Source organism: Limoniibacter endophyticus, from assembly GCF_014652835.1.
Taxonomy (GTDB): Bacteria; Pseudomonadota; Alphaproteobacteria; order Rhizobiales; family Rhizobiaceae; genus Limoniibacter; species Limoniibacter endophyticus.
Genome location: NZ_BMZO01000004.1, coordinates 56,262 through 226,811 on the forward strand (window position 1 = coordinate 56,262; position 170,550 = coordinate 226,811).

Annotated in this window: 160 protein-coding genes, 3 tRNA genes, 4 pseudogenes and 1 other annotated feature (1 of these 168 cut by a window edge); of the genes and pseudogenes, 72 read left to right on the forward strand and 95 right to left on the reverse strand. The window is 57.9% G+C overall.

Going from position 1 to position 170,550, the window contains the following annotated elements:
* The 7 genes from IE151_RS06760 to IE151_RS06790 all read right to left on the reverse strand — a co-directional run.
* A protein-coding gene (locus IE151_RS06760; protein WP_189489184.1) for a glycosyltransferase family 39 protein crosses the window boundary here: on the reverse strand, window positions 1–692 show its 5' portion. The gene continues 547 nt to the left of window position 1, outside the view; 692 of the gene's 1,239 nt are visible here — the first part of the coding sequence; its start codon is at window positions 690–692; its stop codon lies off the left edge, out of view.
* Window positions 693–1,335: 643 nt separating this feature from the next.
* Window positions 1,336–1,412 (reverse strand) — tRNA-Arg (locus tag IE151_RS06765).
* 40 nt (window positions 1,413–1,452) lie between these two features.
* A complete protein-coding gene (locus IE151_RS06770) occupies window positions 1,453–1,758 on the reverse strand; it encodes an ETC complex I subunit (RefSeq protein WP_189489185.1) in 306 nt (101 codons plus the stop codon).
* A gap of 62 nt (window positions 1,759–1,820) precedes the next feature.
* Window positions 1,821–1,897, reverse strand: a tRNA-Pro gene (locus IE151_RS06775).
* Window positions 1,898–1,988: 91 nt separating this feature from the next.
* The gene (locus IE151_RS06780) at window positions 1,989–2,663 is read right to left on the reverse strand and encodes a P-loop NTPase family protein (protein WP_189489186.1); all 675 of its coding nucleotides are present in this window, start codon (window positions 2,661–2,663) and stop codon (window positions 1,989–1,991) included.
* Between the two features lie 22 nt (window positions 2,664–2,685).
* Complete coding sequence (locus IE151_RS06785) at window positions 2,686–3,879, reverse strand: AI-2E family transporter (RefSeq protein WP_189489188.1); 1,194 nt, start codon at window positions 3,877–3,879, stop codon at window positions 2,686–2,688.
* Complete coding sequence (locus IE151_RS06790) at window positions 3,863–4,408, reverse strand: CDP-alcohol phosphatidyltransferase family protein (RefSeq protein WP_189489190.1); 546 nt, start codon at window positions 4,406–4,408, stop codon at window positions 3,863–3,865. Before IE151_RS06790 ends, IE151_RS06785 begins: the two co-directional genes overlap by 17 nt.
* Before the next feature lie 182 nt (window positions 4,409–4,590).
* Here IE151_RS06790 and purM point away from each other — a divergent pair, with 182 nt between their 5' ends.
* The 4 genes from purM to IE151_RS06810 all read left to right on the forward strand — a co-directional run bounded on the left by purM (window position 4,591) and on the right by IE151_RS06810 (window position 8,581).
* Entirely contained in the window at window positions 4,591–5,697 is a 1,107-nt protein-coding gene (gene purM / locus IE151_RS06795) for a phosphoribosylformylglycinamidine cyclo-ligase (RefSeq protein WP_189489191.1), read from the forward strand.
* A complete protein-coding gene (purN, locus tag IE151_RS06800; RefSeq protein ID WP_189489193.1) occupies window positions 5,694–6,401 on the forward strand; it encodes a phosphoribosylglycinamide formyltransferase in 708 nt (235 codons plus the stop codon). The genes purM and purN overlap by 4 nt, the downstream gene beginning before the upstream one ends.
* A 610-nt stretch (window positions 6,402–7,011) precedes the next feature.
* Complete coding sequence (locus IE151_RS06805) at window positions 7,012–7,671, forward strand: hypothetical protein (RefSeq protein ID WP_189489195.1); 660 nt, start codon at window positions 7,012–7,014, stop codon at window positions 7,669–7,671.
* Window positions 7,672–7,915: 244 nt separating this feature from the next.
* Window positions 7,916–8,581, forward strand: a complete 666-nt coding sequence (locus IE151_RS06810; RefSeq protein ID WP_189489197.1) for a hypothetical protein — start codon at window positions 7,916–7,918, stop codon at window positions 8,579–8,581.
* Window positions 8,582–8,955: 374 nt separating this feature from the next.
* Here IE151_RS06810 and IE151_RS06815 read toward each other — a convergent pair whose 3' ends face one another.
* Entirely contained in the window at window positions 8,956–11,076 is a 2,121-nt protein-coding gene (locus tag IE151_RS06815) for a molybdopterin oxidoreductase family protein (RefSeq protein ID WP_189489199.1), read from the reverse strand.
* Between the two features lie 96 nt (window positions 11,077–11,172).
* On the opposite strand from IE151_RS06815, the gene IE151_RS06820 reads away from it, so the two are divergent.
* The 4 genes from IE151_RS06820 to IE151_RS06835 all read left to right on the forward strand — a co-directional run bounded on the left by IE151_RS06820 (window position 11,173) and on the right by IE151_RS06835 (window position 13,856).
* Window positions 11,173–12,024, forward strand: coding sequence for a 23S rRNA (adenine(2030)-N(6))-methyltransferase RlmJ (locus IE151_RS06820; protein WP_189489201.1), 852 nt, complete (start codon window positions 11,173–11,175; stop codon window positions 12,022–12,024).
* Window positions 12,025–12,111: 87 nt separating this feature from the next.
* The gene (locus IE151_RS06825) at window positions 12,112–12,558 is read left to right on the forward strand and encodes a hypothetical protein (RefSeq protein ID WP_189489203.1); all 447 of its coding nucleotides are present in this window, start codon (window positions 12,112–12,114) and stop codon (window positions 12,556–12,558) included.
* Window positions 12,559–12,573: 15 nt separating this feature from the next.
* Window positions 12,574–13,224 (forward strand): ribonuclease T2 family protein, encoded by a 651-nt coding sequence (locus IE151_RS06830; protein ID WP_382344699.1) that lies wholly within the window; start codon window positions 12,574–12,576, stop codon window positions 13,222–13,224.
* Between the two features lie 29 nt (window positions 13,225–13,253).
* Window positions 13,254–13,856: a glutathione S-transferase family protein gene (locus IE151_RS06835; protein WP_189489205.1), complete on the forward strand. Its 603-nt coding sequence runs from the start codon at window positions 13,254–13,256 to the stop codon at window positions 13,854–13,856.
* Window positions 13,857–13,970: 114 nt separating this feature from the next.
* Here IE151_RS06835 and IE151_RS06840 read toward each other — a convergent pair whose 3' ends face one another.
* Window positions 13,971–14,618 carry an outer membrane protein gene (locus IE151_RS06840; RefSeq protein WP_189489206.1) on the reverse strand — a complete coding sequence of 216 codons (648 nt, stop codon included), beginning with the start codon at window positions 14,616–14,618 and terminating at the stop codon, window positions 13,971–13,973.
* Window positions 14,619–14,937: 319 nt separating this feature from the next.
* Between IE151_RS06840 and IE151_RS06845 the strand changes: the two genes are divergently transcribed.
* From IE151_RS06845 to IE151_RS06870, 6 genes are all read left to right on the forward strand, one after another.
* Window positions 14,938–15,744, forward strand: a complete 807-nt coding sequence (locus tag IE151_RS06845; RefSeq protein ID WP_189489208.1) for an SDR family oxidoreductase — start codon at window positions 14,938–14,940, stop codon at window positions 15,742–15,744.
* Window positions 15,745–15,811: 67 nt separating this feature from the next.
* Complete coding sequence (gene uvrC, locus IE151_RS06850) at window positions 15,812–17,821, forward strand: excinuclease ABC subunit UvrC (protein WP_189489210.1); 2,010 nt, start codon at window positions 15,812–15,814, stop codon at window positions 17,819–17,821.
* 109 nt (window positions 17,822–17,930) lie between these two features.
* Window positions 17,931–18,524, forward strand: coding sequence for a CDP-diacylglycerol--glycerol-3-phosphate 3-phosphatidyltransferase (gene pgsA / locus IE151_RS06855; protein ID WP_189489212.1), 594 nt, complete (start codon window positions 17,931–17,933; stop codon window positions 18,522–18,524).
* A gap of 3 nt (window positions 18,525–18,527) precedes the next feature.
* On the forward strand, window positions 18,528–18,782 hold the full coding sequence (moaD, locus tag IE151_RS06860; RefSeq protein ID WP_189489214.1) for a molybdopterin converting factor subunit 1: 255 nt from the start codon (window positions 18,528–18,530) through the stop codon (window positions 18,780–18,782).
* 3 nt (window positions 18,783–18,785) lie between these two features.
* Window positions 18,786–19,247, forward strand: a complete 462-nt coding sequence (locus IE151_RS06865; protein WP_189489216.1) for a molybdenum cofactor biosynthesis protein MoaE — start codon at window positions 18,786–18,788, stop codon at window positions 19,245–19,247.
* Window positions 19,244–19,636: a YbaY family lipoprotein gene (locus tag IE151_RS06870; RefSeq protein WP_189489218.1), complete on the forward strand. Its 393-nt coding sequence runs from the start codon at window positions 19,244–19,246 to the stop codon at window positions 19,634–19,636. Before IE151_RS06865 ends, IE151_RS06870 begins: the two co-directional genes overlap by 4 nt.
* 330 nt (window positions 19,637–19,966) lie before the next feature.
* Here the strand turns inward: IE151_RS06870 and ndk are convergent, their stop codons facing one another.
* Both ndk and IE151_RS06880 read right to left on the reverse strand, forming a co-directional pair.
* Complete coding sequence (gene ndk, locus IE151_RS06875; RefSeq protein ID WP_189489220.1) at window positions 19,967–20,389, reverse strand: nucleoside-diphosphate kinase; 423 nt, start codon at window positions 20,387–20,389, stop codon at window positions 19,967–19,969.
* A 91-nt stretch (window positions 20,390–20,480) separates the two neighbouring features.
* On the reverse strand, window positions 20,481–21,173 hold the full coding sequence (locus tag IE151_RS06880; protein ID WP_189489222.1) for a glutathione S-transferase family protein: 693 nt from the start codon (window positions 21,171–21,173) through the stop codon (window positions 20,481–20,483).
* 164 nt (window positions 21,174–21,337) lie between these two features.
* Here IE151_RS06880 and IE151_RS06885 point away from each other — a divergent pair, with 164 nt between their 5' ends.
* Window positions 21,338–23,236 carry an ABC-F family ATP-binding cassette domain-containing protein gene (locus IE151_RS06885; RefSeq protein WP_189489473.1) on the forward strand — a complete coding sequence of 633 codons (1,899 nt, stop codon included), beginning with the start codon at window positions 21,338–21,340 and terminating at the stop codon, window positions 23,234–23,236.
* 64 nt (window positions 23,237–23,300) lie between these two features.
* On the opposite strand, the gene IE151_RS06890 is transcribed toward IE151_RS06885, so the two are convergent.
* From IE151_RS06890 to IE151_RS06900, 3 genes are all read right to left on the reverse strand, one after another.
* On the reverse strand, window positions 23,301–23,876 hold the full coding sequence (locus tag IE151_RS06890) for a hypothetical protein (protein ID WP_189489223.1): 576 nt from the start codon (window positions 23,874–23,876) through the stop codon (window positions 23,301–23,303).
* A 111-nt stretch (window positions 23,877–23,987) separates the two neighbouring features.
* Entirely contained in the window at window positions 23,988–24,437 is a 450-nt protein-coding gene (locus IE151_RS06895; RefSeq protein ID WP_189489224.1) for a DNA polymerase III subunit chi, read from the reverse strand.
* Between the two features lie 76 nt (window positions 24,438–24,513).
* Window positions 24,514–26,007 (reverse strand): leucyl aminopeptidase, encoded by a 1,494-nt coding sequence (locus IE151_RS06900; protein WP_189489225.1) that lies wholly within the window; start codon window positions 26,005–26,007, stop codon window positions 24,514–24,516.
* A gap of 379 nt (window positions 26,008–26,386) precedes the next feature.
* On the opposite strand from IE151_RS06900, the gene IE151_RS06905 reads away from it, so the two are divergent.
* From IE151_RS06905 to rsmA, 6 genes are all read left to right on the forward strand, one after another.
* Window positions 26,387–27,592 (forward strand): LptF/LptG family permease, encoded by a 1,206-nt coding sequence (locus tag IE151_RS06905; protein WP_189489226.1) that lies wholly within the window; start codon window positions 26,387–26,389, stop codon window positions 27,590–27,592.
* A complete protein-coding gene (gene lptG / locus IE151_RS06910; protein WP_189489474.1) occupies window positions 27,589–28,671 on the forward strand; it encodes an LPS export ABC transporter permease LptG in 1,083 nt (360 codons plus the stop codon). Before IE151_RS06905 ends, lptG begins: the two co-directional genes overlap by 4 nt.
* Before the next feature lie 29 nt (window positions 28,672–28,700).
* Window positions 28,701–31,049 (forward strand): LPS-assembly protein LptD, encoded by a 2,349-nt coding sequence (locus tag IE151_RS06915; RefSeq protein ID WP_189489475.1) that lies wholly within the window; start codon window positions 28,701–28,703, stop codon window positions 31,047–31,049.
* A 156-nt stretch (window positions 31,050–31,205) separates the two neighbouring features.
* A complete protein-coding gene (locus IE151_RS06920) occupies window positions 31,206–32,159 on the forward strand; it encodes a SurA N-terminal domain-containing protein (protein ID WP_189489227.1) in 954 nt (317 codons plus the stop codon).
* A gap of 9 nt (window positions 32,160–32,168) precedes the next feature.
* Entirely contained in the window at window positions 32,169–33,179 is a 1,011-nt protein-coding gene (pdxA, locus tag IE151_RS06925; RefSeq protein WP_189489229.1) for a 4-hydroxythreonine-4-phosphate dehydrogenase PdxA, read from the forward strand.
* The gene (gene rsmA, locus IE151_RS06930; RefSeq protein ID WP_189489231.1) at window positions 33,176–34,012 is read left to right on the forward strand and encodes a 16S rRNA (adenine(1518)-N(6)/adenine(1519)-N(6))-dimethyltransferase RsmA; all 837 of its coding nucleotides are present in this window, start codon (window positions 33,176–33,178) and stop codon (window positions 34,010–34,012) included. The genes pdxA and rsmA overlap by 4 nt, the downstream gene beginning before the upstream one ends.
* Window positions 34,013–34,450: 438 nt before the next feature.
* On the opposite strand, the gene gmk is transcribed toward rsmA, so the two are convergent.
* From gmk to fabD, 7 genes are all read right to left on the reverse strand, one after another.
* Window positions 34,451–35,101 (reverse strand): guanylate kinase, encoded by a 651-nt coding sequence (gmk, locus tag IE151_RS06935; protein WP_189489233.1) that lies wholly within the window; start codon window positions 35,099–35,101, stop codon window positions 34,451–34,453.
* A 5-nt stretch (window positions 35,102–35,106) separates the two neighbouring features.
* Window positions 35,107–35,991 (reverse strand): YicC/YloC family endoribonuclease, encoded by an 885-nt coding sequence (locus tag IE151_RS06940; protein ID WP_189489476.1) that lies wholly within the window; start codon window positions 35,989–35,991, stop codon window positions 35,107–35,109.
* 44 nt (window positions 35,992–36,035) lie between these two features.
* Window positions 36,036–37,238 (reverse strand): endolytic transglycosylase MltG, encoded by a 1,203-nt coding sequence (mltG, locus tag IE151_RS06945; protein WP_189489235.1) that lies wholly within the window; start codon window positions 37,236–37,238, stop codon window positions 36,036–36,038.
* A gap of 213 nt (window positions 37,239–37,451) precedes the next feature.
* Window positions 37,452–38,714 carry a beta-ketoacyl-ACP synthase II gene (gene fabF, locus IE151_RS06950; RefSeq protein ID WP_189489237.1) on the reverse strand — a complete coding sequence of 421 codons (1,263 nt, stop codon included), beginning with the start codon at window positions 38,712–38,714 and terminating at the stop codon, window positions 37,452–37,454.
* 136 nt (window positions 38,715–38,850) lie between these two features.
* Window positions 38,851–39,087 (reverse strand): acyl carrier protein, encoded by a 237-nt coding sequence (locus tag IE151_RS06955; RefSeq protein ID WP_189489239.1) that lies wholly within the window; start codon window positions 39,085–39,087, stop codon window positions 38,851–38,853.
* Between the two features lie 234 nt (window positions 39,088–39,321).
* Window positions 39,322–40,059, reverse strand: coding sequence for a 3-oxoacyl-[acyl-carrier-protein] reductase (gene fabG, locus IE151_RS06960; RefSeq protein ID WP_189489241.1), 738 nt, complete (start codon window positions 40,057–40,059; stop codon window positions 39,322–39,324).
* A gap of 41 nt (window positions 40,060–40,100) precedes the next feature.
* A complete protein-coding gene (gene fabD / locus IE151_RS06965; protein ID WP_189489243.1) occupies window positions 40,101–41,042 on the reverse strand; it encodes an ACP S-malonyltransferase in 942 nt (313 codons plus the stop codon).
* A 282-nt stretch (window positions 41,043–41,324) separates the two neighbouring features.
* Here fabD and IE151_RS06970 point away from each other — a divergent pair, with 282 nt between their 5' ends.
* From IE151_RS06970 to IE151_RS07020, 11 genes are all read left to right on the forward strand, one after another.
* Window positions 41,325–41,930: an SH3 domain-containing protein gene (locus IE151_RS06970; protein WP_189489245.1), complete on the forward strand. Its 606-nt coding sequence runs from the start codon at window positions 41,325–41,327 to the stop codon at window positions 41,928–41,930.
* A gap of 310 nt (window positions 41,931–42,240) precedes the next feature.
* Window positions 42,241–42,666, forward strand: a complete 426-nt coding sequence (gene rpsF, locus IE151_RS06975) for a 30S ribosomal protein S6 (RefSeq protein WP_189489248.1) — start codon at window positions 42,241–42,243, stop codon at window positions 42,664–42,666.
* 2 nt (window positions 42,667–42,668) lie between these two features.
* Window positions 42,669–42,917, forward strand: coding sequence for a 30S ribosomal protein S18 (rpsR, locus tag IE151_RS06980; protein ID WP_019170551.1), 249 nt, complete (start codon window positions 42,669–42,671; stop codon window positions 42,915–42,917).
* A gap of 217 nt (window positions 42,918–43,134) precedes the next feature.
* Complete coding sequence (gene rplI, locus IE151_RS06985) at window positions 43,135–43,728, forward strand: 50S ribosomal protein L9 (RefSeq protein ID WP_189489250.1); 594 nt, start codon at window positions 43,135–43,137, stop codon at window positions 43,726–43,728.
* Between the two features lie 200 nt (window positions 43,729–43,928).
* Window positions 43,929–45,449, forward strand: a complete 1,521-nt coding sequence (gene murJ, locus IE151_RS06990) for a murein biosynthesis integral membrane protein MurJ (protein WP_189489252.1) — start codon at window positions 43,929–43,931, stop codon at window positions 45,447–45,449.
* Window positions 45,450–45,578: 129 nt separating this feature from the next.
* Window positions 45,579–46,820, forward strand: coding sequence for a cyclopropane fatty acid synthase (locus IE151_RS06995; protein ID WP_189489254.1), 1,242 nt, complete (start codon window positions 45,579–45,581; stop codon window positions 46,818–46,820).
* Between the two features lie 221 nt (window positions 46,821–47,041).
* Entirely contained in the window at window positions 47,042–48,544 is a 1,503-nt protein-coding gene (locus tag IE151_RS07000) for a replicative DNA helicase (RefSeq protein WP_189489256.1), read from the forward strand.
* 78 nt (window positions 48,545–48,622) lie between these two features.
* Window positions 48,623–50,017 carry a DNA repair protein RadA gene (gene radA, locus IE151_RS07005; RefSeq protein ID WP_189489258.1) on the forward strand — a complete coding sequence of 465 codons (1,395 nt, stop codon included), beginning with the start codon at window positions 48,623–48,625 and terminating at the stop codon, window positions 50,015–50,017.
* Between the two features lie 81 nt (window positions 50,018–50,098).
* On the forward strand, window positions 50,099–50,695 hold the full coding sequence (locus IE151_RS07010) for a CvpA family protein (protein ID WP_189489260.1): 597 nt from the start codon (window positions 50,099–50,101) through the stop codon (window positions 50,693–50,695).
* 177 nt (window positions 50,696–50,872) lie between these two features.
* The gene (gene purF, locus IE151_RS07015; protein ID WP_382344686.1) at window positions 50,873–52,348 is read left to right on the forward strand and encodes an amidophosphoribosyltransferase; all 1,476 of its coding nucleotides are present in this window, start codon (window positions 50,873–50,875) and stop codon (window positions 52,346–52,348) included.
* Window positions 52,349–52,465: 117 nt separating this feature from the next.
* Complete coding sequence (locus IE151_RS07020; RefSeq protein WP_189489262.1) at window positions 52,466–53,221, forward strand: SDR family NAD(P)-dependent oxidoreductase; 756 nt, start codon at window positions 52,466–52,468, stop codon at window positions 53,219–53,221.
* Here IE151_RS07020 and IE151_RS07025 read toward each other — a convergent pair.
* Window positions 53,218–54,984, reverse strand: a complete 1,767-nt coding sequence (locus IE151_RS07025; protein ID WP_189489264.1) for an SLC13 family permease — start codon at window positions 54,982–54,984, stop codon at window positions 53,218–53,220. The genes IE151_RS07020 and IE151_RS07025 overlap by 4 nt on opposite strands.
* A gap of 280 nt (window positions 54,985–55,264) precedes the next feature.
* Here IE151_RS07025 and IE151_RS07030 point away from each other — a divergent pair, with 280 nt between their 5' ends.
* The gene (locus IE151_RS07030; protein ID WP_189489266.1) at window positions 55,265–57,490 is read left to right on the forward strand and encodes an AMP-binding protein; all 2,226 of its coding nucleotides are present in this window, start codon (window positions 55,265–55,267) and stop codon (window positions 57,488–57,490) included.
* A gap of 149 nt (window positions 57,491–57,639) precedes the next feature.
* Here IE151_RS07030 and IE151_RS07035 read toward each other — a convergent pair whose 3' ends face one another.
* The 5 genes from IE151_RS07035 to IE151_RS07055 all read right to left on the reverse strand — a co-directional run bounded on the left by IE151_RS07035 (window position 57,640) and on the right by IE151_RS07055 (window position 63,047).
* Complete coding sequence (locus IE151_RS07035; RefSeq protein WP_189489268.1) at window positions 57,640–58,446, reverse strand: CDP-alcohol phosphatidyltransferase family protein; 807 nt, start codon at window positions 58,444–58,446, stop codon at window positions 57,640–57,642.
* Window positions 58,447–58,456: 10 nt separating this feature from the next.
* Window positions 58,457–59,155 (reverse strand): phosphatidylserine decarboxylase, encoded by a 699-nt coding sequence (locus IE151_RS07040; protein WP_189489270.1) that lies wholly within the window; start codon window positions 59,153–59,155, stop codon window positions 58,457–58,459.
* Window positions 59,156–59,360: 205 nt separating this feature from the next.
* Window positions 59,361–61,223: an ABCB family ABC transporter ATP-binding protein/permease gene (locus IE151_RS07045; protein WP_189489271.1), complete on the reverse strand. Its 1,863-nt coding sequence runs from the start codon at window positions 61,221–61,223 to the stop codon at window positions 59,361–59,363.
* Window positions 61,224–61,291: 68 nt separating this feature from the next.
* Window positions 61,292–61,618, reverse strand: a complete 327-nt coding sequence (locus IE151_RS07050; RefSeq protein ID WP_189489272.1) for an ArsR/SmtB family transcription factor — start codon at window positions 61,616–61,618, stop codon at window positions 61,292–61,294.
* A 124-nt stretch (window positions 61,619–61,742) separates the two neighbouring features.
* The gene (locus IE151_RS07055; protein WP_189489273.1) at window positions 61,743–63,047 is read right to left on the reverse strand and encodes a LysM peptidoglycan-binding domain-containing protein; all 1,305 of its coding nucleotides are present in this window, start codon (window positions 63,045–63,047) and stop codon (window positions 61,743–61,745) included.
* Window positions 63,048–63,239: 192 nt separating this feature from the next.
* Between IE151_RS07055 and IE151_RS07060 the strand changes: the two genes are divergently transcribed.
* Window positions 63,240–63,839 (forward strand): LOG family protein, encoded by a 600-nt coding sequence (locus IE151_RS07060; RefSeq protein ID WP_189489274.1) that lies wholly within the window; start codon window positions 63,240–63,242, stop codon window positions 63,837–63,839.
* A 13-nt stretch (window positions 63,840–63,852) separates the two neighbouring features.
* Here the strand turns inward: IE151_RS07060 and rarD are convergent, their stop codons facing one another.
* The 4 genes from rarD to cysS form a co-directional block, all read right to left on the reverse strand.
* A complete protein-coding gene (gene rarD, locus IE151_RS07065) occupies window positions 63,853–64,785 on the reverse strand; it encodes an EamA family transporter RarD (RefSeq protein ID WP_189489275.1) in 933 nt (310 codons plus the stop codon).
* Between the two features lie 154 nt (window positions 64,786–64,939).
* Entirely contained in the window at window positions 64,940–65,902 is a 963-nt protein-coding gene (gene pip, locus IE151_RS07070) for a prolyl aminopeptidase (RefSeq protein WP_189489276.1), read from the reverse strand.
* Window positions 65,903–66,077: 175 nt separating this feature from the next.
* Complete coding sequence (locus IE151_RS07075) at window positions 66,078–66,545, reverse strand: GFA family protein (protein ID WP_189489278.1); 468 nt, start codon at window positions 66,543–66,545, stop codon at window positions 66,078–66,080.
* A 51-nt stretch (window positions 66,546–66,596) separates the two neighbouring features.
* Complete coding sequence (gene cysS, locus IE151_RS07080; RefSeq protein WP_189489281.1) at window positions 66,597–68,015, reverse strand: cysteine--tRNA ligase; 1,419 nt, start codon at window positions 68,013–68,015, stop codon at window positions 66,597–66,599.
* Between the two features lie 337 nt (window positions 68,016–68,352).
* Between cysS and IE151_RS17820 the strand changes: the two genes are divergently transcribed.
* Window positions 68,353–68,478: a hypothetical protein gene (locus tag IE151_RS17820; RefSeq protein ID WP_280517240.1), complete on the forward strand. Its 126-nt coding sequence runs from the start codon at window positions 68,353–68,355 to the stop codon at window positions 68,476–68,478.
* Here the strand turns inward: IE151_RS17820 and IE151_RS07085 are convergent.
* On the reverse strand, window positions 68,471–69,094 hold the full coding sequence (locus tag IE151_RS07085; RefSeq protein ID WP_189489283.1) for a LysE/ArgO family amino acid transporter: 624 nt from the start codon (window positions 69,092–69,094) through the stop codon (window positions 68,471–68,473). The genes IE151_RS17820 and IE151_RS07085 overlap by 8 nt on opposite strands.
* 42 nt (window positions 69,095–69,136) lie before the next feature.
* The gene (locus IE151_RS07090) at window positions 69,137–69,895 is read right to left on the reverse strand and encodes an SOS response-associated peptidase (RefSeq protein ID WP_189489285.1); all 759 of its coding nucleotides are present in this window, start codon (window positions 69,893–69,895) and stop codon (window positions 69,137–69,139) included.
* Window positions 69,896–69,988: 93 nt separating this feature from the next.
* Between IE151_RS07090 and IE151_RS07095 the strand changes: the two genes are divergently transcribed.
* The 3 genes from IE151_RS07095 to IE151_RS07105 all read left to right on the forward strand — a co-directional run bounded on the left by IE151_RS07095 (window position 69,989) and on the right by IE151_RS07105 (window position 71,640).
* Window positions 69,989–70,402, forward strand: coding sequence for an NUDIX hydrolase (locus IE151_RS07095; RefSeq protein ID WP_189489287.1), 414 nt, complete (start codon window positions 69,989–69,991; stop codon window positions 70,400–70,402).
* Entirely contained in the window at window positions 70,399–70,764 is a 366-nt protein-coding gene (locus tag IE151_RS07100; RefSeq protein WP_189489289.1) for a TIGR02301 family protein, read from the forward strand. Before IE151_RS07095 ends, IE151_RS07100 begins: the two co-directional genes overlap by 4 nt.
* 126 nt (window positions 70,765–70,890) lie before the next feature.
* On the forward strand, window positions 70,891–71,640 hold the full coding sequence (locus IE151_RS07105) for a hypothetical protein (RefSeq protein ID WP_189489291.1): 750 nt from the start codon (window positions 70,891–70,893) through the stop codon (window positions 71,638–71,640).
* Window positions 71,641–71,862: 222 nt separating this feature from the next.
* On the opposite strand, the gene IE151_RS07110 is transcribed toward IE151_RS07105, so the two are convergent.
* Window positions 71,863–73,194: a dihydroorotase gene (locus IE151_RS07110; RefSeq protein ID WP_189489292.1), complete on the reverse strand. Its 1,332-nt coding sequence runs from the start codon at window positions 73,192–73,194 to the stop codon at window positions 71,863–71,865.
* Between the two features lie 101 nt (window positions 73,195–73,295).
* Here IE151_RS07110 and ygfZ point away from each other — a divergent pair, with 101 nt between their 5' ends.
* From ygfZ to IE151_RS07130, 4 genes are all read left to right on the forward strand, one after another.
* Window positions 73,296–74,153, forward strand: coding sequence for a CAF17-like 4Fe-4S cluster assembly/insertion protein YgfZ (ygfZ, locus tag IE151_RS07115; RefSeq protein ID WP_189489294.1), 858 nt, complete (start codon window positions 73,296–73,298; stop codon window positions 74,151–74,153).
* The gene (locus tag IE151_RS07120; RefSeq protein ID WP_189489296.1) at window positions 74,150–74,740 is read left to right on the forward strand and encodes a YfbR-like 5'-deoxynucleotidase; all 591 of its coding nucleotides are present in this window, start codon (window positions 74,150–74,152) and stop codon (window positions 74,738–74,740) included. The genes ygfZ and IE151_RS07120 overlap by 4 nt, the downstream gene beginning before the upstream one ends.
* A gap of 147 nt (window positions 74,741–74,887) precedes the next feature.
* Window positions 74,888–75,439 carry a methyltransferase family protein gene (locus IE151_RS07125; protein ID WP_210310869.1) on the forward strand — a complete coding sequence of 184 codons (552 nt, stop codon included), beginning with the start codon at window positions 74,888–74,890 and terminating at the stop codon, window positions 75,437–75,439.
* A gap of 111 nt (window positions 75,440–75,550) precedes the next feature.
* A complete protein-coding gene (locus IE151_RS07130; protein WP_189489300.1) occupies window positions 75,551–76,777 on the forward strand; it encodes an MFS transporter in 1,227 nt (408 codons plus the stop codon).
* On the opposite strand, the gene recO is transcribed toward IE151_RS07130, so the two are convergent.
* The 7 genes from recO to rpoZ all read right to left on the reverse strand — a co-directional run bounded on the left by recO (window position 76,774) and on the right by rpoZ (window position 83,333).
* Complete coding sequence (gene recO / locus IE151_RS07135; RefSeq protein WP_189489302.1) at window positions 76,774–77,502, reverse strand: DNA repair protein RecO; 729 nt, start codon at window positions 77,500–77,502, stop codon at window positions 76,774–76,776. The genes IE151_RS07130 and recO overlap by 4 nt on opposite strands.
* 198 nt (window positions 77,503–77,700) lie before the next feature.
* On the reverse strand, window positions 77,701–78,612 hold the full coding sequence (gene era, locus IE151_RS07140; protein WP_189489304.1) for a GTPase Era: 912 nt from the start codon (window positions 78,610–78,612) through the stop codon (window positions 77,701–77,703).
* On the reverse strand, window positions 78,609–79,325 hold the full coding sequence (gene rnc / locus IE151_RS07145; protein ID WP_189489306.1) for a ribonuclease III: 717 nt from the start codon (window positions 79,323–79,325) through the stop codon (window positions 78,609–78,611). The genes era and rnc overlap by 4 nt, the downstream gene beginning before the upstream one ends.
* 6 nt (window positions 79,326–79,331) lie before the next feature.
* A complete protein-coding gene (gene lepB, locus IE151_RS07150) occupies window positions 79,332–80,075 on the reverse strand; it encodes a signal peptidase I (protein WP_189489308.1) in 744 nt (247 codons plus the stop codon).
* Between the two features lie 104 nt (window positions 80,076–80,179).
* Window positions 80,180–80,581 carry a holo-ACP synthase gene (gene acpS, locus IE151_RS07155; protein ID WP_189489310.1) on the reverse strand — a complete coding sequence of 134 codons (402 nt, stop codon included), beginning with the start codon at window positions 80,579–80,581 and terminating at the stop codon, window positions 80,180–80,182.
* A 25-nt stretch (window positions 80,582–80,606) separates the two neighbouring features.
* On the reverse strand, window positions 80,607–82,808 hold the full coding sequence (locus IE151_RS07160; RefSeq protein WP_189489312.1) for a RelA/SpoT family protein: 2,202 nt from the start codon (window positions 82,806–82,808) through the stop codon (window positions 80,607–80,609).
* Window positions 82,809–82,949: 141 nt separating this feature from the next.
* Window positions 82,950–83,333, reverse strand: a complete 384-nt coding sequence (gene rpoZ, locus IE151_RS07165; RefSeq protein WP_189489314.1) for a DNA-directed RNA polymerase subunit omega — start codon at window positions 83,331–83,333, stop codon at window positions 82,950–82,952.
* Between the two features lie 322 nt (window positions 83,334–83,655).
* Between rpoZ and IE151_RS07170 the strand changes: the two genes are divergently transcribed.
* Together IE151_RS07170 and IE151_RS07175 are read left to right on the forward strand one after the other, a co-directional pair.
* Window positions 83,656–84,234: a LabA-like NYN domain-containing protein gene (locus IE151_RS07170; protein WP_189489316.1), complete on the forward strand. Its 579-nt coding sequence runs from the start codon at window positions 83,656–83,658 to the stop codon at window positions 84,232–84,234.
* 136 nt (window positions 84,235–84,370) lie between these two features.
* Complete coding sequence (locus IE151_RS07175) at window positions 84,371–85,045, forward strand: uracil-DNA glycosylase (RefSeq protein ID WP_189489318.1); 675 nt, start codon at window positions 84,371–84,373, stop codon at window positions 85,043–85,045.
* 24 nt (window positions 85,046–85,069) lie between these two features.
* Here IE151_RS07175 and smpB read toward each other — a convergent pair whose 3' ends face one another.
* Entirely contained in the window at window positions 85,070–85,540 is a 471-nt protein-coding gene (gene smpB, locus IE151_RS07180; RefSeq protein WP_189489319.1) for an SsrA-binding protein SmpB, read from the reverse strand.
* A 63-nt stretch (window positions 85,541–85,603) separates the two neighbouring features.
* The gene (dapA, locus tag IE151_RS07185; protein WP_189489320.1) at window positions 85,604–86,485 is read right to left on the reverse strand and encodes a 4-hydroxy-tetrahydrodipicolinate synthase; all 882 of its coding nucleotides are present in this window, start codon (window positions 86,483–86,485) and stop codon (window positions 85,604–85,606) included.
* Between the two features lie 338 nt (window positions 86,486–86,823).
* On the opposite strand from dapA, the gene IE151_RS07190 reads away from it, so the two are divergent.
* Window positions 86,824–88,893 carry a lytic transglycosylase domain-containing protein gene (locus IE151_RS07190; protein WP_244636643.1) on the forward strand — a complete coding sequence of 690 codons (2,070 nt, stop codon included), beginning with the start codon at window positions 86,824–86,826 and terminating at the stop codon, window positions 88,891–88,893.
* A gap of 45 nt (window positions 88,894–88,938) precedes the next feature.
* Here IE151_RS07190 and IE151_RS07195 read toward each other — a convergent pair whose 3' ends face one another.
* Window positions 88,939–89,520, reverse strand: coding sequence for a YqaA family protein (locus tag IE151_RS07195; protein WP_189489321.1), 582 nt, complete (start codon window positions 89,518–89,520; stop codon window positions 88,939–88,941).
* 139 nt (window positions 89,521–89,659) lie between these two features.
* Here IE151_RS07195 and IE151_RS07200 point away from each other — a divergent pair, with 139 nt between their 5' ends.
* Both IE151_RS07200 and eutC read left to right on the forward strand, forming a co-directional pair.
* A complete protein-coding gene (locus IE151_RS07200; RefSeq protein ID WP_189489322.1) occupies window positions 89,660–91,051 on the forward strand; it encodes an ethanolamine ammonia-lyase subunit EutB in 1,392 nt (463 codons plus the stop codon).
* A complete protein-coding gene (eutC, locus tag IE151_RS07205) occupies window positions 91,048–91,845 on the forward strand; it encodes an ethanolamine ammonia-lyase subunit EutC (RefSeq protein WP_189489323.1) in 798 nt (265 codons plus the stop codon). Before IE151_RS07200 ends, eutC begins: the two co-directional genes overlap by 4 nt.
* A gap of 10 nt (window positions 91,846–91,855) precedes the next feature.
* On the opposite strand, the gene IE151_RS07210 is transcribed toward eutC, so the two are convergent.
* Together IE151_RS07210 and IE151_RS07215 are read right to left on the reverse strand one after the other, a co-directional pair.
* The gene (locus IE151_RS07210; RefSeq protein ID WP_189489324.1) at window positions 91,856–92,794 is read right to left on the reverse strand and encodes a tyrosine-type recombinase/integrase; all 939 of its coding nucleotides are present in this window, start codon (window positions 92,792–92,794) and stop codon (window positions 91,856–91,858) included.
* A 31-nt stretch (window positions 92,795–92,825) separates the two neighbouring features.
* A pseudogene (locus IE151_RS07215) lies at window positions 92,826–93,215 on the reverse strand (porin); the annotation flags it as partial.
* A 144-nt stretch (window positions 93,216–93,359) separates the two neighbouring features.
* Between IE151_RS07215 and IE151_RS07220 the strand changes: the two are divergent.
* From IE151_RS07220 to IE151_RS07240, 5 genes are all read left to right on the forward strand, one after another.
* Window positions 93,360–94,190: an aldo/keto reductase gene (locus IE151_RS07220; protein ID WP_189489326.1), complete on the forward strand. Its 831-nt coding sequence runs from the start codon at window positions 93,360–93,362 to the stop codon at window positions 94,188–94,190.
* 95 nt (window positions 94,191–94,285) lie between these two features.
* On the forward strand, window positions 94,286–95,008 hold the full coding sequence (locus tag IE151_RS07225; protein ID WP_189489327.1) for an AraC family transcriptional regulator: 723 nt from the start codon (window positions 94,286–94,288) through the stop codon (window positions 95,006–95,008).
* 111 nt (window positions 95,009–95,119) lie between these two features.
* Window positions 95,120–96,049, forward strand: coding sequence for a DMT family transporter (locus tag IE151_RS07230; RefSeq protein WP_189489328.1), 930 nt, complete (start codon window positions 95,120–95,122; stop codon window positions 96,047–96,049).
* A gap of 60 nt (window positions 96,050–96,109) precedes the next feature.
* A complete protein-coding gene (locus IE151_RS07235) occupies window positions 96,110–96,640 on the forward strand; it encodes a cytochrome b (RefSeq protein WP_210310870.1) in 531 nt (176 codons plus the stop codon).
* Complete coding sequence (locus IE151_RS07240; RefSeq protein ID WP_244636645.1) at window positions 96,637–97,482, forward strand: RibD family protein; 846 nt, start codon at window positions 96,637–96,639, stop codon at window positions 97,480–97,482. The genes IE151_RS07235 and IE151_RS07240 overlap by 4 nt, the downstream gene beginning before the upstream one ends.
* Here IE151_RS07240 and IE151_RS07245 read toward each other — a convergent pair.
* From IE151_RS07245 to IE151_RS07260, 4 genes are read right to left on the reverse strand one after another with little or no spacing between them, the layout of a single operon-like run.
* The gene (locus IE151_RS07245; protein ID WP_189489329.1) at window positions 97,397–98,200 is read right to left on the reverse strand and encodes a class I SAM-dependent methyltransferase; all 804 of its coding nucleotides are present in this window, start codon (window positions 98,198–98,200) and stop codon (window positions 97,397–97,399) included. The genes IE151_RS07240 and IE151_RS07245 overlap by 86 nt on opposite strands.
* Window positions 98,197–99,243: a glycosyltransferase family 4 protein gene (locus IE151_RS07250; RefSeq protein ID WP_189489330.1), complete on the reverse strand. Its 1,047-nt coding sequence runs from the start codon at window positions 99,241–99,243 to the stop codon at window positions 98,197–98,199. The genes IE151_RS07245 and IE151_RS07250 overlap by 4 nt, the downstream gene beginning before the upstream one ends.
* Window positions 99,240–99,641, reverse strand: coding sequence for a 6-pyruvoyl trahydropterin synthase family protein (locus tag IE151_RS07255; RefSeq protein WP_189489331.1), 402 nt, complete (start codon window positions 99,639–99,641; stop codon window positions 99,240–99,242). Before IE151_RS07255 ends, IE151_RS07250 begins: the two co-directional genes overlap by 4 nt.
* A gap of 9 nt (window positions 99,642–99,650) precedes the next feature.
* Window positions 99,651–100,646, reverse strand: coding sequence for a zinc-dependent alcohol dehydrogenase (locus tag IE151_RS07260; protein WP_244636646.1), 996 nt, complete (start codon window positions 100,644–100,646; stop codon window positions 99,651–99,653).
* Between the two features lie 163 nt (window positions 100,647–100,809).
* Between IE151_RS07260 and ribA the strand changes: the two genes are divergently transcribed.
* The 3 genes from ribA to IE151_RS07275 are packed head-to-tail and all read left to right on the forward strand — an operon-like array spanning window position 100,810 to window position 103,441.
* The gene (ribA, locus tag IE151_RS07265; protein ID WP_244636647.1) at window positions 100,810–101,928 is read left to right on the forward strand and encodes a GTP cyclohydrolase II RibA; all 1,119 of its coding nucleotides are present in this window, start codon (window positions 100,810–100,812) and stop codon (window positions 101,926–101,928) included.
* Window positions 101,925–102,710 (forward strand): CDP-alcohol phosphatidyltransferase family protein, encoded by a 786-nt coding sequence (locus tag IE151_RS07270; protein ID WP_189489333.1) that lies wholly within the window; start codon window positions 101,925–101,927, stop codon window positions 102,708–102,710. The genes ribA and IE151_RS07270 overlap by 4 nt, the downstream gene beginning before the upstream one ends.
* Window positions 102,707–103,441 (forward strand): FkbM family methyltransferase, encoded by a 735-nt coding sequence (locus tag IE151_RS07275; protein WP_189489334.1) that lies wholly within the window; start codon window positions 102,707–102,709, stop codon window positions 103,439–103,441. The genes IE151_RS07270 and IE151_RS07275 overlap by 4 nt, the downstream gene beginning before the upstream one ends.
* Here the strand turns inward: IE151_RS07275 and IE151_RS07280 are convergent.
* Window positions 103,431–104,360: a lysylphosphatidylglycerol synthase transmembrane domain-containing protein gene (locus tag IE151_RS07280; protein ID WP_189489335.1), complete on the reverse strand. Its 930-nt coding sequence runs from the start codon at window positions 104,358–104,360 to the stop codon at window positions 103,431–103,433. The genes IE151_RS07275 and IE151_RS07280 overlap by 11 nt on opposite strands.
* A 53-nt stretch (window positions 104,361–104,413) precedes the next feature.
* On the opposite strand from IE151_RS07280, the gene IE151_RS07285 reads away from it, so the two are divergent.
* On the forward strand, window positions 104,414–106,036 hold the full coding sequence (locus tag IE151_RS07285) for an alkaline phosphatase family protein (RefSeq protein WP_189489336.1): 1,623 nt from the start codon (window positions 104,414–104,416) through the stop codon (window positions 106,034–106,036).
* On the opposite strand, the gene IE151_RS07290 is transcribed toward IE151_RS07285, so the two are convergent.
* A complete protein-coding gene (locus IE151_RS07290; protein ID WP_189489337.1) occupies window positions 106,026–107,237 on the reverse strand; it encodes a BaiN/RdsA family NAD(P)/FAD-dependent oxidoreductase in 1,212 nt (403 codons plus the stop codon). The genes IE151_RS07285 and IE151_RS07290 overlap by 11 nt on opposite strands.
* A 34-nt stretch (window positions 107,238–107,271) precedes the next feature.
* Window positions 107,272–107,362, reverse strand: a tRNA-Ser gene (locus IE151_RS07295).
* Window positions 107,363–108,196: 834 nt separating this feature from the next.
* On the opposite strand from IE151_RS07295, the gene IE151_RS07300 reads away from it, so the two are divergent.
* Complete coding sequence (locus IE151_RS07300; protein ID WP_189489338.1) at window positions 108,197–109,267, forward strand: porin; 1,071 nt, start codon at window positions 108,197–108,199, stop codon at window positions 109,265–109,267.
* A 170-nt stretch (window positions 109,268–109,437) separates the two neighbouring features.
* Window positions 109,438–110,547: a pyridoxal phosphate-dependent aminotransferase gene (locus IE151_RS07305; RefSeq protein ID WP_189489339.1), complete on the forward strand. Its 1,110-nt coding sequence runs from the start codon at window positions 109,438–109,440 to the stop codon at window positions 110,545–110,547.
* A gap of 33 nt (window positions 110,548–110,580) precedes the next feature.
* Here IE151_RS07305 and IE151_RS07310 read toward each other — a convergent pair whose 3' ends face one another.
* Window positions 110,581–111,762, reverse strand: a complete 1,182-nt coding sequence (locus IE151_RS07310) for an amino acid aminotransferase (protein WP_189489340.1) — start codon at window positions 111,760–111,762, stop codon at window positions 110,581–110,583.
* A 144-nt stretch (window positions 111,763–111,906) separates the two neighbouring features.
* On the opposite strand from IE151_RS07310, the gene IE151_RS07315 reads away from it, so the two are divergent.
* The 4 genes from IE151_RS07315 (at window position 111,907) to IE151_RS07330 (ending at window position 117,606) form a co-directional block, all read left to right on the forward strand.
* Window positions 111,907–112,545 (forward strand): TetR/AcrR family transcriptional regulator, encoded by a 639-nt coding sequence (locus tag IE151_RS07315; RefSeq protein WP_189489341.1) that lies wholly within the window; start codon window positions 111,907–111,909, stop codon window positions 112,543–112,545.
* Entirely contained in the window at window positions 112,527–113,690 is a 1,164-nt protein-coding gene (locus tag IE151_RS07320) for an isovaleryl-CoA dehydrogenase (RefSeq protein WP_189489342.1), read from the forward strand. The genes IE151_RS07315 and IE151_RS07320 overlap by 19 nt, the downstream gene beginning before the upstream one ends.
* A 142-nt stretch (window positions 113,691–113,832) precedes the next feature.
* Window positions 113,833–115,437: a carboxyl transferase domain-containing protein gene (locus IE151_RS07325; protein ID WP_189489343.1), complete on the forward strand. Its 1,605-nt coding sequence runs from the start codon at window positions 113,833–113,835 to the stop codon at window positions 115,435–115,437.
* A gap of 231 nt (window positions 115,438–115,668) precedes the next feature.
* Entirely contained in the window at window positions 115,669–117,606 is a 1,938-nt protein-coding gene (locus IE151_RS07330; RefSeq protein WP_189489344.1) for an acetyl/propionyl/methylcrotonyl-CoA carboxylase subunit alpha, read from the forward strand.
* 102 nt (window positions 117,607–117,708) lie between these two features.
* On the opposite strand, the gene IE151_RS07335 is transcribed toward IE151_RS07330, so the two are convergent.
* Window positions 117,709–117,969, reverse strand: a complete 261-nt coding sequence (locus tag IE151_RS07335; RefSeq protein ID WP_189489345.1) for a sel1 repeat family protein — start codon at window positions 117,967–117,969, stop codon at window positions 117,709–117,711.
* Between the two features lie 434 nt (window positions 117,970–118,403).
* On the opposite strand from IE151_RS07335, the gene IE151_RS07340 reads away from it, so the two are divergent.
* Window positions 118,404–118,748, forward strand: a complete 345-nt coding sequence (locus IE151_RS07340; RefSeq protein WP_189489346.1) for a DUF2147 domain-containing protein — start codon at window positions 118,404–118,406, stop codon at window positions 118,746–118,748.
* A 46-nt stretch (window positions 118,749–118,794) separates the two neighbouring features.
* Here the strand turns inward: IE151_RS07340 and IE151_RS07345 are convergent, their stop codons facing one another.
* Complete coding sequence (locus IE151_RS07345; RefSeq protein ID WP_189489347.1) at window positions 118,795–119,496, reverse strand: glutathione S-transferase family protein; 702 nt, start codon at window positions 119,494–119,496, stop codon at window positions 118,795–118,797.
* Between the two features lie 203 nt (window positions 119,497–119,699).
* On the opposite strand from IE151_RS07345, the gene IE151_RS07350 reads away from it, so the two are divergent.
* The 3 genes from IE151_RS07350 to IE151_RS07360 all read left to right on the forward strand — a co-directional run bounded on the left by IE151_RS07350 (window position 119,700) and on the right by IE151_RS07360 (window position 122,691).
* On the forward strand, window positions 119,700–119,891 hold the full coding sequence (locus IE151_RS07350; RefSeq protein WP_189489348.1) for a hypothetical protein: 192 nt from the start codon (window positions 119,700–119,702) through the stop codon (window positions 119,889–119,891).
* A gap of 82 nt (window positions 119,892–119,973) precedes the next feature.
* Window positions 119,974–121,473, forward strand: a complete 1,500-nt coding sequence (locus IE151_RS07355; RefSeq protein ID WP_189489349.1) for an AMP nucleosidase — start codon at window positions 119,974–119,976, stop codon at window positions 121,471–121,473.
* 180 nt (window positions 121,474–121,653) lie between these two features.
* Complete coding sequence (locus IE151_RS07360) at window positions 121,654–122,691, forward strand: endonuclease/exonuclease/phosphatase family protein (RefSeq protein ID WP_189489350.1); 1,038 nt, start codon at window positions 121,654–121,656, stop codon at window positions 122,689–122,691.
* 16 nt (window positions 122,692–122,707) lie between these two features.
* Here the strand turns inward: IE151_RS07360 and IE151_RS07365 are convergent, their stop codons facing one another.
* Window positions 122,708–124,393: an electron transfer flavoprotein-ubiquinone oxidoreductase gene (locus IE151_RS07365; protein WP_189489351.1), complete on the reverse strand. Its 1,686-nt coding sequence runs from the start codon at window positions 124,391–124,393 to the stop codon at window positions 122,708–122,710.
* A 353-nt stretch (window positions 124,394–124,746) separates the two neighbouring features.
* Here IE151_RS07365 and IE151_RS07370 point away from each other — a divergent pair, with 353 nt between their 5' ends.
* Window positions 124,747–125,592: a uracil-DNA glycosylase gene (locus IE151_RS07370; RefSeq protein WP_189489352.1), complete on the forward strand. Its 846-nt coding sequence runs from the start codon at window positions 124,747–124,749 to the stop codon at window positions 125,590–125,592.
* A 33-nt stretch (window positions 125,593–125,625) separates the two neighbouring features.
* Here the strand turns inward: IE151_RS07370 and IE151_RS07375 are convergent, their stop codons facing one another.
* On the reverse strand, window positions 125,626–126,579 hold the full coding sequence (locus IE151_RS07375) for a DMT family transporter (protein WP_189489353.1): 954 nt from the start codon (window positions 126,577–126,579) through the stop codon (window positions 125,626–125,628).
* A gap of 203 nt (window positions 126,580–126,782) precedes the next feature.
* On the opposite strand from IE151_RS07375, the gene pepN reads away from it, so the two are divergent.
* Complete coding sequence (gene pepN, locus IE151_RS07380; RefSeq protein ID WP_189489354.1) at window positions 126,783–129,422, forward strand: aminopeptidase N; 2,640 nt, start codon at window positions 126,783–126,785, stop codon at window positions 129,420–129,422.
* Between the two features lie 181 nt (window positions 129,423–129,603).
* Window positions 129,604–131,928, forward strand: a complete 2,325-nt coding sequence (locus IE151_RS07385) for a PAS domain-containing sensor histidine kinase (RefSeq protein WP_189489355.1) — start codon at window positions 129,604–129,606, stop codon at window positions 131,926–131,928.
* On the opposite strand, the gene IE151_RS07390 is transcribed toward IE151_RS07385, so the two are convergent.
* The 33 genes and pseudogenes from IE151_RS07390 to IE151_RS07550 form a co-directional block, all read right to left on the reverse strand.
* Complete coding sequence (locus IE151_RS07390; RefSeq protein ID WP_189489356.1) at window positions 131,925–134,855, reverse strand: bifunctional [glutamine synthetase] adenylyltransferase/[glutamine synthetase]-adenylyl-L-tyrosine phosphorylase; 2,931 nt, start codon at window positions 134,853–134,855, stop codon at window positions 131,925–131,927. The two genes, IE151_RS07385 and IE151_RS07390, sit on opposite strands and share 4 nt — an antisense overlap.
* Before the next feature lie 23 nt (window positions 134,856–134,878).
* Window positions 134,879–136,300: a sensor histidine kinase gene (locus tag IE151_RS07395; RefSeq protein WP_189489357.1), complete on the reverse strand. Its 1,422-nt coding sequence runs from the start codon at window positions 136,298–136,300 to the stop codon at window positions 134,879–134,881.
* Window positions 136,297–136,974: a response regulator transcription factor gene (locus IE151_RS07400; protein WP_189489358.1), complete on the reverse strand. Its 678-nt coding sequence runs from the start codon at window positions 136,972–136,974 to the stop codon at window positions 136,297–136,299. The genes IE151_RS07395 and IE151_RS07400 overlap by 4 nt, the downstream gene beginning before the upstream one ends.
* A gap of 141 nt (window positions 136,975–137,115) precedes the next feature.
* Window positions 137,116–138,645 carry a Do family serine endopeptidase gene (locus tag IE151_RS07405; RefSeq protein WP_244636648.1) on the reverse strand — a complete coding sequence of 510 codons (1,530 nt, stop codon included), beginning with the start codon at window positions 138,643–138,645 and terminating at the stop codon, window positions 137,116–137,118.
* 106 nt (window positions 138,646–138,751) lie between these two features.
* The gene (gene map, locus IE151_RS07410) at window positions 138,752–139,513 is read right to left on the reverse strand and encodes a type I methionyl aminopeptidase (RefSeq protein WP_189489359.1); all 762 of its coding nucleotides are present in this window, start codon (window positions 139,511–139,513) and stop codon (window positions 138,752–138,754) included.
* Complete coding sequence (locus IE151_RS07415) at window positions 139,510–139,722, reverse strand: ParD-like family protein (RefSeq protein WP_189489360.1); 213 nt, start codon at window positions 139,720–139,722, stop codon at window positions 139,510–139,512. The genes map and IE151_RS07415 overlap by 4 nt, the downstream gene beginning before the upstream one ends.
* A gap of 76 nt (window positions 139,723–139,798) precedes the next feature.
* Window positions 139,799–140,263 carry a cytochrome c-type biogenesis protein gene (locus IE151_RS07420; RefSeq protein WP_189489361.1) on the reverse strand — a complete coding sequence of 155 codons (465 nt, stop codon included), beginning with the start codon at window positions 140,261–140,263 and terminating at the stop codon, window positions 139,799–139,801.
* Window positions 140,260–142,242, reverse strand: coding sequence for a heme lyase CcmF/NrfE family subunit (locus tag IE151_RS07425; RefSeq protein WP_244636649.1), 1,983 nt, complete (start codon window positions 142,240–142,242; stop codon window positions 140,260–140,262). The genes IE151_RS07420 and IE151_RS07425 overlap by 4 nt, the downstream gene beginning before the upstream one ends.
* Window positions 142,239–142,685: a cytochrome c maturation protein CcmE gene (ccmE, locus tag IE151_RS07430; protein ID WP_189489362.1), complete on the reverse strand. Its 447-nt coding sequence runs from the start codon at window positions 142,683–142,685 to the stop codon at window positions 142,239–142,241. The genes IE151_RS07425 and ccmE overlap by 4 nt, the downstream gene beginning before the upstream one ends.
* Window positions 142,686–142,688: 3 nt before the next feature.
* Window positions 142,689–143,822: a c-type cytochrome biogenesis protein CcmI gene (gene ccmI, locus IE151_RS07435; protein WP_189489363.1), complete on the reverse strand. Its 1,134-nt coding sequence runs from the start codon at window positions 143,820–143,822 to the stop codon at window positions 142,689–142,691.
* Window positions 143,823–143,982: 160 nt separating this feature from the next.
* Complete coding sequence (locus IE151_RS07440) at window positions 143,983–144,447, reverse strand: RT0821/Lpp0805 family surface protein (RefSeq protein WP_189489364.1); 465 nt, start codon at window positions 144,445–144,447, stop codon at window positions 143,983–143,985.
* An 85-nt stretch (window positions 144,448–144,532) separates the two neighbouring features.
* Window positions 144,533–145,936, reverse strand: a complete 1,404-nt coding sequence (locus IE151_RS07445) for an ATP-binding protein (RefSeq protein WP_244636650.1) — start codon at window positions 145,934–145,936, stop codon at window positions 144,533–144,535.
* A gap of 4 nt (window positions 145,937–145,940) precedes the next feature.
* On the reverse strand, window positions 145,941–146,603 hold the full coding sequence (locus IE151_RS07450) for a response regulator transcription factor (protein ID WP_189489365.1): 663 nt from the start codon (window positions 146,601–146,603) through the stop codon (window positions 145,941–145,943).
* Window positions 146,604–146,617: 14 nt separating this feature from the next.
* Window positions 146,618–146,869, reverse strand: a complete 252-nt coding sequence (locus tag IE151_RS07455) for a hypothetical protein (protein ID WP_244636651.1) — start codon at window positions 146,867–146,869, stop codon at window positions 146,618–146,620.
* Window positions 146,870–146,959: 90 nt separating this feature from the next.
* On the reverse strand, window positions 146,960–147,172 hold the full coding sequence (locus IE151_RS07460; protein ID WP_189489366.1) for a hypothetical protein: 213 nt from the start codon (window positions 147,170–147,172) through the stop codon (window positions 146,960–146,962).
* Between the two features lie 18 nt (window positions 147,173–147,190).
* Complete coding sequence (locus tag IE151_RS07465) at window positions 147,191–151,003, reverse strand: baseplate multidomain protein megatron (RefSeq protein WP_189489367.1); 3,813 nt, start codon at window positions 151,001–151,003, stop codon at window positions 147,191–147,193.
* Window positions 151,004–151,032: 29 nt separating this feature from the next.
* Window positions 151,033–151,452: an NlpC/P60 family protein gene (locus IE151_RS07470; protein WP_244636652.1), complete on the reverse strand. Its 420-nt coding sequence runs from the start codon at window positions 151,450–151,452 to the stop codon at window positions 151,033–151,035.
* Window positions 151,449–152,327 (reverse strand): DUF2163 domain-containing protein, encoded by an 879-nt coding sequence (locus IE151_RS07475; protein WP_189489368.1) that lies wholly within the window; start codon window positions 152,325–152,327, stop codon window positions 151,449–151,451. The genes IE151_RS07470 and IE151_RS07475 overlap by 4 nt, the downstream gene beginning before the upstream one ends.
* Window positions 152,324–152,938 (reverse strand): DUF2460 domain-containing protein, encoded by a 615-nt coding sequence (locus tag IE151_RS07480; RefSeq protein WP_189489369.1) that lies wholly within the window; start codon window positions 152,936–152,938, stop codon window positions 152,324–152,326. Before IE151_RS07480 ends, IE151_RS07475 begins: the two co-directional genes overlap by 4 nt.
* Window positions 152,939–152,949: 11 nt before the next feature.
* Entirely contained in the window at window positions 152,950–153,492 is a 543-nt protein-coding gene (locus IE151_RS07485; RefSeq protein WP_189489370.1) for a phage tail tape measure protein, read from the reverse strand.
* 18 nt (window positions 153,493–153,510) lie between these two features.
* Window positions 153,511–153,678: pseudogene (locus IE151_RS07490) on the reverse strand (phage tail assembly chaperone); the annotation flags it as partial.
* Between the two features lie 38 nt (window positions 153,679–153,716).
* On the reverse strand, window positions 153,717–154,133 hold the full coding sequence (locus tag IE151_RS07495) for a gene transfer agent family protein (protein ID WP_189489372.1): 417 nt from the start codon (window positions 154,131–154,133) through the stop codon (window positions 153,717–153,719).
* Window positions 154,130–154,543, reverse strand: coding sequence for a phage major tail protein, TP901-1 family (locus IE151_RS07500; RefSeq protein ID WP_189489487.1), 414 nt, complete (start codon window positions 154,541–154,543; stop codon window positions 154,130–154,132). Before IE151_RS07500 ends, IE151_RS07495 begins: the two co-directional genes overlap by 4 nt.
* A gap of 113 nt (window positions 154,544–154,656) precedes the next feature.
* Window positions 154,657–155,061, reverse strand: coding sequence for a DUF3168 domain-containing protein (locus tag IE151_RS07505; RefSeq protein ID WP_189489373.1), 405 nt, complete (start codon window positions 155,059–155,061; stop codon window positions 154,657–154,659).
* Window positions 155,042–155,212 carry a hypothetical protein gene (locus IE151_RS07510; RefSeq protein WP_189489374.1) on the reverse strand — a complete coding sequence of 57 codons (171 nt, stop codon included), beginning with the start codon at window positions 155,210–155,212 and terminating at the stop codon, window positions 155,042–155,044. The genes IE151_RS07505 and IE151_RS07510 overlap by 20 nt, the downstream gene beginning before the upstream one ends.
* Window positions 155,209–155,544, reverse strand: coding sequence for a phage head closure protein (locus IE151_RS07515; protein ID WP_189489375.1), 336 nt, complete (start codon window positions 155,542–155,544; stop codon window positions 155,209–155,211). Before IE151_RS07515 ends, IE151_RS07510 begins: the two co-directional genes overlap by 4 nt.
* On the reverse strand, window positions 155,544–156,098 hold the full coding sequence (locus IE151_RS07520; RefSeq protein ID WP_189489376.1) for a head-tail connector protein: 555 nt from the start codon (window positions 156,096–156,098) through the stop codon (window positions 155,544–155,546). Before IE151_RS07520 ends, IE151_RS07515 begins: the two co-directional genes overlap by 1 nt.
* Window positions 156,099–156,205: 107 nt before the next feature.
* Window positions 156,206–157,456, reverse strand: coding sequence for a phage major capsid protein (locus IE151_RS07525; RefSeq protein ID WP_244636653.1), 1,251 nt, complete (start codon window positions 157,454–157,456; stop codon window positions 156,206–156,208).
* Window positions 157,437–158,006: an HK97 family phage prohead protease gene (locus IE151_RS07530; protein WP_189489378.1), complete on the reverse strand. Its 570-nt coding sequence runs from the start codon at window positions 158,004–158,006 to the stop codon at window positions 157,437–157,439. The genes IE151_RS07525 and IE151_RS07530 overlap by 20 nt, the downstream gene beginning before the upstream one ends.
* Complete coding sequence (locus tag IE151_RS07535) at window positions 158,003–158,332, reverse strand: DUF6107 family protein (RefSeq protein WP_189489379.1); 330 nt, start codon at window positions 158,330–158,332, stop codon at window positions 158,003–158,005. Before IE151_RS07535 ends, IE151_RS07530 begins: the two co-directional genes overlap by 4 nt.
* A gap of 129 nt (window positions 158,333–158,461) precedes the next feature.
* On the reverse strand, window positions 158,462–159,613 hold the full coding sequence (locus IE151_RS07540) for a phage portal protein (RefSeq protein ID WP_189489380.1): 1,152 nt from the start codon (window positions 159,611–159,613) through the stop codon (window positions 158,462–158,464).
* Between the two features lie 178 nt (window positions 159,614–159,791).
* A complete protein-coding gene (locus IE151_RS07545) occupies window positions 159,792–161,048 on the reverse strand; it encodes a DNA-packaging protein (RefSeq protein ID WP_382344700.1) in 1,257 nt (418 codons plus the stop codon).
* Between the two features lie 142 nt (window positions 161,049–161,190).
* Complete coding sequence (locus IE151_RS07550) at window positions 161,191–161,877, reverse strand: hypothetical protein (protein ID WP_210310871.1); 687 nt, start codon at window positions 161,875–161,877, stop codon at window positions 161,191–161,193.
* A gap of 180 nt (window positions 161,878–162,057) precedes the next feature.
* On the opposite strand from IE151_RS07550, the gene IE151_RS07555 reads away from it, so the two are divergent.
* Entirely contained in the window at window positions 162,058–163,653 is a 1,596-nt protein-coding gene (locus tag IE151_RS07555) for an ABC-F family ATP-binding cassette domain-containing protein (protein ID WP_189489383.1), read from the forward strand.
* On the opposite strand, the gene IE151_RS07560 is transcribed toward IE151_RS07555, so the two are convergent.
* Both IE151_RS07560 and IE151_RS17945 read right to left on the reverse strand, forming a co-directional pair.
* Window positions 163,654–164,295, reverse strand: coding sequence for a hypothetical protein (locus tag IE151_RS07560; RefSeq protein ID WP_189489384.1), 642 nt, complete (start codon window positions 164,293–164,295; stop codon window positions 163,654–163,656).
* A 738-nt stretch (window positions 164,296–165,033) separates the two neighbouring features.
* Window positions 165,034–165,550, reverse strand: a pseudogene (locus IE151_RS17945) (helix-turn-helix domain-containing protein); the annotation flags it as partial.
* A 944-nt stretch (window positions 165,551–166,494) separates the two neighbouring features.
* Between IE151_RS17945 and IE151_RS07570 the strand changes: the two are divergent.
* Window positions 166,495–166,809: a nucleoside triphosphate pyrophosphohydrolase family protein gene (locus IE151_RS07570; RefSeq protein WP_244636654.1), complete on the forward strand. Its 315-nt coding sequence runs from the start codon at window positions 166,495–166,497 to the stop codon at window positions 166,807–166,809.
* 210 nt (window positions 166,810–167,019) lie between these two features.
* Here the strand turns inward: IE151_RS07570 and IE151_RS07575 are convergent, their stop codons facing one another.
* Both IE151_RS07575 and IE151_RS07580 read right to left on the reverse strand, forming a co-directional pair.
* Complete coding sequence (locus IE151_RS07575; RefSeq protein WP_189489385.1) at window positions 167,020–167,769, reverse strand: IS5 family transposase; 750 nt, start codon at window positions 167,767–167,769, stop codon at window positions 167,020–167,022.
* 95 nt (window positions 167,770–167,864) lie between these two features.
* Complete coding sequence (locus IE151_RS07580) at window positions 167,865–168,389, reverse strand: hypothetical protein (protein ID WP_189489386.1); 525 nt, start codon at window positions 168,387–168,389, stop codon at window positions 167,865–167,867.
* Window positions 168,390–169,055: 666 nt separating this feature from the next.
* On the opposite strand from IE151_RS07580, the pseudogene IE151_RS07585 reads away from it, so the two are divergent.
* A pseudogene (locus IE151_RS07585) lies at window positions 169,056–169,970 on the forward strand (integrase core domain-containing protein).
* Window positions 169,182–169,297, forward strand: a sequence feature (AL1L pseudoknot). It overlaps the preceding pseudogene by 116 nt.
* Window positions 169,971–170,550: the final 580 nt, after the last annotated feature.

The window sequence follows — 170,550 nt, forward strand, 5'->3', positions numbered from 1 at the left end:
ACGATAGTAGCGTAATAGAGACAGAAGAGCGCAAGTGGCAAGGCAACCATCGGCGATATGATAGTTTCCGGAATACTCTTAAGGCCACGGCTTCGAAGCGCAACATAACAAGCAGGCAGCAGAATCATACCAGCCTGTATCGCCGCGGTTGCTTTAACAAGCCCAGCAAGAAGCACGAACGCAACAGCCGCATTGAACCACTTGGCATCACATGATGCGTGATAACGCGCGGCAGCCGCCGCTGTGGCAAAAACCAGGAGGGTTGCGAAGTTATCGTTGTTTACGCCGGTCGCTAAATAAACGAAGTACGGCACCGTAATGGCGCACACAGCCGCCACAAGGCCGCGCATCGCATTGCCCGATATCGTTTTCGCGAAGTCGAAGATCACGATAACGCTAAGGAGACCATACCCGTAATTCGCAACGTGCATACCTACGACGGGATCAGCGAAGAACGCCGCGAATTTTCCCGTCAAGAAGTAATAAAGAAACGGGTGCTCCAGGTAAACCGCGCTAACGCCCGGTGTATAGTTCGGAGTTATCCCACCGAGAACGACATCCATAACATAGGTGATATGGTGCCTCTCATCTGGATGTTCGTTAGGTTTAACGAATAGAGAGAACCAGCGATAATACACAGTGTAAACCGCTGCAATTACGACATGCGGCACAAATCTATCGACATATTTCACGGATGCCTAGCCTCGCGCCACGCGCCATTAGTCCAGGCTTCATTCTGCCAATGAGGATAAGCGTAAGCATACGCAGCAGCGCCCACGAAAACCAGCACACAAGACGCTGCGACGATCTTTCGTTCCTTCATTTTCCACGCTACCAGCATGAAAACGGAACCGCCCAGAAGGCCAAACAGACCCACTAAGCCTAACACCGTTGCAAATATAGGATTCATGTCTAAGCCCCCGCTCACGCGGCGAACTTAGACAGTAAATCGCAGCTCCAAGCAACCCCTTTAATTTGGCAAGCTGTCTATGACGGTAAAGTAATCATAGTAAGAGTGGTAATGTTGCAGAAGAGTACACCTCGCGCCCAAGCGTCAAACGACACACAAGTAAGAGCTAACCTCGAACCTCCCTGAGTCCGCGGCAAGCCATTCCTACGCGCAGCGGCATTTGGTAATGGGTTCGCTGGTATGTGTGTTGAGGCGGGGGTTTCTAGATGTGCGCATGCCCTCGAAAGCTTCTTGCACATCCCCACCGAAAGCGGCGGAAGTCAGGCTGAATTGAAGGCACTATTCGGCTGGAGCACGGATGCCATCGCCAGCCTTTATATTCGCGACGAAAATAACCAGACTAATCAATCGTTTATAAAAATCATTGGCGATCCCGGCAGGATTCGAACCTGCGACCATCGGCTTAGAAGGCCGGTGCTCTATCCAGCTGAGCTACGGGACCACGCGGCGATGAAATCGCCAGTGGCAGGTTCGACAATCGCTCAGTGCGTCCAGGGCACGATGCGGTCGAAGCGGAAATTATCGGAATAGGCAACCTTGGCGCGACTGGTTTTCTTCGGTTCCATCAGACGATAGGCAATGCCGTTCTTCTCGGCATAGGCCACGGCCTCTTCACGCGTGTCGAAAAAGAGCCTGATCTGGCTCTTCATGTCACCAGAGGTCGTATAGCCCATCAACGGATCGATCGTGCGCTGCATTTCAGGTTCGAATTCGAGAACCCATCCACCTGTCTTTGCCTTGCCGGACTGCATTGCTGTCTTTGCTGGGCTGTAGATGCGCGCTGACATGAAACCTCGTCATCAAAAGCATACGGGAACTCGAAAATAATCCATTCCCGTTTTGCGTGCAATGGTCGGAGTGGAGAGATTCGAACTCCCGACCCTCTGGTCCCAAACCAGATGCGCTACCAGGCTGCGCTACACTCCGTCTTGCACTGTGTGCATGCTCGTATTTTTTTTACCGAGAGAAAGCAAGAGGAAAAACTCGATATCCGGCAAATTCTGCACTGACGCTACGCTCAAAGCGTCTCGATCGCCTGCGTGGCGATGGAACGCGTGATACGGCTTTTTTGCTCCAGCGCCAGTTGATCCATGCGTTCCACGACGAGCCGCGCAACATCCAGAGAGCGCTCTATGCGCCGCACAATAAATTGCGCAAGTTGTGGATCGATCTCGATCTGACGATCGGCGAAGAGCTTGAAGATGACCCCTGTCAGGAGCGAATCGTCTGGCGCCTCGATTTCCACCTGCGCTGCGGCACGCAGGCGCGAGCGAAGATCTGGAAGGCCGATTGCCCAGTTTTCCGGGCCTGCCGCGCCCAGAAGCAGAAGATGGCTGCCATGCGCCTTCACCTCGTTGATGAGATGAAACAGCCCCGTTTCATCGATTCTTCCCGCATCCGCATTGTCGAGCAGTATGGGATGCGTGCGGGCTGCCTCAAGAAGTGCCTCATCGATGGAGGTGATGTCGCCTTTCACTGCGCCCTGCTCGGAAAGCCAGATAGCGCCAATATGCGATTTGCCCGCGCCTGCAGGACCGTTCAGCACCACAACCGATGCTGGCCATTCCGGATATCGGTCGATAAGTGCAACGGCCGCCGCATTCGCTGGCGCAACAATCAGGTCGTCACGCGTCAGCGCCGGCTCGTGAGCGAGCGTCAGCGGCAATTGGCGCGGTGGTGGCGTGTTCGTCATGGGCAACGCATTACTCGAACTATCAGGACCCTTTCCCGATCTGTTCGACCTTATTGGGTGTGGCGTCAATCGTCGGCCCCTCGCTGTCCTCGCTATCCTCACCTGTATACAGGGGAGAATTCAGATAGCGTTCGATGGCAAAGCGCACGAGCACACCAACGGCCGCGGAAGCTGGCACTGCGATCAGCACACCGGCAAAGCCGAAGAGCGAGCCGAAGGCAAACAGCGAAAACATAAGCCATACGGGATGCAAACCCACACTTTTGCCGACAAGTCGCGGCTGCAGAATATTACCCTCTATAAACTGACCGGCAAAGAACACCCCGGCAACAACGGCTACCCAGATCCAGTCAGGCGAAAACTGAACAAGCGCGACGCCCACGGAAAGCACAAGGCCCACCAAAGAGCCTACATAGGGGATGAAGCTGATGATGCCGGAGAAAAAGCCTATCAGGATGCCGAAGTTGAGGCCGACGGCAGTGAGGCCAACGGCATACATCGCGCCCAAGATAAGACAGAGCGTACCCTGCCCGCGCAGGAATCCCGCAGCGGAGGCATCGATTTCGCGCGCCAGCCGGCGTACAGTATGCACATGCTGACGCGGAACCCAGCTATCGACCTTTTTCACCATGCGGTCCCAGTCGAGGAGCATGTAGAAGGCCACAACCGGGGTCACGACAAAAAGCCCGGCTATGTTGAAGATCGCAACGCCGGAGCGCCAGAGCGATTCCGCAATTGTCGTCACGAAGCCCATCCCGTTCGACAGAAGCGAGCTCAAGCCTTCCTGCAAGGAATTGGCGTCGACACCGAAGCGCTGTTCGAACCATTGCGGATCAAAATTGGTCACCAGCGTTTGCAGTTGCGTCATGTAGTCCGGCAGCTTGCTAACGAAGTCCGCCAACTGATTGGCCAGTACGGGAACAAGGATAACAGCGGCCAGAACAAGGATGACCAGGAAGGTAAAAAGGATAATGATCGTTGCCATCAGGCGCGACAGGCCGAACCTTTGCAGGCGATCTGCCACCGGGTCGAGGAAATAAGCCAGGATCATGCCGGCGACGAATGGCAACAGGATATTGGAGAAGGTGAAGACAAAGAGCGCGAGAAGTGCAGCGCCGATCAGCCAGAACCGGATCTGCCGGGCCAGATTGTCGGGCTTGGCCTGCTTCACGACGACGACCGCATCGGCCTTCTGCTTTTCACGCTCGGTTGTCATTGCCGCTCATATGCCTCAGCCAGATCACCAGATATGCCACGGCAGAAAAGGCCGTCAGCGTCGCGCAGATATAAACCAGATAATTGTGCAGCGCACCAGTCGCACCAAGAAAGGCCATTTGGCCAAGCGTAATCGCGGCAAGCGCGATCTGCACCCCCGTGTTCAGCTTGGATATCTTCAATGGACGCATCGTCACTGGCATCCCCATCACGAAAGAGAGCATGACGGCGGCGATAATCGCGACATCACGCGAGACGACAAGAACGACAAGCCAAACAGGAAGCGCCTCTACCATTCCTAGAATGACGAAGACGCTGGTCATCAGGAGCTTGTCGGCGATAGGATCGAGATAAGCCCCCAACTCGCTGCGCATATCAAAGCGGCGGGCGATATAACCATCGATAGCATCCGAAAGCCCGGCCACTACAAAGCCTACGAAGGCGAGGTCGAAGCGGCCTTGCAAAAGCGCAACCACGACAACCGGCACGAGCGCCAATCGAAACAGTGTGATCAGATTGGGGATCGTCAAGCCGCCTCCTTCCGCCTATTCTCTTGGTGTCAATGTGCTGCCAACCGTGCCTTATCGCAAGTGCGGGCAAGCAGCCTGTATAAATGGCGCGGTTTCCACGCTTTTCGCCGCGCAAGCGCACTGCGGTAGTTGCGGGCGGGCGCGCTTCGTGTAAAGAGCCGTAACCTTGTGGGAGAGTTGCCATGAGCGAGATCGACGTGTCCAATCCATCCGAAAAGTCCACCCGGAACGGCCTGACCTATGCACAAGCGGGCGTTGATATCGACGCTGGGAACCAACTGGTCGAAATGATCAAGCCTATGGTGAAATCGACGCGCCGCAGCGGCGCCGACGGCGAGATCGGCGGGTTCGGGGGTCTGTTCGATCTCAAGGCTGCGGGCTTCACCGATCCGGTTCTGGTTGCAGCCAATGATGGCGTGGGCACCAAGCTGAAGATTGCCATCGAGGCAAATATTCATGATACGGTCGGCATCGATCTGGTTGCCATGTGCGTCAACGATCTCGTCGTCCAGGGTGCCGAACCCCTCTTCTTCCTCGACTATTTTGCCACCGGCAAGCTCGATCCTCATCAGGGCGCAGCCATTGTCGGCGGCATTGCAGAAGGCTGCCGGCAAGCCGGTTGCGCATTGATCGGCGGCGAGACCGCCGAGATGCCCGGCATGTATGCACAAGGCGATTATGATCTTGCGGGCTTTGCCGTCGGCGCAGCCGAACGGGGCGAACTTCTGCCCACCCGCGACATCGGTACGGGCGACGTCCTGCTTGGTCTCGCCTCCTCCGGTGTGCATTCGAATGGCTTCTCGCTCGTTCGCCGCATCATGGACCATGCAGGCCTGACTTTTGCTGACAAGGCGCCCTTCGACAGGGAAAAGACGCTCGGTGAAGCGCTACTCGTCCCGACCCGCATCTATGTGAAATCCCTGATTGCCGCCATTCGCGCCACTGAGAGCATCAAGGCTATGGCGCATATTACCGGCGGCGGCTTTCCTGAAAACATCCCACGCGTGCTGCCAAAGGATTTTGCTGCCGAACTCGACCTGGAGGCGATTGACGTGCCGCCCGTATTCTCCTGGCTGGCAAAAACCGGAGGCGTGACGCCGGCCGAGATGATGCGTACCTTCAATTGCGGCATCGGCATGGTCGTCGTTGTTTCGGAAAGCCAGGCTGCGCAGGTCGCCGCAATCCTTCAGGAGCATGGCGAAACGGTCATGCCGATCGGCCGCATCGTACCGCGCAAGGAAGGCGCGGATGCAAACGGCGTCATCTATAATGGCGAGATCGCGCTATGAGCCGCAAGAAAGTCGTGGTTCTGATTTCGGGACGTGGCTCGAACATGAACGCGCTGATCGAAGCGTCCCATGATCGCGATTACCCGGCGGAAATCATCGGCGTTATTTCCGACCAGGCTGACGCACCCGGACTGAAAGCTGCCCAGGCGCGGGGCTTGAGCACTGTTGCCGTGCCGCGCTCCGGTTTCTCCGACAAGCCGGCACATGAAGCTGCGTTGGTCGACGCGATCGAACGCATGGGTGCCGAGATTATCTGTCTCGCCGGATTCATGCGCTTGTTGAGCGCCGAGTTCGTGGCGCGCTTTGAAGGCCGGATGATCAATATCCACCCTTCCCTGCTTCCGCTCTTCAAAGGCCTTGACACGCATAAGCGCGCGATCGAGGCTGGCATGCGCGTCCATGGCACGACTGTGCATTACGTGACGGCGGAAATGGATGGCGGTCCGGTCATCGCGCAGGCGGCCGTACCGGTTCTGCCGAACGATACAGAAGCGTCTCTGGGAGCGCGCGTGCTCAAGGCAGAGCATGCCATCTATCCGCTGGCGCTGGCGCTGGTTGCGTCCGGCAAGGCCGCAATGCAAGGCGGCAAGACCATCTATAGCGGACTGGAGGGGATGGATTTTGAGGAAAAGGCCTCGATTGTCTCCCCGGCTTCCTGGCGCGGCATCGCCGATTTGCAGGATCTCGCAAGAATTACACCCTAACAATTTTCTATATTACCAAGATCAAGAACCGCGCTCTCAAGCGCGGTTTTTTGTTAAAATAAAATAATATTTCTTAAGAAAAATATTGCATCTACGAGATAAGATGAAACAAACATACTTTTTCTTATGAAGAAACGTTATGGAATTTTCACAATATAGCAGATTAATATTCAAACTCCAAACCTCGTTAGTTTGCATGACAACAGCTCTCATTGGAGCAAGAAATTCACATTTGCGAGATTTTCTTTCGTGAGCCGTTCAACATGGATCATGCCTTACTTGCATCGGACGAAAATTTTCTCATGCACATGGCCTTCGACGGAATCGAAGAGAGGCACTTGGCAAGCGGCCGGAAATACGACGTCTTTCGCTGCGGCTCGTCCAGCATCGGCGAGCAGCCGCCGAGTGACCAACCGAATTGCCACCAGCCAAGCTGAAGAACGCATCATCAACCGTCCATAACAGGGGGATGAAAGGGATGAACATCGAAGAGAAGACGTCGATGCCTCCCATCTTCCGGCGCAATATTCCTAATTCGCAAGAGCCTCAAAATTTCGCTCTGATAAATAATCATTAAATATATTTCAAAACATACGAAAGAATAAACCCAATGGACAGAAAAAAATATTATAAGTTCTATGACCTCATCGAGCCAGGCGATATACTTTTAAAATCCGTGTCTACTAATCTTAATAATCGCCTGACCCATGCAGCACAATTTTTCGGCAAAGGTCCTGCACATATCGTTCATGCGGGAATTGCATCGTCCTCCGGCTCTATAATCGAAACGGGCGGAAACGGATTGGGTGAATCTGCCATAGTCAATATTGGCAAGGCCGAAACCTATGACGTTTTTCGCTGCAAGATGCCCGAAGTCGCCTGGGAGGCTTATAATGTCGCTCAGGAACTCGTAGATAAATTTGGGTTCAATCGCGAAAGGAAAATAACATACCGCGCTTCGGGGCATAAAGGATCTAAACTGTCCATCTGGAACAGAAAGAAATCCAGCGGAATCTCCATAGAGTACAAAATGCACAGCAAATTGAACTACAGTTCCGGCGCTTCCCTCTTCTGCTCGGAATTCGTAGTCCTGTGCTATCAAATCGCTCTTGAGCGCTTCATGACGCAAGGTGCGGTCCACGAAGATCTGCGACGGACTTTCGCGCTTGAAAGTCACTGCTACAACCCTGCCTATCTCTGGAGACGGCTTGAAAAGAGCGCGTGTTTTGATTTCCTGGCAACCTGCCGCGATGGTCGAAAGATTGCTTAGTAGTCACCGCCGAGGGGTTTAGACACCGACTGCCGAAGACGTCTTGCCCCTATAGGAACCGCTGCTTCGCCCAAGAGCAACGATGGACACACAAGCGCAAGTAGCGGCCCAGCGCAGCATTCTTGAGTCAAACAACTGCGCTCCATCGACATGATTAATAAAGGTAATATACTGAAAATAACAATAAATCATCCGTCTAATACAAGATTTTATAAACAAATATATTACAGAGAAAAACTAGACCATGAGCTTCATCAGAGCAGGCGACATATTATTGAAGCACAATGACGGATCTTTCAGCAATCACCAAATATCCTTTGGCCAATTTTTCGGAACTGGACCGGCTGATATCGTCCACGCCGCGATTGCATCATCAAGCGACTCCATTATCGAGATGGACGGCAGGAAATTATGTGAATCTTTTCTAAGTGTCGGTTCTAACGCGAATGAAACCTACGACATTTTCCGTTGCCACATCCCGACAGTGGCCTTGGGGGCAGCGGAAACCGCAAAGCTGATGTGGAGCGGTGTTAAACAGCGCCTCGTCAGCTTTCATGGCATGAAAATCGCCTATAGTGGATCGGGAAAAAAGGGAGCTCTTCGCTCCATCGCTGCAAAAGAGAAATACAAGGGCGACAAAACAGAAACTGTGTTCGACAGGTTACTGAGCACACAATCCAGTGCCTTCTTCTGCTCGGACCATGTCGTTACGTGCTACCAGATAGCCATCGAGCAAGTCGCGGCGCAAGGTGACTTCCGTACTACGGAGATCGAAAAAATTTTCAAACTCGAAAGCCATTGCTATCAGCCCGCATATTTATGGCGCACCCTCAAGAAAAGTTCTTTTTTCACCTTTGTTGGCTCGGCCCGTGCCGGCAATCAGGTCTGGTCGAAAAGCTATTTGAAATAGCCGACTCTGCAAATAAACGGGATACGCTTAATCAACTGAAGACACGCCTACATTGAAGAATTTGCGCTGGTTTCGAATATGGAGGTCTCTCCGGAATTGCTACCGGACCTCCGCCTCCATGGTTGCGGCACCCAGATTGCCGAATTCTCGTCACCATCCGAAATCTGACCCGCCAGCCGCGGGCAAAGCAGGTATTTCAGGCGCAGCCCCACCACCCGTTTCGCTTCCGCGTGGCCGATGTGTCGACGCGCGCCAGAAAGCGCTGATACGAAGCTGCGCGTTAGAGCCTCCAGCCTTCCCTTCGTTTCAGAGCGAAGCTCACCTGCTTGGCTGCGTCAGCGTCCAGGCAGCATCGATGCCGAGGACGACGTCCGTCACAAGGCCTTCCTGATCCATACCTTGTTATCGTGAAAAGCCGCACCGCCAAAAGGTGCTGCCGCGTCCGAGCCGGTCAAAACATTGATGCCCTCACCGCGTTCATGAGCCTTGTTCGGCCAGATGCCTTCGGCAATCACCACGCCTCTGCGCACCCCCGCAAACAGGCGGGCGTGCAGAACCACCTCACCACGCTTGTTGCCAACCTCCACGCGATCGCCGTCGACTACTCCAAAGGCCGCGGCATCTTCAGGGTGCAGCATGAGTTCAGGTCGCCCTTCTTTCCTGGCCGAGGCCTCGGTCTCGGTAAAGGTCGAATTGAGGAAGCTGCGTGCCGGAGACGTCGCCAGCCGGAACGGATGCTTCTCATCCGCTACTTCAATCAGATCTATATGATCAGGAAACTCTGGCAGCAGCGCATATGGTCCCTGCAAACCCATGGACTTGGGGGGACGATTGGGTCCAATCGCATTTTGCCAGTTCGGCCGGAAACGGAATTTCCCGTCCGGATGTCCAAAGCCGCGCAAAAAATGCGCCGTTTCGAAGTCTGGCTGGAGATCGGCCCATTTTTCTTCTGCAAACTTGTCGAAATCGCCAAGATCGCGCTTCTCCAGAATGCGGTCGATGTGTTCGCGCGCGCTCAAGCCGAAACCCGGCTGGTCCGCAACACCCAGACGCTTGGCCAGTTCCTCGATCACATAAAGATTGGTCCGCGGACCTTCGGGGGCGTCAACAAGCTTGGGGCCGAGCAGCAGATGTTGATGCCCCCCGCCCTTGTAAATATCGTCATGCTCCAGAAACTGCGTCGCGGGCAGCACGACATCGGCAAGCTCAGCCGTATCGGTCATGAACTGCTCATGCACGCAGGTAAATAGGTCGTCCCGAAGAAAACCCTGCTTCACCAGCCTCTGTTCAGGCGCGACATTCGCCGGATTCGTGTTCTGGATCAGCATCGCCGTCACCGGTGCGCCGCCACCAAGTGCCTCTTCATCGCCGATCAAAACCCTACCGATGCGCGACTGGTCGAGGAAACGCACATTCGGATCGCGCAGCCGCCCGCCTTCCAGAAGTCCCGTGTCGAGCTTGAAAATGCCGGAATTGGAATGGAAAGCGCCACCGCCTTCATGCGCCCAGGCTCCTGTCACGGTGGCAATGGAGGTAGCCGCATGCATATTGACGGCACCATTGCGCTGGCGGGCAAAGCCATAGCCCAGTCGGAAAAACGTGTTCTTCGTCTTTCCGACAAGATGAGCGAAAGCTTCGATTTCTGCAACGGGAACGCCAGTGATCGCAGCGGCCCATTCCGGCGTCCTGGTCGCAAGATGCATTTCCAGACCAGCCGCATCATCGGCATAGCGCGCGAGATAATCCCGGTCGGCCAAACCGTCGCGGAAAAGCACGTGCATGACGGCGCAGGCGAAAGCCCCGTCCGTACCCGGCTTGAGCAATACCTTGATATCGGCCTGTTTCATCGTCGGATTGTCATAAATATCGATGACGGCGATCTTGGCTCCGTTTTCCTTGCGGGCCTTTATCGCATGGGTCATCACATTGACCTGCGTCGCAACCGCGTTGGTGCCCCAGATCACAATGCAGCCCGACTTGCCCATTTCGCGCGGATCAGGACCGCGCAGCGCACCTGTGGCAGCGACATAGCCCGTCCAGGCGAGATTGGTGCAGATGGAACCGAAAAAGCCGGAATATTTCTTGGCATGGCGCAGCCGGTTGATGCTGTCGCGCTGCACCAGCCCCATCGTGCCAGCATAATAATATGGCCAGACCGTCTCGGGGCCATATTTGGTTTCTGCCGCGAGGAATTTTTCCGCCACCAGATCGAGCGCCGCTTCCCAACTGGCTTCCACCCATTGCCCCTGCCCCTTGGAACCCTTGCGGATCAGCGGCTTCATCAAACGATCCGGGTGATATAGCCGGTCGGCATAACGGGCAACCTTGGCGCAGATCACGCCTGCCGTATAAGAGTTGTCGCGCGCACCATGCACACGACCGATTTTGCCATCCTCCAGCAATTCCACTTCGAGCGCACAGGTCGAGGGGCAATCATGTGGACAGGCGCTATGGCCTATTCTTGGCTTGGCCTTCATGGGCGCATGGGTATTCATCTGGCGAGCCTAGCTAAAAGCGGCTTATGCGTGTAAGCGGCTGGGTTACGACATTCTGATGCGGCAAGATACGATCCGCAAGGTACGCTTTTTATCATGAACTATCGCCATATCTACCATGCCGGAAATTTTGCCGACGTTTTGAAGCACGTCGTGCTGACCCGCATCGTCGAATACATGAAGCGCAAGGACAAAGCTTTCCGCGTGATCGACACGCATGCGGGCACCGGACTTTACGATCTTTCCTCGGAAGAGGCACAGAAAACGGGCGAATGGCTGCACGGCATCGGCCGCCTCGTCGAAGAAGAGCTTTCGACAGAGCAGCAGAAATTGCTTGAACCTTATTTGTCCGCCGTGGAAGTCCTCAATCCCGAAGGCGGTATTCGTCATTATCCCGGTTCGCCGCGCATCGTGCGCCATCTTCTGCGCAATCAGGACCGACTTTCGGCTATCGAATTGCATCCCGTCGATGTCGAGACGCTGCGCCAGCACTTTGCCGGCGATTTTCAGGCTCGTATCATTGAACTAGACGGCTGGCTCGCTCTTGGCGCGCACGTGCCGCCAAAGGAAAAGCGCGGTCTTGTGCTCATCGATCCACCGTTTGAAAAGCCCAACGAGTTCGACCGCCTCGTCAATGGCTTGGCTAGAGCGCACAAGCGCTGGGCAGGCGGCACCTATGTGCTCTGGTATCCGATCAAGGACCTGGCCGCCGTCAAGGCATTTCGCGAGAAGTTGCGCAATCTTGATATTGCGCGAGTGGCAGATGTCAGCCTGATGATTCGCAGGCCTGGACCTGAGCCGAAGCTCGACGGCACCGGCATGATCGTCGTGAACCCGCCCTTCACGCTCGAGGTCGAAATGAACGCCCTTCTCCCGCTACTTTCGCGCGTCCTGGCGCTTGGCCCGGGCGCTGCCGGGAAGTTCGAGTGGCTTGTGGGCGAGGAATGAGCCTCCCGCTGCGGAATGGCGCTTGACCGGGTGCAAACCATTGCCCAAAGTGCAATCAACTGCTTGATCCTTTGGGAGACTTACCCGATGCGCGCATCCTCGGTGCTGCTATCTGCCGCCCTCAGCCTCTCTGCCTTGACTGCTCCTGGCGTGGCCCTCGCCGCTGATTATCTCGGTGTTTATGTGCCCGTTACGTATGACAGTTTGTGTGGGAAGGCCGGCGTGCTCAATCGCGTCACTTCGGGCTTCCGCCATCAGGTCCGCAACGTACCCAATCTCCCGCAGGTCGAAATTACAGAATTCCAGCAGATCTATGAGCGACGCTATGAACCCGCGACGTATGGTGGCAGCGACATTCCCCGTCACTACTGTCAGGCAACCGTCTCCATGAGCGACGGCTATTCACGCACCGTCTACTACCTTGTAGAGGAAGGCATGGGCTTCGTTGGCATGGGCGGCAACAATGTCGAGTTCTGTGTTCCCGGCTTCGATCGCTGGCACGTCTACAACGGCGCTTGCCGCGTTGTGAAATAAGCCGCCATGATGAGAATTCTTCGTGAAATGTTGAAGAAGGCGGCCATAGGCTGCCTTTTTTCTTTTTTCGCAGCCGTCCCTGCAAGTGCCACCGATTTCGATTTCTATGTCCTCTCCCTGTCCTGGTCGCCAAGCTATTGCGCGGCCGAAGGCGCTTCGGCCAATCGCGATCAGTGCGGCACGAACCGTCCCTACGCCTTCGTGGTGCATGGCTTGTGGCCACAAAATGAACGCGGATATCCATCCGACTGCAACGTACAAAATCCCGATGTGCCGCGCGCGATCTCCGGGACCATGCTCGATATCATGCCTTCACGCGGCCTCATCCGCCATCAGTGGCGCAAGCATGGCAGCTGCAGCGGGCTTTCCCAGCGCGATTATTTTGCGACGACCCGGAGGGCATATCAGCGCATCCGTATTCCCGATCATCTTCGACAGTTATCGGATTACAAGACAGTCTCGCCGCGGGAAGTCGAACAGGCCTTTGTAGAGGCTAATCCGGGCCTGCGTTCCGACGCCGTCGCGGTCGATTGCGACCGCCGCTATATGCGCGAAGTTCGCATCTGCCTGACCAAGGATCTGCAATTCCGGTCTTGTAGGGAAGTGGATGCGCGCGCCTGCCGTACCAGCAACCTCGTCATGCCACCTGTACGCGGACGCAACTGATTCCCTTCACTCAATCGGAGACCTTCATCTTGCCCAAACTTCTATACGCACCTGCCTCCCCCTACAGCGCGAAAGTTCGCATGGCCGCCAAACAGGCCGACATGGACATTGAAATCGTCAAGGTCGACGCGAATGCAGAGCCAGCTCTTGTCCTGGAGAACAACCCTCTTGGCAAAATCCCTGTACTGATACTGGAGGATGGGACGTCGATTTTCGATAGCCGCGCCATCACGCAGTATCTGGCTCGAGCGTCGAAAAACAAGCTGTTCCCGCGGAGCGCGGAAAAACGCCTTGAGGCTGAGCGTCTGGAAGCACTGGCTGACGGGCTTTGCGATGCGTTGCTCGCGCACGTCTATGAGCGCCGTATGCGTCCGGAAGAGAAAGTGCACCAGCCGTGGCTTGACAAGCAATGGGGGAAAGCCGTTCGGGCCCTTGATTATTTCAACGAGAACGCGCCTGCACTCACGAAGAATCCGACCGTCGGCATCATCGCGCTACGTGCAGCGCTTGCCTATACCGATCTGCGTTTTGGCGACACGAAGTGGGAAAAGGGCCGTGGCAAACTTAAGAGCTGGCGTACGCGCTTCGACAAGCGTTACCCGGAACTCGTCGAGTTGCTCCCGCAAGCTTGAGAACCAGATTCAAAAAGTTCGGATCCTGCTTCTAATTCCGATTTCAAGCCATTGATAAAAAAGAAAAAGCCGGATCGTTCGATCCGGCTTTTTCTCTATGTGATGTCGAGTGAATTAGAACTTCACACCAACGCCGACCATAACACGATGGTCCTTGGATTCGACGTTACCAAAGGTGTCGAAGTCTTCATCACCATAATCGGTGTAACGGTATTCACCGCGAGCGAAGACGTTTTCGGTGAGCTTAACGTCGGTACCAACGCCAGCGGTCCAGCCGACCATGGTTTCCTTTTCGGAAATGCCAGCCGCTTCGATCTTCTGGTTCTTGGCAGCAACACCACCAGCAGCGTAAACGAGAACGTCAGGCGTTACAGCCGAACCGATGCGGGCACGAAGCGCGCCATCAACGCCGGACTTGGCTTGGATGCCAGCAGCACCGCCCGACACGTCCGAATAGTTTACGTCAGCTTCAATACCATATACGAGGCCATTACCGGTTTCCCAGTTGTAACCGCCGAATACACCGCCGACGAATCCGTCCGTTTCGATGCCAACGCCCGGAAGATCAGCGTCGCCGGAGAAGCCGTAGCCACCCTGCGCACCGAGATAGGCACCGCCCCACGAAGCAACCGGAGCAACTTCAACCGGAGCAGCCGGGGGAGCCGGAGGCGCATCGTAAACGACGTCAGCAGCAGAAGCGGCAGCAACCGAAAGGCCCAGGGCAGCGATGGTCGCCGATACGTAGTTGAGAGTGGATTTCATTTTTTAATTCTCCTTATTCGGAAACCTGCAACTCGTTTCCAGGTATGGTAATGAGTTGGAGAAGGAAGAGGTTCCAATCGCGTTTCCAACACGGTGCCAATTTCGTCGCGAAATGGGGCCGAAGAAGAGGAAAAAAAAGGAGTTTACCTGGCGCCAATGTGGCGGAAAAGAGACGTGTCATTTTAGCAACGCCGCATGATTTCGCTTTCCTAACGGAAGGATTTTCTATTTAAATCAAATAGCTGGTCTTAGGTAAGAATCGTCCGCGCCGAATTTTAACCCACTACTAACCATCAGAAGCCACACTCCTGTCACGTTGATGAAGAAACCCGCCATTTCCATTAACCATGAATCGGACAGCCAAAAACAACCAGTGTCCAAAATCGCCCTTATAACAGGCGGCGCTCGGCGCGTCGGACGCGCAATTGCCCAGGATTTGGCACAGAACGGCTTCTCCGTGGCTATCCATCATCATGATTCTCAGGAAGACGCGGAATCCATCGCCGAGATTGCAAGAAGCTTCGGCGTTCAGGCGGCAACGGTCAGCGGGGACCTCTCCGACCGTTCACAGTACGAGAGGATCATTGCCGAGACGGTCGGAAAGCTGGGTACGCTCGATATCCTCGTCAATAATGCCTCCGTTTTTGAAAACGATTCCGTGCTGGATTTCGATTGGCCGCAATGGGATGCTCATTTTCGGTTGCACGTGGATGCGCCGGTCGCCCTCACACGCGCATTCCACGACCAGTTGCCAGAGGATCGCAAGGGGCTGGTCGTCAACCTGATCGATCAGCGCGTCTGGAAAATTACGCCAACTCATTTTTCATATATGCTTTCGAAGCAAGCCTTGTGGGCAGCGACCCGGACTATGGCACAGGCGCTTGCGCCGCGCATTCGTGTCAATGCCATAGGCCCCGGTCCGACGCTCGCCAATTCGAGACAGAGCCAGCAGCACTTCTTAAATCAAACCGACGCGCTTATATTGAAGCATGGGCCGCAACTTTCCGAATTCGGAGCAACGATTCGTTATTTCTGGAACAGCCCATCCATCACCGGGCAAATGATCGCTCTCGACGGCGGGCAGCATCTCGCCTGGGAGACGCCGGACGTTCTGGTAGACGAGTGAGCGGTCATAATTCAGACTCTCCCGGGGCGCATCCGTTGCATCTCCGGCAGACCGACATCGAGACGAAATGACCGATATTACCGACGATCTGGATATAAATGACGCTGACGGTCTCGACTCGCCCGAGGATCAGGTGGGCGAAATCTCGTCGGCCAGCAGCCAGATCAGCTGGGAAATCCTCGATCAGGGCGAGGCCAGCGGCGATAACGGCATGGAAATCATCCAGGCGCTCGTTCGCCAGTTGCCAAACTCGCCTGGCGTCTATCGCATGATGAATGCAGCGGGCGACGTCATGTATGTCGGCAAGGCACGCAGCCTGAAAAAACGCGTCGGCCAATATGCGCAAGGTCGCTTCCACACCAACCGTATCGGCCGCATGGTCACCGACACGCGCAGCATGGAATTCGTCGTTACCCGAACCGAAACCGAAGCGCTGCTGCTGGAAGCCAATCTCATCAAGCGCTTTCGCCCGCGCTTCAACGTCCTGTTGCGCGACGACAAATCTTTTCCGTATATATTGCTGACCGGCGATCATCCGGCGCCCGGCCTTTTCAAGCATCGGGGCGCGCGAAGCCGCAAGGGTGACTATTTTGGCCCCTTCGCATCCGCAGGAGCCGTCAATCACACGATCAATGCATTGGAGCGCGCCTTCCTTCTGCGCAGTTGCACGGATTCCGTTTTCTCGACGCGCACACGCCCTTGCCTTCTGCATCAGATCAAACGTTGCTCAGCCCCCTGCACCGGCGAAATTTCGCTGGAGGATTACGCAAAACTCGTCTCGGAGGCGAAAGGGTTTCTTTCCGGGCGCAGTCAGAAAGTGAAAGAAGATATTTCGCGTGCCATGCAGGCCGCGTCCGCCAATCTCGATTTCGAACGCGCCGCGATCTACCGCGACCGCTTGTCGGCTCTCTCCCATGTGCAGAGTCATCAAGGCATCAATCCTCAATCGGTCGACGAAGCCGATGTAATCGCCATTCATCAGGAAGGCGGCCAAAGCTGTGTGCAAGTCTTCTTCTTCCGCACGGGTCAAAACTGGGGCAACCGGGCGTATTTTCCAAAGGCAGACCCTGCCCTTACGGCAGAAGAAGTGCTCACCTCGTTTCTTGCTCAATTCTACGACGACAAGCCCTGCCCACGGCAAATCTTCCTGTCGCATGAGTTGGAAGATGCGGCCCTGCTGACGGAAGCGCTCTCGACCCGGGCCAATCGCAGGGTGGTCGTTTCGTCTCCCAAACGCGGTGAAAAGAAAGAGCTTGTCGAGCACGCCACGCGAAATGCTCGCGAAGCGCTCGGTCGTCGTCTAGCCGAAACCTCCAGCCAGCAGCGACTGCTCGAAGGTCTTGCCGCCACATTCGGTCTGGAGCGCGTGCCACGTCGCATCGAGGTTTATGACAACTCGCATATCATGGGCACCAATGCCGTAGGAGGTATGATCGTCGCGGGGCCGGAAGGCTTCGTTAAGAACCAGTATCGCAAGTTCAATATCCGTTCGGAAGACATCACGCCGGGAGACGATTTCGGCATGATGCGCGAAGTCATCCAGCGACGCTTCTCGCGCCTCCTCAAGGATCATGCCGAAGAACTGGAAAAGCCCGTCGAGGAGGATAATGACACCTTCCCCGCCTGGCCTGACCTTATACTGATCGACGGCGGCCAGGGGCAAATGAGCTCGGTGAAACAGATCCTGTCAGAATTGCATCTCGACCGGACCGTAACCGCCATCGGCGTTGCAAAAGGCGTGGATCGCGAAGCTGGGCGCGAACGCTTTTTCATGGAGGGCAAGCCGCCCTTCACCCTGCCGGTGCGCGATCCGGTGCTCTATTTCATCCAGCGTATGCGCGACGAAGCGCACCGATTCGCGATCGGCTCGCATCGCGCGCGGCGCAAAAAGGAGATGGTGCGCAATCCGCTCGACGAGATCGCCGGTATCGGCCCGTCACGCAAGCGCGCATTGCTGCATCATTTCGGTACTGCGAAGGCTGTTGGGCGTGCCAATTTCAAAGACCTCCTCGCTGTCGAAGGAATTTCCGAATCCGTCGCACGACAAGTTTACAATCATTTTCATCCTGACGGCTAAGCTGTCGGGGGAACGTTCAATATGTGGTCTTGACCCGGTTAACCAACATCTGGTTTGACTGTTTTCGAATCTTGGCGGCTACGGCTGTAGTCGAGATAGGGTATTTTTCATGGCGCGGCGCGCATTCAACCTTCCGAACATCCTGACCTATGGCCGGATTGCAGCGGTTCCGCTCGTCGTTCTCTGCTTCTTCATCGAAGGAACTCTGCAATCGAGCGACTTTGCGCGCTGGTGTGCGTTCTGGATATTCATTATCGCCAGCATTACGGATTATCTTGACGGCTATCTTGCACGCGCCTGGCAACAAACCTCGATCATCGGGCGCATGCTCGATCCAATCGCCGACAAGCTGCTCGTCGCCACCTCGTTGCTTCTTCTGGCAGCCGACACGGACGGTACGCTGGCCGGCTGGAGCCTCTGGGCCGCAATTATCATCCTCTGTCGTGAAATTCTGGTGTCGGGTCTGCGCGAATATCTTGCAGAACTGAAAGTGTCTGTCCCCGTCACGCGTCTGGCCAAGTGGAAGACTGCCGTGCAGATGGTGGCTATCGCAGCGCTCCTTCTCGGACCTGCTGGCGATCACTTCTTCATGCCCTACTGGACCCAGATCGCTATCGTGCTGCTCTGGATAGCTGCCCTTCTTACGCTCTACACCGGCTACGATTACTTCCGCGCCGGTGCAAAGCACATTCTGGAAGAGTAGCACATGCGTATCCGCTATTTCGCCCGTATCCGCGAGCAGGTCGGCATAGCCCAGGAAGACGTGGCGCTTCCTCAAAATCTCTCTACCATTGGTGATTTCGTCGACTGGCTGGAGGCGCGAGGGGATAATTTCGCGCGCGCCCTGGCGGATCGTAATGCCGTGCGCGTCGCGGTTGATCAATTGCACCGTGAGCATGACGAAGCCCTCGACCCGAAAGCCCTGGAAATAGCTCTCTTCCCGCCAATGACGGGTGGCTGATCCATGGCAATCACGGTTCGCGTCCAGGCTGAAGATTTCGACGCAGCCGCAGAAGTTGCGGCGTTGAGCGCGGGACGCACCGACATTGGTGCCGTCTCTTCTTTTCTCGGCCTCTGTCGCGATGAGGGTGGTAGTCTTGCAGCGCTCGAACTCGAGCACTACCCCGGCATGGCACAGAAACAGATCGAAGCCATAGCGGTAGAAGCGGTTCAACGGTTTCAACTTTTTGGACTCACCGTCATCCACCGCTTCGGTCGCGTTGCGCCGGGCGAGCAGATCGTGCTCGTAGCAGCCTCCGCATCAAGCCGTGTCGGCGCGTTCCGGGCCACGGAATTTGTCATGGATTTTCTTAAAACTGACGCGCCTTTCTGGAAGAAGGAGCATCTGGTTTCAGGCAAGTCCGGCGATTGGGTCGAAGCCAAAGCGGATGACGCTAAACGCAGAAAGGCATGGAGATCCACATGATTGCGAAGCTTCTGGCAACTGCGCTGCTCTGTGGCGTCGCCTTTGCCGCGCTAGCGGAGGGAAAGACCCTCGGTGGAGAGGTGTTTTTTGACGAGAATGTTACGCTGCCGGAAGGCGCTACTGCGTCGATCCAGCTGATCGATGTCTCGGAAGCCGATGCGCCGGCGGAGATCATCGCCGAACAAACCATCGCTCCGGCGCAAACCCTGCCGCTTGTCTATGAACTTTCCTTTGACGATAACGATCTCGATGAGCGCCACTCCTACGCGCTGACCGCTCGCATCTCCCAGCGTGGCAAACTGCTCTATATCAATGATGTGCGCCACGTGGTTGATCCCAAAGGTGGGACGAAGAACCTCGCCATTCGCGTGATCCGCGTGGAGAAGTAAGGCAGGATTATTTCGACGCCTCCTTGCGGCGGCATGCCGTTTTCGCTGCCCCCGAAAGCAGGACCGGTTGTCGTCCCAGAACGTGCGACCAGTTCAAGCTCCCTGCCAGCGCTTCGACATTTCCGTAACGTCGCGGGCAGAACGTCCACCACCATCTGCCGCTTGCCGAGCCTGCGTGTTATTCTTCCTGAGTCAGCTTGTGTACCTGCCACAGCTTTTTCCAGCGTTTCAAGTCCCTCGGCAATGCCAACTCCCTGCAACAAAAACGGAGCCAAACGGCTCCGTTTTTTATTCTTTCAGCTCCTTACCGGATCAAGCCGGCAATTCTATTCAGCCGACGATTTCAGTATCGGAGAACCAGTACTTGATTTCCTGAGCGGCGGTTTCAGGTGCATCCGAGCCATGAACGGAGTTTTCGCCGATGGACAAGGCGAACTGCTTGCGAATGGTGCCTTCAGCAGCCTGTTCCGGGTTGGTTGCGCCCATCAGTTCGCGGTTCTTGAGGATGGCGTTTTCGCCCTCCAGGACCTGAACGACGGTCGGGCCAGACGTCATGCCTTCAACCAGTTCGCCGAAGAAAGGGCGCTCCTTGTGAACAGCATAGAAGCCTTCGGCTTCGCGCTTGCTCATCCAGACGCGCTTCGAGGCGACAACGCGCAGGCCGTTGTCTTCAAACACCTTGGTGATGGCGCCGGTGAGGTTGCGCTTGGTTGCGTCGGGCTTGATCATCGAGAAGGTGCGTTCAATCGCCATGGTTTGTCCTTGCGAGGTGAGACGTGAAAAGATGGCGGCTCTTTAGAGGATTTTTGCTGCAAACAAAAGCCCCGCTGCCATTTTCTTCCGCCTAGGCTGCGGCCGGAATCGTGCGGCCGAGCCCCTCATGCAAATCCAGGCAACGCTCGAACCATCCGTGGATAGGGTCACCCTCCGGAATGGTTTCGAACGTCGACATGATGCGCGGCCATTGCAGCGCGCCAAACACGATATAGTCGGCGAAAAGCGGCTCCTTCCCGCCGATCCAGTCCTGATAGCCAAGTGTCTGGCGCAACGGCTCGAGCGTCTTAAGGAAAGCGTCGCGGCGTGCGTCACGATCAGCTACGATTTCTTCGAGCTTTCTGCCCAGCGCCTTTTCCCGGCTTTCGCGGAAGTAGGCCTGATTTTCCTCGTCCTGCCTCGCCCAGATATCCTGAACGACGGCAGAAACCATGAATGGATGCAGCGTCGTAAGCGCCCATCGTTCGATGAAGCGCGAAAGCGCAATGCCGGCCTCGCCATCGAATAGCGTCGGGCGATCGCCATATGCCGCGTCGAGATAAAGCGCGATCTGGAAGGAGTCCGTCACCTTGTTATCGCCATCGACGATGAATGGCAGAGTCTTGGTTGCATTGCCGCCTTCAACTTCCCTGATACCAAGAAAAGTCGTGGGCACCAGCTCGTAAGGCAGCCCCTTATGTGCCAGCGCCATCTTCACCTTCCAGCAATGAGGACTGTAAGGGCGCGCGTGGTCGGCACCGACGAGGTCGTAGAACTTGATCATGCTTTTCTCTGCTCCCGATTTTTCGCGCGATCCTACCAGCCGCACGCTGCCTCGCCAGATAAAATTTCTCAACCACTATCGCATTTTGCGAAACATATGCTCAAATGCGGGCCGGAACGACATTCCCCTTGCAGTCACGCAGCGGTGCAGGCAAATACGCGCTCATGCTTATTCTCAATGATATCTCGCTGCGTATCGCAGGCCGCCTGCTGATCGACCACGCCTCCCTCACCCTGCCTGCCGGCACAAAGGCTGGCATAGTGGGGCGCAACGGCACGGGCAAGACCACGCTCTTCAAGGCCATCACCGGCGAAATGCCGCTTGAAACCGGCGATATTTCCATTCCGAAGAATGCGCGCATCGGCCAGGTGGCGCAGGAAGCGCCGGGCACCGAAGATTCTCTGCTTGAAATCGTCCTCGCAGCTGACAAGGAGCGCGTTGCGCTTCTCGAGGAAGAAAAAAACACAACGGACGCTGCCCGCATCGCCGCCATTCACGAACGCCTGACCGATATCGGTGCCCACACGGCGGAAGCGCGTGCAGCCACCATTCTGGCAGGCCTCGGATTTGATGAAGGAGCGCAGGCACGCCCGGCTTCCTCCTTCTCTGGCGGCTGGCGCATGCGCGTCGCACTTGCTTCGGTACTCTTTGCCGAGCCCGACCTTCTGCTGCTCGACGAACCGACCAACTATCTCGATCTCGAGGGGACGCTTTGGCTGGAAACCTATGTGGCGAAATATCCACACACGGTTCTGCTCATCAGCCACGACCGCGACCTCTTGAACAAGGCCGTCAACAATATCGTTCACCTCGACCAGAAGAAGATCACCTTGTGGAAGGGTGGCTACGACCAGTTCGAGCGGCAGCGCGCCGAAAAGGCAGCTTTGCAGGAAAAGAGCCGCGCGAAGCAGGAAGCCATGCGCAAGCACATGGAATCTTTCGTCGAGCGTTTCCGCGCCAAGGCCTCCAAAGCCCGGCAGGCACAATCCCGTCTCAAGGCCCTGCAGCGCATGGCTCCGGTCGAGGCCATGATCAATAATGAAGTCAAGCCCTTCTCCTTCCCGGCACCGCAAAAGGTCGTCGCTTCTCCGATCATCGCCATCGATCAAGGCTATGTCGGCTATACCGAAAACAAGCCGGTGCTGAAAAACGTTACATTGCGCATCGATAATGATGACCGCATCGCGCTTCTAGGCGCCAATGGCAACGGCAAGTCGACCTTCGCTAAACTCCTTTCTGGTCGCCTGCCGCTTCAATCCGGCACGTTGACGATTGCGCCGCAGCTCAAAGTCTCGCTTTTCGCGCAACACCAGCTCGACGATCTTCGGCCTGAGGAAAGCGCCATCGAACATGTGCGCCGCGTCATGCCGGAAGCACCCGAGCCAAAAGTGCGCGGCCGGGTTGCGCAGTTTGGTCTGGCAACGGAAAAGATGAACACGGCGGCGAAAGACCTGTCTGGCGGCGAGCGAGCGCGCCTGCTGATGGGCCTCGCCGCCATGGATGGCCCCAACCTCTTCATCCTCGACGAACCGACCAACCATCTCGACATCGACAGCCGCGAGGCTCTGGTCCACGCCCTCAATGATTATCCGGGCGCTGTCATCATCATCAGCCACGACCGCCATCTGCTTGAAGCCACCGCTGACCGGCTCTGGATCGTGCGTGACGGCAATGTCATGCCCTTCGAGGGCGACATGGAGGACTACAAGCGCGAGATCACCGGCAAGGGGGCGAAGCCGAAGGCAGAGAAGGAAAAGCCAGCGGTTGCCGCATTTGAGAAGCCGGCCCTGTCGAAGGAAGAGCAGCGCCGGCAGGCCGCCGAGAAGCGCCTCGCCATGGAAGGATTGGCGAAGCAGATCAAGCGGCTTGAAGGCCAGCTCGACAAGGCCCGCAAACATCTCGCCAAGCTGGACAAGGATCTGACCGATCCGGAACTTTATCGCAATCCGAGCAAGGCCGCGTCCATTGCCAAGGAACGCGGCGAACTTGCGCGCCTCATCGACGAAAACGACGAAAAATGGCTGGTCATGACGACGGAATATGAAGAGGCGGTGGGCGGTTGAGCTCTAGCCTTAAGACATAGAAAAGGCCGCATTCGCGCGGCCTCCTTCATTCAGCTACACAAACTTACTCGCTTGGCTTTTCGAGAAGAGCACACGTGATCGTGGTATCCCCATTCTCGTCGCCGCGGTGCTGGAAGCCAACTATCACCTGTTGAGGATTGAGCGACGTGCAGTCGATCCCGCTGTTGCTCTCCTTTTGCGTGATAGCGGTGGTCCGCCCCAGCTGCACCGGTTGACCGCCCCAGGTGATGCTTCCGCACATGAACTTGATCGTGCCATTTTCGTCACCACGCATTTCATACCCGACCAATGCCTCATTGGATGGGCATGTGAAGCTTACGTCGCTCTTTTTGTAACCACTTGACCAGTTACCAGCAGCTACATAGCTGACGCGATCATCGAAAACCGGACGTCCGCACAAGATTCTGGAATTCTTGTTTTCGTCGCCATAATGCTCGCGACCAACCGCCACCATATTTGCCCCGTCCGACGTACAGTTTAGAAGAAGGGCGCTTTCCTTGACCCAGCTTGTCCATCCGCCGTCGAAAGACCATTCCTGCGCATTTGCCGCAGAAATCGTTGGGACCATACCGAGAAGAACTACGGCTACCTTGACGAAAGTTGCTTTTCTCACACTCATATCAATCTCCCTGAGTTGAATTGCAACCCAATGATATCAATTTATGGTTGTAATTGCATTAGGATTATCCGCATAAATTGCATAGTTGACCAATACAACCTTTAGATGTGATCATGCCTTCTTTTGCCAGCGACCATCATCGCCCTGCTGCCAGTAGGTCACGGCGTGTCCCTGCGCTTTAAGCGTTTTCCAGTGTTCACGTGCTGCCGCGACCTGATCATTATCGAGACCGTCGAACATGAGAACAGCTCGCTCATAAGGCTCCAGATCAGGCAGGAGTGCTCCATCGACCAGGAAGCGCACCTGGGCCTGGGTCGGATTGTCCAGACCACTGGTCAAAAGGATCGGCTGCTCGCCCGCATGCGGCTCGGCATCGGTGCCATGGGCAAGAAAACTATCGTCGCGATAGGTCCACAGATGCGCATCCAATGCATCGCGCCGTTCTTCCGAACCCGTTTGCACGACGACTTTCCAGCCACGTTCGACGCTCCGCTCAAGCAATCCAGGCAGCGCCTGTTCCAGGGTCGACTGCGTCAGGTGGTAGAACAGAACTTCGGTCACATCATTCCCTCAAAGCAGGAAGGGCCGCCTTTGCAGCGCCCCTTCTTCTATCAACGACAATGCATTCGATGCAAACCTACTTTGCCTCGTAATTGTCGCGCACCAGACGATCCAGCAGACGAACGCCATAACCCGATGCCCAGCCCTGGCTGATATCCGTCGAAGGGGAGCCCATTGCGGTACCCGCAACATCGAGATGTGCCCACGGCGTATCCTTGACAAAACGCTGTAGAAACTGCGCGGCCGTGATCGAACCGGCGGGACGCCCGCCCGTGTTCTTCATGTCAGCGAACTTGGAATCGATCAGCTTGTCATATTCCCTGGCGAGCGGCAGACGCCAAAGCTTCTCTTCCGTCACCTCGCCCGCCGCATGCAGACGCGCAGCCAGCTCGTCATTATTGGAAAACAGGCCAGCGCGCGCATTGCCGAGGGCGATGATGATCGCACCGGTCAGCGTGGCCAAGTTGACGACGAACTGCGGCTCGAAGCGCTCAATCGTGTAGGTCAGGGCATCCGCGAGGACCAGACGCCCCTCGGCGTCGGTGTTGATGACCTCGATCGTCTGGCCGGACATGGACGTGACGATATCCCCCGGACGTTGGGCATTGCCGTCAACGGCATTTTCAACGCAACCGATAATGCCTATTGCGTTGACTTTGGCCTTGCGACCAGCAAGCGCGCACATGAGGCCGGTTACGGCGGCGGCACCGCCCATGTCACCCTTCATGTCTTCCATACCGGCGGCAGGCTTGATCGAGACACCACCCGTATCGAACACGACGCCCTTGCCTACAAAGGCAACAGGCTTTTCCTTCTTGGCACCATTCCACTGCATGACAACCAGCCGCGGCGGGCGTGGCGATCCCTGGGCAACGCCCAGCAGCGCACCCATGCCGAGCTTCTTCATTTCCTTTTCCGTGAGAATCTCAACCTTGAGACCAAGCTTCTCCAGTTTTTCGGCTTCGGCTGCGAATTCCTCCGGCCCCAGCGCGTTGGCTGGCTCGTTGACGAGATTACGTGCGAGGACCACGCCCGAAACCACTGCTTCCGCATCAGCGAAAGCCTTTTTGGCGGCAGCCGGATCGGCGCAAAGGATGGTCACCTTCGTCTGGCGATCCTTCTTTTTCGTGTCGTCCTCGTCCTTCTTGGTCTTGTACTTGTCGAAAGTGTAGGCGCGCAGCAGTATGCCTGCGGCGAAACTGGCCGCCTCTTCCGCGCTTACCGACCGCTCGCCCAGCTCTAGCGCAACCGAGGCTTCAGTTGCATTGCGAAACTGTGCAGCAACCGAGCCGCCCAGATTCATCCAGGCCTGTTCGTTCAACTGCTCGACCTTGCCCGCGCCAACGACAATGATACGATCAAGTTCACTTTCGCCCGGCGCGAGTATTTCAAGGGTCTTGCCTTGTTTTGCCCTGAATTCCGCGACTTGGGCAGCCCTTTCCACGCGCGTGCCGAGACCCGTCGCTTCGATGATCCCGCCATATGCGGCATCTTCGGCTTGCAGAACGATCAAGGCTCCCTTCATGGGAACGTCAAGCTTGGCAAAGGAAATGGCTGGTGTCTTGCTCATTGCGGATAGATCCTGAAACGTTTCATTCGAGGCCCGCGATGTTGGTCTTTTTAGACCATTTGGCAAGGGCATCCCCAAAAATCCCCCTGTCGCTTTAGCCGCTATCTCGCCGTTCGCTTATCATTTACAAGCTGTATTAACATGTCATGTTGTGCTTTTTTCCCCATTAGCTCAGGCAGTTACGTGGATCGAAATAGTTCTGCAACCCTTTGTTAACCCTGTGTTTTCATAAAAAATTAGCGCATTTCCTGTTGAGTTCCTCCGTTATTTCCTGCGTAGACAGGAGCGAAAAATTGTCTTGAATTGCCGTCCGGCTTCCGATCAACCAGCTTTTCCGATAGCAAGGTCAAACGTCAGTTCAGGATTTGCGTCACTCTCCATGAATATCATCGAGCGATACGTTCTCAGACGCGCCTTCATTGCCTTTTCGGCGGCGCTTGCCGGCACCCTGGCCATTGTCTGGGTCACGCAGGCGCTTTCGCGCATCGATATCGTCACCGATAGCCGACAGTCCGCTGGCACGTTCCTGGAGATCGCAACGCTCATCCTGCCTTCGGTCGTGCCGGAAGTCATTCCATTTGCCATTGCCATAGCACTGGGCACGACGCTTTTCGGACTGAATTCGGATTCGGAACTCGTCGTGGTCAACGCGGCGGGTGCATCGCGATGGATCCTGCTGAAACCGATCCTCATACTCGCCATTCTCGCCAGCGCCCTCTCCTTTGTCTTTGACAATGCGATCGACCCGCTGGCGCGTGAGCGATTCCGAAATCTGCTTGCCGATGCGCGCGCCGATCTGATCAGCCAGGTGATCCAGGAAGGCTCCTTCCAGAGGCTGGACGACAAGCTTTTCATTCAAGTCGGTCAACGCCTTCCGGACGGCCGTCTTGGCCAGATTTTTGTTGCGGATTCGCGCGAGGCTGGCACCGAACTCGTTTACTACGCGAAGGAAGGCGTCGTCGCCGAATTCGGCGCGATGAAGGCGCTGCTGATGCGCGATGGCGTCGTCCATCGCAAACAGGAAAACGGCGACATTTCGGTCATCAATTTCGAGTCCTACGCCTTCGATCTCTCGGCTCTCATGCCAGCGCGCAATGAGCCGATCTTCTTTGCCAAGGATCGCTCACTGAGCTTTCTGGCCAATCCGGATACGAATGACGCCGTCTATCAGCGCAGTCCGCAGGAATTTCATGCGGAGTTTCACCGTCGTCTGACCGACTGGCTCTACCCGATCGTTTTTGCGCTCATCGCCTTTGGCGTTGCAGGCGATGCCCGTTCGCACCGCGAGGCGCGCATTCATCCGCTGGTGACGATCGTGGCGATCTGCATGTTCGTGCGCTGGCTTGGCTTCTTCGTCGGCAACAGAGCAGATTCGTCTGCGGCCTGGACGCCATTCATCTATCTCGTGCCATTCGGCTATATCGCGTTCGTTAGCGTCTTCATCTACAAGAACAAGCCGCTTGAATTACCTCTGTCCGTCGCCGAGTACATGATGGGAACGGTGCGCGCCTTCAACGATCGGCTCATCCTGCTGCGTCACCGCCTGCTTGGCCACAAGCGCCCTGAAACGGGGAGCGAAGGCTGATGGGCTTTACTCTTGGCCGTTATTTCCTGAGCCGCTATCTGTCGATCACCTTCTGGATGTTCCTCGGCATCTTCGCGCTCGTCTTCATCGTCACCTTTACCGAATTTTCCTCGCGCACCAGCGGCCTGGCAAACTACAATGTGCAGGATGCGCTCACAGTCAGCATATTGCGCGTGCCGATGATCATGCTCCAGACGGTTCCCTTCGTCGGCCTCTTTTCGGCAATGGGAACCCTTGTCTCCCTCAATCGCAAATATGAACTCGTCGTCGCCCGTGCGGCGGGCATCTCCGCCTGGCAATTCCTTCTTCCCATCTGTCTGGGGGCCCTGCTTTTCGGCATTGCCTCGGTCGGCATTCTCAATCCTATTGCTGCAAGCGGCTTTGCGCGTGCCGAGGCGATCGAGGTCGAGTTGCGCTCGGGCGTAGCCAGCCCCGGCAACAATGTCATCCCATGGATACGCCAGACGACAAGCGAAGGCGACACGATCGTCGGCGCACAAGCCACGCTCGATGAAGGCTTGACGCTCGTCAATGCCTCGTTCTTCCAGTTCGCGGACAATGGCGACCTGACGCGCCGCATCGATGCCGAACGCGCCTATCTGCGCGATGGTTACTGGGAGCTTCAGGGCATCCGCCAACAGCGCGGCGCCACCGAAATTGTCGAAAACGGCTTCCAGATCAAAACCAATCTGCGCCCGGAATTCGTGCAGGAACGCCTCGCTCAACCTGAGACGATTCCCTTTTACGAATTGCCTGGCAAGATCGAAATCGCTCGTTCCTTCGGCCTGCAAGCAAACGCATTTGCCATGCAATTTCACTCGCTTGTGGCGCAACCTATGCTTTTGGTCGCGATGACCCTCATCGCTGCAACAGTGTCCATGCGTTTTGTGCGTATGGGACAGTCGGCTGTAATGATTCTGGGTGGCATCGTCGCCGGGTTTCTGCTTTATGTCATTTCGGTGCTTGTTCAGGCTTTTGGAACCGCGGGATTCGTTCCCCCGGCCATTGCCGCATGGGTGCCTGTCGCTATTGCGATGTTCTTCGGGGTGACATTCCTGCTCCACAAGGAGGATGGTTAGTGAATTTGACGCATGGTCGCGTAGTTAAGATGGTGCGCGTCGGGCAGCTTTTGGCTGCTACGGCCCTGGCAGTTGTTCTGACCAGCCAGTTCGCGACCGATTCCGCAAATGCGCAGGATGTCGATCTCACAGCAGTCTCGCAGTCGAACGGCAACTCCCCGATGCTTCTCGAAGCAGACACGCTCGTCTACGATCACGATCAAGAAACCGTGACTGCCGTAGGCGGTGTTCAGATCGATTATAATGGTAATCGTCTCGTCGCGCAGCGCGTTTCCTACAACCGCCAAACGAAGCGTCTCGTCGCCAGCGGCAATGTCGAAGTCGTCCAGCCGGACGGCACGCGCGTCTTTACAGATCGTATCGACGTGACGGACGATTTCAGAGATGGCTTTGTCAATACGCTGCGCCTGGAAACGGTCGACAAAACCTATTTCGCGGCCGAAAGCGGTCAGCGCGAAGGCGGTACGGTAACCACCTTTAACAACGGCGTCTATACCGCTTGCGAACCCTGCGAGGCGAAGCCCGACAAGGCTCCGATCTGGCGCATCAAGGCACGCAAGATCATCTGGGACGGAAAGGCGCGCACGGTGCGCTTCGAGCGCTCGCGTTTCGAACTGTTCGGACAGCCGATCGCCTTCATTCCCGCCTTTGAGATCGCTGATCCGACGATCCAGCGCAAGAGCGGTTTCCTCATTCCGCAAATCACTCAGGATGATGATCTTGGCGTAGGCGTTACCGTTCCCTATTTCTGGGCACTGTCAGATACATATGATCTGACATTGCAAGGCACCTACTATTCAAAGCAGGGCTTCCTCGGCGAGGCGGAATGGCGTCAGCGCTTCAATAATGGCGAGTTCAGCCTGAAGATGGCTGGCATCAGCCAGCGCGATCCATCGCAGTTCAGTTTCGGAACGGAGAATGCAGGCACGCTCGGCAATCCGAACGAATTGCGCGGCATGATCGGTTCGAAAGGACGCTTCGATATCAATCCGCGCTGGGCGTTCGGCTGGGACGTTATGGCCCAGTCCGACAAGAATTTTTCGCATACCTATAACATCGACGGCTACAGCGAACTGAAGCGCAAGAACGAAGTCTATCTCACCGGTCTCAACGACCGGAACTACTTCGATATTCGTGGCCAGCATTTCAAAATCCAGGAAGACTATCCTGACGGGCACCCTGAGGCGCGGTCAGAGAAACAGGCACTCGCGCTTCCCACGATCGACTATTCGATGACGCCTGACCGCGCAATTTTCGGCGGCGAGTTGAACATCGACGTCAATATGCAGTCACTGGTCCGTGACCGTCTCGACTCCGCATTCAACCATGTCCGTGGTCCGGAAGGCAGTTCTCAGCGCCTGACTGCCGAAGCAGAGTGGAAGCGGTCCATCGTCACCGATGGTGGCCTTGTGATCACCCCTCTCCTCCATGTCCGAGGCGACACCATCCATCAGAGCGTCGAGGGCGGTACCTTGACGGCATATCAAGGTCTTGCAGCTGAGCAGGGCGTAGATGCCGACGTTCGTAATTCTTTCAACCGCCTGATGGCGACAGCCGGTCTGGAAATGCGCTATCCGGTACTTTTCTCGGGAGCGACATCCAGCCACGTATTCGAACCTATGGCTCAGGTCTTCGTGCGCCCAGACGCCGACTACCAGACCACACTTGGCATTCCGAACGAAGATGCACAAAGCTTCGTCTTCGACGCCTCGACGCTGTTCGAACGCGACAAGTTCTCCGGCTATGATCGGGTCGAAGGCGGTAGCCGTGCCAATATCGGTGTGCGCTATTCCGGCGTCTTCAGCAATGGCTGGTCGACCAATGCTGTCGTTGGCCAATCCTATGCGCTCTCCGACAATGCATTTGGAACGCCAGACCCGGTCTACGCCGGCTATGATTCCGGCCTCGAAACGGATACCTCTGATTATGTCGCAATGGCTGGCTTCTCCAGCCCGCACGGCTTCTCGGGGTCGATCAGCACTCGTCTGGATGAGCAGACTTTCGAAATGCGCCGCACCGAAGTCAAGGCTGGCGCGACCATCGGATCGCTTGCCGTCACCGGTCGTTATGCCTGGATTCAAGGTCAGAAAAATTACGGCTTCCAGGAGGATCGTCAGGAAGCCGGTGGAACCGCGTCGCTTCGCCTGAACGAGAATTGGCGCGTTTTCGGTTCGGCAACCTATGACATCCAGGAGAACCTGCTCGCACGTGATTCCTTTGGTTTCTCCTATGATGACGAGTGCTTCACCTTCGCACTCAGCGTAAGCGAAACACGCCGAACGCGCGACCGTGAGACCGAACGCACCATCGGGTTCAACATCGCCTTCCGCACGATCGGCGACTTTGGTCAGACGACCAATGGGAGCACATTCAACTAGATCTGCTTGCCGCAGCTTCCCCGGCAGCACCTTGACAGAAACAGTTGGCGGCGATAGCCCCAGTTACCATGATTTTGCCTTTGAAGGCATGTAAGCGCTTGCAGTAAGTATTATCGGAAATCATGGTTAATACCGCGTAAACGAGAGGATGCCGTCATGAAAGCCTTTGTCAGAGCCTGCTCTGCTGCGGCGATTGCCGTTGGGATTGCGACATCGGCGATTGCCCTCTCCTCTCCTGCTGTCGCACAGAAGTCGGAGGTCCGCTACATCGTCAACAACACGCCGATCACCTCCTACGACATCCAGCGCCGGGCGGCATTCCTTCGCCTGCAGCGCACCAAGGGTGACGCTGGCGAGCAGATGATCGACCAGACGCTGCAGCTTGCGGAGATGCAACGTCTCAACATCGCCATCTCCGAGCAGCAGGTAGACGAGGCCTACGCCAACTTTGCCAAAGGCAACAAGCTCACCACGGCGCAGCTCGATCAGATCATGGCACAAGCAGGCGTAACGTCCGGGCATTTCAAGGAATATATCCGGGCGCAGATGGGTTGGGGCCGGGTCCTACAGGCGAAAGCGCGTCAGTCTGGCGGCAGCGGCGGGTTGATCAGCGAACAGGAAGCTGTCAAGCGCATCCTCGAGAACGGCGGTCAGAAACCCTCCACCAACGAATATCTGCTTCAACAGGTGATTTTCGTCGTGCCTAATGCGCAGCGAAGCGCGCTGCTTTCCAAGCGCACGGCGGAAGCCAATGCCCTGCGTTCGCGTTTCAGTAATTGCGAGTCCACCCGCGATCAGGCGCGGGGGATCCTCGACGTTACCGTGCGCGATCTTGGGCGCAATCTTGAGCCCACCCTGCCCGCCGACTGGGCAGAAGCCATCAAAGCAACCCGTGCCGGTGGTACGACGCCTGCAAAGGCGACCGACCGCGGCGTTGAATTCATTGCTGTTTGTAGCGTTCGCTCCGTTTCCGACGATCGGGTTGCACAGCTCGTTTTTTCGGAACAGGACCAGAAAGCGGCGGGAGGCGGCGGCAATGAAAGTGGCGAGGCATTGAGCAAGAAGGCGCTTGCCGAGCTGCGCGAAAAAGCCAAGATCATCAAGCGCTGATTCAAGGACATGCAGCCTCTCGCGCTTTCCGGCGGCGATCCCTCCGGTATCGGACCCGAAATCGCCGCACGCGCCTGGCTCGCAAGACACCAGAGTGATTTGCCGGGTTTTGTGCTTCTAAGCGATCCGGATTTTCTCAGATCCCGCTTCGCAAAGCTCTCGCTCGATGTTTCGTTGCACGTTTGTCGTCACCCGTCGGAAGCCTTGTCAGCGTTCAATGGTGCTCTGCCTGTCCTTCCGCTTGAAAACAAGTTGGTGGATGAACCCGGCGTCCCCTCTGGTGCAAACGCAGCCGGGACGATCGAGGCAATCGATCGCGCCGTCACCCTGACATGCACAGGTCAAACGTCGGCGGTTGTCACCTGTCCTATCGCCAAGAAACCTCTCTACGACGCCGGCTTCCGCTTTCCCGGGCACACCGAGTATCTCGCACACCTTGCCTCGGGGAATGGAGAAGCGCCGCTGCCCGTCATGATGCTGGCCGGGCCCCAGCTGCGTACCGTTCCTGTCACAATCCATATAGCCCTGTCAGCGGTACCCGCCGCGCTCAACGGCCCGCTCATCCTCCAGACGGCCCATATTGTTGCGCACGATCTTAAAGGCCGTTTTGGTCTGGCCTCGCCGCGTCTTGCTGTTGCCGGGCTCAACCCCCACGCTGGCGAACAAGGTTCCATGGGGCGGGAAGATATCGAGATCATTGCGCCCGTCATCGCACAGTTGAAGGCTGAAGGGATTGATGCCTTCGGCCCCCTTCCCGCGGATACAATGTTCCACGCCAGCGCGCGCAAGCGCTACGATGTGGCGCTGTGCATGTATCACGATCAGGCGCTCATTCCCGCCAAAACGCTCGGTTTCGACGATTGCGTCAATGTTACGCTTGGGCTGCCCTTCATCCGCACCTCACCAGATCACGGCACAGCCTTTGACATTGCTGCAAAGGGAATTGCCCGTCCAGACAGCCTCATCGCCGCCCTGAAGATGGCAGATGAAATGGCGCGCAACAGCAAGACGACCACATGAGCATAGACGGACTACCCTCCCTTTCCGACGTCATCCGTACGCATGAACTGGCTGCGAAGAAGTCGCTCGGTCAGAACTTTCTGCTCGATCTCAATCTCACCTCGAAGATCGCCCGAAATGCGGGTTCGCTCGAAGATCATGTCGTGATCGAGGTCGGTCCCGGTCCCGGCGGCCTGACACGCGGACTTCTGCTGAACGGCGCCAGGAAGGTTGTGGCCGTTGAGCGCGACGAGCGCTGCCTTCCGGCCCTTGAGGAACTCGGGGCTCACTATCCGGGCAAGCTCGAGATCATTTCGGGTGACGCGCTGAAGACGGATTTCTCGAAGCTGGTCCCGCCAGGCGAGAAAGTGCGCATTGCGGCGAACCTGCCCTACAATATCGGAACGGAACTTCTGGTTCGCTGGCTCTCCGTCGAACCTTGGCCACCCTACTACGCTTCGATGACGCTCATGTTCCAGAAGGAAGTGGCTCAGCGCATCGTCGCGCAGCCGGGAGACAATCACTACGGTCGTCTTGCTGTTCTTGCCAATTGGCGCACAGTGCCGAAAATTGTCATGGAACTGCCGCCCGAGGCTTTCACCCCGCCACCAAAGGTCACATCTGCCGTCGTGCATCTCGTGCCACGCGAAAAGCCCCTGGCGTGCGATGCAGCTACGCTTTCGCGCGTTACCGAAGCTGCATTCGGCCAGCGTCGCAAGATGCTGCGTCAGAGCCTGAAATCACTCGGCGGCGAAGCGCTTCTGGATCGCGCCGGCATCGATCCGCGACGTCGTGCTGAAACACTGAGCGTCGAAGAATTCGTTGATCTGGCAAGACTTCTAAAAGTGCATTAATCGGCCGTCGGCCTTTCCTCGTCGTTATTTTATAGTGGATGGATTTCTCAGCGCTGAAATCTTTTTTCGGAGCATAATCAGACGACTATAAATTTTTTGCGCCGATAGATCGCCCAATCCATCCACACCCTGGCCGGCTGCGCGATACTTCTCGTGCGTCAGGGATAGGTGAGCTCCCGAACACCGAGACGCTGAGACAGCGGGCGGAAACCGCCGTTTGGCCTGGCAAGCCGGACGGAGGGCCGAACGAGAGAAGATTTACGACCTTCTCTCCTCTTCGGGTTCTTCCAGATACCGTCAGGGCATGTGGAAGCATGCGAAATTGAATGAAATGCAACGGGCCACATGCCCTGATCCCATTTCATTTCCCATCAACCGTGCGGCACGCGCCGTGGCGGATTTTTCTGCTGGCCAGACCAGTCGGCGTGCGGGAAGCGCTTAAAACTTCTCGTCCAGAATATCCGACACAAAGTCGAACAGACCGTGGCGACGGTCGCGGCGCAGGCGCTCGGCTGTGATAATCGCCTGCACTTCGCGATAGGCCTGACCGAGGTCGCGATTGACAACCACGTAGTCATATTCGCGCCAATGCTCAATCTCCGTCCGAGCGTTATCGAGACGGTTTGCGATCACCTCGGCAGTGTCTTCGGCGCGGCGCGTAAGGCGCGATTTCAGCTCCGCCATAGATGGCGGCAGGATGAACACCGAAACAATGTCGGCGCGCATCTTCTCGTTCAGCTGCACGGCCCCCTGCCAGTCGATGTCGAACAGCATGTCATGACCTTGCGCCATGGCAGCCTCCACCGGTTCGCGCGGTGTGCCATAGAAATTACCGTGAACCTCCGCCCACTCCAGCAATCCATCATCGTCACGCGTGCGCTCGAACTCGCGCACCGACATGAAATGGTAATGTACGCCGTCAATTTCGCTAGGGCGTCGCTGCCGGGTCGTCACAGAGACCGAAAGCTTGAACTGCGGATCGTTCTCCAGCAGATGCCGCGAAATGGTCGACTTCCCCGCTCCCGACGGCGAGGACAAGACCAGCATGAGACCGCGACGCTTGATCGTCAGTTCGTCTTCCAAACTCATATATGCTATTCCAGATTTTGCAGCTGTTCGCGGAACTGATCGACGACAGCCTTCAGGTCAAGACCGATTGCCGTGATACTACCCGCGTTGGATTTCGAACAAAGCGTATTTGCCTCGCGGTTGAACTCCTGCGCGAGAAAATCGAGTTTGCGCCCGATCGGCCCACCACTCGCCAGAAGGTCGCGCGCATTGGCCACATGCGCCTTCAAGCGATCGAGTTCTTCACGTATATCGGCGCGCGTCGCAAGAAGCGCTGCCTCCGCGTGCAGCTTGTCGCTGTCCAGACGGGTTCCGCTTTCCTCCAGCAGAAGCGCAACCTGCTGCGCAAGCCTTGCCTTGACCGCTTCAAGGCTGCGGGAGGGATCGTTCTCCGCCGCAAGCGTAAGATCCTCGATGCGAGCAAGCTGAGCTTCCAGAACGGTTCGCAACGCCGCACCTTCACGCTGGCGCGCCTCGATCAACTGGCTGAGTGCCTCAGCCAGTGTCGACATCGCTATCCGGGAGATTTCCTCCTGCTCGGCAGTCGAAGAAACAGCCGAACCATCCGGCATTTCGAGAACTCCCCGCAAGGCCAGCAGGCCGTCGGCACGTGCCGGCGCAAGCCCATATTTCTGCTCCAGACGTTGCGCCAGACCTGCGAGATCAATCAGGAACGCTTCGTTGACAATGGGCGTCGCCACAGTGCGGGCGTCGCTCTGGAGGCTCAGACTGGCCTGGATATTGCCGCGCGCGAGCCGCTTCTGAATCATCGCACGCGCCTGAGGGTCCAGCGCCTCGTAGCCTTGCGGCGTGCGTACGCGCATGTCGAGTGAGCGTCCGTTGACCGAACGCAGCTCCCAGCTCAGCACACCGCCCTCGGCGGCAGCGCTCGCCCGCGCGAAGCCAGTCATGCTCTGCAAGGATGCCGCGACCGGGCCCTGCCCGTCCGCGGTGCTCACTCGGCACCTTCAGTCGGACTTGCAGTGGTCGCTCCGGCAGGAAGCTCCTTGGCCGCCTCGCCGCGTTCGCGCTCGATCTGGCGCCAACGGCGGACATTGGCATTATGCTCGTCAAGCGTTTCCGCAAATGCATGACGTCCGTCTCCGCTCGCCACAAAGTAAAGATCCTTCGTTACCGACGGATTGGCCACGGCTTCCAGTGCGGAACGGCCCGGAATGGCAATCGGCGCAGGTGGCAGGCCGTCGATCGTATAGGTATTATATGGCGTCGGCTTGCGAATGTCGGATTGGTAGATGGTTGGCGCTTCCTTATAGACCGCGCCACCATATTTTCCGTAGCGAATGGTCGGGTCGGATTGCAACCGCATCTTTCTGTTCAGGCGATTGATGAACACCGCGGCGACACGCGTCCGCTCATCAGCGTGTCCGGTCTCCTTCTCGACGATGGAGGCCAGCGTCACGAATTCGTTCTTATCCTTGATCGGAAGATCGTCACGGCGGCGTTCCCATATCTCGTCTATGGTCTTCTGCTGGAGATTGACCAGTTGCTCGACGATCTGTTCCCGCGTCTTGCCGCGCGAGAAACTGATCGTGTTGGCGGCAATCATTCCCTCTCCGGGCACAATTGCCGGCATTTCGCCCTCCAGGATTTCGTTCTGAGCGATGCGCTCCATCGCCTGCTGGGTGGTCCAGCCTTCCGGGATGGTGATCGTATGCAATATCTGCTTGCCGCTGCGCAAAAGCTCCATGATATCGTGCATCGAACTGCGCCCGGCGATTTCATATTCGCCGGCCTTCATGCTGCCTTCATTGCCATAGGCGCGTACACCCAGGCGGAAAGCCAGCGCGTTATCGATCATGCCGCGGCTTTCCAGCGTCCCGGCTATATCTCCAACGCCAGCTCCCTGGCGAATGAATACCGTATCCGAAGCTTGCAGCGGCCCTTCCTTCTCGAAGCTCCACTTGACCCAGTAGGCGGCAGCACCGAAACCCAAAGCCACCAGTACGATGATCGACATGACGAAGTTGAGGAAAATGACGACCTGGCTGCGAGACTGGCGTGAACGACGCTTCCTGCGCAAAGGTGGCGGCGTGCCAGCTTCCGAGCGCAAGGCTTCATTGGCCGATTTCGGCACGATCGGTTTGGAGGCAGGAGCCGATTTGTCGTGATCGCCAGAGCCGTGCGTGTTGTCGCTCATGTAACCTCGCCGTCAGAGCCGGCTTGCCGGGATACCACCCTTGCAGAACCAGCAGTTGATATCGGATCAGCAACCGAAGGAGAAGAATCGCTGCAACCGTTAAAACCCGGATGATGGCGGAAAGCGGCAATCCGATGACGCACTGCAATCCACACACAGATCCAGCAGGATCATTCCCGAATGTACACATGAATGCTGACCCGCAAGCGCGGATCAGTCATTGAAACGCTTAAATACCAGCGATGCGTTCGTTCCGCCGAAGCCAAACGAGTTGGACAAAGCAACGTCGATCTTGCGTTGACGCGGCTTGTTCGGAACGAGGTCGATGTTCGTTTCCGCCTCGGGATTGTCGAGATTAATCGTCGCGGGCGCAATATTGTCGCGAATGGCGAGGATCGAGAAGATCGCCTCGACCGCGCCGGCAGCACCGAGCAGATGACCGATCGAAGATTTAGTCGACGACATCGAAACATTCGAGGCATGCTCGCCCAGCAGCCGTTCCGCCGCACCAAGCTCGATCGTATCGGCCATGGTGGATGTGCCGTGGGCGTTGATATAATCGATGTCGGCTGGCGTCAGGCCTGCCCGTTTAAGCGCGGCCTGCATGCAGCGATAGGCACCTTCGCCGTTTTCCGACGGTGCGGTGATATGATAGGCATCGCCGCTCATGCCGTAGCCGACGACCTCGCCATAAATCCTGGCCCCGCGGGCTCTGGCGTGTTCCAGCTCCTCCAGAACCAGAACGCCAGCACCTTCACCCATGACAAAGCCGTCACGATCGCGATCATAGGGACGCGAGGCGTTTTCCGGATCGTCATTATGCTGGGTGGAGAGCGCCTTGCAGGCGGCAAAGCCCGCAAGAGAAATCCTGCAAACCGGCGATTCGGCTCCACCGGCGACCATCACATCGGCATCGCCCAGCGCAATCAGGCGGCTGGCATCGCCGATGGCATGCGCGCCCGTCGAACAGGCCGTGACGACCGCATGATTGGGTCCACGCAGCTTGTGACGAATGGAGACCTGACCAGAGGCAAGGTTAATAAGGCGGCCCGGAATGAAGAAAGGCGACACACGGCGCGGCCCCTTTTCCTTCAGCGTATAACCAGCCTCAACGATACCGTCGAGCCCGCCAATACCCGAACCGATCATCACGCCCGTGGCGATCTGATCCTCGTCGGTCTGCGGATGCCAGTCAGCATCTGCCAACGCCATATCGGCTGCGGCCATGGCATAGACGATGAAGGGATCGACCTTGCGCTGTTCCTTGGCCTCCATCCACTGATCGGGATTAAAGGTACCATCGGTGCCGTCTCCAAGCGGAATGCGGCATGCGATCTGGGCAGGCAGGTCATCGACCTCAAATTCCGTCACGCGTCGCGCAAAGCTCTCGCCCGAAAGAAGGGCTTTCCAGCTGTGTTCGACACCCGCCCCGAGAGGCGAAACGATCCCAAGGCCTGTTACAACAACACGTCTCATCGTCTATCCCCATTAGCGCGCCGTGCGTCCTTCCGGACGCACAAGGACGCGCTAACCTTAAAAACTTGCTGCATCGCACGTTTCCGAAAACTGTTTCGGGCTTCCGGGGCGATGCAGTAATCCCAAGACGGAATAATCAGGCCTGGGCCTTTTCGATGAACTTTACTGCATCGCCAACCGTCTGGATGGTTTCAGCAGCATCGTCTGGAATTTCGATGCCAAATTCTTCTTCGAAAGCCATGACGAGTTCAACGGTATCGAGGCTGTCTGCACCGAGGTCGTCGATGAAGCTTGCACCTTCCGTGACCTTATCGGCTTCGACGCCCAGATGGTCGATTACGATTTTCTTAACTCGTTCAGCGACATCGCTCATGACAATTCCTCGTGCGTTTCCAGAAGTAGTATGTTGGTCTTCGTTAATGCTCTTGAGGCGAGTAATCAAGCCGGAGCGCCTTATGTCAGGCGGATTTCAGGCTTTGAGATTCGCCGCAATCGCGGTGTTTCACAGGTCGCATTACACGAAACGGGATTGGCGTCCAAGGCGAAAACCCGTTGCGATAAACCTCATCCAAGCAAAAAGCGTTAATAAACGGCCAGGCTCCCGGCCTTAGATCATCGCCATGCCGCCATTCACATGCAACGTCTGACCCGTCACATAGGATGCTTCCGTCGATGCGAGATAAACCACGGCCGATGCGATTTCATCCGATGAACCCATGCGCTTCATCGGAATGGCGCCCATGATGGTGTCCTTCTGCTTCTCGTTCAGCTTGTCCGTCATCGCGGATTCGATGAATCCCGGTGCGACGCAGTTTACCGTTATGTTCCGGCTGGCAACCTCCTGGGCAAGCGACTTGGAGAATCCGATGAGGCCCGCCTTCGAGGCGCAGTAATTCGCCTGGCCCGGATTGCCGGTGGTGCCGACGACCGAGGAAATGTTGATGATGCGGCCGAAGCGGCGGCGCATCATCGGATGCGTCAATTCGCGGGTCAGGCGGAATGCAGCGCCAAGATTTATCTCAAGCACCTGATCCCAGTCATCGTCGGACATGCGCACGAAAAGACCGTCGCGCGTCACGCCGGCATTGTTGACCAGAATATCCACGCCCTCCAGCTCTTCTTCGGCCTTCTTGCCAAGGCTGGCGACTTCCGCGCGGTCGGAAAGATTGGCAGGCAGAACCTTGACGCGATCGCCTAGTTCGCCAGCAAGCGCTTCAAGTTTCTCGACGCGCGTGCCATGCAGGCCAACGATCGCGCCCTGAGCATGCAGCGCGCGGGCAACGGCCTCGCCTATGCCGCCTGTCGCGCCCGTCACCAGTGCCTTGCGGCCGGTCAGATCAAACATTTTCTTGTCCTTTTATAGATTGTTCGACTGCGAACCGGGCTTCAGCCCTGCTGCTCGATGAAGGTTTCGATTTCGCCCGGCAAGCCAAGCGTCGCGGTTGCGATATCCTTGTTGATGCGGCGGGCAAGCCCGCTCAGCACCTTGCCGGCCCCGATTTCATAAAGCGTATCGACGCCATTTGCGGCGAACCACTCCACACTTTCACGCCAGCGCACGCGGCCTGTAACCTGTTCAACCAGGCTCTTTGCGATCGCCTGCGGATCGCTCAGGGGGGCAACGCTGACATTGGCCAGCACCGGAACGACCGGAGCGTTCTTTTCCACCGCTGCCAACGCTTCGCGCATGGCTTCGGCCGCAGGCGTCATCAGAGCGGAGTGGAACGGAGCCGAGACCGAAAGCATCAAAGCGCGCTTGGCGCCAAGTTCGGTGCAGATGCGTGCTGCATGCTCGACGGCAGGCTTCGCACCCGAAATGACCAGTTGCCCACCGCCATTGTCATTGGCGATCTGGCAGACGCTGCCCTTGCCTGCCTCTTCGCAGGCATTCTCGACCTGACCCTGATCGAGGCCAATTATCGCGGCCATAGCGCCTTCTCCGACTGGAACGGCCGCCTGCATTGCATTACCGCGGATGCGCAGAAGGCGCGCCGTATCTGCAAGCGAGAAGGTTCCGGCGGCGCATAGGGCGGAATATTCGCCCAGAGAATGACCGGCGACGTACGCCACCTTGTCCTTCAGCGCGTAGCCCCCCGCTTCCAGAACGCGGATCGCAGCGATGGACACCGCCATCAATGCCGGTTGTGCGTTAGCCGTCAGCGTCAACTCGTCTTCCGGACCTCCGAACATGAGCGCGGACAATTTCTGGCCCAGCGCTTCGTCCACTTCTTCGAAAACGGCGCGCGCCTCGGCGTAATTTTCGGCCAGATCGCGGCCCATGCCGACGGCTTGGCTGCCCTGTCCGGGGAAGGTGAAAGCGATAGACATTGCTGTCCTCCTGAATTTCATTGCGCAAGCGTTTGGCAAAGGAATGCAGGAAAATCAAGCCAAAGGCCGGATTTCCCGTATATCAAGACTGGATATCGGGCGTTTTCAGCCTGCGTTCATACCGCCCATATATAGGAACCGCCAATGTGCCGCTTGCGTTTCAGGTTGATCACAAGGCGTATCTTGCAGCAATCATAAGGCAATTGCTTGCACCCGTAAAAGCTTCATAGATGCAGGTGGCAGCCCCTGATTGAGAGACTGTCGTTCGAAAGGCGTAAAAACATGCGCAAATATCTTCTTGCGGCCGCTACGGCATTTGGCCTCCTTGTCTCAGCAAGCGTCGCTTCTGCCGAACCAGCCGTCGTCACAGGCAATGTCAATGTCCGCACAGGTCCCGGCACCGGCTATTCGCGCATTGCCACGATCCAGGCCGGTTCGGAGGTCGAGATTCTTCGTTGCACCGGCAACTGGTGCCAGATCGAGCTCGGACGCCTGCGCGGCTGGATGTCAGCAAATTATCTGGATAGGTCGAGCGGCGGCTATTATCGCCCTGTTCCTCCTCCTCCGCCACCAATCTACGATCCGCGCCCTCCTTATTGGGATCGCCCGGAATACAGACCTCCCTACTGGGATCGCCCCGGCTATCGTCCGCCTCGCCCGCGTCCCCCGCATTGGGACAGACCCGACCGACCACGCCCGCCGGATTGGAACGGACCAGGAAGACCGGACAGACCGCGTCCGCCAGAGCCTGAGCGTCCACGCCCGCCTCAGCCGGAACGCCCGACACCGCCGCGTCCCGGGCAGGAATCCATTATCGGACGTCCGCCACCGGATGATGCAGGCCCCGGGACACCAGACCGCAACATTCGCATCATTCGCCCGAATTGATCTGAGGCTTTAAAAAGACGAAAAGACCGGTCCCGTCCTCGATGAGTCCGGTCTTTTGCATCCTTGCCCCTTGCTTTTTCGCTGATTGCCGTGTATCGACCCGCCATTCTGTTGGTCTCGTCCGGGGGCTGAACGGAGGGCGAAGCATTTTCGAATGTATCGTTTGATTGCGCCAGTCGCCGTCTTCCTCCCGTGTCCCCGTCTCTACGACCGTCTCGCAAGCGCCTTTCTCCTGCCTCTTCGGCTCGATCAGGTTTGCGGAGAGCTTTCGCCGTCGCGGCCAACGGAGAAACGAAGAAAGGCAAGATAAATGGCACTCTACGAGCACGTTTTTCTGGCCCGTCAGGACCTTTCGCAGCAGCAGGTCGATGCCCTCGTCGAACAGTACAAGGGTGTTATCGAAAATGGCGGCGGCAAGGTTGGTCGGGTAGAAAGCTGGGGCCTCAAGTCCCTCACCTATCGCATCAACAAGAACCGTAAGGCGTATTACACGCTGATCGACATCGACGCTCCGGCAACCGCTCTTCATGAGATGGAACGCCAGATGCGTCTGTCGGAAGACGTTCTTCGCTTCATGACCATCAAAGTTGATGCCCATGAAGAAGGTCAGTCCGTCATGCTTCAGAAGCGTGACCGCGACGACCGTCCTGCCCGTTCGGGCGACCGCGAAGGCGGCCGCGGCGATCGTGGTGACCGCGCACCGCGCCGTCAGTTCAGCAATGAAGGAGCCGAGTGATCATGGTCGATATCAATCAGATCCCAACTCGTCGTCCTTTCCATCGCCGTCGCAAGACGTGCCCGTTCTCCGGCGCGAACGCTCCGAAGATCGATTACAAGGACGTTCGTCTTCTACAGCGCTACATTTCGGAGCGCGGCAAGATCGTTCCTTCGCGCATCACCGCAGTTTCGCAGAAGAAGCAGCGTGAACTGGCCAAGGCCATCAAGCGCGCCCGCTTCCTGGGCCTCCTGCCCTACGTGGTGAAGTGATTTTCTCCTCCCGGCGGCCTCTGGTCGCCGGGAGGTTCTCTCGCGCTTCGGAAATGTGAGAGCGACAAGAACTCCGAGTTGGGCAAATGCCCTAACTGCCAAACAGTCGATGGCAGGACAGCGAACTTCCTCCCTCATTTTGATGGGGTCGAGTGTCTTTCCTTCCTGCTTTACGTAAAGATTTCCGTGCAAGGCACGGGCAGGAAAGGAAAAGAAAATGGACGTCATTCTTCTCGAACGTATCGCGCGCCTCGGCCAGATGGGCGACACCGTCAAGGTCAAGGACGGCTTTGCCCGTAACTTCCTTCTGCCGAAGGGCAAGGCGCTTCGCGCAAACGAAGCCAACAAGAAGAAGTTCGAATCGCAGCGCGCCCAGCTCGAAGCTCGCAACCTTGAGCGCAAGTCCGAAGCCGAAGCTGTCGCCGAGAAGCTTGAAGGCAAGTCATTCATCGCCGTTCGTTCGGCTGGTGAAACCGGCCAGCTTTACGGTTCTGTCTCGACCCGCGATATCGCCGAAGTTCTGACGGCAGAAGGCTTCTCGATCCACCGCAACCAGGTTGAACTGAACGCACCGATCAAGACCATCGGCCTGAGCGACATTGTCGTCACGCTGCACCCGGAAGTCCACGTCACCATCACCCTGAATATCGCTCGTTCGGCTGACGAAGCAGAGCGTCAGGCGAAGGGCGAGTCGCTGACGACTGCCGAAGCCATCTACGGTGACGACATTAACGAAAACGCCCGTCCGGAAAACTTCTTCAACGAAGACGAAGATTTCGACGGTGAGGAAGAAACCGAAGAGCAGGCATAATTCTCTGCCGTCTTCTCCGTAAAAAAGCCCGGGCGGAAACGTCCGGGCTTTTTATTGGTGGCGTCTCGCCTCCGTGCAGATACCGAATATAGCGCCCCCCATTTCAGGAGCCGTTCAGCCCCGGCTCTCTCACACTGCTGGCAGAACTCGTCATTTTACCTTAAGAGACTGCCAGCATATCCTTAGTAATTCGGTCGTTCATGTCATCCTTCCTGCGAAAGCTTTCGGGCGTCGGGTCCGCAACACTGGTCAGTCGCATTCTCGGCTTCGTGCGCGATTCGCTCGTCGCGGCGGCACTTGGCACAGGACCGGTCGCAGAGGCTTACATGGTCGCGATTCGCATCGCCAACATGTTTCGGCGCGTATTCGCGGAAGGAGCGTTTTCAAACGCCTTCGTACCTCTTTTCGTGAAGAAGGAAGCCAGCGAACAGCAGGGGTTTGTGCGCGAAGTGCAATCCGCGCTCCTGATGGCGCTGATCGTCCTGACGATCATCTTCCAGATTTTCATGCCGTATGCAGTCATGCTCCTGGCGCCGGGCTTCGTGGACGATACGGGAAAATTCCAGATCACGGTCGATTTCTGTCGACTGGCCTTCTTCTACCTTTCCTTCGTTTCGCTCTCGACGCTTTATGGCGGGATTCTGAACGGCTATGGCAAGTTCGCGCTGAACGCCTATTCGTCCATCCTGCCTAACATCTTCGCAATCGCTGCGCTGGGCGGCGTCACCTTGTACGGCATGGGCGCATCGCGCGAAGCAGGCGCAATCCTGACAGCTGCAAACGTCGTCGGCGGCGTTGCGCAGTTGATCGTCGTCATCTGGGGCGCGCGAAAGCTCGGCATGACAGCGATGCTTACCATCCCGCGCTATACGGATGACGTGAAGAAGCTCCTGACGATTGCAATGCCGACGATCTTTTCGAGCGGTGTCGTGCAGATCAACCTCGTCGTGGGTTCCGCAATAGCGTCGCTGCAGACCGGTGCCGTCGCCTGGCTCTACATGGCAGACCGTCTCTACCAGCTTCCGCTCGGCATTGTCGGCATCGCGGTGGGAACCGTGCTTCTGCCAGAAATCTCACTCTACAAGAAGCAAGGCGACGCCTCGAAAATACGTGCTTCATTGGCCCGGGGCGCAGAAGTCTGCCTGATACTCACGCTGCCCTGCGCCGTGATGCTGACTTTCGCACCGGACATTCTCGTGCGGGGGCTGTTCGAACGTGGTGCCTTCACGCCAGCCGATACGCAGGCGACGGCCCTTGCCCTTATCGCATTTGCGCCGGGAATCGTTGCCTTCGTGCTGATGCGGGTCTACCAGACCGCCTATTATGCAGCTGGCGAGACGAAAACCATGATGCGCTTTGCCATCATCAACGCCGCCGCCAATGTTGCCATCAACGTAGCCCTCTTTCCCTGGCTCGGCTACATCGCCTGTGCCATCAGCACCACTATTGCCGCGTGGATCAATATCTGGATGCTCTGGAACGGATTGAGCAAACAGGACCAGGTTCGGCTCGGCGACATTTCCGCCGCGACCTTTACCAAGATCATCGTCGCCAACGTGATGCTGGCGGGCTTCGTGCTATTGCTGCGGGAATTCGTCGATCTGAGCGGCTTCGGCAAGCTTTTGTCAGCTCTCATCCTCTGCGCGCTCGCCGGCAGCCTCTACGTCAGCGCCTTGCTCGTGTTCTTCCGCAGCCAGATCAGACCATTCCTGCGTCGATAGACGCTGAAAACAGGTTCAAAAAAATCAAATCACGGTTTCGTCATGGAACCGGAACTATTCTCGCTTCTTCGCTGTTTAAGCAAAACTTTGATTAATGTTTTGCCCGGTTTTCCGGACGGGGAGAAAGCCATGAACTCGGTTCTCAACCGATTGATTTCGCATATCATAAAACGAGGTAATCTGACTATCACGGCCGCAGATGGCACCGTGCGCACCTATGGCGATGGTTCCGGAGCGCCCGTCTCTCTGGTCGTGCATACACCCGCTGCCGAGCGGGCCATTGCCCTCGACCCTACGCTGGCGCTACCTGAAGCTTATATGGAAGGCGAAGTCAGCTTCCGCGAAGGCGACGTTCTGGCACTGCTGCAGCTTGTCTACACGAACACCGAAGGAATGGGCATCGACACGTTCTGGGCCCGTGCCATCGAAACCATGCGCGGGGCGTTCCGCCGCCTGCAGCAGATGAACACGCTGGCGCGTTCCAAGCGCAATGTCGCGCATCACTACGATCTGTCGGGCGAGCTTTATCGCATGTTCCTCGATGAAGACATGCAATATTCCTGCGCCTATTTTCCCTCGGTCGAGACCACGCTCGAAGAAGCGCAACGGGCAAAGAAGCGGCATATCATGGCCAAGCTCCAACTGGAAAAGGGCCAAAGCGTACTCGACATAGGTTGCGGCTGGGGCGGACTGGCGCTTGATATGGCGCAGATGTTCGATCTCGACGTGCTTGGCGTCACCTTATCGGAAGAACAGCTTTCCGTGGCAACTCGCCGTGCGCATGATCGACACTTGGAAAATCATGTGCATTTCGAATTACGCGATTATCGTAACCTGACCGAACGCTTCGACCGCATCGTTTCAGTCGGCATGTTTGAACATGTGGGCCTGAACCACTACCCCACCTTCTTCAACAATTGTCATCGCCTGCTGAAGCCGGATGGCGTCATGCTTCTGCACACGATCGGTCGTAGCGGCGTTCCCTATGCAACCAACGCATTCATTCGCAAGCATATCTTCCCCGGCGGCTACATTCCGGCACTCTCCGAAATGCTGCCCGCCATTGAGCGCTCGGGACTGATCGTTACCGACGTGGAAATCCTGCGGATGCACTATGCCGAGACCCTGAAGGAGTGGCGGGCTCGCTTCCGCGCCCATTGGGATGTAGCAGCGCGCATCTATGATGAGCGCTTCTGCCGCATGTGGGATTTCTATCTCGCTGGTTCGGAAGCCGCGTTTCGTTGGCAGGACATGGTGGTTTTTCAGGTACAGCTTGCCCGCCGCAACGATTCGCTGCCGGTCACCCGCGATTACATGCTGCGCGACGAACAGGCTCTGCGCGAAGCGGTGCGAACAGAGCAAATAGCATAAGGTCGACCAAGTCGGAAAACAGCAGAAACCGCCCCCCGATCATGTCGGAGGGCGGTTTCTTCTTCCGGCCGAATCATCGTCCCGCGCGTCAAGCAAAACCCGTTTCCGGTTTTGCACAGACTGTGAATCCTTGGGACAAGGTTCATGAGAACAAAACAGGTGCGGAATGTACTGCAAAAACCGCTCCGAACCTGCTAAGCCATCTTCAACGGGGAAAAGACATGGCAGACGCAGCGCGTAAATTCATCATGGATCAGGGTCAGGGCCAGCCTGGAACCTATCGGGAAGCACCCAACAATATCGAAGCCGAGCAGGCGCTGCTCGGCGCGATCATGGTCAATAATGATTCGTTTTATCGCGTCTCGGATTTTCTGAAGCCGGAGCATTTTTACGAGCCGTTGCACAAGTCGATCTACCAGATCGCTTCGGAAATGATCAGGCTCGGCAAGATCGCCAATCCGGTGACCCTCAAGACCTTTCTCCCCTCCGACGAGAAGGTTGGCGATTTCACCGTTGCGCAATATCTGGCGCGTCTGGCCGCCGAAGCCGTCACCGTCATCAACGCTGCGGATTATGGCCGCGCCATCTACGATCTCGCCACGCGCCGCGCCTTGATCAGCGTCGGCGAGGACATGGTCAATGTCGCTTATGACGCACCGGTCGACATGGCACCGCAGGCGCAGATCGAGGATGCGGAGCGGCGTTTGTTCGAACTTGCGGAATCGGGCCGCTACGATGGCGGTTTCGAGACCTTTGGGGAAGCGGTGAAGACCGCGATCGACATGGCCAACGCCGCCTATATGCGCGACGGCCATCTATCGGGCATTTCCACCGGCATTCGTGATCTCGATGCCAAGATGGGCGGCCTGCAACCCTCCGACTTGATCGTCATCGCCGGCCGTCCCGCCATGGGCAAGACCTCGCTCGTCACGAATTTCGCGTTCAACGTCGCCCATGCCTATGAGGCGGCGCAGCAGGCCGATGGATCGTACAAGGCCGCTAACGGCGGCGTTGTAGGCTTCTTCTCGCTGGAAATGTCCGGGGAACAGCTCGCCACCCGTATCATTTCCGAACAGACGGAGATTTCGTCGTCGAAGATCCGCCGTGGTGAAATCACCGAGACAGAGTTCGAAAAACTTGTGGCCGGCGCGCAGACCTTGCAAAGCATTCCGCTGTTCATCGACGCGACCGGCGGCATCTCGATTGCCCAGCTCACAGCGCGCGCGCGTCGTCTCAAGCGCCAGCGCGGCCTGGATCTAATCATCATCGACTATCTTCAGCTTATGCAGGGCTCGAGTTCGCGCGCCGCACAGAACCGCGTGCAGGAAATTACGGAAATCACTACTGGTTTGAAGGCTTTGGCTAAGGAACTCAATGTTCCGGTAATCGCCCTGTCGCAGTTGTCGCGTCAGGTGGAAAATCGCGAGGACAAGCGCCCGCAGCTCGCCGACCTTCGTGAATCCGGCTCCATTGAGCAGGATGCAGACGTGGTGCTCTTCGTTTACCGCGACGAATATTACCTGAAGGGCAAGGAGCCGCAATTCGGTACGCCTGAATATCTCAAATGGCAGGAAGACATGAACATGGTGCGCGGCAAGGCGGAACTGATCATCGCCAAGCAACGTCATGGCCCCACCGGAACGGTGCAGGTCGCCTTCCAGTCCGAGTTCACGCGCTTTGCCGATCTCGCGGAAGAAGATCGCATGCCGGAACGTCTCGAATAGGATCGCAAAAAGGGAGAGGCGTTGCCCCCCTCACCTGCGATACACCTCTCTTTCCCCAAGGAATGATTTGACCCACTAATGGCCAAACCGAAAATCCAGTTCGTCTGCCAGAATTGCGGCGCGGTCCATGCGCGTTGGGCTGGCAAGTGCGACGATTGCGGCGAGTGGAATACGCTGGTCGAAGACAATGCGGGCGGCGGCATCGGCGGTGGCCCGACGGGCTTGCGTTCGCCGCGCAAGGGCCGGCCGGTTGCCCTCACCTCGCTTGCGGGCGATATCGAGGATGCACCACGCATCGTTTCGGGCATGAGCGAACTCGACCGCGCGACCGGTGGCGGTTTCGTGCGCGGCTCGGCGCTGCTTCTCGGGGGTGATCCAGGCATCGGCAAATCCACGCTTCTGATGCAGGCCGCCGCTTCCCTGGCGAGCAAGGGCTATCGCATCGTCTACGTGTCTGGTGAAGAAGCGGTAGCGCAGGTGCGTTTACGCGCCCAGCGTCTTGGCGTCTCAGGCGCACCTGTCGAACTGGCCGCCGAAACCAATGTCGAAGATATTCTTGCCACGATAAGCGAAGGCAAGCGCCCTGATCTCGTCATTCTTGACTCGATCCAGACCCTGTGGACCGACATGGCCGATTCTGCACCGGGAACCGTCACCCAGGTGCGTGCAGCCGCGCAGGCGGTCATCCGTTTTGCGAAATCCACAGGAACTGCCATCGTCCTCGTCGGGCACGTCACCAAGGAAGGGCAGATCGCCGGGCCGCGCGTTGTGGAACATATGGTCGATGCCGTGCTCTACTTCGAAGGTGAAGGCGGGCATCACTATCGCATCCTGCGCACGGTGAAGAACCGTTTCGGCGCAACCGACGAGATCGGCGTCTTCGAGATGACCGACAAGGGTCTACGCGACGTGGCCAATCCCTCCGAGCTTTTCCTTGGCGAGAGGCATGACAAAGCGCCGGGCGCCGCGGTTTTTGCCGGAATCGAAGGCACTCGCCCGTTGCTAGTCGAAATTCAGGCGCTCGTCGCGCCGTCCTCGCTGGGCACGCCCCGACGTGCCGTTATCGGGTGGGATTCCTCGCGTCTTTCGATGATTCTCGCCGTGCTCGAAGCCCATTGCGGGGTGCGGCTCGGTTCACACGATGTTTATCTCAACGTGGCCGGCGGCTACCGGATTTCCGAGCCGGCGGCTGATCTTGCGGTCGCGGCCGCACTGGTTTCCTCGTTGAGCGGGCTTGCCCTTCCCAAAGATTGCGTCTATTTCGGCGAAATCAGTCTTTCCGGTGCGATACGACCGGTTGCGCATGCGCAGCAGCGTCTGAAGGAGGCTGAAAAGCTTGGTTTTATCCGCGCCGTCATGCCGCGCGGCGGGGACGATACGGCGAACGCACTTGGCGGAAACACTTTTCAGCCACAGACGCTCGTCGAGCTTGTTGCCAAGACCGCCGGGTCGAAGCAGCGGAAGGACAATTGATTGCCGCATTCGGCGGTCACACGACGCGAAAGTAGACAGATTACTGCCGCTGGCAGGCCACCCTGTGGAGTGAACAAAAACATGCCCATCACCCTGCTTGACGGTATTCTCGTCGGTTTCACCCTCGTTTCAGCAGTTCTCGCAATGGTGCGAGGTTTCTCACGCGAAGTCCTTGCCGTCATCTCCTGGGTCGTCGCGGGCTTTGCCGCCTTCACCCTCTATCCGACCGTCCTGCCCTATATTGCAGAACAGGTTGGCAATCCGCAGGTAGCACTTGCCGCTGCCATCGGCGCGGTTTTCCTCGTGACGCTCATCATTATGACGCTTCTGACCATGAAGATGGCGGATTTCATCATCGACAGCCGCATCGGCCCGCTCGATCGCAGTCTCGGCTTCGTCTATGGCGCAGCACGCGGTGTTCTGGTCGTCGCCGTGGCGCTTCTGTTCTTCAACTGGCTGGCGGGCGAAAAGACTCCCGCCTGGGTAGCAGACGCAAAGTCGCGCCCCTTCCTGGAGGAAATCGGGCGCGGCCTGGAATCCTTCCTGCCGGAAGATCCGGAGAATACGATCATGCGTGGCATTTCCGGCATTACCGGCGGTGCTGCACCCACAACCGATACAGACGCTTCGCCGCCGCAGGAAACCGTACCGCCCTCGACGCAGCCTGCTCAGCAGTAAGCTGCACAGGACAACCAGAGCAGTTACGCAAGACAAGAAATGCAAAACTGCTCTGGACCCAGCGGAAAGAGCATAGCAATCCGGCCACATTCAGCCTATATACGTGTTTTGCTAGAGCATAGTGACTACAACCGAGATCAACGAGGTTGAGTTCATGCAGCCCCATAGCCAGGAACTATGATGATGATGGATGACACTGCCGTTGAGTACTCGGCGGAAGCAGACGATCATTTCCATGACGAATGCGGCGTCTTCGGCATTTTCGGTCGCCAGGACGCCTCTGCCCTCGTCACCCTCGGTCTGCACGCGTTGCAGCATCGCGGACAGGAGGCGGCAGGCATCGTCTCCTTTGACGGCAGCCAATTTCATGTAGAGCGCCACGTTGGCCTGATCGGCGATACCTTCACCAAGCAGTCGGTTCTCGACCGCATTCCGGGCGACCGGGCGATTGGCCACACGCGCTATGCCACAACTGGCGGAGCGGGTTTGCGTAATATTCAGCCCTTTTTTGCCGAGCTTTCAGGCGGCGGTTTTGCAGTCGCGCACAATGGCAACCTGACCAACGCCATGACCGTGCAACGCATTCTTCAGCGTCAAGGGTCGATCTTTTCCTCGACCTCCGACACTGAAACCATTCTGCATCTGGTAGCGACCAGCCGCGCAACCAATACGAATGCACGTTTTATCGACGCCGTTCGCCAGATAGAAGGCGCCTTCTCGCTCGTCGCGCTGACTTCGAAGAAGATGATCGGCTGTCGCGACCCGTTGGGTATTCGCCCGCTGGTGCTGGGAGAGCTCGAAGGATCGCATATCCTCGCCTCCGAAACCTGTGCGCTCGATATTATGGGCGCGACCTTCGTGCGCGATATCAAGCCCGGCGAGATGATCGTCATTACAGATGACGGCATAGAGAGCCACTTCCCGTTTGCGCCGGTCAAGCCACGCTTCTGCGTGTTCGAATATGTATATTTCGCGCGTCCCGACTCATCCATAGAAGGTCGTAGCGTCTACAATGTACGCAAGCGCATCGGCGCCGAACTGGCTCTCGAGAGTCCAGTCCAGGCGGATGTCGTGGTACCGGTACCGGATTCGGGCACGCCCGCAGCCATCGGCTTTGCACAACAGTCCGGAATCCCCTTCGAACTCGGTATTATCCGCAACCATTATGTCGGCCGCACCTTCATTCAGCCTGGTGATTCCATCCGCCACATGGGCGTGAGGCTGAAGCATAATGCCAATCGCGAAATGATCGAAGGCAAACGCGTCGTGCTCGTCGACGATTCCATCGTGCGCGGCACCACCAGCCAGAAGATCGTCAAGATGGTGCGTGATGCGGGTGCTGCCGAAGTGCATATGCGCATTGCATCTCCGCCCACCCGCGCCTCGTGCTTCTACGGCGTCGACACGCCGGAGAAGGCAAAGCTTCTTGCCTCGCGCATGAGTATCGAAGATATGGCCGAATATATCCAGGTCGATTCGCTGGGCTTCCTGTCTATCGACGGTCTTTACCGCGCTGTGGGCGAAGAAGGCCGCAACAACGAAGCGCCGCAGTTCTGCGATGCCTGCTTCACCAATGAATATCCGACTCGCCTGCTGGATCAGGAAGGCTCGGATAATGTGCGCAAGCTATCTTTGCTTGCCTCTAATGGCTGACGTGTCCCGCCGGCTCCCCCGTCCAGGGGAGCCGGAAGGCAGCTCTGACCTTCATAGTTCTTGACGCATTTTCCATCCGGCTCTACCCCTGTCTCTACGAGTTGGAGGAGACGTTGTATGGAAAAGCCGGATCTCAGCGGACGCATTGCGCTCATCACAGGAGCATCACGCGGGATCGGTTATTTTCTGGCCAAGGAGTTGGCCGTCGCCGGGGCGCACGTGATTGCCGTCGCGCGCACCGTGGGCGGTCTGGAAGAGCTGGACGACGAAATTCAGCGCGCAGGCGGCAGCAGCACGTTGGTTCCCCTCGATATAAAGGACATGACGGCAATCGATCGCCTCGGCGCTTCGATCCACGAACGCTGGGGCAAGCTCGATATTCTCGTTGCCAATGCGGGTGTTCTGGGCACGATCAGTCCGCTGGGCCACGTCGAGGCAAAAGTCTTTCAGGAAGTCATGGACGTCAACGTGATCTCCGTCTGGCGGCTGATCCGCTCCGTCGATCCGTTGCTGCGCCTTTCGGATGCCGGCCGCGCGATCCTGCTTTCCTCGGGTGCCGCGCATTCCGCCAAAGCGTTCTGGGGACCTTATGCGGCCTCGAAGGCGGCAGTGGAAGCGCTCACCCGCTCCTGGGCTCACGAGACGGAGAATACGCAGCTGCGCGTCAATTGCGTCAACCCCGGCGCAACGCGCACCGCGATGCGTGCGAAGGCCGTTCCGGGAGAGGACCCGCTGACCTTGCCGACGCCTGCGGAAGTCGCTGCGAGGATCCTGCCGCTCGCCAGTCCTGCCCTGAAGGAAACCGGCCTGATCTTCGACGTGCCTAAGAACGGCTTCTACCGTTACCAGATGCCGGAGGCGGTCAGAGACTAGAGCGGCCAGACGATCATCAGAGTCGGTACAGAGACAAGGACAACGAGGATGGATAGCGGCAGGCCGAGGCGCGGATAGTCGGAGAACCTATAGCCTCCTGGCCCCATGACCAGCGTGTTGCACTGATGGCCGATGGGGGTCAGGAAATCGCACCCCGCGCCGATGGCTACTGCCATCAGAAATGCCTCGGGGCGAAATCCGAGACCGGTCGCGAAGCTTGCAGCGATAGGCGCCATAATGAGTACGGTCGCTGCATTATTCAGGAAGGGCGTGACGGCCATGGCAACGAGCAGAATTAGTGCGAGCGCGCCATAGGCCGGCAAGATTTGCGACGTAGATACCAGAGCGTCGGCGATCAGGTCAGTCGCACCCGTCTCCCGCAGGCTTTCGCTGACGGGAATAAGGGCGGCCAGCATGACAAGGATCGGCCCGTCAATGGAAGCGTAGACTTCGCGTAGCGGGATCGCCTTGAAAAGCACCATGGCGGCAGCGGCGGCAAAGAATGAGACAGCAACCGGGACCAGGCCGGCTGCGACAGCCCCCATCGCCACGGCGAGAATTCCGACCGGAATAAGCCCACGCCGCACGGAACCGAGCATGATCGGACGCTCTGCAAGCGGAAGACAGCCGAACTCACGCAAGGTATCGGGAAGTTTGCTTCTGTCTCCCTGGATAAGCACGACGTCACCGGTGCGCAAGGTGATCTGGCCGACGCGCTGTTTCAGGCGCACACCATGACGCGAGACTGCCAGCAGGTTGACCTGGAACGTGTCCGAGAGCGCCAAAGCACGCGCAGAGAGGCCATCAAGCAGTGAATTTGCCATGATGACGGCTTCTATCGTTCCAATTTCCGACGCATTCCCCGATTCGAGCGACCGACCATTGGATAGCTCCAGCCTGCCATGTGCGACGACCTTGTCGAGCGCCTCCGCCTTGCCTTCCATCAGGAGAATATCACCATCGCGCAGTACGGCATCGGGTAGCGGGGCGCGGTGCGCATTCGCACGCAGAATGGAGGACAAAACCGCCTCTCCTTCTGCAACACTCATCAGCTCGGCCACCGTCTTGCCAAGCAGAGGCGAGGCTTCCGTCACATGTGCTTCCGAGAGATAATTCTTGATATCGATAGCTTCTTCGATCCCGCCCCCTTCACGTTGCCGCTCCGGCAGCAACCAATAGAAAAAGGTCAGAAAGAGAATTCCCACGAGAGCAAGCACTGCACCGACCGGAGTAAAATCGAACATGGTGAAGGGTTCGCCACCCAGTTGAGCACGCACTTCCGAAACGATGACGTTTGGCGAAGTGCCTATCTGCGTCATCAGGCCACCGAGTAAAGAACCGAATGCCATCGGCATCAGGAACACCGACGGGGAAACCTGCGAACGTCGGGCGAACTGAAAGGCGATGGGGATCATGATCGACAAGGCCCCAATGTTCTTGACGAAGGCCGAGAGAACCGTGACGATCGAGACGAGCACGAATACCTGTCCGTGCACGGCCTTGAGATTGGGCACCGCCCTCTGCACGGCCGCTTCCATAAGGCCCGAACGGGCGACAGCGGCCGAAACAAGCAACGCGCTGCCGACAATTATCACGATGTCATTGGAGAATCCTGAAAACGCTTGGTCCAGCGGGACAATGCCGAGAGCCAATCCTCCGAGAAGTGCTGCAACCGCGACAAGATCATAGCGATATCTGCCCCATATGAAGGCAATCATCATGATGCTGACGAGAGAAAAGGCGAGAATCTGCGGCTGCGTCATAAAACAATCCGAAGGTTGCGCGGAATGCGCGAGGCAGAGTGTACGGATGGCCGCGAGAAAGACTTCTCCTGTTCCCCCACCCTCGGATAAAATGCATCAAGCCGGACCTCGTTGCACCCGATTTGCGTATCGAACTCCAAATTGGCCGCGGCTATCCCCATATTGCGGGAGGGCATCCGTCAAAAGCAGTTTGGAATTCTACCAAGATGCAATAGTTTCGTGATCAGAATGCCGCCTTCATGGCGCGAAATCATCGACGGCGCAGGAGACAGACAGCTCAATGACAATCATTGTGGGACTTGTTCTCGCTCTGCTGGCGATCTGGTTGGCTGCAGCGTTCATGGTGATGGCCCAGCATGGGATTCCGTTCCGGCAGGCGTTTCTCTACGCGCCGATCAAGGTCATCTGGCGCGTCAATGATACGGCGATGAAAAAGGCTGTCAAAGCCGATGCGCCAGTCATTTATATCATCACACACCGCTCACGCATCGATCCGGCCATCATGCTCTCTCTGCTGCCAGAAGATACGCTGCATATGCTCGATCCCTATACCGCAGAAGCGGATTGGCTTTCGCCGTATCGCGGCCTGGCGCGCACCATCGCGTTCAATTCGGATCATGTCTTCGTCAGCCGCCGCCTGACTCGCCACTTGCGCGGCAAGGGGCGCCTTGCAGTCTACATTCCAGATATGGTCGAACCGGATCAGATAGAGTTTCGCCTCTACCGCGCCATCGCCCGCATTGCCACCAAGTCGGATGCGGCGATCGTGCCGATCTTTATCCGCGGGGCGCAGATGATGCCGTTCTCCCGGAGACCAAAAGGTGAAGCGCCGCGCCGGCTCTTTCCCGATCTTTCGATCAACGCACTGGAACCGAAGACCATCGCGCAACTGCGCGAAGCGACAGGCCCGGCCTTCATCACTGCTGCCAATGCATTGTTCGACCGGTGCGCGGAAGTGCGCATCAAGGCTTACGCGCAACCGAAAACCATCTTTCAGGCCGTGCGCAACGCAGCCCTTCGTTACGGCCCTTCGCGTCATGCGATTGAGGACACCGTGACAGGCGAGATGAGCTATCGTGCACTCCTGATCGCGGCAAATGTGCTGGCGCGCCGATTTATCAGCATAGATCAACCGGGCGAGACGGTCGGCCTGCTCATGCCGAGTGCCAATGCAAGTCTGGCAGCCTTTCTAGGACTGCAATCGGCTGGCAGGGTCACTGCATTCCTGAATTATTCGACGGGTCCTGGCGCGCTGATATCGTCGCTCAAGACTGCGCAGATACGCACAATGGTTTCATCGCGCGCCTTCATTGAGAAGGGCCAGTTGCAACCGCTCGTCGAAGCTGTCGAAGCAACAGGAACGCGCATCGTCTGGCTGGAAGATCTGCGCAAAGAAATTTCGGGTCTCGACAAGGTCGTCGGTGCGCTGACGTGGAGGAATGCGCTCTGGACGCAGGTACCTGAAAAGCCGGCGGTCGTCGTCTTCAGTTCGGGCTCCGAAGGCACACCCAAGGGCATCGTTCTTTCCCATAACAATATCCTGTCCAACGTCTGGCAGGCCGAGGCGCGCCTGCGGTTCAGCCTCAATGACAAGCTGCTGACGGTATTGCCGCTGTTCCATAGCTTCGGGTTGACGGTGGGCGCACTCCTGCCGCTGGTGGCTGGCGTACGTAGCTTTCTCTACCCCTCACCGCTGCATTATAAGCAAATCCCCGAGGCCGCTCGGAAATCACGGCCGACCATCCTGCTTGGCACGGACACGTTTTTTGCGGGCTATGCCCGCACTGCCGAGCCAGACGATTTTTCCTCGCTTCGCATGGCGGTAGCCGGAGCAGAGCCGGTTCGCGCGGAAACACGGCGTTTGTGGAGAGAAAAATTCGGGCTGGCGCTGCAGGAAGGCTATGGCATGACGGAAGCCTCGCCTGTCGTAGCGGTCAATACGGTTACCCATTCGCGCGAGGGAAGCGTCGGACGCCTCTTTCCCGGGATGACGCCAAGACTGGAGACGGTCGACGGGATGACGGAAGGCGGGCGTCTGCACCTGCGCGGTCCCAATCTGATGATGGGCGTCATGACCGAGGATGCGCCAGGACAGATCAAGACTCTTCCCCCCGGAGATTTCCACGATACGGGTGATATCGTCGCGATCGACCGCGAGGGCTACATCTTCATCAAGGGACGGGCGAAACGGTTCGCCAAGATCGGCGGCGAGATGATTTCGCTGGCCAGTGTAGAAAATCTCGCCAATGACTTGTGGCCGGACTTCGATCAGGTAGCCACAACGATCATGGACCCGAAACGGGGCGAACGCATTGTGCTTCTCTCCACCAAACCAGATGCCACGGTCGATGCCATTCGCCTCCATGCCGAGGAAAAAGGCTCCAGCCGCCTCGTCCTGCCTGATCGCGTCTTCATTGTTTCGGAAGTTCCCCGCCTATCGACCGGTAAGATCAACTACGTCACCGTCGAGGATATGGTAGATCAACTGATGAAGAAAAGCGCATGACGCTACGGCTGGTTAGCGCCAGTTCTTCAACCATTCGCGAGTAGAAGACCGCAGCCTTCCTTGCAAGGCCCGGCGGTTTTTAGACCACGCCCTGCACCTTCCCTAAGCCGTAACGACATCATCGCAATCATGCGCTGCGCCCTACCTGGTCACATAGGCAAAGGCGCTTCGGGCGTTTCGCTCTGCTCTTCCTGCGCAGCACGGCGCGAATAAGCCATGATGCTCCAGGGAATAAATACGAGATACAGCAGCGCCGACACCGTCAATGTCTCCCACGTGTAGGTGGCGAGAAGCAGAACATAGACAGTTGCGCCAAGCAGAACTGGAAGAACCTTGTCGCCCGGAACCCGGGTCGTGCCCTTACCCGAAAAAATCGGCAGGCGCGAGACAAGCAGATAAGCGACAAAAACGGTGAAGATCGCCGCAAAGACTGCGAAAGGCTGGCCAAGGGGCACGCCGATAAAGCCGAGATAGATGGGCAGAAGCACCAGAAGCGCGCCTGCGGGAGCCGGGACACCGACGAAATACTCCGTTTTCCAACCGGTGTGACCCATGTCCTCGCTCAGCACATTAAAGCGTGCAAGGCGCAGGCCACAGGCGATGGCATAGACGACGGCGGCAATCCACCCAAAGGAGCCGATGCGATCGAGAAGATGCGCGTAAAGAACCAATGCCGGGGCAACGCCGAAATTGATGATATCGGCGAGCGAGTCCATCTGCGCACCGAATTTGGTTTGCGCTTTCAGCCTGCGCGCAATACGGCCATCCACACCGTCCAGAAACGCCGCGATCAGCACCATGGTGACCGCAAGCTCGACCCGTTGTTCGAAGGCCAGGCGGATGCCGGTAAGGCCAGCGCAGATAGCCAGAACCGTAATCAGGTTGGGAACGAGCGTCCGCAAGGGAATCTCGCGAAAACGAGGCCCCCCATCACCATGCACGCCAATCTTCTTCATGCTTTCACTTTCAAGCCACGCGAACGACAGGAGCGCCGCGATCGCTGTTGAACTCAGCAAGAACCGTCTCGCCGCCAACCGACGTCTGACCAACCGCGACACGCGCAGTAGCCGTCTTCGGCAGATAAAGATCAACACGTGAGCCGAAACGGATCAACCCCACCCGCTCACCAGCGTTGACCGTTCGGGTCGGCTGGGTGAAGCAGAGAATGCGGCGAGCAACCAGACCGGCGATCTGAACCATCGCGATTTCGCCATGTGCGGTCTCCAGGACGATGCCGTTGCGCTCGTTTTCACGGCTGGCCTTGTCGAGGTCGGCATTAAGAAACTCACCTGGACGGTATTCGATCCGGGCAACGCGGCCGGTGACTGGTGACCGGTTAACATGCACGGAAAAGACATTCATGAACACGGAAATGCGCAGCATTTCCTCCGTGCCAAGCTCCAGTTCTGCCGGGGGGATGACAAAATCAACCGCGGAAATATCGCCATCGGCAGGTGCAATGACCAAGCGCTCGTCGATTGGCGTCACTCGCTCGGGGTCACGGAAGAAGTAGATGCACCACAGTGTGAGAACGACCCCGATCCAGAACAGCGGCTCCCAAAGCGCGCCCAGCAACAGCGTGGCTCCGGCAAAGAGCGCAATGAAGATGTAGCCTTCCTTGTGGATCGGCACCATCGTCTTGCGGACTGAATCAATCAGGCTCATATCTTTTGGCTCCGGCTAGCGCGGTTTTTCGCATCCTGGCATTATGCGATACAAAGCCTAATGCTTTCTCATCGCGGTGGGCTGTCTTAACCGATTGTTAAGACTGCTGCAACGCGCGGGCATCACCTTCCTGTGAGAGACCCTTCCTCAATGTTTCCAAATCAGACACGAGATGGTGATCGTCTCTCCAGGAAGCGGGTGGAGATCAGACCGTGTAGGGGCGTTTACGTTCGACGATGCCGAGTTCGTCACTCTCGCGTACCGCGCGCAAGCGTTCTTCCGCCTCTGAAGCCTCGCGTTGACGGTCCCACATGGAGGCGTAGAGTCCCCCCTGCGCGATCAGGACCGCATGCGTGCCGCGTTCGGCGATCAGGCCATCCTGCAATACTATGATCTCATCCGCATTGACTACTGTCGAAAGCCTGTGGGCGATAACCAGCGTCGTGCGGCCTTGGGAGACCTTGTCCAGCGCCGATTGAATCTCGCGCTCCGTATGCGAGTCGAGCGCGGAAGTCGCCTCGTCCAGAACGAGAACAGGTGGTGCCTTGAGGATTGTGCGTGCAATGGCAACGCGCTGCTTTTCGCCGCCTGAAAGTTTGAGACCACGCTCGCCGACCATCGTATCGAAGCCATCGGGCAGCCGTGCTATGAAGCCCGAAATCTGGGCCAGATCGGCCGCTGTCTCCAGCTCTTCCTCGCTCGCATCGACACGACCGTAACGGATATTGTAGGCGATCGTATCATTGAAAAGCACAGTATCCTGCGGCACCATGCCGATGGCGTGGCGAAGGCTTTTTTGTGTTACATCGCGCACATCCTGTCCGTCTATCAGCACCTGCCCCCCTTGCGGATCGTAGAAACGATAAAGCAAGCGCGAAATTGTCGACTTGCCAGCACCGGAGGGTCCGACGATGGCGATGGTCTTGCCGGCCGGGACTTTGAAGCTCACCCCCTTCAGGATGGGACGCGCGGGATCATAGGCAAAGTGCACATCGCGAAATTCTACCGCGCCTGCGTCCACCCGCAACGCATTCGCATCCGCAGCGTCCACGACCTCCGGTTTGACGCCGAGCAGGCGGAACATGGCTTCGATATCCGTCAGTCCCTGACGAATTTCGCGATAGATGAAGCCGATGAAATTGAGCGGCACGGAGAGCTGGATCAGCATGGCGTTGATGAAGACAAAATCGCCCACGGTCTGCTCGCCGCGCGACACTGCGGAAGCCGACATCGCCATCATCACGAGCATACCGAGGCCGAAGATGACGCCCTGGCCGAAGTTCAGCCAGCCGAGCGACGTCCAAGTCTTGGTCGCGGCCTGCTCGTAACGAGCCATGGAACGATCGAAGCGCTCGGCTTCCATCGCCTCATTCCCAAAATATTTGACCGTTTCGAAGTTGAGCAGCGAATCGATCGCTTTTGTGTTTGCCTCCGTATCGGAGTCGTTCATTTCGCGACGTATCGCGATGCGCCAGTCACTCGCCCAGACGGTGAACCAGGTATAGGCGACGACTGTCAGCGCCACGACCAGCACATAGGCCCAGCCATAGGCGACAGCGAAGATGATCGCTGTGAGCGCAAACTCGAAAATGGTCGGGATGGAATTGAGGATCGTAAACCGGACGATAGCCTCGATGCCCTTGGTGCCGCGCTCGATGATGCGCGAGAGACCGCCCGTGCGGCGTTCAAGGTGAAAACGCAGCGACAGTTCATGCATATGAACGAAAGTCTTGTAGGCGAGCTGGCGAACCGCATGCTGCCCGACAGATGCAAACAGGGCATCACGCAGCTGGTTGAAGCCATTCTGCACAATGCGCACCACATTGTAGCCGATGACGAGCATGACGGGCGCGATCAGAAGCGCCGGAATCCAGTCCGGACGCACAAAGTCGCCGGACAGCGCATCCGTCGCCCATTTGAAGAAATACGGCACGGCCATCAACACAAGCTTGGCAATGACAAGGAAAACCGTCGCCCATACAACGCGCATCTTCAGATCGTGCCGGTCACGAGGCCACATATAAGGCCAGAGGTCGCGCAGCGTCTTGAAGGTCGACGGGTTTTGCATGATCTGATGCTCATCCGCGACAGCCTGGCTTGCGGACCCTTATGCTTGGTAGGAAAAGAAAAACGGCTTCAGCAACAATCGCTGAGAAGCCGCGAAATCGATCTGGAAAGCTCCGCCACAGCCGGGCGGTCCACTTCGTAGCGTGACCTCTGCTTGTCGGTCACGAAGCGGACCAGCCCTGCCTCAACCAAAACCTTGAGATGCTGGGAGACAGTGGATTGCGCGAGATCGAGCTGGCCGACCACCTCCTTGCAGCAGCAATGTTCGACACTCGACAGATAGCGCAGGATCTGGATACGGCGCGGATGCGAAAGGGCTGCCAGACGCAGAGCGACGGTTTCGTCGTTCCTGACATCCATGCACAGCGTTTCGTCGATTGCCACAGCCCCAACCATGTCTCGTTTCTCCGTACCGGCGAAAGCGCAAACGCGTCTCGTCTTTCGTTTATGGGCAGCCCCAATTCATCGCCTATCGGCGATAAGCGATATTTTACTTATATGCAATCGAACGGGTGCAGTTTCAACGGCTTTGCGCGCGCTCACGCAGGATTTCCAGGTTCGCCGCCTCTCCCTCCTGAGATCGCTCCGGTACGGAAAACACCTGACCTGGCAAAATGAGATTCGGATTTCGAATGGCTTCCTGATTGGCGAGATAAATGGTCGTATAGCGGGTGCCTCGGCCATAGACCCGGCGCGATATGTGCCAGAGCGTGTCACCGCGACGAATGATGACGCTGCCATCCACGGCTTGCAGCGCATTGGCTTCACCAGCTTGCCCCTGGCCCTGCCCCGCGGGCGCCGTTGCCGCGATATTCTCGCCTGCAACGCGACGGAAAGGAACGGTAGCGCGGCCGATGACATCGCGCCCGTTCGGCTCGAGCAATTCGGCGCGAATGATATAGTCGCCTACCGGAAGATCGCGGCGGCTCTCGACAAGGTAGCGGCCTTCGGCATCCACACTGGTCTGCCCAAGCAGAATGTCATTGGCATGCACCCGCACGCGTTTGTCGACCAGCCCCTGCCCTGCGATGAAGATGTGATCGCCTTCGATCTCGACGGCCTGCACGGTGATGGGTGCCGGTTTCCCGGATTGCGCCTGGGCAGGGCTCGTCTCCCGGGTTGGCTCAGTTTCAGCCCGCGTTTCCTGCTCTTGTACAGTTTCAGCTGGCTTTTCCGGTAGTGTGATAAGACGGCTCGGCGCGCCGGGTTGCTCAACCAGAGCCAAAACGTCGCCCTGCGAATTTTCGGGCACGGCAACCACGGCGGTCTGTCCAGACATCATCACCGATCCATCCTCACCCGTTGCCCGCAGCACAAGCTGATAATCACCGGGCTTAAGCGGATCATCGAGCACGACCGCGAAACTACCCGTCGCATCCGCTTTGACCTGTGCCAGTTCGCGCGAGCCGCTCAGCAGCGACACAGCGGCATTCGGGCCAGCCATGCCTGCAATGACCAGAGAACCGTTCGGCTCGACCCGCACCACATCAAAAGCAGGAGAAGCCGCCTCGCGCTGCTGATCGCCTTGCTCCGCAACGGGCGCATCCGTTCCCGCGGATGATTGAGCGGGCTCAGCGCTCGCGGGAGCCGTCTCCGTTGCAACTGGGTTTGTCTGCTGCGAGGAGCCGGGAGCGGGCTGCACCCCGGAATTGCCGTTCGTTGCAGGAAGCGGTGTCGATTGCGGCACGGATGCCTGCTCGCGCCGAGCATCATCGCCGGCGCGTCCCAGCCATTCGTCAAATACGCCGACGGAACATGAGACCGCGCCAAGGCCGATCAGCACACCCAAACCGACGAGAATGCCCGCAAGTGACTTCCTGTTCATCTCATTCGCCCCAAAAGATCGCGTTCTGCCGCGAGTCTCTTACTTATTGTATCATTTTGTCGCACTCATTCCGAGTGCAACCGAAATCGCCGCCTTTTCCCTTGCATTTATAGCAGTCTTGGTCGAGCTTTTTTGCTAAATCACCGGTAGTTCACACATGGACCATCCAGATTGAGAAAGGACATCGACAGCATGTCTGCGATCCGTTCCGTTTGCGTCTATTGCGGTTCATCTCCCGGTGCAAAGGCGAGCTATCTCGAGCAGGCCACCAAACTGGGTACGCGCCTTGGGCAGAAACGTTTCGATCTCGTATATGGAGGCGGAACGAAAGGGCTGATGGGAGCCGTGTCCTCAGCGGCAGCCGCCTACGGCTCGAAAGTAACTGGCATCATACCTAAATTTCTCATGAGCAAGGAAGCAGTGGAGGCAGACCTACACGCGGTAGAGGACCTGATTATCGTCGAGACGATGCATCAGCGCAAACATCTGCTGTTTGAAAAATCGGACGCGTTCATTGCCCTGCCCGGAGGCATCGGCACGCTGGAAGAAGTCGTGGAGATCATGACGTGGGCGCAGCTTGGCCGTCACACCAAGCCGATTATCTTCTGCGGCATTGACGGGTTCTGGGAGCCTATGCGGTTTCTGTTCGAACACATGAAGGCGGAAGCTTTCATCCACAGCCAGACCCTGCTCAAGCCAACTTTCGCGAACACCGTTGAGGAGGCAATCTCGATCCTCACGGCCCGCCCCGCCACCAGCGACGGCAACCCCGCCGTAATCGAGCGGCTATGAAGCCCGCTGCAGCTTACAGGGTCTTTCCAGTCGTGCGACGCTGCAGAAGAGCCGAACTGGAATAGATGATCAGTGCGGCCCAGATGAAGCAGAAAGCGAGCAGCTTGACAGAGTTGAAAGGCTCGTTGAACAGGAACACCGCCGTCAGGAAAACCATCGTCGGGACGATATATTGCATCACTGCGATGGTGGAGAGCCGCAGAAGCTTTGCACCATTGGCATAAAGGATGAGCGGAATGGCTGTAATGACGCCGCATGCTGCAAGAAGCCACGCATCGGACCAGCTCGTCGTCAGGAAGTGGCCCTGACCGTTGGCCTGCAGATAGAGAATATAGAGGAGCGCCGGAGCAGAAAGGAGCAGAACCTCGAGGAAAAAGCCCTGGTTCGGGCCTACGGGCAGGGTTTTACGGCAGAAGGCATAAAGACCCCAGCTGACACAAAGCCCCAGTGATACCCATGGAAGCCCGCCCGCATCCACCGTGAGGATGACGACAGCAATCGCCGCAAGCCCTATGGCAATTTTTTGCGCGGTGGTCATGGGCTCACGCAAGACGATGGCGCCCAGCAAGAACGAGAAAAGCGGATTGATATAGTAACCGAGCGCAGCCTCAACCGTGCGGCCAACGGCGATTGCCCAGACGTAAATCCCCCAATTGAGAGTGATCAGCACGGCTGTAACGACAGCCATGCCGAGAATCGATGGCGAACGCAATGCAGCCTTCAGATCTTCCGTGCGTCCACGCAGCAGGAGCACGAGTCCCGCAATCGGTAGTGACCAGACGATCCGATGCGCCACAACTTCGGTGGAAGGGATATGCGCCACCAGCTTCATAAAGAGCGGCAGGAAACCCCAGGACAGATAAGCCGCCAGCGCATAGCCAAAGCCTGCGGGCGTATCGCCTGCCGTCGCGGCGGGCGTTGCGTTCTGTTCGGAGAGCTGAGCCATATTTGTCACCCGCGCCGCCCGAAATGGGCACGCCTTAGATTTTCTTTCTACAACGCAATCGCACTCACTTCCATTTCGAAGCGGTGAAACAGTTTGTCAGAATTGTTCAATGCAGGCAGGCCGCCATTTCGGCCATCCGTTTCCTGCGCCGCCGTCAGACCGTCTTTCCTGCATATCGATCCGTCGCTCGGATCAACTGGTCGAGGATGCCGGGTTCGGAGTACGCATGACCGGCCCCCTCGATCAGATGAAGCTCGGAGCCCGGCCAGTTCTTGTGCAGAAGCCAGGCATATTTCGCCGGGCACGGCATGTCATAGCGACCATGGATAATAACGCCCGGAATGCCTGCGAGTTTATGGGCGTCGCGCAGCAACTGCCCCTCCTCCAGCCAGCCGCCGTGTATGAAGAAATGGTTTTCGATGCGCGCGAATGCCAGCGCATATTCATCTTCGCCGAAAGGATCGCTAGTGGCAGGTTCAGGCAGGAGCGTGATCGTCTGGCCTTCCCATAGGCTCCAGGCTTTCGCCGCCTCGTAGCGCAGCGCCTGATCAGGGCCGGTGAGACGCTTACGATAGGCCTGCATCATTGCCCCGCGCTCTTCTTCCGGGATCGGCTCGATGAACTTCTCCCATTTGTCGGGGAACATCTCGGAGACGCCAAACTGGTAATACCAGTCGAGTTCGGCCTTGGTCAGCGTATAAATGCCGCGCAGCACCAGTTCGGAAACGCGGTCCGTGTGCTTCTGCGCATAAGCCAGCGCAAGCGTGGAGCCCCAGGAACCACCGAAAACCAGCCATTTTTCCACGCCCATCATTTCGCGCAGCCGCTCTATGTCGGCAACGAGGTCCCAGGTCGTGTTCTTCTCCAGGCTTGCATAGGGGGTCGAGCGACCGCAGCCACGCTGGTCGAACAGGATAACGTCGTAAAGCTTGGGATCGAACAGGCGACGCTGCCCCGGCATCAGACCTCCTCCCGGTCCGCCATGCAGGAAGACCGCGGGTTTTGCCCCTTTCGTGCCAATGCGCTCCCAGTAGATCACGTGTCCGTCGCCGACATCGAGCATGCCCGTCTCGAACGGCTCGATTTCCGGATAAGAACTGCGAAGCGCTTCGATCATGATTACGGTTCCTGTCGATTTGGGTTGGTCACGGAGACTCATGCTCCGGCCATTTTCCTATCCTGTCCGGGATGCTGCAGGGAGATGACATTTGCAAGCCGGATTACTTGGTCCAACTTGGCAAAGGCGGTTGTGTCAGATTTCCCGGCTGCGACTACCCTCAACGTCGCTGCGATCAGCTCGACCACCTGTCCGTGTCGTGATCGGGGTGCTGGAAGGACGAGAGGTTTACCAGCCAGGCAGTGTCCTCAATGTCCGACGATGTGCTTCTTCCTGGCAGGGCGTGCAACTCGTCAAAGAAGGAGAGCTTGCGTTCCGTTCCGTATTGAATAACGGGCGGAAGCGCTTCCGGATCATCGAAGGTGCCCGCAGCGATTGCCACACCATCCGGCGCTTCGTAGGTGAGCGGCGTTCCGCAATCACGGCAAAAACCGCGTTTGACCACATTAGAGGACTGAAAATGTGCAGGTGTGCCGCGTGTCCATTCAAGGCTCCCTTCTCCAACCGAAATCAGCGGTGCGAAGTAGCTGCCAAATGCTTTCTGGCACATACGGCAATGACAGATGGAAGCCTTGCCTGGCTGCCCCTTCAGGGTGAAGCGCACGGCGCCGCATTGGCATCCACCGGTCAGAAGTTTCGACATGATAGCCTCCCGCTGCAATCCCGGAAGGCTATCGTGATTTTACAAGGATGCCTAGCGCTTCACTTCCCAGGTCGTGATACGCTCACCAGTTGCGGCGTCTTTTGAATCCTTTAGCTGGATTCCCTCAGCCAAAAGTTCATCGCGAATACGGTCTGCCTCAGCAAAGTTCTTCGCCTTCAGCAGTTCGAGGCGTTGTACAATCTTGGTGGACACATGCTCCAAAACGTCGTCGGAAACAGAAACCGCAACGGGCCCCACCCCGAGCAGCGACGCGGTGGCAGCGTAGGCCTGCATCGCGCTAGGATCAGTCGCGGCCTTCTGTGCCAGCGCATGAAGCGCCTGTACCGCCGCGACAGTGTTGATATCGTCGGCAAGCGAGGCAATGATCGTCTGATCGACCTTGGAGACGTCTACCCGTTCTTCGATCGGTGGCCATTTGGCGAGGAGACGCTCGGCCTCTTCCAGCCGTTTCACCGAAAAGTCGATCGGCTCGCGATAATGCGTCATCAGCATGGCGAGTCGCAGGACTTCGCCCGGCCATTTGCGATCGCCGAACTTCTCCGTGTCCAGCAATTCGTTGATGGTGACGAAATTGCCTTCCGACTTCGACATCTTTCGGCCTTCGACCTGCACGAATCCGTTATGAAGCCAGACATTCGCCATCCAGGTCGTGCCGTGGGCGCAGCAGGATTGAGCAATTTCGTTTTCGTGATGGGGAAAGATCAGATCAAGGCCGCCGCCGTGGATATCGAAGGTTTCGCCGAGATAAGCCGCCGACATGGCCGAGCATTCTATATGCCAGCCGGGACGCCCGCGTCCCCAAGGGCTTTCCCAGCCGGGTTCCTCCGGCGAGGACTGCTTCCACAAAACGAAGTCCGCTGCATTCTTCTTGTGACTTTCAACGGCCACGCGCGCGCCCGCCTGCTGCTCATCGAGATTGCGTTTGGAAAGCTGGCCGTATGCCGGCATCGATTGCGTATCGAACAGAACTTCGCCTTGTTCTTCATAGGCATGGCCGTTTTCGATAAGCTTTTGAATCAAGCTCGTCATGTCAGCCTTGCCATCCGGCCTTGGCTGTACGAACTCCGTCGCGCGCGGCTCGAAAGTTGGCTCCAGGCAACCGAGCTTCTTCACATCTGCATGAAACTGCGCTGCCGTCTTTTCCGTCACCAGCCGGATTGCTTCGTTCAGAGGCAGATCAGGATGGTCGCGCAGGGCACGTGCATTAATCTTGTCATCGACATCGGTAACGTTGCGCACATAGGTGACCTGTTCTTTGCCATATATGTGGCGCAGCAACCGATACAGTACATCGAAGACGATGACCGGACGCGCATTGCCGATATGCGCAAAATCATAAACGGTCGGGCCGCAGACATACATGCGCACATTCTTGGGATCAATCGGCGCAAACAGCTCTTTCTGGCGAGTCAGCGTGTTGGTGAATTTCAGCTGGGGCTTGTCGTTCATGGGAGCGGCTTCCGGAATAAAAGTCCTGTCAGGATTTCACGGGCCGGCGTGTCTGCTTTTCATATTCAGAAAAGCCCATGCAACAACGTCCGAACCGGCGAGATGCGGTTCTTCAACAGCGACAGCAATTGGCAAGGGACGTGTTCATGACGCGTTTATCGCGTTGCAGCCCCTGCCCCGTCAAGTACGAAGTTTCGCGCGCGGACCGATCAACCTTTCATTAAGCATATATACAAAACTCGATGTGAATGACGCGAAACTGATCCGATTGCACCATGTTTTGGGCGGAATGCGCCCTGATTATCATGGACGCCAACATTTCAATGGGAGAACAGTCATGACCGCACAGCCAAAACCTGCTCGACAAAAACCGTCGCTCGTCGATCAATATCGCAAGATCGGCCCGGCCGCCGTAGCCGCGGCTCTTTCCTGCAAGGCCAAACCGCAAACCGCCCTTAAGTAAAGAGCGGCTTTGCCAGCATGAAGGCGAGCAGGAACATGACCGCGCCGATGATCGCATCGAGAACGCGCCAGCTGGCCGGTCTGGCGAAGATGGGTTGTAGCAGTCGCGCGCCATAGCCAAGCGTGAAAAACCAGACGAAGGACGCAATCATCGCGCCCGCCCCGAAAGCGTAGCGCAGATCGTCCTCAAAACCGGCCGACAGCGACCCCACCAGAATCACCGTATCGAGATAGACATGCGGATTGAGGAAGGTGAAGGCAAGGCAAGTGGCGACTGCCGCCCGTAGGGACATGCCTCCTTCATTGGCAGCCCGCAACACATGTGGATTGAGTGCACGGCGAAAAGCCATCACGCCATAGCTCAAAAGGAACAGGACGCCACCGACGGTGACCGCGGTCAAGAGGCCGTCGAAGCGCGAGATCAGCGTCCCCAGTCCTGCCACGCCTGCGGCAATCAGCACCGCATCCGACAACGCACAGATCAGGCAAAGGATGAAAACATGCTGACGCAGCAGGCCTTGGCGCAGAATGAAGGCATTCTGCGCGCCAATGGCGATGATCAGCGAGGCACCAAGAAAAAAACCGGAAAGTCCGGCGGAAAAAAATGTGACGTTCATCGTCAGCTATCTGCCGTGAGCCACGGCGCTTTGCAAGCAGTCTCAGAAGAGATCGAGCTGATTTATATCGGCCAGTTTCTTTTTTGAAGCTGCCTTTTCCGGCAATGACTTATGCTCGGCGCGTTCCTGTAATTCCGGCCCTGTATTCGCAACCTTGTTCACTGCGTCCGATACCGGGATCGTCTCAAAGAAATCCGGTTGCGCAGGCTTCAGCAGATCCGTGACATTGCGAGGCTCCTGCGTACGGCAATCGAGCCAGCGTTCAAAATCCCGTGGATCAATCACCACCGGCATACGGTGATGGATATGCGCGAATTCCAAATTAGCGGCCGTTGTGACGATCGCGCCAGTGTCGATCTCCGACCCGCCAGGCTCGGCATAAGTTTCCACCAGGCTGGCGAAAGCAACGATCCCCCCGTTGCGTGGCCGCACCCAGTAAGGCCGCGATACCTTGCCCTCCCGCTTCCACTCGTAAAAGCCGGAGGCCGGCAGAAGGGCGCGACGATGGCGCATGGCCGCCTTGAAGGAAGCCTTCTCGCTAATCGTTTCGGCGCGAGCGTTGATCATCAACGGCATTTGGGAGACGTCCCTGGTCCAGGACGGAATGAAGCCCCAGCGGACCAGAAACGCCTGCCTGTCCGGGAGGTTCGATCCCGGGTGGCGTGCCGGGCCGGCGGTAATCATGAGCACCGGTTGCGTGGGGGCAATATTGTAGCGTGGAGGAAACGGTTCCAGATCGACCAGTTGAAAGAACTCGGCCAGATCTTCCGTCGCTGCCGTCAGAGCAAAGCGTCCACACATCCAAAAAGCTCAATTTCCGTTCGCATCGTCATCATCAAATCGGCTAGATCGTCGTCTTAGTAAGTTGCAGTTCGAATCAGAGCCATTTTCATCATGCTCATCATCCCCGCCGTCTCAGCCGCTCTTATCAGGAACGACACGATCCTCCTGGTCAAGCGCGGCCGTGCGCCGTCCAAAGGTTTACTTGCGTTTCCGGGCGGACGCGTCGAGGCAGGTGAAACCGATCTTGAGGCGGTTGTCCGTGAGATCGCGGAGGAAACAGGGCTCGTCGCACGCGACCTCGAACCTCATGTCACGCTCATTGTCGCCGGGGAGAGACCCGGCGATGCGCCCCAACAATATCGGCTCGTTGTGTTCCGTGGTTTCTGCGACGAAGGCGAAGCGGTTGCCGCAGACGATGCTGACGACGCGGGATGGTATACGCTCGCAGAAATGCAGCACCTGGAACTGACCGGCTCGACTCTGGAGATCGCCACCTCGCTGTTGGAAAAGGTGAGCCGCGCATGAAGCGATTTTGCTTGCGAGCCCTGCTTTGCGCCGGACTGCTTGCGCCGCTGCCCGTCCACGCGCAAGTACCTTACGAGAAGGAACTGCTGCGACTTGCTGAAATTCTCGGCTCGCTCCACTATTTGCGCAACCTTTGCGGCGAGGAAGGTGGCATCTGGCGCAATGAGATGCAGAAGCTGATCGAGATCGAAAAACCTGATGAAGCGCATCGCTCGCGCATGATCGCAAATTTCAATCGGGGCTACCGCTCCTACGGGGAACTCTATCGGCAATGCACGCCGATGGCGGTGCAGGTCATCGAGCGTTACACAGAAGAAGGCGGAAAAATTGCCGAGACCATGTCCGGGCGCTATGGCCCCTGATCCTCATGTCTCATTTTTGCAACAACTTACGCGCTCGCGACAGCGTGAAGCCGGTTGATGCCGCATTTGTCGAATTTGGCGCTATGATCGGATCATATCGAAAGAATGCTTTCTGGAAGTTCCGACATGAAACGCCTATCGCTCTCGCTTTTGTCTGCTACGGCTCTTACCGTCATGCTCACGGCTGGCTCCGCCCATGCGCTGAGTGAAATGAAGCCGGGACAGCAGCCTGTCAAACAGGATGAGCGGATCGAAAAGCAGGATTTGCCGCCGCCGGCAGCTGCCCAACCGAAACAGGATGACGAACAAGCCGCTCCCGAGCCAAACGACGATGAAGAGGCCATCGAAGATCAGGCGACCGAGGGAGGCGGCGGCGTGCCTGGCACCGAAACTGTTCAGCTGATCGGCGAGGTCAGCAAAGACATCGAATCCCTGCCAACGCCCGTCAAGAACATGCGCCGCCTGATCCTTGAGGCGGCCGAGAGCGCCAATTTCGAGGCGCTGAGGCCGTTGATCGGAACCGGCGAGAATGCCACGCAGATACCCCGCGGCACGGAGGAAGAAGAGCGTGATCCGATCGATATGCTCAAGCAATTGGTTGGTGACGAAGGCGGGTTCGAGATGTTGGCTATAATCCAGAACCTCCTTAATACCGGTTACGTGCATGTAGAACCGGGAACTCCGCAGGAGCTTTACGTCTGGCCCTACTTCGTCAGTCTTCCGGTCGAAAATCTCGATTCCAAACAGAAAGTCGAGCTGTTCCGTATCGTGACAGGGGGCGACTATGAGGAAATGAAGCAGGCGGGCGCCTACAATTTCTTCTCCATCGGCATTTCGCCGCAAGGCAAGTGGGTTTTCTTGAATCTGGGCGACTGAACGCTACTTGGACACGGTTAACCCGCGCTGCTCCTTTTTCGCACTTCGATATAATCCCATAATGATGCCAGGAACAAATATGAACGCGGACTGGTTGAGCCTGATTGCTCAACCATCCAGTTGCTGCGCCGGCTCGATTGGCATCCTGAATTCGGCGGGAATTGCGGAAACGGCTACTTGATGCACCGCACACGAAAAGAGACGCGGCGCATATTCATCCCGTTAGGCAGGCAGCGCTTCCGAAAACAACACCGGCTCGCCGTTTGAAGGCGTAGCAATCTCGCCTTCCCACATGACGCGCTGGCCACGAATGATGGTGCCGACGGGCCAACCTTGCACCTCCTTGCCATCATAAGGCGTCCAGCCAGCCTTGGAGCCGGCCTGGGCGTTGGTGATGGTTTCGCGGCGCTTCATGTCGACGATTGTGAGATCAGCGTCATATCCCGCGGCAATGCGCCCCTTGCGGGCCATGCCGAACAGCCTCTGCGGGCCGGCGCTCGTCAGATCAACGAAACGCTGCAAGCTCAGACGACCGGCGTTGACATGATCGAGCATGATGGGAACCAGCGTCTGCACGCCCGTCATACCGGAAGGCGAAGCCGGATATGGCTTTGCCTTTTCCTCAAGAGTGTGCGGCGCATGATCCGAACCCAGCACGTCGACGACGCCATTGACGATACCGCTCCAGACGCCATCGCGATGGCGTGCGTCGCGCACAGGCGGGTTCATCTGAATCAGCGTGCCGAGCCGGGCGTAATCGTCGGAAACCAGCGTCAGGTGGTGCGGCGTTGCCTCGCAACTCGCAACGTCCTTGTGGTGCTCGAGGAAGGCGATCTCTTCTGCCGTCGTAATATGCAAGACGTGGATACGAGCGCGCGTTTCATGGGCGATACGAACGAGGCGTTCAGTGCATTTCAGAGCAGCAACCTCATCGCGCCAGACCGGATGCGACGATGGGTCATTCTCAACGCGCAGATCGGCGCGCTCGCGCATGCGGAATTCATCTTCCGAATGGAAGGCTGCGCGGCGGCGCACATTACGCAGGATTGACGCTACGCCTTCATCATCCTCGACGAGCAGGTTACCAGTGGAGGATCCCATGAAGACCTTGATACCCGCAGCACCGGGCAGGCGCTCCAGTTCGCCAACCTCGTGTGCATTTTCCCGCGTGCCACCTACCCAGAAGGCGAAGTCGCAATGCATACGCTGACGCGCGCGGTTGATCTTGTCTGCAAGCGCCGCTTCGCTGGTGGTCAGCGGATTGGTGTTCGGCATTTCGAAGACGGTCGTCACACCTCCAAGAACAGCGGCGCGCGATCCCGTTTCAAGATCTTCCTTATGCTCCAGTCCCGGCTCCCGGAAGTGAACCTGGCTGTCGATTACTCCGGGAAGAACATGCAGACCGGCGCAATCGATCACATGTGCAGCCTGCTCCGGCGAGAACGTGCCCAGCGCTTTGATGCGCCCGTCGACAATACCGACGTCGCGCACGCCTTCTCCGTCCTGATTGACGACGGTGCCGCCCTTGAGAATGAGATCGAATGTTTCAGCCATGTGTTCCGCCACGTTTTTGCGTCTTGTCCATTGTCCTCATGCGGCTTACGTAATGCACTATCCTGACGCAAGTCCAGAAACAGAGAATACGGCAGTCCAGCATGATCGAAGTTGCTTTATCCGACCGCAGTCTTATCGACGTGACCGGCGAGGATGCCGAGACACTCCTTCAGTCGATCGTCACCCTCGATCTGGACAGCTTGAAGGCCGGTGAATTACGGGCAAGCGCACTGCTGACCCCGCAGGGCAAAATCCTCTTTGATTTCCTCATTTCGCGACAGGAGAATGGCTTTCTAATCGATTGCCGTGCCGATATTGCCGATGATCTGGTCAAACGTCTGACGCTCTACAAACTGCGCGCCAGGGTGATGATTTCCAAGCGGGAACAAGTGTTTGCCGCCGCATGCTGGGATGATGAGTCCGGTGCCTCACGACCTGATTCAACGGGTTTGAGGGACCTCCGATTCGGAGAAACAGCCGTTTATCGGCGCTATGATGATTCTTTGAAGGCGACCGGCGATATCGCCTACTGGACGGATCTGCGCATCGCACACGCCGTCCCCGAAAGCGGCAGCGATTACGCCCTCAGCGATGCCTTTCCGCATGATATTCTTTTCGATCAGTCGGGCGGCGTCGGGTTACGCAAAGGCTGTTATATCGGCCAGGAAGTTGTCTCGCGGATGCATCATCGCGGCACAGCGCGAAGACGTCTTTTGATCGTCGAAAGCACGAAAGATCTGCCGCCAACCGAAACGCCGGTGACCACCTTCGGCAAGCCAATCGGCACGCTCGGCACCGTTTCCGGCAGCAAGGGTCTGGCCATCTTGCGTATCGACAAGGTCAAGACAGCGATGGATGCCGGCGAACCTCTCGTGGCCGATGGCGTAGCTCTGAATGCACGCATTCCGGACTGGGCGGGTTTCACCTTCCCCGAAAGCTCCGGCAGCGGAGACGAATGATGAAGGCTGCTCCGCGCGCGTGGCAGCGTATGCTCTCCGGTCGCCGTCTCAATCTGCTTGATCCATCACCGCTCGATATCGAAATCAGTGATATCGCGCACGGCCTTGCCCGTGTCGCGCGCTGGAATGGCCAGACGCGCGGCGAACATGCCTATTCGGTCGCCCAGCATTCTCTTCTTGTACTGGAGATTTTCGAACGCCTCCATCCCGATGCTTCACGCAATGATCGGCTGGCTGCATTGCTCCACGACGCACCGGAATATGTCATTGGCGACATGATCTCTCCGTTCAAATCCGTGATGGGTGGCGAGTATAAGCAAGTTGAAGAGCGGTTGCAGCAGACCATTCACCTGCGCTTTGGAATAAAACCGCAAATTTCCAAAACATTGAAAGCAGCCATCAAGCGAGCAGACCGGATTTCGGCCTATCGCGAAGCCGTTGAGCTTGCGGGCTTTGCGGAAAACGAGGCGGCCATCATCTTCGGACGACCACGTGGCATAGACACATCGACGCTCGATGTCTCACCGCGCCCGTCCGTCTTGGTACAAGACGAAATGATAGCGAAATTCCAACATATTCATATCTAGTATAAAATATCCCGATCGCCGTTGATCGAAAAATAGCACTTTGAAGGCATGAATGTATCTTTCGAGGAAAGAAAGATACACGCCGTGAATAAAGCTTATTACCTTGATCTATTTGAGAAAGTTTCACTTTCCATTATATTCTTTTTTATGTCCTACAGGTTTCTCGATGCGTTTCTGACGCGTGGAGATGTCATATCTCTTCTTCTTCTGATCACCGAAGCTGCATCGCTCTGCTTCATCCTTTTTCGCCGCCGCTCCGAAACAATTTCCGTTAACTGGCGCGACTGGATGCTCGCCTACTGCGGGAGCTTCCTTCCCCTTACGGTCCGGCCCGAAGAAACGGTAACCTTCGGCGCGGCCATAGCACTGGCGGGTTTTATCGGATCGTGCGGCATTCTGGTGCAACTCTGGGCAAAGTTCACGTTGCGCCGCAGCTTCGGCATCGTAGCAGCTAACCGCGGCGTGAAAACCCACGGACCGTATAGATTTGTCCGTCATCCCATGTATGCCGGCTACATGGTGACACAGATCGCATTCCTGGCGACCCATTACACCGCATATAATGTTACGATCTATGTCTTCCTCTGGGCTCTTCAGATAGGTCGAATTCTCGCCGAAGAGCGCATCCTGTTCCAGGATCCTGCTTATCAGGAGATGGCGATACGCGTGCGCCACCGTCTTTTACCCGGCATCTTTTAAGAATTGGTCCAGCTAGCACAATAAGCTTACCCGAAGGCAGCGTTCAGCGAATTGAAATTGCCAAGCTCTCCGCAAAGCGTAAATTCGGACGCTTCGCGGAGTCTCCTCATTATGACCAGTCTGTCTTCTTCCCGACCTGCATCCGCCTTTCCGTGGGTCATCGTCATCTGCGGCTGCCTCGTCGCACTGCTCAATTTCGGTCCGCGTTCGGCAATGGGCTTCTTCCAGCTACCGATGCTCTCGGATTTAGGCTGGGACCGTACGACCTTCGGCCTCGCCATGGCGTTGCAGAATCTTCTTTGGGGCATCGGCCAGCCGATCTTTGGCGCAGTCGCGGACAAGTACGGAACGTGGCGTGTGCTGCTCCTGTCCGGCATTCTCTACTGTGCCGGACTACTGATGATGGCTTTCGCGACCAATGAAGCGATGCTCCATATTGGCGGCGGCGTACTGGTCGGCCTCGGCGTTGCCGCCGGCTCCTTCGGCATCGTGCTCTCTGCGCTCGCCCGCAACACGGCTCCTGAACAGCGTTCTCTTGTCTTCGGTCTCGGCACGGCAGCGGGATCGGCCGGCATGTTCGTCTTCGCGCCTATTACGCAGGCGATGATTTCGCAATTCGGCTGGTCCAGCACACTGGTCTATTTCGCCATCGCCATGATGGCGATCCCGCTGCTTGGCCTGCCGCTGCGCGGTAATGCGAAGAACGCGCGCAATGCTATTGTCGAGTATGAACAGACGGCCCTGCAAGCACTGAAAGAAGCGTTCGGTCATCGCAGTTATATTCTGCTTTTCTCCGGCTTCTTCGTCTGCGGCTTCCAGGTCGCGTTCATTACCGCCCACTTCCCGGCCTATATAGCAGATCTTGGCATTGATGCCCGTTACGCGGTCATCGGCCTTGCCCTGATCGGCTTCTTCAACATTATCGGCTCGCTTGGCGCCGGCATTCTCGGGCAACGCCACTCCAAACCGATGATGCTTGCCTGGATCTATATTCTGCGCTCGGTCGCGGTCGCGGCCCTCCTGCTGCTGCCGCAGACGCCGACGACCATCATTGTATTCTCCATCGTCATGGGCTTGTTATGGCTCTCGACTGTTCCACCCACGAACGGCCTCGTGGCGGTCATGTTCGGCACGCGCCACCTCGGCCTTCTGGGCGGTGTCGTGTTTTTCTCCCACCAGATAGGCTCGTTCCTCGGCGTATGGCTGGGGGGATATCTCTATGATCGTTTCGGCTCGTATGATCCGGTATGGTGGTTCGGCGTCGCGCTCGGCATCTTCGCCGCAATCGTGCATCTGCCGATTTCAGAGAAGGCGGTGGCACGCACCGCTGTTGCCTAGTAGGGGCGCTTGAGCAAGGCCGACAGAAAACCGTCGCGCTCCTGCGGCGGCTCCAGCCCACGTGGCTCGTAGACATGGCGGGCAAAGAAGAACCCCGTCATGCGAAACGCGTTTCTTATATCCTCGAGCGAAGGCCTCACATCCGTCTCTTCGATTAGAAAGGCGGGCAGCGGCAGCATCTTTTCGACCCAAGGCAAGCCTGCTTCGCGCGAAACGGCGCGCCCCGACCGCGGCGAAACGTAGACCAATTCCTGGGTGGTGCCGGTCGCCGCGCATTCGGAAAGGTCGAGGCCAAAGCCCAGCTCTTCCAGCAGCATCAGCTCGAAGCGTACGAGCAGCTCGCCCGCCTCTCTCGCATCAAGCCGATCCACGACAAACGCCAACGCGTCAAACAGGCTGCCATGCGGATCGCGCTCGGGAAGCAGGCGCAAATGCGCGCCAAGCGTCTGGATGCCATAGACGCCTGGGGCGGAGGCAAAGAGGCGGGCAGCATTCAGCTTCACAGCTTCGACGGAGGTGAAAAGCCCCAAATGTTCATCGATACGGGCGCGCCAGGTAAGCGCGAGGCGGTTACCGGGCTGCAGAAGCGGCGAAAACCGGCGCGAACGGCCGCCCTTGACCATGCCGAGATGGCGACCACGCGCGCGCGTCATCACCTCGAGGATGACGCTGGTCTCGCCATGTCGACGTGTGCCGAGCACAATCCCTTCGTCGCGCCATTCCATTGTTTTGGCCCCTGCGAGGCATACTGAGCAAATGCCACTCGATTATTTTTGCAAGCACTTCGGCGACGCCCCTCCCCCCACTTTAGAATGTCTTGGCAAAGCCAGGGTGGGAGTGATCAAGCGTCAGCACGCATCACGCCAGAATATCCATTCCTCGATCAACCGCCCCCTTTGGGAGAGCGTAGGCGTCAGAGCAGTTTACCGCGGAAAATCCAATCCCATCTCCCGATAACGCTCCGGATCGTTAACCCAGTTCTCGCGAACTTTGACGAACAGGAAAAGATGCACCGGGCGCTCACAAATCTCGGTCAGTTCCTTTCGAGCGGCTTGGCCGATCGACCGGATGGCATCTCCGTTCTTTCCAAGAATGATCTTCTTCTGGCTCTCGCGTTCCACATAAATCGTCTGTTCGATGCGGACCGACCCGTCCTTTCGCTCCTGCCAGCTCTCAGTCTCGACATGCGACGAGTAAGGCAATTCCTCGTGCATTCGCAGAAAAAGCTTTTCGCGGGTGATTTCAGCCGCAAGCTGACGCATTGGCAAATCGGAGATCTGGTCTTCCGGATAATACCATGGCCCCTCCGCAACCTTTTCGGAAAGATAGTTCAAGAGATCTTCGCAGCCATAACCCTTGAGGGCGGAGATCATGAAGGTCGCGTCGAACTTGACCTTGGCATTGGCAGCTTCCGCCAACTCGAACAATTTCTCGCGCTTGATCTCGTCGATCTTGTTCAAGACCAGCACCTTGGGCTGACGGATGTTTTCCATCGCTTCCAGAATATCGGCTGCATCACCTTCGATGCCCCGTTCCGTATCCAGAATGAAAAGAACAACATCGGCGTCCTTTGCCCCTCCCCAGGCGCTCGTCACCATGGCTTTGTCGAGACGGCGCTTGGGGCGAAAGATGCCTGGTGTGTCCATTAAAACGAGCTGCGTCTGCCCATGCGTGACGATGCCGCGAATAAGCGCCCGGGTCGTCTGCACCTTATGCGTGACGATTGACACCTTGGAGCCGACGAGTTGGTTGACGAGCGTCGACTTGCCGGCATTTGGTGCGCCGATCAGCGCCACGAAGCCGGAACGGGTTTTAGGCTTTTGCTCTTCGCTCATGTGGCGTCTCCTTCTTTCCAGACGCCCTCGCGGGTGAGAAGCTTGACCGCGGCAGCCTGTTCGGCCTCACGCTTCGTGCGGCCCTGCCCCACCGTCGGTTCATAATTTTCCAGGTTCACCCGGATAGTGAAGACAGGATCGTGATCCGGTCCGGCACGATTTTCAAGCGAATAAACCGGGGCCTTGCCGCTCACCTGATGCGCCCATTCCTGAAGGGCGGTCTTGGGATCGCGGCGCGCTTCGATGTTGCGTTTTGAAAGCGGCTGCCAATAGCGTAGAATGAAAGTGCGCGCCACGTCCATACCCCCATCGAGATACAATGCGGCAATCAGCGCCTCCAGAGCATCCGCCCGCAGATTGACGCGCTTGCGACCCGTCGAGCCTTTCAGCTCCGCGCCTACATGCACCAGACCGGGCAGACCGATCTTGTCAGAAATACCGGCAAGGGTTTCTGCGTTGACAAGCGCATTGAAACGCAATGAAAGCTCCCCTTCGCTTGCGTCAGGAAAGCAGCGGAACAGAAGATCGGCTATCACCAGGCCCAGCACGCGATCTCCCAGGAACTCGAAACGCTCGTAATCGAAGCCCGTGCTCTTGCGGGCACTGGCATGCGTGAGCGCACGCCGCAGCGGTTCCGGGTCATGGAACTTGTGGCCGGTTGCTTCCTCCAGAGCTTCAGCCAGAGCTTGCGGCGAAAGTTTACGTGTACTCATGCGTCTTTACTTTACGAAGCTGAACAGGCGCAACGGACGCAGTTCGGAAGGCCAGTTCCAGATTTCCAGAGGGCTTGAGCCACCGGCAATCGAGAAGAAGATGATGTTGGCTTTTCCGACCAGATTTTCATGCGGTACGAAGCCAACATTGAAGCGGCTGTCGGAGGAGTTATCGCGATTATCGCCCATCATGAAATAATGGCCTTCGGGCACGACGAATTCGCGTGTGTCGTCGCCCATCGTGTTCGGCGCAAGGTCAAGCGTGTCATAGGAAACGCCGTTCGGCAAAGTTTCCCGATAGACGTCGACGGGACGATTGACCTGGGTAATATCGGGATTGTTGATCTCGCCGGTCTTTTCACGCGGGACAGCTTCGCCGTTCAGGAAAAGCACGCCGCCGCGCATCTGCACACGATCGCCCGGCAGGCCGATGACGCGCTTGATATAATCAATGCTCGGATCCGGCGGAAACTTGAAGACTACCACATCCCCGCGCTCCGGCTGTCCGTCCCAGATGCGCCCTTCAAAGAGATTCGGGGAGAACGGAAAGGAATAGCGCGAAAAGCCGTAGGACCACTTCGTGACGAAAAGATAATCGCCCTCGAGCAGCGTCGGACGCATTGAGCCGGACGGAATGGAGAACGGCTGGAACAGGAAGGTACGGATAACGAAGGCAAGCAGAATCGCCTGAACGATGACGCTCAGCGTTTCGCCGAAACCGCCGGATTTCTTGGAAGATGTATCAGCCACGCTGGTAGGGTCCTAATTTGTCGCTGCTCATTCTCTAGCCGCTCGGCCATATGAGGGCAACAAGCGTGGACAAGCTGGTTTTTGAAAACCGCAAACTGCGGCGTTTATTCGACGCTTAATGCCTCGATGATGACAAATGCCTGGGCAAGCGGATAGTCATCGGTGATCGTCAGGTGGATCACCGCCCGCTGTCCTGGCCTGAGCAGCGCATGCAGTCGCCGCTCCGCTCCGTTGGTCAGCGACATGGTGGGTTTCCCGCTCGGCTTGTTGACCACGCCCATGTCGCGCCAGAAAACGCCCTGCGCAAGCCCGGTGCCGAGCGCCTTGGCGCAGGCCTCCTTGGCCGCGAAACGCTTGGCGTAAGAAGCGGCACGTTGCTTGCGTCCTTCCGACTTTCGTCGCTCGATATCCGTAAACACGCGCTCGATAAAGCGCTCGCCATGCTTTTCGAGTGTCTTTTCGATACGGCGAATATCGATAAGGTCGGAGCCCATGCCGATGATCATGTTTCTTCTCCCTTCTCGAAAAGCATCATCCGTTCACGCGATGCGCGGCAGATACCCACTTGTTTTCCTTGAGCTGCGATAAAAGCCGATTGAGATGCTTGAGATCACGGATCTCGAGGTCAATCAGCATCTCGGTGAAATCGGGCGCCGTACGCAACATCGTCAATGTGTCGATATTGGCGTCAGCCGCCGCAATCACCTGCGCGATGTCGGCAAGCGAGCCCGGTGCGTTGATGGCGGTGACCGAAACGCGAGCCGGAAAGCGCTCATTGCTGTCCTCGTCAATGTCCCAGCGAACATCGATCCAGCGCTCCGGCTGGTCATCGAAGGCAGTCAGGGACGGCGACTGGATCGGATAGATGGTAATGCCGGAACCTGCCTGCATAATGCCGACAATACGGTCGCCCGGAACTGCCCCTTCCGGCGCAAAGCGTACCGGAAGATCCCCATGTATGCCGCGAATGGGTAACGCAGCAGAAGCCTTGCCTGCTTCCTGCCCCTCGCCCTGGACCTGAAACAGCATGCCGGTCGCGTTGCCAAGATTGACCCAGCCATCCACCTTCTGTTTCGGTGTAGCGTGCCTGTCGTCCTTCATCTCGGGGAAGACGGCTTTCAAAACATCAGCCGAGGCGATCTCGCCGCGTCCGACGGCTGCCAGCACGTCCTCAATATCCTTGCGGGCCAAACGGTGCAGGACGTTTTTCAAGGCATCCTTCGAAAAAGTTTTGCCAGCGCGCTCGAAGCTGCGCTCGAGTATGCGCGTGCCGAGACCCGAATATTGCTTACGGATAGCATTGCGCGTTGCACGCCGGATCGCCGAACGTGCCTTGCCGGTGACCACGACCGATTCCCACGCCGTCGGTGGCACTTGCGCCTTGGAGCGTACGATCTCGACTTCGTCGCCATTTTTCAGCTCTGTCATCAAAGGCATGATACGCCCGTTGATCTTCACGCCAACGCAGGTGTTGCCCACATCCGTATGCACCGCATAGGCAAAATCGATCGGGGTCGCGCCACGCGGCAGCGCTATGAGCTGCCCTTTCGGGGTGAAGCAAAAGACCTGATCCTGAAACAGTTCAAGCTTGGTATTTTCGAGAAAATCTTCCGGATTATCGCCTTCGGACAGTGCTTCGATCGTACGGCGAAGCCAGGCATAGGCATTGGTCTCCTTCAGCGAAGCGCTCGAACTGCCTCCCTTGTCCTTATAGATCGAATGTGCAGCAACACCGTATTCCGCGACCGTGTCCATGGCTCGCGTACGAATCTGCAGCTCCACGCGCTGGCGCAACGGCCCTACGATCGTCGTGTGCAGCGACTGGTAATCATTCTGCTTCGGTGTCGAGATGTAATCCTTGAAGCGCCCCGGAACCATCGACCATGTGGTGTGGATGGCGCCCAGAGCCAGATAGCAGTCGGCAACCTTGTCCACCAGAACACGGAAGCCATAGAGATCGGAAAGCTGACCGAAGGAAAGCGCCTTGCTTTCCATCTTGCGGAAGACCGACCACGGCTTTTTCTGCCGGCTCTTCACGACAGCCTTTATGCCATACTCATCGAACAGCTTGCCGAGGGCACCCTCGATCTCGCCAATGACGGATTCACTGCGCTCGAAGACGTCCTCAAGGCGCGCGGTTACGGTCCGGTACGCTTCCGGATTGATGATCTGGAAGGAGAGGTTTTCAAGTTCCTCGCGCATATCCTGCATACCCATGCGGCCGGCGAGCGGCGCGTAGATATCCATCGTCTCTTCAGCTATGCGGATCTGCTTGTCCTCGCGCATGGCACCCAGCGTGCGCATATTGTGCAGGCGATCGGCCAGTTTGACGAGAAGCACGCGCACGTCTTCGGAAATGGCAAGCAAGAGCTTTCGCAGATTCTCAGCCTGCGCGGCCTTCTTCGAGACGAGATCCAGCTTCTTGAGCTTGGTCAGGCCCTCGACAAGCGTACCCATCTCGGAGCCAAACAGCTCATCGATTTCCTGGCGAGTCGCGGTCGTATCCTCGATCGTGTCATGCAGAAGAGCAACGGCGATCGTTGCCTCATCCATGCGCATTTCCGTCAGAATGGCCGCCACTTCGAGAGGGTGGGAAAAGTAGGGATCGCCTGATGCTCGTTTTTGTGATCCGTGCTTCTGCATGGCGTAAACATACGCCTTGTTGAGCAGAGCTTCATTTACCTCCGGCTTGTAGCGCTGCACGCGCTCGACAAGCTCATATTGGCGCATCATTGGCGAATTTCCCGCGACTATTCTTGCGCGCCATCAAGAAGAGAGCGCGAAAATGAAACATGCGCCGCAAAATTTTCGCGACGCACGTCATATTTAGCGGTGAAGTTCCTAATAAAAAAGGGCGCTTCACGCCCTTCTCTATCAGAAATCTTCGCTTTTTTCCGGCGGTTCGAGACCCTCGATGCCAGCCAGAAGATCTTCTTCCGACATGCGATCGAAAGTGACGACATCGTCGACAGTATCGAAATCTTCTGAACCTTCTGCTGCAACGGGCGCTGAATCTTCCGGTTCGTCAACCTCGACATGGCGCTGCAGCGAGTGAATCAGATCTTCCTTCAGATCGCCTGGCGAGAGGGTTTCGTCAGCGATTTCGCGCAGAGCAACGACAGGATTCTTGTCGTTGTCGCGGTCGACCGTGATCTGCGAACCCTGCGAGATCAGACGGGCGCGGTGAGCTGCGAGAAGAACGAGCTCGAACCGATTGTCGACCTTGTCGATGCAGTCCTCAACAGTGACGCGGGCCATGGATTGCCCCTTTCATGTATCGCGAAATTGGGATTTGAACGCGTCACATAGCGCGATATCACCTGCAATACAAGGGTATCTGGCACTTTGCCCGAACAGGGGCCGGTATTCTCCCGGCTAAAATGACCGAAGGCCGCAACCGGTGCACCGGAAGCGGAACAATATGGCAGGGACGCGCTTGTTACATTTATCTCTTGGAAAGTGTAAGAAGCGGGGTTAAGAGCATTCTTTGGGGGACATGCGGGGTCAAACGAGGCCTTACCTGTTCTTAAAGCCTCTGAAATTGCCTTGATAGCCTATTGCGGAAAAGGACTTTCGACTAATGTTTGATCCACGCGAGAAAATTGCCCTCTTCATCGACGGCGCGAACCTCTATGCAACCTCCCGCGCGCTCGGCTTCGATATTGATTATCGCAAGCTTTTATCGTCGTTTCAGAAACGTGGATATCTGTTGCGTGCGCATTATTATACGGCTCTCGTCGAGGATCAGGAATATTCCTCGATCCGTCCGCTGATCGACTGGCTGGACTATAATGGCTACAAGGTCGTGACGAAGCCGGCGAAGGAATTTACCGATGCAACCGGGCGCCGCAAGATCAAGGGCAACATGGACATCGAACTCGCGATCGATGCGCTGGAACTTGCCGATGTCGTCGACCACTATGTCATCTTCTCGGGCGATGGTGATTTCCGTTCATTGGTCGAGGCTCTGCAGCGGCGCGGCCGCAAGGTTTCCGTCATCTCGACCATGTCCTCGCAGCCACCAATGATTTCCGACGAACTGCGCCGTCAGGCCGATCATTTCATCGATCTTCAGACGATGGAAAAGGAAGTTGGCCGCGAGTTGAGCGAGCGTCCGCAGCGTCGTGAGCCTGCTGGCAATTTCGACGACGCGATCTGATTTTCCTGGCGGCAATGCGTCGGTATGCGTTGCCGCCGATTCGGTTTTTACTCGATTGAGCGCTTCCTCCTGAGATATAAGGCGAGCCTCCCGCTCCCGCTCACCCTCATGCCTTAACGGGCCTGCCGGAAAGACCATGCGAGCATCGACTTTTCCTCTTGGACCGGAACCAGACCGGGATTGCGCGCTCTGCCCTCGCCTGCACGATTTTATCCAGGAGTGGCGCACGCGTGAACCAAGCTGGTTCAATGCACCCGTCCCAACTTTTCTGCCTGCGGCCGGTGATGCTTCCGCCAAACTGTTGATCGTTGGCCTTGCGCCAGGCGTGCGCGGAGCGAACCGCACCGGACGACCGTTCACCGGCGACTATGCCGGAGATCTCCTCTACAGCACTCTCATCGAGTTCGGCTTTGCCAAAGGCGTCTTCAAGGCGCGCCCGGATGACGGCTTGACTCTGGTCGATGCTGCGCTCACCAACGCCGTGCGATGCGTACCGCCGGAAAACAAACCGGTTGGCGCCGAAATCAATCAGTGCAGGACCTTTCTGAAGCCGACGATCGCGCGGTTCGAAAATCTGCGCGCCATCGTTACGCTGGGAACTATTTCGCATCAGTCGGTCGTGCGTGCGCTGGAAGGCAAGGTTGCCGCCCATCCTTTCAGCCATGGCGGCCAGAGCGATATCGGAAATATCCGCATCTTCTCAAGCTACCACTGCTCCCGGTACAATACGAATACAGGCCGCCTCACCACCGAAATGTTCGTTGACGTATTCAGGGCAGTACGCGCCTATCTGGACGCGCTGAAAGACTGACCAAGCCGCCAGTTGTCTAAAAGCTCAACCGTAGTTCTTCAACAAACGTGATTTCTCGCGATTCCAGTCGCGTTGTTTTTCAGTTTCGCGCTTGTCGTGAAGCTTCTTGCCGCGTCCGACGGCCAGTTGCAGCTTGGCCATGCCACGCTCATTGAAATAGAGCTTCAGGGGCACCATGGTCATGCCCTCTTTTTCGACGCTCTGCGCCAGACGCGCCATTTCCCGCTTGCTTACGAGGAGCTTGCGGCGGCGGCGAGGCTCATGGTTGAAGCGATTGCCTTCGAGATATTCGGGAATGTAGGAGTTGATCAGCCAGATTTCCCCGCCCTCGACAGAAGCGTATGACTCCTGGATATTAGCCTGGCTGCGGCGCAACGACTTGACCTCGGTGCCTGTCAGCACCAAGCCCGCTTCGAGCGTGTCTAGTATCTCGTAGGAAAAGCGCGCCTTGCGGTTTTCCGAAATAACTTTGTAATTCGTTTTCTTTTCGGCCATGGGCTTTAAATAGGCATTCTCCCGCAATTTCGCGAGAGAATTTTTCCCTGTCTATAGAAATGCTTAGTTCAGCAATCCCGCGTGCACCAAGGCGGCGTCGATCTTCCTCTGGGTGGCCTCCTCGACCGTCACCATCGGCAGGCGAAGTGCGTTCTTGACCTTGCCCAGACGGGACAGCGCATATTTCACGCCAGCCGGGTTAGGCTCGAGGAACAGCGCCTTGTGCAGCGGCATCAAGCGGTCCTGCAACTCGATGGCGCGATCACGATCGCCCGACAAGGATGCTTTCTGGAACTCGGCGCACAGGCGTGGCGCAACATTCGCCGTAACCGATATACACCCTACCCCGCCATGTGCGTTAAAGCCGAGGGCCGAGGCATCTTCACCGGAAAGCTGGATGAAATCCTTGCCGCACGTGGCACGTTGTTCGCTGACGCGCTCGACCTTGCCGGTCGCATCCTTGACACCGCGAATATTCGAGCAATCCCGCACGAGCTGGCCCATCGTATCCGGCATCATGTCGATGATCGAACGCGGCGGAATATTATAGATAATGACTGGCAAGCTCGTGGCCTTGGCGACGGCTGCGAAATGCTCGTAAAGTCCACGCTGGTTCGGCTTGTTATAATAGGGCGTGACGACGAGGACACCATCGGCGCCTACCTTTTCTGCGAACTGCGAAAGGCTGATGGCCTCACGTGTATTATTCGAACCGGCACCCGCGATCACGGGTACGCGCTTGGCCGCGACCTCGACGCAGATTTCGACGACGCGATGATGCTCATCATGCGTCAATGTAGGCGTTTCGCCGGTGGTGCCGACAGGAACAAGTCCAGTCGTACCCTCTGCAATCTGCCACTCGACAAATTCGCGAAAGGCTTTTTCGTCGAGACGTCCGTCTTCGAGAAACGGGGTCACGAGCGCTGTAATCGAGCCTCTCAACATATGCCAAACTCCAACAAGGCAGATTAATATCGATTTCGCGGTTTCGCGCTTTTTAGGCGCAATTGCAAGCGGCATCACCATAGTTCTGACATTTCGCCGTCGCACAGAAGCATGCGCGTCACAGCGCTAAAATTTAAACTATTCGTGAATGGCCGGTAGGCGATTGTTAATGAAGTGTTGCGAAGATCGTCGCAGCTGTAGCTTCACCGGTATCGAACCGGTCGAGATCATTGCGAACGGTGCAGCAGGGCTTGCACAAGGAGCTGCGGCATAAGAACATCTGGCGATCCTTGTCGGCGCAGTCCGCCGGCAACGACCTTCGACTTGCGGGAATTTTAATGTCGAACCGGCGAAATGCATTTTTGATCTGCACTGCGCTCTGGCTGGCAGCAAGCCCATCCATGGCCAATGATGCGCTTTCCTATGGCCCGATTCCGCAGCAACGGCCCGAATCCTTCAACTCGCTCGACACCAGCCTGACAACCGGCGCAATTTCTGGTGACCGCATGGCCACGCCAGCGCGAGGCGGAAGCAACATGCCCGTGTTGAAAGCCGGTCTTGATGCGCTTGCCCGCGGCAATGTCGCAACAGCTCTGGCCTCTCGCGATCGTTTGCCTTCCGGCTCACTCGACCGTCAGATCCTGACCTGGGCGCTTGTCCATCGTGCTTCCGGCAACCTGAATAGCGGTGAAATAGCAGCAGCTTCCGCCGAATTGCGTGGCTGGCCCGGCGCCAAGGGCCTGCGCGCCAAAAGCGAACGCGCTTTGCTGAAGGAAAACCCGGCACCCCAACTCGTGCTCCAGGCTTTCGGCAATACCAAGCCGGAGACGATCGAAGGCGCGCAGATCAAAGCGCGTGCCCATATTGCGCTCGGACAGGTCGAACAGGCCCGCAACACGCTTGCCCCCTTCTGGCGCAAGGAAAAGCTCGACGCCAAGGATGAACAGGCGATCATTCGCGAATTCGGCTCTGTTCTGTCGCGCGCAGATCATCGCGTACGCATGGAGGCGATGCTTTATATTGACCGGATCACCTCTGCTGAACGCGTCGCAGGCCTAGCCGGCGCCGAGTCTCTTCTCAAGGCATGGGCTGCGGCAACCCGAAACGAAGCCAATGCCGCCGCCCTTCTGGGCAAGGTTCCGGCAGCACAGCGTTCCGCCGGCTACATATTCGCCAAGGCGCGTTATGAGCGGCGCAAGGAACGCTTCACCCAGGCCGCGCAGACCATTTTGCAAGCCCCAAAGGACCTCGCTTCGCTGATCGACCCGGATGCGTGGTGGGTGGAACGTCGAGTGCTTTCGCGTGAATTGCTGGATGTTGGCAAGCCGGATCTCGCTTATAAGGTTGCGGCTCAGCATACCGGCGGCAAACCTTCGGTCGTCGTGGACGCTGAATTCCATGCTGGCTGGTTCGCTTTGCGCGGGACGGGTAACGCAAAGGCGGCAGCGCATCATTTCAACCAGATTCTGCGGATTGCTGACGGCCCCATCTCGCGTTCGCGCGGCTATTATTGGCTCGGACGCGCCGCAGAAGCTGGCGGTGGCGGCAACGCTCAGGATTATTATCGCCGTGCGGCACAATACGGTGCCACCTATTACGGCCAGCTTGCCGGAGCCAAGCTGGGCCTGCACTCCGTTCCCGTCCCCTATCCAAGTCCAACACCAAGCGAGCGCCTTGCCTTTGAAAGCCGTCCTGGCACGCAGGCCATCAAACGCCTGATCCAAGCCGATCATGCGTCACTTGCTACACCGCTCTATTTCGGCATGGCGAGCGAACTCACAAGTCCAGGAGAACTTGCTCTCCTCGCCGTTCTGGCGGAAAAAGAGAGCGGGCATTATCTGTCGCTCAAAGTCGGCAAAATTGCCGCCAATCGCGGTCTGGAAATCGGGGCGCTAGCTCACCCGCTCGGTGCGATTCCGGATTCGGCGCGCATTGGCGCAGCCGGCAAGGCGCTCGCCTACGCCATTGCCCGCCAGGAGAGTGAGTTCAATGTCGGTGCGATCTCGCCAGTCGGCGCGGCAGGCCTGCTCCAGCTCATGCCCGGCACCGCGCAGGAGATGGCCAAGAAAACCGGCCTCGGCTATTCGAAATCCAGACTGACCAGCGATGCCGCTTACAATGCCACGCTCGGAGCGGCCTATCTCGCGCAGCAGCTGGAGAATTTCAACGGGTCCTACATCATGACCTTCGCGGGCTACAATGCAGGTCCGCGCCGGGCCCGCGAATGGGCGGAGCGATATGGCGATCCGCGCGGCAAGGATATTGACGCGGTGGTCGATTGGGTCGAACGTATTCCGTTCACTGAAACACGATCCTACGTGCAGCGCGTGATGGAGAATTATCAGGTCTACAAAATGCGTCTGACCGGGAGCTACGACATTACCGCTGACCTTATCAACGGTCGCTAGTCCACGATAGAACAGAGAAGCCCGCCCAAAGCGGGCTTCTCGCGTTTAGAAGAAAAACCGGACAGCAACGAAGCCGCCAAGCAGAAGCGCAACAGCGACCGAAAAGACCAACCCCAACCTCCGCTCGATGAACTCGCGTACCGGCGGCCCAACCCAGTAAAGTAGTGCCGCAACTGCATAAAAACGCATTCCGCGGGCAATGAAACTGAAAATGAGGAAGGTCACAATATCGAGGCCAGTCGCGCCGCTGGCAATCGTGATGATCTTATAAGGGAACGGGGTCAGCCCGCCGATAAGCACGATCCATGTTCCCCACGCATTATAAAATTCTGCGAATGATCCGAACTGGTCAGCATAGCCATAGAGCCGCAATATCGGCGTGGCGAGTTGTTCGAACAGAAAGGCTCCGATCAGATAACCGGCCAGGCCCCCCAGGACGGATGCTGCCGTGCAGATGAAGGCAAGCCGCCAGGCTCTTGCCCGGCTGGACAATATCATGGGGATGAGAAGCGCATCCGGGGGGATCGGAAAGAACGAGCTTTCGGCGAAGGAAACGGCTCCAAGCGCATAGGTGGCCTTCGGCTTGGCAGCTAGGCGCATCGTCCAATCATAGAGGGCACGAATCATGTTTCTCTCCAGTCGCGCACCTGAATAGAAGCTAGTGGGCGTCAGGTCTACTCTATCGTTGATCAGGACCAGATTGCTCTTCCCCTTGACCTGTCGGCGAGACGTGGCAATCTGACCGAAAACAGGGAACGGACGACCGATGGGCTATCGCATCAATGCGGGCGGAACACTCTGGCACTTTGCCGATCTGAAGACGCTGATGGCAAAGGCGACCCCTCTCCGCTCCGGCGATCTCCTGGCAGGTGTGGCCGCGGAAAGCGCGACGGAAAACATTGCTGCCAGAATGGCATTGGCCGACGTGCCGCTGACGCGGTTTCTGCAAGAGGCCCTTGTACCTTACGAAGAGGACGAGGTGACGCGGCTCATTTTCGACAGCCACGATGCGGATGCTTTCAAGCTCGTCTCGCATCTGACCGTCGGTGATTTTCGCGACTGGCTCCTCTCGCCGCAAGCCGATCGGCAAACGCTTGCGCAACTCGCGTCAGGGCTTACCCCTGAAATGGTGGCAGCCGTCTCCAAAATCATGCGCAACCAGGATCTTGTCAGCGTCGGACGTAAAGCAAGCGTGGTCACGCGTTTTCGCAACACGATCGGCCTGCCCGGCACCATGGCCGTAAGGTTGCAACCGAACCATCCAACAGATGATCGCCGCGGCATTGCCGCAAGCATCGTGGACGGCTTGCTCTATGGCTGTGGCGATGCCGTTATCGGCATTAACCCCGCTTCCGACAGCGGCGCGATTTTAACTGATCTCGCCATTATGCTCGACGAAATCATCTCCGGTTACGCCATTCCCACGCAGGCCTGCATTCTCACTCATATAACCTCGACCATCGCCATGATCGAGAAAGGCGTCCCCATCGATCTCGTCTTCCAATCGGTAGCCGGGACACAGGCGGCAAATGCAAGCTTCGGGGTGACACTCGATATTCTAAGGGAAGGCATGGAAGCCGGGCGCAATCTCAAGCGCGGAACGGCCGGTGACAATGTCATGTATTTCGAAACGGGTCAGGGTTCGGCCCTTTCCGCCAATGCCCATCACGGTCTTGATCAGCAAACGGCGGAAGCGCGGGCCTATGCTGTCTGCCGCGCCTTCGACCCATTGCTCGTCAACACGGTGGTCGGGTTCATTGGTCCGGAATATCTCTATGATGGCAAGCAGATCCTGCGTGCAGGGCTGGAGGATCACTTCTGCGGCAAGTTGCTGGGCGTGCCGATGGGCTGCGATATTTGCTATACCAATCATGCAGAGGCCGATCAGGACGATATGGATACGCTTCTGACTATGCTGGGCGTAGCGGGCGTCAATTTCATCATAGGAGTGCCGGGTGCTGACGATATCATGCTGAACTACCAGTCCACCTCCTTCCACGATCAACTCTATATTCGCGAAGTTCTTGGCCTTAAACGCGCGCCGGAATTCGAGGCGTGGCTGCAGAAGATGGAGATTACTGGCAATGACGGCGCACTTCTGAAGCAGAACGAGCATCAGCGTCTGCTCGATATTGCAACGCGTGGAGAAGCGGCGTGAGCGACAGGAAGCCAGCCAAAACGGACGACAACTGGCGAAACTTGGCGCAATTTACCGACGCGCGCATCGCCATGGGGCGCAGTGGCTCGGCCATCCCCACCCATGCGGTGCTCGATTTCGCTTATGCACATGCGCTGGCACGCGATGCGGTGCATACAGGGTTTGATCCGCAATCTCTCATCGCATTCCTGCAATCACACACCCTTGAAGCGTTGCAGGTTCAGAGCGCAGCAAAGGACCGCGCCACCTATCTGCGCCGTCCCGATCTCGGCCGCAAGCTTGATCCCGAAAGCAAGCAGGCACTCGTTGCCCTGAATCGCGAGCCCGGCGATATCGCAATCATCATTGCCGACGGCCTCTCGGCCACTGCTGTTTCAACGCATACACAAGGCTTTCTTGCCAGCTTCATTGAAGCCACCCAAGCCAGAAGGCTAACCTTGGCACCCGTCTGCCTGGTCGAGAATGGCCGCGTGGCCATCGGCGACGAAATCGGAGCCATCCTTGAGGCGCGACTTGCGATAGTGCTGATCGGCGAAAGGCCCGGGCTGTCCTCGGCTGACAGCTTGGGCGCTTATATCACCTATGCGCCTCGCCCCGGTCGTAACGACGCGGAACGCAACTGCATCTCCAACATACGCGACAACGGGCTGAGGCCGCATCTTGCTGCACAAAAGGCGATATGGCTGATTGACCAGGCGTTCGACCGCCAGATAAGCGGTGTCAACCTGAAAGACGAGAGCGATCAGCTTCTGACTTCCGCCGCCGATTACCGCTCCATCATTGGACAGGGCTGACTGGCCGCGACTATTGCCGCCGTTCCAGCACCGGCACGCAGGAATCCAGATCAGCGGTCGCAAGATGCGCATAACGCATGGTCATCTGCAAAGTCTGATGGCCTAGCCACATTTGCACGCGCCGGATATCGATCCCGCCTCGCACCAGTCTCGAGGCGCAGGTATGACGCAAAGTGTGCGGCACAAGTTCGGTGTCGCGTCCCAGACCCACTTGAGTCTTCGCGAGATTCCATGCCTGCCGATACTGATACTGCTTGATATTGGAGAACGGGCCGTTGCGACGCTTCTGCATCGCCTTGATCGCCTCCTTCGCCCGGCATGTCAGAGGGACCGAGCGGCTCCTGCCGGATTTGGTCAGCCAAAAAGTTGCCCGGACGCCATCATAATCATTCCAGTGCAGACCGGTCGCCTCCCCTAGGCGCGCGCCGGTATCAACCAGAAACACGGAAAAATTGTAATATTCCTCGTTGAGATTGCGGATCGCTTCGAAGAGACGGCTTTCTTCCTCGCCTTCAAGAAACCGGATGCGTCCCTGCCGCTCCTTCTGCCTCTGAAACGTGGGAAGCTTCGCCACCTCCCCCATTTTCTCGCCTTTTTTCAAAAGCTTGCTTAGAGCAGCCATCTTCCGGTTGATCGTTGCGTTGCTGTTTCCCCGATTGCGCAAGGTGCCGATCAACCCGTCTAGCATCTCCTGGCTGAAAACCGAAAAGCTGCGCCCACAGAGAATTTCGTCAAGCTCTCCGATGAAGGAGCGTACATTATCCTTGTGCTTCCCGTTCTCCCAGAGGATGTCACCATGGCGACGCATCAACTCGGACAGATTTATTAACTCTTCATCCAATACTGTTTTAGTAGATTCGGATGAATTAAGATAAAGCGAAGTCCCAATACCCTTATATTCAATCGAAAAATTCTTTCCAACTCCTCCCAATATATCGGGACATTCCATTTTTTTACTCGCAACCTGTGATAATGGGTGCCTTGAAGCCGCCGAGTTCGATGAAGGCCTGACGGAGCGAAACTGCGTCTGGGGAGCCCGAGTTGTACTGAGCGCGCAGTTCGATGAACGAACGCAGCGTGCCGAGTTCGGTTTCCGAACGAGCGTCGATACCGAGCGTCGCACGACCCTGCTTGATGAAGCCGTCGTTAGCGCCGCGTTCCGAAGCGTTGATCTGGTAACGAACGTAACCGCCGATCTTGAGGCAGGTTTCGGTACCCGGGATGTAATAGAAGCCAGCGCCGTAAACGTCACAGACGCGGACATATTCCATGGGTTCCGGCTCAGCGAAGACGACTGCGTCGGCTGCGCGAGCGCCAGAGACTGCTGCAACCATTGCAGCGGAGCCGAGAAGAAGGCTCTTGATGTTCATTTTCTGACCTCCAGTCAAAGTATGAAGGTGCTTTCAGAGAAATCGTACATCTATTCAGCTATTTAAAAGGTTTTCTTGGCTTGAAGCGGAACGTCGGAGTTCCCAGCTACGAAAGAATTGTAACAGCCTCTCCAAGGAGCTTTCATGCATCTCGTCACTGCAAACGGCGCAAATATTCCTGCACTCGGTTTTGGCGTCTATCGCGTTCCCGGTGCAGATACTTTGCGTATCCTGCCAAAAGCTCTGCAAACCGGCTTTCGCCACGTGGATACGGCGCAGATTTACGGAAACGAGATAGAGGTCGGTGAAGCGATCCAGGCTTCCGGCATTGCGCGCGACGACATTTTCCTCACGACGAAAGTGTGGGTCGATAAATATCGCCATGACGACCTGATCGCGTCGGTGGACGAAAGCTTGAAGAAGCTGAAGACCGATCACGTCGATCTGCTTTTGCTGCACTGGCCAAAGAGCGATGTATCGCTTTCCGAACGCATCGGCGCTCTCAACGAAGTCCAGAAGGCTGGCAAGGTGCGCCACATTGGCGTCAGCAATTTCAGCATTGCCCTGATGGAGGAAGCGGCAAGGCTGAGCGAAACGCCGATCGTTACCAATCAGGTGGAATATCATCCCTACCTTGACCAGTCGAAGCTGATTGCAGCGGCGCGAAAGGCCGGAATCTCCATCACCGCCTATTATGCCATGGCCGACGGCAAGGTGCTGAATGACCCCGTTCTGCGGGAGATCGCGAGCGCACATGGAAAGAGCATCGCGCAGGTGGTGCTGCGCTGGATCGTCCAGCAGGACGGACTCATCACCCTTTCCAAGACGGTGACGGAAAGCCGTTTGGCTGAAAATTTTGCAATCTTCGATTTTGAACTCAGTGACGAAGACAATCAGCGGATCGCGGCACTGGCCCGACCGGATGGACGTATCGTCAATCCGCCTGACCTGGCTCCCGAAATGTGGGATTCCTGATATTAAGGGGCGGCCGAAGTGCCGCCCTCTTTGATCTCTGGTACGCGGTCGCCAAAAGCGTTAAATATTCTTGCCAGAGCCACCGAGACAAAAGCATGTCCGTCGAGATCCATCTTCGCTCCTATCCTGAAAGCATCGGCCTCGATGCCCATGGCTATGCGCAGTTTGTATTGCCTATTTCAGGAACACTGGACATGGAAATCGGCGGCCGTGGCGGCCGCCTGGGCAAGGGATTATGCGCCTTCGTTGCGCCTGAAGCGCCGCATGATCAGATCGGTCCATGCGGCAATCGTTCCGTTATCGTGGACGTGCCGCTCAACAGCTTCACGCCGCGTGTGCTTGAGACTTTTTCCCGCCAGATCTACCTGCCAATGGATGCATCAACTGCACATCTGTGCGGCTACATGGCACATCTACGCGAACGCAAGGCGCCCGGTCGAACCATAGCCGACGGCTGGCTTTCCCTCCTGCTCGACACACTCGTGCCGGAGAAAGGAACATCGGCAGGGAAACTCGATGCACTGCTTGCGCGGCTTTCGAGGGAACCGTTTCGTGCCTGGAGCGCAGATGAAATGGCGCGTGAGATGGGCATGAGTGCCAGCAGTCTGCAACGCGCCTTTCGCGCCGAAGTCGGGAAAAGCCCTCGTGCGTGGCTTTGCGATCTCAAAATGCAGCACGTTCTCAGGCTCATCGAGACAACGAGCCTGCCGCTGTGCGAAGTTGCTCTTGAAGCTGGTTTCTCCGATCAGACAGCCCTCACACGCGCGGTTCGCGCTGCTACCGGCATCACACCAGCAAAGTTGCGTCGCAACGCTTGACGATTTTCGTCATAATTCTGCCCGTTCAAGCCAAGACGTGGCGCTCGTCCCACGGTAAGGATGCCTGATCCGCTGTCATATGCGGGTGATCCGGCAGAATGGTCGTACAGCATGGGCAATACGCAAAAAGGTATATTCTTCGGCATCATCGCAGGAGCTCTCTGGGGGATTGTCTTTCTCGCGCCCAAGCTCGTGGAAAATTTCACTCCGTTGCAACTCGCTGCCTCTCGCTATCTGGCGTTTGGAGCGATGGCTATCATTATGGTTGCCGGAAGATTCAAGCGCATTTGCGCCCATCTTGGAGGACCAGAGTGGCGGGCGCTGGTCTGGCTCAGCTTGCTGGGGAACATCATCTATTACATTTTCATCGGCGCGGCGGTGCAGCTTGGCGGCGTCGCACTGACCTCCATCATTATCGGCTTTCTGCCTGTCGCAGTCACCGTCGTCGGCAGCCGCGATCATGGTGCTGTGCCTTTGCGTACCCTGGCGCCATCGCTCCTTCTCGGGGCGGGTGGAATTTTGTGCATCTCATGGGAAACGCTAAGCGGGAGCGAAAGCGGTTTTGACACGGCGAGCCTTCTTGGCTTGCTCTGCGCCATATGCGCGCTGACGTCGTGGACGAGCTTTGCAGTCGGCAACAGCCGCTGGCTCGGTCGGCTCGACCAGTTGACGCCCGACGAGTGGAACATGATGACAGGCGTCGTTACCGGTGCATTGGCGCTCGTTCTGATACTGCCAGCCTTCGTGTTCACCGGTTCCAGCCACTCAGCCCCCGACTGGCTGTATTTCATTGGTATTTCGCTAGCTGTGGCTTTCCTTGCGTCTATTATCGGCAATGCCTGCTGGAACCGCATGAGCCGGCTTCTCCCGCTCACGCTGGTCGGCCAGATGATTCTTTTCGAAACGCTGTTTGCGCTCCTCTATGGTTTTCTATGGGAGCAACGTCTGCCGACCATTCTGGAAATCGTCGCAATGCTCCTCGTTAGCACCAGCGTCATTCTCTGCGTCACCGCCCACAGGTCCAAGCCGCAGCCCGCATAAGGGAACGTTCCGCTCAACCCCGCATTATGGAAATCAGGCGGTTGAGATACGGGGAAGAGAGTGGCTATCGCACCTGACACGCCGGGAAGCAGGTATGCGCTGTCCTTGCGCATCTTGCACTGGCTCGTGGCATGCATAGTCCTTGCCACTTGGCCGCTCGGGCTGCTGCTGGAACATTTCAAGGATGAGGTGAAGCTCGACTTCTATCTCATCCACGAATCGCTGGGTTTTCTAGTCTTGTGGCTCATGTTGCTGCGTGTCGGCTTCCGTTTAACCTCCGGCGCACCTGAACATGAGCGTAACTGGACCGGAACGCTGGCTGCTACCGTGCACTGGCTTTTTTATCTTGCACTGATCATCATGCCCCTCAGCGGCTTTCTCGCCACTAACGCCTTCGGTTTTCCGCTGATCTGGTTCGGCATTATTCCAGTATGGTCGCCCGTAGGCCCGTCGCGTGAGTTGGGTGCGTTCTTCATAAGCATTCACGTAATAACCGCCTGGGCAATCCTGGGATTGTTCGCATTGCACATGGCCGGCTTTCTTTATCATCACCTCATCCGTCGTGATGCTACGTTGCAGAGGATTTTATGAACATTGTGCACATGCAGCGCAGGGCATTCCGCGAAAATTGCTGGAAGCATCTACTGGCTTTACGATCAGGTGAACCAGTCCGGCCAGCGTTCCTCGACCCTTGCGCGGCGCTCTATCTCCCGATCGCGCAGCGGGAAAAACCGCTGGTAATTGCACAGGTCGGTCAATCGCTCGACGGTCGGGTGGCCACTGAAAGCGGCGACGCACGAGATGTGTCGGGATCCGATGGAATCGCACACCTTCACCGTTGTCGGGCCCTTGTCGATGCCGTGGTCGTCGGTGTCGGGACGGTCGTTGCAGACAATCCGAGCCTTACGGTTCGTGCAGTGGAAGGACAAAACCCGACCCGCGTGGTGATTGACCCGAGCGGACGCATCCCACACGCCTCCAAACTCCTGCATGACGGGCAGTCACCAGTCATCATCGTGCAGGCGACTGACGTCGATTCGCGCGCCCCCAACGCCGAAACAATCGCACTCGAGCGTCAGGAGAACGGTTGCCTGGAGGTTTCCGACATTCTGTGCGCACTGAGCGGACGTGGCTTGAAGACGATCCTCGTTGAGGGTGGTGCCTGTACTATATCGCGTTTCATCAATGCCGGATGCATCGATCGTCTGCATGTAGCCGTCGCGCCGCTCATCATCGGCGCCGGCCCCGCCGGCATTACCCTACCGCCCATTGACAAGTTAGCGCAGGCGCAACGCCCAAAGATCGACATTTACGATATTGGTTCCGATATCGTCTTCGACTGTGATTTCAGAAGGTCGCCTGATCTGGCGGCAGACCCAGCATATCGAGATGACCGACGCGCAGACCGCTGCGATCCGTCTGCAGAAGTCTGAAATCCTTCCACGCGGCAATTTTTTCCGCGTCGATCATACCCGTTTCGGCGACAGCCCTCGCCATGCCTTCTATGAAGGCGTTCTGCAGCGCAACGTGCTCGGGTGTCAAAGCCCAATCGCTTTTTGCCGTTTCGACCAAATAGCCCTGTGCCTCAAAAACCTCGCGAAGGATATGAGCTGCCTCAGGTCCCGCAGCTGGCCCTATGCCCTTGTCCCCGCGCTGATGCGCATTGAACGCCGCGACTGCCGCGCCATCGAGAGCGTGGGGCGTTTCAAACAGGATCATGCCATCGTAATTGAGAGCCGCATAAAGACCAATTTCACGCGGTCTCAAAACGAAGGCAAGTGCCTCGATCATAGCGCGTGAACAAAGATCGAAGAGCGCGGACGCCGTCATTAATCGCGTTCCAGCAAGCGGAATTGCCGCGAGGTCATTCAGGTCGGCTTCAACGCATTCTAGAGAAATCTCCCTGTCGTGTCGGTTCTTTGCGATACCGAGCAGATGCGGATCGTGATCGACAAGACGCCAGTGCAAGGGCCGAACCAGACCGGGGGCCAAGGCGCGCAGGGTAGAACCAGTACCGCTGCCTATGTCGGTAATGGTGGTGGCTTCGCCATCATCGGCAAAACCGAGTGCCCTTTGCAGCAAGCTCCTGTCCCGGGAAAGAAAGTCGGCTGATTCACGCAGATCAAGCCAATCTTCGCGAAATCCGCTCATGTGATCGTCTCAAGCACTTTTTCTATCGTAGCTGCCGTCTCATCCCAGCCCGGTAAGGTCGCCCCATGCCTGCGTGAACCGGCTGCCAGTCCAGTGCGAAGCTCCCTGTCCTGAAGAAGCCGCCGTAGCGCCTGCCCGAAAGCAGCCGCATTGCCCGGTTCGACGAGAATTCCGGCTTCCTGCGGCACAACATCGGGAATGGCCCCGGCTCTTGTCGCAACTATTGGCAGACCATGAGCCATCGCCTCGGCAAAAACCATCCCGTAACCTTCGTAATAAGTTGCGAGCGCGAAAATATCCGCAGCGGGCAATTCGCCACGTGTATCATCGACCTGTCCGGTCAGACTGATGCGTCCGGAGAGGCCCAATCGTCCGATCCGATCTTCAAGCTCCTGAGTGAACGCCGCATCCACCGACCGGTTGCCGATGATGCGGCACGTCCATTCCAGATCGGCATTTTCTGCCAATGCCTCGACCAGCACATCATGTCCCTTGCGACGGATGATCGTGCCTATTGCCAGAATATGTGGCACGCCATCGGGCGAACCAGACGCCTGGATACCAGGGTCCGTGCCGGGCAGCGCGATCGCAATCCTGCTCTCGTCGACACCGAATTCGGCCGCCAATTGCCGCTTCGTCGCTGGCGAGGTCACTACGACCGCGTGCGCATGCTTCAGTGCTTCAGTCTCCGAGCGTTCCAGCCTTTCCTTCACCAAGGGCTCCAGATGCCCCTCGCGAGCCAAAGGATGGTGGATGAGAGCCACAAGCTTCAAGCGTGCGGAAAGCACCTGCGCAACCTCCGGCATGACGCCATAAGCCAGGCCGTCAATCAGCAGAAACGCTTCGTCCGGCACCGTTTCGAGCATACGCGTCGCATGCGCCAGTGCGTGCTCGTCAGGTTGCGGGAAGTTTTCCCCGAGCGGCAGCGCCTCCACTTTCCAACCCCGTTTTCCCAAGGCGTGGAGGATGCGGCGATCATAGCCATAACCACCGGTACGGATTTCCAGGTCACCCGGATAGGCAAAATATAGTATTCTGCTCAAAGTTCAGCCTCGTACCATCCGCGCGCAATATGCGATTCATGCAGCGTGACGCGAATTCTGGCGACGCGACTGCTGCTACCGTGCCCAAGCTCCCCATCACGCACATTTTGTGCCAGCGTATCAAAAATATGCTTGGCGAGAAATTCGGTCGTCGTCACCTTGCCCTTGAATATGTCCACTTCGTCGAGATTCTTATAATTCAGCGGCTTCAATGCTCTAGCGAGAATAGCGGTCGCTAGACCTATGTCGACGGCAAGTCCGTCCTCATCAAGCTCTCGCGTGAAGAAGGCAGCATCGACGAGGAATGTCGCTCCATGCATACCCTGGGCGGGCCCGAAGGACGGGCGCGGCAGACTGTGGGCGATCATCATGTGGTCGCGAACCTCAACAGCAAACATGGCAAATCCTCAATAAATGACTCTGTGGCAAAGGGTGGATTTGTCGGCGAGGATAACGCCGTAGCGCGCGGGGAGCGCATCGAAAGGTGTTTCGCCGGAAAAGAGCAGATCGAGTAACGGATCGTCGAGCAATGAAAGGGCAATCTGCATGCGTCTCTTCGCATCAACCTGCCCTCGGCGTGATGCCGCAACGAGACCGACCTGGGAGGAGATGATCGAGAGGCGCTTTGAGTGAAACGGCCCGCCGAGTCTCAGTTCGACAGTTTTTTCACCGTACCAACTCGCTTCGACGATTTTTGCTTCGAGGGCCGCATTGTCAATCGCCAACTGCAAAGCCTCCCCCGAGGCCGAGACATTGACCAGCACATCGAATTCTCCGGAAAGCGTGTCGGCATTTGCGAAACGACAGCCAAAAGCTTCTGCGATTTCCTGTTTTGCGTCATCGATATCGACCATAGTGACCTGAACACCAGGGATCTTCGCCGCTATACGCGCAACAAGAAGGCCAACCACACCCGCTCCGAAGACGCAAAGCCTTGTGCCTGTAGCAATCCCTGCATCCCAGACGATGTTGAGAGCCGTTTCCATGTTCGCCGCGAGAACAGCGCGACGCGACGGCACAGCTTCGGGAATCGGGTGGAAAGTCTCCACCTTCAGAAGTGCCCGCGTTTGATGCGGATGGAGACAGAAGCCGCGCTTGCCAATCATATCATGCGGCCCAGCTTCAATCTCGCCGACCAGACAATAGCCATATTTGACGGGAAAGCCGAAATCACCATCCTGATGCAGGCATTCCATGCGCTGCCATTCGCTCTCTGGAACTTGTCCCTTGAAGACAAGAGCTTCAGTTCCCCGGCTGATCGCGCCAAACCGCGAACGCAATACGATCTGATCGTCTGCAGGTTGCGGCAGATGTTCTTGGCGCAATGCCGCTTCGCCTGGTTTCTCCAGCCATAGCGCACTGGCTTCCAAAGAGCAGAACAAGGGATCCGCCGTCAGGTTCACTTTGTCCCCTTTGCGCATTACGCTGCGAAAATCGAATAAAATCCATAGGCTAGAAGCGCGTATTGGCGGGTTGGTTCCGCAACGGAAAATAAAAAAGGTTCGTCGGGGAAAATAATTCGGTTTCGAACGTTGTCCGTAGCTGAATACCCATGAGGAGCATGCGATGGCCACCATTCGCGGCAAAATTGCCAAAACAAGTTTCATGACAGTCGATCCGGCCATTCGATGCGAGCGTGCTTCCTCAGAGCTACGCTTCGGGCGCGCTATTGTCGTGGAAGACAAGGCGCAAATAATTGCCGCGCTCGCACTGGACGCCTGCGCCCCCTCAACCTTCGATCTTTTTGCCGTCGCCAGCGACAACATGCATCAGCTTTTCCTGTCGCCATTCCGTGCAGGAGCGCTTGGACTTGAAACGGCTGGCGGCCTGGCACTTCCACTCTCCGGCATCGATTTCGAAGAAGCCTCCCGTCTTTCCTTTGCGCGCGATGTGGCCTTGCCCGGTCACTTCCTCCCCGCGACCGATGCAATGCGCTCAGCTTCTTCACTGGCTCAACTTTCCCTGCTTCTGCCGGGGGTCGTTTGCGCCGACATTTCTCGTTCGCGCCAGCTGTTTGATGGATGCGTCAGCGTCAACGTCGATGACGTATCGCAGGCAGCCAGACACGCACAGCGTTTTGAACTGGTGGTGCGCACCATGGTGCCGCTGAAGGATTTCGGCAATTGCGAGTTCTTCGTGTTCCGCGGCGGCATCGCCCAGCGCGATCAGATCGCGATCGTCGTTGGAAAGCCGGATTCCTCCAAACCGGTTCCTGTTCGTATCCACTCCTCATGCATCACCGGTGATCTTTGCGGTTCTTTGAAATGCGATTGCGGAGACCAGTTGCGTAACGGTCTCGCTGCCATGTACGAAGCAGGCGGTGGCATCATGCTCTATCTCGATCAGGAAGGCCGCGGCACCGGCATCGGAGCCAAGATGCGTGCCTATGGCTATCAGCACGAAGGTCTGGATACGATAGATGCGGATGCCGAGCTGGGTTTCGGGCCAGACCATCGCAAATATGAAGCTGCGGTAGCGATGCTATCGATAATGGGCATCGACAAGGTCGATCTCCTGACGAACAACCCGACGAAAATCGCCTATCTGCGCAAGAGCGGCATTGACGTCATCGGGCGGACCGCGGTTGGCGGCGTGGTCACGGCGGAAAATCTGAACTATCTGCGCACAAAATCCGTTCGCGCCGGACACATGATCGACATTGCAGCTCTGGAGCGATCAGCATGAGCCTTGCTGCATCAGCTCGTCATCATACAGCAGGCCCGGTCGAAGCGTGGCGCTCGCGCTCGATCCTCACCGATACCCTCGTAATTCTCGCCTGTATCGGCGCACTTCTACTCGCGGCAATCGTAACGCTCCACGCACTGCTGGATTTTGGCGTCGGCTTTGCCGTGTTTTCACTGGCTGCCTACACAGCTGTGTCTTCGTTTGTCGTGTTTTATCTCGATAAATATCCGCACGCCCGCTTCGGGGCGGCAAATGCCATCACTGCGTTTCGCGCCAGCATGACATGCCTTCTGGGCGGCCTTCTGTTCGAGACAGACTGGCTAAGCGCGCCGGCGATGGAAATGTGGATGTGGGCCTTCGTTGCGGCCGCGATTTTCGCTCTTTCTCTCGACGGGTTCGACGGGTGGCTGGCACGCCGCGCCGGCCAGTGCTCTTCCTTCGGTGGCCGCTTCGACATGGAAATCGACGCGGCGCTAATCCTGTCCCTCTCCGTAATGGCTTTTGCACTCGGAAAGGCAGGTGCCTGGGTGATTCTCATCGGCGTGATGCGTCACCTCTTCCTGCTCGGCCGGCTGCTTTGGCCGCGACTGCGCGGCGAACTGGAGGATTCCTATCGCCGCAAGACCATATGCGTCATGCAGATCATAGCGCTTTGCATCATCCTTACCCCGGTCGTCCAGCAACCTTACGCGCCCGTCATTGCCGCAGTTGCACTTGCATGCCTCGTTTACTCCTTCGCCATCGATATTCTTGATCTTCTGGGTCATAAGGCCACTACATGAGGCTGCCGATCGGCCTGCTGCGCTCATTGATCATCTATTATTGCCAGCCTTGGCGACGCATCGCGCTCAAGCGGCTTTATGCCGAGTTTCTTGAAGATGACGCGCTCGTCTTCGATATCGGAGCGCATGTCGGCAATCATACACGCACATTTCTTGCGCTAGGATGTCGCGTGGTAGCCCTCGAGCCGCAACCTGACTTCGCCGACTTCCTCGAAAAGACCTTGCGCGGCCCGCGTGTTTTTCTCGTGCGCGAGGCTGCCGGTGCCAGAGTCGGACAAACCGAACTGCGCATTTCCAGCCGCCATCCCACCGTTTCCACCATCTCCGAATCATGGATCGACGCAGTGAAATGGAGTCCCGGCTTTCGTCATGTACGATGGGATGAAGTCGTCAGCGTTCCGATGACGACGCTAGATGCACTAATCTCCGTCCACGGTTGTCCGAAATTCTGTAAAATTGACGTAGAAGGTGCGGAGGCCGATATTCTCAACGGGTTGAGTCATCCGATCGACATTCTATCCTTCGAATATATTCCGGCAGCCATCGAGGTAGCCGAAGCGTGTCTCGAACGTATCCGCCAACTCGGGAGCTACCGTTTCAATCGCATCGTCGGTGAGCAACAGCGTTTCAAACATGCTGAGTGGCTGGAGGCAGATGCCATGCTCCGGATATTACGCGGTATGGACGAAAGTGAGAGATCGGGTAATCTCTATGCCAGGCTCAACCGGTAAATGCTTGATATTTGCGCATGTAAGCCAGCAAGCCCGGCGCTGCGCCGAGCGTAGCAATAGCGCCGTAGAGAATGCTGGCGGCAACGCCTTGATCTGCCGTAAAGCCAAATACGGGCCACAACGCCGCGGCGGCGGCTTCCCGCGCACCCCAGCCGCCAGTAGCAAGCGGAACCATCATCGTCAGCAGGCAGAGCGGCACGGCGGTGAGGATCGCCGCCCCCGGCAATGGCGCCCCTATGGCAGCAGATACGGCAGCAAAAGAGGCGATGTAGCTTGCAACAATCGTTCCGCTCAACATCGTCTGCGTTACTGCTGCAATCGGCAAACTGTAAGCTCTGGCGGCAGCATTGGTGAAATCCGCGATCCGGGCACGCACGCTTCGGGGGCCGAAACGCCGAAAGCCAAAAAGGGAAACAGTTACAGCAACGCAAATCAAAATTATTACCGCAAGGATATGGGCTGTCTCCGGCGGACGATCACCCGCGTCCAGAAACGGCCAGATGAAGAAGCCCGCAGTGGTCACGATGAAGAAAGCCAATTGCCCCGAGAAACGCTCGATCATCACCGCCTGCACGGCACCTGCCCAGCCTTCGCCCTCCTGACGCGAACGTGCCACGCGGACCGCATCACCGGCCACGCCGCCCGGCATCACCATATTGGCAAACGAACTCGCATAATATTCAAGGATCGCCCTCCCGGCTGGCAAGGATCGCCCCAGTTGATGCGCCGTATAGCGCCACCGCAAGGCGGAAAGCACGATCTGCACCTGCACCAGCACAAGACCGGCCAGCAGGTAAAACGGGCTGGCGGCGGCGAGACTGCGCGCGATCTCGCGCCAGTCCACGAAGGCAAAAACGCCCACAAGACAAAACAGGGCAAAAAGCGGAGCAGCCAGCCACTTATAGCGTTTCAACTTCATGACAGGCACACTCTCACCACGCGGCAACGGGAAGAAAGAATTTGTACTCTCACATGAACCGTGCCGATCTTGCATGGCCTTGCCGGGCCCGGATCTTCTTCCGGCTAGCGATTGGCGTCCTGTTACTGGTCGCAATTTTCAATCTGCCGGTTCATCCGGGCGATCTCATGCCCCTGAATTTCGTGCGTCTGCCGCTGGAAGTCCCGCTGCTCCTGATAATTCTGGCTTGGACCAGCGGCTGTTCCTTCCGTGCCGTGCGTCTTCTCACCGTCATCTTCACCAGTCTCGTTCTCCTTCTGAAGCTTGCCGATCTCGGCACGCATGCCGCATTTTCGCGACCGTTCAACCCGCTGCTCGACGCGAAAATCCTCCACGACGGCTGGAATTTGCTGTCAGGTACCGTCGGGCTTTACGAGGCGATTGCCATTATTGCTTCAGCATTGCTCTGCTGGCTTTTCACGGGTGTCTTGCTGCACTGGTCGCTCGGCGCATTGAGGCTGATCGTGCAGCGCCGTCACCTGCTATTTGCCGCTGCGGCAGTTTTCGCCGTCGGGCTTGCAGGCAATCTCTTTGCACGCCTGTCGAACACGCCTGACCTGCGTGCCGATTTGCGCCTTCTCCCTTTCATTACCGAACGTATGGCTTTGATGCGACGCTCCATCATCGACCTGCGGATCTATGAAGCGGAATTGGCGCATGATCCGCTTTCAATGCTGCCGCCCGCCAAGCGTCTGATGCATCTGCGGGGCATGGATGTCATCATGGTCTTTGTCGAATCCTACGGTGCCAGCGCCATCAACGCCCCACCTTATGCTCCTGCCACACGCTGGCGCCTGCAGAAGATGCAGGATGAGCTTGCCTTGGCCGGTCTGCATGCGAAAAGCAGCTGGTTGTTGTCGCCCACATCGGGCGGGTTGAGCTGGCTGGCTCATGGCGCGCTTTTGTCCGGGACCTGGACCGACAGCCAGCAGCGTTACGACCGGTTGATTGCCAGCGAGCGTCAAAGTCTCAACGCGATCTTTCGCGAGAGCGGCTGGCGCAGCATCGCTGTCATGCCGGCGATCGTGCTTGACTGGCCGGAAGCCGCCTATTTCGGTTATGAACGGGTTCTCGCAGCCGGCGACCTTGGTTACGAAGGCCTGCCGTTCAACTGGGTGACCATGCCCGACCAATATACGCTTGCAGCTTTTGAACGCGAGGAGCGTACCCAATCCGGCCGACCGGCAGTCTTTGCTGAAATTGCTCTGATTTCCAGCCATGCGCCGTGGACCCCGGTGCCTCGTGTCGTGGATTGGTCGCGAGTGGGGGATGGCACGATCTTCAATACGCAGGTGCGTGCAGGCCAGTCTCCCGCCGCTGTTTGGGCGGACGAGCATACTATACGCGACCACTATATCCGCACGATCGATTACGCGCTGGAAACGCTGGGGCAATATATGGCTCGATTCAGCGAGAATACCTTGTTCATCATACTTGGGGATCACCAGCCGGCGCAAATCATAACAGGACAGAACGCGACGCGGGCCGTGCCCATTCACATAGTGGCAAAAGATCCGGCGCTGCTTGCGCGTCTTTCAGGGCAGGAATGGACGCAAGGCCTCTTGCCCGCGCCCGATCCTGCCCCCAGGCGCATGGACGAGTTTCGCGAGGCTTTTGTGCGGGCATTCAGCCCTTAGAGGCAATGGCGTTTCCTGCCGCCCAGCCTGAAGACCAGGCCCACTGGAAATTATAACCGCCGAGCCAGCCCGTAACATCGACGACTTCACCAATGAAATAGAGTCCCGGCACTGTCTTCGCCTCCATAGTGCGGGAATCGAGGCCGTTTGTACCGACGCCACCAAGTGTGACTTCGGCGGTACGATACCCCTCTGTCCCAACCGGTTTCACCTCCCAACGATGGACGGCATCGGCAAGCTTCTGCAAAGCCTTGTCGCCGGTCTCGCCAATGGGGCGGTTCAGCGCGTGCTCGTCGCAAAGCAGGTTTCCCAGACGTTTCGGAACGATGTCGCCCAGAATGGTCGCTACCGCTTTCTTCGGCTCGCTTTGCTTGCGCGCCTTCAGTTGCCTAAAAACATCCGTGCTCGGCAGCATATCGATGCGGATCGGTGTCGTTTCGCGCCAGTATGAGGATATTTGCAGGATGGACGGACCGGAAAGACCGCGATGGGTAAAGAGCATCGCCTCTTCGAATGTCGTCTTGCCGCAGGAAATGCGTGCATCGACCGCGACACCCGCCAGCGGTCGATATCGTTCGAGAAAATCCGTACCAAAGGTCAGCGGCACAAGAGCTGCACGTGTTTCCAGGACCGCGAGGCCGAATTTCTCTGCCAATTGATAGCCAAAACCCGTCGCACCCATCTTGGGGATCGACTTGCCTCCTGTGGCGATAACAAGATTGGCGCAACGCACGCCCATCTCGCGACCTTCGTGCTCCAGAACAAGACGGAACGCGTCTCCCTCATGATCTACGGCGGAGATCCGGGTGGAAAGACGCAGCTCCACGGCGTTGCGGCGCATCTCCTCAAGGAGCATCTCGACGATCTGCTTAGAGGACCCATCGCAGAACAGCTGTCCGAGCGTCTTCTCGTGATAAGCGATCTTGTAACGTTCGACGAGCGCGATGAAATCGGCTTGCGTATAGCGCTTGAGAGCGGATTTGCAAAAATGTGGATTGTTGGAGAGGAAATTTCTCGGTGCCGTATTAAGATTGGTGAAATTGCAACGTCCACCGCCAGATATGCGTATCTTCTCGCCAGCCGCCTTGGCGTGATCGATGAGCATGACCCGACCACCGCGTGAAGCGGCATGTGCTGCGCACATCATTCCGGCAGCGCCTGCACCGAGAATCACGGTGTCGAAGAAAAAACCGTCGGCCATGTCTGGAAAAGCTCCGCCTAAACGATCGAGGCAGTGGCGGAGAGGATGGGATTCGAACCCACGAGACCCTTTTGAGGTCTACTCCCTTAGCAGGGGAGCGCCTTCGACCACTCGGCCACCTCTCCACGGCCTCGCAAATAGCGGAGTTCACTTGGCAAACGCAATAGCCAGCTTTGCATTTTCCTGCAGTTTTCAGCGGAATTATTGTTCGGATGCCCGCAAGGCGCCTCAATCTCATATTGTACCGGCGAGAACCCGAGCAGCTTACACATTATATATATCATCCTGCCGGAGCTTGTTGCGCGCGCTTCACGAGCGATACCAGATAAGGCAGGCCTGACATTTTCTTGCCCTATTCCCGTCACCTCGCCACCGCACCGATGGCGACGCCAGTCACGCGGTATCTCTTTAAGAATCTGGCAGGCGATCAGGGTACAGGACCCATCGCCGCTTTTGCGGATGTGGCCTTCATTGGTAATCCGTGATTGGGAAACTTCGCCCCGTGGATTTGCTCCCAAGGCTTGTCCTTTTGATGCCTGCCGGACTGACCCCAATCTTAATTCGTTAATTTTTCTTTAATTTTCAGGAATTTAAATCGCGGAAAAGTCGAATCATTGCGTGGAGGAAGCTGCTTTACCAGCGAAAAATTCGGCCCCGGGGAGTTGTTTTCATTACTACCTAAGCGTGAACTTCACAACCGTAAGCAATCTATGGTAAATAATTGATGACCGCGCCCATGAATTTCGTGTCTTTTGCGCAACAGCCCTTTCGGTTCGGTCTGGGTGGAGCCGGAAGAAAGGCAGATCGATGTTGATCCCGCAGGATGGATCGTTAAAAGTCTGTGGCGAGAGAGAGGCGCGCTGCGCAGTTTTCTCGTCACAAGTGGGGATGGGGCAGGGAAGCTGTCCTTCAGCAAAAAAGACCCAAACCCGAATAGAACTTTGACTGGAGGTCAGAAAATGAACATCAAGAGCCTTCTTCTCGGCTCCGCTGCAATGGTTGCAGCAGTCTCTGGCGCTCGCGCAGCCGACGCAGTCGTCTTCGCTGAGCCGGAACCCATGGAATATGTCCGCGTCTGTGACGTTTACGGCGCTGGCTTCTATTACATCCCGGGTACCGAAACCTGCCTCAAGATCGGCGGTTACGTTCGTTACCAGATCAACGCTTCGGAACTCGACAACGACGAAGGCTTCGACAAGTACGGTCGTGCGACGCTCGGTATCGACGCTCGTTCGGAAACCGAACTCGGCACGCTGCGTTCGTTCATTGAACTGCGCGCTGACTACACGAGCGGTGGCGCCGGCGCTGCTTCGCTCCGTCAGGCCTTCATCGAACTCGGTGGCTTCAAGGTCGGTGTTGCAACCACCATCAACGATGACGCCCTTTCGGCTGAATTCGACTCCGGTGGCTATGACAGCCGCGTCCACATGATGGGCTACACCTGGGACGGTGGTAACGGCTTCACCGCCACCATCAACCTCGAAGAATACGACAACAACTACGACTACACGCCAAACGTCATCGCTCGTCTGGGCGTTGAACAGGGCTGGGGTGGCGCACGTCTTTACGGTGCATATGACGCAACCGCTGAAGAATGGTTCGCCAAGCTCGTTGGCTCGGTCAACCTGACCGAACGTCTTGCTCTCGAAGGTATCGCAACCTACGAATCCGGCTCGAGCGTCTACTCCGTCTGGAGCAACCCGTCTGATTCTGTTGCTGCTGGTAACTTCGGTTACGAATGGTCGGCTGGCGCTCTGCTCAAGTACGCAGCAACCGAAAAGCTGTCGGTCGGCTTCGGTGGCCAGTACTTCGCCAGCGCACATGACTCGTACTCGAACGACACCGTCGGCACGGTCCTGAACCCATATGCCGGCAACGACGACTGGGCTCTCGGCGCGATCATCGACTACAAGATCGTCAAGGACTTCAACACGAAGATCGCGATCAACTACTGGGACGGCGACACCGTCGACCAGCTGGGTGAAGACGGCTACTTCGAAGGCTTTGTTCGCTTCCAGCGCAACTTCTAATCTGATCTAGTATCGGATTTAACGAACAGCCCGGCTTTTGCCGGGCTGTTTGCTTTTGAAGCGCTGCACATGACTTTTCCGTTTTGCCATCGGTTGCCAGCAGCCCTTCCCCCGGATAACAATTTGAAATCTGCTTTTGCTGGCCAGAAGCGTTCTTATCCGGATATCCAATGAGCAGTTTTCCTCCCTTTACCCGTCTTGCCGCCTCCCTTCCCGATCATGTGCCCTTCGTTGGACCGGAGGCAATCGAACGTGAGCGGGGCACATCATTTGCTGCCCGCATCGGCGCAAACGAAAGCGGTTTCGGCCCATCGCCGCGTGTAATCGAGGCGATGCAGGCCTCGGCCGGGGATATGTGGAAATATTGCGATCCGGAGAATTACGATCTTCGCTCCGCTATCGCCGACCAACTGGGCCTCGATGTGGAGATGGTCGTGGTCGGTGAAGGCGTGGACGGGCTGCTCAATCTAGCTGTGCGGATGTTTGCCGAACCCGGCGAGGCAGTGGTGACGTCGCTTGGCGCCTACCCGACCTTCAATTTTCACGTTACGGGTTTCGGAGCAAAGCTCGTGACCGTACCTTATCGCGACTACCGCGAAGATCTGGTCGCGCTGGCCGAAGCAGCAAACGCGAACAACGCGCGTATCGTCTATCTTGCCAATCCCGACAATCCCATGGGAACCTGGTGTGAGGCCGATGCCGTCGAGAAATTCCTGGCCGAAATTAATCCGCACACCTTGGTCATTCTCGACGAGGCCTATTGCGAGCTTGCTCCGGCCTCTGCCATTCCAGCCATAGCACCGCTGCGCCCCAACATTATCCGTATGAGAAGCTTTTCAAAGGCTTACGGTCTTGCCGGCATTCGATGCGGTTATGCATTCGGCCCGGCAGAGCTGATCCGCCCCTTTGAGCGGGTCCGCACGCATTATGGCGTCAACCGTATGGCGCAAGTTGCCGCACTGGCGGCATTTGCCGATCAGGCTTATCTTTCAGAAGTCGTCGGACTGGTTGCTGCGGGGCGCGAACGCATCACGCAAATCGCTGAAGAGAACGGCCTGAAGGCCCTGCCCTCGGCTACCAATTTCGTTGCCGTCGATTGCGGCGCCGATGGCGTTTTCGCACAGAAGGTGCTCGACAATCTTATTGCGCAGGGCATCTTCGTACGTAAGCCGGTCGCTCGGGGCCTCGATAAATTCATCCGCGTTTCCGTCGGCCTCGATCATGAACTCGACCTTCTGGCCGAGGCACTGCCCAAGGCATTGGCTACAGCACGCATATGATGGAAATGGGCGCGAAAGCCGCGCCCATTTTTGCTAGAGAACCGAAACGATGGCTTTCGCCAGCACGTCGAGGCGTCCCTCCGGTAGTCCAGCCACGTTGAAGCGACTGTCACCGACAATATAGATGCCATGTTCTTCGCGCAGGCGCTCGACCTGCGCTTTTTCCAGGCCCAGCCGAGAGAACATGCCGCGATGTTCGGCAATGAAATCAAAACGGTCCGAGTTTGATTGCTTGCGCAATTCATCGGCAAGACCGGTGCGCAGGCGCAGCATGCGCTGGCGCGTCTCGTCAAGCTCCTCGCGCCAGATCCTGCTAAGGTCGGCATCAGTCAGAATGATGCCCACCACTGCCGCACCATGATCCGGTGGCATGGAATAAAGCACGCGGGCAACAGCGCCCATCTGCGTAAAAGCAATAGTCGCGGCCGCTTCATCGCGCGCCATGATGATGGCTGCGCCGACGCGATCGCGATAGACACCGAAATTCTTCGAGCACGAAGCGGCAACGCAAAGTTCCGGCACCTTACCGGCGACGATACGCAGACCCGCTGCATCCTCTTCCAGCCCGTCGCCGAACCCCTGATAGGCGAGATCTATGAAAGGAAAGAGATTTTTCTCGACCAACAGATCGGCAAGAGCCGTCCACTGCGCGATCGTCAGGTTGGCGCCGGTCGGATTGTGGCAGCAGCCGTGCAGCAACACGATATCGCCCGCATTCGCACTCATGAGTGCCTCGATCATGGCCTCGAAACGAACGCTGCCTGTCGTTGCATCGAAGTAAGGATAGGCCTGTGTCTTCAGCTGTGCGCTTTGCAGAATCGGAATGTGGTTCGGCCACGTCGGATCGGAATGCCAGACGGTTGCGCCGGGCTTAGCGCGGTTGAGAAGATCAGCAAGAAGTCGCAGCGCACCGGAACCACCGGGCGTCTGAACGGCACGCAGGCGTGCCTTATCCGCATTTGGGCCGAAAACCAGATCTATCATCGCTGCGTTGAAAGCAACATCGCCGGCGAGACCCAGATAAGTTTTCGTGTCCTGGTGCGCCGCCAAGCGCTTTTCGGCCTCGCGCACCGCACGCATGACGGGCGTTTTGCCCGTCTCATCCTTGTAAACACCTACGCCAAGATCGATCTTGTCGGTACGTGGATCGGCGCGGTAGCTCGCCATCAGCGAAAGAATCGCATCCGGTGCCGGCATAACGAGATTTTCAAACATTCTTTCCTCACTGCGCAGCTGTTTCACGCGCCGCGCGGAGAAATAGCGCCAAATCTCTTTGCCAGCCACCCCAAAATTCTGGACCAGCCAACTTGCAGCCCTAAAGAAATGAACGTACGTTTCTTTATGGGAGAAATACGCAGCATGACGCGAACCACGGGATCGGATGGAGAGAGGACACGCGCCGCTTTGAACGAAGCGGCGCTGAAACTGATCGCGCGCCATGGCTACGAAGCAGTCTCGATGCGCCAGCTTGCCGCGGAGATCGGCCTTCAACAAGCGGCACTATATCGGTACATTCCGTCGAAGCAGGACATGCTTTTCGCGCTTTTACACGAGCACATGGTAGCTCTTCTGGCCTCCTGCCAGGAACAGGTTGAGGCCTCGCCTCCCCGCAGGCTGTATTCCTTCATCAACCACCACGTCCGCTTCCATCTCGCGCGTCGGGATGCCACTCATGTCTCCAACATGGAACTTCGGTCCCTCGACGCCGACAAACGCGTGGTGATCCTCGACCTGCGTACACGCTACGAAGAGAAGCTTCGAGCAATCCTGCGCGATGGTGTTTCAAGCGGTGCGTTTGATCTGGGGGGACTTGACGGAGAGGTCGAACTGACGGCCCGCGCCATCATTCAGATGCTCACCGGCGTTGTCGTCTGGTTCCGGGAGACCGACCGCCTCCCCGTCGAAGCTGTGTCACGCATCTATAGCAACATGGCCCTGCGTATTGTGGGGGCGAAAACCGCAATCCGGGAGGAAACAGCATGTATCGCAACGGCATGAATTTCGGTCTGGGAGAAGAGATCGAAGCATTGCGCGACATGGTTCAGCGCTTTGCGTCTGAAAAGATCGCGCCTCTGGCTACCGAAATCGATAACAGCAATGAATTCCCGGCCCATCTCTGGCAGGAAATGGGCGCACTCGGCTTGCTCGGCATAACAGCCAGCGAAGAATTCGGCGGCAGCGGCATGGGCTATCTTGCCCATTGTGTGGTCATGGAGGAAATCAGCCGCGCCTCGGCCTCTGTCGGCCTTTCCTACGGCGCGCACTCCAATCTCTGCGTCAACCAGATCAATCGCTGGGGTACGCAGGCGCAGAAGGAAAAATATCTTCCGAAATTGTGTTCAGGTGAGCATGTAGGCGCCCTTGCCATGTCGGAAAGCGGGTCCGGATCGGACGTCGTATCCATGCGTCTTCGGGCTGAACGCCGCAATGACCGCTATGTGCTCAACGGCACGAAAATGTGGATCACCAACGGGCCTGACGCCGATACGCTCGTCGTCTATGCCAAGACCGATCCGGAGCGGAAATCGCGCGGCATCACTGCTTTCCTCATTGAGAAACCGATGAAGGGATTTTCTGTGGCGCAGAAGCTCGACAAGCTCGGCATGCGAGGCTCCAACACAGGCGAACTCGTTTTCGACGACGTGGAGGTGCCGTTTGAAAACGTGCTGCACATAGACGGTTCTGGCGTCGAAGTGCTCATGTCGGGGTTGGATTACGAACGTGTCGTGCTTGCCGGCGGTCCGGTCGGCATCATGGCAGCCTGCCTGGACGTCGCTGCTCCTTACGTACGCGAGCGCAAGCAGTTCGGCCAGGCGATCGGGGAATTCCAGCTCGTGCAGGGCAAGCTTGCCGATATGTACACGATTACCAACGCCGCTCGAGCCTATGTCTACGCCGTCGCCAGCGCGTGTGATCGCGGCGAGACGACACGCAAGGATTCTGCTGGCTGCATCCTCTACGCTGCGGAACAGGCAACGCGGCTCGCCCTCGATGCCATTCAGCTTCTCGGCGGCAATGGCTATATCAACGAGTACCCTGCGGGCCGCCTGCTGCGCGATGCGAAGCTTTACGAAATTGGCGCAGGCACCAGCGAAATCCGCCGCTGGCTGATCGGACGCGAGATAATGGGCGAACGCGATTGATGCGCCCGCACCCTCGTCTTCATCAATACTTTAGCGATCCGGGCACGCGCAACCGGGTCGCCGCCGCGGTCCCGACGGAAAGCCGGTTAATCGTCGGCAACGTTGTAAAACGGTTTCACCTATTATCATGGATGATTATGCAATGCCGGTAATCCAGTCGCAGATTTCCTCGTCCTCAGATCAATTCCGGACCAATGCTGCTGCCATACGCGCGCTGGTTGTCCAATTGCGCAAACAGGCTGACATAATCGCCTCGGGCGGGTCACAGGAAGCGCGTGAACGACACACATCGCGCGGCAAACTCTTGCCCCGCGAGCGTCTGGCACGACTGCTCGACGTCGGTTCACCATTCCTGGAGATCGGGCAATTCGCGGCACATGGATTGTATGGCGGAGAAATTGCAAGCGCCGGGTTGATTGCCGGCATCGGGCGCGTCGAGGGTACGGAAGTGATGATCCTGGTCAACGACGCTACGGTCAAAGGCGGCACTTACTATCCGATGACGGTCAAGAAGCATTTGCGGGCGCAGGAAATCGCCATGCAAAATCGCCTTCCGTGCCTCTATCTGGTGGATTCGGGCGGCGCCAATCTGCCTAATCAGGATGAAGTCTTTCCTGACCGCGAACATTTCGGCCGCATCTTCTATAATCAAGCGAATATGTCAGCGGCAGGCATTCCGCAGATCGCCGTGGTCATGGGTTCCTGTACGGCGGGGGGCGCATATGTTCCCGCCATGTCGGACGAAACCATCATGGTGCGCAACCAGGCCACTATCTTTCTGGGCGGTCCACCGCTCGTCAAAGCCGCGACAGGTGAAGATGTGACAGCCGAGGCGCTTGGCGGCGCCGACCTGCACACGCGTGAATCCGGCGTCGCCGATCATTATGCTCGCGACGATGCGCATGCGCTGGAGATCGCGCGCAACATCGTCAGGAATCTCAATCGCAGGAAGCCCGCCCTCGCCTTCTCCCCTGCCTCGGCCCCTCTCTATCCGCCAGATGAGATTTATGGCGTTGTCCCGCCGGACTTGCGCACACCCTATGACGTGCGCGAGATTATTGCTCGACTGGTGGACGGCTCGGAGTTTGATGAGTTCAAAGCCAATTATGGCACGACTCTGATCACCGGGTTTGCGCGCCTCTATGGGATGACCGTCGGCATCATCGCCAATAATGGCGTGCTTTTCTCACAAAGCGCACAAAAGGGCGCGCATTTCATAGAATTGTGCTGCCAACGCCAAATCCCTTTGATCTTCCTGCAGAATATCACCGGCTTCATGGTGGGGCAGAAATACGAGGCTGGCGGCATCGCCAAGGATGGCGCCAAGCTGGTTACCGCTGTCGCCACTGCCCGCGTTCCAAAGTTCACCGTCATCATTGGCGGCTCTTTCGGGGCGGGTAATTACGGCATGTGCGGTCGCGCCTATTCGCCACGTTTCCTCTGGATGTGGCCCAATGCCCGCATATCGGTAATGGGTGGGGAGCAGGCCGCGACAGTGCTTGCGCTGGTCAAACGCGAAGGCATCGAGCGGCGTGGCGGCACGTGGAGCGCCGAGGAGGAACAAGCATTCCGCACACCTATCCTCGAAAAATACGAGCGCGAGGGTCATCCCCTCTATTCGTCGGCACGGCTTTGGGATGACGGCATCATCGATCCGGCAAAAACACGCGAGGTTTTGGGGCTATCGCTCTCTGCCAGCCTCAATGCGCCGATCGAGGATACGAAATTCGGCCTGTTCAGGATGTGATGGTATTTTTGGCGACATACGGCCCGACATGGGAAAGGGAGGGCCCGAACGCTTCGGCTGGGAATTCCTCAAACTTGTTGCAGGCTTTGCACGAAACGGTCGCCCGTCTGCGAGCGCTTCAAACCCTGGCAAACGCACCAGCTCATCTCGATATCAATAGGGGCGCTGCCGCGATCGGGCAATCCGCACGGTACCTCGAAAATAAAACCCGGCATAAAGGGACATCCGAAAATGTTTTCAAGAATCCTGATCGCCAATCGCGGCGAAATTGCCTGCCGGATCATCCGCACGGCTCGCCGTCTCGGCATTTCCACCGTCGCCGTATACTCGGATGCCGATATGCAGGCAAAGCATGTGCGCGAGGCTGACGAAGCCGTGCATATTGGCGCGGCACCGGCCTCCGAGAGCTATCTCGACATCGCGCGCATAATTGCTGCTGCGAAGGAAAAGGGCGCGCAGGCCATTCATCCGGGTTACGGATTTCTTTCGGAAAATGCGCGGTTCGTCGAGGCGGTCGAGGCGGCTGGCCTCATCTTCATCGGGCCCTCCGCGCAGTCTATCCGCGCCATGGGACTGAAGGACGCCGCCAAGGCATTGATGGAAAAAGCCGGAGTGCCGGTCGTACCCGGTTACCATGGCGAAGCGCAGAATTTCGTACTTCTGGCCGGCAAGGCCAATGACATCGGCTATCCCATCCTCATCAAGGCCCGTGCTGGCGGTGGCGGCAAGGGAATGCGCCGTGTCGATCATCCCGATCATCTGGAGGAGGCGCTGGCCGCCGCGCGGCGCGAAGCAAAATCATCTTTCGGAGATGAAGGCGTGCTGATCGAAAAGCTGATCGAAAAGCCGCGCCATATCGAGGTGCAGGTCTTCGGCGATGGACATGGCAATGTGGTGCATCTCTTCGAGCGCGACTGCTCCGCACAGCGCCGTCACCAGAAGGTTATCGAGGAAGCTCCTGCTCCCGGGATGACAACCGAAATGCGCGAAGCCATGACGCAGGCCGCGATCAAGGCGGCGAAGGCAGTAGACTATCGCGGAGCCGGGACGATCGAGTTCATCGTTGATGCTTCGGAAGGACTGCGGCCAGATCGGTTCTGGTTCATGGAAATGAACACGCGGCTCCAGGTCGAGCATCCGGTCACCGAGATGGTCACCGGCCACGATCTCGTCGAGTGGCAGTTGCGCGTCGCGAACAATGAGCCGTTGCCGGTCAAGCAGGACGAGATAGGCCTGAACGGCCACGCCTTCGAGGCCCGGCTGTACGCGGAAGATGCCGCGCGCGATTTCTTGCCAGCAATCGGTCGCCTGCATCATCTGCGTTTCCCGCAAGGAGCAGAGATCCGCATCGACAGCGGCATTGACCAGGGCGACGCGATCTCGCCATTCTACGATCCGATGATCGCCAAGCTCATCACCCACGGCCGCGACCGTGCCCAGTCGCTCGCAGCTCTCACCCACGCGCTTGAGGCAACTCAGATCGCCGGTACGGTCACCAATCTCCGCTTTCTTGCCGCTCTTTCCAAAGATACGGATTTTCGCAGCGGTGATGTCGACACCGGACTGATCGAGCGCAAGCGGCAAGCATTGACCGCGACACACGAGCCTGAATTTCTTGATTTCGCCAAGGCAGCGCTTGCCGCGTCCGGTGCAAGGCCGCAAGCATCCGGCGATCCATGGGAAGCGCTTCCCGGCTATAGCCATTTCACGCCCGTCATCCACAAGGCAGCTCTCGGCTTTGCCGATGATACGCTTGAGTTTACGATCCGCGCCCGCGGCAATGGCAGCTTCGATATCGGCAGCGAATTCGATACGCAAACCGCACGTCTATCGCCGGACGCGATCGCATCCGACGTTACGCATTGGCCTGGCCACGTCACCGTTTTCGGGCGGAAAGGAAGCTACGAGTTCACACTTGCTTCATCTGCTGTCGAGGCCGACGACCAGAGCGCCGGTAATGTCGTACGCGCGCCGATGCCGGGGCTTGTCAAGATCGTATTCAGGCAGGCAGGCGAGAGCGTAGCTAAGGGCGATGCGCTTCTCGTACTCGAAGCCATGAAGATGGAGCATACGATCAAGGCCCCGCGCGACGGAGTTCTCGAGGACATTGCGGAGCACAATGCTCAGGTCAGCGACGGCGTCGTGCTGGTGCGCTTCGCTGCTGCCTGAAGAGAAAAGAGCCGCCGGGGAGGTCAGCACCCGGACGGCTCTTATCTGGAGATCATCTGCGTTTTTACGTCTTGATGATCCTCTCCCTGTTTTATCCTCGAGTCAATGCGTAGCGAGCCAGCTGCGGGCAGAGCGCAACGCCTTGGCAATATCGCGCTTCCCCATAACGGTGGAAATTTCCGAGCGCAGGGTTTCGGCACGGATCGAACCCTTGATCGCAGCGATATTGAAGCATTTATGCGCCGAAACCAGATCGATGGGGCCTTTTTTGCCGGTCGCGTAGAGGACACCGAGCTGCAGAAAGTCATCTGCCGTGTTCGAACCCTTGGCTGCGAAACCTGCGTTTCCGTTGAAAAAGCCCATCACAATACTCCTTCACCTCTGGCCGTAGCGCCAGCCATTAAACCTCCCGCATCACATTTCGAAAACCGGACTGGTTCTGTCTGCGATGCGGTTGAACGCCGCGGCTTTGCGCCATCTGGTCGTTCGCCCTGTTGAGGATCACTATGAAGGAGAGCGTGCAAATTTGCGTTAAATTGCTTGCTTAATTTCCGGAAAACAAAGTCAAAACAGAGCGTTAAAGTTGCAATTCATTAAGTATGCCAAGCCTTGCATATGCAGCATTTTCCATATCTCGGTGCCACCCCGGTTGTAAGAAATCGCTAACCGCGTTTGCGAGAGCCTTGTTTAGGCCGCGCATTTCTGCGTGGATGAAAATGCTTTGCGGACTGAAAAAACGGGGATACGCTCCCTTATCGCGACAATTGAGGAATTGTCCGATTGGGAGGAGGACCCGAATGTATAAACTTTTAACGGCGATCGTCATGATCACCGGTATATCTGCACCTGCATTTGCAGCCGAGCCGATCGTCGGCTCGTGGAAGCGCTCCAACGGCACGATCATCAGCTATCAGGCCTGCGGCACAGATACGTTTTGCGGCACCGTGATGACCGGCGAATACAAGGGTAAGTCAATCGGCCAGATGAAAGGCAAAGGCACCCATTACGACGGCATGGTCAACAAACTGGACGAAGGCAAGACCTACAAGGGACGCGCCGAAGTCAGCGGCACTTCGATGAAACTTGCAGGCTGCGTGCTTGGCGGGCTCATCTGCAAGAACGAGACCCTGACGAAGCAATAGACGAAAGGACTGCGCCGCGAAGAACGACGCAGTCCTTTTTATTCAGTTACTGCGCACGCTGACCAAAGAGCACCTTCTGGGCGTCTTTGTCCTTTGCCAGATCACTGCGCAGATCAGCGCCCACTGCCATTGCGCGCTCAATAGCTGGTCTGGCCATCAACGTCTCGAACCAGCGCTTGAGATGCGGAAACTCTTCGAGATCCTGCCCCTGGTTCCTGTAGGGCCTGATCCAGCCCACACATGCCATGTCGGCAATTGAATAGTCGCCAGCGAGGAACTCGCGATCGGCAAGGCGTTTGTTCATCACACCGTACAGACGGTGGCATTCGTTCGTGTAGCGGTCGATGCCATACTGCACCTTTTCGGGCGCATAGTTGCGGAAATGATGCGCTTGGCCGGCCATCGGTCCCAATCCGCCTATCTGCCAGAAAAGCCATTGTTCAACCTCGACACGGGCGCGTTCGTCGCTCGGATAAAACTTGCCGAACTTGCGGCCGAGATATTGCAGGATCGCGCCGGACTCGAAAACGGAAATCGGCTGACTGCCCGGCCCCTCAGGATCGATAATGGCCGGCATGCGGTTGTTGGGTGAAATCGCCAGGAACGACGGCTCGAACTGCTCGCCCTTGCCTATGTTCACCATGTGAATTTCGTAGGGAATTCCAGCCTCTTCTAGATAAATCGTGATTTTCCAGCCATTCGGCGTCGGCCAGTAGAACAACTCGATCGGTTTGGTCTGCTCGGTCATGTCTGCGTCTCCTTTGGAAACCGAACTATCGGCCGGAAAACACGTACCGTCACGTCAGCATTTTTGAACGGCAGATGAACGATGCTCTCATCATGAGTTCAGTGCGTGCGTGCAATTGTGTGCTCATCAAGGCAGTTCCAACGGAAACGAACAAAGGAATTGCGACAGGAAATACATAAATCGAGCCCCAGGACGTCACCGCCATGATCCGCTTCCTTTCCCTTCTGAACCATCTTCCAGCAGCCATATTCCTGTCGCTGCTGCTCGGCAGTCCACTGCTTGTGAACGCGGTTCAGGCAAGCGTCGAAGCCAACAGCGCGTTCATCGAAGCGCCGTTTTCGAAGAAGAACAGCGGCGCGGGATTCGTACTCATGGTTTCCCTTCAGCGCGCTTGAGGCGGATATATTCGCCCTTGTCCTCTCACGGAGCGCGACTAAGATGGCTCGTCAAATCAGTGCTCTTGCTTTATGATGCGACATGGAAAAACGAATCTACCCTCAGGCGATCGAGAGGATCGTCAGTCCCAAGCCGATAGAGCCGAAAACCTTCGCCGACGCCACCGATGCGGTTCGCGCCCTCGCCGAGATTTACGAGCGCAACACCGCTTTCCTGCGGGACGCTTTCGATCAGGTAGCAACCGGGAAAGTGGAAGAGTGCCGCTTCCGCGCCTTTTATCCGCAAGTGTCGATCACCACTCCATCTTTTTCGCTGGTCGACTCCCGCCTTGCCTACGGGCATGTTCCAGAGCCTGGCCAATACACGACGACGATCACTCGTCCCGATCTCTTTTCGCCCTATCTGGAGGAACAGTTGCGGCTTCTGATCCGCAATCACGGCATAGGGATTACGGTCTCGGAGTCGACCACGCCGATCCCGATGCATTTTGCATTCCTCGAAGGTACCTATGTCGACGGCTCGAAGGCGGACGGCATCCGCCGGCCCTTGCGCGATCTGTTCGACGTTCCGGACCTGAACGCCACCGATGATCATATTGCCAACGGCACATTCGAACCCGTTCATGGCGAACCCCTGCCGCTTGCGCCCTTCACGGCCCAGCGCATCGATTATTCGCTACATCGGCTTGCCCATTACACAGCCACACGTCCCAAGCACTTCCAGAACTATGTGCTCTTCACGAATTACCAGTTCTACGTGGATGAATTCTGCCTTCATGCGCGCAAGTTGATGGCGGAGGGCGGCCATGGCTATGCGGCATTTGTCGAGCCCGGCAATGTCGTCACCGAAGCAGGGTCGGACAAGCCGGATGGCCCGCAAATCGGACGCTTGCCGCAGATGCCGGCCTATCATCTCGTCAAACCGGGCCATGGAGGCATTACCATGGTCAATATTGGCGTAGGTCCTTCCAACGCGAAAACCATCACAGATCATATCGCAGTGCTGCGTCCGCATGCGTGGCTGATGCTGGGCCATTGTGCCGGTCTTCGCAATACGCAAGCGCTCGGCGATTACGTTCTGGCACACGCATATGTTCGAGAGGATCACGTCCTGGACGACGATATCCCGGTCTGGGTCCCAATCCCTGCCCTCGCCGAGGTTCAGGTTGCCCTTGAACAAGCAGTCGCAGAGGTCACCGGTCTTTCCGGCTACGAACTGAAGCGCATTATGCGCACCGGCACGGTCGCGACTATTGACAATCGCAACTGGGAACTGCGTGATCAGCGCGGTCCGGTCCAGCGCCTGTCGCAATCGCGTGCCATTGCGCTCGACATGGAATCCGCGACGATCGCGGCCAACGGATTTCGCTTCCGCGTGCCGTACGGCACACTGCTCTGCGTTTCGGACAAACCGCTGCACGGTGAGTTGAAACTGCCGGGCATGGCCACCGAATTCTACAAGCGTCAGGTTGCGCAGCATCTTGATATAGGCCTGCGCACCATGGAAAAACTCGCTGAAATGCCTACGGAGCGCTTGCATTCGCGCAAGTTGCGCAGCTTTTCAGAAACGGCTTTTCAATAACAAAAAGGCGGATCGTCGCCTGCGTCCAGAAGACACAGCGACGATCCGCCCGCTTTCTTACTCGCGCCTCAATCGGCATTTTATAGTCGCGCTACCCACGCGTGAGAGCATACTTTCACGTTGCCGGCAGTTCGCGTTTCTGTCGTTACGAGCGTCGACCCACTTTATCGAAGAGCTTTCATGTCCAAACGCAGTTTTCAGACCAGGCTCCGCAATCTCTGCCTCCTAGCTATAATTGCTCTATGCATTCCGCTGATCGCGGGCTTTTTTGGCCGTGTACATCCAGCTTTCGATTCCCTGGCGCATTTCCGGGCCCATCTGGCCGCTCTTATCGCGCTCTGTTCGCTGCCGCTTGTCCTGGGTTCCATGTGGCATCATGCTGCGCTGGGTCTGTCATTGGCGTTGGCAAGTTTTCTCACCCTCGTTCCCTTGCAGACCCTGCTCCAGAACCCGTCGCGGGATGCACATGCCAGTCTCTCGGAAAGTGGGCCGCTCTATCGCCTGCTCCAGCTCAATCTGCGTTTTGATAACCCCGATCCCACCAGGGTGCTTTCGCTGATCGGGCGTGAGAATCCGGATATCATCATCTTCCAAGAAGTTTCCGAGCAGGTCTCGATGCTCCCGGAACGCCTGAAGCATCTTTACTCTCATCAGATCAAGTGTCCCGATATCTCCGCGGTCGGTTCGGTCGCCATCCTGTCTCGTCGCCCCTTCCTCACTCAGCCCCTATGCGAAAAAAGCGGGCGGCTTGCCATCGTCACCGTCGATCTGAACGGTCAGCCGGTGCAGGTGGCAGGCGTTCACCTTGGCTGGCCATGGCCTTTCGAGCAACCTGAGGAAGTCGCCAGCCTCGAACCGGTCTTTGCAGCACTCGCTGACGATGCGCTGGTCGCAGGCGATTTCAACGCGGCCGGCTGGAGCAACACGGTGCGCCGCATCGCGCTCGCCGGAGGTCTGACGCGCGGCAGCCATACCAGCCCCACCTGGCTGCATCATTCGCTGCCGAAAGTCCTGCGCCCGATTGTCGGCCTGCCTCTCGATCATGCGTTGAGCAAGGGAGCGGTGCAGATCGTCAATATTCGCAGCGGCGAGGATGCCGGCTCTGACCACACCCCGCTGTTGATCGACTTCGCCATTGGTCGCGAACCGTCTCTGGCGGAAGGCTCCACTGTCGTCGAGACACATGAAAAGCCCGCGACGAGTAGGGTCGCGGGCTGATTTCACCCCCCGCCGATCACATGTTCGGATAAACAGGTCCTTCGCCGCCCTGCGGCGGAACCCAGGTGATATTGCCGTTCGGGTCCTTGATATCGCAGGTCTTACAGTGCACGCAGTTTTGCGCGTTGATCACGAAGCGTGCTTCCTCGACCTTATGCGGCTCATCAACGGTGAGCGAATTGCCGTCGGCATCCACCCATTCATAGACCGCAGCCGGGCAGTACCGCGCCGATGGGCCGGCAAATTCAGCAAACTCCGAGCGCCGCTGCAAGTCCATGTCAGCCACCTTCAAATGTACGGGCTGATCTTCTTCGTGGTTCGTGTTTGACAGGAACACTGAAGAGAGCCGGTCGAAGGTCAGCTTGCCATCGGGTTTCGGATATTTGATCGGCTTGTATTTCGACGCAGGTTCCAGCGATTTCGCATCACTCTTGCCGTGGCTGAGCGTGCCGAAAAGCGAGAACCCGAACAACTCGTTGGTCCACATGTCGATACCGCCGAGGCTCACGCCAAACAGACCGAGCTTCGACCAGAGCGGCTTTACGTTGCGGACCTTGCGCAGGTCTCTGCCGATCGCGCTGTCGCGCCAACCGTCCTCATAAGCCGTAAGCTCGTCATTGGAGCGGCCGGCAGCCAGGGCTTCCACGACCTGATCAGCAGCCTGAATGCCGGAGTGCACTGCATTGTGGCTGCCCTTGATGCGCGGCAAATTGACAAAGCCAGCCGCGCAGCCAAGCAGGGCTCCGCCGGGGAAAGTCAGCTTCGGCACGGATTGCCACCCGCCCTCTGTGATCGCACGTGCGCCGTAGGATACTCGTTTGGCGCCCTCGAACGTATTGCTGATCGCCGGATGCGTCTTGAAGCGCTGGAATTCCTCGAACGGTGCCAGGTAAGGGTTCTTGTAATTGAGATGCACCACGAAGCCGACGGCCACCAGATTGTCCTCGAGGTGATAAAGGAAGGAACCGCCGCCGGTCGTCATCCCGAGCGGCCAGCCGAATGAGTGCTGCACGAGACCCGGCCTGGCTTTGTCCGGCGCGACTTCCCACAGCTCCTTCAGACCGATGCCGTACTTGCCAGGATCGCGACCTTCGTCAAGCTTGTATTTGGCGATCAGCTTCTTGGCCAGCGAGCCACGAGCGCCCTCGCCAATGAGCACATATTTGCCCATCAGCGCCATTCCAGGGGTGAATCCCGGTCCATGAGTACCGTCGCGCTCAACACCCATGTCGCCGGTCAGGACGCCGGTCACTTCGCCATTCTCGCCGAAGACCAGTTCGGTGGCAGCAAAGCCTGGATAGATTTCGACACCCAGCGCCTCTGCCTTGGCACCAAGCCAGCGGCAGACATTGCCGAGCGAGACAATGTAATTGCCGTGATTGTTCATCAGTTTCGGCATCAGGAAATTCGGGATACGCAGAGCACCGGACGGTCCGAGAACCAGAAATTGATCGTCGGTCACTTCGGTCTTGAACGGATGATCCTCTTCATCCCGCCAACCCGGCAGAAGCAGGTCAATACCCGAAGGGTCAACGACCGCGCCAGAGAGAATATGTGCGCCGACTTCGGCAGATTTTTCCAGAACGACAACGGAAAGATCGGGACTCTTCTGTTTCAGACGGATCGCAGCTGAAAGGCCAGCAGGCCCCGCCCCTACGATTACAACGTCGAACTCCATGCTTTCCCGTTCGATCTCGCTCATGCATTCCCCCATCGGCTGGCGTCAGAGACGCACTGGCTGGTTGTCACCGCTGGGCGTTGCGCTCTTCGCGCCGCCCCTGGCTTTTTGGCATCCGGACCGCAAATCCGGGCGCATGTCTTTAAAGCCACATTTCGTTCCGAAAGCCTATAGGCTCCGGATCATTCTTCAAAGCCGAACGCAGTTTTGCGCAAAACGGTTTCTCATAAGGTCATTCATCATCCTGGCCAAATAATTACGCTTACGTCAACGTAATACACATTCTTCCTATCTGGTTCCACGCTTTTCACGTTGCCCCGGGGTGCGTTCTGGCAAAACTTGCGCTATTGACGAGTGGAATTTAATCGAGCGCCCGCGTGACACAGCCTCTGGACCGATACGAGTTTGAAAGCATCCTTCGCTTCTACGCCGAATCTGGCGCGGACGAAGCACTGCTGGACGATGCGCCGGATCGTTTCGCGGAAGCGGCAGCGGCCTTGAAGCAGCGTATCCGTCCTGCGCCAGCAGCGTCATCTGCCGCCCAGTCGCCTTCTCCGGTTGCACAGGCCCGGCCCCAACCGATACGGGCAAATGCAGGAAGCGCCAGTCTCCCTGACGAAACGCAGGTTCTCAAAGCGCGAGAAGGCGCTGCAAGTGCGCCCACGCTCGATGCGCTGAAGGCTCTGCTGGCCGATTTTGATGGTTGCAATCTCAGGACGACTGCGAAAAACCTCGTCTTTGCCGACGGCATCCCCGGGGCTGATCTAATGTTGATCGGTGAAGCTCCGGGACGCGACGAGGACCTTGAAGGCTTACCTTTTGTCGGCCGATCGGGTCGCCTGCTCGATCGTATCCTTGCTGCCATCGGGATCGATCGTCAGAGCGCCTATATCGCCAATGTCATTCCATGGCGCCCACCGGGCAACCGCACGCCCACGCCACAGGAAACGGAAATCTGCCGCCCGTTCATCGAACGTCAGATAGAACTTGCAAATCCAAAACTCATTGTAACGCTCGGTGGACCGGCCTCGAAGGTCATCGCAGGCGCCAGTGACGGTATTATTCGCCTGCGCGGCAACTGGCAGGTACATCGCACTGCGTCCGGACTCGAAATTCCCGTCATGCCGACGCTCCACCCGGCCTATCTCCTGCGTAATCCGGCGCACAAGAAGCTCGCATGGCGTGACTTTCTCGCCATCAAGGCAAGGTTGCGCGCACTATAGCAGTTCTGCAACCGGGCGGGCCGATGAAGAGCGCTAACCGGCAGTCGATTGCTGCGCTGCTCGCTTGCGCAGCTGATGCTCGCGGAAAATGATGAAAAGCCCGGCCGCGATCACCACAAACCCGCCTACAAGAGTATGCATCGTGGGGATGTCACCGAAGGCGAAATAGCCAATGACGATCGCAAAGATCATCGACGTATATTCAAACGGTGCTACCGTCGAGGCTTCCGCGTAGCGATAGGCTTCTGTCATCAAAAGCTGCGCCACGCCGCCAAGTATTCCACAGCCAATCAATGCGATGGCCTGAAATGTCGTCAGACTGGTCCAGCCAAAAGGTATCGTCAAAAGGCCAAATACGGTCGTGGTGATGGAAAACCAGATGACGATCGAGGCGCTGCTTTCGCTTCGCACGAGGTCGCGCACCATGAGAAGCGCGACCGCCGTCAAGGCTGCACCGATGAGCGCAACGATAACGCCAAGCGATTGCTTCATCTCTATTGCCTCACCACTGGTGAACAGTGTCAGCTTCGGCCATGAGATGATAACCACGCCGATCAGACCGATGACGACTGCGCTCCAGCGATAGATGCGTATGTTCTCTCGCAGGAAAACAGCGGAGAAAACAACGATCAGCAGCGGCTGCGCGTAGCCAAGCGTCACCGCCTCCGGCAAAGGCAACAGAATCAGCGCGTAAAAGGCACAAAACATCGAGGCGACGCCTGCCAACCCCCGGATGACATGCCCGAACGGTCGCGCCGTGCGAAATGCGCCCGCCATCTGGCCAGTCATTTGCAAATAAGCGACGATCAGGACGAAGGCGAAGATCGAGCGGAAGAACACCACCTGTCCCAGCGCCACCTCGCCCGCAGCCTTGATAAGGCTCGACATCGAAACGAAGCAGATTACCGCCAGCACCTTGAGACCAATCGCAGTCATCGGCCTGTTGCGGTCCACTGGGCGCACATTTGGCGCAGCTTGCGATGTCATGGAGAAGTCTCTGCTGTCGACGGTACTGGTGATCCTAGTCAAAACCATCTTTGCTGGACTAACGCAAGACAATCTCCTGGCAATACTTTGTACCACCTCGCAAATCCCCTTTCGAATATCGGTCGATAAGCGTCCCGAACCGTAGGCAGGCCCGCAGGTTTGCTCTAAGCTTCCTCTGGATCTAGGGCATTCAAGAGGCTTTCATGCGTACAGAGACTGGCACCGTCTTCCGTCTTCAGGATTATCGTCCGAGCGATTTTCTTATCCCTGAAACCCGTCTCATTTTCCGGCTCGATCCACGCGAGACACTTGTCACAGCAACGCTGAGCCTCGAGCGCCGCGATCCGGCCGCCGACGTTACCGCTCTCAAATTGGCCGGCGACGGCCTCGTGCTCAAAAGCATTTCCATCGATGGAAAAGCCCTGGCAGCCGATGCCTATGAAGCGACCGCCGACTGCCTGATCATCAAGCAACTGCCCTCCTCCTCCTCCTTCTCCCTGACGATAGAAACGGAAATCGATCCTGAGGAGAACAAGGCACTGATGGGCCTCTATCGCTCCAGTGGCAATTATTGCACCCAATGCGAAGCGGAAGGCTTCCGCCGCATCACCTATTTCTATGATCGCCCGGACGTTCTCTCCATCTACTCCGTGCGCATCGAAGCGGATCGTGCGAACTGCCCGGTCCTGCTTTCCAACGGCAACCCGGGCGCAAGCGGAGATCTTGGCGATGGTCGTCATTTCGCGGAGTGGCACGATCCGCACCCGAAACCCAGCTATCTCTTCGCCCTGGTAGCCGGCGATCTGGGCGTCATCCGCGACCATTTCACAACCGCCAGCGGCAAACCGGTCGATCTCGCAATCTATGTCGAACACGGCAAGGAAGAGCGTGCCCTCTATGCCATGGACGCGCTCAAGCGTTCGATGAAATGGGACGAGGATGTCTTCGGCTGCGAATATGATCTCGACGTTTTCAACATCGTGGCCGTGTCGGATTTCAACATGGGCGCGATGGAAAACAAAGGGCTCAATGTCTTCAATGACAAATATGTCCTAGCCGACGAGAAGACCGCGACGGACGTCGATTACGCGTTGATCGAGGCCATTATCGGTCATGAATATTTTCATAATTGGACTGGCAACAGAATCACTTGCCGCGACTGGTTCCAGCTCTGCCTCAAGGAAGGGCTTACCGTTTTCCGCGACCACGAGTTTTCCGCCGATCAACGCTCGCGCGCGGTCAAGCGCATTGCGGAAGTGCGTACGCTGCGCACGCACCAGTTCCCTGAGGATCAGGGGCCACTCTCTCACCCGGTCCGGCCGGACGTCTATAAAGAGATCAATAATTTCTACACGACGACGATCTATGAGAAGGGATCGGAGGTCGTGCGCATGATCCGCACCCTGCTTGGCGAGCAAGCATTCCGCGCTGGCATGGACCTCTACCTGAAGCGACACGACGGCGATGCTGCGACGATAGAGGATTTCGTCAAGTCTTTCGAGGATGCAGCAAAGCTCGACCTTTCGCAATTCTCGCTCTGGTATCATCAGAATGGCACGCCCAAGGTCACGCTTTCGACAGCATATGACCAAACGGCTGGCACCTTCACCCTTCATCTAAAACAGAGTGCGATCGGCGGCCCCGCCTTGAACACGCGTAAGCCGCTGCTCATCCCGCTTGTCTTCGGTCTGCTGGGACGTGACGGGAGTGAGCTCGCATACACCGCCCCACAGGGGGTGGACGGCTCGGTAATTCGCTTTGATGCGATGGAGAAAAGCTTCGTCTTCGAAGGCTTGAAGGAAAAGCCGATACTCTCCATCAATCGCGGTTTCTCCGCGCCGATTGTGCTGAAAGACGATTTCGACGTCGCCCACCGCCTCTTTCTGGCCGCCCATGACAGCGACGCATTCAACCGCTGGGAAGCCATCAACGCCTTGCTGATGGACGCCTTGAAAAATGCCGTTGGTCAGGAAAAGACAGGCGCTGCGCTAGATTTTCCGCCGCAGATTCTTAGCCTTATGGGTAAGATCGCAGAAAATGATTCACTTGAACCCGCCTTCCGCGCCCTCGCCCTGACCCCACCTTCCGAGGCTGACCTTGCCCGCGAAATCGGTGAAAATATCGATCCGGATGCCATCTATGCAGCCCGCATCGCCTTGCAGGCTTCCATCGGCAAGGCCAATGCTGCGGCGTTCGAAAAAATATATGCGGCCAATGCGATCAACGGCCCCTTTGCGCCTGATGCCGAGCAATCGGGCAAGCGCTCGCTGCGCAATGTGCTGCTCGATTATCTGAGCTTGGCCGACGGCGGGCCGGGGCGTGCGCATCAATCGGCTATGCAATCCGGAAACATGACAGACCGCATCGCCGCTCTCTCCGTTCTGGCGCACCGCTTCCCAGATGCGGACGAGACCCGGACGGAGCTTTCGCGCTTCGAGCACGACTTCCGCAGCGATCCTCTGGTCCTCGACAAGTGGATGCAGATCCAGGCGACCATACCGGGTGAGCAGACGGTTGCACGTGTTCGCGCATTGATGAACCATCCGGCCTTTTCCATGCTCAACCCGAACCGCGTGCGCGCTCTGATCGGGGCCTTCTCTTCCGCCAATCAGACCGCGTTTCATTCAGCGGACGGATCCGGTTACACACTCTTTGCCGAGGTTGTCACCAAAGCCGACGAGCGTAATCCGCAGCTTGCCGCGCGTCTGGCCATTGCTCTTCGTTCCTGGCGTTCACTCGAACCGGTGCGTCGCGAAAAAGCGCGCGAAACGCTTGCCGTGATGGCAGCGCGCGAAGGCTGCTCCATCGATCTCTCGGACATTCTGGAGCGAACACTCGCATAGGAACAGGTTATGGAATCAGAATTGGCTCTGCGGACTCTGTTTGCCCGTAGAGTCAATCAGAAATTTACATTTCGTTAACCATAACTCTGGACAATGCGAATCACCTCTGATTCTCTAGGGACACGATTCGGGGGCAGCGGCGTTTCCCGATTGGTACTCTAAAGGCAATCTGGGGGCCTTCATGGCAAAGGCGGACGCGTGGCGCGCGACGCGTGGCAGTGCATTGTTTCAAGGTTGGTTTGCTCCAAGCGGAGAACCTGCCGGAAACGCGCGCCTTATCGCGGCACCCGCCTATCGCAAGCTGCTTGCGCTTGAACCGCTCATCCGTCGTTCTGTCCCCGCCCTTATCCTTCTTTTTCTCGTGGTGATCGCTGCTGCCCGCATCCTGTCGATGATGAGCGTGCGCGAAACCATCGACGACGGCGCTCGTACCACGCTGGCTCTCACTTCCGGCCATCTCGCCGGTACGATGAGCGAGATGTTGCGTTCGGGCGAAACGCCTTCCCTAGACACATATCGCGGCATTCTTTCCGACGCCGAGAGCCGCGGCACGCGCGGAGACTATGTTCTTGCTCTCGTCGACGCGGATATGCGCGTTCTGGCCGCCTCTCCCGAGTGGCGCAAGTGGACTGGTCGATCGCTTGAAGAGCTGATCTCCGGTGCTCAACCGCTCTTCCTGTTTGGCAAGCGTGCGGGCGTCATGGAAGTACAGTTCGCCGGCACCACCTGGTATGCATCACTCGATCTGGTGGGAGACGGCCAGGGTGCAGGTGTCGCTCTCATCTCCAAGGATTCCGTCTTTTCGCAATGGCGTAAATCGGTTGCGCTCAACGTCGCGCTTTTCGCGCTGACGGCTGGTGTTCTGATTGTCTTGCTATACGCCTATTTCAGCCAGTCGGCACGCGCGCTCACCGCCGATCGCATCTACACGGAAGCCCATCAGCGCATCGATCTCGCCCTTAACCGCGGCCGTTGCGGTCTGTGGGACTGGGACATGGCGCGCGGTCGCATGTACTGGTCGCCCTCCATGTACGACATGCTCGGTTATGCGCATTTCGACGACATGCTTTCCTTCGGCGAGGTGGAGCAGTTCATTCATCCGGAAGACGCCAACCTCTTTGAACTGGCGAACCAGCTCGCCGCCCGCGAAACTGATCACATCGACCAGATTTTCCGTATGCGCCATGCTGACGGCCATTGGGTGTGGGTCCGGGCGCGCGCGCAGGTCGTCGATCCTGACGCTGCCGAAATGCAGCTCATCGGCATTGCCGTCGACGTCACCGAGCAGCGCACGCTTGCCCAACGCTCGGAAGCAGCTGATATGCGCCTGCGCACCGCGATCGAAAATATCACGGAATCCTTCGTCCTGTGGGATGCACAGGGCCGCCTCGTCATGTGCAACAGCAAGTATATGCAGGATCAAGGGCTCGAAAATGCCGATATCATGCCAGGCATGATGCGCTATGATATTGAGAAGCAGGCGATTGCGCCGGTCGTGGAGCGCCGTCTTGCGATGGGATCGCATGGCCGCAATGCGGCTACCTTCGAACGCCAGCTCTCCGACGGCCGCTGGCTTCAGGTTTCGGAATTGCGTACTCGCGATGGCGGCATCGTCTCCATCGGTTCAGATATTACGCTCTTGAAGCAGCACCAGGAAAAACTTGTCGAAAGCGAACGTCGTCTCATGTCGTCCATCTCCGATCTGTCGCTTGCGCGCAAGTCGGAGCAGCAGCGCGCCCGCGAGTTGGTCGAGCTGAACAAGAAATACATGAAGGAGACCGAGCGCGCCGAGGCGGCCAACCGCGCCAAGTCGGAATTCCTCGCCAACATGTCGCATGAGCTGCGTACACCGCTTAATGCGATCATCGGCTTCTCCGAGGTCATGGAATCCGGCTTGTTCGGCCCGCTTGGTTCGGAAAAATACCAGGATTATATCCGCGACATCCACACGAGCGGCAATCATCTGTTAAACGTGATCAACGACATCCTGGACATGTCGAAGATCGAGGCGGGCCAGGTTTCAATCGCCAGCGAACCGCTCGATCTCAATCCCATCCTCGAGGAAACCGTGCGCGTCCTTTCCTTGCAAGCCAGCCGCAAAAATATCACTCTCGATACGCAAATCGAACCAAACATTCGTCTCAATGCCGATCGCCGCGCCATGAAGCAGGTGGCGATCAACCTTCTGTCCAATGCGCTGAAATTCACCAATATTGGCGGGCGGGTCACCCTGCGCGCCCGGCTTGCGGGTGATGCCATGGTTCTCTCGATCGAGGACAATGGCTGCGGCATCCCGAAATCCGCTCTTTCGAAGCTCGGTCGTCCATTCGAGCAGGTGCAAAACCAGTTTTCCAAGAACCACGAGGGTTCCGGCCTGGGCCTCGCCATCTCGCGTTCTCTTGTCGAGCTACATGGGGGTGCACTGCGCATCCGCTCCATCGAGCGCAAGGGAACGATTGTCTCGGTCCGCATTCCAGTGCGCGGTTCGCTATCGCAGGCAGCTTAAGGTCTAAGGACGGCGCCAACGAGCTTTTCGAAACCGTCCCGCACCATCGTCATGGCTTCGTCGATCTGCGCTTCCAGAACCGCCATGTCAGGAGCGTCCCCCACTGCCAGAAGACGATCGGCTAGTCCCGGCGGAATATCATCCGGGTCGAGCGGCCCCGTCAGACAAAGCGCGATCATCTGCGAGATGCCCGTATAGAGCCGGTGCGCCGCCGCCAGTTCGTCCGCCATCTGCGGCGTAGCCGCTCCGCCTTGGAGCTGCGACAATATTTCGACCGTCGATGTGGTTTCGGTGGCTGCAGGAACCTTAGCCGTCAGCCGTGCCACCTGGGCGATAAATTCGAGGTCGATCAACCCGCCTTTGGCGAGCTTCAAATCCCATCGGTTTTTGGCCGGCTTCTCTTCCTCCAGCAGCGCACGCATTTCTGCTGCGTCTGCACGTACCTTCGCCGCATCATGCTTCGCGCTGACAATCTTGCGCACATCGGCTTCAACCTTGGCGCAGAACTCCAAATCACCCGCGATCGCGCGGGCACGCGTCAGGGCCATATGCTCCCAGGTCCATGCTTCGCTCGCCTGATAGCGGCGGAACGAGTCTATATGCGTTGCCACCGGTCCTTTATTGCCGGAGGGGCGAAGGCGCAGATCGATTTCGTAGAGCACGCCTTCAGCAGTCGGGGCTGAAACCGCTGCGATAAGCCGCTGCGTCAATCGCGCGAAATATTGCGAGCTTGCCAGAGGCTTTTCGCCATCGCTTTCATCAGCTTCCGGATCGTGATCATAAAGCAGAATCAGATCGACGTCGGAACCCGCGGACAGTTCGCGGCTGCCGAGCTTACCCATACACAATAGTGCAATCGCACTGCCTCTTACCCTGCCGTGGCGCGTCTCCATCTCTTCGATCACCGCTTCAAGCGCGGTGCCGATCGTCAGGTCGGCAAGGTCTGAAAATGCTGCCCCCGCACGCGCCCCGTCGATCGTGCCGGTCAAAAGACGAATTCCTATCAGGAATTTCTGCTCTGCGGCGAAGATGCGCAACCGGTTGAGGCGCTCTTCATAGATTGGCGCGTTACCCAGGAACGCCTCTAGCCGCGACGCCAGATAATCGCGATCCGGCAATTCGGAGAGGATTGCGGGATCGAGCAAGCCATCGAACACATGGGGGCGCTTGGTCACGATGTCGGCCAGTCGCGGCGCCGATCCCATGATCGTTGCCAATAATTGGAGCAGACCAGGATTTGAATGGAGCAGGGAAAAGAGCTGAATGCCTGCGGGCAGTCCTTGCAACAAGCTGTCCAGTCGCAACACCGCTTCATCGGCACGCCGGGTTTCGCCGAAGGCCTTGAGAAGTGCCGGCGTCAATTCCGTCAGTCGTTCGCGCGCTTCGGCGGAGCGTGTCGAGCGATAGCGTCCGAAGTGCCAGACGCGGATGATGCGTGCAATGTCGCTTGGTCTCTTGAAGCCCAGCGAAGCGAGTGTATTCAACGTGTCGGGATCATCCTCGTCGCCTGTGAAAACGAGATTGCCGATGCCCGAGGAAAGCGACGGCGCCGTCTCGAACAGCTCGGCGTAATGTTTTTCGACCGTCTGCAAGATCGTCGTGAACCGCGAGACGAAATCTGTCTCGCCGACCAAACGCGCGATCCGCTCCACGCCCTCATCATCGGTTGGCATCAAATGCGTCTGCTCGTCATTGACCATCTGGATCGCGTTCTCGACCTTGCGCAGGAACCAGTAGGCTGCTGTCATTTCGTCGCGCGTATCGGCGTCGATCCACTTGCGCTTTTCAAGTTCGGCAAGGACCTCCACCGTCTTCTTGCCGCGCAACTCCGGCACCCGCCCGCCCGCTATCAGCTGCTGCGTCTGCACGAAGAACTCGATCTCGCGGATACCACCGCGCCCCAGCTTGACGTTGTGCCCCTTGACCGCCACCGCGCCGTGCCCCTTGTGGGCGTGGATTTGCCGCTTGATAGAATGCACATCGGCAATTGCTGCGTAATCGAGATATTTTCGCCAGACATATGGTTGCAGTTCGCGAAGGAAGGCTTCACCAGCCTTGATGTCCCCCGCGATCGCGCAGGCCTTGATCATGGCCGCGCGTTCCCAGTTCTGGCCGCGGCTTTCATAATAAACGAGTGCAGCGCCAACAGGGATACAAAGCGGTGTGGAGCCAGGGTCGGGCCGCAGGCGCAAGTCTGTTCGAAACACATAGCCATGCTCGGTCCGGTCCTGCAGAATGCGCATCATGCGCTGCGTCAGCTTGGAAAAAAGGTCACCTGCTTCCATTCGGTCCAAAATTGCCGGAGCATCAGGATCGAGGAACGAGATCAGGTCGATGTCAGACGAGAAGTTCAGTTCTCGCGCGCCGAGCTTGCCCATTGCCAGGACGATCCAGCCGCTTCCTCTGCCCGGTTGGCTCTCGTCAGGCAATGCGATCTTGCCGCGTCCATGGGCTTCACGCAGCAGGAAGTTCACCGTCGCATTGACACAGGCGCTCGCCAGATCGCTCAGGCGCTCCACAGTTACCTGCGGCTCCACATTGTTTGCGATATCGTCCAATGCGATGAGGAAGTGAGCCTGCGCCTTCAACTGGCGCAATAGCCGCATCACGTCCTTTTCGGTCTCGGCAAAACCGACGCGCTCCAGTTCCGCACGCAACTGCGCCAGTCGTTCTTCGACGGATAAGTCGAACAGCGCTTCCAATGTCTGGGGCCTGCGGCGCACACTGTCACGCATGAAGGGCGACAGATCAAACAACGCTTCAATGAACCGGACTTGTTCGCCTTCAGCTTTCAGGAGGTGCGCAAGCGCGGCAGCCGATCCTTCGATGTCCTCTCCGAGTTCCTTGCGGAACTTTCGGGCGTGTTCCGCGTCCAGCGGATGGAGCGAGCGCACGGCCAGTTTCAGTTCTGCAATCGTCTCGGCCATGGTCTGCTCTCCCTAACAACCTGTCATGCCTTGCGGGCCAGCATCGGAAAGCGCATCACCACCCGCAGCCCCGGCCCGTTGTCGAGCAATTCCAGCGTGCCGTCGTGAAACTGCATCACTGCCTTTGCAAGTGACAGCCCCAGGCCCGATCCTGGTTGCGAGCGACTTTCCTCGAGCCGCACGAACCGTTCCGTCGCGCGCTTTCGGTCATCCTCATCCGGTACGCCGGGGCCATTATCGGCAATGCTCAGCGCCAGCACGTCCCCTTCACGTTTCAGGCTGACCTCCACCGTCGGGACACGCTCGGTTCCCTGCGCATATTTGATGGCATTATCCACCACGTTCGACAATGCCTGCCCCACCAGTTCGCGGTTGACCTGCATGGGAAATTCACCGCTCACATCCCCGGAAAGCTTGACGCCGGCATCCTCCGCCAAAGGCTCGTAAAGCTCCACAACGTCGCGCATGATATCTGCAAGGTCGATCTGCGAAACCTGTTCGGCAGAGTAGCCGGCCTCTAAACGGGAGATCATCAGGATCGCGTTGAAGGTGCGGATCAACTGGTCCGATTCGGCAATGTTGGCTTCGAGGGCGGCGCGATATTCATCCTCGCTTTTTGTTCCCGCAAGTGACGCTTCGGCGCGGTTGCGCAGTCGTGTCAGCGGCGTTTTCAGGTCGTGAGCAATATTGTCTGAAACCTGCTTGAGCCCGTCATTGAGGCTGGCGATCTTCGCCAGCATAGCATTGAGATTCTCCGACAGACGGTCGAATTCATCGCCCGATCCCGTGACCGGAAGCCGCTTCGACAGATCGCCGGCCATGATCTGCCGGCTCGCCAGCGAGATATTGTCGATCCGCAGGAGTGCTCGCCGCCCGACCAGGAACCAGATCGCCAGCGTTCCCAGCCCCATTGTCACCAGCGCCACCAGAAGCGAGCGGCGGATCACCTGATTGAATAGTTGCGGCTCGCCTAGATCGCGTCCGACCAGCAATATCATCTGGTTCGGCATGCGCAGGGTCAGCGTGATCGCCTCGTGCGGGCGCTCGTCTTCCCCGCCTGCATTGCGCTGGTCGCCGTAGCGCTGGTAGCGGATCGGCTGTTCGGTCCACCCTTCCATAGCCAGTACGCGTGGATCGATTGCCTGCACATTGCCGGAAAGCACACGACCGTTCGGATCGGCAAGCAGATAGAGATTGGCGCCTGGCTGGCGTGACCGTCGCTCGATCACCCGCACAAGGGCCGGCAGACCGCCGCGGCGATAACCTTCCACCACGCCGCGCACCTCTTCGTTTATGGTCGCCTGCGTCTGGTCATAGAGCATACGCTGCGACAACGACATCATATAAAAAACGAGGAATGCAGCGCTCACGGCAAAAAGCAGCAGAAACAGTGCGGACAGCCGAAAAGCCGTCGTCCGAAGCAGGGCACGGAGACGGGGTATCATGTCGCAGCCCGCAGGACATAGCCTGCGCCGCGCACAGTGTGCAGGATTGGCTGCTCGAAGCCCTTTTCGATCTTGGAGCGCAGGCGCGAAATATGAACGTCGATCACGTTGGTCTGCGGATCGAAGTGATAGTCCCAGACATTTTCAAGCAGCATGGTGCGCGTCACCACCTGCCCCGCATGGCGCATCAGATATTCGAGCAAGCGAAATTCGCGTGGCTGCAAGAGCACGTCCTTGCCGCCGCGCTTGACCGAGTGCGACAGGCGATCGAGTTCCAGATCGCCCACACGATAGGTCGTATCGACTTCCTTGGCGCCGCTGCGCCGGTTCAGGACCTCCACTCGTGCGAGCAATTCGCTGAAGGCATAGGGTTTCGTCAGATAGTCGTCGCCGCCAGCGCGCAGGCCGGTAACGCGGTCATCGACCTCCCCCAACGCAGAAAGGATCAGTGCAGGTGTCGTGTTTCCGCGGGCACGCAAGGCCGCGATCACCGAAAGCCCATCCCGGCGCGGCAACATGCGATCAACGATCAGCACATCATATTCGTTGCTGTCCGCCAGCGCGAAACCGGCCTCTCCGTCAGCGGCAAGGTGGACGGTGTGGCCACTCTCCTCAAATGCCTTTTCGAGATAGGAGCCAGCCTCGCGATCGTCTTCGATTATAAGAATCTTCATAGTCTGCCTCCGCCACTCTTCTCTAAAAACGATGGCGGCGCTCAATACAAGCCGCCGCCACCGTCATCTACAAGCTCGATGCTCACGCGCCCCTTCAAAAAGGCACGCGCCAGCAAGCACACCGAAGAAGCGCGTGCCCTGTCAACCTTCGGCGATAGGCATTGGAACGAAGCGGGTCGCTCCGTCGCGGTCGATCTGCAGAAGAATTGCCTTACGGCCCTTCGACGTTGCATCCTCCACAGCCTTGGACACGGAATCTGCATCATTCGCAGGCTGCGAATTAACGGAGACGATCACGTCGCCGGTCTGGATGCCACGCTGGCTGGCTTCACCATTCGGGTCAACATCGGTCACGACCAGCCCTTTGCCGTCTTCCGACGGCGTAACGGTCAAGCCGAAATCGTCCAAACCGCTACCCTCCGTCTGCCCGCCATTTTGTGGGGTCATGACAGACGCCATTTGATCCTCACCCGGCATGGCCTTGAGATCAACGGACTTGGTTTCTTCCTTACCTGCACGCCAGACGCTGATCTCGACCTTACTACCCGGGCTGATGGCGGCAATCATCCGCGACAGTTCGCGCGGCGATTCGACAACCTCGCCATTGACCTTGGTCACCACATCCCCGGTCTGGATGTCCGCGGCCTTGGCAGGCCCGTCACCCTGCACCCCGGCGATCAGTGCTCCCTTGGCATCGGAAAGACCAAGTGAGTCTGCAATCTCCTCATTCACCGGCTGAATCTGTACGCCCAGCCAGCCACGTTGGACCGAGCCATCCTTCATCAGCGAGGCAACCACGTCACGAGCAACAGATGCCGGAATTGCAAATGCGATGCCGACATTGCCACCCGAAGGGGAGAAGATCGCGGTGTTCACGCCGACCACTTCGCCGTTCAGGTTGAAGGCCGGCCCACCGGAATTGCCGCGATTGACGGCAGCGTCGATCTGAAGGAAGTCGTCATAAGGACCCGCGCCAATGTCACGACCGCGTGCCGAAACGATACCGGCGGTAACCGTTCCACCAAGACCGAACGGATTGCCGACTGCAACTACCCAGTCGCCGACGCGAACGCTGTTGTCATCGGCAAAATCGACATAGGTAAATGTCGTATCTTTAGCATCGACCTTCAGAACTGCGAGGTCCGTGCGCGGATCGGTACCGATGAGCTTGGCCTCGAATTCCTTTCCGGCCTCGGTAACGATCGTGAACTTCTCGCCGTCGGCAACCACGTGGTTGTTTGTCACGATATAACCGTCCGCGGAGATGAAGAAGCCCGAGCCCTGCGCAACGGTGTGCGGTCGGGAGGGGCCATGCCGGCCGCCACGTTCACCGCGCGGTCCTTCGAACTGGAAGTCGCGGAAGAAGCGTTTCAACGGATGGTCGTTAGGCAAATCGTCAAGATTCGGGACGCCGAAGGAGAACGAACCGCTGCCGCCGGCTACTTCTTTTGCCTTCTGGTCCACGCGAACCGAAACGACGGCAGGCGTAACCTTCTCGACGATGTCACCGAAACCCGGGACCTGCGCCTGGCTCTCCACGCGAACCGGCTCGGCATTCGACTGGCTGATACCGGTCGTTGCCGCGCCGAAGCCGATAACGCCCGCGAGCGCCACCGATGCAACGGCCGACATAAGGCGCTTACGACCTTGGAACAGGGAAGAAGTAGACATTTTGACTCCTCGTGAATCGTGCGAGATGATTTGTTCTGACGATTTAGATAGAGCCTCGTACATTACCTTCCAATTTCCATTGGATGAATTTTTGGTAATGTGATGCCTAAAGCTGCTCGTCCGGGCGCAAGGTCAGTACAGATACGCCCGAAGCAGTCACGGCAACCGTGTGCTCGAACTGCGCGGAGAGCGATCCGTCCTTCGTCACCACCGTCCAGCCATCCTCTTCGGTCTGTACGGTACGCCGTCCTCGGTTGAGCATTGGTTCGATGGTGAAAACCATCCCTTCCCGCATCACCGGACCTGTTCCCGGCCTGCCGAAATGCAGGATTTGCGGCTCCTCATGCATTTCCTTGCCTATGCCATGGCCGCAATATTCGTGCACTACGGAATAGCCATGGCGCTTGGCATGTTTTTCGATTGCAAAGCCGATATCGCCGAGATGCGCGCCCGGGCGAACGGCCTTTATGCCCTTCCACATTGCGTCGTAAGTTGTTTGCACCAGTCTCCTGGCAGCCGGGTTCACATTGCCAATCATGTAGGTCTTGCTGGCATCGGCGATATAACCGTTCTTCTCGAGCGTGATGTCGAAATTGACGATATCGCCATCCTTCAACAGATCCGATGCTGATGGAACGCCGTGACAGACGACCTCGTTGAGGGAAGAATTCAGAACGAAACCATAATCATATTGCCCCTTGCTCGCGGGACGAGCGCGGAGATCCTCAACGATAAAGCGCTCCACCATATCATTGACCTCAAGCGTCGAGAGGCCGAGCAATGGCGTCCGATCCAGAAGCGAAAACACGGAAGCCAAAAGCCTGCCCGATTCTGCCAGCAGCGCCAGTTCTTCAGGTCGCTTGATCATGCTTCGTCCGCCACCAGAGATTGTGCTGAAACGCCGGCCGAGCTGAACTCGCGCTCAATGATCTCGTTGAAACTAAGCGTCGGATTGGTTTCGCACAGCATTCCGACCTTGATCCAGAAACTGGCCTGCGCGTTGATCGAGCGGCAAGAGACCTTGCTTGCTCGTCGCAGTTGATCGTGCAACTCGTCCTCGACACTGACAATGCCCATGCTTATCTCTCTATATGAATCATATACGATCCATATAAAGATCAGATCAGAGAATGCCAAGGCCGTTCGCCGGTCGTCAGTCCCGCTCGGCCAGAATATTGTCGAGTTTGGCCTGCTCTTCCGCGGACAGAGCGTCCGTCGCCTTCCGCGTCGGGCGGTTTCGGCGCGCAAGATAAATACCGCCCCCTGCAATCAGGATAATCAGTGCGGGGCTGGCCCATAGTGCGATTGTCTGCATGCTCAGGCGCGGGCGTAAAAGAACGAACTCGCCATATCGCGCGACGACATAATCCTTGATCTCATCGTCGCTGTCACCCGCTACCAGCCTTTCGCGCACGATAGCGCGCAGGTCCTTTGCAAGCTCGGCATTGGAATCATCGATGGACTGGTTCTGGCAAACCATACAGCGTAGTTCCGCCGAAAGTGCTCGCGCACGTTTTTCCAGCCCCGGATCGGAGAGAATTTCGTCGGGTGTCAGCGCATGTGTCGCTCCCATCAGCCCGCCGATCAATATCAGGGAAAGGGCAAAGCGGCGCATCATGCCGTGGCCTCCGCGCTTTTCTTCGCCTTGACGCGCGTCGGGGCGCCTACCCGAAGCCGCCGGTCAAGCAAAGACAGCGTGCCACCGATCATCATCACGATGGAGCCAAACCAGATCAAAAGCACCAGAGGCTTGTACCAGGCGCGCACGACGACGCCCCCGTCCTGTGTAGGATCGCCAGCCGAAACATAGAGCTGATTGACGCCAAAGGTGCGTATGCCGGCTTCCGTCGTCGGCATCTGGCGGGCGGGATAGACGCGTTTGGCACTCATGATGCCGCCCTTGCCTGCCCCGTTCTTGCTCACGTCGAAAATCACGCGATCCTCGACATAGTTGGGACCCTGATGAGGCTGCACGGCGCGCAGGGTCAGTGTATATTCGCCCACCTGCGTCGTTTCGTTGATCTTCAGCGCGGTCGTGACTTCGGTCTCGAAGGCCGTCACGCCGGTAATGCCGAGGAGCGTCACTCCAAGCCCGGCATGCGCAAGCGCCGTTCCGAAGGCGGAACGTGGCAGGCCCTTGAAACGCGCCCAGGCTACCGATGCCTTTTGCTTGCCTACCCCTGCGCGCTGCGCAAGATCGACGGCAGAACCGACAATGACGAACGTGCCTAGGCCGATGCAGAGTGCCGCCAGCAGCGCCGTACGGTCGACAAAGATCAGCGTCGTCAGAATAGCGGCGAGCGCTATCAGCATGGCGCCTGTCAGACGCTGGGTCGCAGCCCAGAGATCGCCGCGCTTCCACGCCAGTTGCGTTCCGAAAGGTACCATGACCATCAGCGGCAGCATCAATGGTCCGAAAGTCATATTGAAGAAGGGCGGGCCAACTGAAATCTTTTCGCCCGTTATGGTTTCCAGTGCCAGCGGATAGAGCGTACCGATCAGCACGGTCGCGGCCGCTGTGGAAAGGAAGAGATTGTTGAGTACCAGCGCGCCCTCGCGTGAAATTGGCTGGAAAAGCCCGCCGGTCGTCAGTGAACCCGCGCGGAATGCGTAGAGCGCGAACGATCCGCCGATGAAAATCATCAGAATGCAGAGAATAAAAATACCGCGCGTCGGATCGGTGGCAAAGGAGTGCACGGAGGTCAGCACGCCAGAGCGGACGAGAAACGTACCAAGCAGCGATAGTGAAAAGGTAATCAGGGCAAGAAGTACCGTCCAGACTTTCAGGGCAGAACGCTTTTCCATCACCAGCGCCGAATGCAGCAGCGCCGTCCCGGAAAGCCACGGCAGGAACGATGCATTTTCAACGGGATCCCAGAACCAGAAGCCACCCCATCCAAGTTCATAGTAAGCCCAGTAGGAGCCCATTGCGATGCCGCCGGTCAGAAATATCCATGCGGTCAGTGTCCAGGGGCGCACCCAGCGCGCCCAGGCCGCATCGATCTTGCCGTCAATAAGAGCAGCAACCGCAAACGAAAAGCATATCGAGAAGCCGACATAGCCGAGATAGAGCAGCGGGGGATGGATTGCGAGGCCTATGTCTTGAAGGAGCGGGTTGAGATCCTGCCCCTCGATCGGCGGGATGGCTGCACGTAGAAAGGGATTGGAGCTAGCCACTACGAAGATCATGAAGGCAACGCCAATCATGCCCTGCACGGCTAACACATTGGCTCGCAATGTCTGCGGTAGGTTCTTTCCGAACAGCGCTACGAATGCGCCGAACAGCACCAGTATGAATATCCACAAAAGCATCGAGCCTTCGTGGTTTCCCCAGGTGCCGCTGATCTTGTAGATGAGCGGTTTAGCAGAGTGAGAATTTTCTATCACGTTGATGACGGAAAAGTCAGACGCGACATAGGCGTATATCAACGCCCACAGGGATATGGCTATCAGCGCCAAGACGCTGATAGCAGCCGGTTCCCCCACCCGCATCAGTCGGGCGCTACCCATCCTTGAGCCGATCAGCGGTACGGTTGCCTGCACAACCGAAAGTGCAAGGCCAAGCCACAGTGCAAAATGTCCAAGCTCGACGATCATGGCAACGGTTCGCCTTCTTTCCAGACGCCGCGTTCCTTCAAGGAATCTGCGACCTCGCGCGGCATGTAATTCTCATCATGCTTGGCCAGAACCGTGTCGGCCATGAAAACGCCCTCTGGCGTCAGACTGCCTTCGGCGATCACGCCCTGCCCTTCTCGAAACAGGTCGGGCAGTATGCCAGTGAAGCGGACCGGTACCGTCGCGCCCATATCCGTTACCGCGAAGGAAACCTGTGTGTGTTGGCCCCGCAACACCGAGCCGCGCTCGACGATCCCACCAATACGAAAGCGCTGACCAGGTGCGACCGTTGTTTCCGCGAGATCGCTCGGCGAATAGAAATACGCGATCTTCTGGCTTAGCGCATAGGCGGTCATGCCGGCGGCCAACGCCAGAAACAACAACCCGCCAAGAATCACCGCCAGCCGCTTCTGCTTGCGTGTCATGCTTTATTCTCCAACGGCACTGCCTGCCGTAATTTCGCGTGCGAACCGTCTGAGGTTCGCGGCTTCGGAGCTGCCCTGTCCGAACGCGTTCACGCCCGAATTGAGCGCCTGCTGCGCCTCCGCATTGCGTCCCAGCACCGTATATGCCTGGATCAGGCGCTGCCAGCCTTGGAGATCGCGCGGATTGTCGCGTAATTTCTGCGCCAGCCCATCCACCATGCCCGCGATTGCCTGCGCCTGCTCGGCCTGCGGCATAGCAGCGATGGTTCCAGCCTGCTCGCTTGAAAGCACAGGCGCCTGTCCCGCCGTCGCAGTCGCACGTGCATTCACGTCGGCCAATGCCTGCACCGCCGCTTGTTGCCACTCCGAGCCTTCCGGTTCATCCTCACGAATGGCTTCAAGTTTCGCCTGCGCCTCGTCGGTTCTGCCGTCCTGCACATCAGCCAACGCCAGCATGAAACGCGCCTTTGGCATGCGTGGCTCAAGTTCCGCCGCCTTCTGTGCGTTTGCCTTTGCCGCGTCGTTGATGCGACCGCCCTCACGCATGATCTGCGTCTCGGCCAGGGCCACCAAAAGTGGCGCGCTTTCGCCGTCGATGCGGATGACTTCGCTGAAAGCCTTCTCCGCCTCATCGAAGCGACCCGTACGCAGATAGATCGGCCCCAGCACCTGCCAGCCCTTGGCGTCGTCGGGGTTCTCGCGCACATGCGCTTCGATACGTGCGACCATCGCAGGCGCATCGTCGGGGTTGATCGGCCCGCTCATGCGCAACGTCAATGGTTGATCGGGACGATCCGGTGCACCGAACAAGCTGTAACCGCCCCAGCTTACAAAGAGCACGACCAGCACCGCCAGCAAAGCGACCAGCCGTGTCATGCCTGAAGCCGTCTTGTCCCGTGCCCGGTTCTCGTTGGCACTGGCCAGAATGCGACGCTGGATTTCCAGCGTCGCTTCTTTTGCTTCCGCTTCCCCGATCAGCTCGCTGGCACGTTCACGCTCCACCTCTTCAAGCTGGTCGCGGTAAACGTCGATATCATTGGCCTCGCGCTCATCGTACACCTTGCCGCGCATGAAGGGGCGCAGCACGCTCAATGCGGCGACGAGAGTCATCAGCGCAGCTATCATCCAAAAAATCATAGCGCTTCCTTAGGTCAGCCGAGCTTTCCTGCCAAGGACGTTCGGCCAAAGATTAGAGCAATTCCAATAAAAGTGAGAACTGGACGCGATTTGTCGCACAATGGAAAAGCGGCAGGACGGCATTCGCCATCCTGCCGCCAGCAAGCTGATCTCGTGATTTCTAGTTCAATAGCGCCCAACTGCCGTCATTGTTGCGGCAGGCTGTGCCGCGTGCCGTCACCGGCGCCGCGCCCGATGCGGATATGGTGTTGGTGAACTGCCGGCAGTTCTGCGATCCGACGCTGTAAGGCGATGCCGCTTTCACCTCACCGCTCAGACGTCCATCACCCCAGGCGACAGGCTGGTTGGGTTGGGTGTGCTCCAATGCGCGATATTCTGCTTCCAATGCTTCCCGTCGCGCACCGCCGCTCAAACCTTTTACGATAGGTCCGCCAATCAGTCCTTGTCCGCTGGTCGGGATAGCATTTGAATCTGGGGACGCCAGCGCTGCGTTTTGCGTTTGCGATGTCCCCATTCCAGGTAATTGCGGCATGGAGGGACGCCCTGCGGAAAGACAACCGGCAAGACTGGCGCTTGCCGCAAAAACAAATGCAATTCGCGTTACATTGCTTAGAGAAATCGTCATCCGCTCACTTTCGAATCTGCATGACACAAACTTGTCCACCCATAATCTAGCGCATCGGTGTGACGATAAAAACGGCTTTTGCGTGTCAGTTCGCCACAATTCGCGGCAGTTCCACAACGACCTTCAACCCGCCCAGTTCCGAACGTTCAAGCTTTAGCGATCCTCCATATTCACTGATAAGATCGGCGACGATGGCCAGGCCCAGTCCCGATCCCGGCGTCGTTTCGTCAAGTCGGCGCCCGCGTTTCAGCACGTCAGCAGCCTTGTTGGCTGGAATGCCGGGGCCGTCGTCCTCCACGACGAACAGAAAATTCCTCTCGCCCTCAAGCATGGTCGAAATCCGCACTTCGTCCTTTCCCCATTTCATGGCGTTTTCGATCAGATTTCCGGCAAGTTCTTCCAGATCTTCCCGCTCCCCGGAAAATAGAAGCGCATCTTTTGTGAAATCGACTTTGAAAGCTTTTTGCTTGTCGAGCTTGCGCATTACCCGCACCATGCGCTCCAGCGTCTCGTGGACATCCGTGCGAAAAACCACGCTGTCACGTTGGGCTGCAATGCGCGCCCGTTGCAGATAATGTTCGACCTGGCTGCGCATGGCATTGGCCTGCTCTTCGATCAGCCTGCCCTTCTGCCCGCCGAATGCATGCGCCTCGTTGGTAATCACCGCAAGCGGCGTCTTCAGCGAGTGCGCCAGATTGCCCACCTGCGTACGGGCACGCTCCAGAATGCGCTTGTTATTATCTATGAGTGCGTTGGTCTCGTCTGCCAGCGGCTGAATTTCGGATGGAAAGCGCATATCCAGCGCTTGTGCCTTGCCTTCGCGAAGCTTCACAAGCGCATCGCGTACACGTGAGAGGGGCTTCAGGCCGGCCAGAATAATCGCCGCATTGACGAGGACGGTCCCGATGCCGAACAGTCCTAGATAGACCAGCAACTGCTTTTGCAGGCGCCAAATGTCATTCTCGAGGATGGAACGATTGCCGGTAATTCGAAAGCGCGCGACGCTATTGTCTTCGCCGAGAATGAATTCGCGCTCGAGCACTTCCAGCTCGTTTCCGGCAGAATCGACCGTGCGGTAATTGCGGGTGAAATTCGAATTGAACGGCACCTGCCGCGTCGAGGGTGAAGCGATTTCCTCCTGCAGGGAACTTGAGCGCATCGTGCCTTGCAGGCCGCCGACGATCGGCGTCACCGACCAGTACCAGCCCGAACGCGGCTCGGAATACAGCAGGCTGCCCAGATTGACGTTACCCTGGAGGCGGTTGTCCTCCGATACCCCGACGGCACCGACCATATTGGTCATATGCGCGTGGAGCAGGACGCGGAAGCCGCGTTCGCTTGCCTGTCGATAAAAGGCGGAAAATACCGCGATCAGGATGATCAGCGCGATCATGGTCCAGATTGTCGAAAGCGTCACAACCCGCACGCTTAGAGAACGCGGTACCAGCCATCCCGGCAACCAGTCCTTGCGCGGCATCGTCTCGCTCATCGAGTTATGCTTCTTCGCGCAGGCGATAGCCCAGGCCGCGCACGGTCTCGATAAGATCAACGCCCATCTTTTTACGCAAACGACCGACAAAGACTTCGATCGTGTTGGAATCGCGATCAAAGTCCTGGTCATAGAGATGTTCGACCAGTTCGGTGCGCGAGATCACCTTTCCTTGATGATGCATGAGATAGCTCAGCAGCCGCAGCTCGTGCGAGGTCAGCTTCAGCGTCACGCCGTTGATATCGGCGCGCGAGGCTTTCGTGTCGAGACGCAACGGCCCGCAAACTAGCTCCGAAGAAGCATGCCCGGCTGCGCGCCGGATAAGCGCACGCACCCGTGCCAGCACCTCTTCCATATGAAACGGCTTGGTCACGTAATCATCGGCACCGGCATCGATCCCCGCCACCTTGTCACTCCAGCGATCACGCGCCGTTAATATAAGCACCGGCATGACACGCCCGTCGCGGCGCCATCGTTCCAGGACGCTGATGCCATCCATCTGCGGCAGGCCAATATCCAGCACCACCGCATCATATGGTTCCGTGTCGCCGAGGAAATGTCCCTCTTCTCCGTCGAACGCCTTATCGACGACGTAGCCCGCATGGGTCAGCGCCTCCGTTATCTGGCGGTTCAGATCCTTGTCATCTTCCACGACGAGAACGCGCATGCTTCTTTTCCCAGTTAGCCTTGCGGCACCGTCACCTGTTCGCGGCGGGGGCGTTCGCCATCCCGGCCCGGAACCAGCACCACGATCTCGCAAACCGGCTGACCGTTACGCGAGCTTGGTACTGCGCGTACCAGCTCACCGCCGCGCTCTCGCGCGATGCTCTGGCCGATCGAAAAACAGTCGGCAGCCGCCGCACCTTCGGCGAAGGCCAGAAAGAGGATCAGCGTTGCTGCAATATGTCGGATCATGGTCATAAACCCCATCATGCTGACCCAGTCCTACATTGCAACGGCTGAACGCAGTCTGAATAGCACCTTTATGATTTATCGACAGGAGGCTGCCATTTATGGCGGTAGCTAGAGACCGATCCGGTCCTTCGCCCGGATACGTCCGAAGATCGCCACGATGCCGGCGCCAGCCGTGACGATCTGCAGCAGAGCATCGCTGATCACATCCGCGTCCAGAGCGGCGGTTGCAAGCCCCGCCGAACCGGCAATAGACAGCACCACCGTCACCAGCGAGGCGACGATAGTGCGAGAAAAATACCATGGCTTCAGATCGTTGTTCATAACTTCTATCTTTCTGATTCAAGGTTGGAATGTCTTCTCCGCCGCCAGTCCATAGCCAGCCGATGATGAATATTGCCGCACGCGAAGCAACAAGGTTTCCTCTGCTGGAAATTCGCCTTGCCGCTCTGTATCCGCGTAAAGAAAACGAGGCGCATCCACGGTCGCCGCGCGCCGTACTGTCCCGTGCGCATCGAGCAATTCGACCTCGTAGCGCTCGACGGACTCGCTCAGCGGAATGTCTTCCGATTCCCAGCGGTCCGCATCGATCCGCCCGCATCGTATCCACGTGAAGGCCAGACCCGTCGCCATACGGTGCATCCGCAGATGAACCGGAGCCAATGGGAGAGCCGCACGCACGCCACCCGTCTTGGTGTGCTCAGAGAAGCTCGCACCGCCGGATTCGTGACCTGTCGGCCCTAGACGCCAGTTGAGTTGCAAGCCTGCTTCACCGTCACGCAGCCCGCATGGCAAGACCGCATCGTCGAGCAGTATGAATGCCGCGTCTGCCTCGATGCCCGAGAGCATCGCATCGGTCGTTCCAGCCTGTCCCCGCAGCAAGCCGCTCAGGCGCCAGAGATCAGCTTCCACCTCATACGCTGTCTCGAATTGCAGCACCTCCCATGCGCCATTCCTGCATTTGAGCGCCGCTGCGTTCGCACCGGAGAGCAACCGCATTCGCGATACCGAGGAAAGAGCTGCACTTGCCAGCCGCACATGCACAGCCCCATGGGCGTCGATCGACCCCGGTTTTCCAAGCCCTGTCGCCTCGACGACTGTACCCAGCGTCGCCCGCTTTGCCAGACTGGCACGCATGACAAACCCTTGCGTATCCGGCGAAGCATATAGCTGAACGCCGCGCCACGGCTGGCTCCACGCTGCGATGCGGAACTGGCCAGCCGCAGCCTCGGCATCCGGCCACATCGGCAGATCAAGAAAATGAACTTCGGGTGGTCCATAAGGACCGCCTGCCTGCCCGCCTCCATAGTCCGTGTCTGGAATAGCGCTACGCACCGGCAGGGGGCGAACCCGTCCGATCCGCCGCGCTGCGATGCGCCGTACCAGCCCCTCCTCCACCTGTTCTACGAGATAGCGGTTTTCCCCGGTCCGCTCAGGGAGGCGAATGACATCGCCGGCCCGCACCAGATTTCCGTCATGTCCTGTCGCCAGTGCGATCGTTTCACGTCCCGACCATTGCCGCTCGAGCGAAGCCTGTGCCAGCACTTGCGCCTGACCCTCTTCAAGCACGATCGGAATATTCAGCGCCTGTTGCTGGCGCGCCTGCGTTTCCGCGCGCAAGGCGGTGGCGCTTGCCGCCTGATACTCGATCAGCGGATCATGGAAACTCAGGACGGTTTCGCGCACGAGTTCATGTTCTGGCTGGGTTTCACGCTGGAATACCGGTTGCTCACCCTCCAGAGCCAGCGCATCAAGATCCACCTGCGTCCCCCGCCCCTCATTCCGGAAGACCAGCCGCCCGCCATTTTCGGACGTGCTCAGACCATAGAGCTGGACCAGTGGCTCCAGCGCCGCCCTTGCGCTTGAGGGGCGCTCCAGCACATAGCCATGCATTGTTCCATCAGCAGCCACCTCTGGCATCGCGAGCCCGAAGTCGCGGCAGATTGCTATAATCACCTCATCCAGCGCCACGGCAGACAGTCGACCGTTCAGCCAATGGCCGAGTCGCCAATTGTCACCATCGCGCCAAATATCCTTTGCCAGCGGGAAGGCAGGAAACGGCCTCGAATCCCAGGCCCATATGAAGACGCGCCCGGCATCGACCATGCCCCCAGCATAGACGGGGGAATGCGGATTGCGCTCCTCATCAGACCATTGGCCAAGATGCGCTTCGAGATAGCGCAGCATGGCAAGGTCGTCACGTCCGCCGTTCGAAAAGTAAGGACGCGCCCCTTCAGACGATTTCGGATCGGGAAAGACGTTCGGCTGGTTCGGTCCCTTATCCACCGCCGGACAGCCGATTTCCGTCATCCAGAACGGTTTAGACATCCGTTGCCACGCGGTCGGCGCTGCTTTTTCGATGCCGCCAATCCGATCATAATGCGCATTTGTCCACCATGCGCGCAGGTCCTTGTAGCGATAGACCCAGTGCTTGCCATATGCGCCGTCGGTAATCGGTGTTCTGACCCGCGCCAGACGATCGGCGTCCGAGGCATAATACCAGTCATATCCTTCGCCGCCCGCGATCATGTCCTGAATCCGCTTGCGATCATAGGGCGCTGAAAAGCCATCGGGATTTGCAGTTTCCGTATCTTCGTCACGCCAATCCGAAAGCGGCATGTAATTGTCGATGCCAACTGCGTCGATGGCTGGATGCGCCCACAGCGGGTCGAGGTGAAAATAGAGATCGCCGCTGCCGTCCGCGGGCTGATAACCGAAATACTCGCTCCAGTCGGCGCCATAGGTCAGGGCAGTTTCCGGCCCCAGAACGCTTCGCACCTCCTCCGCCAGAGCGCATAGTTTTTCCACGAACGGGAACCGTCCCTCGTCATCGCGAACCTGACTCAGGCCCCGCAATTCCGACCCGAGCAGAAAGGCATCCACTCCGTCGGCAGCGCTCGCTATCTGCGCATAATGCAGCACCATGCGCCGATAGCCCCAGTCGCGTGCATAAAAAGCCTCGACCTGCGCCCGGCCTGCCGCCGTCTTGTCCGCTGTCTCCGGTCTTCCCGCAGCCGGATAGCAGGTAATGCGTCCGCGCCATGGATAGGCGTTTTGCGTTCCCTCCGAATAGGGATCGGGCAGCATGTTATCATGCGCGACGTCCATCATCACGAACGGATAGAGCGTCACTTTAAGCTTGCGCGCCTTGATGGCTCTGATCGCCTCCATGACACTCACGTCCGATGGCGTTCCGCCATAGGCAACCGCTCCTTCATGCCGCGACACCTCCCGCGCCTCGGCACGCGTCACGCCATCGACCGACCAGATTTGCGAGTAGGTTCCGGTCTTGTCCGCCACCATTGGACGCACCTGGCATTCTCCAGCGCGCAGATCATTGCCGAACCAGGTCACGACCAGCGCGACATTTTCCAGCTTCGGGCATAGCGCCTGCAATTCGTCGAGTGATGCTTCGAAGTCGGTGCGTGCCGTCAGCACGTGGCGATTGACCGCTTCGTCCTGCCCTTTTCGCACATGCCGCGTCACCAGCGACGTTGCCAGCCCATATTCCGTCGAGCCGGGGATCATAGCCACGGCACGAATGTCGGCTGCCACCCTTCCTATAGGGCGCATCACCTCGAACTGGATTTGCGGCAGGCGATTGCCATAAGCGCTGATCGGCAAGCTTTCGAACACGACGTAAGCGGTGCCGCGATAGGCTGGGGCGTTGTCTTTGCCCTGTTTGACCTCGATTAGCGGGTCAGGCATCTGGTCAGGTGTGCCGCGATAGACGCGCATTTCCACTGTCGTCTGGTCGAGTTCCTCACCATCCGCCCAGATGCGGCGAATGCCGGCGATCTCGCCCTTGCACACCGCGAAGGCGGCGTTGGCATGATAGCTGTATTCCGTCACTTTTGGCCCGCCCTTGGCGCCTTGCCGCGAACTCTGCGACCTCTCTTCAAACCGCGTCGCCCAGATCAGTGTGCCTCCAAGCCGCGCAGTCCCGTAAAGCTTCGGCAAGGATGCACCTTCCTCCGCGCTGAAGGCTCGTGCGCTCGAGAGCCGGGGGCCTTCGTAGGACTGCGTGGAAGCAATCAACGCCCGGTCGATGGCATAGCCGGCAAGTGCCCCCGCCGCCTGGCCGATGGCGGCACCGACAGAGCCGAAAAGACCGCCGGCGAATGCACCGGCAGCCTGCAAGACGATAGTAGCCATCGCTTCAGATCCTGATTTCGTTTATTCTGTTAAACAGCTGGCGGGAAAGCGAAACTGGCAGCAATCTTGCGCTCCCATGCCGGTACTAACGGCGAAGAGACCACCGCGTTGCCCTCATAGGCATGAATGAAGCGCTTCCCTTCATCGAGAATGCCCATGTGGCGAACGCCCAGATGCGCGCGCCATCGAAACAGGATAAGGTCGCCCGGCTGCGGCTGCACCACCGGCACGCAATGCCGGGCCGCCGCCTCAAGCATTCGCTCTCCCTCCCGTGCATCCCAGTCTCGCGCATAGGGAGCCGGTCTTTCCGGTTCCCGGCCATAGAGCGTACACCAGATACCGCGCACCAAGCCGAGGCAATCGCAACCCACGCCCTTCACGCTCGCCTGATGGCGGTAGGGCGTGCCGATCCACGTCCTGGCCTCATCCAAAACCAGCGTCCGCATCATGGCACCAGCGGCGAGCCATCGAACACGGCATGCCCCGTACCACTGACATAACCATAAGCGGCATCATTGCCCGGCAGATGCGGGAAGCCCTGGAAATTGAGCGCATTGGCAAACTTTGTCTTGCAGCTGGAAAAGCGTTTGTCGCATCCGGCAGCGATGCGGAATGCCTCGCCCGTTTCTGCCGTCAGTCTCGCATCGGCGCGAAAGGTAATTATTACCCCTTCCGTACCGCGTACATGCGCCACGACGAAAAGCCGTTGCCCATTCTCAAAACTCAGCCACCCATGATCGAACCACCCTTCGGTGAAGCCATCCAGCCCGCTGACGCGAATGCTCGTCTGGCCCGTCATGGCAGTCACGGCTCCCCTTGCATGGTAGGCTGGATGGTTCAGGTCCACGCGGCACCGTTCGTCGCCTAGATTTGCGTCGCATTGCCTGCGAATGAAGCGTCCCATGGGCTTGTCGAGCACATGCTTCGCGCTGACCAGCTCGGCCACGAAGCGCCCGTCCGCACGCGTGATCTTGCCGATCTGCGCAGCCCGCAGCAGCATGCGTTCCTGCGGCTTCCTCCAATTGACCAGCCACATCTCGACGCGCGCGCCATCATAGGCACCGGCGTCGATTGCCGTTTCGTCGATCCTGCTGGATGATAATGCGCCCTCGATATCCGTCGTATCGACACCGAGTCCCAACCGTTCTCGCGCTTCGCTGGCGGAAAATCCTGCCTCCGGCAAACAATCGACGTCTTCAAGGTTCAACGCCCGATCATGATCCGTGTAGCCCTCACGCACGCCGTCATTGCGCGCGATGATCCAACAGTGGCAGGCGCTCGTCACAGCTCCCGCCAGATGTGTTCTCAGCGCATCTTCGCTCATGGTTTGACCTCGATAAGGGGAATGCTCGGCGCGATGCCGGCGCGAAACGAGGAAAGGTTGAGCACCAGCCTTTCCATGTCGAAGCGCACCGGCACATCGAACAGAAATCCTGCGGTTACGCTCTGTCCGGCCATTGGTGCAACATCGAAGAGAACTGTCCCGCCCTTCAGCGTAAAGTCGGTTGTCTCAGCCCCATCGACGGCAGCGCGAACACTTCCTGCCACCGGCTTGTCGATGCCACGGCGATAGGCATCCGCGCCGACGCCATACTGCTTTACCAGCGCAAAATGTTTCGTTTCGCCATCACCCACGCCTAAAACCTGATCGAGCGGCGTCACCTGCCTCGCAGATCGATGATCGAAGGGATCGCGAAACCGGAACCCGTAAAGCGATCCGTGTCGCGCCTCGAAGAACTCCGCCACGGTTTGCAGATCTTCGACCGCCCTCATTCCGCTCCCCGCATCGAAGTGTCTGCGACTGTCAGCAAAGCGCGCATTGCGCTTTTCGTGACCGGATGTCAGCGCGACGATCTCGTTCCTGCGTTCCGGACCGCCCGTGGTGTTGAAGGCGATCGACAGCGGGAAATCCACCTCATGAAATCCGTTGCTCATCGCAAGGCTCCTCATAATCCGCGTGCGCCGCGCGAAACAGCGCGCGCCAGCATGGTTGTGATCTGCGCTTCCGATTTGCGGAAGGAGGCTGCGTCGGTTGCATTTACGTTGAGGGTCACGTTTACCGGCTGCCCTCCCCCCGACATGGCAACGCCCAGCGCCCCGTCCGCCCCGCGCCTCAGCGGCATGATCGCTTCCGCGCCCGCCTCGCCCATCAAGCCGATACCGCCGCCGAGCGGGAAATAGCTCGGCGCGTTCACCACCCCACCTTTGGCAAAAGGCGTGACTTTTCCTGCAAGAGAGCCAAGCAATGAACTCATCCAGCTACCCGTCAGGTTCTGCAAGGGAGAGAGCCCCTGAGTTAACGCCATGCCAGCCAGATTGCCTGCTACGGAGCGCAGCACTTCGTCCAGTTCGCGACCGCCCACCGTCGCTCCCCTCAAGGCCCCGGTCATTTGCCGTCCGAAGCCCTCCGACAGTTTTTCCAGCGATTGCAGCGCGTCAGCAAGTGGCGCGACGTCTGCCTCCACGGCAACCATCATCGTCTCGTTCATCGTCTTGGTCCTTAGAAGTCAGGATTTATCGGGGAAAGCGCGCATCAGTGCGTGCAGGCGCTCGCGCGGCAAAACATTTGGCCTGGGCGCATAAATCAAGAACGCAGCCCGGATCTCGGGCAGCGTCATCATCCAGAAGTGGTTCGGGGAAAGCCGCAGCAGCCCAAAGCCCAGCGCCATCAGGCGCTCCCAGTCGAGGAGCCTCGGTTGTTCCGCTGCGGCTTTTAAGGGTGCTTGTGCTCAGCTCCTGCAAGCTCCAGATCAGCATCCCGTTCCTGCCGCGGTATCGGCGCAGGACTGGTTTCCACAACGTCGCCTGCAACATTCTCCTTGCCGAAGGTCACAGTCAGAAGCTCGATCGCGATCTTCGCCATGCCGGCTGCGCCACCTTGCGCCTGCAAAGTTGCGACCTGGTCGTCGGTGACCCTGTTGCCTGCCCCGCGTAGACCGGCGCCGAGAATGCGGATGAGATCACTCGAGGAAAAGCGCCCCGTCGCGAACCGGGCGATCAGAGCGTTGATATCCTTCTCCGCAAAGCTATTTTCCAGTTCTGCTAGTGCACCGAGGGTCAGACATAGCTTGTACTCTTGCCCGCTTAAGATCGCGGCTATTTCACCGCGCAGTCTATTCGCCATTTTCACAATGCCTCGAATGCGATTTCACTTGCGGATTCCAGCGCTATATCAAACGTTATTTCACTTGTGTGACTAGCGCCATATTCGAGTGAAACAATTTGAAATAATCCAGTGATAGATCCAAAATCCGGGATAATGAGCTGCCATTTACGCAGCGCACCCTCGAAAAAGACCTGTCTGGCTATTTCATCCGTGCCGCTATCCTTGAATATTCCGCTGCCGGAAACTGTGGCGCGGCGCAGTCCCCCGCGGTCGAGAAGTTCGCGCCAGCGTCCGGCGGAATCGGCATCGGTCACGTCGACCGTCTCCATATTGAAGGCCAGCCGCTTCGTTCGCAAACCTCCCATCGTCTGAAAACTGTTCGTTCCATCCACATCCATTTTCACGAGAAGGTCCTGGCCTCGCTGGGCGCCCATCATGCTTCCTTTCGGATTAGCGCCCGACGGCGCAAAAGCAAAAAAAACGCGAGTCCGCTCCGTGGCTTGACGCCTGAAGCTGGCACGCGGGTTCAAATGTCTGAGAAATTGATTCAGTCGGACAGTTCTATCAGCGCCCGATAGCGCATCAGTCCGCGATAAAGCATGAGATCGTCGTCATACCGAACTTCCGAGTAACTCAGCCCCAGATCCACGAGACGCAAGCTCGAAAGTTCGGGACGAAGCGCCAACCGACGGTTCACCTGCTCCATGATAGCATAGACGCATTCGCGGCTTGGATCGCGCGACCAGATATGCAGGCTGAAGAGATGTTCGCTGCCTTTTTCGCTGGCAGTCGACCAATCCGCGACGTCGGTCTGCCCGAAACTGATATAGGGAAATTGTGCGCCGCTCGGTGGCACATCATAAATAGCCGTCCCAAGCTCGGCTTTGATGGTCGAGTCGGCAGAGAGCGCTGCATAAATCGCTTTCTGCAACTCAGTTGCGGCGCGTATCATGGCTCGTCTCCGCATCATTCCGTTTCGCTTCCAGCGCCTTGCCCAGACGGGCGCGGCCGCGTTCCCAGCTGCGTCTTTCCCCGACCTGCCGCTCTTCATGCCGCAGCCGTTCGACAATCTTGCGCACATTCACATGGACGCGCAATTTCATCGACCGTCCTCGCGCACCAGGCAAACGAGATAGCGCCCGCTCTCATCCGGATCATGAATGGTTTGGATGTCGAACGTGCGACTGCCGCGTCGAAAACGCATCCCTGAACGCACGTCGCTCCTGAAACGCAACGTAATTCGGTGCGTTACCAGCGGCATCTGCCGATCGCCCGCCGTCATGGCGCGCGCGTTTACCGGCTCGATCATTCCGAAGCACAGCCCCATCTCTTCCCACCCCTCCTTGCGCCCGCCCATCCCATCGGATGCCCTGCCGCGCGCCAGCAGTAAGAATTCCGCGCGAAGCCGTCCCGGATCAATAAGCAATCCCTGCATCAGAGCCTCCTGTCGCGGAATTTAGAGACCAACCGCACGAAGCTGTCCGGATAGCCCTTGGCTTCTCCCTTCAGGCTTGCGCGATGCTCATACCAATAGGCGCAAAGGTTCAGCATCGCCTGTCGCAACAGGCCTGGCATTTCTTCCGCACTTTCGCCGAATCCGGCAATGAAATCGATCTCGATGGCGGCAGCCTTTCTCGCTCCCCCGTCGACGACGAAACGTGCCGGTCGAGTCTCGGCGCTCAGTTTCCAGTCGGCGGCGCCGAGAGAAAACGCGTTGCCGTCACGGTCGTAAATCGTCACCGTCTCGATGCTGCGTAGCGGCCAGACCTTGAACGTGAATTGTCCGAAGCGCGGCATGTCATCCGCCGTCAGTCGCCATGGTTGCTCGACCAGCGCGCAGCCGGTCGCAAGTTCCACCTCCTCGATTGCAGCATCGATGAACCCTTCGAGATAGAGGTCTTCGCTGTCATGGCCGAGCCGCAAATGCGCCTTCAGATCGGCAAGCGTCAGCGCTCGCCCTACCGGCTCTCCGGTGCGAAACTGAATCATTTTTCTGGTCCAATACTTTGATTTATTTAAGCTTATTGAGCGGATGCCCGCCTCTATGGCCAAGTCGAGGGCGGGCACCGGTTTTCGCCTGTGCTTTAGCGTGAGGCCTAGGCCTCGAATTTCAGCAGCTTGATCGCGTCGAAATCCTGCACGCCGCCGCCCACACGCTTTGTCGTGTAGAAGAGCACGTAAGGTTTGGCCGAATAAGGATCGCGCAGCACTCGAACGCCGACGCGATCGACCACGAGATAACCGCGTTCGAAATTGCCGAATGCGATTGCAGGCGATCCGGCGGTCATATCCGGCATGTCCTCAGCCTCGACCACGCCGAAGCCCAGCAGCGAAGCACGCGCGCCGGCAACCTGCGGCGGTTGCCAAAGATAATTACCGTCCCCGTCCTTCATCTTGCGCAAGGATGCTTGTGCCTTGCGGTTCATCACCCAGTTTGCGCCTTGGCGGTAGCCTGCCTTCAGCGCATAGACAGTGTCGATCAGAACATCTGCCGGATCGGTCGCAGGCAAGCCACCCGCAACGCCTGTAGCGATCGTACCGATCTTTCCCCAGCTCCAATTGGTTTCCGCCACCTGATCATAGTCGAGAAACCCGCGCGGCTGGCTCACTCCGTCTCCCATGATGAAGGCAAGTCCCTCCTGTTCAGCAAAAGCCTGCTCCACTTCCCCGGAAATCCAGCCGTCAAGATCAATCACGGCATCATCCAGCAGGCTCGCCGTCGCCGCTGGCATCGCATAAAGCTCCATTGTCGGGAATTGCAGCTCGGCCAGCGTCGGCGCTGCCGTTTCCGGTCGTGCCGCCGTTTCGCCCACCCAGCCGACCGCGGGTCCGCCAATCGCGAAGGGCTTTTTCAGCACAGCGCCCGAAACCTGCCGCACGCTGGCAATCGAGCGTATGGGAGAAAGCTTCGCCAGACGTGCGCCAATGGCGTTTTCCGTCTCTTCCGGCACCAGATAGCCGCCATCCTGACCGGTCGCGCCCGACATGGCCTTTTCCTCGATACCGCGCAGACGGCGCTCGTCGCCACGCCGCACATAAGCCTCGAATGCCTGCTTGTGCTCGACGCGTGTCGGATCGGCGCCTTCACGTCCGCCATCCAGTGCGGGGCGAGCGTTCTTCAGGGCCAGCCGGTCGAGGCTTTTCTTCTGCGCATCCAGCGCCTGGGAAATGCGCTCCACCTTTTCGCTCGTCAGTACGTCGGCGCTCATGCGCTTTTCGATCTCGCCTAGACGCTCGTCATTTGCGTCCTTGAACATCTCGAAGGTCGTCATGAAATCGGAAAAAGCCTGGCCAATCGTCTCGACCGACTTCAATTCCGGTGCCTTTTCAGTGGTTGCGGTCTGCATATGTTGTTCCTCGTTTAATGGTATTGCTGGCATGTCTGATGATCTTGATGAGTTCGCCCGGCGGGCTCGCCATTACCCGCGTCTTGACGGTGCGGATGCGTGCCTGCGGCTGCATAGGAAAGGTCACGATGGAGATTTCCCAAAGGTCTGCTTCCAGAATGCGCCGTACGCCAGGCGGCACGTCCTTCCTGGCCCGCATCGTCTGAAATCCAATGGAGAGACCGTCGAGCGCCCCTGCTCTCATCAGCTTGTGGACGTCCTCGGCTAGTTGCGTGCCGAGCGTCAGGCGGCCGCGCACGAACAGCCCCGTCGCATCTTCCTTCAGCTTCAGCCATGTGCCGACAGGTTTGCTGGGATCGTGCTGATAGAGAAGCCGGACGCCCTTGTTGCCGCGTTTTGCGATCGAACGCGCGAACGCACCTTTGTCGATAACGTCGCCCGAGAGATCAACCTTGCCGAACAGGCTGGCATAGCCGCTGAATGTGCCGTCCTCCTCCACCGCTTCAAGTGCCAGGTCGACGAATTTGCGTTCATGGAACACACCGTTCATGGCTGCTTCTCCTCCGCAGCCCGTCCGAACTGGCCGAAGAAGCGCATCAGGATTCCCAGCCCCCACCAGGCGCAAAGACTCGCCGCTGCGGAGCCGGAAAGCATCAGCTCTGCTGGCCCAAGCATCCCTTCTATCCCAAGTTCCGCCGCCAGCTTCACGCCGGCAGCACCACCGAAAACCAGCCCGCAGGCCACGCCGACTGCAAATCGTATCGCCGCCTCCCGCCGCCGTTGCGGCAACAGGAAGGCCAGCGAAATTGCGGAACCGGCGATCGCGCCAAGTCCCTTGACTACCCATAAAGAGGCAGCCTCGCTCATCTCTGTCATTTTGGGTTCCTTGCCTGACCGAGTCCGATTTCTCCTGCAGGCGCTTGAAATCGCTTACCTGTGACGGTTCTCATACTCACTGGATAAGGAGGATCTGTTCGAGGCAGCGGTCGGTGAACCTGCTCACAGCTACCTTGCGCCATAACCCACCGCCTCACGCTTCTCATCCTCCGTGAGGAAGCTTGCATTCTCCACCCGGCTCCAGAGCTGATCGCGTTCCGCCGATAGTCCCTCGATCTGGTCTGCATCGAACCAGAGCCTTATTGTTTCGACAAAAGCCTGCGACAGAAAGCCGGAAAGCGCCGCACCGGTGCGCACCAGCATTGGCAGCACGGTCAAGCGATAGAAGGCACGGTTTGCCTCCTGATAATTCGCGTACGTATTGTCGCCGGGAATGCCGAGCAACATCGGCGGTACCCCGAAGGCCAGTGCAATCTCCCGTGCCGCCCCGTCTCGCGCGCCCCCGAAATCCATATCCCTTGGCGAAAGGCTCATTGCCTTCCAGTCCAGGCCGCCTTCGAGCAGCATGGGGCGTCCGGCCCGCTTTGCACCCGCATACCCCTCCTCGAGCTGGGCCTTCAGCCGGTCGAACTGGTCGGGGGAGAGGTTTCCGCCTTCCTTGGGGGCATAGACAAGTGCGCCAGAGGGCCGCGCCGAATTGTCGAGCAGCGCCTTGTTCCAGCGGCTCGCCGCGTTATGCGTATCGAGCGCCGTTCGGGCCGCCGCCAACGGCGCAAATCCATAAAGATCGTCGAGCGGGTGGAAAAGCGACAGATGCAGTGCACTGCCCTGCTCCAGCGAGATGCAGCGCTTCGCGCTACCGCTGCGATGATCGAGAGCCACCGGCCAACCGCTCTCGTCGGTCACGATGCTGATCTTGTCGGGTCGCAGCAGGTGCAGCTCGCGTGCTTCGCCTCCCGCCTCCACCAGCTCGACATAGGCATTACCCGCAATCAGCAGATGCCCGTAGAGCGCCTCCATGAAAGCGGGCCCTGCCTGCCGACTGTTCGGAGCATCGAGCAGAGAGCGCACGGGATGGTCCTCGATCTCATGCCCGTTCTCCGAAACCAGCCACGGCACCGCAGCGGCCGCCTCGGCCAGCAAGCGCACGCAGCGATGCGCCACGGCATTGCCCATGAAGCCTTCGCGCGCCAGACTCAGGTAATCGGTCCCGGTCCATTGCGCTTCTGCCGCGCCCTGTAAGGCGATGAAGCCCGTCGCCGCCTGTTTCTCCTGCGTGCTGACACGCGCACGCCTTCGCCATGGCACCGTCAAGCGCATGTTCTTCTCCTTGTCGAAAAATCTTGAAAAGGCTGTGAACCGCGTCTCACACCTTTTCCCTTCAAAACGGGGCGTCGGCGAAGCCGCGGTCGAGGCCGGCAGTTTCTTGCAAACTATGCCCTCATAAAGCCCCCGCCTCTGGCGGGATGCTCAGCAATCGAGGGACGAGCGTTGAGACTTATAAATGCCGTATCTGCGGCTCGCTTTGCGGCCCCAGCATCAATTCCGAGATGGCCCAGACGAGTGCGTCGACCCGGTCCGGCGAAGCGGTTCCGGAGAGTCCGTCAGGGCCGAAATCGCACATTTCGTCGCAGAGCTTGGGAAAATGCGCGCCATGACGCACCATCCCCTGCATATAAAGGGCTGCCACGGGCTCGGCGCGCAGCCACTTGCCCCGCGTCGCGCGCACGCTTTTTACCGGCACGCGCGGATCCACGGTACGAAGCACCGCCGCCACCATATCGCCGCCCTGGTTGGTTTCGGCGACAATCGCATCTGCGCCCAGCCGGTGATAAAGCGCGATTGCGGCCCGCGCCCATTCCTGCGGCTGTGCTCCCTGCACGGTCGCATCGGCCAGCACGTAGGCGCGTTCGTCAACGCCCAGCCCGGCCGCCACAATCCCGCAGGCATTGGAATTCCTGCCGCTTGTTGCCGGTGGATCGACCGCCACGACGATGCGTCGAAGCGATCCCCCATCCACCGGCACCACCATCTCCAATTGCTCGCGAACCCAAAGGGCGCCCTCGCGGTCCTCGATCAGTTCCCCATCGAGTTCCTGCCGACCGAGCCTTGTTGCCGCGTAGCGTTTTTCCACCGCTGCGATGAAGCTCGCAGCAAGATTGCCCGCATTGTCATGTGTGCGCATACGGCTCACCGTAAAAGCCGGATCCCGCACCAGTCGCTTCATCAGCGGCGTAGCGCGCGGCGTTGTCGTCACGATCTGCGAGGGGCGCGTACCAAGACGCAGGCCGAACTGCAGCATGTCGAAGGTCTCGTCGGCATTGCGCCATTTGCCGAGCTCGTCGCACCAGGCGGCATCGAATTGCGGTCCGCGCAAGCCTTCGGGCGCGTCGGAGGAAAACATCTGCGCCACCGCGCCATTGTCCCACAGGAGCCGGCGCCGCAGCACTTCCAGCCTCGGACGCTCACCGCGCGAAATGGCAAACAGGCCAGAAGGTCCCTCGATCATGACCTCGCGCACATCGCCCAGGGTTTCGCCCACCAGTGCAATCAGTCCGTGCCGCCGTCGCGTAAAAGGCATCAATCCGTGCACGAAGCCATGCACCCATTCGGCCCCCAGTCTCGTCTTGCCTGCCCCGCGTCCGCCGATCACCAGCCAGTTGGCCGGCGCGCCACCGAGCGGATATTGCTCCTTGCGCGCATGACGGACCCATTCGCGCCCGGCAAGTGCGTATTGCCGTTCGCTGAGGACCAGGCCCGTCACGCCAGTTTTGTCTTCCGGCATAACCATTTCCTGTCATTTACATGTGGCGTGGCTGAGCTCACCAGCAGGAATACTGAAGGCAGGCATTCTGTCGCGGCTGCGGCGCGTGACGGCACACGCTGTCGGCCAGCACTCAAAAAGGCAGGTTGCTGGAGGGTGGCATGCGATAGAAGCTGCACACTCTCACCACGTCCTTGCCGATGAGTTGCTTTCCTAATCCGGTCATAAGCGTGTAATAGGCGTTCGACTTATCGACGACGGCGTAGAAATCCTTGCGCAATTCGGGCTCGAGCTTGAAAATGGCGTCTGGCAATCCTGGCCCGACCGGGTTGAAACAGCTTAGAAGTTTCACCCGGCCGCTGAGCATTGCCGCGTTCCAGCTTTTCTTGACCTGCACTGACTGCTCGGAGTTCGCGCTGAGATCCGTACCGATATGTCCTACGTAAGGCGAATTATCGAGCAGGAAACTGACAACCCAGCATCCGGACATCGGCCCTGTCAGGATATCCCGGCCCATCTGTCGAACCATAGTGATCTTGCCAGGCAGATAGGGCAACCACTGAAAGGTCCTGTTCTGTCGCAAACCGGGGCCGCCGTTTATCCGCGTGTCTCTGTGACCAAACCGACCAAGGAAAGAGGCGGCGGGGATGCTATCCAGATGAAAGAGACTATCCGAAACGACCATGAAATTCCGTGGAAGATCGACACTATCAAGCGCGCGCACTGACGGCAAAGAGAAGATGCCGTGTATACTCTTGCCGGCAACCAGTTTTTCAAGCATGAAACCACTCAGAAAAGCGTGATTATCGGCCAACTTCATGAAGCGACGGCCCTCTTTTTATCTTCATTTATATACAAATACGCAGCACCGGCTCCGAGCTGGATATGTCGTTCCAAATTGATTACGTAATGATGCCATTCTCACGATGCAGGAATTCCACCATGGATCAGACCTTCGCCATTTCCGCCCTTCCGGTACTGTTGCGCGAGTTTTCTGTTCATGCCTGCTTCCATCACTCTTTCTCGTCTCACCTGGTCAACACCTGACGGCACCGCTCTCTTCTCCGACCTCGATCTGAGCTTCGGGCTTGAACGGGTGGGAATTGTCGGGCGCAACGGAACGGGCAAGACCACGCTTCTGCGCCTCATCCGCGGCGATCTTTCCCCCGCATCCGGCACTGTCAGCCGAAGCGGTTCTATCGGCCTCATGCGTCAAGACATCGGCCAGAACCCTGCCGAAACCGTCGCAGACCTGTTCGAAGCAAGGGATGCACTGGCCCTTCTCGCCCGCGCAGAAGCGGGGCAGGCCACTGTCGAAGAACTGGCCGAGGCTGACTGGGCGCTCCCCGCTCGCCTGGACACGGCGCTCGCACGGCTCGGTCTCGCGCCTCTTCCCGAAACATGTCTTTGCTCCCTCTCGGGTGGACAGCGCGCCCGCATGGGCCTGGCAGCCCTGACTTTTTCGGGACCCGACTTCCTGCTTCTCGATGAGCCGACGAACAATCTGGACCGTGAAGGTCGCAAAGCCGTGGTCGAGCTGATCCGAAATTGGCGCGGTGGTGCGATCATCGTCAGTCACGACCGGGAACTTCTGGACGAGATGGACGCGATCGTGGAACTCACCTCGCTCGGGGTCAGCCGCTATAGCGGCAATTACACGACCTATCGTGAACGCAAGGCGCAGGAACTCACCGCCGCTCGAGAGAACCTCGCGCAGGCCGAAAAGATGACGAACGCCGTCGCCGCCCGCGCGCAGGAGGCCGCCGAGCGCAAGGCCCGCAAGGACAATGCGGGACGCAGATCCCGCACAAAAGGTGACCAGCCCAAGATCCTGATGGATTTCGCCAAAGGCCGCTCCGAAAACACGAGCGGCGCGAATGCACGTTTGCGCGATGCCCGCCGAACGGAAGCGCAGTTCGTGCTGGATACTGCTCGTCAGAAGATCGAAATCCTGGAGCCTTTGCACATGCAGATCGCCTCAACCGGTCTCAGCGCCGAAAAGCGCGTACTGCGCCTGGATCGCATCACGGGCGGCTATGATTTGGCCTCTCCCGTCATCCGCGATTTCTCGCTTGTTTTGACCGGCCCGAAGCGCGTTGCCCTCAACGGACCCAATGGCAGCGGTAAAAGTACGCTTCTTGCGCTCATCGCGGGCAGGCTCACGCCTGTTTGCGGCCAGGTAGAGTGTTTCGTGCCTCTCGCCTTTCTTGATCAGCATGTGGCGCTGCTCGATCCGGCGCTGTCGCTACACGACAATTTCCGTGCACTTGATCCGTCAGCCGACGAGAACCAGTGCCGCGCCGCCCTCGCTCGCTTCCGCTTCCGCGCCGATGATGCAATGCGCGTGGCAGGCTCCCTGTCCGGCGGCGAACGTTTGCGCGCCGGGCTTGCCTGTACGCTGGGCCAGAAGAAACCGCCGCAATTGCTCATTCTTGACGAGCCTACCAACCACCTGGATCTCGATGCACTTGAGGCTCTCGAAAGCGCGCTCACATCCTACGATGGCGCACTTCTCGTCGTCAGCCATGATCAGGCGTTTCTGGACACGCTTCGCCTGGACACTGTCGAGAATATCGTCGCCTCTCCCACAGGCTGATCAGTCGAGCCGGACGAATGCGCTTCCCCTCATGGGGTATGTTCCGATCACCCGCCAATGATCGTCGCTGCTGGAATGCAGACTGCGCGCCATGGCCACTGTATGAAATCTCCCGGTTCTTTCGACAAGGGCGAAGTAGGAAACCAGCTGCGTCTCGTTTGAACACCTTGCTGCGGCGGGGAGATGTGCGATCGGATCGAAGCCGCTGATGAGCCTCACCCTGCCGCTCGCGACCGCGCTTTTCCAGGCCGCTTTCGCTTTCAGCGACAGCGGCGCGGTCACCATGTCATATGTACCGATATGGCCGACGCAAGGCTGTCCGTCGAGCAGAAAGCGTACGATCCAGCATCCCGTCATGTCGCCGCTCAGCACATCCATTCCGCATGCGCGAATATAGGAGACCTTCCCGGGCACATAGGGAAGCCAGACGAAATTGCGGTGCGCCTTGGCGTCCAGTCCCGCCAAGACCGCACTCGTTCGCGACCCCGATCCGCACCATCCGCTGCCTTCAGACCGCCCGATTTTATACGCCAATGCTGGAAATTCCAGAAAATCATCCAGGCCGCTTGGTGTGGCAGCGGTTCCCAGCGCGATGTCCTTGATCCCGTCGATGAAGCGACCCGTCCGCAGTTTCTTTCTCATGCGAAACACCCGAGGCAAAAGATGTTTTCTAAGGCTCGCAACCGTTACCCGAAACCCGCAGATTTACTCTCGGGGTAACGCGCGGCCGCCTCAGTATCTGCGCACCGTCGAGAGGCCGCTTCCTCGTTTGCACCAACACGGGCATCGGGCATTCTTCATAAACAGCCCTTTGCCTATGAGGGTCCTCCGCACCGACATTCAGGAGCGATCACCTCCGGTTCGCAGGCAGGCCGTGTGCATCCGGCTCAATCCCATGGCGTTGCACAGTGCCATCTGACATATCGGGTTTAATGAGCGCAGTTGGTACGAGGCTATCAGCAGGTCCGGGCGGCTCGACAGCCTTGCCGACTGCCCGAAGTTACGGATCACCATCCTAACCCAAAGATCAGCCTGCCAATGCTAGAGCGGATTATCTTCAGGGCGCATCTGACGCACGGCTGGTCTAGTGGTGCGAATCCAACGTTTGATGCCCTCACGTCGCTGGTCCGTTCCGGACACATAGGCCACGTTTTACTCCTGAGACATAGGTAACACTTTTGGACCGAAAGGGTTCGGCAAAGGTTCGAGCCTGCATGTCTCAACTACCCCAGATCGCGATCCATGAAGTATGGTCTTCGACCTGCTTGATCCCGATGGCCTGTCCGGTGACCAGGCCGGGATTGAGCTTCTTCCGTTTATAGCAGATGCGGCCATGTGGTGACGGTGACGGTCTGGCCGTGGAACGGGTAGTCGAGATCGGATAAAGCGACCGGCAAAATCGGTGATCGTCAACGGATAGCAGAAGCGCTTGTCGGCCAGCATGAACTCGCCTTTGTATCGGCGCACCACAGATCGTTTGGCTGGCCTGGATTGGGGAGTGCGGTTCCTTCGGCCCTGTTGCGCCGCCGCTTATGCCGTGCGACCAGTCCATTGCGATCGAGGAAGGCGTGCACGGTCGATATAGCTGGTTCATGGACGTCCGGATAAAGCCGCGCCAGCCGCCCCCTGATCTTCGGCGCACCCCGGTTGGTTTGTCCTGCCTGATGCGCACGATGAGCCTCGATCTGGAAAGGAAGCTGATTGGCGTGACGGTAAGGACGGCGAGACCGATTTTGTCAGTCCCTCAAGGCCGCTATCATTACAGCGACTGATAATCTTGTGGCCGGTCTTGCGGGAAATGCCGAACTCGCGGCACAGCGCCGCTATCTTCTCGCCATCCAGAACCCGCGCAACAAGTCTGAGACGCTCGCCCGCGGTTGCACTCCTGCCAAGGCGCCTTCGCTCTCCTCGCTAAGGCAAAAAGTGCAACCCATCTCGCGGAAAGGACACACGCCGCTTGGTAAGGAATTGGGACGTTGGAGCGCTTGAACTGCTGCATCCGGTGGGATTGCAGCCCATGGCGACGCCAGATGCGCTGCACCGGGCTCGCCGAGATGGCGATTTCCTCGGCCATCATCGCCACGGTCCAGTGCGTTGTCTCGCCCGGCGGCGCCTTGCGCGTGCGCTCCACCACCCGCGCGGCGGCGTCCTCGCGCAGAGGCGGGTACGCGAGGGGCGCGTCTTGTCCCGGAGCAGACCGTTGACGCCTTCGGTGGCAAAAAGCGCTCCTGCATCGCCACACGCATGTCTTCGGCTTGCCGGTGCCCCGCATCACTTCGACGATCCCAAAGCCGTCCCCGGCAAGAGGGACGTCTGGGCTCGCCAGACGTGCTTCTGCGGAATTAGGTCTCGGACAATCGGCTGAAGGCACATGGCCGCATCATGGACACCCAACGGGGAGTCAACCATTAGAGATCAACCACTGGCTCCAACGCAGCTCGAATAAAATCGCCCGGCAATCCTTGCTCTTCTGCTTTGCATCCGGCGATGGACGGAATCGCGGGGGCGCCCCGCGACCACTTTCGCAGCATGTGAGCCTGGAACGAACGTCTTTATCGTCGATGAAGGCGGTAAACCCTGCCGGGAGCGGAAGGTGGTCTCTCATCCGGAGGAATCTTGTCCACTGGCGCCCATCATGGGAGGGCCGAGTGCCGATCCGGGAGAGAAGCGCGGGCCGCGAAAAGCGGTGAATGCTGCAAAAAGCGGAACGTGGATTGACTGAAGAATGCTCCAGTAGAACAGTGACCCTGTATAGGTCGCCACTTGTGGGCATTGTAACGGTCGTGTCGCAAATCCTTGGTAGGCTAAAGAACCTGAGTCTTTTCTGTTGCCGAGGATCGAATGAGCACGACATTCAAAGAGCTGAGCGACCGGATAGGTCAAGTCGGCGAACTTTACGCACGCGTGCATGATATTCCGAGAAGCGCAGATTGGTACCTACTCAAGCTGACCGAGGAACTCGGTGAACTGACAGCCGAACATCTGTTGCTTGGTGGCAGAGCCAGACCGAATCCGGACGGTTCAGGCGGCACTCGCGAGGCTTTGGAGAACGAAGCAGCCGATTTGTTCGGGCAGTTCATCCTGTATTTGCGCGAGAACGATATCGACATCGAAGCCGCTATCGAACGGAAATGGCTTAGGCATCTTGATAAGTAGACTCGATTAAGGCGACTGGCAGCAACTGACCGGCTCGGGCAGACGACGAAGGCGAAAGTGTCTCGTTCGCCCGGAAAACGCCAACTGTGCTTGACCTCGACATGCGGATTAGAGAAGCGCCTCCTGATCCGCGCTGAGCGCGGAATTGCAACTCTACGTATGCGTTTTTTCGCAAGTCAATGGCCGCGTTCTAAGAGTCGGTTTTGAAAGTCATTGATATCGAGCCAATCGTCTGACGAGCAGCATTACGGAGGCGGCATAGAGGAAAGCAGCGGCAGATTTGATTGAAGCCTCGAAGTCCTTCGCGAGACGTCTGTTTCGATTGATCCATACAAAGAAGCGCTCGACGACCCAGCGGCGCGGCAGAACGGCGAAACCGATCTGACCTGGGTTCTTCTTGACGATTTCGACGGCAATGCTGGTGGCTTCGGTGACACGTTGATGGTTGTAGCCGCCGTCGGCCCAGACGTGCTTGATGAAGGGGAAGAAAGGCTGCGCCATTTGCAGCAGCGGCCCGCCAGCATCCCTGTCCTGTATGTCGGCGGTGTGCGGCTCAACAAGCAACGCCCCGCCATCTGTATCGACCAGGGCATGGCGCTTGCGGCCTTTGACCTTTTTCCCGGCATCATAGCCCCGCGGTCCGCCACTTTCAGTAGTTTTCACGCTTTGGCTATCGATGATGGCTGCCGTCGGACTGGCCTCGCGGCCAACACGCTCCCGATCTGCCATGACAAGAGCGTGATTGATCAAATCCGACGGCAACAAGCGCCAGGCAATGCCCCCGCGTAGAACGTAGAAGATGGCGTTCACAATTTCACGCATCGTCCATTTGCGCGGTCGGCCAGTCCCGTGTGGCTCAGGAAGCATCGGCTGCAGAAGGCGCCATTCGTTTTCCGTCAAATCGGTCTGGTATCGCGTCGCGCAACGGCTATGCTGTACACGAATAGTCGGGGTCCACATTCCAGAAAGTGTCGCAACCTTCCGGAATCACAGGCACTCCAACTACTCAACCCATGTCAAAACGGCGTCTAAGCAGATCCGCTAGCCACGCACCACTACTCCGCCGCAATCACTTCCCGCCCCGCTGCTATATCCTCGGCGAACGCTCTTGCCAGCGTCACGATCCGTTCATCGATAATACGCATGGTTTCGGCCAGATCCTCGGCATCATCCTGCCCTGCCTCCTGCGGCCTGATCGTTCTGGCATTTAGATCGAGCGCTTTTTCGATCAGCCGCAGCAGGGCGGTCGCGCTGTCCATGCGTCCTTTGTCGAGCATTTCCGTGGCGCGCCCGGCCCTGTCCGATGGCCTGCCGCCCCCCTCTTCCGTCGTACCAGCGAGCGAAATGCCCGAGATGGCCTCGATCTCGAAAATTGCCCGCGCCATCAACCGCTCGATCTGCTCCTCCCGCGCCCTGGCATCAGCCAGGAAGCAAAGGTTGCGGCGTTCCAGCTTGGAAAGCCGTCGCTCCACCTGAAGCATGGGGCGGCCGCTTGCAGAAGCCAGCCGTTCCAGCGTGGGCGCGGCGCCCGCCTGCAATTGAGCAAGAGCCGTCCACATGCGTACGGTGCGTTCCGACATGAATTTACTCCCCGAGAATATGTCTGGTGATTGATGATGGATTATGAGCCAACGCCACCGTTGATGCAGATCCAACGACCGTTTCGATTAATGCGCATGTGGGAGCGCCCTGCCAGCAAGCGTGCGCTGCGCAACGCCCCATGCGCCCCATGCGCCCCATGCGCCCCGAGAGCTTCAGACGAACAGATCGTCATTCCGGCAAGCGGCCTTCACCCGCGGCCCTCATTCGCAGCCCTTGGCGGCGAGCCGGGGATCGCCATCGCCTCCCCGCCTCCCCGCCTCATGACATCGGCCGACACATTGCTGCCAGTCCCGCGCACGAACCTGCAAACGAATGGACCAGCTAAAGCGCTATCCGCGCAATGCACGGCAGACCGTCACCAGCCGTGAAACAATGAGTATCAGCACGACCTTGACGTGCGCTTGCAAGCTTTGGAATAGCAGGCACAGAACGGCAGATCGAACCGCCCCGGGTTTGCGGGAGGCTTCAGCTTCCAAATAGATGGAGCCATGACGAGCAAAACGACAAACAAGTTTTCCCCTGAAGTGCGCGAGCGTGCGGTGCGGTTGGTGTGGGATCATGAGGCTGACCATTTCTCCCGCTGAACTGCCTGCCAGTCGATAGCGGCGAAGATCGGCTGCTAGGCGCACACCGTGCTGGACTAGGTGAAGAAGGCCGAGATCGATGCCGGCAAGAGGGCCGGTGTGCCGACGGACATGGCCAAGAAGATGAAGGCTCTTGAGGGAGAACCGGGAGCTTCGGCAGGCCAACGAGATCCTGCGCAAGGCGTTCGCTTATTTTGCCCAAGCGAAGCTCGACCGCCCATTCAAACGATGATCGCGTTCATCGACGATCACCGCGAGGCGCACGGGGTCGAGTCGATCTGCGGGTGCTGCCGATCGCCCCGTCGACCTACCACGATCATGTCGCCAAGCGCGTCGATCCCGAGAAGCTGTCGGCGCGGGCGAAGCGGAACCTGGAACTCACACCAGAGATTGAGCGTCTTTGCGGAGAACTTCGAGGTCTACGGCACGAGGAAAGGCTGGCGTCAGATGCTGCGCGAAGGCTTTGTCGTCGCGCGCTGCACGGTCGTGGCCGACCTCGGCCTTCACGGCGTCATTCGTGGCAAGCCTATCCGCACCACGGTGCAGGACAAGGCTGTGCCATGTCCACGCGACCATGTAAACCGGGTCTTCCATGCCCCCAGCCCCGAACAGGCCCTGCACGATCGGCGTCCCGCAAATCGCGGCGGTCTGGTTCATCATTCCGACCGCGGATCGCAATATGTCAGCATCCGCTACACGGGGCGTCTGGGCGAGGCCGGCATCGAGCCCTCCGTCGGCAGTGTCGGAGATTCCTACGACAACGCGCTGGCCGAGACGATCAACGGGCTCTACAAGGCTGAGGTCATCCACCGGCGCAGACCATGGCAAAGCTTCGAGGCGGTTGAGTTCGCCACGCTGACCTGGATCGACTGGTTCAATAATCGCCGGCTGCTGGACTCCATCGGCAACATCCCGCCAGCAGAAGTCGAGGAACGCTACTACGTTATGCTGGAAGAACAGGCCGTGGCAGCGTGACTTAAACAGCCTCCCGCAAACCCGGGGCGGTTCAGATCGTCAGCCCGGCAAGCGGCCCTCATTCGCGGCCCTTGGCGGCGAACCGGGGATCGCCATCGCCTCCCCGCCTTCCCGCCTCATGACATCGGCCGACACATTGCTGCCAGTCCCGCGCAGGAGCCTGCAAGCGAGTGGACCAGGAGCTAAAGCGCTATCCGCGCAATGCACGGCAGACCGTCACCAGCCGCGAAACAATGATGCAGATCCAACGACCGTTTCGATTAATGCGCATGTGGGGAGCGCCCTGCCAGCAAGCGTGCGCTGCGCAACGCCCCATGCGCCCCATGCGCCCCGAGAGCTTCAGACGAACAGATCGTCAGCGCGGCAAGCGGGCCTTCACCCGCGGCCCTTACCCGCGGCCTCACCGGCGGCCCTTCGCGGCGAGCCGGGGATCGCCATCGCCTCCCCGCCTCCTCGCCTCATCGACATCGGCCGACACCTTGCTGCCAGTCCCGCGCAGGAGCCTGCAAGCGAGTGGACCAGGAGCTAAAGCGCTATCCGCGCAATGCACGGCAGACCGTCACCAGCCGCGAAACAATGA

Coding starts and splice junctions, on each gene's coding strand:
- IE151_RS06770 (WP_189489185.1), bottom strand. CDS start 1,758: ATGTCAGCGCGCATCTACAGCCCAGCAAAGACAGCAATGCAGTCCGGC.
- IE151_RS06780 (WP_189489186.1), bottom strand. CDS start 2,663: ATGACGAACACGCCACCACCGCGCCAATTGCCGCTGACGCTCGCTCAC.
- IE151_RS06785 (WP_189489188.1), bottom strand. CDS start 3,879: ATGACAACCGAGCGTGAAAAGCAGAAGGCCGATGCGGTCGTCGTCGTG.
- purM (WP_189489191.1), top strand. CDS start 4,591: ATGAGCGAGATCGACGTGTCCAATCCATCCGAAAAGTCCACCCGGAAC.
- purN (WP_189489193.1), top strand. CDS start 5,694: ATGAGCCGCAAGAAAGTCGTGGTTCTGATTTCGGGACGTGGCTCGAAC.
- IE151_RS06805 (WP_189489195.1), top strand. CDS start 7,012: ATGGACAGAAAAAAATATTATAAGTTCTATGACCTCATCGAGCCAGGC.
- IE151_RS06810 (WP_189489197.1), top strand. CDS start 7,916: ATGAGCTTCATCAGAGCAGGCGACATATTATTGAAGCACAATGACGGA.
- IE151_RS06815 (WP_189489199.1), bottom strand. CDS start 11,076: ATGAATACCCATGCGCCCATGAAGGCCAAGCCAAGAATAGGCCATAGC.
- IE151_RS06820 (WP_189489201.1), top strand. CDS start 11,173: ATGAACTATCGCCATATCTACCATGCCGGAAATTTTGCCGACGTTTTG.
- IE151_RS06825 (WP_189489203.1), top strand. CDS start 12,112: ATGCGCGCATCCTCGGTGCTGCTATCTGCCGCCCTCAGCCTCTCTGCC.
- IE151_RS06840 (WP_189489206.1), bottom strand. CDS start 14,618: ATGAAATCCACTCTCAACTACGTATCGGCGACCATCGCTGCCCTGGGC.
- IE151_RS06845 (WP_189489208.1), top strand. CDS start 14,938: ATGAAGAAACCCGCCATTTCCATTAACCATGAATCGGACAGCCAAAAA.
- uvrC (WP_189489210.1), top strand. CDS start 15,812: ATGACCGATATTACCGACGATCTGGATATAAATGACGCTGACGGTCTC.
- pgsA (WP_189489212.1), top strand. CDS start 17,931: ATGGCGCGGCGCGCATTCAACCTTCCGAACATCCTGACCTATGGCCGG.
- moaD (WP_189489214.1), top strand. CDS start 18,528: ATGCGTATCCGCTATTTCGCCCGTATCCGCGAGCAGGTCGGCATAGCC.
- IE151_RS06865 (WP_189489216.1), top strand. CDS start 18,786: ATGGCAATCACGGTTCGCGTCCAGGCTGAAGATTTCGACGCAGCCGCA.
- IE151_RS06870 (WP_189489218.1), top strand. CDS start 19,244: ATGATTGCGAAGCTTCTGGCAACTGCGCTGCTCTGTGGCGTCGCCTTT.
- ndk (WP_189489220.1), bottom strand. CDS start 20,389: ATGGCGATTGAACGCACCTTCTCGATGATCAAGCCCGACGCAACCAAG.
- IE151_RS06880 (WP_189489222.1), bottom strand. CDS start 21,173: ATGATCAAGTTCTACGACCTCGTCGGTGCCGACCACGCGCGCCCTTAC.
- IE151_RS06885 (WP_189489473.1), top strand. CDS start 21,338: ATGCTTATTCTCAATGATATCTCGCTGCGTATCGCAGGCCGCCTGCTG.
- IE151_RS06890 (WP_189489223.1), bottom strand. CDS start 23,876: ATGAGTGTGAGAAAAGCAACTTTCGTCAAGGTAGCCGTAGTTCTTCTC.
- IE151_RS06900 (WP_189489225.1), bottom strand. CDS start 26,007: ATGAGCAAGACACCAGCCATTTCCTTTGCCAAGCTTGACGTTCCCATG.
- IE151_RS06905 (WP_189489226.1), top strand. CDS start 26,387: ATGAATATCATCGAGCGATACGTTCTCAGACGCGCCTTCATTGCCTTT.
- IE151_RS06915 (WP_189489475.1), top strand. CDS start 28,701: ATGGTGCGCGTCGGGCAGCTTTTGGCTGCTACGGCCCTGGCAGTTGTT.
- IE151_RS06920 (WP_189489227.1), top strand. CDS start 31,206: ATGAAAGCCTTTGTCAGAGCCTGCTCTGCTGCGGCGATTGCCGTTGGG.
- pdxA (WP_189489229.1), top strand. CDS start 32,169: ATGCAGCCTCTCGCGCTTTCCGGCGGCGATCCCTCCGGTATCGGACCC.
- rsmA (WP_189489231.1), top strand. CDS start 33,176: ATGAGCATAGACGGACTACCCTCCCTTTCCGACGTCATCCGTACGCAT.
- gmk (WP_189489233.1), bottom strand. CDS start 35,101: ATGAGTTTGGAAGACGAACTGACGATCAAGCGTCGCGGTCTCATGCTG.
- IE151_RS06940 (WP_189489476.1), bottom strand. CDS start 35,991: ATGACTGGCTTCGCGCGGGCGAGCGCTGCCGCCGAGGGCGGTGTGCTG.
- mltG (WP_189489235.1), bottom strand. CDS start 37,238: ATGAGCGACAACACGCACGGCTCTGGCGATCACGACAAATCGGCTCCT.
- fabF (WP_189489237.1), bottom strand. CDS start 38,714: ATGAGACGTGTTGTTGTAACAGGCCTTGGGATCGTTTCGCCTCTCGGG.
- IE151_RS06955 (WP_189489239.1), bottom strand. CDS start 39,087: ATGAGCGATGTCGCTGAACGAGTTAAGAAAATCGTAATCGACCATCTG.
- fabG (WP_189489241.1), bottom strand. CDS start 40,059: ATGTTTGATCTGACCGGCCGCAAGGCACTGGTGACGGGCGCGACAGGC.
- fabD (WP_189489243.1), bottom strand. CDS start 41,042: ATGTCTATCGCTTTCACCTTCCCCGGACAGGGCAGCCAAGCCGTCGGC.
- IE151_RS06970 (WP_189489245.1), top strand. CDS start 41,325: ATGCGCAAATATCTTCTTGCGGCCGCTACGGCATTTGGCCTCCTTGTC.
- rpsF (WP_189489248.1), top strand. CDS start 42,241: ATGGCACTCTACGAGCACGTTTTTCTGGCCCGTCAGGACCTTTCGCAG.
- rpsR (WP_019170551.1), top strand. CDS start 42,669: ATGGTCGATATCAATCAGATCCCAACTCGTCGTCCTTTCCATCGCCGT.
- rplI (WP_189489250.1), top strand. CDS start 43,135: ATGGACGTCATTCTTCTCGAACGTATCGCGCGCCTCGGCCAGATGGGC.
- murJ (WP_189489252.1), top strand. CDS start 43,929: ATGTCATCCTTCCTGCGAAAGCTTTCGGGCGTCGGGTCCGCAACACTG.
- IE151_RS06995 (WP_189489254.1), top strand. CDS start 45,579: ATGAACTCGGTTCTCAACCGATTGATTTCGCATATCATAAAACGAGGT.
- IE151_RS07000 (WP_189489256.1), top strand. CDS start 47,042: ATGGCAGACGCAGCGCGTAAATTCATCATGGATCAGGGTCAGGGCCAG.
- radA (WP_189489258.1), top strand. CDS start 48,623: ATGGCCAAACCGAAAATCCAGTTCGTCTGCCAGAATTGCGGCGCGGTC.
- IE151_RS07010 (WP_189489260.1), top strand. CDS start 50,099: ATGCCCATCACCCTGCTTGACGGTATTCTCGTCGGTTTCACCCTCGTT.
- purF (WP_382344686.1), top strand. CDS start 50,873: ATGATGATGATGGATGACACTGCCGTTGAGTACTCGGCGGAAGCAGAC.
- IE151_RS07020 (WP_189489262.1), top strand. CDS start 52,466: ATGGAAAAGCCGGATCTCAGCGGACGCATTGCGCTCATCACAGGAGCA.
- IE151_RS07025 (WP_189489264.1), bottom strand. CDS start 54,984: ATGACGCAGCCGCAGATTCTCGCCTTTTCTCTCGTCAGCATCATGATG.
- IE151_RS07030 (WP_189489266.1), top strand. CDS start 55,265: ATGACAATCATTGTGGGACTTGTTCTCGCTCTGCTGGCGATCTGGTTG.
- IE151_RS07035 (WP_189489268.1), bottom strand. CDS start 58,446: ATGAAGAAGATTGGCGTGCATGGTGATGGGGGGCCTCGTTTTCGCGAG.
- IE151_RS07040 (WP_189489270.1), bottom strand. CDS start 59,155: ATGAGCCTGATTGATTCAGTCCGCAAGACGATGGTGCCGATCCACAAG.
- IE151_RS07045 (WP_189489271.1), bottom strand. CDS start 61,223: ATGCAAAACCCGTCGACCTTCAAGACGCTGCGCGACCTCTGGCCTTAT.
- IE151_RS07050 (WP_189489272.1), bottom strand. CDS start 61,618: ATGGTTGGGGCTGTGGCAATCGACGAAACGCTGTGCATGGATGTCAGG.
- IE151_RS07055 (WP_189489273.1), bottom strand. CDS start 63,047: ATGAACAGGAAGTCACTTGCGGGCATTCTCGTCGGTTTGGGTGTGCTG.
- IE151_RS07060 (WP_189489274.1), top strand. CDS start 63,240: ATGTCTGCGATCCGTTCCGTTTGCGTCTATTGCGGTTCATCTCCCGGT.
- rarD (WP_189489275.1), bottom strand. CDS start 64,785: ATGGCTCAGCTCTCCGAACAGAACGCAACGCCCGCCGCGACGGCAGGC.
- pip (WP_189489276.1), bottom strand. CDS start 65,902: ATGATCGAAGCGCTTCGCAGTTCTTATCCGGAAATCGAGCCGTTCGAG.
- IE151_RS07075 (WP_189489278.1), bottom strand. CDS start 66,545: ATGTCGAAACTTCTGACCGGTGGATGCCAATGCGGCGCCGTGCGCTTC.
- cysS (WP_189489281.1), bottom strand. CDS start 68,015: ATGAACGACAAGCCCCAGCTGAAATTCACCAACACGCTGACTCGCCAG.
- IE151_RS17820 (WP_280517240.1), top strand. CDS start 68,353: ATGACCGCACAGCCAAAACCTGCTCGACAAAAACCGTCGCTCGTCGAT.
- IE151_RS07085 (WP_189489283.1), bottom strand. CDS start 69,094: ATGAACGTCACATTTTTTTCCGCCGGACTTTCCGGTTTTTTTCTTGGT.
- IE151_RS07090 (WP_189489285.1), bottom strand. CDS start 69,895: ATGTGTGGACGCTTTGCTCTGACGGCAGCGACGGAAGATCTGGCCGAG.
- IE151_RS07095 (WP_189489287.1), top strand. CDS start 69,989: ATGCTCATCATCCCCGCCGTCTCAGCCGCTCTTATCAGGAACGACACG.
- IE151_RS07100 (WP_189489289.1), top strand. CDS start 70,399: ATGAAGCGATTTTGCTTGCGAGCCCTGCTTTGCGCCGGACTGCTTGCG.
- IE151_RS07105 (WP_189489291.1), top strand. CDS start 70,891: ATGAAACGCCTATCGCTCTCGCTTTTGTCTGCTACGGCTCTTACCGTC.
- IE151_RS07110 (WP_189489292.1), bottom strand. CDS start 73,194: ATGGCTGAAACATTCGATCTCATTCTCAAGGGCGGCACCGTCGTCAAT.
- ygfZ (WP_189489294.1), top strand. CDS start 73,296: ATGATCGAAGTTGCTTTATCCGACCGCAGTCTTATCGACGTGACCGGC.
- IE151_RS07120 (WP_189489296.1), top strand. CDS start 74,150: ATGATGAAGGCTGCTCCGCGCGCGTGGCAGCGTATGCTCTCCGGTCGC.
- IE151_RS07125 (WP_210310869.1), top strand. CDS start 74,888: ATGTCCTACAGGTTTCTCGATGCGTTTCTGACGCGTGGAGATGTCATA.
- IE151_RS07130 (WP_189489300.1), top strand. CDS start 75,551: ATGACCAGTCTGTCTTCTTCCCGACCTGCATCCGCCTTTCCGTGGGTC.
- recO (WP_189489302.1), bottom strand. CDS start 77,502: ATGGAATGGCGCGACGAAGGGATTGTGCTCGGCACACGTCGACATGGC.
- era (WP_189489304.1), bottom strand. CDS start 78,612: ATGAGCGAAGAGCAAAAGCCTAAAACCCGTTCCGGCTTCGTGGCGCTG.
- rnc (WP_189489306.1), bottom strand. CDS start 79,325: ATGAGTACACGTAAACTTTCGCCGCAAGCTCTGGCTGAAGCTCTGGAG.
- acpS (WP_189489310.1), bottom strand. CDS start 80,581: ATGATCATCGGCATGGGCTCCGACCTTATCGATATTCGCCGTATCGAA.
- IE151_RS07160 (WP_189489312.1), bottom strand. CDS start 82,808: ATGATGCGCCAATATGAGCTTGTCGAGCGCGTGCAGCGCTACAAGCCG.
- rpoZ (WP_189489314.1), bottom strand. CDS start 83,333: ATGGCCCGCGTCACTGTTGAGGACTGCATCGACAAGGTCGACAATCGG.
- IE151_RS07170 (WP_189489316.1), top strand. CDS start 83,656: ATGTTTGATCCACGCGAGAAAATTGCCCTCTTCATCGACGGCGCGAAC.
- IE151_RS07175 (WP_189489318.1), top strand. CDS start 84,371: ATGCGAGCATCGACTTTTCCTCTTGGACCGGAACCAGACCGGGATTGC.
- smpB (WP_189489319.1), bottom strand. CDS start 85,540: ATGGCCGAAAAGAAAACGAATTACAAAGTTATTTCGGAAAACCGCAAG.
- dapA (WP_189489320.1), bottom strand. CDS start 86,485: ATGTTGAGAGGCTCGATTACAGCGCTCGTGACCCCGTTTCTCGAAGAC.
- IE151_RS07190 (WP_244636643.1), top strand. CDS start 86,824: ATGTCGAACCGGCGAAATGCATTTTTGATCTGCACTGCGCTCTGGCTG.
- IE151_RS07195 (WP_189489321.1), bottom strand. CDS start 89,520: ATGATTCGTGCCCTCTATGATTGGACGATGCGCCTAGCTGCCAAGCCG.
- IE151_RS07200 (WP_189489322.1), top strand. CDS start 89,660: ATGGGCTATCGCATCAATGCGGGCGGAACACTCTGGCACTTTGCCGAT.
- IE151_RS07210 (WP_189489324.1), bottom strand. CDS start 92,794: ATGGAATGTCCCGATATATTGGGAGGAGTTGGAAAGAATTTTTCGATT.
- IE151_RS07220 (WP_189489326.1), top strand. CDS start 93,360: ATGCATCTCGTCACTGCAAACGGCGCAAATATTCCTGCACTCGGTTTT.
- IE151_RS07225 (WP_189489327.1), top strand. CDS start 94,286: ATGTCCGTCGAGATCCATCTTCGCTCCTATCCTGAAAGCATCGGCCTC.
- IE151_RS07230 (WP_189489328.1), top strand. CDS start 95,120: ATGGGCAATACGCAAAAAGGTATATTCTTCGGCATCATCGCAGGAGCT.
- IE151_RS07240 (WP_244636645.1), top strand. CDS start 96,637: ATGAACATTGTGCACATGCAGCGCAGGGCATTCCGCGAAAATTGCTGG.
- IE151_RS07245 (WP_189489329.1), bottom strand. CDS start 98,200: ATGAGCGGATTTCGCGAAGATTGGCTTGATCTGCGTGAATCAGCCGAC.
- IE151_RS07255 (WP_189489331.1), bottom strand. CDS start 99,641: ATGTTTGCTGTTGAGGTTCGCGACCACATGATGATCGCCCACAGTCTG.
- ribA (WP_244636647.1), top strand. CDS start 100,810: ATGGCCACCATTCGCGGCAAAATTGCCAAAACAAGTTTCATGACAGTC.
- IE151_RS07270 (WP_189489333.1), top strand. CDS start 101,925: ATGAGCCTTGCTGCATCAGCTCGTCATCATACAGCAGGCCCGGTCGAA.
- IE151_RS07275 (WP_189489334.1), top strand. CDS start 102,707: ATGAGGCTGCCGATCGGCCTGCTGCGCTCATTGATCATCTATTATTGC.
- IE151_RS07280 (WP_189489335.1), bottom strand. CDS start 104,360: ATGAAGTTGAAACGCTATAAGTGGCTGGCTGCTCCGCTTTTTGCCCTG.
- IE151_RS07285 (WP_189489336.1), top strand. CDS start 104,414: ATGAACCGTGCCGATCTTGCATGGCCTTGCCGGGCCCGGATCTTCTTC.
- IE151_RS07290 (WP_189489337.1), bottom strand. CDS start 107,237: ATGGCCGACGGTTTTTTCTTCGACACCGTGATTCTCGGTGCAGGCGCT.
- IE151_RS07300 (WP_189489338.1), top strand. CDS start 108,197: ATGAACATCAAGAGCCTTCTTCTCGGCTCCGCTGCAATGGTTGCAGCA.
- IE151_RS07305 (WP_189489339.1), top strand. CDS start 109,438: ATGAGCAGTTTTCCTCCCTTTACCCGTCTTGCCGCCTCCCTTCCCGAT.
- IE151_RS07310 (WP_189489340.1), bottom strand. CDS start 111,762: ATGTTTGAAAATCTCGTTATGCCGGCACCGGATGCGATTCTTTCGCTG.
- IE151_RS07315 (WP_189489341.1), top strand. CDS start 111,907: ATGACGCGAACCACGGGATCGGATGGAGAGAGGACACGCGCCGCTTTG.
- IE151_RS07320 (WP_189489342.1), top strand. CDS start 112,527: ATGTATCGCAACGGCATGAATTTCGGTCTGGGAGAAGAGATCGAAGCA.
- IE151_RS07325 (WP_189489343.1), top strand. CDS start 113,833: ATGCCGGTAATCCAGTCGCAGATTTCCTCGTCCTCAGATCAATTCCGG.
- IE151_RS07330 (WP_189489344.1), top strand. CDS start 115,669: ATGTTTTCAAGAATCCTGATCGCCAATCGCGGCGAAATTGCCTGCCGG.
- IE151_RS07335 (WP_189489345.1), bottom strand. CDS start 117,969: ATGGGCTTTTTCAACGGAAACGCAGGTTTCGCAGCCAAGGGTTCGAAC.
- IE151_RS07340 (WP_189489346.1), top strand. CDS start 118,404: ATGTATAAACTTTTAACGGCGATCGTCATGATCACCGGTATATCTGCA.
- IE151_RS07345 (WP_189489347.1), bottom strand. CDS start 119,496: ATGACCGAGCAGACCAAACCGATCGAGTTGTTCTACTGGCCGACGCCG.
- IE151_RS07350 (WP_189489348.1), top strand. CDS start 119,700: ATGATCCGCTTCCTTTCCCTTCTGAACCATCTTCCAGCAGCCATATTC.
- IE151_RS07355 (WP_189489349.1), top strand. CDS start 119,974: ATGGAAAAACGAATCTACCCTCAGGCGATCGAGAGGATCGTCAGTCCC.
- IE151_RS07360 (WP_189489350.1), top strand. CDS start 121,654: ATGTCCAAACGCAGTTTTCAGACCAGGCTCCGCAATCTCTGCCTCCTA.
- IE151_RS07365 (WP_189489351.1), bottom strand. CDS start 124,393: ATGAGCGAGATCGAACGGGAAAGCATGGAGTTCGACGTTGTAATCGTA.
- IE151_RS07375 (WP_189489353.1), bottom strand. CDS start 126,579: ATGACATCGCAAGCTGCGCCAAATGTGCGCCCAGTGGACCGCAACAGG.
- pepN (WP_189489354.1), top strand. CDS start 126,783: ATGCGTACAGAGACTGGCACCGTCTTCCGTCTTCAGGATTATCGTCCG.
- IE151_RS07385 (WP_189489355.1), top strand. CDS start 129,604: ATGGCAAAGGCGGACGCGTGGCGCGCGACGCGTGGCAGTGCATTGTTT.
- IE151_RS07390 (WP_189489356.1), bottom strand. CDS start 134,855: ATGGCCGAGACGATTGCAGAACTGAAACTGGCCGTGCGCTCGCTCCAT.
- IE151_RS07395 (WP_189489357.1), bottom strand. CDS start 136,300: ATGATACCCCGTCTCCGTGCCCTGCTTCGGACGACGGCTTTTCGGCTG.
- IE151_RS07400 (WP_189489358.1), bottom strand. CDS start 136,974: ATGAAGATTCTTATAATCGAAGACGATCGCGAGGCTGGCTCCTATCTC.
- IE151_RS07405 (WP_244636648.1), bottom strand. CDS start 138,645: ATGTCTACTTCTTCCCTGTTCCAAGGTCGTAAGCGCCTTATGTCGGCC.
- map (WP_189489359.1), bottom strand. CDS start 139,513: ATGATCAAGCGACCTGAAGAACTGGCGCTGCTGGCAGAATCGGGCAGG.
- IE151_RS07415 (WP_189489360.1), bottom strand. CDS start 139,722: ATGGGCATTGTCAGTGTCGAGGACGAGTTGCACGATCAACTGCGACGA.
- IE151_RS07420 (WP_189489361.1), bottom strand. CDS start 140,263: ATGATGCGCCGCTTTGCCCTTTCCCTGATATTGATCGGCGGGCTGATG.
- IE151_RS07425 (WP_244636649.1), bottom strand. CDS start 142,242: ATGATCGTCGAGCTTGGACATTTTGCACTGTGGCTTGGCCTTGCACTT.
- ccmE (WP_189489362.1), bottom strand. CDS start 142,685: ATGACACGCAAGCAGAAGCGGCTGGCGGTGATTCTTGGCGGGTTGTTG.
- ccmI (WP_189489363.1), bottom strand. CDS start 143,822: ATGATTTTTTGGATGATAGCTGCGCTGATGACTCTCGTCGCCGCATTG.
- IE151_RS07440 (WP_189489364.1), bottom strand. CDS start 144,447: ATGACGATTTCTCTAAGCAATGTAACGCGAATTGCATTTGTTTTTGCG.
- IE151_RS07445 (WP_244636650.1), bottom strand. CDS start 145,936: ATGAGCGAGACGATGCCGCGCAAGGACTGGTTGCCGGGATGGCTGGTA.
- IE151_RS07450 (WP_189489365.1), bottom strand. CDS start 146,603: ATGCGCGTTCTCGTCGTGGAAGATGACAAGGATCTGAACCGCCAGATA.
- IE151_RS07455 (WP_244636651.1), bottom strand. CDS start 146,869: ATGATGGGGTTTATGACCATGATCCGACATATTGCAGCAACGCTGATC.
- IE151_RS07460 (WP_189489366.1), bottom strand. CDS start 147,172: ATGAACAACGATCTGAAGCCATGGTATTTTTCTCGCACTATCGTCGCC.
- IE151_RS07465 (WP_189489367.1), bottom strand. CDS start 151,003: ATGGCTACTATCGTCTTGCAGGCTGCCGGTGCATTCGCCGGCGGTCTT.
- IE151_RS07470 (WP_244636652.1), bottom strand. CDS start 151,452: ATGATGCGGACGCTGGTTTTGGATGAGGCCAGGACGTGGATCGGCACG.
- IE151_RS07475 (WP_189489368.1), bottom strand. CDS start 152,327: ATGAGCGAAGATGCGCTGAGAACACATCTGGCGGGAGCTGTGACGAGC.
- IE151_RS07480 (WP_189489369.1), bottom strand. CDS start 152,938: ATGAGCAACGGATTTCATGAGGTGGATTTCCCGCTGTCGATCGCCTTC.
- IE151_RS07485 (WP_189489370.1), bottom strand. CDS start 153,492: ATGAACGAGACGATGATGGTTGCCGTGGAGGCAGACGTCGCGCCACTT.
- IE151_RS07500 (WP_189489487.1), bottom strand. CDS start 154,543: ATGGGCGCCCAGCGAGGCCAGGACCTTCTCGTGAAAATGGATGTGGAT.
- IE151_RS07505 (WP_189489373.1), bottom strand. CDS start 155,061: ATGATACGCGCCGCAACTGAGTTGCAGAAAGCGATTTATGCAGCGCTC.
- IE151_RS07510 (WP_189489374.1), bottom strand. CDS start 155,212: ATGAAATTGCGCGTCCATGTGAATGTGCGCAAGATTGTCGAACGGCTG.
- IE151_RS07515 (WP_189489375.1), bottom strand. CDS start 155,544: ATGCAGGGATTGCTTATTGATCCGGGACGGCTTCGCGCGGAATTCTTA.
- IE151_RS07520 (WP_189489376.1), bottom strand. CDS start 156,098: ATGATTCAGTTTCGCACCGGAGAGCCGGTAGGGCGAGCGCTGACGCTT.
- IE151_RS07525 (WP_244636653.1), bottom strand. CDS start 157,456: ATGCAGACCGCAACCACTGAAAAGGCACCGGAATTGAAGTCGGTCGAG.
- IE151_RS07530 (WP_189489378.1), bottom strand. CDS start 158,006: ATGAACGGTGTGTTCCATGAACGCAAATTCGTCGACCTGGCACTTGAA.
- IE151_RS07535 (WP_189489379.1), bottom strand. CDS start 158,332: ATGACAGAGATGAGCGAGGCTGCCTCTTTATGGGTAGTCAAGGGACTT.
- IE151_RS07540 (WP_189489380.1), bottom strand. CDS start 159,613: ATGCGCTTGACGGTGCCATGGCGAAGGCGTGCGCGTGTCAGCACGCAG.
- IE151_RS07550 (WP_210310871.1), bottom strand. CDS start 161,877: ATGAAGTTGGCCGATAATCACGCTTTTCTGAGTGGTTTCATGCTTGAA.
- IE151_RS07555 (WP_189489383.1), top strand. CDS start 162,058: ATGCCTGCTTCCATCACTCTTTCTCGTCTCACCTGGTCAACACCTGAC.
- IE151_RS07560 (WP_189489384.1), bottom strand. CDS start 164,295: ATGAGAAAGAAACTGCGGACGGGTCGCTTCATCGACGGGATCAAGGAC.
- IE151_RS07570 (WP_244636654.1), top strand. CDS start 166,495: ATGAGCACGACATTCAAAGAGCTGAGCGACCGGATAGGTCAAGTCGGC.
- IE151_RS07575 (WP_189489385.1), bottom strand. CDS start 167,769: ATGTGGACCCCGACTATTCGTGTACAGCATAGCCGTTGCGCGACGCGA.
- IE151_RS07580 (WP_189489386.1), bottom strand. CDS start 168,389: ATGTCGGAACGCACCGTACGCATGTGGACGGCTCTTGCTCAATTGCAG.